Source organism: Pseudomonas libanensis (assembly GCF_001439685.1).
GTDB classification, from domain to species: domain Bacteria; phylum Pseudomonadota; class Gammaproteobacteria; order Pseudomonadales; family Pseudomonadaceae; genus Aquipseudomonas; species Aquipseudomonas libanensis.
In genome coordinates this window covers 1-226,942 of the sequence record NZ_JYLH01000011.1, presented here as the reverse complement: position 1 = coordinate 226,942, position 226,942 = coordinate 1, and the positions used below count along the sequence as shown (strand labels likewise).

Here is a 226,942-nt window from a genome sequence, read left to right as displayed (position 1 = left end):
TCGGGGCAGCATCGGCGTGCTCTTCATAACAAAACGCCCCAGACCGGCGAGGCCCAGGGCGGTGAAAATGTCAAAAACCCGGTATCCGGTTAACCGCAAAGCTGCTCCGCTTAAGTGAACAGCATTGCCGCACATGCGGGCCTTTTCCGTAGCTTGTGAAGCGATCAGTTAGCGATTGCGCGGTCGACCGAGAGCTTACCGGCACCTTCCAGCAACACCGCCAGCGAGCCGCCGAGCAGGGCCAGTGCGAACTCATAACCGTTGTTGGCCATGAACAGACCGTTATGGATGTGGACAGAAAAGATCGCCACCAGGGTCAGGAAGGTCAAGCCCAATGCCGCAGGTCGCGCAAGCAAGCCAATGATCAACGCCAGCCCGGCGAAAAACTCTGTGCCGCCCGACAACACCGCCATCAGAGTGCCCGGCGCCAGGCCGATGCTTTCCATCCATTGCGCAGTACCGGCCAGGCCACCACCGCCAAACCAGCCGAACAGCTTTTGCGAACCGTGGGCGGCAAAAATGATGCCGACGAAAATGCGCAGAATAGTCAGGCCGTAACCGGCGCGGGTGGACAGAACACGGGTAATCATAGGGCTCATGTAATAAATCCTTTTCCAGGTAGGGGTTGGTTGGCCGCTATATTAATCAGTTTAAGCAATGTTAAAAGCCGAAAAATTGCTTAATCAATATCAATAAATTCGATTATTTTCGCGAGGCAATTTTCGGCGCTGGCGGTTCAAGGGACTCTCGCACCCGATCGAACGCCAAGTAATACTTATTGACGCTATTAACATAGCTGACGCCGCCCATTCCTACCTGCTCCATGGCAATGCGTTCAACCTGGAAGAACCACTGGTTGGGGTTGAGCCCGCGGCGCCTGGCCTCGGTGCGCATACCCTGTACGCGCTCCGGCCCCATGTTGTACGCCGCCAGCACAAAGGCCATGCGCTCGCGCTCGTTGAGCTTGGGACTGGAGAAAAACTTGCGGCGGATCATCGCCAGGTAACGCGCGCCGGCTTGCACGTTGCTGTCGAGACTCTCGATATTGCTCACCCCTACCCGCTGCGCCGCCGAAGGTGTGATCTGCATCAGGCCGGTCGGGCCGCCACTGTTGCGAGCGCCCGGGTCCAGTGACGATTCCTTGTACGCCAGTGCCGCCAGGTTCAACCAGTCCATGCCTTGCTCACGCGCATGTTTTTGCAGGATCGGGCGCAGTTTTTCCAGGCGTTGACGGTCGACGCGGGCCAGCGGATTGCGCACCTGATAGAGGCGTCGATAGATGAGCTGAAACGCCACGTCCTGGTCGGAAGGCGTTCGATAGGTCTTGAGAAACCGATCAATACTGGCGCGCAGCATCGACGCGTCCTGGCGCACGAACCAGAACTCGTCGCCCGGTTCGCTGATCACGACCTGCTTGTCAAAGCGCAACTTGGGCAGGATTTTCGACCAACGCTCGGCAATCGGCTTTTCAACGATAGTCAGGTGAAAGATCCCGGCCTGGACCATCTCCAGCACATCCTCTACCGCCAGGCTCGGATCGACCCATTCCACCTTCACGGGCGGACGCTTGTGCAGGGCCAGTTTCTGATTGACCTGGCTGATGGCATCCGCCGCCGCACTGCCAGTGGTCAGCGTCAGTGTACGACCAGACAACTGCTCCAAGCGGGTGAACCGTCGCTCTCCCTTGACGCCGACCAGCCACAACGGCACGCCACTGGCAATCGGCTCGCTGGTACTGATCTTGTGTACGGCCTTCACATCCAGCAACTCACCGGGAGCCACCAAGTCGCCTTCGCCACGGGCCAACGCGCCGAGTAATTGGTCCTTGGCCTTGGGGATGATCTTGAGGTTTATTTCTTGCCCATCGCGAGCATGGCCGTTGAGGTATTGCTCGAAGGCGCGCAACCGATGGTATTCGACACCGATGGACTGGCCCTGCACTTCACCGGAGCTGTTGCGGCTCTGATTGACCAGCACACGCAGGGTGCGACTGGAACGAATTTGCGCGAGGTCACGCACCTTGCCGGGCTTGGTCACCTCCAGCGGCCCGTCCAGACGCGCGACCGCCGCCATGGGCAGCAGCAACGTCAGGCACAACACAAGCAACGCCGAGGGTCGGATCATCCGCTCTCCGGAAAGAATACTGGCCAGCGCCTTCGCGAATAACGAAGTGCTGGAGGTCAGAAACAGAGCACTTTAAGCGCTGGCAAAGCGCGCAACGGCGGCACAGTGACGGGCAACAGCCCAACCACAATGTCGCTTGTGACGTTCAAAGACAGCGATAACGCGTTGTAGTTCTTGGTTTTTCTTATAAATCTACAGCTCTGATATGCTTTCCGGCCGCAGGCGGAGATAGCACCATGCAACTCATTGATATTGGCGTCAACCTGACCAACCCCAGTTTCGACGAGAGGCACCAGGCCGTTCTCGAGCGCGCCTACTCCGCTGGCGTGCAGCAATTGGTGCTCACCGGCACCAGCATCGAGGGCAGCGAACAGGCGCTGGAGCTGTGTGTAAAACACGATGAAAGCGCCCAACGCCTGTTCAGTACTGCCGGTATCCATCCTCACTCCGCCAGCGACTGGAATGGCGACAGCGCCCAACGCTTGCGTGGCTTGCTCGGCGAAAGCCGGGTGCGCGCCGTGGGTGAATGCGGGCTGGATTTCAACCGGGACTTCTCCCCTCGCCCACAGCAGGAAAAAGTCCTAGAAGCGCACCTGGCCCTGGCTAGCGAGCTGAAACTTCCGGTATTTCTCCACGAACGCGACGCCAACCAACGCCTGCTGGAGATCCTCAAGGATTACCGCGACCACCTGCCCGCCGCAGTGGTGCATTGCTTCACCGGCGAACAAGCGGCGCTGTTCAGTTACCTGGACCTCGACCTGCATATTGGCATTACCGGCTGGATCTGCGATGAGCGCCGTGGGACGCACCTGCATCCACTGGTCAGGGAAATTCCCCGCGGCCGTCTGATGCTGGAAAGCGACGCCCCGTACCTGCTACCACGCACTCTGCGCCCCAAACCAAAGAATGGCCGCAATGAACCGGCGTACTTGCCTGAGGTATTGCGCGAGGTTGCCCTGCACCGCAACGAAACCATGCAAGACCTGGCAGCCCATAGCACCGCTTGCGCCCGCGCCTTTTTCGGCTTGCCTGCCGTGGAGTGATGCGGCCCATTGACCCATGTCAAAACTCATCTGCTGGATAGCGGCACAATAATGGCACCTTGCCAATGCTGTTTCCGCTATCAGAGAAAACCTTCATGGGTGCCTGGATTAGCAATATCTCGCTCAAGTACAAGTTCTGGGCCGTCAATGCGGTCGCCTTCGTTACCACCCTGCTGTTGGTGCTGTACGCCGTGCAGCTTGAACAACAGGCGCGCAGCCATGCGTCCCAGGCATCGGCCCAGGCCCAGGGGCGATTGCTCAGCGCGTGGCCAGCCGACAAAGTCCTGCCCACCAGCGAGCATTGGCTGACCTATGCCCAAGGGCAGAGCCCACAATTGGCCGACTTTGATCTGTCAGACTTGAGCACTGCCAGCGGTTGGGTCGAGCTCAATCACATGCCGTTGTTCGGCAAAAACCCACTGATAGGCGCCGAGGTGATCAGCCGCGCCGACGGTCAACACATCGCCGTACTGGCTTACGCGCCGAGCCTGAGCCAAGTGTTCAGTGAACGCTTCGCCAACTACGCCGTCGCCGTGGCCATCCTCATGCTAGCCATGCTCGGAGCCTCGCAACTGTTGATCCGCTTCCTGCTCAGCCAACTCAACACCCTCAAGGACGTGATGCTGCACGTTGAGAAAACCGGTGACCTGTCGGCCCGCGTCCCCCTGGCCAGCAAGGATGAAGTCGGCCAGATGGCCAGTGCCTTCAACGCCATGCAAGCCGGCTACCAACGCGTGGTCAATACCGTGGCACGCACCGCCCGGCAACTGGATGACGGCGCCGCCCGCCTGGCCAGCAGCATGAACCAGGTGCAGCACGGCATGCTTGGCCAGCAAAGCGAAACCGACCAGGCCGCCACCGCCATCAACGAGATGACCACCACTGTCCACCATATCGCCCAGCACGCCGGCGCCACCCGCGACTTGTCCCAGACCGCCGACACCCTCGCCGGCAGCGGCCAGGACGTGGTCACCCGGGTACAGCGTTCGATTGCCGGGCTGTCCACTGGCGTGCAACAGACCGCCGAGATGATCCAGAAACTCGCCGAAGACAGCCAGAAAATCAACGGCGTGGTCGGGGTGATCCACAGCATTGCCGAACAGACCAACCTGCTCGCCCTCAACGCCGCCATCGAAGCCGCCCGCGCTGGAGATATGGGCCGAGGGTTTGCAGTGGTCGCTGACGAGGTGCGTAGCCTGGCCAAGCGCGTGCAAAGCTCCACCGACGAAATCACTCGCATGGTCTCCGCGCTTCAGGCCGGCACCCGCGACGCGGTGGATTTCATGCAGGAAAGCTCATTCAAAGCCGACGACTGTGTGCAACAAGCCCTGGAAGCCGGCGCCGCACTGGCTGAAATCACCGGTGCCGTGGCACAGATGCGCGAGAGCAACACCCAGATCGCCGTGGCCGCCGAACAGCAAAGCCATGTCGCCGAAGAGATGAACCGGGCCGTGGTGAGCATTCGCGATGTGACTGAAAACACCGTGCAGCAGACCGTGGCGTCGGCGACTACCAGCAATGAACTGGCGACGCTGGCTGGGGAGTTGAGCAAGGCAATCGGGCAACTGAAGCTGTAAGGCTTTTTTCGCCTGTAATCTAATTCCTACCGCCAAGTCTCGGTTTACCTGAAGTTAAGGCGAAACTTCCTCGCCATCCCCGCGAATAACGCCGACTTCTTTTACCTAAGAACCCCTGCAAAGTCCCTCGCCTGATCAAACAGTGCGAGGGATTGCAGGTGGTTTTTTTCGGTAGAGCCCTGGTTGCCGGGGCTGTCTCTTGATTCCGGCGCTTGCCAGCTTTGTGCTGGCGCCCATGGATCCCAAAGCGCCGGACGTCAGTCGCGTTTTAGCCGATTTTCGCACCTGCCTGAACACCTTCGATGAGTGGGCCGACAGCCTGTTGAGTGGCTCGGCACTGACTGTGGAGCAAGTGTTCAAGGTCGGGGAAGACGTCGCACTGGTCGCGCCGATTTCTTCCGACAAGCCCAGCCGCACGGTCGCTCAATGCAAAGCCCAGGGTGGGTTGACCCTGGTGCATCTGTTCGAAAGTACCCAATTCGTCCCCATCGGCAACACCCGGGTGATGCTGCAAGCCATTGCCCAGGATGGCAGCCCGGTGGGCGCGCCGATCCACCACACCATTGGCCCCAGCGGCACTCTTGAAGTCAACGACTGCAGCCGCGACCAGCGCTACCAGATCACCTTTTACCCCAATGTTTCCAAGGATCACGTCAAGGCGCTGTATGCCTCCTACGGGTCAGTGATTGCGGGGCTGGAAGCTGATCTGCGTAAACAATGGGACGAGCGTTTCAAGCCTCAGTGGGCAGACTTTTCCCAAGCGCCAGCCTACAAGCGCAGCGGCCTACAGGGCATTGCCTTTGCATCCGGGATTGGCAAGGCCTTCTACAATCTGTGGGACAACATCACCGAGCTGTATGACCTGCTCGCGAACCTCAAATCCAACAGCGAGAAACTGCTCAAGTACATCTCCCAGGCTGAACAAGGCAAGGGTCGAGACTACATTGAGATGGATGTACCTGAATCAAGATTAGAATGGGTGAAAAACCCTAGGTATAACATCATGGAGCTAACCGTAAGAGGGAATTTAGAAATAAACAACCCTACATTCACGAGAAGAAAGTAATGCTAGAGAAGAACAAAGAAATAATACTTGCAGGCGAGGAAGCGCTTGAAGCCTTGAAAGAAATTGAATTCATATTGATATCTCTTCACAAAATTGGCAGCTTTTATACTGACAAACCTGGCGCAGTGGAAGAATATAGAAGAATAACTACTGACTTCATCGACAACTGCGAGATCACCAAACGTCTTGCAAGGGTTCGCACGATAATCTCTCATCATTTTGACGACTCTATCGGCGACGATGATATGGATGACATGGAAAGACATTTACTAGGTTTGAAATTCTGGAAACCAGCACCAACAGAAAAAACTCATTCCAACACAGGAAAATTCTCTTTTTTGGATGGAGTCATCGACCAACTAACCGCTAAACGAGATGAGCTATTAATGGTCTTTACGGACCAACAAGAACAAACTTTCTTAATCACCTTTCACAATTTAATTTCCTTTCATAGATTAAGCTCAACGGGTAGTGAAGTATGCGATATGCATGAGGAAAAGACCTCTACTCTTTCGCAGGAGAACGTGTGTATTGACCCAAATGAGGCAATTACAACTTACTGCTTCAAGTCTGGCAGTGGTGAGACTGTTCTTGCAATCATTGCAAGCGGTTACAGCGTTGAACGCATATGACAAAAGTAGGCACGTTTCAGAAATACTTAGAAAGGGACCTCTGGCCTTTGAAACTTTTGATCAGGAAAAGGGAGGCTACGGGCATATCAGACATGTCAGAATGAAAGACATGAGGGGCAGAGAAATACTAAGTAATGATGGAAAGCCAATCCTCACGAGAGAGTATGAGTTCACACGCGCAAACAGTCAGAAAATTGTTATCCAAGAGCACAGCGTAGGACATAAATTTGGAGCACCCGGAGGCCTCGGCGATCAAGGAGCTCATTTCAATTTGCGTCCAATTGGAGACACACGTCACGGGAAACTGAAGGGTGCAAAAGACCACTATAATTTTCGAGGTAAAAAATGAAATTTTGGAATGAATTCGATAGAAGTATTTTTTTCAATAGAGCTTTCTCCATACAGGTCCCGATTGGAGAGATAGTCTTGTTTTCTATCGATATAGACAACAATAGATCTCATATAACCCTTGCATTTGATATACCTGAGATTCCAGACAAACCACCAGAAAAATGGACCTTAGAAGGCTTCAACACGTGCCGAATTGGTCTTAGTTGTGGCGGGCTGAGTGATGTCGTTATAAAAAATATCCCCACCCCCAATAGATTGCAAATGACTGTACAAAAACACGAAAATTTTTTTGTCGTTAGGGCTGAGTCGGCAGACTCGTTGATCGAATTTAGAACAAAATACCCATCCTTGTGCGGCCCCTCTGTTTACATTAAAGATCCTGACCCCGCCTGCTATTAAACGAGCATTACAAAAGCGAGACTATGACCCCCATAGCCAGCCTTGATTCGCTACTTCGCCCGCTCGAACCTAAGCTCTGTTCAAGTCATTTCAACGGACAGAGGATTCACCACCATGGGCAAACGTCACCCCAATCTCCCCGCCTGGCAATGGCGTCACTACCCACAAAACCATCAACACCCGACCAACCTGGCACTGCACCTGATTGCCGTGCCGCTGTTTATCGTCGGCTTCCTGCTGATCGTTTCGGGGGTGTTCAGCCTGAGCCTGGCCAGCTTCGCCGTCGGAGTGGTTGGCATTGTGGCGGGCCTGGCGTTGCAGCGTCATGGTCATAGCCTGGAGGCCCAGGCCAGTGAGCCGTTCAGTGACCGTAAAGACGCGGTGCAACGGCTGGTGGTCGAGCAGTTCGTGACCTTCCCGCGCTTTGTGTTGAGCGGTGGCTGGTGGCGCGCCTGGCGGCAGCGCCACCGGCACTGAGGCTCAGGCGAATACCACCACGGTCTGGCGACTGAGGGCGATCAACTCGCCAGTCGGGCTCCACAGCGCAGCGGCCGCATGGCCGTAGCCGTCGCGGGCATGTTCGATGTTGACGTGGTATTGGCACCAATCGAGGGTGGTCAGGTCTTGCAGCGGCTGGATGAACTCGATGGTCCAGGTCAGTGTGCTGCCCGGGGCGGGCTTTTTCAGGTGTGGCAACAGGGCCGGCGGCCAGGCGTCGACCAGGGCGAGGATATGCGCCTCGGTCAGTGGCTCTTCTTTCACATCCCCGCGCAACCGCACCCAACCGCCCATGTCGCGGGATTTGTTACCGGTGAACGGCAGGCCGCCGACACTCCAGCGCATTGCCAGATGGCGCATGAATTCAGGGGTGACGCCCTTGATGTAGGGCAACTCCTGACACTCATCCCAATGTTTGAATACCGGCGGCGCTTCGCTCGCCACGTCAATTTCCGACGCTCGAGACGCGCCAAAGCTGGCCTGGACCAGGGTCGCCACTTCGCCGTTCTGCACCACGCGGCCGAGCAACTGGCTGACGGCCTTGCCTTCGCGCAACACTTCGACTTGATAACTGGCGGGCACGTCCGGCGCTACCGGGCCGACAAAGGTGATGGCCAGGGAGCGCAGGGGGCGATCCGCCGGCACCTGGGCGCGCAGGGCCTCGTATTGCAGGGCGGCGACCAGGCCGCCAAAGGTGGCACGGCCCTGGGCCCATTCGGCCGGGATGGTGACATCCAGCGGGTTGCTACGGACAGCGTCGAGCAAATCACTAAAGCGCATGGCGACCTCACATCAAGAAAATCGATGGAGGGATCTTAACCATCGAATCCGGCAGGCACAGCGCCTATTCCGGCCAAAAACCGGACCACTTCAAAAACAATCGGCGCTGAGTTTGTCCAGCACACCATCAGCGCGACCTTGAGCCTTGAGCATGGTGCGCTGCCACACCGCTACACAAGGTTGCAGGTCCGGCTGGTGCCCGGCCTGGGCCAGCCATTGCCAACAGTCATGCCAGTCACCCAGTGCACCCTGGGCCTTCTTCAACCGCGACATGGCGTTGGCAGGCAACTTGTCCAGTTCGGGATAAGCCTCGGCGGCGTAACGCACGCGCTTGATCAGCAACCGCAGGCGGTGGCGATCATGCTCGGGATCCTTCAGCGCTTCATCGAGTTTCTGCCATTGCTTGGCCAGGCGCTTCTCGATGCGCGGGCGCAGGCCCTTGAGCAGTTTCTGGTGCTGGGCCGCGCGGATAAATCGGGGGAAGGCATCCAGGATCAGCAACAGATGCGCCAACTCCCGGCTCTGCGCCACCTGGCGATAGGTCTCAGGTTGCAGGCGCAGACGCCGATCAGCCGCCTCGTGATATCCGTGCTGATGCAAATACGCCGCCAGGACCTCTCGGTCGCGTAGCGGCGTGGTCAGTTGACCCACAGTCTTGGCGGCCAACTCGAGTTGCTCGACACCTGGCAGGCCGCGCAAAGGGCGCAACAGGCTGCGCAGGCGGCGCACGGTGGTGCGCAAATCATGCAGGGCTTCAGCGTCGGTGACGGCGGCGAGGCGAGCCTGGCAGCTCAGTAACCCTACTTCCAGGCCAATGACCTGAGCGACTAACTGATTGACCAAAGCTGACATCCTGCCCTCACTTTGCGATGAATAATCCTACTCGCTACAGGTCAACGCCCGGCGCGAGACTCTCGAATATAGAAACGCGCCTTTTCGGCTTTTTTGGAGCAGCCCTCAAACGCTTCGAATTGCTGCTGGGTCTTGGCGCCGGTCAACAGCGACAGGGCCTTGGAATAACTTACGGTGCCGGCGAAACCTTCAGCCTTGGCCAGGTCGAGTTCTTTCCAGGCGGCGTCCAATTGCGAGCCGCAGCTGTCGCGGTAGGCAGTTTTGCCGGCACAACCGGCCAAGGCCAACACGATCACAGGCACACACATCCAGGCTTTCATTGATGACACCTCAAATAAGCAAAATCATTCGTAGCCTGTAGACGTTGCCCACAGGAAAAAGTGCCTTGTCCTTAGCTTGAAATCGGTAGTACCTATTGCCAGAGCATACCCGAGCACAAGGGTTATCCTCGAAAAATATCGCAGGCCCAGCCGAAGATTGAAGCCACCCCCCCGATGGGTGCATTGTGGGCACCTGTTTTTCGAAGGATCTGGTCATGAAAAAACGTGTTGCCTTAGTGCTGGGCTCCGGGGGAGCCAGGGGCTACGCCCATATCGGGGTGATCGAAGAAATCGAACGACGCGGCTATGACATCGCCTGTATCGCCGGTTGCTCCATGGGCGCCGTGGTGGGTGGGATCTACGCCGCTGGCAAGCTCGACGAGTACCGCAACTGGATCGAAAGCCTGGACTACCTCGACGTGCTGCGCCTGGTGGATGTGAGCTTTCGCCTGGGCGCGATTCGCGGTGAAAAAGTCTTCGGGCAGATCCGCAAGATCGTCGGCGAGATCAATATCGAAGAACTGCGCATCCCTTATACCGCCGTTGCCACCGACCTTACCAACCAGCAGGAAATCTGGTTCCAGGAGGGCTGCCTGCACCAGGCCATGCGCGCATCGGCAGCGATCCCCAGCTTGTTCACTCCGGTGATGCAAGGCAACCGCATGCTGGTGGACGGTGGCCTGCTCAACCCGCTGCCCATCGTGCCGGTGGTGTCGAGCCACTGCGACTTGATCATCGCGGTCAACCTCAATGCCACCAACCAGAAGCATTACCAGCTACCGGTGATTCCACGTCCGCCAGCGTTCAAGAGCCGCTTCAACAGCCTGGCAAAGTCGCTGGGCTCGCACCTGCCGTTTCGCCGCAAGCAGGCCGAGCAGTTGATGAAGCTCGAGCAGGAGGCCTTGCAGGCCCAGGCAGCGGAGATCAACCCGTGGCTGGAGTCAGCCGAACCCGAATCCCAGCAACCCGCCGCCGCGCCGGAGAAAGCCGGCGCACCGAAGTCGGCGACGGGTTCGTTCATCATCGATAACGTCGGGCCTGCGTCGCTGCTGGACCTGATCAACCAGAGTTTCGAGGTGATGCAGACGTCATTGGCGCAATACAAGATCGCCGGGTATCCGCCCGATATCCTGATCAACGTGCCGAAGCGGGTGTGTCGATTTTTCGAGTTCTACAAGGCGCCGGAGCTGATCGCCCTGGGGCGGGAAATTGCCAGGGATACGCTGGATCGGTATGAGAGTGAGCAGCCCTGAAATTCTGGGTGTTGTTGATGGCCTCATCGGGGCATAGGTATCTACACAACTTTGGGGCGACGCTGGACCTGTGGCGAGGGAGCTTGCTCCCGTGACGGACTGACAGCCGACGCTGATCGAGCTGACGCACCGCGATCCAAATGTGGGAGCTGGCTTGCCTGCGATGACGGCCTGCCAGCCGATGCCAATCTACCTGACACCCCGCAATCAAACTGTGGGAGCGGGCTTGCTCGCGAAGGCGGCCTGACAGGCGACACAGCTATGCCGGGTACATATCCATTCCTGCGGTAACGGCCACTTAGGGTTCCGCTCTGACAGCGGGTCACTTTGGAAAAGAGCCCCAAAGTAACCAAAGGGCTCTTGCCCCACCACTCGGCACCTCGCCTAGGCTCGGTGTGCCCGTAATCCGCCAGTGATTTGGGGGGCCGCCGCCACGCGCCATCCATGGCGCGGGGCGGCTAAACCGGCATCCCTGCCGGTTTACCCCCCAAATCCCTGTCGAATTCCGGCCAGCGTGGTTTAACGGGGCGCCTGAGATCAAGATCAAGAGCGGCTCGCTTCGCATCGTGGTTACCGTTGAGCACTACAGAGTTGTGTAGATACCTATGCTCATCGGGGGCAAGCCCCCTCCCACACTTTGAATGTATTCACAGATCGAAATGTGGGAGGGGGCTTGCCCCCGATGAGGCCTGTTCAGGCAGCGGTGAACTCAAGTACCCAGCAGCCGATACCCCACCCCCGCCTCGGTCACGATAAACCGTGGCTGGGTCGGGTCATCCGCGAGTTTCTGGCGCAGGTGCCCCACCACGATACGCAGGTAGTGGCTGTCCTCGGTATGGGTCGGCCCCCAGATGTCCTTGAGCAACTGCTGTTGGGTAATCACTCGCCCAGGATGACGTGCCAGCTGCGCGAGCACCGCGTATTCCTTGCGGGTCAGCGCCACTTCGGCACCGTCCAGCAGCACGCGGCGATAGGCCAGGTCTACGGTCAGCGGGCCAAAACTCAGGGCGGCTTCCTGGGCCTCTCCCGCCGGCGCCTGGCGCAACAATGCACGCACACGGGCGAGAAACTCCTGGATGCCGAAGGGCTTGGTCACATAGTCATTGGCGCCACCGTCCAGGGCCTCGACCTTCTGACCTTCGCTGGCGCGTACCGACAGCACCAGCACCGGCACCGTCGACCACTCGCGAAACTCGCGCAGCACTTGCTGGCCGTCCATGTCTGGCAAGCCCAGGTCGAGCACCAGCAAGTCCGGTTTGCTCAGGGCCGCCTGGGCCAGGCCTTCGTTGCCGGTGCCGGCCTCGATCACCTTGTAGCCCTGGGAGGCCAGGCTGATACGCAGGAATTTGCGGATCTGCGGTTCGTCATCAATGACGAGAATCGTCGCGGTCTGGCTCATGGTGTCCGTCAAAATCCGTTAAAAAATCACCCCATTCAGGAGCCATTCAGAGGTCAGTGTCCAAGCCAGGTTGAGATTGTAGCGGCAGAAACAAAGTGATGCAGGTACCCCGTCCTTCAATGCCATCAGCCACGCTGATATGCCCGCCGTGCGCGCCGACCATGCCCTGGCAGATCGCCAGGCCGAGGCCGGTGCCCTGCCCGCCCCGATCACCGCGGGCAGCGGTGTAGAACATGTCGAAAATCTTCGCCCGCTCATCCTCGGGAATCCCCGGGCCCTCATCGGCCACGGCAAAAAACAGCTGGTGGTCGGCCACGCCCGCGCTCAACTGCAAGCGGCCCTGGGGCGGCGAAAACCGTGCGGCGTTTTCCAGCACATTGACCAGTGCCTGTTCGATCAACGCAGCATGCACATACAACAACGGCAGTTCCGACGGCACATCGGTGCTCACCTGCAAGGGCGCCAGCACGGCGCGCAATCGTCCAAGGGCACTGCCGACGATATCGCCGGGCGACACCCAATCGCGCGCCAGTTTCAGCGCACCGTGGCCCAGGCGCGTCATGTCCAGCAGATTCTGGATATAGCGGTCGAGGCGCTCGGCTTCATCACGGGTACCCTCAAGTAACTCGCGGCGGTCCTCCAAAGGAATGGCCTCACCGAGGGCCAACAGGCTGTCGATGCTGCCGCGCATGGAGGTCAACGGCGTGCGCAAGTCGTGGGACACAGACGCGAGCAAAGCGCTGCGCAGTTGTTCGGTTTCCCCGTGCAGGCGCGCCGATTCCAACTCCTGCCCCAGCTGTGCCCGCGCCAGCGCCTGGGCCAGCGGCTGGCTCAACGCAGTGAGCAAGCGCCGACGTTGGCCACTCAACTCCAGGCCCGGTTTGGCACTGACGCCGAGCAAGCCCAACGGCCCCTCTTCACCCGACAGCGGCCACCACCACCAACGCCCAAACGGCAAGGTGCCGGTGCCCATGCCGGCCGGCTGATCATGCTGCCAGGCCCAATCGGCGGCGGCGCGTTCGGCTTCGGTGAAGGTCAACGGGCCACCGGTCTCGACCTTCCAGCCGCCCTGACCGTCACGATTGACCAGGCACAGGTCAAGGTCGCTCCAACCTTGCAGATGGTGGGCGGCGGCGCTGATGACGGCTTGGCGGTCGGTGGCAGCGGTGAGCTTGCGCGACAGGTCGAGCAACTCGCTGGTTTCTTCCTGGGTATCACGCAGCGCCTGCAACTGGCGACGCTGGCGTGCGGCGAGGTTGCCGGTCAACGCCGCCATCAACAGAAAGAACAACAGGGTCAGCACGTCCTCCTCGCGCTGGATGGCGAAGGAAAAATTCGGTGGGATAAACAGAAAGTCGTAGGTCATGAACGACAGTGCCGCGCACACCAGGGACGGCCCCAGGCTGCTGCGCACCGCCACCAGCAGCACCGCAGCGAGAAACACCAGCGAGATATTCGGCAGCGGCAACAGGCTGGATACGGCCCAGGCCACGGCAGTAGCGACCACCGTGGCAACCACGGCCAAAGCGTAATCGAACCACACCAACCCGCGCACATCCGGCAGGCGCGGCGGTGCAGGCATGTCATCGCTGTCGAGGACGTTGATCTCCAAGCCCCGGGCATTGCGCAACAGGCGCGCCGCCAAACCGCCACCGAACAAGCGCCGCCTCCAGCGCATACGCGACTGCCCCACCAGCAACAAGCTGGCGCGGCGTTCAGCGGCATGCTGGATCAGCGTCTTGGCCACTTCCCCGGCACGCAGCAGCACCACTTCTCCACCCAGCCGCTCCGCCAGTTGCTGGGCGTTCTGCAGGCGCAGGCGCGATTGTTCGTCCCGCGCCCGGCCGTTATCGACATGCACCAGGCTCCAGGGCAAATGCCGACGCTGGGCCACCCGGCTGGCATGGCGCACCAGGCGTTCGGCTTGTGCATCGCCATCTACGCCGACCAACAGACGCCCGCGGACTGCCGGCGCGGCCTGGCCGAGTTGGCGGTAGCCCTGGGCCAGGTCATCGTCGACGTGGGCGGCGGCGGTTTGCATGGCCAGCTCGCGCAGGGCCATGAGGTTGGTCTGGGTAAAAAACGCATCGATGGCCGCACGCGCCTGCTCAGGTACGTACACCTTGCCGTCACGCAGGCGCTCCAGCAGCTCACGGGAAGGCAGGTCGATCAGCAGCAGTTCGTCGGCCTCCTGCAGCACCCAGTCCGGCAGGGTTTCACGTACTTGCACGCCGGTGATGCCACGTACCTGGTCATTGAGGCTTTCCAGGTGCTGGACGTTGACCGTAGTGAACACGTTGATGCCGGCGGCGAGCAGTTCCTGAATGTCTTGCCAGCGCTTTTCATGGCGGCTGCCGGGGGCGTTGCTGTGGGCCAGTTCGTCCACCAGCACCAGCTTGGGCTTGGCGGCGAGCAGGCCGTCGAGGTCCATTTCTTCAAGCATTACGCCACGGTACTCGCTGCGTAACAGCTGTTGTTGCGGCAGACCGCTGAGCAAGGCTTCGGTCTCGGCGCGGCCGTGGGTTTCGACCACACCGGCAATCAGGCTTACGCCTTGGCGCAGCTGGGTGTGGGCCGCCTGGAGCATCGCGTAGGTCTTGCCCACGCCGGGCGCGGCGCCGAGGAAGACTTTGAGCCGGCCACGGCCGTTACGGGGCAGATCGGCTAACAGGGCGTCGGCGCGGCCGGAGTCGCTCATGCTCGAGGGTTCCTTCAGGTATTTATCGAGAGTCTTCAAGGCCGCCATCGCGGGCAAGCCCGACTCCCACAGTGGAATGCATTCCAAATGTGGGAGCCGGGCTTGCCCGCGATGGCGATCGCCTGGCTTACAACGCTTCCAAAGCCATGTTCAGGGCCAGGACGTTTACTACGGGCGGCCCTACCAACGGGCTTTCGATGTGCTCATCCAACAACCGCTGCAAAGTCGCCACCGGCACATTCCGCGCCGCCGCTACCCGCGCCAGTTGATAGGCAATCGCCTGTGGTGGCAAGTGTGGATCAAGACCGCTGCCAGAGGTAGTCAGCGAAGCCAATGGCACCGGGCCCTGGCCAGGCACCGATTGCTTGTTGGCATCCTCGACGATGCGGGTCGCCAAGGCCGGATTGCTTGGCCCCAGGTTACTGGCACTGCTGGAAACCGTCGCGAAAGCACCGGCTGACGGGCGTGGGTGAAACCAGTTGTCGCCGGTAAAGTCCTGGGCGATCAGGCTGGAGCCGCGCACCTTGCCGCTGGCGTCGCGCACCAGGCTGCCATTGGCCTGGTCGGGGAAGGCCACTTGCGCCACGCCGGTGACCACCAGTGGGTAGGCCACGCCGGTGATCAGGGTCATGAGTACCAGCAGGCTCAGGGCTGGGCGGATGATGTTGGACATTTCAAACTCCTCAATTCAGTGGTGCGGTGGGACGCGGAGCGTCCGGGGCGGCATTCCCACGCGGAGCGTGGGAACGATCAGGTCAGACCAAGTGCAGCGCGGTCAGCAGCATGTCGATAGCCTTGATACCCACGAACGGCACCAACAGCCCACCCAGGCCGTAGATCAGCAGGTTGCGTCGCAGCAAGGCCGCCGCACTCGCTGCCTGCACCCGCACGCCGCGCAGGGCCAGGGGAATCAGCACCACGATAATCAACGCGTTGAACACGATGGCCGACAGGATCGCGCTCTGCGGGCTCTGCAAGTGCATGATGTTGAGCACGCCCAATTGCGGGTAGATCGTAGCGAACAGCGCCGGCAGGATCGCGAAGTACTTGGCCACATCGTTGGCGATGGAAAAGGTCGTCAGCGCGCCACGGGTCACCAGCAATTCCTTGCCGATCTGCACCACGTCCAGCAGCTTGGTCGGGTCGCTGTCGAGGTCGACCATATTGGCGGCTTCTCGCGCGGCCTGGGTGCCATCGTTCATCGCCATGCCGACGTCAGCCTGGGCCAGCGCCGGGGCGTCGTTGGCGCCGTCGCCGCACATGGCAACCAGGCGGCCGTCGTTCTGCTCATGGCGAATACGCGCGAGTTTCTTCTCCGGCGTGGCTTCGGCCAGCACGTCGTCCACACCGGCTTCAGCGGCAATTGCGGCTGCGGTCAGCGGGTTGTCGCCGGTGACCATCACGGTGCGGATCCCAAGCTTGCGCAACTCGGCAAACCGCTCGCGGATGCCGGGCTTGACCACGTCCTTGAGATGGATTGCACCGAGCAACTTGCCATCGGCACACACCAGCAAAGGTGTACCGCCGCTTTGAGCGATCTTGTCGATTTCACGGGACAGTGGCGGTAAAAGCTCGCTGCGTTGTTGACCGATAAACGCCAGCAGCGAGTCCACGGCGCCTTTGCGGAATACGCGACCCTGGTAGTCAACACCAGACAGACGGGTTTCAGCACTGAAAGGTACAGAGGTCAATTCATCCAGGCTCGGCTCGGCCTGCGGGTGCAAGGCACGCAGGTATTCGACGATGGATTTGCCCTCCGCCGTATCATCGGCCAGTGACGCCAGCAGCGCGCCTTCGGCCAATTCCCGGCCACTGACGCCAGGCGCGGCGACCACCGCCGAGCAGCGACGGTTACCGAAGGTGATGGTGCCGGTCTTGTCCAGCAGCAACACATGCACGTCCCCCGCCGCTTCCACGGCGCGACCGGACTTGGCGATCACGTTGAGGCGCACCAGGCGGTCCATGCCGGCAATGCCAATGGCCGACAGCAAGCCACCAATGGTGGTTGGAATCAGCGTCACCAGCAGCGCAACCAGGAACACCAGGGGCAAGCTGCCATTGGCGAAGTGGGCGAACGGCTGCAGGGTCACCACCACCAGCAGGAAGATCAGGGTCAGGCCGATCAGCAGGATATCCAGCGCGACTTCGTTGGGGGTTTTCTGGCGTTTGGCACCTTCCACCAACGCAATCATGCGATCCAGCGTGGACTCACCCGGGTTGGCGGTGATGCGGATCAGCAGCCAGTCCGAGACCAGCCGTGTGTTGCCGGTAACGGCCGAGCGGTCGCCGCCGGACTCGCGGATCACCGGAGCGGATTCGCCGGTGATCGCCGCTTCGTTGACCGCGGCAATACCTTCGACGACCTCACCGTCACCGGGGATCATTTCGCCGGCGGCGACACGCACCACATCGCCTTTGCGCAGGCTGGTGGCCGGCACCACCTTGAAGCTGCCATCGGCCTCCTGGCGCCGAGCGCTCAAGCCTTCGCTGCCGGCCTTGAGGCTATCGGCGCGGGCCTTGCCACGGCCTTCGGCCAAGGCTTCGGCGAAGTTGGCGAACAGCACGGTGAACCACAGCCACACCGCGATTTGCACGGCGACAAAGGTCGGCACTGTGGTGTCGGGCACAAAGCACAACACGGTGGTGAGGATGGCGGTCAGTTCGACCACCAGCATCACCGGCGAGCGTTGCAGTTGGCGTGGGTCGAGCTTGACGAACGCCTGGACCAGCGCCGGGCGCCAGAGGGCCGAGATGGCGGTTTTGGCAGGCTCCTGGGGTTTGACCGGGGCCGCGTTTTTTGCAGGCATATTCATTTTCATATCCCCTAGGCTCTTCATTTAGCAACAGCCATGCTCAAGTGTTCAGCGATAGGACCCAGCGCCAGCGTCGGCAGGAAAGTCAGGCCGCCCACCAGCAAAATGGTCACGGTCAACAAGGTGACGAACAGCGGGCCATGGGTGGGGAAGCTGTTCTGGCCAATCGGTGCGGCCTTCTTCATCGCCAGGCTGCCGGCCAGGGCCAGTACCGGGAGGATGTAGCCAAAGCGGCCGATCAACATGCCCAGGCCAAGCATCAGGTTATGGAACGCGGTATTGGCGCCGAGGCCGGCAAACGCCGAACCGTTGTTGGCGCTGGCCGAGGTGTAGGCGTACAGCAACTGGCTGAACCCGTGGGGGCCGGGGTTACTGATGGCACCTGCCGGGCCTGGCAGGCTGGCGGCGATGGAGCTCAGCACCAGCACACCGACCGGCATCACCAGCAGGGTCACCACCAGCAATTGCACTTCCTTGGCCTGGAGTTTCTTGCCCAGGTATTCAGGAGTGCGGCCAATCATCAGGCCGGCGAGGAACACCGCGATCAACACGTTGAGCAACATGCCGTACATCCCGGCACCCACGCCGCCGAAGATCACTTCGCCGACCATCATGTTAACCAACGCCACCATCCCACTCAGGGGGCTGAGACTGTCCTGCATGCCGTTGACCGAACCGTTGGACGCCGCGGTGGTGGTCACCGACCACAGCACCGTGCCGGTGGTGCCAAAGCGTGTTTCCTTACCTTCCAGTGGCGCGGTTTGCTCCACCGCCGGGTTGTTCAACGTTGGATTGGGCTGGTATTCGGACCACAGCGACGTCGCGCCGCCGATCAGGAACAGCGCCAGCATGCAACCGAGGATGGCACGGCTCTGACGCAGGTCTTTGACGTAGTGGCCAAAGGTAAACACCAACGCTACCGGGATCAGAATGATCGAAGCCACTTCGAACAGGTTGGCCCAGGCCGTCGGGTCCTCGAACGGATGCGCCGAGTTCACACCGAAGAAGCCGCCGCCGTTGGTACCCAGTTGCTTGATCGCAATCTGGCTGGCCGCCGGGCCCAGCGGAATCACTTGATCCACGCCCTGCATCGTCACGGCATCAATGTAATGGGCGAAGGTTTGCGGCACGCCCTGCCATACCAGGAACAGCGCCAGCACCAGGCACAACGGCAGCAGGCCGTAGAGGGTGGCGCGGGTCATGTCGACCCAGAAATTGCCCAGCGTCTGGGCAGATTTGCGACCAATCCCACGGCATAAGGCGACCAGGACTGCTAGGCCAGTCGCCGCACTGACGAAGTTCTGCACAGTCAGGCCGACCATCTGGCTGAGGTAGCTCAGGGACGCCTCACCGCTGTAGTTCTGCCAGTTGGTGTTGGTCATGAAACTGACGGCGGTGTTGAACGCCAGGGTCCATTCCTGGCCCGGCAATTTCTGCGGGTTGAGCGGGAGGGAGCCTTGGAACAACAGGATCGAGAACAGCAGTAAGAAGCCCGCGAGGTTGAATGCGAGCAAGGCCAGCATGTACTTCTGCCAGCTTTGTTCCTGCTGTGCATCCACACCCGACAAGCGATAACAGGCGTTTTCCACCGGCCCCAGTACCGGGCTGAGCCAGGTACGCTGGCCTTCCATCACCTTGTAGTAGAACCGCCCCAGGAACGGTGCCGGCACCAGTACCACGGCAAAGAAGGCGATGATCAGCCAATAGTCATAACTGTGCATAGCCCTGCTCCTAGTTCCGATCCGCGCGTAACAGCGCAACCAGCAGATAAATGAACAGCGCCACGGCCAATAGCAGTGACACCCCGTCCAGAACGCTCATGGAAGTTTCTCCGTCTTGCGGCGATTGCCGCGTGTGGGGGCATTGTCCGCAGATGGGGCGTAAAGGAACGAGGGCGAGGCGCTGGGCAGGGCGTAAAGATGGCGTAAAGAGTGGGTTTATGCGGGGTTTACAGCGGAATTTGCAGTGGCTGGGAGGGCCTCTTCGCGGGCAAGCCCGGCTCCCACAGTGGAATGCATTTCAAATGTGGGAGCCGGGCTTGCCCGCGATGGCGGCAGGTCAGACACCACCGCCCTTATCTGGTGCACGCCAAGCTCCATTCAAACGCCAAACCGTCCCGCAGACGACACAAGCACTGCTTTGCGACAGGGTTTCGCAGCCTGGCATAACCACTGCAACACCTTGAATCATTCCAAACCGTTCAGGGAGCACCCCACAATGAACACACAACTCAAACCCACCTTGGGCACCCTGCACCTATGGGGTATCGCCGTCGGGCTGGTGATCTCCGGCGAGTACTTCGGCTGGAGCTATGGCTGGGGCGTCGCCGGTACCTTGGGTTTCCTGGTGACCTCATTAATGGTCGCCGCAATGTACACCTGCTTTATCTTCAGCTTCACCGAACTGACCACCGCGATTCCCCACGCAGGAGGCCCGTTCGCCTACAGCCGTCGCGCCTTCGGTGAGAAAGGCGGCTTGATTGCCGGCCTGGCCACCTTGATCGAATTTGTCTTCGCCCCGCCCGCGATTGCCTTGGCCATTGGCGCGTACCTGAACGTGCAGTTCCCGGCACTCGACCCCAAGCACGCCGCCGTCGGCGCCTACATCGTGTTCATGGGCCTGAACATCCTCGGCGTCAAACTGGCCGCTACCTTTGAGCTGGTGGTGTGCGTACTCGCCGTCGCCGAACTGCTGGTATTCATGGGTGTGGTTGCCCCGGCCTTCAGCTTCAGCAATTTCGCCCTCAATGGCTGGGCCGGTTCCGACACCTTCGGCGCGCCGGCGATTGCCGGGATGTTTGCCGCGATCCCCTTCGCCATCTGGTTCTTCCTCGCCATCGAAGGCGCGGCCATGGCGGCCGAAGAAGCCAAAGATCCCAAGCGCACGATTCCAAAAGCCTACATCAGCGGCATCCTGACCCTGGTGATCCTGGCCATGGGCGTGATGTTCTTCGCCGGTGGCGTGGGCGACTGGCGCACCTTGTCGAACATCAACGACCCACTGCCCCAGGCGATGAAAACCGTAGTCGGCGAAAGCTCCGGCTGGCTGCACATGCTGGTATGGATCGGTCTGTTCGGTTTGGTGGCGAGCTTCCACGGCATCATCCTCGGCTACTCGCGCCAGTTCTTCGCCCTCGCCCGCGCCGGCTACCTGCCATCTTTCCTGGCCAAACTGTCGCGTTTTCAGACACCCCACCGCGCCATTATTGCAGGCGGCGTGGTCGGCATCGCCGCCATCTACAGCGATGGCCTGATCAACCTGGGCGGCATGACCCTGACCGCCGCCATGATCACCATGGCCGTTTTCGGCGCCATCGTCATGTACATCATGAGCATGCTCAGCCTGTTCAAACTGCGTAAGACCGAGCCACTGCTGGAACGCACCTTCCGCGCGCCGGGCTACCCCATCGTGCCGGGTATCGCATTGGTACTGGCCGTGGTGTGCCTGGTGGCGATGGCCTGGTTCAATGTGCTGATCGGGTTGATCTTCCTGGGCTTCATGCTGGTGGGCTTCGTCTACTTCCAACTCACCGCACAAGACCGCGCCGATGCCCCCGCGGATGCGATGTTGACAGGACTATAGAGCCGGCGAGGCAGAACGGGCCTACAATGAACTACTCAGAAAGCCCGTTACTCAAAGCAGTTATCACCGTAGAAGAGTTCTTCGACGGTTATCTGCCTCAAGGAGAGCCCTTATGCCGTGGTATGCGTGGTTGATTATGGTGGTAGCGATCGGGTCGATCGTCGGTGGGCTGATGATGCTGCGTGACAGCGCCAACAAAGTGGAACTCACCGACGAACAACGCAAGCGCGTGGTCGAGCGCAATGCGCAGGCGGATGCCAAGGATGCGCAGGATCGCTGAACCTTGAGTTACTCCCAAACCGCCTTGGCAATCTGCAACCCGTGCTGCCCCTTGTAGGCAGCACGTTCCGGTTGGCTCCAACCGCTCAGCAACTCATTCTCCAACCTATAGATTTCCACCCCCAACGGACGACACACCGTCAGCGGATCCTGTGCATCCGGCCCCCACATCGGCAGCGACAAATCCCCACCCGGGCAGGTCGACAACGCGCACAGCAAATCAATCTCGGCAAAGAACTCCAGGTAATCGCCCTTCTGCGCCGGACAGGCTTTCATAAAGTACATGTCATCGTGATTGAGGCCCGTGCACTGGAAAATATTCAGCACATCATGCACGTCGAACTCCGTCAGGCCATGGGGCAGTACTGCGCGGGTCAGGTTCGAGTGGCAGTGGTGATGGAAATCCTCACCGGTCAGCATACGGTTCACATAAGGGTCGCAACGCGTGCCAAGCAAATCGTGCAGGCGCCCGCCGTGCTCATCGATGCCGTAGTTGGCGAGGCTGTCGTCGGTGATGGTGACCAAGGGTCTTAGAAAGGGCAGGTTCGACCACAAGCGATCATGGGTGCTGACATGGGCGCCTTGCAGCTGTCGGGTGCGCGCAGCCCACAAGCGTTCGCGCGGGTCATTGGCATTCCAGACGTTGAAGTCGCCTACCTGCGGTCCAACTGGTGTGGTCACACGGAACACGTGCCCGGCCGGTACTTTCCATGCCCTGCCCGTACGGATCGGTACCTCGAACTGTTCGATCAATGTGCGCTGATCCTGGCGATCGCGGATACGCTCATAGAACGCCTTATCCACCTGCAACGCGGAACCTTTGCTGACTTGGTAAGCGGCGGGATAGTCTTTGTACATTGGGCAATCCTCCATCAAGGGTGATCAAACAGGGCGAGGGAAAGGTGTTCGGAATCGTCCAGGTAAAGGCTCATTGCTTCGCTGGCAGCCTGGGTTTGGTTGCGAGTTAACAGCGCATATATCTCATGGTCGCGCTCCAGCCAGGGCGACTGGAAACGCTGCTCGTCAGGCGCGGCGCAGAACGCCAGGCGCAATTGGGCGATCACCTGGGCGAAAAACTCATCGAACAATGGGCTGCCCATCAACGCGACGATCTGTTGGTGGAACATAAGACTGTGGGTGGCCACGGCTCGCCAATCTTCACGCTCACGAGCCAGGGTGGTGGCCTCAATAGCGCTGTGCATACGCCCTGATTGAGCGCCCGTCAGCGGGCCGCTTTGGGTTATGGCCTGCAATTCCAGGGTGCGGCGGACTACAAACAGATCGCGAACTTCCTCCCTCTCCAGGCGCCGAACCATCACACCCTTATTACGTACATAGCGAGTGAGGCCCTCCTGGCCCAGACGATGCAGCGCTTCACGGATAGTGTTGCGCGAGGCGTTGTAGGAGTTGACCAACTCCGCCTCGATCAGCGGCATACCAGGTAATAGCCTGCCGCCGATTATGTCAGCGCGTAGTTCCAGGGCGATTTGATCGGCTAAAGACATGCTGAGCGTCATCACTACCTCAGGATTGTTGAACAATCATTGAGTTGGATGTAATCACGTTTCATGCCAATAGGGGGCGACGGGAGTCTCGGATAACGGAAAGGCCGGTCAATGACCGGCCTTCAGGGCTGTATCTACATCCTCAGTTTATTACCAGCCTGTCGCGATTCTTCTCCAGCAACGCCTTGCCGATGCCCTTTACTTCCAGTAACTCATCCACCGCCGTGAACGGACCGTTGCTTTCGCGATAGGTGATGATTGCCTTTGCCTTGGAGGCGCCGATACCAAACAAATCGCGCCGCAGGGTTTCGGCGTCGGCGGCGTTGAGGTTGACCTTGGTGGATTGCTCGGTTTGTGTCATTTGCACAGAAATAGGGGATGGTGCTTCTGGTTTAGCAGAGGGAGCAGCAGTGGCAGCAACCGAAATGCTGGTGAGGAAAGCGAAGAACAGGGAAGAAACATACGTGTTGTACATTGATGAAGCTCCTTAACATCGTTGATGTGAAAGCAGCTATTCCAAAGCTGCTTTATCAATCTAGGTGATGTTGGAAAACTGTCAAAAATGAGAGCGTTACAATGTGTGATCGGCGTAGTGTCAGGGCAACGTTTTGAACGTTTGAAATCAAGCGCCCCCCCAATACATATAGGCCGATCGTAGGCCCATTACTATCCCCGGGGCCAAAAGCAAGACAAGCAGCGCACGTGAGGTCCCCTTGGCAGTGTTTAGAAACATTAGATAAATAAAAGGTATAATTATAAACGCAGGCTGCATGATCCTCATAAGGTCTTGGTGAGAGTTAACAGATGTAACCGATAGCCCCAAGAAAAATAGGGCAATGCAAAACATCCTATTCAGCATGGCATTCTCCACACTTGAAAAATATAGATTAAAATATTTTCGCCAAGCCGATAAAACTATCAGCGCCAATACAAACAAGAACACATACGCATAAACAAACAATCCAGCATTGGTCTCGCTTTCCCAATTGCCGTCACCCGAAACAACTACTTGCTTTAAATACCCAACAACCAAAGACCCCATCAATCCGACAAGCAACGAAATTGCATACTTTGTAGGAACTGAAAGCCTAGGGAAGCGATCAACAAAAATAAATATGAAAAAAACTACCACCGCCAAAATGCCGCTGGAGTAATGAAATAAAATTGACAGGGCTACAAATAATACCGCAACAATAAATCGAGAACTCAACATCCCCAGAAATAGCAATGTAAATGCCATGTGAGACCTCCATACCCATAGCACAGAAGCGTAGGAGGGGTACCACAACGAATATATTAAGACTGACAGAAGGACGAAAAATGCAGCTTGAAGGGCGTTTTTTTCAATCTTGCGCGCCGCGCAAAAAACAAACAACATCAAAAATGCAAATACTAGAGACATGGAAGCAAATGCAAAAGACTGCAGATCAATAATAATCGAGTTGAAAATAGTATAGACCGAAAGGTATATACCCAACTCTAACTTACCTGTTTCCTCCGTCAAGCTGGTGGCGAAACCCAGCACATCTTCTGAAAGCAACTCATTGTAGAAAAAATAATAAGCCCTGGCATCAGTAATTGTTTCATTATCATTTACGATAACTGAAAACAAATAAGCACACCCCATCATGAGCGTGAATGAGAGCAGCAACATGACAAACGCGGCGAGCGTGGTTTTCCGCACACTTAACATAACTACCACTTAAGGAAAAGATGGATTATACCTTGGTAAAAGCGTATTTCTTTATAGGCGCCAAGCGTACACGACAACTTCAAAAAATTACCCAGCGCTTCTTTCTTTCTAATACTAGCAATATTTCTAAAACGTGTACATTCAAGTGCTGTGATCGCTGACGTATATTCCGGGCACTCACGGTAGGCCTGCAGAATTTTCATTTGGTGCTCATACATCAAATCTAGCTGCTTAAGGGTGTTCTCGGCGTGCTGCCGATATTCCGCAACCAACTCAGGAAGCGCTTGCAGATATCCCTTAGAAGCACTCGTCAACTTCAACCACATATCCCAATCCTCAACACGCGTATTGGTATTGAAACCGCCTACGCTGCGCAAGGTATCAAGTCTGAGCATGCCTGCGGCTGCCGGCACCTGCGCTTTAAGCATGATAACGTCACGAAAACTATACCTTCCAGACCCGATACGCGTGCTGGTACGGCGACTCTCATCGTCTATCAGGTAAATCGAACCAAACGCAGCTACGCAGTCTGGCTGACTTTCTAGATATTGAATCAGAAACTCAGTTTTTTCAGGCAGGATGCTGTCATCCGACGCCAATGCTGAAAAATACTTACCCTGGGACCATTCAAGAGCCGTATTTAGAGTCGTTGATAACCCTTGATTTTCTTGAGCTATATAGGTGAACCTTACAAATCGTTGTTCACAAAGCGGCAAAAGATCTTGAATGAAACTTCTTGATAAATCAGAAGACCCATCATCTATGATAATCAGTTCAATATTTTCATAGCTTTGATTTATGACACTTCTAATGCTTCTTTCTACAAATTTCTGATGATTATAAACAGGAATACACATACTAACTAACGGTCCAGCGCTTTCCTTTTCAAGCAACATGCGAAACTCCCAAATACCGTTCAAATACGAAGCAATACATCACAATCAAATAAATTAAATAGTTAACTGCGTGCGCGATGGCAACGCCTTCAAAACCAAACACATTGAGAAAGACAATAGTGAGCAGATAGAAACTTAGCGAAAAGACAATCTCTGTAATCACGTAAAGCTTCACCAGAGGCTTGCTTAACATGATATAAGCCAGCAACCAACCGCAAGTTTTAAACAAGTCCCCTACCAACTGCCAAAAAAACAAATCCCGCATTGGAGTAAATTTTTCGGTAAATAGCAGAGCGATGATAAGATCACGCAATCCAAAAACGACTAGGCCACCTAGTATTACCAAAGGAACGAGCAACTTAAGACCAGAAAGCACTTCCCGCTTTAGTATAGCCTTGTCATTTTCAGCTGAAAGCCGCGGTAGGAAATAAACACTCAAGGTCGTGGTAATCAGTAAAAGATAAGCAGCGCTCAATCGCCACATTGCCTCCCAATACCCCGCTTCCACCCAACTCAAATTTTCTCCCAAATAGTTACGCACCAGAATATGGCTGATCGGTACGCATAAGGCAGACGTCAACGCCATTAGCGTATATTTAGCTAAATTCGCAGAGGTAGCATAATCAACTTTGCCGAACAGAAACTTAAATTTGAACCATGTCAAGCGGAGGCAAAATATTAAAGTAGCCAAGAAGCTCAGCGATTGATAAATGGCCAACCCAACCAGCGCACCATACAAGCCAAGCTTCATCGCAAGCAGCGCTGTTACAATGAGCGAGAATAGGCTACCTGATATATTCGCTAAAACGTATCTGACAATTTCCCGTTTGCCGTTCAATATAGCTAGCAATAAGGAGTTTAACGAAAAAAACACCAAGGCTAATGAAAACCACACAAATACACCGGCAAAGCTGGCATCTTTGAGAAACCAAAGTGCCAGCTCTTCCGAGAAGATCAGAATCAAAATACTCAGAAAAATCGAAGCGCTGACGGATATCGTGCCTGCGGTACGCCAAACAACTCTCTGTTTTTCTGCATCCGATTCATATTCAGCAGTGTATTTAGTAACTCCTGTGTTAATAGCGCCACTTGCGAATGTCGTTATCATTTGGACAGCATTTTGAAACTGCCCAACCGCCGCATACCCAGCAGGACCAACGTAAACTGCAAGTACTTTATTAATACCCAGCAGCGCTATCATCTTGATAAGTACCGCAACGCCATTCAGCAAACTGGTTCGTATAAGGTTCATTTCATCGATCGCTGAAGGAAAAGCTATTACACGCTTTGATAACAGCGTTGACGTCAGCCATTGTCATTGTCGGGCCGATAGGCAGGCTCAGGACCTGCTGATGAATCAACTCAGAGACCGGAAAACTTTTCTCATTCAACTGAGGGTAAGCGCTCTGTTTGTGTGGCGGAATAGGATAGTGAATTAAGGTCTGCACACCACACGCGGTCAAATGCTGCTGCAGCTCATCACGCTTATTACTCCGAATGACGAATAAATGCCAGACATGCGAATCGAAAACCTCAGCATCGACAGACGCCGATAACGGCAATTCAATATGAGGGTTCTTAATATTCTTCAAATAAGTATTTGCAATGGCCTTACGTTGTTGCGTGTGCTGATCAAGATAGCGGAGTTTCACGCCTAGCATCGCCGCCTGTATTTCATCCAACCGACTGTTAACGCCCTGATACAAATTTTTATAACGTTCATGAGAACCGTAATTGCGTAAAGCTCGTAACGTGTCTACCAGTTCAGCATCATTGCTGGTAACCGCACCACCATCACCAAGCGCTCCCAGGTTCTTCCCAGGATAGAAGCTGAAACCCGATGCATTACCCCAATTTCCAGCCTTGCGCCCTTGAATACTCGCACCATGAGCTTGTGCAGAGTCTTCAAGGAGCAATAAATCATGCTCTTGGGCAATGGTAAGAATCGCCGGCATATCAGCCAGCTGTCCATATAAATGAACGGCAATAATCGCTTTGGTTTTTGGTGTAATAGACTTCAAAATATGCTCGGGGCATAGGTTGAATGTCTGAGGGTTCGGTTCAACCAATACCGGAACTAGACGATTTTCTGTAATAGCCAAAATACTAGCAATATAGGTATTAGCCGGGACAAGGACTTCATCACCCTCTTTCAGCTTACCCAGCTCTTTCCACGCGCGCAGGGTCAGGATCAGTGCATCGAGACCGTTTGCTACCCCAACACAATATTTAGTACCACAGTATTCCGCAAAGGCCGACTCGAAGTCTCGCAACTCGTTACCGGCAATGTACCAGCCGGAGTCGATAACTCGCTTACAAGCCGCGAGTAGCTCCCCACTCATTTCGGAATTCACAGACTTCAAATCGAGAAAACTGATCATTTATAACTCCATTCGGTAGAAATCATGCACAACGGCTCGCGCACCAAAACCTTCTTTTTGCGAAACAAGCCCTTCATTGAGCACCTGGCCGCCATCTTCCGTAGAAATACCGAAGCTAAAATATTGTCGGTTACCGTACACATCGCTGATTAAATTATTCAAAACAAAATCCAAAGCACCTACTTGCCTGCCCGCATCACTGGCTGCCAAATATTGCGTATGCACGATGTGTCCAAAATCAAAAACCATCGCAGCAGCCAACAGTTGACCTTCCAGCACAGCACCAAAGACCTTTATATTCTCTGGGAAGCGTGACATTAAAAGTTCAATTTCGGACAGCGAATGAACAGGCTTAGAGTCGAAGCGTTCCAATATTTTAGACAGCAGCACATGAAAATCGGCAGTGCTTACCGAAGAACTGAACGTAACAGCATTTTTCTCGGCTTTCTTTATGACACACTTTCTAGAGTCAGAGAGCTTAGGCGCCCGAGCAATCTCTATCACTGACGAAACATCACGACGAAACAACTTCGCATTATTCCTGAACAACGCGTAAAGATCCTCTTCTGCGGGATAGCGCGTAAATACAGAGGGGATGCACTTGTACACCAGATCCACGGCACCGAGATCTTTATAGTGTGCCTTTAATGCTTCAAATATATCCAGCATTGCTTTGCAACCAACATCTTTCAGAAAAATAATACCGGCGTAGGTCAGGCCAGAGTGACTGAAAATCGTCGTATCAATAATATTTGCTGGAAAAATCGCAACCACACGATTTTTCTTATAGATCAACACCGACACATCATTGAAACGAGCTTCATGATAGCGAAAGTACTGAGTCAAGTGGATAAAGTTACCATTCTTTGAATGCTCAACTACGTAATCCCAATCTTTACTCAGAGAGGCATCGTATCTCTTCAGTTCATACATCTGGCTTATTGCCTATATTGATTTCCATTACACATAGCCCATCCAAATGACCGGCCATTTCAAACCCTACTTTCTGATAAAGCTTTATCGCGCGAATATTATTAGGGCTAACCTTGAGAAATACGGATGACACACCGATGGAAAGCGCAAAGGCAAAGATCTCCGTTATTATCGATTGACCGAGACCTTTCCCCCATAATTCTTTTTCGCCAAGATAACCCCAGTACTCGGCACGCTGATCGATAATGTTCTTTAGACCTGCTGCGCCCACTTTTCGACCGAAATACTCTAAACCGAAGATTCGATAGTCATCCCTATCTACCAGCGAATTGAAAAAACCAATTTGCTGTTCATCCGTGAAGCTGGGCGTTTGCGTTAACTCTTTAATTTCAGGATCACGAAGCCACTTCCCGCTTAAAGCGAGATACTCTTCATTATAAGCGACCAATTTGATCATGGCCTTATTCACTTATCAACTTACAAAATTCTGTATAATCTCTAATATAATCACTTTCTTCATAAGGCTCACTAGCGAGAACCAGAAGTACGCAATTTTCGCTAAAATCGTGCATTTCTCGCCAAGTAAGACCCTCAATTAAAATCCCCTTGGTGGGGCAATCGAGGACAACTTCTTCCCTGCTACGGCCATCGTCCAGTACCATCCTGCACTGACCAGCCATGCAAATTGCTACTTGCTTAAGATTATGGTGCGCGTGGAAGCCACGACTGACACCTTCGCCGGTATGGTAAATATAGTAGACCCGCTTAATTTCGAAAGGGATCAACTTCCCTTGTTCAATAGAAACCAAGCTACCTCGGTGGTCACCAAGTTTTTGAAATTCAATCCACTTAACTAGACTCACGCTGCCCCTCCATGCCATATCAGTGATAACGTAGTACACGTACTTCAGGTCCAACGCCGCGCTAAGCTTTACGTTACTTCTACTGATTGACCTATTGCTTGCCGGTCAAGCTCTGCAGTCGAATATGCTTATTGCCAGACAAGTCATCATCAGCGCCCTGTCGGTCGTAGATCTATTCGATCATGACCGTCCTGCCTCGGCAAGAACCATAGGCTACCGGGAGGCTCAGACCTCATCCACTGGCCAACGTGCAGAAAACCTGAAAGCACTAATGCAGCCCCTTCGCCGCCCCCTGCTTGGAGCCCTCGCTCTAGCCTGGAAAGACCAAGCTTCCTTGCTGAACATACAGATAGCGGGTAAAAGACTGAGATTACTTTTTTGGACAGCGATTCTATCACTTGGATGACAGCAAGACATCCCTGGCTGGAGCACTTTCTTATGCCCCAATCCTGAACGCCGACGATTCGCTTTACTGCGGGGGCTGCTCAAGGCAATGCTCCTCTTGCAGGTGTCCGCCCTACGGCTGCGAAGAAGCATTGAACAGACACAAAAAAACCCGCCGTAGCGGGTTCTATTTCTATTTCAATGTCATCCCTGACAGTGCTTGAGAGCCGTAAAACTTCAGCTCACCGTCCTGCCACCACGCTGCAAAATTTTCACCAATACCTCCTGGTTCAACCGCCTGGGTGGTATCTACAGCAAAAGGTTGACCTTGACTCGATACGGAAGGCAACGACAGAAAGCCCATAATGACGCAGCCTTTTGGAGAAACACCCGGCGCAGCATTGCGTCGCTCGAGTACCACAGACCCCAGCGACCAATCACCCGTCTGTTCAACGAATACGTTTTTAACGCGTACGTAGTCAACATCCGTGATCAGTACGGCCGAGTCTCCACAATCACCGTAAACGCCGTCAATTTCGACGTCATAGCTGCCGACGCCAAAAATATCCACTAGTTGACCCGTTACATTATCGCCAACGTTGTCAATGAATTTGTTGTTACCGTAGGACGTGACAAGCTCATAGCAGTCTTCTGGTGCGCCATCCACCCAGCACTCTTTGATTGTCAGACCAGACGTCTCCCAAAATTCGCAGACTTCATTTCCTGCACTTTCCGAACCCTCGGTTTTCTGAAAGAAGCACTGCAACACCGTTACATCCGTCGTCCGGCGCCATTCAAAAAGGCGACGGTCCGCGACGTTACCTTCGAACGCGCAATGTTCAAATATGCATTTATCCGCGCCGTTACCGTACACAGCAGTTTGCGTTACTCCCGGAGTATAGGTAAAGCGCACATTTTTGAAGTGGCTGTTTTTGATCATATTAGGCAGTTGGCTGTAAATGTTACCGCCGGGCTTCATATAGTTGAGATCACCAATGCCAACTGCACAGCCGGAAATCAAGGTATCCTGCACAGCGACGTATTCGATCGTCCAGCCGTTACCGACATGCCAGTGAAAATGGCTGGATGTAAATGCACAACGATCAACTTCAACCTTAAACTCGCCCGCCCCGTAAGCATAGAAAACACCATTGGTTGAGGAGTTCTTCGCAATACCCGACACGATGCAGTCCGTCAGCTTGACACTCTTACCTGCAGTACCGGCCCCAAAGAAACAATAATTCGATACACCTGCGATCTCGCAGCCATACATCTCCAGCGACCCGGAAGTGAGGTAGGCAAGCAGCTCATCAGCAGCGCCGTCAGCGCCCTGGAACTTGCAACGCTCAAATACAACCGGCGTACCGAAACCAACCAGATTAATAATTGACGAGCCATTGGAAGATCCCGATGCAATTACATTATAAAAACGCACATGGTAGGTCGCCGATGGATCATTGAGAACAAAGCCTGGCTTACCACTAGCGAAGGTAATATCTTTATCTTTTATAATGTAGGGGTCTGACTGAGTGCCCGTCCCGCTGTACGCCAGTGCGGAAGCCGCCGCTTCAGAGTTAATCGTTACCTCAGCCGCTGTGGTGCGAATATCAGACGTCACACCAACTTCAGATAGGTTAGCTGGCCCTGGCTTGATCCAACCTTGGATACCGGCATTGCGGCGTACTGCCTCTGCCTTGAACATTGCTTGCACCCGTACCCCCTCGACAGAGATATCATCCAGCGAAGCCCTATTTTCGTTATTGGAAGTCATAGTTACCTCTAAATTGCCCAATCAAGTGGGCTATCAATTTCCAAGCCAGGTTGACGCAATTACCGCGTAATCTGGCCTTTTAATACCAAGCGGCATAATTTTGCCTTAACCGCTTAGCATCGCTCTTTACCATTCCAGCGATCCCAATGGCTTGCAGACATGATATGCATAAACGCATTAAATATCAATGCATTTATGCATATCTCAAGAAATGAGCTAGTCCCTGGCACCCAAGCCCTCGCCCTCCAGATCCCTGAGCAGCACGCTTAAAGCCACCCTCGCGCGCAAAAAAAAGACCAATCAGAGACTGGTCTTTTCGTTCAAGCTTGATTTCGTATTTCAGCTCAAGGCTCTAGTCGACGCTGTTGGTAAATCCAGTCGACAATTTCACCGTCTGGCGCGTAGCCACTGACTGTGTCGCGGAGTAATTTACGCACTTGACTGTAATCATCTTGATCTACCGCTGCCAGCAACTCGGTCAGCTTAGCCTTGAGTACATCCCAAGGCAGGTGATCTTCATTGGCGCTCATAATCATCGGATGCGGGGTGGCAACAACGTTATCCCCTATCAGCAACTCTTCATACAGCTTTTCGCCAGGACGCAAACCGGAAAACTCAATAGATATATCTCCATGAGGGTTCTTATCCGAACGAACACTGAGCCCGGAGAGGTGGATCATTTTCTCAGCTAGCTCAACAATTCTCACCGGTTCACCCATGTCCAACACAAACACATCGCCCCCAAGTCCCATAGAGCCCGCTTGGATCACTAACTGTGCGGCCTCTGGAATGGTCATGAAATAACGTGTGATCTTTGGATGGGTCACGGTCAATGGCCCCCCGGATTTGATCTGCTTGTGGAACAACGGGATAACCGATCCTGAAGAGCCCAGTACATTTCCGAAGCGCACCATGGTGAAGCGTGTTTTGTTGACGTGGGATACGTTTGATTTATCACCAAACAGCACCAGCGCTGGTTCACGGCTGAGCGCCTGCAACGTGAGTTCTGCTAGGCGTTTGGTGCTGCCCATGACATTGGTGGGTCGAACAGCCTTGTCAGTCGAGATAAGCACAAAGTTTGCCACGCCAGATTGAAGCGCCGCTTGCGCAGTATTCAAAGTACCGATCACATTATTTAGTACGCCTTCGGCGATGTTGTGTTCGACCATCGGTACATGTTTATACGCTGCTGCATGGTAAACCGTGTTGACTCGCCATGTTCTCATAACATCCAGTAATTTTGACTGGCTGCGCACCGAGCCAAGTATGGGCAGTAATTTTACGGGCAAAGACTCTCGCGTTATCCGCTGCTCCAGCTCAGAAAGAATGCTGTAGAGGTTGTACTCGCTATGCTCGAATAACAGCAACGTTGTAGGACATAGTGAAAGTATTTGCCGGCACAGCTCAGAGCCGATCGATCCGCCGGCACCTGTCACGAGAACGCATTGCCCCTTTATGCAATGTTCGAGCAATTCACCTTGTGCGGGTACTGCATCGCGACCCAGCAAATCGGCAATATCGACTTCCTGAATATCATCGACTTTGACTCGTCCGCTGGCCAGGTCCATGAAGCCCGGAACACTGCGTACATGGAGCGGAAAACCCTCTAAAAACCCCAGTATTTCACGCCGACGCCCGCGATTAGACGACGGTATCGCTAGCAGTATTTCTTGAGCTCCGGTGGAATCGATCATGCGCTGGATATTCTTAGGCTTATAAACCTGCAGGCCGGAAATGACTCGATCGGAGATACTTGAATCGTCATCAATGAACGCCACAGGACGCATCAATCGCCCCATGCGCAAAGCCGCAACCAATTGATTACCGGCAGCACCAGCGCCATATATTGCTACGCGCGGCAAGCCATCTTCACGACTGGTGAAAGGCACATGCTGAGCAGCGGCAAACCAGTCGCCAAGGAAATACTGGCGCATCGCTAAACGCAATCCACCCACCATGATGAGGCTGAGCCACCAATAATTGAAGACAATGGAGCGCGGGACCACATTCTGATGGTTACTGTACCAATAGACGACCACCCCCAAGATCAGGGATGAGAGGCTTACAGCCTTGATTATCGCTATCAAGGCATCATTACCAAAGTAGCGCATGACAGCGCGGTACATCCCGAAGCGGATAAATAACGGAATAGCTACGACAGGTGCACTGAGAAACAACCATCGATGCTCGCTGAAGGGATTGATCATTTCGTCTATACCCAAACGAACGACGAAAGCCATCCATAGCGCCAGCCACACAAGGACGACGTCGGTCATCACCTGCAGAATCCGTTTCTTACGGCGAGGAAGACCCAGCAAATATGTCCGTATCGTATCCATAAACCCTTTAAACACCTCTTGGAGCGCCTGACGCAACATTCACTCTGTAACAATCATTAAAACATTTTGCGCGAATGCCGACCTTAAAACTAAGCGTTTTTTTCCAACGCGCCTGCGCGGTACTTTAGCGCCAGCAGTATCAGTGGTGCATAGGCGATTAACAAACCTAACGGACCATTGAGCCCCAGCAGTGCTACGCAAAGCGCTATAGGCAGCAACCAGAGTAGGTTAATCATCAATACCGACAGGGTGACCGGCAAGTGTGCCCCAACTTGGCGCGAGGCAAATTGATAAGCGTGGCTACGATGGGCCTCGTATACCTTGTCTCCACGAGCAAGCCGTCGGGCCAATGTAAATGTCGCGTCGACAATAAAGACGCCGAGCAAAATCAGCCATACCCAAAGTAAAACCGCAGAGTGCCAGGCCGCGTGCAGCGATAGCAGGCCAATGATAATACCCAGAAAGCCACTCCCAGCATCCCCCATGAATATCTTTGCCGGAGGAAAATTCCAGTACAAGAATCCGATAACCGCCATGCTCAGGATCAGCGGCAACCAGATAAGGTCTTGATAGCCTGCCAACCAGTAGACCAGGCAGGCTCCTAGGCATGCACAAACGGCCTCCACGCTTGCGAGTCCGTCAATTCCGTCCATGAAGTTGTAGAGATTGAGCATCCACACCAGATAAAAAACCGCGAGGACATGTCCTATTGGCCCGAGGTCGATACTGCCTCCCACGAAGCTGACCGGCGCAAGACCATTGAGCCAAAAAAGCGCCCAGGCGGCGGCGCTGAAATGTCCCAGCAAACGCCATCTAGCAGCAATATGCCCATGGTCGTCGAGAAACCCAAGCAGTGCAGTTACCGCCCCCGCGCCCAGTAGCGCCCACATCACCGATAACGTGATTTGGTTACCTGCCCACAACAACGGCAAAGCAACCAGGAATCCAACAACGATGGCCACCCCTCCGCCTCTCGGGGTAGGCACAGAATGAGAACTACGCGCATTCGGAATGTCGATCAAACTGCGGGTCAAAGCGTAGTAGCGCAAACACCATGTAAGAACGAGTGCCAGGATTGCAACGCACGGTGCAAGCCAGAGTAAATCTTTCATCAACAGCTCCAAATTCCGTCCCATCTAAGGACTACTTCGATTTCAGGCTTTCCTGGAAACTTCTGGCCGTTTTGCTCAGGGCCTGCGCAACGGTCAAGGGAGGCGTCCACCCCAACAAACTCCGGGTTTTGCTTATGTCGACCTGTAAGGATCCGCACAAGCGGCGCGCAACATCTTTACGTCCTAGTAGAGCGGCTCCTCTAAGCAGCAACCAAGCAGGTACTGGAATCAATCGCACTGGGGTTTGCAACGCCTCGCCCATGTGTTTGAGCAACTCAGTGGTGGACATGTCGTCATCGTCGCTGACTAGAAACGTCTGATTGGCGGCGGCAGCGTGGTCCAGGCAAGTCACAACCAGATCAACCAGGTTATCCAGGGCGACCAAACTGCGCTGGTTGGGAATCGCCCCCAAAGGTAGTGGCACACCCTTGTTCAACCAACTCATCATGCTGCGGAAATTGGCTTTGACCCCAGGTCCGTAAACCAGAACAGGGCGGATAATGACGATTTCCATCCCGGTCGCGTTGCCCAGCAACATGAGCCGCTGCTCTGCTTCCATTTTAGATATGCCATAGGCATCCACGGGCGCGGGCATGTCATCCGCAGTGTAGGGTTTGCCGGGGACTGTCCCCTCCCCATTCACCTTGATGGAGCTGATAAATATAAAGCGCTTGACGCCGGACCGGGCGGCTGACTCAGCAAGCTTCAACGTGCCGGCGACGTTTACGCTTCGATACTCGGACAACGGATCACTGGAAGCATCGGACATTATGTGTACCCGCGCAGCGCAGTGGACCAGGACGTCGACCCCCTCCAGAGGCTGGTCGCCCTCAAGCAGAAAGTCTTCTCCCACCTGCACTGCCACTGCGTTGGCCGGAAGCTTCACCCCCACGCGCCGTACAAGCGCCCTGATCTCCACGCCTGCCTGAGCTGCGAGACGTTCCAATACTGCACTGCCGACGAAACCAGTTGCGCCAGTAATCGCGTATGTCTTTTGCTGAGTCAAACCTTCTTCTCCAGTTGCCTGTAGACATCCAAGTGCTGGCCGACGATCTCTTCGATTGCGAATGCCCGCATCGCCAATTCGCGCCCCGCCTGACCAAACTTACGACGTAGCACGGGGTCTTCGATCAGCACCTGCAACTGACTCGCCAATGCCTGTGCGTCCCGAACTGGAACCAATAAGCCGGTCACGCCAGGTTCGATGGCGTCACGGCAGCCTGGCACATCCGTGGTGACCACCGCTCTTGCGCAGGCGGCGGCCTCAACTAAAACTTTCGGCAGGCCTTCCCGGTACGATGGCAACACCACAATATTCGCCGCGCCGAAGAGGGCAGCAATGTCTTTGCGGTAACCTAGCAATTCGACCAAACCCTCCTTGCGCCAGTCTTCAAGCTGCGCTGCCGAAACCGTCGCCGGGTTACCTGGGTCAATATCACCGATCAACTGAAAACGCGCCTCTATGCCATGCGCCCTGAGTATCCTCGCCGCCTCTACAAACTCAACTACACCTTTATCAAGCAAGAGACGCGCGGCGAGACATACCACGGGAACACCCTCTGGCTCCGGCACACTGGAGTACAGAGACAAATCGACGCCCGACCCTCTGATCATGACGACCTTCGACGCATCAAGTCCGCCTATGCCCAACAGCAAATCACGATCATCAGGGTTCTGGAAAATGGCCCGCAGGTTGCGTTTACCTAACGCCGCTTGATAAAAAGTGCTGACTACCTGACGGGTCAATGCTGCCTTCAAGCCTTTTGACAAAAACACGAAACCTAGCCCCGAAATAGCCGCGACGACGCCTTTAACCGGCGCAAGTCGAGCTGCGATCCCTCCGTACAGAACGGGCTTGATTGTGACCAAGTGCAATACGTCCGGTTTCAGCCGCCACAGCAACTTCCAAATGGCAAATATCAAACGCAGCTCTGCCATTGGATTTCGTCCGCTGCGAGATAACGGCAGCTCGTGATGCTCAAATCCTGCCTTAGTTATAATTTCAACGGCATGACCTGGCATACTCGCTACGTGGACACGGTAACCGGCGGCCTGCGCACCTTTTGCAACAGGCAGGCGGTGGGAAAGAAAAAAGCCCGGATCATTAACGATAAATAACAGCACAGGGCTCATGCTTGTTCTTCCAACCATGCTTGAAACATTAATATCGTCCATAAGTGCGGCTGCCAGTTGCCGCGCCCTTCCAAATGCTCTTTCCACATTTTACGGATCGAAGCAGGGTGAAAATATCCTTCCTGGTGAAGGCGCGCTTCATTAAGCAGCGATTCGGCCCATTCGCGTAAAGGCCCACGCAGCCATGCACCCAACGGAATACCAAAGCCTTGTTTTGGTCGCTCAATCAATGCCTTGGGAACATGACGATAAAGCACCTCGCGCAACAACCATTTGCCCTGACCGTTGCGAATTTTCAGTTCTAGGGGCATGCGCCAAGCCAGCTCAACAACCCGATGGTCCAGCATCGGCACCCTCCCTTCAATACTCGCAGCCATGGCTGCGCGGTCCAGCTTGACCATAATGTCATCGGACATGTAGGTCTGTGCATCCATAGCCATCATCCAGTGCTCAAAACTGTCCGTTTCGGGCCACCGGCCGCTATCGGTGAATATGGTTTTTGGCTCTTCACCGCCAATCACCACACTGGCGGGATCGCTCCAGTGACTATTAAGCTGCAGATAAAATTGATGCCCATCGGCAAGTGTCAGAACATTCGCCAGTTTGTGCGCCTTTTCACCTGGCGTACTTAGGTGCAAACGCTTGGGCAACAATGGCTTGGAAACTTGGAACAAGCTATCCCAAGTAGATGGAGACACGGAGCGCAAAAGCCCGGCAGCAGCCTTGCGGGCAACAGGTGGAAGTGACTGCATTTTAGACCAAACATTTTTGGCGCTCAGATAGCGGTTGTAGCCACCGAAGAGCTCATCACCACCGTCCCCGCTCAGCACGACTTTGAGTTGTTGCCTGGCCAACTGACTGACGAGGAAAGTCGGGATCTGGGAACTGTCACTGAAAGGCTCGCAATACATTGAGGGCAATTGCGGGATTACCGCGAGGGCATCCTGAGGGCTCACATAGAGTTCCGTATGCTGCGTCCCTAAGTGCTTCGCTACGGCCTTGGCATGTACTGCTTCATCGTATCCGCCTTCATCAAAACCAATAGTGAAGGTTCGCACGGGTTGCATGCTTTGGGCTTGCATCAGCGCTACGATCGTACTGCTGTCGACGCCACCACTGAGAAAAGCACCCAACGGAACATCTGCCAACATTTGTTGACCGACGCTGGCGAGCAACTGTGCCTCCAGCAAATCCGCAGCTTCGGTTGGAGTGCCCGAAAACGGGTTCGAAAGCCCCTTTTTCACTGCGTCATTGAGCCGCCAGTACGCTTGAGGGGGCGTTACTTTTGCGAGCGGGATATCCGATAACGGAAGCGTGACATAGTGGCCCGGCTCAAGCTTCCCAATCCCTTTATAGATACTGTAAGGGGCAGGAATGCAGTTATGTCGTAACAACAACGTCAATGCACTGCGATCAACTTCTCCCCGGAAACCTGCAAAGCCTTTGATCGCTTTGAGTTCAGAGCCAAGAAGCAAAGTGTCATCTTGCCAGCCATAGTAAAGCGGCTTCTCACCCATGCGGTCACGAGCTAACGTCAACTTCCGCTCATGCTTATCCCATAGTGCAAAGGCGAACATACCAACGCAGGCCTGTAGAGTTTTTTCTATGCCCCAACCTGCCAAGCCAGCGAGCAGTACCTCGGTGTCAGAATGACCACGCCATCCCTGTTGGGGAGCCAGTCCTTCGGTCTCAAGTTGCTGGCGAAGCTCAGCGTGATTGTAGATTTCACCGTTAAATACGATGATAAAACGTCCGAGGCTGGAATGCATTGGTTGATGGCCAGCAGCCGATAGGTCGACGATCGAAAGGCGGCGGTGGCCAAGGGCCAGTCCAACCTCTTGATCCTCCCAAATGCCTCCATCGTCAGGGCCACGATGGAGTATGGCCGCATTCATGCGCGCTACAATATCCGACAAGTTGCCTGTATTAACATTGAAAATACCGCTAAATCCGCACATTTAATGAGTGTCCTTACAAGAGGTCAACTGCTCAAGAATATTCTTAACCCGCGCTCGGACGCGGACAATAGTAAAGCCCCTCGCAATCTTCCTCACCAACGCCCATCCTGAAGTTTCAGTAATAAAGTACATACACTGAGGAAATATTATGCCTGCTCCTCTACCCCATTGGATCACTTCAAAAAGTTCGCATACCAAGGCATAGCAATTTCGATGCCTTGTTCGATATCAAACTTCGGTTCATAGCCAAGCAAGGTCTGTATCTTCCCGATATCCGCCTGCGAATGGCGAACGTCGCCCGCACGAAATTCCCGATAGACGGGCTCTTTCTCGTAAATAATACCGCTGTTCAATAACGCTTTACGCAGGGTTGAGAAAAGCAGATTCAAATCCGTGCGACCGCTGACGGCAACGTTATAAACCTGATTACGCGCTGCAGGGTCAACCACGGTTGCCGCCAACAAATTGGCTTGGACGGTATTTTCTATAAAGCAAAAATCCCGACTCGTCTCACCATCACCGTTAATGAAGACGTCTTCATTGTTTACCATCGAAGCTGTCCATTTTGGAATAACGGCTGCATACGCGCCTTCTGGGTCCTGTCGTTTGCCAAATACGTTGAAGTAGCGCAGACCGATTGTTTCAAACCCATAGCAGCGCGCGAAGACCTCCGCATAAAGCTCATTCACGTACTTCGTTACAGCATAAGGGGAGAGGGGTTTTCCAATAGTATCCTCTACTTTTGGCAAACCAGGATGATCGCCGTAAGTTGAGCTACTTGCGGCATATGTAAAGCTCTTTACAGTCGCATCCCGAGAAGCCACCAACATATTTAGAAAACCGTCTATGTTGGTAGCGTTGGTGGTGACAGGGTCATTCAGCGAGCGTGGTACGGAGCCCAGTGCAGCTTGGTGCAGTACATAATCAACGCCTCGGCAGGCTTGGTGACAGTCTTCCAAGTTGCGAATATCGCCTTTGATAAAGCTAAAACGTGCCCAACGCGCAGCCGAAACAGTGGACCGCACCTCATCAAGATTATGCTGATGCCCGGTTGCAAAACTATCCAGCCCGACAACGACTTGGTCAAGGTTTAGCAAGGTCTCCAACAAATTTGAACCAATAAAGCCTGCCACCCCGGTGATCAGCCAGGTTTTTGGTGCAGCTGGAAGCGTATGCAATAGTGTTTCGTAGCGGGTCATCAGTATTAGCTCTTTCGAAGTCGATTTAAGGGGCGATATTCAGGGCCCAAACTTTAAAGTCGGATATCCGATTCTTCACGACTCAATAAATATTTTAGGTCATAAAGGATATGCTCGGCCTTGCCAAATTTTCGAATATTGCCGGCACCAAGCTCACGAAACTCATTATGCGCCACCGCCAATACCACACCATCATAAACGCCTTGCGCTGGCGCTTTAATCGGCGTAATACCATATTCGTGTTCAGCCTCAGCAACACTAACCCAAGGGTCGTAAACATCAACCGCAATATTGTATTCGGCAAGTTCGCGTACAATGTCGACAATACGAGTATTACGAAGATCTGGGCAGTTCTCCTTGAACGTCAGCCCCATGATCAGTACGCGGGCGCCATCCACGTGTATGCGCTGCTTGAGCATAGCCTTGACCAACTGGGAAACCACATAGGCGCCCATGCCGTCATTCAGCCGACGACCGGCCAGAATGATTTCAGGGTGGTAGCCAATAGACTGCGCTTTATGGGTCAAATAATACGGGTCAACCCCTATACAGTGCCCCCCTACAAGGCCCGGACGAAATGGCAGAAAGTTCCATTTGGTGCCGGCGGCCTGAAGTACTGCTTCAGTATCAATGCCCATCTTGTTAAAAATAATGGCCAATTCATTGATAAGCGCAATATTTAAATCACGTTGAGTATTTTCAATCACCTTGGCAGCTTCGGCCACTTTGATGCTGCTTGCTTTGTGGGTGCCGGCGGTAATTATCTGATTGTAAAGCGCATCAACCAAGTCAGCAGTTTCTGGCGTGGAGCCCGAAGTAACTTTTTTTATCGTCGTAACGCGATGCTCTTTATCCCCGGGGTTAATACGCTCCGGACTGTAGCCTGCATAAAAATCGACATTGAACTTCAGCCCCGAGACCTGCTCGAGAACAGGAACACAATCCTCCTCGGTTGCGCCTGGGTAAACGGTGGACTCGTAGATGACCAAATCACCTTTTTTTAGCACCTTACCGATGCTCTCAGAAGCCTTAATCAGGGGAGTCAAATCCGGCTGATTGTATTCATCAATTGGAGTGGGCACCGTTACCACGAAGGTATTGCAATTTTCCAGCTCACTCAATTCACAGCTGAAGCTCAGTAAGCTCGCTTGTTTCAATTCTTCGTCAGAAACCTCCAACGTCGCGTCGTGCCCTTCTTTCAACGCTTGGATACGAGGCTGGCTGATGTCAAACCCGACCACCGTCCGGTGCTTGCCAAACTCCACGGCAAGGGGCAAGCCAACGTAACCCAGGCCGATGATAGCGAGTTTAATATCTTCCATTTTTTGCATAATCAAAGCCTAAATAATCCAAAGAATTCAGAGTTTTCTGGGACAGCAGTCGCTACATTACCTTGGCAGACTGCCACTCAGGTGTTGGTTTTCGGTCACCGACCTATCCCAGAGGCGAGCCTTACCTTCCATCCAATTGTTCGCTCTGTACGTGCTTCACCGCGCACAATATCCGGCTGGCAACAATACCAAAATTACGAACTGCTCCCGCGACGCCGTGCCGGTCGGTCCTTCTATACAGCCCGCGCACATTGCTACCGTTTTCCCCAAACGCCCTCTCCGGCACTCAGACACCGCATGCTATTGAGAGCGCTTCAAGCGGAAAAGCCTCCCCCAGAACAGTATCAATCGATATGCATACATCGATAAAAAACAGCCTGCATTTTAAGCGAGCGAATTGAAAACACTAGCGGGAAAACGAAGCAGCTGACGCTCAGTGTCAGGGATACGATCATACTACGTGCGCAAAGGAGAATCCGTATTGCGTTACATTGCAGCAGCTGCCTAAAAGGGCGCCAGATGATGACGCCCAACCAATAGCTGAAACGCACTTGGGCCGATTCAGCAACATCAAGCAACCTTGGCGTTACGCGACTCCTCTTCCACCGCCGCTGGCGCTACAGGAGAGGGTTTACGAGCAGCAAAAACACTGCGTCGATTTATGAGCGATTCCCGAAACAATACCAATATGACACCCAGCATCAGGCCGAGGATCAATCCAGCGCCTATCACCAGGGATTTCTTCGGAAAGATAGGACTCAAAGGCTCCAATGCCTGCTTGTCGATAGCGACCAATTTCAAACGGCTCATATCGATATTCAGATTACGCAGACGAGCCTCTTCAGTTCGTATGGGTTCTACTCCGCTAAGGAATATGTCTTCGTTCTCACGACTGTTAAGTACTTCAATCTGTCGATTGGACTCGAGCAATTGCAGCTCTTTGGCAATCTGTGCGATACGCCCTTCAGTGAAATCATCCGATTTGCGCTGCAGCAAAGCCGATCGCTCGGCCTCAAGGGCCTCGAAGCCCATGAAATATTGGGGAATAGCTTGGTTATTGATTTCGGTACGGATGGTACTGGAAGCGCCGCTACGATCCGAGTCGCCGAGAGACGATGGCGTTGAGGGCTTTCTGATACCTAGCGATTTAGCTATGCCTATGGATTCATTCAACTGCGCCATTCGGTCCATTCGCTGGGTCTTGAGTTGAGCCCTCAGCGCCTTAAGCTCATCGCGCAATTGTGCTCGGCGCATCACATCGGACTCCGTCAACGAGGCGATTTTGGCCTCCTTGTCGGTATCATAACTCGCACGAGCGGCGAGCATCTTGGCATTGAGCTCGTTCAACCGATTCTTAACTATCACGTTCAGATCCGCGGCGATCTGCTGGCGCTCAATCCCAATCGCGTAGTCGATAAAACCGTTGAGGATCGATACGCCATCCACACCTTTCGGGTAATTCATCTGAAGTTTGATGTATGCGCTGAGCGAGTCGGCTTTTTTAGGGTCTGGCAGTACCAGATCAATGGATTTTCGATTGAATTCTTCGAAGCTTTGCTCGAGGGTACGCCCAGGCCGCACGAATGCCTCAAACAGTTTTTGATTGGCGCGGAAAAAACCCAGGCGCGTGTCATATGACTCTAAAGATGCACCCACTCTCAACAATGCCTCTCCCGGCGGGAGGTTATACACATCAGACCGGTTGAGCGCGTCCAACTCATTAATTGCCGCAGGACGCAGCACACTGCTGACCTGATATTCAGGCGTTGCCAGAAAAGCGTATGCTGCGGCGATCAGGCCAGCCAATGCAACGACAAGCACAATAAGCTTTTTTTGCCGCCACAGCGTGTGACACAGGGCAATAAGATCAATTTCATCTGACGATGGATTCAGGGGGGCGCGGAAGCTACTACTCACAACAAAAACCTGCCTTCAAGGAGAAACTGCGGGCTCGTTATGCAGACAAGATTGTGTGTTTTTTATTCTATTTGGATGACCGCAAAAATCCGGCGTCTCTGCCAAATTTTTAGCGCACAAAATGTCCGTTATCGAGAACAGATTGCATTTTGCCACCTCTTCCATACATTACAAGTATTGACATGCCTGTAGGATGATTCCCAAAAGGGCAGGAATAAGTCTAAAAGAAACTCGCCTATAGGGAGGAAAAGATGGCTAGCGGAGAAAACATAAGGGAATGCTCAACGATACTGAGTAGTCTTAGGCCTTCACAAGCGCCGTAACAGAAAAATGGCGCAGCAACACAATGCCATTCAGAGGAAAAAAATCTGACAGACGGTCGTATGAATCTTTAGGCTTTTTGTAAAGAGGCAAGCACCTTTTCTATAGACGTGTTGCAGGTCGGGGTTTAGAACGCCGGCTACGAACCAGCCCCCCCATCACCGGCCCAATCAACATCCCCACAATCAAAGCCACCACCACAAACACCGCCACCGGCATCTGGGCAGTACTCCACCCCAGGAACGTCAACGCAACACTCTGCTGGTTCTCCAGCACAAACGCCAAAACCACCAACGCCGCAAGCACTGCAATCAATACCGCAACAACGCGCTTAACCCCACGCATAACCTTCTCCTACCCCAAAAACACTCAGACGCCTTCTTCCTCTTCTTCGTTCACCCGATCGCGCAATTCCTTGCCCGGTTTGAAGTGGGGTACGAATTTGCCGTCGAGGCTGACGGATTGGCCGGTTTTTGGGTTGCGGCCTACGCGCGGTGCACGGTAGTGCAGTGAGAAGCTGCCGAAGCCGCGGATCTCGATGCGATCTCCGGTGGCCAAGCATTGGGACATTTGCTCAAGCATGGTCTTGATAGCCAGCTCCACATCCTTGGATGAGAGCAGCCCTTGATGGGTGACAATTCGTTCGATCAACTCCGACTTCGTCATATTTTTCCCTTCTTTTTCAAGCAGCTAGGAAAAGCGCTTCGAAGGTTTTAGCATGACTTGATGAATTTGAACAGCCCATGCATCAACTAATCTACAGGCAGAATCAACGCTTATCGCGTAAGCATCCGCCCTCATTTGCAGATCACCAACATCGTCCGAGTCACGGCGCCTGCGGGGTTCCAACCGAACAAGTAGTCACCCTCTTCGTCCTTGGCATCGCTGGAGCGTGTGACAACCTTGTAACCCTGCATCTTGCACTCACGGGCAGCACGCTTTTCGCACTTCTCCCACTTATTACCCAGCCCCGAGCAGTCGATCTCGACCCCGCTGGCGCCGCGCTTTGCGTGGGTCTTGGCGCTGGTGGAGGAGCAGCCTGCAAGCATTACCAATGCAAGTATTACGATAATTCTGTTCATTCAAACCCTTATTGAGTCAGCGACGCGAAATAGCCGTTTTCAAGACTATAGTCAGTTCTGACATTGGGCTGAATGTCTTGGTTCGGTGCAGTTGCTTCATCAAATTTCAGGTACAAAAAAGGGCGACCGAAGTCGCCCTTTTTCTACAGCTTTACAGAACTTAGTTCTGCTTAGCCATTGCCTGGCGCAGCAGTGCCGCCATGGTGGTGTCAGCAGCAGCTTCCGGAGCTTCTTTCAGGCTCTGGATAGCTTCTTTCTCTTCCACTTCGTCTTTGGACTTGATGGAGAGCTGAATCACGCGGCTCTTGCGGTCAACGCTGATGATCTTGGCTTCTACTTCCTGGCCTTCTTTCAGAACGTTGCGCGCGTCTTCAACGCGGTCACGGCTGATTTCGGAGGCTTTCAGAGTCGCTTCGATATCGTCGGCCAGAGTGATGATGGCGCCTTTAGCGTCAACTTCTTTCACAGTGCCCTTAACGATTGCGCCTTTGTCGTTCTCTTGAACGTACTCGGAGAACGGATCGCTTTCCAGTTGCTTGATACCCAGGGAGATACGCTCGCGCTCTGGGTCAACCGACAGGATAACGGTGTCCAGCTCGTCGCCCTTCTTGAAACGACGAACAGCTTCTTCGCCAACTTCGTTCCAGGAGATGTCGGACAGGTGAACCAGGCCGTCGATGCCGCCGTCCAGACCAATGAAGATACCGAAATCGGTGATCGACTTGATGGTGCCGGAGATTTTATCGCCCTTGTTGAACTGGCCAGAGAAATCTTCCCATGGGTTAGATTTGCACTGCTTGATGCCCAGGGAGATACGACGACGCTCTTCGTCGATGTCCAGAACCATAACTTCCACTTCGTCGCCGACTTGTACGACTTTCGAAGGGTGGATGTTCTTGTTGGTCCAGTCCATTTCGGAAACGTGTACCAGGCCTTCCACGCCTTCTTCCAGCTCTGCGAAGCAGCCGTAGTCGGTCAGGTTGGTAACACGCGCGGTGACGCGAGTACTTTCTGGGTAACGAGCCTTGATAGCAACCCATGGATCTTCGCCCAGCTGCTTCAAGCCCAGGGAAACGCGGTTACGCTCACGATCGTACTTCAGAACCTTGACATCGATCTCGTCGCCAACATTGACGATTTCGGAAGGATGCTTGATACGCTTCCAAGCCATGTCGGTAATGTGCAGCAGGCCATCGACGCCACCCAGATCGACGAATGCGCCGTAATCGGTGAGGTTCTTGACGATACCTTTGACTTGTTGGCCTTCCTGCAGGGATTCCAGCAGAGCTTCACGCTCGGCGGAGTTCTCTGCTTCCAGCACGCTGCGACGGGAAACGACAACGTTGTTGCGCTTCTGGTCGAGCTTGATGACCTTGAATTCGAGTTCTTTGCCTTCCAGGTGCGTGGTGTCGCGCACTGGACGAACGTCGACCAAAGAACCTGGCAGGAACGCACGGATGCCGTTAACGTCGACAGTGAAGCCGCCTTTAACCTTACCGTTGATAACGCCCTTGACCACTTCTTCAGCTGCGAAGGCTGCTTCGAGAACAATCCAGCATTCAGCGCGCTTGGCTTTTTCACGGGACAGCTTGGTTTCACCGAAACCGTCTTCAACCGAGTCCAGAGCAACGTGAACTTCGTCACCGACATTGATTGTCAGATCACCAGCATCGTTGTAGAACTGTTCCAGCGGGATCAGAGCTTCAGACTTCAGACCAGCGTGAACGGTTACCCAGCGAGCTTGGTAATCGATATCAACGATAACACCGGTGATGATGGAGCCTGCCTGAAGGTTCAGGGTTTTTAGGCTTTCTTCAAAGAGTTCCGCAAAGCTTTCGCTCATTTTAATTCCTGTTGATAAGGGCGAAGAATACGCCCATCTCCACACCCCAGACGGTATGGGTCAGTTTCAATTAGAAGAAGCACCGCAGGACTATGACTGGTCCCCTGCAGCCTTCTTGGTCACCCGGCGATGTCGCGAATGGCGATCTCGCTCATGATGCGTTCCAGCACCTGCTCGATGGACAACTCCGTGGAATCCAGCTGTATGGCATCAGCCGCCGGCTTGAGCGGGGCTACTGCGCGCTGGGTATCACGCTCATCGCGTGCACGGATCTCATCTAGCAGACTCGACAGACTAACACCATCGACTTTGCCCTTCAACTGCAAGTAGCGGCGGCGCGCCCGCTCCTCGGCGCTGGCGGTCAGGAAAATCTTCAGCGGCGCGTCCGGAAACACTACGGTGCCCATGTCGCGGCCATCGGCCACCAGGCCCGGCGGCTCCTGGAACGCCCGCTGACGCTGCAGCAGGGCATCGCGCACGGCCGGCAACGCGGCAACCTGGGATGCCCAGGAGCCGACTTGCTCGTTACGCAGGTCATCGGTCACATCATCGCCTTCCAGGATAATGCGCTGGGGATGACCTTCCGTCGCGCCGACGAACTGCACATCCAGATGCGCCGCCAGCAGCTTCAGGGATTCTTCGTTGGTCAGGTCGACGCCATGGTTGCGCGCCGCGAACGCCAGCAGGCGGTACAGCGCGCCGGAATCCAGCAGGCACCAGCCCAGGCGCTTGGCCAGGATGCCGGCGATGGTGCCTTTGCCCGAGCCACTTGGCCCGTCGATGGTAATCACCGGTGCTTTGATATTCACAATTGAGCCTCTTGGGCAACACGGATGCCGACTTGGGCACACAGTGTAAGAAAGTTCGGAAAAGATGTAGCAACGTTGGCGCAGTCACGGATACGAATCGGCGCCTCGGCCCGCAGGGAAGCCACGCCGAACGCCATGGCCACCCGGTGATCACCATGGGCCTGCACTTCACCCCCAACCATCGAGCCACCGTCAATGATAATCCCATCGGCCGTGGCTTCACACTTCACGCCCAGGACCAACAGACCATCGGCCATGACCTGGATACGGTCGGACTCCTTGAGGCGCAGCTCCTCGGCACCGCGTAGTACGGTTCGACCTTCGGCGCAGGCAGCGGCGACAAACAGCACGGGAAACTCATCGATTGCCAACGGCACCAGCGCCGCTGGAATCTCGATACCTTTGAGCTTGGCAGCACGTACACGTAAGTCAGCAACCGGCTCGCCACCCACTTCACGCGGGTTTTCCAAGGTGATATCTGCGCCCATCAGCCGCAGGATATCGATCACCCCGGTGCGGGTCGGGTTGACACCGACATGCTCCAACAGCAACTCGGAGCCCTCGGCAATCGACGCCGCCACCAGGAAAAACGCCGCAGACGAAATATCCCCAGGCACTTCAATGTGGGTCGCGGCCAATTTATGGCCCGGTTCCACGGACGCCGTCGCGCCCTCCACTGCCACTGGGCATCCAAAACCACGCAACATGCGTTCGGTGTGGTCGCGGGTCGGCGCAGGCTCGGTGACCGCGGTTTTACCCTGTGCATACAGGCCAGCCAGCAACAGGCAGGACTTAACCTGCGCACTGGCCATCGGCAATGCGTAAGTCAGACCTTTGAGTACCTGACCGCCACGTATGGTCAGCGGCGGGCGGCCTTCCGGCCCGGTCTCGATCACTGCACCCATTGCCCGCAGCGGCTTGGCTACGCGATCCATCGGGCGTTTGGACAGCGACGCATCGCCGGTCAGCACGCTATCGAAGCTCTGCGCCGCCAGTAAACCGGCCAGCAGGCGCATGGACGTACCGGAATTACCCAGGTAGATCGGCCCCGGCGCAGCCTTCAACCCATGCAGGCCAACGCCATGGATAGTCACGCGCCCATGGTGCGGACCTTCAATCACCACGCCCATGTCGCGAAATGCCTGCAAAGTCGCCAGGGCATCTTCGCCCTCAAGGAAACCTTCGACTTCTGTCACGCCCTCGGCCAGCGAACCGAGCATGATCGAGCGATGAGAGATCGACTTATCACCCGGCACCCGAATACGCCCGTTCAAGCGGCCTCCCGGGCTGGCGATGAAAGTCAGCTCATCGGCGCTCACTGCGGTTTCCATATAAGCCCGGCGTGCCAGGATCTTGCTGAAATGTTCACGCGCCACCCGCGCACGGGTGAACACGCCCAACAGTTGATGGCCGTCACCCGCGTCAACCGCGTCACGCAGGGCGTCGAGGTCGCTGCGGAAAGTGTCCAGGGTACGCAACACCGCTTCGCGATTGGCGAGGAAGATATCGTGCCACATCACCGGATCGCTGCCGGCAATCCGCGTGAAATCGCGGAAGCCACCGGCGGCATAACGGAATATCTCCAGGTTTTCATTGCGCTTGGCCAGGGAATCCACCAAGCCAAATGCCAGCAAATGGGGTAAATGGCTGGTCGCCGCCAGCACTTCATCGTGGCGCTCGACCTGCATGTGCTCCACATCCGCCCCCAGCTCGCGCCAGAGACGATCTACGACGGCCAGCGCCGCCGGATCGGTTTGCGCAAGCGGCGTGAGGATCACCTTATGCCGACGGAACAACTGTGCATTTGAGGCTTCCACCCCGCTCTGCTCGGAACCGGCAATCGGATGGCCCGGCACAAAGCGCGGCGGCATTTCGCCAAATGCCAGCTGCGCAGCACGCACCACATTACCTTTGGCACTGCCGACGTCGGTGAGGATTGCCTGCCCCAGATCCATGCCGGCCAACACCGCCAGCAGCTTCTCCATGGCCAGGATCGGCACGGCGAGCTGGATCACATCCGCGCCCTGGCAGGCAATTGCCAGGTCCGCCTCACAGCGGTCCACCACGCCCAGCTCCACCGCCAGCTTGCGCGATTGCGGGTCCAGATCCACGCCCACCACTTCGCCGCATAATCCGCTTTCGCGAAGCCCCTTGGCGAAGGAGCCACCGATCAACCCCAGGCCGACCACCACCAGGCGACCGATCATAGGCACAGCAGGTTGCAATGCAGTGACATCAACCACGGGCCAGAACCTTGGCCAGCGCCTCAAGGAAGCGGCTGTTCTCAGCCGGCAAACCGATGGTGATACGCAGGTGGTTCGGCATGCCGTAGTTGGCCACCGGACGCACGATCACGCCTTCGCGCAGCAGGCCCTGAAACACCGGGGCAGCCACCTGGCCGAGATCGACGCAGATGAAGTTGCCCTTGGACGGAATCCAACCCAGGCCCAACTCGCGAAAGCCTTCCTGCAATTGCAGCATGCCGCTTTCGTTGATGCGACGCCCTTCTTCCAGGTACTCGGCATCCTTTAACGCCGCACACGCAGCCGCCAGGGCCAGGCTGTTGACGTTGAACGGTTGGCGCACACGGTTGAGCACGTCGGCAACCACCGCCGTGGACAAGCCGTAGCCAACCCGCAGCGACGCCAGGCCATACGCCTTGGAGAACGTGCGCGATACCAGCAGGTTCGGGTAGGCCGCCAGGAAGTCGAGGCCGTCCGGCAGGTCGCTGCCTTCGGCGTACTCGATGTAGGCCTCGTCCAGCACCACCAGCACGTGCTCCGGCACATCCTGCAGGAATTCGTTCAGTGCCTGCTCGTCGAACCAGGTGCCGGTCGGATTGTTCGGGTTGGCGATAAACACCACGCGAGTTTGCGCGTCGATGGCCGCCAGCATTGCCGGCAGGTCGTGCCCCCAGTCTTTGGCAGGGATAACACGGGCATCAGCCCCCACAGCCTGGGTCACAATCGGGTAGACCGCAAACGCGTGCTCGCTGAACACCGCATTCAAACCCGGGGCCAGGTAGGCACGGCCGACCAATTCAAGGATGTCATTGGAGCCATTGCCCAAGGTCACCTGATTCAGCTCGACCCGGCACTTGTCCGCCAGCAGGGACTTGAGCGCAAAGCCGTTGCCATCGGGGTAACGGGTCAGCTCGGCCAGCTCTTCCCGAATCGCCGCAAGCACTTTAGGGCTCGGGCCCAGCGGGTTTTCGTTGCTCGCCAGCTTGACGATTTTGGACGGGTCCAGATTCAACTCACGGGCCAGCTCGTCCACAGGCTTGCCTGGAACATAAGGCGAGAGTTGTTGCACGCCCGGCTGTGCCAGGGCGAGGAAGTTGCCACTCATGTCAAAGCCTCACAAAACCGCTTTCGGGTACGAGCCCAGCACCTTGAGTGCTACGGCTTCCTGACTGATTTTCTCCAGCACGCCCTTGACCAGTGGGTCGCGGTGATGGCCGATGAAGTCGATAAAGAACACATAAGTCCATTTACCGCTGCGCGAAGGACGCGTTTCGATGCGCGTCAGGTCAATCCCGTTATCGTGGAATGGCACCAGCAGCTCATGCAGCGCGCCGGGCTTGTTGCTCATGGAGACGATAATCGAGGTCTTGTCGTCGCCGGTCGGCGGCACTTCCTGGCTGCCGATCATCAAGAAGCGCGTGGAGTTGTCCGGGCGGTCCTCGATCTTTTCGGCCAGGCGCGTCAGGCCGTACAGACCCGCAGCCATATCACCGGCAATCGCGGCCGAATTCCACTCACCCTTGACTCGCTTGGCCGCTTCGGCGTTGCTGGACACCGCCACGCGCTCCACATTCGGGTAATGCGCGTCCAGCCACTTGCGGCACTGGGCCAGGGACTGGGCGTGGGAGTAGATGCGGCTGATGCTGTCGGTCTTGGTGTTCTCACCCACCAGCAGGTGATGGTGGATACGCAGCTCGACTTCGCCGCAGATCACCATGTCGTGCTCGAGGAAGCTGTCCAGGGTGTGGTTGACCGCGCCTTCGGTGGAGTTTTCCACCGGCACCACGCCAAAATTCACCGCCCCGGCCGCCACTTCGCGGAACACTTCGTCGATGGCCGCCATCGGCTTGCTGATCACCGCGTGGCCGAAGTGCTTCATGGCCGCCGCTTGAGTGAAGGTGCCTTCCGGGCCGAGGTAAGCCACTTTCAGCGGCTGCTCCAGCGCCAGGCACGAGGACATGATTTCACGGAACAACCGCGCCATCTCTTCGTTGCCCAACGGGCCCTTGTTGCGTTCCATCACGCGTTTGAGCACCTGGGCTTCGCGCTCGGGCCGGTAGAACACCGGCACTTCGCCTTCCGCCAGGGACGCCATTTTCACCCGTGCCACTTCCTGGGCACAGCGCGCGCGCTCACTGATCAGCTCGAGGACTTTCTCGTCCAGGCTGTCAATGCGTACGCGCAGGGCCTTGAGTTCTTGCTCAGACATTAGCCGTGTTCCTTTTCGAACTCTGCCATGTAGGCCACCAACGCGTTGATCGCGTGGATGTCGACAGCGTTGTAGATGGAGGCGCGCATGCCGCCGACCGAACGGTGGCCCTTGAGGTTCAGCAGGCCGCGCTCGTCGGCGCCGGCCAGGAATGGCTTGTCCAGGCGATCATCGGCCAGGCGGAATGGCACGTTCATCCACGAGCGGTCAGTCAGGTTGATCGGGTTGCTGTAAAGGCCGCTGGCGTCGATGAAGTCGTACAGGGTGCGCTTCTTCTCTTCGTTGCGCTTGCCCATGGCAGCCACACCGCCCTGCTCTTTCAGCCACTCGAACACCAGGCCCGAGAGGTACCAGGCGAACGCTGGTGGGGTGTTGTACATCGAGCCGTTATCGGCCGCGACCTTGTAGTTGAGCATGGTCGGGCACAGCGAGCGCGCGCGACCGAGCAGGTCTTCGCGGATGATATTGACCAGGATGCCACTCGGGCCGATGTTCTTCTGTGCGCCAGCATAGATCATGCCGTACTTCGACACGTCGATTGGGCGCGAAAGGATGTCCGAAGACATGTCGCACACCAGCGGCACGTCACCCACTTGGGGCACCCAGTCGAATTCCAGGCCGCCAATGGTTTCGTTCGCTACGTAGTGGACGTAGGCCGCGTCCTTGGACAGCTTCCACTCGTTCTGGCCAGGAATGGCGAAGTAGTCGTAGGGCTTGGCGGTGCCTGCCACATTGACGTGACCGTAGCGCGAAGCCTCTTCAATGGCCTTCTGCCCCCAGATACCGGTGTCGATATAGTCAGCACTGCCATTTTCCGGCAGCAGGTTCAGCGGCAACTGAGCGAACTGCTGGCTCGCACCGCCTTGCAGGAACAGCACTTTGTAGTCGGATGGGATGTCCAGCAAGTCGCGCAGGTCCTGCTCGGCCTTGGTGGCGATGGACACGAACTCATCGCTGCGATGGCTCATTTCCATCACGGAGAGGCCTTTTCCATGCCAGTCGAGGAGTTCACCCTGCGCACGCTGCAGGACTGCTTCAGGAAGCGCCGCGGGACCGGCACAGAAGTTATAGGCTCTCTTGCTCACATCCAATCTCACTTTGATTTGGTGGGGCTGCAATCATGTCAGCACCGCCCTCATTCTGGAGCGGACATCTGTGGGAGCTGGCTTGCCTGCTCCCACATGGACCGCGTCCAGGCAAAGGGCGCTGTGTTTCATAGGGGACAAACAACAAGGGGGCGAATCTTCATCCGCCCCCTGTGTGTCCGCTTATTCCTGCGGTTCTTCTTCGTCTGCGGCAGCGTCGAGGGTTGGCTCGTCGACATTGTCATCGCCGGTTGCGATCACCTCGCCTTCAAAGTCTTCACCTTCGAGCTCTTCGCCTTCGACTTCCGATGGTTCCTGCACACGCTCCAGGCCCACCAGTTTTTCGTCCTTGGCCAGCTTGATCAAGGTTACACCCTGTGTGTTACGGCCCAGGCTCGACACTTCGGCGACACGGGTACGCACCAGGGTGCCCTGGTCGGAAATCAGCATGATCTCTTCGCCATCGAGCACCTGCACCGCGCCGACCAGACGGCCGTTGCGGTCGTTGCTGACCATGGCGATCACACCTTGGCCGCCACGCTTGTACTCCGGGAACTCGCTGATGGCGGTGCGCTTGCCATAACCACGCTCGGAAGCGGTGAGGATCTGGCTGCCTTCTTCCGGGATCAGCATGGAAATCAGCTTCTGCCCTTCCGGCAGGCGCATGCCGCGTACACCGCGGGCGGTACGGCCCATGGCACGCACGTCGGATTCCTTGAAGCGGGTGACCTTGCCGCCGTCGGAGAACAGCATGACTTCGCGCTCGCCATCGGTGATGGCGGCGGAAATCAGTACGTCGCCTTCATCCAGCTCCAGGGCGATCAGGCCCACGCTGCGTTGACGGCTGAAGGATTCCAGCGGGGTCTTCTTCACGGTGCCCTTGGCGGTCGCCATGAAGATGAAGTGACCTTCGGTGTACTCCTCGACCGGCAGCATGGTGGTGATGTATTCATCACTGTCCAGCGGCAGCAGGTTGACCAGTGGGCGACCACGGGCGGCGCGGGAAGCTTCCGGGATTTCGTAGGTTTTCAGCCAGTATACCTTGCCCTTGCTGGAGAACAGCAGCAGCGTGGTGTGGCTGTTGGCGACCAGCAGGTGAGCGATGTAGTCCTCATCCTTGACGCCGGTAGCCGATTTGCCTTTACCGCCACGGCGCTGGGCCTGGTACGCAGCCAGCGGCTGGGTCTTGGCATAGCCGCCGTGGGAGATGGTCACCACACGCTCTTCTTCCGGGATCATGTCACCCAGGGTCAGGTCGAGGCGTGCATCGAGGATTTCGGTGCGGCGCACGTCGCCGTATTCGGCACGGATCACTTCGAGTTCTTCGCGGATCACTTCCATCAGGCGCACGGCGCTGTTGAGGATGCGGATCAGCTCGCCGATCTGGTTGAGAATCTCCTGGTACTCGGCCAGCAGCTTCTCGTGCTCAAGGCCTGTGAGGCGGTGCAGACGCAGCTCCAGGATAGCCTGGGCCTGTTCCGGCGACAGGAAGTACTTGCCTTCGCGCAGGCCGTACTGTGGGTCCAGGGTCTCTGGACGGCACGAGTCGGCGCCGGCACGTTCAACCATGGCCACCACGGCGCTGGATTCCCAAGGCGTGCTGATCAGCGCTTCCTTGGCTTCCGACGGGGTTGGCGAGGCCTTGATCAAGGCGATGACCGGATCGATGTTCGACAACGCAACGGCCTGGCCTTCCAGGATGTGCCCGCGCTCGCGGGCCTTGCGCAGTTCGAACACGGTACGGCGGGTCACCACTTCGCGGCGGTGACGTACGAAGGCTTCCAGCAGGTCCTTGAGGTTCAGGATGCGTGGGCGGCCGTCGATCAGTGCAACCACGTTGATACCAAACACGCTTTGCAGCTGGGTCTGGGCGTAGAGGTTGTTGAGGATCACCTCAGGCACTTCGCCACGACGCAGCTCGATCACTACGCGCATGCCGTCCTTGTCGGACTCGTCGCGCAGCTCGGTGATGCCTTCGAGCTTCTTCTCTTTAACCAGCTCGGCGATCTTCTCGATCAGGCGTGCCTTGTTCAGCTGGTACGGGAGTTCGGTGATGACGATCTGTTGGCGGCCACCGACCTTGTCGATGTCTTCGATCATCGAGCGGGCGCGCATGTAAATGCGCCCGCGACCGGTGCGGTAGGCTTCGATGATGCCGGCGCGACCGTTGATGATCGCGGCGGTCGGGAAGTCCGGGCCCGGGATGTACTGCATCAGCTCATCGACGGTCAGCTCAGGGTTGTCGATAAGGGCCAGGCAACCGTCGATGACTTCACCGAGGTTGTGCGGCGGGATGTTGGTGGCCATGCCCACGGCAATACCGCTGGAACCGTTGACCAGCAGGTTGGGGATGCGGGTGGGCATGACAGCCGGGATCATTTCGGTGCCGTCGTAGTTCGGCACCCAGTCCACGGTTTCTTTATGCAGGTCGGCCAGCAGCTCGTGCGCCAGCTTGGTCATGCGCACTTCGGTGTATCGCATGGCCGCGGCGTTGTCGCCGTCGACCGAACCGAAGTTGCCCTGGCCGTCTACCAGCAGGTAGCGCAGGGAAAACGGCTGGGCCATCCGAACGATGGTGTCGTACACCGCAGTGTCGCCGTGAGGGTGATACTTACCGATCACGTCACCGACAACACGGGCAGATTTCTTGTACGGCTTGTTCCAGTCGTTACCCAGCTCGCTCATCGCGAACAGCACACGCCGGTGCACGGGCTTCAAGCCATCGCGCGCATCAGGCAGTGCCCGACCGACAATTACGCTCATCGCGTAGTCGAGGTAGGACTGTTTCAGCTCGTCTTCGATATTGACCGGGAGGATTTCTTTGGCCAGTTCGCCCATGAGAAGCCTGATTCCTTTTTCGGGTGAAACTTCGTCACATCCATACGGGACGAACGAAGCTCGCCGCTGCCGGCACGGTGCCTGACAACGACTTACGACAAATCAACGAGTTATGACACGGATCTGCACGTTATGGGCAACCCCTCGGGGTGGCCCTGGAAACCGCCGGATGTTATCACAATCGCCGCCACGCACCTATCCCCCTGATGCGCATGGAGACTAGTAATTTGACGGATGACAGGCTTGAGGGCGACGAGAGGGGCTCAGAGGTGGGGTGGTGCTTTTTTTTGAGGGTGGAATGCAGGAGTTTTATTGACTTCAAGGGCCAATCGCAGGCAAGCCAGCTCCCACATTTAATGTGTGAATACAGTCAAAGGTGGGAGCTGGCTTGCCTGCGATAGCGCCCCCCACAGGCGCCAAAGCCCTCAATGCAGCCGCTTACGGCACATCAACCTGGCCAACTTGGCGGCATCCGGCCGCTCCACCACGCCCTTTTCAGTGACGATCACGTCGATCAGATCCGCAGGGGTCACATCGAACACAGGGTTAAACGCCGCGACATCCAACCGCTGGCCATCAACCTCGAGCAACTCACCAACATCCCGCTGCTCCAGCGCCACATCATCGCCAGTGGCCATCATCAGATCGAGGGTCGAGCTCGGTGCTACCACCATGAAGCGCACGCCGTGGTGCATGGCGCAGACGGCCAGCTGATAAGTGCCGATCTTGCTGATCACATCGCCATTGGCGGCAATGCAGTCGGCGCCGACAATCACCCAGGTCACACCTTTGGTCTTGAGGATATGCGCCCCCGCCGAGTCGGCATTCACCGTCACCGGGATGCCGTGGCCCGCCAGTTCCCAGGCAGTCAGCCGCGAGCCTTGCAGCCAGGGCCGGGTCTCGTTGACATAGACTTGCTCGACCAACCCCTCCAGGAACGCTGCGCGAATGACGCCAAGGGCCGTGCCGACGCCGCCCGTGGCCAAAGCGCCGGTATTGCCATGAGTCAGGATCGCCTGGGCGTTGCCCTGGTGCTTGCGAATCCGCTCCACGCCTAGCTGGGCCATAACGAAATTGGCCTCCCGGTCGCTTTCATGGATCGCAATGGCTTCGGCTTCCAGCACCGCCAGAGGATCGGCGTGCTTCTTGAGGCGGTCCAGACGGTCGCGCATGCGCTGCAAGGCCCAGAACAAGTTCGAGGCGGTAGGTCGGGTATCGGCTAACAGTGCGTAGTCTTCTTCCCAGGCAGCCTGCCAGTCACCGCCTTGAGCGATGCGCTCACGGGCAGCCAGGACCAGGCCATAGGCGGCGCAGATGCCAATGGCCGGCGCGCCCCGTACCAGCATCGAGCGGATGGCATCGGCCACTGCCTCTACGGTACGGCAGGCTACCCAGCTTTCCCGGGACGGCAAAACACGCTGATCGAGCAGATACAGCGCGCCATCACGCCAATCGATGGCCTTCACGTTCTCTGCAGCCAACAGTCGGTCGCGCATCCCTTACCCCGCACTCATGAACAAAAGCCGCGGATTATAGCGATCCGCCAGCCAGGACGCTCGGGTATACTTCGCCCTTCTTTTATAGCTGCCTGGGAAGAAGCCTGCGATGACCTCCACTGCCGCCCCGCTCGACTTGCTGCTGCTGCCGACCTGGCTGGTGCCCGTCGAACCTGCCGGCGTAGTGCTCAAGGAGCATGGCCTGGGCATCCGCGACGGGTGCATTGCCTTTATCGGCCCGCGGGCGGCGGCGTTGAAGCTTGCGGCCAAGGAAGTGCGCGAGCTGCCCGGCATGCTGCTCAGCCCCGGCCTGATCAACGCCCACGGCCATGCAGCCATGAGCCTGTTCCGTGGCCTGGCCGACGACCTGCCACTGATGACCTGGCTGGAAAAGCACATCTGGCCCGCCGAAGCCAAGTGGGTCGATGAAGCCTTCGTGCGCGACGGCACCAACCTGGCCATCGCCGAACAGCTCAAGGGCGGTATCACCTGCTTTTGTGACATGTACTTCTACCCCAAGGTCGCCAGCGACTGCGTGCACAACAGCGGCATGCGTGCACAGATCGCGATGCCGATCCTCGATTTCCCGATTCCCGGCGCCAGCAGCGCCGACGAGGCGCTTCGCCAGGCTATCGAGCTGTTCGGCGACCTCAAGCATCACCCGCGCATCAAGATCGCCTTTGGCCCTCACGCGCCCTACACCGTGAGCGATGCCAATTTGGAGAAAATCCGCGTGATCGCCGAGGAGCTGGACGCCACGATCCATATGCATGTGCATGAAACCGCCTTCGAAGTGCAGCAAGCCGTGGAGCAGACCGGCGAGCGGCCATTGGCGCGCCTGGGTCGCCTCGGTTTGCTGGGGCCGCGCTTCCAGGCCGTTCATATGACCCAAATCAGCGAGGATGACCTGGCTTTACTGGTAGAAAGCAACACCAGTGTTATCCATTGCCCGGAATCGAACCTGAAACTGGCCAGCGGCTTTTGCCCGGTGGAGCGCTTGTGGCAGGCAGGGGTCAATGTGGCCATCGGCACCGACGGCGCCGCCAGCAACAATGACCTGGACCTGCTGGGCGAAACCCGCACCGCCGCGATGTTGGCCAAGGCCGTCGCCGGCTCGGCCACCGCCCTGGATGCGCACCGCGCCCTGCGTATGGCGACCCTCAACGGTGCGCGGGCCATGGGCCTGGAAAGCCAGATTGGCTCGCTGGAAGTGGGCAAGGCAGCAGATATGGTCGCCTTTGATTTGTCGGGGCTGGCGCAACAACCGATCTACGATCCGGTCTCACAACTTATATATGCCACCGGACGCGATTGCGTGAAACACCTTTGGGTCGCCGGCAAGCCATTGCTCGACGATCGGCAATTGACCCGCATGGATGAACAACAGTTGACCGCCACGGCCATCGCCTGGGGCCAACGCATCAGCGGGCACAGCGAATAAGGAAGGTGCTGGACCCCTGCGTTCAGCGCCCACATACCGATTTATCAGATTCTAGAGGATTCACCATGAGCAACGTCGACCACGCCGAAATCGCCAAGTTCGAAGCCCTGGCCCACCGCTGGTGGGACCGCGAAAGCGAGTTCAAGCCCCTGCACGACATCAACCCGCTGCGGGTCAACTGGATTGACGAACGCGTCAACCTGGCCGGCAAAAAAGTGCTGGACGTGGGCTGCGGCGGCGGCATCCTCAGCGAAGCCATGGCCCAGCGCGGCGCCACGGTGATGGGCATCGACATGGGCGAAGCGCCCTTGGCCGTGGCGCAGTTGCACCAGCTGGAATCCGGCGTGAGCGTGGAATACCGTCAGATCACCGCCGAAGCCCTGGCCGAGGAAATGCCCGAGCAGTTCGACGTGGTGACCTGTCTTGAGATGCTGGAACACGTACCCGACCCATCCTCGGTCATCCGTGCGTGCTTCCGCATGGTCAAGCCCGGCGGCCAGGTGTTCTTCTCCACTATTAACCGCAACCCCAAGGCTTACCTGTTCGCGATCATTGGCGCCGAATACATCATGAAGCTGCTGCCCCGCGGCACCCATGACTTCAAGAAATTCATCCGCCCTTCCGAGCTGGGTGCGTGGAGCCGTCAGGCCGGGCTGACCGTCAAGGACATCATCGGCCTGACCTACAACCCACTGACCAAGCACTACAAACTGGCCAGCGACGTTGACGTCAACTACATGATCCAGACCCTGCGCGAGGAGTAAGCCTGTGAAGTTGCGAGCGGTTCTCTTCGACATGGACGGTACCCTGCTGGATACCGCGCCGGACTTTATCGCCATCTGCCAGGCCATGCGCGCCGACCGGGGCCTGGAGCCGATCAACCCGCAGCATATCCGTGATGAGATATCCGGCGGTGCCCGGGCAATGGTCGCGGTGACTTTCTCGATGGACCCGGAATCACCCGGCTTTGAAGCACTGCGCCTGGAGTTCCTCGAGCGCTACCTCAAGGACTGTGCAGTTCACAGCAAACTGTTCGACGGCATGGCTGAGCTGCTGGAAGACATCGAGAAAGCCAAGCTGATCTGGGGCGTTGTCACCAACAAGCCCGTACGCTTTGCCGAACCGATCATGCAGCGACTGGGCCTGGCCGAGCGCTCGGCCGTGCTGATCTGCCCGGACCACGTGAAGAACAGCAAGCCGGACCCCGAGCCGATGATCCTGGCGTGCGAAATGCTCGGCCTGGACCCGGCCAGTGTGTTGTTCGTCGGTGATGACCTGCGCGATATCGAGTCCGGTCGCGGCGCCGGTACCCGCACGGCGGCGGTCACCTACGGCTATATCCACCCGGACGACAACCCGCGTCACTGGGGTGCGGATGTGGTGGTGGACCACCCGCTGGAATTGCGCAAGGTGCTGGATAACGCGCTGTGCAGTTGCTGATGGTTCGAAGATCTCAACAACGCTGAGATCAATGTGGGAGCTGGATTGCCTGCGATAGCGGTCTGCCAGCCAGCACATTTGGCGGCAGGTAGTCCGCCATCGCAGGCAAGCCAGCTCCCACAGGAAATGGATTCCACTTCAAGTGGTGTATCACCTTGAAATTTGTCGAGGCTATTTATGTTTGATTACTCCGCACCGCCAGAACTGCTCAAAGGCCGAATCATCCTGGTCACCGGTGCCGGTCGCGGGATCGGCGCAGCAGCGGCCAAGACCTATGCCGCCCATGGCGCTACCGTGCTGTTGCTGGGCAAGACCGAAGCCAACCTGGCCCAGGTCTATGACGAGATCGAAGCCGCCGGTCATCCGCAACCGGTGGTGATCCCATTCAACCTGGAGACCGCCCTGCCCCATCAGTACGATGAGTTGGCGGCGATGATCGAAAAGGAATTCGGCCACCTCGACGGCCTGCTGCACAACGCCTCGATCATCGGCCCACGCACACCCATCGAGCAGTTGTCCGGCGAGAATTTCATGCGGGTGATGCATGTGAACGTCAACGCGATGTTCATGCTGACCGCCACCTTGCTGCCGTTGCTCAAGCTGTCCCAGGACGCATCGGTGGTGTTCACCTCCAGCAGCGTCGGGCGCAAGGGGCGTGCCTATTGGGGTGCCTATGGTGTGTCGAAATTCGCCACCGAGGGGCTGATGCAGACCCTGGCCGATGAGCTTGAGGACGTGGCGGCAGTACGCTCGAACAGCATCAACCCCGGCGGCACACGCACCAGCATGCGGGCCCAGGCGTATCCGGGGGAGAACCCGATGGAGCGGCCGGCGCCGGAAGAAATCATGCCGGTGTACCTGTACCTGATGGGGCCGGACAGTGCGGGCATCAATGGCCAGGCCTTCGATGCGCAATAAGCCCTGACACACCGCAAAACAAAGGTGGGAGCTGGCTTGCCTGCGATAGCATCACCGCGGTGTAACTGCAGCACCGAGGTGTCTGCATCGCAGGCAAGCCAGCTCCCACATTGCTTTGTGGTGTAGTTAAAAACTCAGTTTTTTATCACTTCCTCCAAAGTGAAGCGCCCCAACGGGTTCTGCAGGAAGTTGCTCACATTCTTGCGTGAGATGTTGATGTACGGGCTGTAGTACAGGTCAATCCAGTTCACATCCTGTTTCGCCAGCTTCTGCAACTCCACATACATCTGCTCACGCTTGGCCGGGTCCGCCTCGACCCGCGCAGCCGCAACCAACGCCTTGACCTTGTCGTTCTTGTAGCGGGTCATGTAGTTCTGGTTGGTGTCGTGGCCCAGGACGAAGGTGGTCTTCTGGTCCGGGTCGAGGATGTCGTTGGTCCAGTACATCACCGAAATATCGTACTCACCGTCCACCAGCATCTGCCAACTCTGGGTTGGGTCGACCTTTTGCAGGTTGGCGGTCACGCCGACTTTGGCCAACTGGTCCTTGATGATCACCGCAATCTGCTCGTCAGCCTCGTTGCCGGCGTTGACCACATAGTTGAGCTTCAAGTCCTTGGCGCCGGCCTCTTCCAGCAGCTTTTTGGCCGCAGCAGGGTCATACGGGCGTTGCAGGTTGTTGGCGTAGTGATACAGCGAGCCCTTTGGAATGTAGGAATAGGCCACAGTGCCTTGACCGTAAGTGGCGGCCTTCACCAGCGATTGCTTGTCGATGGCCATGTCCAGGGCCTGGCGCACTTGCGGCTTGGCCAGCAGGCCGTGCTCGTGGTTGATCAACAGGTGATCTTCACGGGTGGACGGGTCGGAGTGGATCACCACATTTTTGTCTTTCTTCAGCTCTTCAACCCGCGAGAACGGCACGAAGATCGCCGTGTCGAGTTCGTTGTTCTGCACCATGCGCATGCGCGTGTTGTCATCGGTTACCGACACCCACTCCACGCCGTCGAGGCTGACGTTGCTGGCCTGCCAGAAGTTCGGGTTCTTCTTGAGGATGACTCGGTCGCCCTTGCGCCATTCTTCCACGGTAAACGCACCGGAAGTCACCGGGTTTTCCGAGTAGGCGTCTTCGCCCAGGGTGGTCATGGCTTTTTCCGACAGGATCGATACCGTCGGCGACGCCAATTGCGAGAGGAAAGCCACCGCCGGGGTTTTCAGGGTCACCACCAGGGTCTTCGGATCGCTGGCCTTGGCGGTGTTGATCAGGCTGAACGGGTCGCTCCACAACGACGCCTTGTTGTCGCGGATGCGCAGCAGGCTGAACGCCGCATCGGCGGCGGTGATCGGCGTGCCGTCGGAAAACTTCGCCTCGCGCAGTTTGAAGGTGTAGGTGAGGCCATCCTTGGAAATCTCCCAGCTTTCGGCCAGGCCCGGTTCCATCCTGGTGCCCAGGTTATCCACGCGCACCAGGGTGTCGTAGACGTTGGCAAACACCCAGGTGTCGCGGTTTTGCGCGCTTTTGATCGGGTCAAAGGTGGTGCTGTCTTCACGGCAGCCGATGGTGAGTACGCCGGCGGCCTGGGCCAGGCCGGCGGTCAGCGACCAAGCGGTGAGCGTTGCGGCGGCGAGCAATTTCAAGTGGCGCGATTGCATATCACAACTCCTTGTTAATGAATGGCAGAGGGTCAAAGCAAAGGTTCTTCAAGCACGCAACTGTACCGGTGCTCGTGCAGGAAATGGGTCGGCGGCAACACCACCGAACACATCGCTCGGGCATGCCGGCAACGTGGGTGAAAGGCGCAGCCTGAAGGCAAATCCAGCGGGCTCGGCGGCTCGCCGGGCAACGGCTGCGCGGGCAACGGCCGATGCGGATCGATCTCGGGAATCGCCTCGATCAACGCCGCTGTATACGGATGACGCGGCGCAGTAAACACCGCTTCCACCGGTCCTTCCTCGACAATCTTGCCCAGGTACATCACCGCCACGCGGTCGCACAGGCGCCGCACGATGGCCAGGTCATGGGCGATAAACAGGATCGCCAGGTTCATGCGTTGTTGCAGTTCCAGCAGCAGGTTGATGATCTGCCCCTGGATCGACACATCCAGCGCCGCCACGCACTCATCGGCAACGATCAGGCGTGGCTCCACCGCCAGCGCCCGGGCAATACCGACGCGCTGGCACTGGCCGCCACTGAGTGAGCCTGGTTTGCGCTTGGCCAACTCGGGGCGCAGGCCAACCAGCGCAAGTAGCTCATTGACCCGCGCCGGGATCTGCGCCACAGCCACCTTGCGCTGCACACGTAGCACCTCGGCAATGGTCTCGCCGATGCTCTGGCGTGGGTTCAGCGCGGCGTAGGGGTCCTGGAAAATCATCGCGGTTTCATGGCGCAGACGGGCGATGTCGATGGCGCTGCCATGGGCCATGTCGACACCGTCAAACAGCACTTGCCCGGCGCTGATCGGATTGAGGTGGAGAATCGCCCGGCCCAGGGTGCTTTTGCCGCTGCCGGATTCGCCCACCAAACCCAGGGTTTCACCGGCGGCCAGATTCAGCGACACGCCGTTCACCGCCCTCACCCACTGCTTGTTGAGACCGAACAGGCCAGTGCCGGACGCGGCAAAGCGCACCTCCAGGTCCTTGATCTGCAACAGGCTCATGGTCGCCCTCCCAACGGATAGTGACAGGCCACGCGTGCACCCTGGGGCAACACTTCGGCACACAAGGCACCGGCCTGGGGGCAGCGCGGGTTGAAGCGGCACCCCTCGGGCAGTGCATCCAGCAACGGCGGCTGGCCGGGGATGGTGCGCAATAAGGCATGCCCGCTGCTATGGGCCGGCTGGCAATCGATCAGGCCAGCGGTATACGGATGTTGCGGGTGCGCCAGCAGCTCGTATTTGCTGCCAAGCTCGCACAGGCGCCCGGCGTACATGACCGCGATGGAGTCGCAAGTCTGCGCCACTACGCCAAGGTCATGGGTGATCATGATGATCGACAGGCCACGCTGGTCACGCAAGTCGAGCAACAGGCGCAGGATTTGCGCCTGCACCGTCACATCCAGGGCCGTGGTCGGCTCATCGGCGATCAGCACTTTCGGGTTGCAGCCCAGGGCCACGGCAATCATCGCGCGCTGGCGCATGCCACCGGAAAACTCATGGGGGTAGTTGTCGACCCGTGCCTGCGGGTCAGGGATCCCAACCTGACGCAGCACCTCGATGGCCTGCAGGCGTGCGTCTTTTTTCGATGCGCCTTGATGCAGGCGGATGCCCTCGGCGATCTGCTCGCCGATGCGCATCAGCGGGTCCAGATGGCTGCCGGGGTTCTGGAAGATCATACCCAGTTGTCCGCCCCGCACGGCGCGCATGCCGGCATCGTCGAGCTGCAACAGATCCTGGCCGGCCAGGTCTACCGCGCCACCTTGCACGCGTAGATTCGCAGATGGCAGCAGGCGTATCAGGGCACGACAGGCCATGGTCTTGCCAGACCCGCTCTCGCCCACCAAGCCGAGGATTTCACCTTCGGCCAGGTCGAAGGACACACGATCCACCAGGGTGACATCGCGCCCGGCGTTGTTGGCGATCACGCTGAGGTCACGCACTTGCAGCAGGCTCATGAGCGATCCCCCAACACTTGGGCGACGCCATCAGCCAACAGGCTGAAGCCCATGGCCAGGGTCACGATGGCCAGGCCCGGGAACGTACAGATCCACCAGGCGGTGGTGATAAAGGCTTGCCCCTCGGCCACCATCGTCCCCCACTCGGCGGTAGGCGGTTGCACGCCCAGGCCCAGGTAACTCACAGCGGCACCGTTGAGCAGCACCAATACTGCGTCGGACATGGAAAACACGATGGAGCCAAACAGCGCATTGGGCAGCAAATGCCGGAACAGAATGCGCCCATGACCAAAGCCCAGGCTCTTGGCGGCCAGGGCAAACTCGCTCTCCTTGAGCACCAGGATCTGCGAGCGAATCAGCCGCGCATACGACACCCAGCCCACCAACGCCATGGCGATATAGAAACTCTTCAAGCCCGGCCCGAGGATGGCCATGATCGCCAGCATCAGCACCAGGAACGGAAACGCCAGGACCACATCGATCACACGCATGCAGATGCTGTCGAAACGCCCGCCGACATAACCGGACACTGCACCGATGAAGGTGCCAATGATGAACGGGAAGATCACCCCGACAACCGCCAGTTGCAGATCGATGCGTGCGCCCCAGATCACCCTCGAAAGGATATCCCTGCCGTAGTTATCCGTGCCAAACGGATGTGCGAGGCTGGGGGCCAGCAAACTCATGTCGGTGTTCTGCGCGATAGGATCGAAAGGTGCGATCCACGGCGCAAACAGCGCCAGGGCCAGCCATGCGAACAGGATCAACAGGCCCCACGCGGCGGTCAGTCGACCGTTGCGAAAGCCAAAGCGCAGGCGCAAGCGCCATGGGGCAATCAGTGGGCGGCTGCTCATTGCATCTTCACCCGTGGGTCGAGGGCCACCGTCACCACGTCGGCAATGAAATTGACCACCACCGTGGCACATGCCAGCACCATCGCCACGCCCTGCACCACCATGTAGTCACGGGTGAAGATGCCGCGCACCAGCAATTGGCCGATGCCCGGGATAGCGAACAGACTTTCGATGACCACCGTGCCGCTGATCAGCCAGCCAATGTTGACCGCCAGCAGGTTGACCGCCGGCACCAGGGAGTTGGGCAGCACATGTCGACGAAACACCGCGGCCTCCGACAGGCCTCGCGCTCGGGCGGCGGTGACAGGGTCGGCCTGCAACTCCATCAGCATGCTCGCGCGCAGGTTGCGCACCAGCACCGCCGCCAGCGCCAGGGCGATGGTCAGACAGGGCAAAACCATATGGTGCGCCTTGTCCAGCCAAGTGCGACCGTAGCCGGACACCGGGAACAACCCCCATTGCACGCTGAGCAGCAGGATCAGCATCAACCCCAGCCAGAACGCCGGCATGCCCAGGCCGACCGTGGTAAAGACGCGGATCAGGTTATCCGCCCAACCGCCTTTGTTGCGTGCCGCCACTGTCGCCAACGGCACCGCGATCAGCAACGCCAGGACCACGCTGCCCAGCACCAGCACCAGCGTCGGTTCGATACGGGTCACGATCAGTTTCAGGGCATCGACCTTGTACAGCAGCGATTGACCGAGATCGCCCTTGAGCAGGTTTTTCAGGAAGTAGAAATATTGCAGCCACAAGGGCTGGTCGAGGCCGAACTGGGCGCGGATTTTCAGTAGGGCGTCCGGCGTGCTGCGTGAGCCCAGCAGCGCCCGCGCCGGGTCGCCGGGGATCGAGCGCACCAGCACAAAGGTGATCAGGCTGATGCCAAACAGCACCGGCAGCAGTTGCAGCGGCCGGGACAGGACAAAACGGTAACGCGCCAGGTTCATTCTTCAGCCTCGGTGGCGAGCGAGAAAGTCCAGCAGCACCGGAAAGTACGCCTGGGGCTCCTCGTAAAATGGCATATGGCTGCTGTTGGGGAATACATGCAATTCGGCATGCCGGGCCGCCAGCTTCATGCGCATGGCACAGGCGGGGGTGAGTTCGTCGTGCTGGCCGGTGGTGATCAGGATCGGCATCTTGAACCCGGCCATTTCCTCGAGGCGGTTCCAGTCCTTGAGGTTGCCGATATAAAGGAACTCGTTGGGGCCTTGCATGGTTTCGTAGGGGCCCATGTTCCAGTCGTCCAGGGAGCGCTTGAGCGGCTCCGGCCATTGGTCGAGGCGGCACACGTGACGATAGTTGAGCAAGGTGATGGCAGCCTGGTATTGCGGGTGGTCGAGGGTGCCCATGGCTTCGTGGCGTTGCATCATGGCCACGGTTTCGCTGCCCAGGGCGCCGCGCAGGCGTTCGAGCTCCTGGGACAAATGCGGAATGTCGCCGACGGTGTTTTCCAGGATCAGGCTTTTCAGGGCATCGGGGTAATGGATGGCATATTCGATACCCAGCCAACCGCCCCAGGAGTGCCCGAGCAAATGCACGCGGCCCAGATCCAGGGCTTGGCGCACGGTCTCGACTTCTTCGACATAACGGCGAATTTCCCACAGGGCGGCATCGGTCGGTCTGGCTGATGCGCCCGTGCCAAGCTGGTCGAATGCAACTACTCGCAGGTTATGTGCTTTGAGCCAGCCATGGGCGTCGCGCAGATAGTCACACGGCAGGCCCGGCCCGCCGTTGAGACACAGCAGCACCTCATCGCCTTCGCCGAAGCTGTAGACCACGAGGTTGTGGCCGTCGACTTGCACGTTGTACTGCTGGTCGGGGGCAATTTCACGCCACATGCATACATTCCTTGTGTTGTATCGGCCTGGCGGGTAGCGGCCGTTTATCAGGTAAACACTACCGAGGATGCCGTGCGTCCATAACCTAGTATTTCTTATAGGTTTGGCCTGGCAGTCCTTCGCCGGGGCGTGGCATTCTACTTGCAGCAAGTCGAGATTCAAATGAATTCGGGAGCAGAACGGATGCTGGCCAAGCTGACCGCCTTCAATAATCGCCTCATGCCAGGCAGGAACCTGGATGAACAGATGGACAATACGTTTATCCTGGCCCAACAACTGGGCTTCGATGCATTGGTGTATGACTACACGCCGGTGCCCATCGACCTCAATGGCACGCTGATCACGCCCTCGGTGTTGCAGCTGCGTAACACACCGCCGGACTGGCATGCCTTGTGGTGCAGCGAAGGGTTCTACCAGATCGACCCGGTGCAGCACCTGGCGTTGAGCACGGTATCGCCGTTTGTCTGGTCCTATGAGGAGAAGACAGAGACGGCGCTGCAGAAGATCATCGACCCGTGCCACGCGCCCGTATCCTCTTACTTGCACGAACGTGAGTTGACCTGTGGCGTCAGCGTCCCTATTCACCTGCCCCGGGGCGGCTTCGCGTCGCTGACCGGGTTGCGCACCGGCAAGGCGCGCACGGTATTGAAGGACGCGCAGCATACGTTGGCCGATTTCAGCCTGATTACCCATGCTTTGCAGGAAGCGGCCTACCCGCTGTTCAGCAAGGAGCTAAGGGCCTACCCGCATATCCACCTGACCAAGCGCGAACGCGAATGCCTGAAATGGGCCGCCGACGGCCTGACTGCTGCCGAAATCGCCACGCAATTGAGTCGTTCGCTGGCGGTGGTCACCCTGCACCTGGCCTCGGCCATGCACAAACTGGGGGCTAAGAACCGCGTACAGGCAGTGGTGCGGGCCACCCATTACCGCCTGCTGGAAGGTTGACCCACCGGAAAAACCTAGCTGTTTTGCTAGTTACCTAAACTTTTTGTTCAGACTATCGTAGCCCTGATCCTTTTTTCAGAGCGGGGCACGAAATGGAATTCATCGAAAAAGTTCGCGAAGGCTATGCGCCCTTTGGCGCCTATCAGACCTGGTATCGCGTCACGGGCGACCTGACCACAGGCCGTACGCCGTTGGTGATCATCCATGGCGGCCCGGGCTGCACCCACGATTACGTCGACGCCTTCAAGGACGTCGCCGCCAGCGGCCACGCGGTGATTCACTACGACCAGTTGGGCAACGGCCGCTCCACGCACTTGCCGGAAAAAGACCCGTCGTTCTGGACCATTGGCCTGTTCCTCGACGAGTTGAACAACCTGCTGGACCACCTGCAAATCAGCGAGAACTACGCGATCCTCGGGCAATCCTGGGGCGGCATGCTCGGCAGCGAACACGCGATCTTGCAACCCAAGGGCCTGCGCGCGTTTATCCCTGCCAACTCCCCCACCTGCATGCGCACCTGGGTCAGCGAAGCCAACCGCCTGCGCAAGTTGTTGCCTGAGGGCGTGCACGAAACCCTGCTCAAGCACGAGCAGGCCGGCACCTATCAAGATCCTGAATACCTGGCCGCCTCGCGGGTTTTCTATGATCAGCACGTGTGCCGCGTCAAACCCTGGCCGGAAGAAGTGGCGCGCACCTTCGCCCAGGTCGATGCAGACCCGACGGTGTACCACGCCATGAGCGGCCCGACTGAATTCCACGTGATCGGTAGCTTGAAGGACTGGAACGTGAACGGTCGCCTGGCGGCGATCAAGGTACCGACCCTGGTGATTTCCGGCAGGCATGACGAGGCCACGCCGTTGGTGGTCAAGCCGTTCCTGGATGAAATCGCAGACGTGCGCTGGGCATTGTTTGAAGACTCCAGCCATATGCCCCATGTGGAAGAACGCCAGGCGTGCATGGGGACGGTGGTGAAGTTCTTGGATGAGGTGTGTTCGTTGCCCTGCAAAGAACTCAAAGCCGGTTGAATCCCTGTGGGAGCTAGATTGCCTGCGATAGCGATGGTGAATTCACCGGCGCTATCGCAGGCAAGCCAGCTCCCACAGGGTGCGCAGCTTTGCTCTTTAAGCCTCGCTGGTCTCAGGCTTGGTCGCTTTCCTTGGCGCCTCCGCCAGCAGTGGAATCTCCTTCCCTTCAGCATCAAACAACTTGCCGCCACTGAAGTAATCCCCATCACGCAAGGCCGCCACATCCTGGAAGCACAAGCTACGCTCAGTCCCCGCCACAAACACTGACTGCTGGTCCGAGTTGCCGGCGGTGAAGTGGTTGAAGGCCAGGTTCAGCAGGATCGCCATGATCGCCGACGAGCTGATGCCTGAGTGGAAGATGGTCGCGAACCAGCTTGGAAAGTGGTCGTAAAAGCTCGGCGCGGCGATGGGGATCATGCCAAAGCCGATACTCGTCGCCACGATAATCAGGTTCATGTTATTGCGGTAATCCACCTTGGACAGCGTGCGAATACCACTGGCCGCCACCGTGCCAAACAACACAATGCCTGCACCGCCCAGCACCGAGGTTGGCACTGCGGCGATCACCCGGCCCATGAACGGCAACAGGCCAAGCACCACCAGAAATACCCCGCCGGTAGCCACCACAAATCGGCTCTTCACTCCAGTCACCGCCACCAGGCCAACGTTCTGGGCGAACGCGCTTTGGGTGAAGGAACCGAAGATCGGTGCAAACATACTCGACAACATATCCGCACGCAGGCCATTGCCCAGGCGCTTGGAATCCACCTTGGTGTCGATGATCTCGCCCACCGCCAGGATATCCGCCGAGGTTTCCACCAGGGTCACCATCACCACGATGCACATGGAAATGATCGCGGCCACATGAAAGGTCGGCATGCCGAAATGGAAAGGTGTGGGGAAGCCGAACATCGGCCCCTGGGTCACCCCGGAGAAGTCAGCCATGCCGAGCAGCACCGCGATCACCGTGCCGATCACCATCGCCAGCAGGATCGACAAGCGCGAGATGGTGGCGCTGCCGATTTTGCTCAACAGCAGCACCAACACCAGGGTCAGCGCGGCCAGGCCAACATTCGACATGCTGCCGAAATCCGCCGCACGGCTATTGCCGCCCATGGCCCAACGCGCCGCCACGGGCATCAGGGTCAGGCCGATGGTGGTGATCACAATGCCGGTCACCAGCGGCGGGAAAAACTTGGTAATTCGCGAGAACACCGGGGTGATCAACAGGCCGATCAACGAAGCGGCCATGACTGCGCCGAGAATCGCCGGGATCCCTCCCGCACCGTCACTGCCGACAATCGCCACCATGGTGGCCACGCCCGCGAACGACACGCCCTGCACCAGCGGCAACTGACAGCCGAAGAACGGCAGGCCAAGGGTTTGCAACAAGGTGGCCAGGCCACCGGCAAACAGCGATGCCGCGATCAACAGGCCGATATCCGCAGGCGACAGCCCGGCTGCCTGGCCGACGATCAACGGTACGGCGACGATGCCGCCGTACATGGTGAGCACATGCTGCAGGCCGTAAGCCATATTGGCGGCGACGCCCAGATTCTCGTCTTCGGGCCGCTGCGGTGACGCCTTCGGGATAGTCATGGTGAGAGGTTCTCTGTTTTTGTTGTGCGCTCACTGTATGCAATGTTAAGACTGTATGTCCATAGAGTTGTATACAATCAATCGAACAAGATACCCTCCCGCGGCGTTACAAAAATAATCCGGCCGTCATGAGCCAGAACGCCAAAGGATCAAAAATAATGAAAAAGGCACTACAGGGCGCCACCGTTGCATTGACCCTCCTCGGCGGCGGGGAGGCTGTTGCGGTGGAATGGATGAACAACAGCGTAGGATTTCGCTACGGCCAGCACTTCACCAACCCAAACAACCCCGACGATTTCAGCAAGCGCATCTACAGCTTTACCCACGCCAGCGGCTACCGTTATGGCAGTAACTTTCTCAATCTGGATGTGTTCCTGTCCGACAGCCGCGACCCACGCAAGGGCACCGACCACGGCGGCAGTGAGGTGTACGCCGTGTACCGGCACCAGCTGTATGCCTCGCGGGTGTTCGATCTGCCGCCGGGCACTGGGCTGGTCAAGGATTACGCGCTGACCCTGGGTTTTGACGCCAACCGCAACAACAACTTCGCGTCAGCCAAAAAACGCGCCCTGGTGATCGGCCCGACCTTGAAGTTCAACACCGTCGGCGTACTGGACCTGAGCCTGATGTACTACAAGGAAAGGAACCACACCGGCATCCCCGGCGCGCAAGAGTCAAACCATACGTTCGACGACACCTACATGCTCAACCTGACCTGGATGCGCCCATTCGAGGTCGGCAACCACGCGGCGAAATTCCAGGGGTTTATCAATTACGTCGGGGAAAAAGGCGAGGACTACCATGGCCGCGATACCGCGCCAGAAGCGCTGATGCGCACCGCGCTGATGGTGGCGGTGCGGCCGGGTAAAAGCGTGAAGCCGAATGTGTACCTGGGGGTGGGTTATGAGTACTGGCATAACAAGTTCGGTGTGGACGGAGGCCGGGGTAGCCGAACTTCAACCCCAACGCTAAATATGGAAGTCACGTTCTAGAGTCAATGCCTGAAGAAACCGCATCCAATGTGGGAGCCAGCTCCCACATTTGACTGTATTTTCAGCTCAGGCGCTTGCCAACTCAGAAGGACTGGCCTTCGGCCGCGCCAGCCAATACCCCAACACAGCCAACGGTGCTGTCGCCAACATCACAATCACCGTAATCATCAGCGGTTGCTCGATCATCGACGACACCAACAAACTGGCCAGGAAGCACAGTCCCAACTGCAGGGTGTTTTGCAGTGCCGCCGCCTTGCCGGAGTTTTCTGCAAACGGCATCAGCGCATTCGCCACCACAATCGGGTAGCTGGCGCCGTTGCACAGCGCCATCAGGCAGAACGGGATCAGCAAGGTGGTCAGGGTCGGCACGCTCAGGGTGGCGACCAGGTACAACGCCACCATGCTCAAGCAATACGCAGCCAGTAGCCACGGCAACAGGGCTTTGCCCGACAGGTGTTGCAGGGCGCTGCGGCAACTATAGCCACCGACAAGAAACGCCAGGGTCGGCAACACGTAGCTGAGGCCGATGTCATTCGGGCTGTAGCCCATGCCGCCAAGAATGAACGGCGAGGCCGTAAGCCAGGCGAAGAAGCTGGCTGAGCAGGCAGCGAAGATCATCACATTACCGGTAAACACTTTAGAGGTGAGCAATTGCCCATAACCGAGGCGCGTGGGGGCACCCTCCTGTTCAAGACGCTTGGGCAGGCTGCGCAGGAACAGCGTCGGTAACAGCAGCAACAGCGACACCACCAGCAACACGCCGAAGATCGCCTGCCAGCCAAAGTGATTCAGCACCAAGGCGCCTAACAGGGGCGCGAGGGCCGGTGACAACGACATCAACGGCATGATGCTGGCGAATACGCGGTGGGCCTTGGCGGCCGGGTAGCGATCGATCACCAATGCCTGCCAGCTTACGGCGGCAGCACATACGCCAATCGCCTGGATAAAGCGCAGGGCCAGCAGTTGCGGCGCGGTCTCGACCCAGAACATGCCCAGGCAACCGAGCACAAACAGACTCAGGCCCGCGAGCAGGATCGGCTTGCGCCCAAGACGGTCCGACAACGGCCCCCACACCAACTGTCCCACCGCAAAGCCGGCAAGGAAAATACTCAAGCTGGCGCCCACCGCGCCAGCGCCAATGTGCAACTGCTCGCCCATGGCGCCAAACGCCGGCAAGTACATGTCCATGGCGAGATAACCGAGCATGCTCAGCCCCGCCAGGTACCAGGTAAAACCAAAAGAATTTTTCATCGAAGCCTTGTAGATACTGCCATCAAACTATTTGCTGACTAGCGCCCATTATGAAGCGGACAATATGTGTGTGAAGCGATAATAATTGGACGCTCTTATCAATAATTTTGAAGGCAACCTTCATGTGGTCTGAATATTCCCTGGATGTGGTCGATGCAGTGGCCCGTCACGGCAGCTTCAGCGCCGCCGCCCAGGAACTGCACCGCGTGCCGTCGGCCATCAGCTACACGGTACGTCAGCTCGAGGAATGGCTGGCCGTGCCCTTGTTTGTGCGCAGGCATCGCGACGTAGAGCTGACGCCCGCCGGCCGCCTGTTTATTGACGAGGCCCGCGGCGTGATGAAAAAAATGCTTGGCACCCGGCGCTTGTGCCAACAGGTGGCCAATGGCTGGAGTGGCCAGTTGAAGGTGGCCGTGGACTCCATCGTCAAACCCCAGCGTTGCCGCCAACTGGTGCTGGACTTCTATCGGCAGTTTCCCGAAGTGGAATTGCTGCTCGAATACGAGGTGTACAACGGCGTGTGGGATGCACTGGCCGATGAGCGCACCGACATCGTGATCGGCGCCACCAGCGCGGTGCCGGTGGCCAGCCACTTTAGCTTCCGCGACATGGGCCTGTTGAACTGGCTGTGCGTGGTCAGTGCGCGGCACCCGTTGGCGGCGGTAGAAGGTTTGCTCAGTGATGACCAACTGCGCCCCTTCGCCTCACTGTGCATGACCGACACCTCGCGCAACCTGCCCAAGCGCGACACCTGGACCCTGGATAACCAGCGCCGCCTGGTGGTGCCCAATTGGGCTTCGGCGCTGGATTGCCTGCGCGATGGCCTGTGTGTGGGCATGGCCCCGGCCCATCAGGTGTTGCCGTGGATCGAAAAGGGCGAGCTGGTGGCGCTGCAATTAAGCCGACCGTTCCCGGCCAGCCCGTCGTGTGTGGCCTGGGCGCAGAACAAACTGTCGCCGGCCATGGCGTGGTTGCTGGAGTATTTGGGAGATACGCAGACCATGAACCAAGAGTGGTTGAATGGCCCTTCCCTCTGACCCCTCCCACACTTTGATCATATTTCAACCCAATAAGCGGGTGATGGCACGCACAATCATTTCTACTTCCTGGCGCTGCAAAGTCAGCGGCGGCAACAGGCGAATGATCTTGCCCCGCGTAACGTTAATCAACAGCCCATGCTCCTGGGCCGCGCGCTGGGCCAGGTCGCGGTAAGGGCTGGCCAGTTCAATGCCGATCATCAAGCCCTTGCCGCGAATCGCCCGTACCTGGGGGTGCTCGTCCAATTCCATGTGCAACCGCGCCAGCAGGTATTCACCTTGGTGTGCAGCGTTCTGTAGCAAACTTTGCTGTTCAATAATCTCCAGCACGGTGCAGCCCACGCGGCAGGCCAGTGGGTTGCCGCCAAAGGTGCTGCCATGGCTGCCTGGGGTGAACAGCTCGGCCACGGCAGCCCGGGCCAGGCACGCGCCGATGGGTACGCCATTGCCGAGGCCTTTGGCCAGGGTCATCACATCCGGCAAGATGCCTTCGTGCTGGAAGGCAAACCAGGCGCCGGTGCGCCCGATGCCGGTCTGGATCTCGTCGAGCATCATCAACCAGCCGTGGCGCGTGCAGTGGTCGCGCAGGGCTTTGAGGTAACCGGGTGGGGCCACCAGCACACCACTTTCGCCCTGGATCGGTTCCAACAGCACCGCGGCGATGCGTGTGCCGTATTGCCGGGTGATCACCTCCAAGGCGGCCATATCGCCAAAGCCAACCTTAATGAAGTCCCCGGGCAGGCGCTGGAATCCCAGGCGCACCGACGGCCCGTCGCTGGCGGCCATGGTGCCGAGCGTCCGGCCGTGAAAGGCGTTCTCCATCACCACCACCAACGGCTGTTCAATGCCTTTTTTCCAGCCATGCAAGCGCGCCAGTTTCAGCGCCGTCTCGTTGGCCTCGGCGCCGGAGTTGTTGAAAAACGCGCGGTCCAGCCCGGACAGTTGGGCCAGGCGCAAGGCCAACTGCTGTTGCCAGTCGATGCTGTAGAGGTTGGACGTGTGCAGCAGCAGGCCGGCCTGTTCACTGATGGCCGCTACCAGCCTGGGGTGGGAATGGCCGACATTGGTCACTGCTACGCCGGCGACCGCATCCAGGTATTCGCGGCCCTGCTGGTCCCATAGGCGCGTGCCCAGGCCCCGGGTGAAGCTCAGGGCCAAGGGTTGGTAGGTGCTCATCAGGCAGGCGGCGGTCATGGTAGCGGCTCCAGTGCATCGTTGCGGTGGTGGAAGTATCGTTAACCACCTGCGCTGGATAAACTGCGAACATCTGCAATGACTTTAAATCAGGACTTGATAATGGATCTGTTCCAGGCGATGTCGGTGTACGTGAAAGTGGTCGAAACCGGCAGCATGACCGCCGCCGCGCAGGAATGCGGGATGTCGACCACCATGGTGGGCAACCATTTGCGTGCCCTGGAGCAACGGCTGGGCGTCAGCCTGCTCAAACGCACTACGCGTAAACAGCACCTTACGGAATTTGGCGCGCAGTATTATCAGCGCTGCCTGGAAGTATTGGGGCTGGTGGCCGACTCCGAGCTAATGGCCGAACAGATCCACAGCGACACCCCCAAAGGCAGCCTGCGTATCACTGCGCCGCCCGTGTTCGGCACCGAACGCCTGGTGCCGGCCTTGAGCGAGTTTTCCCAGCGCTACCCGCTTATCGACCTGTACGTGGTACTGAGCAATGAGCGGATGGACCTCGTAGACAGCGGCTTCGACGTGGCGATCCGCCTGGGTGAACTGGCAACATCCAGCGTGATCGCCAGGCCCATGCAACCCTACACCCTGACCCTGTGCGCATCACCTGCGTACCTGGCGCGACGGGGTACGCCGCAGACGCCAGATGACCTGCAGCAGCACGATTGCCTCGCGTTCGCCTACCCCGCGAATGACAACTGGCGCGATACCGATAAACTCTGGCGCATGACCGGGGATGAAGGCCAGGTGGAAGTCCCGGTTGGCGGCTCATTGACCATCAACAGCTCGCAAGGCTTGCGCCAGGCGGCCATCAACGGCATGGGCATCATCATGCTGGCCGATGCCCTGGTGCAACCGGACTTGGAGAGCGGCAAGCTGGTGGCCTTGCTGACCACCTATAAACTACCCAGCCGTCCCATGCACCTGCTGTATCGCCAGGACCGCTATCGCCTGCCCAAGCTGCGGGCGTTCGTCGACTTCGCCATGGAGAAGTGGGCGCGCTAGAAGGCCACGCCCAACTCGCGCAAACGCGCAGCGGTACGATCAGCCGACACATGGTGGATACCCTGCCAGCCCAAGGCGACAGCCGCGTCGATATTGCCTTCGACATCATCGATGAACACCACTTCACTCGGCTGGATATCCGGCAGATAGGCACGAACCTGCTCAAGACTGGCGTGGTAGATCGCCGGGTCAGGCTTGATCAACTTCAATTCGCCAGACACGACAATGTTGCGAAAACACGCCAGGAACGGATAGTTGGCGCGGGCATAGGGAAAGGTTTCTGCCGACCAGTTTGTGAGCCCGAATAACGGCACGTTGGCTCGGTGCAACGCCTTGAGAATTTCCACACCCTCAGGCAACACACCACGCAGCATCTCATGCCAGCGCTCGTAGTAAGCCTGGATCAAGGTTTTGTGTTCTGGGTGTCGGTCAATCAGGGTATCGGTGGCTTCAGCCAGGGTACGACCGGCATCTTGCTCGGTGTTCCAGGCCTGGGTGCAGATATTGTCGAGAAACCACTGTCGCTCTGCATCGTCGGCAATCAGCTTGCGGTACAGGTGCTGCGGGCTCCAATCGAACAGGACACCGCCGAAATCAAAAACTACTGCACGAATCGTCATCAGATCCTCCGTTAGCGTGGCTTGATAGCTGCTGGAGTCTGACAGATCTAAAAGAGGGAGGGGCACGCCATAATGCCGATCAATTAAGCGAACTCAATGCTCAAAGCAATGAAGATCAAATGTGGGAGCTGGCTTGCCTGCGAAAGCGGTAGTGCAGTCACAGATGCAGCGACTGACACGCCGCCTTCGCGGGCAAGCCCGCTCCCACAGGGGATTTGCGTTAACTGACTGACATCAGGGCAAGCCAGCTCCCACCTTATTGACCGGGTTTTAAGCTTGGATCAGGCCGTTGATCTTGACGGTCGGGTTCACGTCCGCGTCGTAATCCACGCCGTCGACTTCAAAGCCGAACAAGCGCAGGAACTCAGCCTTGTAGCCGGCAAAATCGCTGATCTCGTTGACGTTGTCGTCGGTAACCTGGTTCCACAGTGCGGCGACGGCGTCCTGCACCTTCGGTTCCAGCTCAGCCAGGTCGGCGCGCAGGCGGCCATCGGCGTCGAGCTTAGGTTCTTTACCGTACAGGCTGTCCTTGAACAGGCCGTAGACCTGCTCGATGCAGCCTTCGTGGGTGCCCTGCTCTTTCATCACCTTGAACAGCAGCGACAGGTACAGCGGCATGATCGGGATCGCCGAGCTGGCCTGGGTGACCACGGCCTTGAGCACCGACACGCGGGCATCGCCCTTGAGCGCAGCGAGGTTTTCACGCAGGGTCAGGACTTTCTTGTCCAGGTCTTTCTTGGCTTCCCCGATGGAGCCGTTCCAGTAGATGTCCTGGGTCAGCTTCTCGCCGAGGTAGGTGAACGCAGTGGTCTTGGCGCCTTCGGCCAGTACATCGGCGTCACGCAGGGCGTCGATCCACAGCTGCCAGTCTTCGCCGCCCATGACCTTCACGGTGCCGTCGATTTCTTCCTGGGTTGCAGGCTCAAGAGTGGTGTCTACCACTACGCCCTTGTCGGTGTTGATACCGCGCAGGGTCACGGCCTTGCCGATTGGCTTGAGGGTGGAGTTGTGCACCACGCCTTGCGGGTCGGTACGGCGTGGCGCGGCCAGGCTGTAGACTACCAGGTCGATCTTGCCCAGGTCTTTCTTGATGGTGTCGATGGTCAGGCGCTTGATCTCGTCGGAGAACGCGTCGCCGTTGATGCTCTTGGCGTACAGGCCTTTTTCCACGGCAAATTTCTCGAACGCCGCGCTGTTGTACCAGCCGGCGGAGCTCAGCTTGCCTTCTTCGCCTTCTTTCTCAAAAAACACGCCCAGGGTGTCGGCGCCGCAGCCAAACGCGGCACTGATGCGCGCGGCCAGGCCGTAACCGGTGGAGGCACCGAGGACCAACACCTTCTTGGGGCCGCCTTCGATTACGCCATTCTTGGTTACGTAGTCGATCTGCTCTTTGACGTTCGCTTCACAGCCAACAGGGTGGGCGGTCACACAGATAAAGCCACGAACCCGCGGTTTGATGATCATAAAAATTTCTGCCTCTTCCAAGGTGCCGAAGGCCAATGGTGGCCATTCAACTTCAATCGTACCGGTCTATGACGTCCAAAAAACCGAAGCGTCACGATAGTCGCAAATCTTCTGTTCTCAAAATTCAATCCACAAACCCTCGGAGGGTGCGCGGTAACGGTTACGAATTGTGCAAGGGCTTCACAATTTCGCCCTATTTAATAACCCCTCGCAGCTCCATAAACCCTTATGATGACGATATTGTTTCATTATGTTTCAAAGTTGGAGCCGTGTTCCATGAGCAAAAGTGCTGTCGGCAAAAAGCTGGTGTCCCTGGCCTGGGTACTCGGCGTTCTGCTGTTGATCGACTGTTTCCCGCGTACCTGCCTGGTATTCCTGCTGCTGGTGGTGCTGTGCGGTATTTATGATTTCCTGCGCAACGGCCTCTATGACCGCGCCACCCTCAAGAAATATTTCATCGGCAACGGCCGCAATACCTGGGTGCTCGCCCCCTTCAACACCCTGCTCGACCTGCTGAGCAGCCGCAACCGCCATGTCTACACGATGCATGACCTGCCACCCGCCTGGCGCGAAGACCTGCAGCACGTGATCGACGACGCCATGGCTCGCAAGGATGAAATCATCGGCTACCTGGACGAGCGCATGGCTGAGAAGAAACGCGGTATGTTGTTTTTCCAGTGGTACGGCCGCCCGATCGAAACCACCCTGAATATTCCGCAACTGCGCAAGAAATTGCCCTTCGTGAAGACTATCGGTGTCTCGGTGTTCAACGAGAACCGGTCCACGTCCTTCCACTTCGGCCCCCTGCGCATGATGTTCCGCGTGCTCTACAACATGGCGCCGGCGCCGCATCACGAGGGCGTGTATATCCAGGTGGGCAAGCACAAGCACTACTGGCACGACGACCCGTTGTTTATCTTCGACGACACCTTGATGCACGCGTCCTTCAACAAGAACGACGCCAAACGCTACTGTCTGTTCATCGACATTGTGCGGCCGACCCCGCTGCCCTCGGTACTCAACGCCGTGATCGCGGGCTTTGCCGGCCTGGTCTTTACCCTGCGTCGGGTTTTCTACAAAAACTGGAAGCTGATTGAGTGAGTTCTGCGGCATGATGGTGCTGGACGATGTTTGCGCTTGGCCTCCGGCCTGAGGTAATAACCGTCTCGTGCGACCGTAAACGGCGCCCACCATTCTCAGGCCATCGCAACTCAGTGGGTGCGATGGCTATGCTTTCAAGGAATCAGAATGCCCCAACGTCAAGTCATCAACGCCTCCGTCAGCCCCAAGGGCAGCCTCGAAACCCTGTCACAACGTGAAGTCCAGCAACTGAGTGAAGCCGGCAGCGGCAGCATCTACACCCTGTTCCGCCAGTGCGCCCTGGCCATTCTCAACACCGGCGCCCACATCGACAACGCCAAGACCATCCTCGACGCCTACAAAGACTTCGAAGTGCGCATTCACCAGCAGGACCGCGGCGTGCGCCTGGAGCTGCTCAACGCCCCGGCCGATGCCTTCGTCGATGGCGAAATGATCGCCAGCACCCGCGAAATGTTGTTCAGCGCCCTGCGCGATATCGTCTACACCGAGAACGAGCTGGACAGCCAGCGCATTGACCTGAGCAATTCCCAAGGCATCACCGACTACGTGTTCCACCTGCTGCGCAACGCCCGCACGCTGCGCCCGGGTGTCGAGCCGAAGATCGTGGTGTGCTGGGGCGGGCACTCGATCAACACCGAAGAGTACAAATACACCAAGAAAGTCGGGCACGAACTGGGCCTGCGCAGCCTTGACGTGTGCACCGGCTGCGGCCCCGGCGTGATGAAAGGCCCGATGAAGGGCGCGACCATTTCCCACGCCAAACAACGCATCACCAATGGCCGCTACCTGGGCTTGACCGAGCCGGGCATCATTGCCGCCGAAGCACCGAACCCCATAGTCAATGAGCTGGTGATCCTGCCGGACATCGAGAAACGCCTGGAAGCCTTCGTACGCGTCGGTCACGGCATCATCATCTTCCCGGGCGGCGCCGGCACCGCCGAAGAGTTCCTGTACCTGTTGGGCATCCTGATGCACCCGGACAACCGCGACCTGCCGTTTCCGGTGGTTCTCACCGGGCCGAAACACGCCGCCCCCTACCTGGAACAATTGCATGCGTTCGTCGGCGCCACCCTGGGCGAAGCGGCGCAGCAGCACTACCAGATCATCATCGACGACCCGGCCGAAGTGGCGCGCCAGATGACCGTCGGCCTCAAGGCCGTGAAGCAATTCCGCCGCGAGCGTAACGACGCGTTTCACTTCAACTGGCTGCTGAAGATCGACGAAGGCTTCCAGCGCCCGTTCGACCCCACCCACGAAAACATGGCAAGCCTGCAACTGAACCACAGCCTGCCCCCCCACGAACTGGCGGCCAACCTGCGCCGGGCGTTTTCGGGGATCGTCGCAGGTAACGTCAAAGACAAGGGCATTCGCCTGATCGAGGAGAACGGCCCGTATGAGATCCACGGCGACCCGGCGATCATGAAACCGCTGGATGAATTATTGAAGGCATTCGTGGCCCAGCACCGCATGAAACTGCCGGGCGGCGCGGCGTATGTGCCGTGCTATCGCGTGGTGCAGTGAGGTAGCGGCGGTCGGTCATAGTTTGTATCTGTTTGGGGCGTGATCGAGGGTGTGAAGAGCAAGCGTTCGGACTAGGGTTTTTCATGAGCGCAACGCCCCCCTACACCTCAGAGAGCGACCTATGGACCAACGGATATTGTCCTCCATCATTCCTTACCCTATGGTAAGGAATCTCACGATGGAGATCTTTACTATGGCGACCGCCACGCTGACCTCGAAAGGTCAAATCACCATTCCTGTCCAAGTCAGGACAGCCCTGGGCCTGGAAACAGGCGACCGGGTTGAATTCGTAGAAACGGAAGATGGAAAGTTTTCCATCATAGCCGCGAGCAAAACGGTGCACGACCTCAAGGGCTTGATCCGCAAGCCAGTCAAGGCTGTGTCCATCGACGAGATGAACCAGGCCATCGCCGCGCAGGGGGCCAAAGCCCGATGATTGGCCTGGATACCAATGTGCTGGTGCGCTATATCACCCAGGATGACCCGATTCAATCAGCCAAGGCATCCGAACTGATCGAATCATTGACCACTGCTTCGCCGGGCTTTATCAGCCTGGTGTCAGTCGTCGAATTGGTATGGGTGCTACAGAGCTGCTACCAGTCGGCCAAGAGTGATGTAGTGACGGTACTGGAAACCCTGCTGCGCACCCGCGAATTGACCGTAGAACATGCCGAGGTGATCTGGCAGGCGCTACGCAGGTTTGCAGCAACCAAGGCTGACTTCGCCGACTGCCTGATAGAGCGCTGCGCCCATGCGGCCGGCTGCGAGTACACCGCCACGTTTGATCTCAATGCGGCCAAGGCGGCAGGGATGAAGCGGCTTGGTTGAGACATAGTCTTGCGACTCATGGCAAGCTCTGATAAAAATCGGAACTGATTGCTTGGGCCAAAACCTATAAGAACCCTGCGCTCATAACGTTATGAGGCCAACGAAACTCATGTATCCCAAAAAGGCAGTAACTGAACAGATCAAAGAACTCCACCAGCGCCAGGGAACTCATATCGGTTTTTTCTGGTACCGCGACGCAGAACAATATGAGCATTTCCTTTCGATCTACGAAGATCGCGACACAATGCACGACACCTACGCGCTATGGCACAAAAGTGCCATGCGAGCGGTGAAACAGTATGAAAAGCAAGGTTTTATCACGCATAGGGTCTACTCAACGCCTGAGGAGTTAGCGCAGTGGTGCCGGGTGAATAGCATGCCGCTGAACGGAAAAAGCCGCAGCTCGTTTGCCAATGAAAAACTCAAGGCTGCCGCCGCCAAATCACCTAAAAGCCTCAGGCACTCCATCGGCCTTGCGGGACACTGATTGATCAGACATGCCCGCACCCAGACCGGTCAGCGAACCCAGCCCCCGATCTGCCAATGGTACCCGTCGTTACGCTGCACCCAATGCGGATGCACATAGCGGTAGCCCTCGCGCACCGGCTCCCAGTGACCATGCACCGCGACGTATCGCCCGCCTTGCCAGCGCCAGTAACCCCGAGACCAGATATAACCTTCACGTACCGGCGGCTCGACTTCGATTACCTGTACGGGCGGCGGTTGCGGTGCGACAACCTCTACATACTCACGTTGCATCGGCCTGCGCTCATGCACAACACGCTCCTGCACACACCCGGATGCCGCGACGACCATGGCGGCCAATGCTGCATAACGTAGCAACATACAAAACCCTCGGGCGCGAACGCCCAACACCTGCACTGTTAATAGTCCCCCCTTGTTTCAGCCGCGCTCCTGCTTAGGCATGGGTACTTTTTAACAGGTGGTGTCTGTCAGCTTGCTGAACCTGCCAGCCTCAGGAAGTACAGGCGACAGTCGGTCGCTTCAGGCGCACCAGCAACAACCCGGCCACGACCACGGCAATGCCCACGTAGGTCGATGCATGGATCACGTCGCCAAACATCAACGCCGCCCACACCAACGTCACCGGCGGTTCCAGATACACCAGCATCGCCACATGGGTGGCAGTCATCACCCGCAGCAGCATCCACAGGCTCAAATAGGCGATGAAGGTGGAGAAAAGGGTCAACCACGCAATCGAGATCAGTACGTTGGTGTCATGGGGAATACTCAAGGTGTCGGTGTAGATCACGGCCGCGGTAAAACCTATCAGGGTCAACAGCGACTGGATAAACAACGGCAACACCAACCCGCTGTCCCGGGTCTGCACCGAACGACGTTCGTACAGAGTCGCCAGCGTCAGCCCCAGTGCCGATACCAGGGGCAACAGGTACATGACCAGCCCGACATCCTGCCCGCCACCACCGTACTGCCCGCCAATCACAATCGACACACCGACAAAGCCGATCACCAACCCCACCCATTGCCAGCCGCCACTGCGCTCGGACGCCATGCCCGTCGATAACGCCGCCGTCATCAATGGCTGCAACGCCGCAATGATCGCCGCGATCCCGGGGGGCAGGCCGTTCTGGATCGCCACGTAGACGCAGCTCAAATAGAGGAATTGCGACAGGAAACCGACAACCGCGTGATGACGAATCTGCTGCCAGGTCACAGCCAGCAACCGCCTGTTCAGGAACAGCGCCAGACACAGCGAGACCAGCAGGAAACGCCAGAACAACAGATTGAACGCCCCACCACCCTGGGTGCCGAGCTTGGCGCCGATAAAGCCTGAACTCCACGACAAAACGAAAACCACCTGCAACAGCAACAACCCCAAGGTAGATCGCTTCATATCGCCTCCGATCAATGTGATTGACTCAAAGGCTAATGGCTGCACATGCTTGCGTATATTTGAATTACACGAACAACAAATCCGAAAAATCAGAATCATGCCTAAACAACTGAATATCGAGCTGTTGCGCACCTTTCACGCCGTAGCGCGCTTTCGCCGCTTCAACGAGGCGGCAGAGCATGTGCACCGCAGCGCATCCACTGTCACCACGCAGATCCAGAAGCTGGAGGATCAGGTCGGGCAGCGTCTGTTCAGCCGCAGTAACCAGGGCGTGGAATTGACCCTGTACGGCCAGAAACTGCTGGGCGAAACCACCGAGTTCCTCAAGAGCCATGACCGCCTGCTGATTTCGCTCATGCCCCAGCGCATGCAGGGCAAGATCCGCCTGGGGGTGCCGGATACCTATGCGCCCGCCTTCATCCAGGAATTTTTACCGCGACTGATCGCTGACAACCCCCTGCTGGAACTGGAGATCGAAGCGCGCACCAGCGGTGAATTGCTGGACTTATTCACGGCCAACCAATTGGACCTGACGATCACCGTCAGCGCGCACCCACTCGCACAAGGTGAACGCCTGGGGGCCGTGCAGCCGCTGTGGGTAGCGACCAAAGGCTTCAACTCGCCGCCAAACGTGCCATTACCCATCACTGTGCCCATCACTGGCTGCCCCTATCGCGCCGCAGCGCTGCAGTCGTTGAAGGATCATGGGATCTACCACCGGCTACTGCTGGAAAGCCCCAACTCATCGGCGGTCGAAGCCTGTGTACGCAGTGGCGTGGCGGTTGGCTTGATGGAGCAAAGCCGCATGGGCGAAGGGCTGATTCACGTGACAGCGCTGCCACCCCTGCCTGCGCAGCATCTGTACCTGATGTGCGATACCAGCAATGCGCTGGCGCTGCATGTGCATGAGCAAATCCGCCAGTTCAAGGTCTGAACTGCGCCCACAAAAAAGCCCGCTGACCGTCACCGGTTCAGCGGGCTTTTTCGTAGTTGCTTACAGCGCCAGGTCAGACGCCGGCTTGCTCGGCTCAGCCGCAGGCTTGGCAGCCTCGGTAGCCTGTGGAGCAGCCAGTTGCGGGATCGCTGGCGGTGGCGTCAGTTGCAGCACACCGGCGGTGTAGGCCCATTCCTTGGCAACAGCCTCAGGGCTGTCGTTCAGCTTGGTGCCGTAGCTTGGCACGATCTGGTGCAGTTTTTCCTGCCAGGCCGGGCTTGCTACCTTGTCCTTGAAGACTTTTTGCAGCACGGTCAGCATGATCGGAGCCGCGGTGGACGCGCCTGGCGATGCACCCAAGAGGCCGGCAATGGAGTTGTCGGCAGAGCTGACCACTTCGGTACCGAGTTTCAGCACGCCGCCCTGCTCTTCGTCACGCTTGATGATCTGCACGCGCTGGCCGGCTTGCCACAGGCGCCAGTCGGATTGCTTGGCGTTCGGGAAGTACTCTTGCAGCGCCTTGAAGCGGTCGTCATCGGACAGCATCAGTTGGCCGGCAAGGTACTCGACCAGTGGGTATTCACGGATACCGACTTTGGTCATGGGCCAGATGTTGTGGGTGGTGGTGCTGGTCAGCAGGTCCAGGTACGAGCCTTCTTTGAGGAACTTGGTCGAGAAGGTCGCGAATGGGCCAAACAGAATCACACGCTTGCCATCCAGCACGCGGGTGTCCAGGTGCGGCACCGACATCGGTGGCGAACCTACCGAAGCTTTACCGTAGGCCTTGGCCAGATGCTGCTCGGCGATAGTTGGGTTATCGGTTACCAGGAACGAACCGCCTACCGGGAAACCGGCATATTCCTTGGCTTCAGGAATGCCCGACTTTTGCAGCAGGTGCAGGGCACCGCCGCCGGCGCCGATGAACACGAACTTGGCGTCGGTTTCAGTCTTGGTGCCGTCTTTGAGGTTTTTGTAGCTCACACGCCACGAACCGTCGTCGTTGCGGGTGATGTCCTGCACTTCGCTCGACAGTTTCAGATCGAACTTCGGCGTGGTTTGCAGGTGAGCGACGAACTGGCGGGTGATCTCGCCGAAGTTCACGTCGGTGCCGATTGGGCTCCAGGTGGCTGCGATCTTCTGCTTCGGATCACGCCCTTCCATCATCAGCGGAACCCACTTGGCGATCTGCGCCGGGTCTTCGGAGTACTGCATGCCGGCGAACAGCGGGCTCGCTTGCAGGGCTTCGTAGCGCTTCTTCAGGAACTTGATGTTGTCATCGCCCCACACAAAGCTCATGTGCGGTGTGGAGTTGATGAACGAACGCGGGTTCTTCAACACGCCCTGCTGGACCTGCCAGGACCAGAACTGACGGGAAATCTGGAACGCTTCGTTGATCTCGACCGCTTTCGGGATCTCAACGTTGCCGTTCTTGTCTTCCGGGGTGTAGTTCAGCTCAGCCAGGGCCGAGTGACCGGTACCGGCGTTGTTCCAGCCGTTGGAGCTTTCTTCGGCCACGCCATCGAGGCGTTCGACCATTTCCATCGACCAGTCTGGTTCCAGCTCATTGAGCCAGACACCCAGGGTTGCACTCATGATGCCGCCGCCGATCAGCAGCACATCGACTTTCTTTGCCTCTTCCGCTTGCGCGGACGTGATCCCCATCGACAAAGCCAGCCCCAGCAGGGCAGTGTTTACTTTTTTAAACATCAGTAGCACCTATGATAAAACGCCATCCGCCCTACCGCCCCCCGTCATGGGCGACCCTCGATCACGCTACGTCAGGCAACGTCGCGCGGGGTCTGCACATGCACATGAGGACTGCAGGGTGGGCACACAAGGCCGGTTGAGCGACCTCACTGTTATGTCCCTTCTGCGCTGACTTCTTATCATTATTGGCTTCAGCTACCTGGGCGACAGCCAACCGCTGGGACGTATACGGGTGTACGCACCAGGGAAAGACTAGACCAAGACGGCGCGCAGAATATCACGCTAAACAGCGTTTATGCGCCGTTTGGCCAATTGACAGGCCCAAATCGCGGCTTTTAATGCGCCGGTGTCAAGCCTGACAGGCGCGACCTGCGGTCACAGGCCTGGAACTCTGGCGCAAATGGCGGTTCTAGACACCTTCGCCGTTGCCTGCGTAGCATCGGCGGCTGTCCTTCGTGCACACCCTTCACACAGAGTTACCCATGACTACCCAGCAAACACCCGGGCATGTACTGCCCGCGCGCAGCGCCGCGAAAATGGAAGCAGCCATGGCCGTGGGCGCCTTCGCGATCGGCACCGGCGAATTCGCCATCATGGGCCTGATGCCCGACATCGCCCAGAACCTGGGCTTGAGCGAACCCCAAGTCGGCCACGCCATCAGCGCCTACGCCCTCGGCGTGATGGTCGGTGCTCCACTCTTGGCCATCCTCGGCGCCAAGCTGCTGCGCAAACACATGCTGCTGTTGCTGATGGGCCTGTACGCCCTGGGCAACTTCGCCACTGCCTTCACCCCGACCTTCGGCTCGCTGGTGGCCTTCCGCTTTATCAGCGGCCTGCCCCACGGCGCCTATTTCGGCATCGCCGCCGTGGTCGCCTCCAGCATGGTGCCCACCGACAAACGTGCCGGCGCCGTAGCCCGCGTGATGATGGGCCTGACCCTGGCCATGCTGCTCGGCAACCCCATCGCCACCTTCCTCGGCCAACACCTGGGCTGGCGCTCGGCATTCGCCCTGGTCAGCGTGATCGCCCTGCTCACTATCGCCCTGGTCTGGCAATTCGTGCCCCACCGCCACGACGAACAACGCAGCGACCCGCGCAAGGAACTGCGCGCCTTCACCAAACCCCAGGTATGGATGGCCCTGTCCATCGGCGCGATTGGCTTTGCCGGGATGTTCTGCGTATTCAGCTACCTGGCGCCGACGATGCTCGAAGTGACCAAAGTCTCGCCGCAGTGGATCCCCTTCGGCCTCGCCGCCTTTGGCGTGGGCGGCATCATCGGCAACATTGCCGGTGGCAAGCTGTTTGATCGCATGCAGTTTCGGGCGGTGGGCTTGATATTGGTGTGGTCGATGGCCGTGCTGCTGTTCTTCCCCTTCGCCGCGGCGTCGCTGTGGGGCGTGCTGCTGAGCATGGGGTTGGTGGGCACCATGGTCGCGTTGGCGGCGCCGTTGCAGATTCGCCTCATGGACATCGCCCATGAAGCGCCGAGCCTCGCGGCAGCATCCAACCATGCGGCGTTTAACCTGGCAAATGCGCTGGGGCCGTGGTTTGGGGGGATGGCGATTACGGCAGGGTTGGGGTGGACCAGTACTGGCTACATCGGCGCCGCGACAGCCCTGGTGGGCCTGGGCCTCTACCTGATCGCCCGGCGGATGAAAGGCGGCCATTAACGGCTTGCCGAATACCGATCAGCTACGCGAACACCATATTCCAAACAACGAAGATCCAATGTGTGGCGCTGGCTTGCCTGGGAAAGCAGTGGTTCAGTTATAGATTCAGTGACTGACACGCCGCCTTCGCGAGCAAGCCCGCTCCCACAGGGATCTGGGCCAGACGCTGGTTCTGCGGGCGATACATGGCCAGTGTGGGAGCTGGCTTGCCTGCAACAGCATTGGTTCAGTTATAGATTCAGTGACTGACACGCCGCTTTCGCGAGCAAGCCCGCTCCCACGGGGATCTGGGCCGGGCGCTGTTTTTGTGGGCGATATATGGCCAATGTGGGAGCTGGCTTGCCTGCGATAGCGGTGTATCAGTGACAGATGAGTTAACTGACCCACCGCCATCGCAGCATAAATATCTACACAACTTCGGCGCGACGCTGCACCTGTGGCGAGGGAGCTTGCTCCCGTGACGCCCTGGCAGCCGACGCCTATAGACCTGGCACTCTGCGATCCAACTGTGGGAGCGGGCTTGCTCGCGAAGACGGCCCGACAGCCGACGAAAATGCGGGATCAGACCGCGTACCTATCCGTTACTCAGGCAACGGCTAATTAGCGTTCCACCCCAACGGCTGCTCACTTTGCAAAAGCGGCAAAGCAAGCAAAACGCTCTTGCCCCACCACCCCATCAATCATCACGCAACAACCCCGAACCATACTCCCCATAACTACTCCCCAGCCCACTGCCACCAAAATTCATCTTGGCGGCTTTGCTGGAGCTATGGTCACCAAACGCCTGGCATCCCCCTGAAAAGCACGGGTCGCTGTTCACGCTCGGTGAAGATGAACAAGCACTCAACATCAACGTGCCGGTGATCATCACAACTTTGACGAGGTTCGAGATCATGGTTTCAGTTCCCTGTGGGCTGGAGGCGCTGGGGTCCTCTCTCAGTAGGGGATCGTAGACCTCAACGGCCCAGGGAATTATGAAACTTTGCTGGGAGACGGCATGAGTTCAGGTTGCCGCCTTGGGCAAGGCGGCAAGGTTGGTTGTCAGGTTTTAACTGAGGCCGCTACAGGCGCAACTTGCTCCTGGGCTCGGTCAACCAGCAGCGAACTCAACTCGATCAACTGCTGAATGCCCAGGGCGATGGCGCGCTGGGAGTCGTCGAGCTCGAACGCCAAGGTGGCGGCCATTTCGTTGGCGGATGCCAGGTTTTCGGCGGCGTTGGCCAGGAGGGTTTCGGGGTCGATGGTTGGGTTTACGAGGAATAGGTTGTTGCTTGGGTGTTCGGCGGGGGCAGCGTCGTCGGATGGGGGCAAGTGATGATGGATTGCTCGGTGGGCTGCGGCTTGAAGCTTGGGATCGGCGGACGATGTACCGTGATCAATAGAAGAATTGCGTGTGTTGTTGTGCATGGCGAAGCTCCAAATATTTACGGGAGTTAAAACGCCTTAGCAATACGGACTTCCACCTCCGGCCGCTGGGTTTGCGGCGGCTTGAGGAGGTTAGCTAGGGGTGGTCTGGGGGGCAAGCCGAGAAATGTGTAGGAAATACCCTAAAGGCGTATCAAGGACTGGATCTAAAACTCCCGCCCAGCGCCATTACCAACTTTGTTACGTCTGCGAGCTGAAAGTCGTATGCGCTCCAGAGTGGAGCAACGCCAACGCCATGGGGGATGCCCTTGTGACGTTCCATGTCATATCCTGCCAAGCCTGAGCGAGAGATTCGTTGAACACGCGTAGAGGCAACCAGAATTTAAAGATCGTTAAGTCGCAAAATGAAAGCCTCTAAAATGGTTTATCTTCAGATACGGCAGACCCGATGACCATCCAACCCCGATCTCCTGCCCCGCTCCTGCAACCAGGCGAAACAGCAGTACTTTTCGACGGCACCTGCAAGCTTTGCAACGGCTGGGCGCGGTTCATTATCCACTATGACCATACTCATCAAATTCAGCTTGCTGCGGTTCAATCGCCGGAAGGTCAAGCGCTATTACAGTGGGCGGGGCTACCGCAGGACAAATTCAACACCATTGTTCTCATCTCGAATGACAAGGTGTCCGTGCGTTCCGAGGCAATGTTCGAAATCTTGGCACGCCTGAATGCCCCGTGGCGTTGGCTAACAGCTGCCCGCGTCGTCCCAGCGACCCTGCGAGATTGGATGTACGACAAAATCGCTATAAATCGTTATAGATTATTTGAGAAGTACGATTCCACCCGTCTTCCGGTGGCGGATTACGAAGGGCGGTTTTTGAAGGCGCGGAGATAAAGAGGGCGGATTTATTTATACCATTGCAGAAACAAAGCTAATCGGCAGACAGCAAAAAACCGCCTCGGATACCGGGATAAGACCACGACACCCGGCTATGAGTTGGCAGAGGAAAAGTAAACGATTCACTCCCAGACACACCTCGCGACGGCCTGCTGCTTCAACCCGACGCTTCACGGTGTAAGATGCCCCACAACCGTCCACCATCGAGGCCGCCATGACTGGGATATCCCTAAACCTGCCGGAAGACCTGTCCAACTCTCTCGCCGACCTAGCCAAAACCAACGGCCAAACAGCAAGCTACCTTGCAATGGACGTTCTTCGCGACTACATCGAGCACGAAAAAACGCTGACCGCTCAGATCGAGCTGGCGGTAAAAGACGCCGACGAAGGCAAATTCGCCACCGATGACCAGGTGGCGGCCATGCGCGCTAGGCGCTGGAGCAGGAATGCGGGTTGAGTGGCTTGAAAAAGCACTCAAAAATCTGGAAGACGAAGCGAGCTACATCGCTCTCGAAAATCCAAAAGCCGCTGACGACTTCTCGGATGCCATTTTCACCAGTGTCGACAGGCTGGCTCAGTTTCCTTCCATGGGCCGCGAAGGTCGGGTGAAACATACCCGCGAATGGGCAGTTCCCAACTGGTCCTATCTGATCCCGTATAGAGTGCGGGGTGATCGACTGCAGATCCTTGGCGTATTCCACACACGGCAACGTCCTCGCTCGAAGTGGTAATGCACGCAGAAGTTGCCTCTCCGGCACCCAAGATCCGTTCCTGATAAACTGCGCGCCATTCGCCTCGCTGACTCAGATTCCCAATGTCCCTAGAAACAGCTCCTCTCTCCCGCCGCTTCTCCGTCGCCCCCATGATGGATTGGACGGACCGCCACTGCCGGTTCTTCCTACGCCTGCTCTCCAAACACGCCCTGCTCTACACCGAGATGGTCACCACCGGCGCAATCCTCCATGGCGACCACGAGCGCTTTCTGCGCCACAACGAAGCCGAGCACCCGTTAGCGCTGCAATTGGGTGGCAGTGTCCCGGCCGATCTGGCCGCCTGCGCCCGCATGGCCGAGGCCGCCGGTTATGACGAAGTGAACCTGAACGTTGGCTGCCCCAGCGACCGGGTGCAGAACAACATGATCGGCGCGATCCTGATGGCGCACCCTGCCCTGGTGGCGGACTGTGTGAAGGCGATGCGCGATGCGGTGTCGATCCCTGTGACGGTGAAGCACCGTATCGGCATCAATGGCCGGGACAGTTATGCCGAGCTATGTGATTTTGTCGGCACGGTGAAGGATGCCGGTTGCACCAGTTTTACCGTACATGCGCGGATTGCGATTCTGGAGGGGTTGTCGCCCAAGGAGAACCGGGACATTCCGCCGTTGCGTTATGACGTGGCGGCGCAGTTGAAGCAGGATTTTCCGGAGTTGGAGATTAATCTCAACGGTGGGATCAAGACGTTGGAGCAGTGCCAAGAGCATTTGCAGACGTTTGATGGGGTGATGTTGGGGCGGGAGGCTTATCACAATCCGTATCTGTTGGCGGAGGTGGATCAGCGGTTGTTTGGCAGTGAGGCGCCGGTGATTAGCCGGGCGCAGGCGTTGGCGCAGTTGCGGCCTTATATCGCTGAGCATTTGGCCAGTGGTGGGACGATGCATCACATTACTCGGCATGTATTGGGGTTGGGCACTGGGTTTGCGGGGGCTCGCAGGTTCAGGCAGTTGTTGTCGGTGGATATTCATAAGGCGACGGATCCGTTGGCGTTGTTGGATCAGGCGGGGGCGTTGTTGGAGGGGCGGTGATTGGTCGACTGTCAGTTGATTTAGATGGAGGCTGACACTCCGCTATCGCAGGCAAGCCAGCTCCCGCAGGTTTAGCGGTGATCGCAAGGGCTCGGCAGTTGCTGCCGGCCCTTGCTGCAATGTTGCTTATTTTTCCGGCACTGTTCCTTTGGGCACAGTTACCCATTGGTCGGTGCCTCGGTTATATTTTTTCCAATCTTTTTCGGTTATAACTTTGCGGTATAGCGTGTTGAATGTTGTGCCGCCTAGAATCTGAAATTGAACTTCACCGCCTGGGGTTTTGCAGTTAACCAACCCTAGAATCGGGGAATTCGGGTTCACTTGAAGTGCATACACGGCGCCTCCAAAGGTTCCGGTGGTGGCGTAGTCCAGTGCAAAACTCACGAACTGGCTTTTTGGCGTGTCGCTGGACTGTAATGCGAGTAGTCGCATTGTCGTGTAGGTGGCACCGTTAAAACCCAGCGCGTGCAAGTCGGGCCCATCGAGGGCCCAGTACTCTTGGGGTGTACCGCCGTTCTTGAGGTATTTGTCCAGATCGTTCTGCGCCTTGGAGTAGATCACCCCGGCCTTGAGCTTCTGGACGTGCCAATTGTTGGTGTCTGCACTCTCATACGCGCGGTACACCCAGGTGGCAGGCGCGGTCACTCTGGTGTCGGTGATCTTGCCGCCGTAGGATGAGGTCAGTTCGTTTTCCTTTTCCAGGGTGCGGCTGCCCATGGGCTTACCTGCCTTGGCGGTGTCAATGATTCCACGCATTTCCTGGGTATCGTAACAACCGGCGCTGAGTGCCTGCTGTACCGTCACATCGGCAAATACCGTGGTTGAACATATAAAACCCACGGCAGCGAATAGCGTTGATATATTCCTTTTCATTACATCTCTCCTTTGCTTTCAAACTAACGAACAAGCAGATTTTAATGCACAGGCACACAGCACTTCGCCGCGGACAGTTATGTCATCAGAATTTTTATCGGCCTAAGTTAGCGCTTGCCAGTCAGGTATAGCACAAGCCAAAACAGCAACAACAAAAGATATGAAAAATAAACTTTTCACAACTTCAAAACATTGATATCACCTCTATCAACTCGCTTGGAGCCGGTGGCACAGGTCCTATGGAATCAGGTTGAACCTACGTGCGATTTTGCCCTCTTATTGAACACCACTGCCGGTAATTCAAACGGCCGTTTCCAGGTTATTGCCCTCGCAAACGACCTAACGCATTTGCGCCCTTGAGCGCCTGCCGGCGCTCGGGTAATGTCATCAGACCCACAGGACAGAGCACGCCCATGACTTCCAAGCTGGAACAACTCAAGCAATTCACCACCGTCGTAGCCGATACCGGCGATTTTTCCACCCTCGCCAAGCTCAAGCCACAAGACGCGACCACCAACCCTTCCCTGCTGCTCAAGGCTGCGTCGATTCCGGGCTATGCCAAGCTGCTGGATGAGTGTGTACAGGACTGCAACGGCGATGTGGGCCTGGCCAGTGACCGTTTTGCCGTGGCGGTCGGCCAGGAGATTCTTAAAGTAGTGCCGGGCCGTATTTCCACTGAGGTGGATGCGCGCCTGTCGTTCGACGAAGCCGCTATCCTCAAGCGTGCGCACCGTCTGATCGACCTGTACGACAAAGCCGGGGTTAGCCGCGATCGCGTGCTGATCAAGATCGCTTCTACCTGGGAAGGCATCCGCGCCGCCGAGAAGCTGGAAAAAGAAGGTATCCAGACCAACCTGACGCTGCTGTTCTCCTTCGCTCAGGCCGTGGCTTGTGCTGAAGCCGGTGTGTTCCTGATTTCGCCGTTCGTGGGCCGTATCTACGATTGGTACAAGAAGGCCAACGGCAACGACTACACCGGTTCCGATGACCCGGGCGTGCAGTCGGTGACGCGCATCTACAACTACTACAAGGCTAACGGCTACAAGACTGTGGTGATGGGTGCGAGCTTCCGTAACCTGAGCCAGATTGAAGAGCTGGCCGGGTGTGACCGCCTGACCATCAGCCCGGACCTGCTGGAGAAGCTGGCGGCGGATGAGGGCAAGCTGGAGCGTAAGCTGTCGCCAGGCCATGCCGGTGAGGCCCGTGTGCATATGACTGAAGCGCAGTTCCGTTGGGAGTCCAACGAAGATGCGATGGCGACTGAAAAGCTGGCAGAGGGCATTCGCCAGTTTGCTCGCGATCAGGAGAAGCTGGAGGCGTTGTTGTCGGCCAAGCTGTAAAGGCCGATAGCAGCAAAAAGGGCGGCACCTGTGAGGGTGTCGCCCTTTTTTGTGCTGCCAGTTTCAAGCCAGTCACAGATCAAATGTGGGAGGGGCAAGCTGTCAGTGGCGTTCCAGGGCGTTGACGAGGTCGTGGAAGGCTTCGCGGTTGGACTCGTTGAGGCCCATGAGGATCTTGTGCGCTTCCAGCACCTTGATCCGTACGATCTCTTCGGACTGATCCTGCGACGGCAGGTCGGTGAGGCATTCCGGGCAGGGGATCGGGCGGTCAACGATGTTGAACACCTGGTCGAAGCCCATGGACTGCAATAGACGGGTGATGTCTTCGTGGGTGGTGACGACGGTCGGCAACAGGCCGACCTTCTGCCGCGACAGAATGGACAGCTTGGCCAACAGCCCCAGGGTGGTGCTGTCGATGCTGCGGGTTTCGGTCAGATCGATCACGATCGCCGAGAAATTCAGCGCTGTGAAAATCCGCTCAATCGTCGCATCCAGGGCCGAACACAAGGTCAGGCGCACTTCGCCGACAAACTTGAGGACGAAAGTCCCGTCTTGCTCGGCGAATTGGATTCTTCCGGTACTCATCAAAGATTCCTGCTCAACACCAATAGGGCGATATCATCCGGCATCTCCCCTAGCGTGGCCAATCCAAAAACCTGCCGCAGGCCATCCAGGCTGCCGCCCGCCGACTTGACCTTTTGGGGCAAGGCGGCTTCTTTCTCTTTGAGTGTAGGCTCTGGCAAAAGGTCCAGGATGCCGTCGGACATCAGCGTCAGGCTGAAGGTCGGCGGCAGTTCCAGGATGTGGTCTTCGTAGGTGGCTTCATTGAACAAGCCTACGGGCAGGCCACGCCCTTCCAGGTAGCGCACACTGTCAGGAGTGTACAAAACAGGCATCGGCAGGTGACCGCCAATGCTGTAGGTCAAAAGACCGGTTTCTTCATCGATCACGCCGCCGACCATCGTCACGTGCTTGCCCAGCTTGCAGCTGATCAGGCCCCGGTTGATGTGGCCCAGCACCTCGGAGGGGGTGAACTCCGGCAAGGTGCCATTGCGCTTGGACTCGAACAACAGCCGTGTGGTCATGAACTTCAACAACACGGTCACAAAGGCAGAAGAGGCGCCATGGCCGGAAACGTCGGCCAGGTAGAACGCCACGCGTCGCTCATCGACGCGGAAGTAGTCGACAAAATCACCCGACAGGTACAACGACGGGATGATCTGGTGGGCAAACTTGAACTCGTCGATGCTCCAGGGGCTCACCGGCAGCATGTTCATCTGTACCTGGCGACCGGCGTTCTGGTCTTCCTGGAGCAGGTTCAGGCTGGCTTCGAGCTCGCGGTTGGCGGTCTCGAGTTTTTCGCGGTAGCGCTGGTTTTCCAGGAGCAGGCGGGCACGGTCCAGGGCGCGGCGCACCGAGTGCTCCAGCACGGCCAGATCTTCCAGGGGCTTGATCAGGTAATCGGCAGCGCCCAGGCGCAGGGCTTCCACGGCGTCGTTCATGACCCCGGCACCGGACACGACAATCACCGGCGTCTGCGGGGCAAGCTCGGTCACCTGGCGAATCAGCTCCAGGCCGCCCATCTGGGGCATGCGCAGGTCGCAGATCACAAGGTCGGGCTTGTCGCGCTCGAATACCTGGAGACCCTGTTGGCCATTACTGGCCTGCAGGACGCTGAAGCCACTGTCTTCCAAATAGGCCGCGAGGCTCGCGCGCACTACTTCGTCGTCATCGATTATCAGCAGCGTGGCACTGGTTTTTTGCATGTGGGCAAACGGCGCCAGAATTAGGTTGGCGTAGGCGGCTCGGCAATGGCCGGGCTCACGTACTGGATTCGCTTTCTAGCCTCTCTGTCCTACAAAGCATTGGGATTTAGCCCATGCACAACGGTAAAGCAGAGGTGCCCTTCTAAGGCGCAGACGGTACTCCCATCCGTGAGGGGTTTCAAGCTCATGCCGATGGTCGCCGGGCGTCTTTACCGTGCAAATCACCGGGAGTTATAAGAACCGCCTCGACCACAACACAAAGTAAGGTTTGGACAGGCATAAAAAAGGCGACCATCAGGAGGTCGCCTTATTTCATTTCAAGATGTCACGGCTTAAAAGTCGTCGACGACCTTGCCATCCTTGACCTTGAACTCGCGGTTCTGCAGGTAGGCGTTACGAATGAAGGTGTACTTGTCGCCGCTGATCAGCTTCTCGCTGTCGAGCAGGCTGGCGCGCACGTCGACGACGTTGAGGCCGAAGGTGCTGTTACGCCAGCCGATGTCATTCATGTAGCGGTAGGGTTGGGTGTAGCTGTCGACATATTTGGACGGCGCATCACGCAAGGTGCTTGGGCCGAGCAACGGGATCATCACGTAGGGACCGCTGCCGACGCCCCAGTAGCCAAGGGTCTGGCCGAAGTCTTCATCGCTGCGATGCAGCCCCATTTTGGTGCCGACGTCGATAAAGCCCAGCACGCCAAACGTGGTGTTGACCAGCAGGCGAGCCGTGTCGACACCAGCATTGTAGGGCTTGAGCTGCAGCACGTTGTTGGCCAGGTTGCCGACATCGCCGATGTTGCGGAAGAAGTTGTGAACGCCGTCCTGCACAAATTGCGGGGTGACGAACTGATAGCCTTGGGCGATTGGCTTGAGGGCGTAGGTATCAACGGTGTCGTTGAAGGTGAAGATCGGGCGGTTGACGCTTTCCCATGGGTCATCTTCCGACGCGGCTTGTACGGCGAAAGGTGCCAACAGCACGGTGGCACACACCGACAGCTGAGCGAAGTAGTGGCTCCAGCGCATAGCTTTTGCTCCTTGAATGGTCTGTCATGGGCGCTATGCCCTGAATAAGGCCGTCAGTATATGACGGAAGTGTGTGTTTAGGCAGCTACTAGGATCGGTCTGACTGAAAATGCACAAAATTCCTACAATTACCGCCAGTGTCATGCCCTTGTCATCCCGCCCCGATAGTGTTGCTGCTATTTCAGGGACGTTCAGATGCCACACGCCGAGATTGCCATCGCCACAGCCCCCTCATTGACCGCCGTGCTATTTGGCCTGAGTGGCTGCCTGGTGGATTTTGGTTCCCTGGCGCGTACCGATTCGCCCTGCCCCGGCTCCGTGGCCACACCCGGCGCGTTGAAAAGCCTGCGTAGCCTGAAAGAACTAGGCGTGCCCTGCGCCTGGCTGGATGAACTGCCGCCCTCGGTTACCACGCCCCTGTCCGCCAGCCTGCCGGACTGGGTCAAGACCGCCTCGCCCTCCTCCATCCGCTGGCCCGCGCCCCACGCCTGCTGGCAAGCTTTGATGGAGCTGAACATCGAACGCCTGGAAGGCTGCGTATTGGTCAGCGGCGAGCCGCGCCTGCTGCAATCGGGCCTCAATGCCGGGTTGTGGACCATCGGCCTGGCTTCCTGTGGCTCGCTCTGCGGCCTGTCACCCGAGCAATGGCAGGCGCTGACCGCGCAGCAACGCGAATACAAGCGCGGCAAGGCGACGGTGGCGCTCTATAGCCTGGGCGTGCACTCGGTGATCGACCACCTCGGCGAGCTCGGCAGTTGCCTGGCAGACATCAGCCTGCGCCGGCTCAAAGGCGAGAAGCCCTGATCAAGATCATGCACGGTTGGCCCCAGTGGATTAATCTACAGGCCAGCCCGTAGACCTTTCCCGGCGTGCCGCGGTCTATGTCAGTGACTATCGATAAAAGGAAAGAACGTCATGCCTGATCGCAAAAAGCTGGAAGAACAGGTCGAGATCCTGCGCGGGCAGTTGGAACAGGACCCGCCGCTGCCGGTAGAGAAACGTGAAGCGCTGGAGGCGCTGATTGCCAAGTTCGAAATGCAACTTGAATTGGAACCGGCGACTCAGACACCCAGCATTTCCGACGATGTGAATCAAGCGGCCATCGAGTTCGATGCTGAACATCCAGTCATTTCTGGGACCTTGCGCAATATCATGATCACCCTGGGCAATATCGGCATCTAACCCAAGCCCAAGCCGAACACAAAACCAAATGTGGGAGCTGGCTTGCCTGCGATAGCGGTGTATCAGTCACTTGATGAACGACTGAAAGATCGCAATCGCAGGCAAGCCAGCTCCCACAGTTTTTGGTATGAAGGCTTACTGGCGCGCCAGGCGCACGTTCAGGAACTGGGTATTCTCAGTGCTGCGGTACGGGTTGATATCCAACCCACCCCGGCGCACATAGCGCGCATACACGGTCAACTTCTCCGGCTTGAGCAAGCGCTGCAAGTCCAGGAAGATCCGCTCCACGCACTGTTCATGAAAGTCCGAGTGCTGGCGAAAGCTGACGATATATTCCAGCAGGCTGGCGTGATCCAGCGCCGCGCCACGGTAGTCCACCACCACGCTGCCCCAATCCGGCTGGCTGGTCACCGGGCAGTTGGATTTGAGCAAGTGACTGTGCACGCTCTCCTCCACCACACGCGAGTCATCGCAACGCAGCAGCTCCGGGCGCGGGTGTTCGTAGTTGCTGACGCTGATATCCAGGCCGTCAATGCACGCACCCGGCAACGCCATCACGCCTTCGGCCTCGATGTCGGCCAGGCTGCGGATGCGCACGTTCACCGGCTTGCCGGCTGCAAAGCTGAGGTCGGTGCGCAGGGTGGCTTCCAGGCTTGGCGTATCGATAAACGCGGTCTGGTTCAACGAATTGAGGTACAGCTTGAAGGACTTGGACTCAATGATATTTGGCGAGTCAGCCGGGATGCTGAACTCACCGATGGCCACCACCGGCTTGCCCGATGGCAGCAACCAGGACAATTCGAAGCAGTTCCAGAAATCCACGCCCTTGTACGGCAGGGTGTCGGCGCTCAGGCCCAGTTCGGCCCATTTGGCGGCGCGCGGAATCGGGAACAGCAACGAAGGGGTGTAAGTGGAGATGTATTCACTGGACTTGCCCAGCGGCGAATGTTCGGCTGCGGGATGCATGGCGGAAACCTGGATAAATAAACCGCGCCAGTCTATCAGCCTTTGCCCCCGCCCTTAACAAACGCCTCACTCAACGGTCAGTTTGCCGACCATGCCCGCCTGGTAATGCCCCGGCAGGTTGCAGGCGAACTCCAGGCCCGTGGCCTTGGTGAAGGTCCAGGTCAGCTCGGCAGTCTTGCCCGGCTCCACTAACACACTGTTGGGATCGTCATGCTTCATGCCGCCCATATCGCCGTGGCCCATGGCGCTGTGGTCCATCTTGCCCATGCCGGTGGCGGTGAGCATGCCGCTGGCTTGCATTTGCAGCATCTCTTTCTGGTGGGCAGCATGCATCGCCGCGTCGCCCAGGTTGAATTCGTGGAGCAGCTGGCCTTTATTGACCAGTACAAACCGCACGGTTTCACCGGCCTTCACGTCCAGGGCCTTGGGCTCGAAGGCAATGTCCTGCAGCGTGACTTGCACAGTACGCGTGGCTTTATCCGCCGGTGCCGGCTGGCCGAACGCGTAGGTGTGAGCAGCGTCCGCCAGCGCATTGAAGCTCATCGCCAACAAGCAGCCCGCCAATAACAGGGGTGTGCGCAACGCCATCTTTCACTCTCCAAAAAATAGGTGACCAGCTTGGGCCGCACTTTAAGATAGCCTCGCTGCCAGCCAGCTGACTGCTAGATTACAACTTTGTCAGCTTGCGCCCGTCCCCTGGAGCCCAGGGTATAAAGGCCGGCTGCCATCCTTTACCAAGAGCCCGATATGAAACTGCTGATCGTCGAAGACCAACCCAAAACCGGCCACTACCTGCGTCAAGGCTTGGCCGAGGCTGGCTTTACCACCGAACTGGTGGCCGACGGCACGACCGGCCAGCACCTGGCGCTGACGGGTGACTATGACTTGTTGATCCTCGATGTGATGCTGCCGGGTCGCGATGGCTGGCAGATCCTGCAGGCGGTGCGCAGTGCCGGCCTGGACATGCCGGTGCTGTTCCTCACCGCTCGCGATGCCGTGGAAGACCGCGTGCATGGCCTGGAATTGGGCGCCGACGATTACCTGGTCAAGCCCTTTGCCTTTTCCGAACTGCTGGCGCGGGTGCGCACCTTGTTGCGCCGTGGCAGCAGCACACCGCAGGAAACCACCCTGCAACTGGCCGACCTGAGCCTGGACCTGATCCGCCGCCGCGTCGAGCGCGACGGCCAGCGCATCGACCTCACCGCCAAGGAATTTGCCCTGCTGGAACTGCTGCTACGCCGCCAGGGCGAAGTGCTGCCCAAGACCCTGATCGCTTCCCAGGTGTGGGACATGAATTTCGACAGCGACACCAACATCATCGAAGTGGCGATCCGTCGCCTGCGCCTTAAAGTCGATGACAACTTCCCCAACAAGCTGATCCACACCGTGCGCGGCATGGGCTATGTGCTGGAGGAACGGTTCACGTGATCAAGCGCCTGTCCCTGGCCAGCCGCCTGGCGCTGCTGTTTGCCGCTTGCACGGCGGTGGTCTCGTTGATTGCCGGGGTGCTGTTCAACCGCGCCAGCGAAGCGCACTTTATCGAGCTGGACCAGCAACTGCTCGACAGCAAGCTGGTGGCCCTGCGCAGCGCCTTGCAGGGTGTCGACTCGCGGGAAGCCTTTGCCCTGCGAGGCCCGCAATTGCGCGCCGAACTTGATCACCAGCCCGACTTCACCTTGCGCATCACGGCGGCTGACCAGCGCTGGGTGGACGGTGCGCCGTACCTCAGCGTGCCCGCAGCACCCGGCCTGCACAGCCTGCAAAACGCCGGCACCGACTACCGTGTGTACAACGCGCCGTTGACGCCCGGGCAACCCGGCTCGCCACGACTGAGCCTGATACTCGACATCACCCACCACCAGCACTTTCTGGAACGCATGCAACGCTTGATCTGGCTGACCGTCGGCCTCTCGGCCCTGGCCACCGCCCTGCTCGGCGCCTGGGCTGCGCGCAGTGGGTTGCGACCGTTGCGGCGCATGGGCGAGGTGGCCGCCAGCGTATCCGCCCATTCCTTGACCCAACGCCTGCCCCAGGCGCAAATGCCGGTGGAGCTGGCGGAATTGGCCCAGGCCTTCAATGCCATGCTGGGGCGCCTGGACGACGCCTTCCAGCGCCTGTCGGCGTTCTCCGCCGATATCGCCCACGAACTGCGCACACCGCTCTCCAACCTGCTGACCCAGACCCAGGTAATTCTCACCCAGCCGCGCCCACTGGAGGATTATCGCGAAGCGCTGCATAGCAACCTGGAGGAATTGCAGTGGATGGCGCAACTGGTCAACGACATGCTGTACCTGGCCAAGGCCGACCACGGCTTGCTGATGCCCAACCGTGAAGCCCTGAACCTGGGCGATGAGGTCGACGCACTGTTGGAGTTTTTTACCCTGCTGGCAGAGGATGCGCAGGTCACGCTGGTACGCGAAGGCACCGCCCATACGCTGGGCGATCGCGGCATGTTGCGCCGGGCCTTGTCGAACTTGCTGGATAACGCGCTGCGGTTTACCCCACCGGGCGGTGAAATACGGGTGCGGATGGAAGAAGGCGTGACACTTGCGGTTGAGAACACCGGGGATGGCATTCCAGCCCGGTTATTGCCGCGGTTGTTTGACCGTTTCTACCGAGCCGACCCGTCAAGGCGGGCAGGCAGCAGTGAACATGCAGGGCTGGGGTTGGCGATTACCCAGTCGATTGTGCGGGCCCATGGGGGGCGGATTTTTTGTGAGTCGCAGGCGGGATGGACAAGGTTTGTGATTGAGTTGCCGAAGGGAGATTGATGCAGACTGGGCCGGCCCCTTCGCGAGCAAGCCCGCTCCCACATACGACTGCATTCCAAAGGATCTACGCGGACAAATGTGGGAGCGGGCTTGCTCGCGAAAGCAGTCTTGACTGCTACGAATACCTCAGCGCATGGGCCGGCTCAATTTTCGCCGCCCGATACGCCGGGTAAATCGTCGCCAAAAAGCTCAGCACAAACCCCGCCGAACAAATCAGCAACACGTCTGCACCTTGCAGTTCCGAAGGCAAATTGCTGACGAAGTACACATCCGAACTGAAGATATGCTGCCCGCTGACCCGCTCCAGCCAGCCCACCAGCTCACTGACGTTCAGCGCTGCGATCACCCCCAGCACCCCGCCAATCAGGGTGCCGACCACACCAATCACCGTGCCCTGCACCATGAAGATCGCCATGATCTGCCGAGGCGTGGCGCCGATGGTGCGCAGGATCGCGATGTCCGCGCCCTTGTCGTTCACCACCATGATCAAGGTGGCGATGATGTTGAACGCGGCCACGGCGACGATCATCAGCAACAGAAGGCCGATCATGGTCTTTTCCATTTTCATCGCGCTGAACAGGCTGCCCTGGGTATGGGTCCAGTCATCGGGCTTGTAAGCCGCGCCCAGGCTGGTGGCGATATCCGCCGAGACTTTGGGCGCTGCGTACAGGTCCTTCACCGCCAGGCGCACGCTTTGCACCTGGTTGGGCTGCCAATGCTGGATTTCTGCCGCGTCGGCCATGTGGATCAGCGCCATGGAGCCATCCAGCTCGGCGCCCACCTTGAAGATGCCCACCACGTTCAGCCGTTGCATGCGCGGTGTGATGCCACCTGGGGCGCTGCTGAGTTCCGGCACGATCAGGGTCAGCTTGTCGCCCACATTCAGGCGGAAGCGGCGTGCGGTGATATCGCCGACCACCACGCCGAACTCACCGGGTTTCAGGTCGTCGAGCTTACCGCGCACAATGTGCTGGGTCACGATCGATACCTTGCCTTCCTGGGCCGGATCGACGCCGCTGATCTCGATCGGCTGCATGGCGCCCTTGTAGGAGAACATACCGTCCATCTGTGTGAAGGGTACGGCGGCGGTGACTTGCGGATTCTTCATCGCCGCGGCGGCCACTGGTTGCCAGTCATCGATCGGCTTTACGCCGACGATGGTGGCGTGGGGCACCATGCCGAGGATGCGCGAGCTCATTTCGCGCTGGAAGCCGTTCATCACCGAGAGCACCACGATCATCGCCAATACGCCCAGGGCGAGGCCGATCATCGAGGTCATCGAAATAAACGAGACAAAACGGTTGCGGCGCTTGGCGCGGGTATAGCGCGTGCCGATGAAAATGGATAACGGTCTGAACATTCGCGTACACCGCCTGAAAAAATGAAAAAGCCCGACGCCAGGCGCCAGGCTTGAAACAGGTCAGATGGCGACCAGGTGACCTTCCTGCAGATGCAACACGCGGTCCATCTGCCGAGCCATGCTCATGTCATGGGTCACCACCAGGAACGCGGTGCGCATCTGGGTGCTCAGCTCCAGCATCAAGTCCTTGATGCCCTGGGCGGTGTGGGAGTCGAGGTTGCCGGTAGGCTCGTCGAGCATCACCAGGCCCGGGTTGTTCACCAGGGCGCGGGCAATCGCCACACGCTGGCGCTCGCCGCCGGACAGCTCGGCCGGCTTGTGCTCCAGGCGGTGGCCGAGGCCGACGCGCTCCAGCAAGGCTGTGGCACGCTGGCGCGCTTCGGGGATCGCGGTCTTGCCGATCAACAGCGGCATGCACACGTTCTCCAGGGCGGTGAATTCCGGCAACAGGTGATGGAACTGGTACACAAAGCCCAGCGAACGGTTGCGCAGTTGGCCGCGGGCCTTTTCATTCAATGCCGACAGCTCTTCACCGGCCAGCCACACGCTGCCCTGGGACGGCGTATCGAGGCCGCCCAGCAGGTTGAGCAAGGTACTTTTGCCGGAACCGGAACTGCCGACGATTGCCACGCGCTCGCCCGGGTGCAGTTCAAGTTGCAGGTTGGACAGCACCACCACAGACTCCGGGCCTTCCTCGTAGGATTTGCCCAGGTTGCGGCAGCTCAGGATTGCTTTTTCACTCATGCCCGATTCACTCATAACGTAATGCCTGTGCTGGCTGGGTACGTGCCGCGCGCCAGGCTGGATACAGGGTGGCAAGGAAGCTCAGGACCAACGCGGCGCCGCCCACCATCAGCACGTCCTGGGTTTGCACCTGGGACGGCAAGTAATCGATGAAGTAGACGTCAGCGTTGAGAAACTTGTGGCCGATCACTTTTTCCAGCAGGGCGATGGCGGCGCTGACGTTCAGTGCGGCCAGGATGCCCACCGCCGTGCCGATCAAGGTGCCGACCACGCCAATCACGGTGCCCTGCACCATGAAGATCGCCATGATCTGCCCCGGCGTGGCGCCCAGGGTGCGCAGGATGGCGATATCGCCCTTCTTGTCGTTCACCACCATCACCAGCGTGGAAATGATGTTGAAGGCGGCAACCGCCACGATCAGCAGCAACAGCAGGCCGATCATGGCTTTTTCCATGCGGATGGCCTGGTACAGGTTGCCGTGGGTGCGGGTCCAGTCGCGGGCGTAGTACTGCGACTCGCCCAGGTGCTGGGCAATTTCCCAGGCGCCGCGCGGCGCATCGAACAGGTTATTGAACTTCAGGCGCAGGCCCTGCACCTGCTCCGGCTGCCAGCGATGCAGGCGAGCCAGGTCGGTGAGGTTGGTCAGGCCGATGTAACCGTCGATCTCGCCGGCGCCAACATGGAAGGTGCCAACCACGGTAAAGCGCTTCATGCGCGGGAACATGCCGGCCGGAGTCACGGTGACTTCCGGCGCGACGAAGGTCAGCTTGTCACCGACCCCCACGCCGAGCTTGGCCGCGGCCTTGTCGCCAATGACGATGCCAAAGCTGCCGGGGGCCAGGTCATCGAGCTTACCCTGCAACATGAACTGGTCGATGATCGAGACGTTGCGCTCCTGGGCCGGGTCGATGGCATTGAGCAGGATCTTCTGCACCTTGCCGTCGTTGGTCAGCAACCCTTGCATCTGGGTAAACGGCGCAACGGCCACCACCTTGGGGTTCTGCTTGACCTTGGCGGCCAGGCTTTGCCAGTCATCGATGGGCGCATCGCCCTCGATGGTCGCGTGGGGCACCATGCCCAGCACGCGGGTACGCATCTCATGATCGAAGCCGTTCATCACCGACAGCACCACGATCATCACGACCACGCCCAGGGCGAGACCGATCATCGAGGTCAAGGAAATGAACGACACAAAATGATTGCGACGCTTTGCACGGGTATAACGCGTGCCAATAAATACGAAGAGAGGTCTGAACATGTCGGGGCTTGTTCGGAGGAAAAGAAGACGTCCCGGTGGCGGGGTCTGGTAAGCAGCTTTACACTCAGACCATTACCGTAACCTGGGGTTCGCCATGTCGACATTAGATGAAGAAGAGCGCCGCGAATACTACCGTATCGACGACATGATCGCACTTCAAATCAGCACATTGTCTGGCCCCGAAGCGGCGAGCAAGGAAGTGTTGCTGGATGATTCGCCGCTGTTCAACCTGCTGAGCGAACTGCACCTGAGCGAATTCGAAGCCCAGCACCTGCTGCGCCAGATCAGCGAGAAAGACCGCAGCCTGGCAGCGTTCCTCAAAGTGCAGAACAAACGCCTGGACCTGCTCAGCCAGGTCATGGCCCGCGGCCTGCTGAATGAAGTGGGCGCGCCGCAACCGGTGATTCTTTCCGAGGGCGGCATCGACTTCCAGCACCCTACCCCGCTGGCACCCGATACTCACTTGGCGGTCAAGCTGGTGCTGATGCCCCAGGCGCTCGGCCTGTTGCTGCGCGCGCGGGTGACCCATTGCGACTCCAAGGGCGACCGCTTTGATGTGGGCACGGAATTCGAATCCATGACCGATGCCCAACGCCAGTTGCTGGCGCGCTACATCCTGCAGAAACAGGCGCAGGAGCGGCGCCTGGCGCGAGAACAAAGCGACGCCCAGGACACCTGAATTCGTATGACCCCGCCAGATCACCTGGCGCAAAGGAGCAACTGTGACCCTGATCTACGGCCACCGCGGTGCCAAAGGCGAAGCACCGGAAAACACCCTGACCAGCTTTCAGGAGTGCCTCAAGCACGGCGTGCGCCGTTGCGAACTGGATTTGCACCTGTCCATGGACGGCGAGCTGATGGTCATCCACGACCCGACCCTCAAGCGCACCGCCGACCGGCGCGGCAAAGTCGTCGAGTACTCGGCGGCCGACCTGATGAAGATGGACGCGCGCAAGGGCGGCCCAGGCTGGGTCACCCCCTGCCCGATCCCGCGCTTGGAGGAGCTCTTCGAAAAGTGCGACTTCGACCACTGGCAACTGGAAGTCAAAAGCGCCTCGCGCACCCGTGCTGCGACCACCGTGCTGGCAATCCGTGAAATGGCTGTGCGTTTTGGCCTGATGGACAAGGTCACCGTGACGTCAAGCTCGCGGGAAGTGCTCAAGGCGGCGGTCGAACTCACCCCGGACCTGTCACGCGGCCTGGTCGCCGAATATGCCTGGCTCGACCCGTTGAAGGTCGCGCAGAACTATGGCTGTGAATACTTGGCGTTGAACTGGACGTTGTGCACCCCTGAGCGGCTGGAAAAAGCCCAGCGCCAGGGCCTGCACGTGTCCGTGTGGACAGTCAACGAACCCGCGCTGATGCGCAGGCTCGCCGACTTCGGCGTAGATAGCCTGATTACAGACTTTCCCGGTTTGGCCACTGCCACCCTCGGGAATTACTGAAATCGGTCTCCCCGGCCGGCTCAGGCCACCGGCCGGAGCCGCTCAAAAAAGCCGGTTGAGGCCGTCGTAGGCGGCTACCCGATAGGCTTCGGCCATGGTCGGGTAGTTGAACGTGGTGTTGACGAAGTACTTGAGGGTATTGAGATCACCCGGCTGGTTCATGATTGCCTGGCCGATATGCACGATCTCCGACGCCTGGTAGCCGAAGCAATGCACGCCGAGGACTTCCAGGGTTTCGCGGTGGAACAGGATTTTCAGCATGCCTTGCGGCTCACCGGCAATCTGCGCACGCGCCATGCTCTTGAAGAACGCCTTGCCCACTTCGTAAGGCACCTTGGCCTTGGTCAGTTCATGCTCGTTCTTGCCGATGGAGCTGATCTCGGGAATCGTGTAGATCCCGGTCGGCACATCGTTCACGTAGCGCCAGCTGCCATTGTCGACGATGCTGCCGGCGGCCGAACGGCCCTGGTCATGGGCGGCGCTGGCCAGGCTCGGCCAGCCGATCACGTCACCGGCACCGTAGATGTTGGTGACACAGGTGCGATAGTTCTCGTCCACTTCGATCTGGCCACGGCTGTTGACCTTGACCCCGATGTTTTCCATGCCCAGCTTGTCGGTGTTGCCGGTACGGCCGTTACACCACAGCAAGGCGTCGGCCTTGATCTTCTTGCCAGACTTGAGATGCAGGATCACCCCGTTGTCCAGGCCTTCGACCCGCTCGTACTCTTCGTTGTGGCGCACGGTGATGTTGTTGTTGCTGAAGTGGTAGCTCAACGCCTGGGAAATTTCCGAGTCGAGGAAACTGAGCAACTGGTCACGGTTGTCCACCAGTTCCACCAGCACACCCAGGCCGCTGAAGATCGAGGCGTACTCACAGCCAATCACGCCGGCGCCATAGATGATCAGTTTGCGCGGGGTGTGGCCCAGGCTGAGGATGGTGTCGCTATCGTAGATACGCGGGTGGTGGAAATCGATGTCCGCCGGGCGATACGGGCGCGAGCCGGTGGCGATGATGATGTGCTTGGCCACCAGCTTCTCGACCACGCCATTGGCGCAGACCACTTCGACGGTTTGCTCGTCGGCGAAGCTGCCGGTGCCGAAGAACAGGTCGACGCGGTTACGGGCGTAGTAGCCGGTGCGTGAGGCGACTTGCTTGGAAATGACTTTTTCAGCGCTTTTCAATACGTCAGGGAACGAGAACCAGCGCGGCTCGCCAATGGCCCGGAACATGGGGTTGGTGTTGAACTGCATGATCTGGCGCACGGAGTGACGCAACGCCTTGGACGGGATGGTACCCAGGTGGGTGCAGTTGCCGCCGACCTGGCGACGGCTATCGACCATCGCCACCTTGCGCCCTGCTTTGGCAGCGTTCATCGCCGCACCTTCTCCAGCCGGGCCGGAACCCAGTACCACCACGTCATAGTTGTAGACAGCCATGCGTACTCCTCAGAACAGGCCAGGCGTACGGTTGGACGCCCGGCTAAATCATGCCGCGGCCAGCGGTCATGAAGGACAATTTGGCTCAAGTGTGTGAGCCGGGGCACAGTCTATAGAAGGCCGAGCGCCGCGAACATTAACCCTTGGTCGCGTCGTAGGCCAGTCCATCCTGATAGAAATACGTGCGACAGTCACCTGTGCATTGACTGCGCCACCGCCTTCGCGAGCAAGCCCGCTCCCACATTTGACCGAGTACATCCTGAAGAAACGCGATCAAATGTGGGAGCGGGCTTGCTCGCGAAAAGGCCCTCCCAGACAACACAACCCCCCATTCATGAGAAAGCCCCGAACCAGTCGGGGCTTTTTCATTCAGCGCAGAGGCTTAGCGCGGAAACGCAGGCGGGTTGACCCCGGCCATGTCTTCCATCACGCGAACCACCTGGCAGCTGTAGCCGAACTCGTTGTCGTACCACACGTACAGCACAACACGGTTGTCCTGGGTGATGGTCGCCTCGGCGTCCACCACACCGGCGTGGCGCGAGCCGACGAAGTCGGTGGAGACCACTTCCTGAGAATTGACGAAGTCGATCTGCTTGTGCAGATCGGAGTGCAGCGCCATGTAGCGCAGGTACTCATTCATCTCTTCACGGGTGGCGGCTTTCTCAAGGTTCAGGTTGAGAATGGCCATCGACACGTTCGGCGTCGGTACGCGGATCGCGTTACCGGTCAGCTTGCCGGCCAGTTCAGGCAGGGCCTTGGCGGCAGCGGTAGCCGCACCGGTCTCGGTGATCACCATGTTCAACGCGGCGCTACGGCCACGGCGATCGCCCTTGTGGAAGTTGTCGATCAGGTTCTGGTCGTTGGTGTACGAGTGAACGGTTTCAACGTGGCCGTTGACGATGCCGAACTTGTCATTCACCGCCTTGAGCACCGGCACGATGGCGTTGGTGGTGCAGGAAGCGGCGGAGACGATCTTGTCGTCAGCGGTGATTTCAGCGTGGTTGATACCGTGCACGATGTTCTTGAGCTTGCCTTTGCCAGGCGCGGTCAGCACAACGCGGTCGATACCCGGGCAAGCCAGGTGCTGGCCCAGGCCCTCGGCATCACGCCATACGCCGGTGTTGTCCACCAGCAGGGCGTCCTGGATGCCGTACTGAGTGTAATCCACCTCAGTCGGGTTCTTCGCGTAGATCACCTGGATCAGGTTACCGTTGGCGGTAATCGTGTTGTTTTCTTCATCGATAGTGATGGTGCCGTTGAACGAACCATGTACCGAATCGCGACGCAGCAGGCTGGCGCGCTTGGTCAGGTCATTCTCGGCGCCTTTGCGCACCACGATGGCACGCAGGCGCAGGCCGTCGCCGCCACCGGTTTTCTCGATCAGGATGCGCGCCAGCAAGCGGCCGATACGCCCGAAGCCGTACAGCACCACGTCGGTACCCTTGCGAGGCGCCGCGTTTTGCTGGCCAACCACATCGGCCATTTCTTCACGCACGAACTGCTCGGCGCTACGGCCGGCGCCTTCCTTGCGGAACTTGTAGGCCAGCTTGCCCAGGTCTACCGAGGCCGCGCCGAGCTTGAGCTCGCTCATGGCCTTGAGCAGTGGGAATGTTTCGTGGACGGAGAGTTCGCTGTCGTCGGCGGAGCGATGGCGCGCAAAGCGGTGGGCTTTGAGAATCGCGATGACAGACTGGTTGATCAGGCTGCGGCCATAGATCGAGCTCACCACATTGTTATTGCGGTACAGCTGGCCGATAAGCGGAATCATCGCTTCTGCGAGTGCTTCACGGTCGATCCATTCACCAAGACACTGGTCGGGCTTCTGAGTCACGGGAACCTTCCACATGTAGGGGCTGAAAAAAGGGGCTACATTATGTCGCCCGCCTGCACGATGAGCAATGCGCGAGGGGCAACAAAAAGCCCTTGCAAAAAAATACCACCGCGCTACAGCCCAGGAAATACGCGGGTTCCAGAAGGCCACTAGTTGAGCAGACGGACCGACTTGTCCGTAACCCTCCTAAACATTTGCGCTTTTTGGCACTACATATTGAGTCAAAACCCGGCATTGTTTGTCTTAGCCACTACATTTCCTACAAACCGTAATAGGCACAGTCAGCAACTGACAGGCGGCACCTCGGGCCGTTACAATTACCGACTTTGTCGCAACGCTTGGAGCTCAACCTTCCGTGCCCGTTCTGCGTCTACCGCTTCTCCCTGCCGCGGCAGGTAAACAGCACTGGGGCAACCTGCCCGGTGCCGCCCTGAGCCTGGCCATTGCCGAGGCTGCCAGCGCAGCCAAGCGCTTTACCCTGCTGCTTACCGCCGACAGCCAAAGTGCCGAACGGCTGGAGCAGGAGCTGAGCTTCTTCGCCCCGGATTTACCGGTGCTGCATTTTCCCGACTGGGAAACCCTGCCCTACGACCTGTTCTCGCCGCACCAGGACATCATTTCCCAGCGCATCGCCAGCCTGTACCGCCTGCCGGAACTGGCCCACGGCGTGCTGGTGGTACCGATCACCACGGCCCTGCATCGCCTGGCGCCGACCAAGTTCCTGCTGGGCAGCAGCCTGGTACTGGATATCGGCCAGAAACTCGATGTGGAACAGATGCGCACGCGCCTGGAAGCCAGCGGCTATCGCTGCGTCGATACCGTGTACGAGCATGGCGAGTTCGCAGTGCGCGGGGCATTGATCGACCTGTTCCCGATGGGCAGCAAGTTGCCGTATCGCATCGACCTGTTCGATGACGAAATCGAGACGCTGCGCACCTTCGATCCGGAAAACCAGCGCTCCATCGACAAGGTCGACTCGATCAAGCTGCTGCCGGCGCGGGAATTCCCGCTGCAAAAAGACGCGGTCACCCGCTTCAAGGCGCGCTTTCGCGAACGCTTCGACGTGGATTTCCGCCGCTGCCCGATCTTCCAGGACCTGAGCAGCGGGATTACCCCGGCCGGTATCGAGTACTACCTGCCGCTGTTTTTCGACGAAACCTCCACCCTGTTCGATTACCTGCCCCAGGACACCCAAGTGTTCTCGTTGCCGGGCATCGAGCAGGCGGCGGAAAACTTCTGGAACGATGTGCGCAACCGCTACGAAGAGCGCCGCGTCGATCCGTCCCGGCCTTTATTGCCGCCCGCCGAATTGTTCCTGCCGGTGGAAGACTGCTTCGCCCGCCTGAAAAACTGGCCGCGTGTAGTTGCCAGCCAGCAGGATGTGGACGCCGGCAGTGGCCGTGAGCGCTTCCCGGCAGGGATGCTGCCGGACCTGGCGATCCAGGCCAAGGCCACCCAACCGCTGGAAGCCCTGTCCAACTTCCTCGGTGACTTTCCCGGCCGCGTGCTGTTTACCGCCGAATCCGCCGGGCGTCGCGAAGTGCTGCTGGAGCTGTTGGAACGCCTGAAACTGCGGCCGAAGACCGTCGACAGTTGGCCGGACTTTGTCGCCAGTAAAGAGCGCCTGGCGATCACCATCGCGCCGCTGGACGAAGGGCTGCTGCTGGAGGAACCTGCTCTTGCCCTGATCGCCGAAAGCCCGTTGTTCGGCCAGCGCGTGATGCAGCGCCGTCGTCGTGAGAAACGCGCAGACGCCAACAATGACGCGGTGATCAAGAACCTCACCGAACTGCGCGAAGGCGCGCCGGTGGTGCATATCGACCACGGCGTCGGTCGCTACCTGGGCTTGCAGACCCTGGAGATCGACAACCAGGCCGCCGAATTCCTCACCATGGAATACGCCGAAGGCGCCAAGCTCTACGTGCCGGTGGCCAGCCTGCACCTGATCGCCCGCTACACCGGCAGCGACGATGCCCTGGCACCGTTGCACCGTCTGGGCTCCGAGACCTGGCAGAAAGCCAAGCGCAAGGCCGCCGAACAGGTGCGCGACGTGGCTGCCGAACTGCTCGATATCTATGCCCGCCGTGCGGCCCGCGAAGGCTATGCCTTCGCCGACCCGAAAGCCGACTACGCCACCTTCAGCGCCGGCTTCGCCTTCGAAGAAACCCCGGACCAGCAGACCACCATCGAAGCGGTGCGCGCCGACATGCTCGCGCCCAAGCCGATGGACCGCCTGGTGTGTGGCGACGTGGGCTTCGGCAAAACCGAAGTGGCGATGCGCGCAGCCTTTATTGCGGTACACGGCGGCAAGCAAGTGGCGATCCTGGTGCCCACTACCCTGCTTGCCCAGCAGCACTACAACAGCTTCCGCGACCGCTTTGCCGACTGGCCGGTGACCGTGGAGGTAATGAGCCGTTTCAAGTCCGCCAAGGAAGTGAACGCCGCCATCGCCGACCTGGCCGAAGGCAAGATCGATATCGTAATTGGCACCCACAAGCTGCTGTCGGACGATGTGAAGATCAAGAACCTGGGCCTGGTGATCATCGACGAAGAACACCGCTTCGGTGTGCGCCAGAAAGAACAGCTCAAGGCCCTACGCAGTGAAGTCGACATTCTTACCCTGACCGCCACGCCGATTCCGCGCACGCTGAACATGGCGGTGTCGGGCATGCGCGACCTGTCGATCATCGCTACGCCGCCGGCGCGGCGCCTGTCGGTGCGCACCTTTGTGATGGAACAGAACAAGAGCACGGTCAAGGAAGCACTGCTGCGCGAGCTGCTGCGTGGCGGCCAGGTGTATTACCTGCACAACGATGTGAAGACCATCGAGAAATGTGCCGCCGACCTCGCCGAACTGGTGCCCGAAGCACGCATCGCCATCGGCCACGGGCAGATGCGCGAGCGTGAACTCGAGCAGGTGATGAGCGACTTCTACCACAAGCGCTTCAACGTGCTGATCGCCTCGACCATCATCGAGACCGGCATCGACGTGCCGAGTGCCAACACCATCATCATCGAGCGCGCCGACAAGTTCGGCCTCGCCCAGCTGCACCAGCTGCGCGGGCGCGTCGGGCGCAGTCACCACCAAGCGTATGCCTACCTGCTCACGCCGCCGCGCCAGCAGATTACCGGCGACGCGGAAAAGCGCCTGGAAGCGATTGCCAATACACAGGACTTGGGTGCCGGCTTTGTACTGGCGACCAACGACCTGGAAATCCGTGGCGCCGGCGAACTGCTCGGTGACGGCCAGAGCGGCCAGATCCAGGCGGTCGGCTTCACCCTGTATATGGAGATGCTCGAACGCGCAGTGAAAGCCATCCGCAAGGGTGAGCAACCGAACCTCGACCAACCCCTGGGCGGCGGCCCGGAGATCAACCTGCGCCTGCCGGCGCTGATTCCCGAAGACTACCTGCCGGACGTGCATGCGCGGCTGATCCTGTACAAGCGCATTGCCTCGGCGACTGACGAAGAAGGTCTCAAGGACCTGCAAGTGGAGATGATCGACCGCTTCGGCCTGCTGCCGGAACCGACCAAGAACCTGGTGCGCCTGACCCTGCTCAAGTTGCAGGCCGAGCAGCTGGGGATCAAGAAAGTCGATGCCGGGCCGCAGGGTGGACGCATCGAATTCGAAGCGCAGACGCCGGTCGACCCCTTGGTGCTGATCAAACTGATCCAGGGCCAGCCCAACCGCTACAAGTTCGAAGGGGCTACGCTGTTCAAGTTCATGGTGCCGATGGAGCGTGCCGAAGAACGCTTCAATACCCTGGAGGCGCTGTTCGAGCGCCTCATCCCGAAATCCGCTTGAAGGACGCCCCCATGCGCCTGTTCCGCTTTCTGAGCCTGTTGTTGGTGGTACTCGCGCCGTCGGCATTTGCCGACAGCCCGTACCAAGTGGAAATGATCCTGGTGCGCCAGAATGCCGAGCCGGTGATCAACAGTCGCGCCGCGCCGGAAAACTGGGATGAAGGTGCACCGCGCCTGGGCGAGCGGCTGAGCCCGCCGCGCCTGGGCAATATCGTCGACAAGCTGCGCGCCGATGCCAACTACACGGTGCTCGCCCACAAGGCCTGGGAACAGAACCTGGGCGAGCAGCCGGTCAAAGTCGCGATCACCGACGGCCAGGAGCAATTCGGCCAGTTCCCCATCGAAGGTGTGTTGAGCCTGCAATTGGGGCGCTTTACCGATATCGACGCGGATTTCTGGATCAACCAGTTCGACAATAACGGCAGCGTGATTGCCAGCGAACACCTGAGCCAGAAAGACGTGCGCACCAAGAACAACCAGCTCAACTACCTGGACGGTGGTCATCTGGCGCTGCTGATCAAGATCACCTCGCTGACCGCCAAGCCCCCCAGCGCTCCACCGCCCGACCTTCAGGACTGATCCAGCACCATGCCCCTGACGTCGTCACTGACTAAACCCCTGGCCCCTTCGTGGGCCAATCGCTTTAAAGAGCAAAGCCTTGAGCGCGGGCGGCGCTACGCCCTGGAAAACCGTGTGCGTATCGTCGAGTCCGGCGACAGCACCATCATCGCCAGCTGCGAAGGCTCGGGTGGCAATGTGTACCGCCAGACCATCTCGCTGCGCGAGTCGGCCAAGGGCATGCTGATCCTGGTGGACAGCCGTTGTACGTGCCCGGTGCATACCAACTGCAAACATATCGCAGCGGTGCTGCTCAAGGTCCAGGAAACCCTGGCCTACCCGGCGGCGGCCCAGGATGCCGAACTGTTGGAGAAGCTCCAGGCCGTACTGGATAACCGCGTGGTGTTGCCACAGGTGGTGATGGACGATGTACAGCCGGTGCCACGCTTGTGGCTGGCCAGTGTGGAGTTCAGCGCGTTCGAGCCGCGCAACGGCAAGATGCAGCGCTATATCCAGCACCGTGCGGCGCTGTCGTTCAACTACCTGGGCAATTATGTCAGCGGGCAAAAGAATGCCGACATTATCGTGCGCCAGGAAACCCAGAGCCTGCGCATCAAACGCCATCCCGAGCTGGAGCAATCCTATCGCGAGCAACTGCGCCTGCTCGGCTTCAAGATCGCCACGCGCCAGAGCAAGGCCCTGCCGGAAAGTGCCGGCGAGCTGTTCGAGATGGTCAACGACAGCGCCTGGCTGAACTTCACCCTCAATGCATCGCCGACCTTGCGTGCCGAGGGCTGGGAGCTGCAGATCGATGAAGATTTCGGTTTTGACCTGAGCCCCGTCGAGGACTGGTATGCCACGGTAGAGGAAGGCCCGGAGCGCGACTGGTTCGATCTGGAACTGGGCATTATCGTCAACGGCGAACGTTTGAGCCTGCTGCCGATCCTGTTGAACCTGATGCGCTCCCACACCGAGATCCTCAACCCGGAGAAAGTGGCGCGGCGCCGTGATGATGAGCTGATCCTGGTGAATATCCCCGGCCTGCCCAACGGCGGCCATGGCCCGCTGCAAGTGGCGCTGCCCTACGGCCGCTTGAAACCGGTGCTGGCCACCCTTGGCGAGTTCTATTTTCAGGAGCCTGGCACGACCGCCCTGCGCCTGGCCAAGGCCGACGCGATTCGCCTCAACCCGCTGGAAGACCTGCCGCTGCAATGGGAAGGCGGCGAAAAGATCCGCAACTTCGCCCAACGCCTGCGTGATATCAAGGACTTCACCTGCGTGGCGCCTGAAGGCCTGAATGCGACCTTGCGCCCCTACCAGCTGGAAGGGCTGAGCTGGATGCAGTCGCTGCGCCAACTGGAGGTGGGTGGGATACTCGCGGATGACATGGGCCTGGGTAAAACCTTGCAGACCCTGGCGCACATCCTCACCGAAAAAATCGCGGGGCGCCTTGATCGGCCGTGCATGGTCGTGATGCCTACCAGCCTGATCCCGAACTGGCTGGATGAAGCCGCGCACTTCACCCCGCAACTAAGGGTGCAGGCTCTGTACGGCGCAGGGCGCAAGAAACACTTCGCCAACCTGAATGACTACGACCTGCTGCTGACCACCTATGCCTTGCTGCCCAAGGACATCGAACAGCTTGCCGCCCTGCCCCTGCACGTGCTGATCCTCGACGAAGCGCAGTACATCAAGAACCCTTCCAGCAAGGCCGCCCAGGCCGCACGCGAGCTGGATGCCCGCCAGCGCCTGTGCTTGAGCGGCACGCCCCTGGAAAACCACCTGGGCGAATTGTGGTCGCTGTTCCATTTCCTGTTGCCGGGATGGTTGGGCGACGTGAAAACCTTCAACCGTGACTACCGCGTGCCCATTGAAAAGCGCGCCAGCGAAGTGCGATTGCAGCACCTCAACGGGCGGATCAAGCCCTTCCTGCTACGCCGCACCAAGGAACAGGTGGCCACGGAATTGCCGCCCAAGACCGAGATCATCCACTGGGTCGACCTCAACGAGGCCCAGCGCGATGTGTACGAAACCATGCGGCTGGCCATGGATAAAAAGGTCCGCGATGAGATCACCCGCAAGGGCGTGGCGCGTAGCCAGATCATCATTCTTGAAGCCCTGCTCAAACTGCGCCAGGTGTGCTGCGACCTGCGCCTGGTCAACGATGCCAGCCTGGCGGTGCGTGGCAGCAGCTCGGGCAAGCTCGACAGCCTGATGGAAATGCTCGACGAGCTGTTTGCCGAGGGCCGGCGGATCCTGCTGTTTTCCCAGTTCACCTCGATGCTGAGCCTGATCGAGATCGAGCTGGAAAAACGCGGAATTGCCTATGCACTGCTGACCGGCCAGACCCGTGACCGGCGTACGCCGGTAAAGGATTTCCAGAGCGGCAAGCTGCAGATCTTTCTAATCAGCTTGAAGGCCGGTGGCGTGGGCCTGAACCTGACCGAAGCCGACACGGTGATTCACTACGATCCCTGGTGGAACCCGGCCACGGAAAACCAGGCCACCGACCGTGCGTATCGCATCGGGCAGGAAAAGCCGGTGTTCGTGTACAAGATGATTGCGCGGGGAACGGTGGAGGAGAAAATCCAGCACCTGCAGAAGGAGAAGTCCGACTTGGCGGCGGGTGTGCTGGATGGGCGTACGACTGGGGATTGGCAGTTGGGTAATGAGGATATTGAGGCGTTGTTTGCGCCATTGCCCAATAAGCAAGAAAAGCGCTGACTGTTGGATCGTCATCGGGGGCAAGCCCCCTCCCATATTTTGATTTGTGAATAGATTCAAGTGTGGGAGCGGGCTTGCTCGCGAAGGGCGCGCCGCGGTGCTTAGCCAGGCAAGGGCGCAAACAGCGCCTCAATATCCCGCTGCTCCAGCGCCCAACCCGCACTGGCGCCACCTTCCAGCACCCCATCGGCCAACGCAGCCTTCTCCAACTGCAACGCCTGAATCTTCTCCTCGACCGTCCCGCGGGCAATCATCTTGTACACAAACACCGGTTTATCCTGGCCAATCCGATAAGCCCGGTCGGTGGCCTGGTTTTCCACCGCTGGGTTCCACCAGGGATCGTAATGAATCACCGTATCGGCCGCCGTCAGGTTCAAGCCCGTACCGCCCGCTTTCAGGCTGATCAGGAACAACGGTGTCTTGCCGTCCTGGAAGTTTTTCACTGGCGTACGTCGGTCAAGGGTGTCTCCCGTCAGGATCGAATACTCAACCCCACGCTGCTTGAGCTCTTCTTCAATCAACGCCAGCATCGAGGTGAATTGCGAGAACAACAAAATCCGCCGCCCCTCGCTGAGTAACTCTTCCAGCATCTCCATCAGGCTGCCCAGCTTGCCAGTGCCGGCCTTGACAGCTTTAGTCACCGGCGCAGATTTGACCAGGCGCAAGTCACAGCACACCTGGCGCAGTTTGAGCAGTGCTTCGAGAATGATGATTTGGCTACGGGCCACGCCATGTCGACTGATTTCATCGCGCACCTTTTTGTCCATCGCCACACGCACCGTTTCGTAGACATCCCGCTGTGCGTCGCTCAGCTCGACCCAGTGGACGATTTCGGACTTGGGCGGTAATTCCGTCGCGACCTGCTCCTTTTTACGTCGCAACAGGAACGGTTTGATACGCGCGCTGAGATGCTGCATACGCTGCGCGTTACCGTGTTTCTCGATGGGCGTGCGGTAATCACGATTAAAGGTTTTGCTATCGCCCAACCAGCCCGGCAACAAGAAATGGAACAGCGACCACAGCTCGCCCAGATGGTTTTCCAGAGGCGTGCCGCTCAAGCATAAACGCTGACCGGCCTCCAACTGACGAGCAGCCTGGGCCGCCTTGCTGTTGGGGTTCTTGATATTTTGCGCTTCGTCGAGAATCAGCACACTCCAGCGCTGAGGCTGCAGGACTTCAAGATCCCGCGGCAACAGTGCATAAGTGGTGAGTACCAGGTCGTAATCGGTCAAGCGCGTGAAGTCAGCCTGACGCTGCGCACCGTGCAGCGCCAGGACTTTGAGCTGTGGCGTGAAGCGTGCAGCCTCGTCCATCCAGTTGGGGATCAAGCTGGTGGGCATTACCGCCAGTGCAGGCGCCTGCAAACGGCCAGACTGCTTTTCGCAGAGCAGATGGGCGAGCGCCTGCAGGGTTTTGCCAAGCCCCATGTCATCACCCAGAATACCGCCGACTTCCAGCTCGCGCAGGGTTTGCATCCAGTTCAGCCCTTCGAGCTGATAGCCGCGTAGTTCCGCGTTCAGGCCCCGAGGAGCCGGCACATGAACGTGAATGGAGTCTTTAAGACGCTTGGCAAAATCACGCAGTCGCTCGCCACCCTGCCAGACCAAGGGTAGTGCATCCAAATTACTGAGCCGTGCCGCATCTGGCGCACTCAGCCGCAGTGCATCGCCTTCAGGTGCACGCAGGTAGAGTTCGCCGAGGGTAGCCATCAGGGGTTTGATACGACCGTAGGGCAGCGCGACTTTGGTCTGAGTACGGGCACCCAAGCTGACCAACACGCGCTCATCATCATCACGCTCGGCCATATAGGCGGCGTCAAGCAGCTTGGGTTGACGACGCATCAAGTCAAGTACGATTGGCAGCAGGCTATAACGCTCGCCGCTGACCTCGATGCCCAACTCGAGGTCGAACCACTCGTGGCCGGGCGACTCTTCGATGTCCGCGTACCAGCCGTCTACAGCCTCCACATCGTAATAAAACCCCGGATGGATGACGACGCCCCACCCTGCTTCACGCAAAACCGACAGCTCGTTTTCAACAAATGCAAGCCAGGCTTCATCATTGGGTAGATCGAACATCTCTCCTGCACCGGCAGGCAGCACACGGGTTTTACGATTGACCGTTTTAAAGCCGATTTTTGTGAGCGTCTTGCGCAGGGCTTTTTCAGCCGCCGGCTTGCGTTGGATGCGCTGGGTTTCGGTGCCGTTGAGAAACAGGATGTCCTCAGCGCCCTTGCCGCTGACCAGGCTGGTGTCGTAACGGAAAGCCAAGGCAGCGCGGTGTTCCAGGATGGGCATTCGTCGATAGTCGGTCTGGCTGTAGACGTAGGATTCATCGCTCCCCAAGGTAAGACACCCATGGGGCTCCAACGTATCCACCACACGCTCGGTCAGCTCGCGCGGCGGAGGAATCACTTTGGACACCGCGCTGATGCGATGACTGAATAACGCGACTTGATCAGCAGGAATCATCGGCAAGGCGCAAAGATGCATGGCCAGATGTTCATCCAGCCCGTGCTCGACCACCCCGATCGCCATGTTATCGATGTCAAGATAATGAAGCGGTTTGAGGGGCAACACTTCGTCCAACTCGCGCCCGTCGCTGATCCAACTGGGAATGTAATTGCCATCGGGCATCACAGCCCAATCGAAACGAGCGGTGCGGGCCGGGCCAGGGTTAAGCGCCAGTCTTGGGCCCACCTCAAGAAACAGGCGCTGGGTTTTCAACGCCAATTGGAGAATTTCGGCCCCTGGCTCGCCGGCCAGCTGATAACTGGTGCTATAGGAGCCATAAGACCGGCTCAACAACAGCAATCGGCAAATGCGTGTATCCAGCTCATGCATATAGGCTGGAGCACGCCGCAATGTCTCATCGATCGAATACAGCGGCTTGATATCACTGTAGTCACCCTTTTTCGTCACGCGCGCCCGATAGACCTCTAAGGACCACCGCATTGAATAGGAATCGGGGGCGAGTTGATACAGCAAACAGGTACCGGTGTTCTTGTGTTGTGCCTCATCCGCAGGGGTGGGCTTGGGGATACTCTCAAGCCAGTTTTCGAGCTGCGGGCTCAGACGGTCAGCCACCTGTTTTTTCGATTCGTTCAGCTCGTCATACAGCGCTGTCAACGTAAACAAGGTTGCAGCGGCGTGCTTGCAATTGATCGCCACCGGGCAGGAACACACACACCTGAGGCCCGTCCAACGGGATGCTGCACCCTCCAGGGTAATCACCAGGCTATAGACATTACGGCCAGACCCCTTGCACTGTGCAATCAGCCTGTCATGTCCGAATTCTTTTATTTCAAGGCGATTTTCGCCAGCATACTCAAACCCACGCTCCAGCGAACGAGGGTCAAAGTATTCCTGCCAATCCAACTCAACGATACGTGCAATCAGATCATTCATATGGAGCCGAACTCTACAGCGGTCAGCAACGAGTTTTAAAGCAGGGCGACTCCTACAAGGTAGTAAGAGACAGCCACAGCCACATTCAGACGCTTCCTACGCCAAACCTCTTAACAGCACAGGCGGCGTCTATTCAATCAGCTGAGCGTCCCGCAACGCTGTGAGGGCCGCCAACCAGCGCGGATCCTGTTTGTAATCAGTCGACGCAACCGCCTGCCCACGCATACGCGCAATCCGCGCCGACGGTGTGACCTTCATCCGCTGCGCTGCACTCAGCGCCAGCTCGGCAGCCGCACGGTCATTGCACACCAAGCCCATGTCACAGCCGGCGGTCAGTGCCGCTTCGATACGACTGGCCGCATCGCCGACCACATGGGCGCCGGCCATGGACAGGTCATCACTGAAGATCACCCCATCAAACTGCAACTCACCGCGCAGGATGTCCTGCAACCAGCGGCGTGAGAAGCCAGCAGGCTGGCTGTCGACCTGCGGGTAGATAACGTGCGCCGGCATCACGGCGGCCAATTGCTTGCTCAAGCGTGCGAAAGGCACCAGATCATTGGCGCGAATTTGTTCCAGGCTGCGCTCGTCATTGGGAATCGCGACGTGGGAATCGGCCTCGGCCCAACCATGGCCGGGGAAGTGCTTGCCGGTGGCGGCCATACCGGCGCTGTTCATGCCACGGATGAAGGCGCCAGCGAGCACGGCGGCACGCTCGGGGTCACCTTCGAATGCACGGGTGCCGACCACGGCGCTGCGCTGGTAATCCAGGTCCAGCACTGGGGCGAAACTCAGGTCAAGGCCCACGGCCAGTACTTCGGTGGCCATGACCCAGCCACACTGCTCGGCCAGGTATTCAGCGTTGGGGTTATCGGCCAAGGCGCGCATGGCCGGCAGGCGCACGAAGCCTTGGCGCAGGCGCTGTACTCGGCCACCTTCCTGGTCGACCGCCAGCAGCAGGTCCGGGCGCACTGCGCGAATCGCCGCGCTCAACTCGCGCACCTGGCGCGGGTGCTCGATATTGCGCGCAAAAATGATCAGGCCGCCCACTTCCGGCTGGCGCAACAGATGGCGATCCTCGGCCGTCAGCCAGGTACCGGCCACGTCGACCATCAAAGAACCTTGCAGGGCAGCAGTCATAAACCTTCCTTAAATAACGCACACAACCCATCGCCCTTACCAGACAAGGCAAGCACGGCGGGTTGCGAATAGATAGCTGAAATCGGCATGGCGGCTAGCTTAGCGGATGCAAGCGGCCGCGCACACCCGGGGCCGGTCAAACCTTGGCGGCGGTTGGCACGGTTTTGCTGCGCGGGCGCAGCTGCGCAGAGGCCATGGCCGGGTCGGTGACGCCGGTTTCGGCGCGCATGCCGGCCGCGAGAAACGGCACCATCAGGCGCATCACCTGCTCAATGGATGTGTTCACCCCGAAATCGGTCTCGGCAATCGCCCGCAAAGCCTTGATACCGGACATGCTGAAGGCTGCAGCGCCGAGCATGAAATGCACGCGCCAGAACAGCTCGATAGGCGGAATACGCGGAGCAGCTTCGTTGACCAGCAGCATATAGCGGCGGAACACCTTGCCGTACATGTCTTCCAGGTAACGCCGCAGGTGGCCCTGGCTCTGGCTGAACGCCAGGCCCAGCAAACGCATGAAGATCGACAGGTCGTTGCCGCTGCGTGGCTGCACGACCAACGCTTGCTCAACGAGGATTTCCAGCAGGTCTTCCAGGCTCGGCTTGTGATCGGCCTTGGCCTGGCGGCGCTCCAGCTCACGATCAAGACTGGCGCAGAATGGCCCCAGGAAGCGTGAGAAAACCGCCTGTATCAGGGCTTTTTTTGAGCCGAAATGGTAGTTCACGGCGGCAAGGTTGACCCCCGCCTTGCTGGTGATCAGCCGCAGCGAGGTTTCAGCAAATCCTTTTTCCGCGAACAGCTGCTCGGCAGCATCGAGAATGCGTTCAACGGTTTCCGACTGGGCCATGGCTACTCCGCCTGACAAACACTTGTTTGAAACATACGTTTCAGAGTATGTCTTGTCAAGCCTGCGGGTTCGTTTTCCGGCCGGGCAGTCATCACTTGCATGGCTATTTAATCACATCCTTCACGCTCTGTAGGCAGCACTATTCCTGGGCTGTAGGAAGGAGGACGCATGACCGTCCAGCGGAGTCGATGAAAAGGATGATTGCCAAGCGCAGTCTACTGTATATAATCCCAGTCACTGTATAAAAAGACAGAGCGATCAACATGCTAAAACTGACGCCACGCCAAGCTGAGATTCTGGCTTTTATCAAGCGCTGCCTTGATGACAATGGTTACCCGCCGACCCGCGCGGAGATTGCCCTGGAATTGGGATTCAAGTCCCCGAACGCCGCAGAGGAGCACCTCAAGGCTCTCGCCCGCAAAGGCGCGATCGAGATGACCCCGGGTGCCTCGCGAGGTATTCGAATCCCTGGCTTCGAAGCCAAGGCCGACGAATCGACATTGCCGATCATAGGTCGCGTCGCCGCCGGTGCGCCGATCCTGGCGCAGCAGCACGTCGAGGAATCCTGCAACATCAACCCGACGTTCTTCCATCCTCGCGCCGACTACCTGTTGCGCGTGCACGGCATGAGCATGAAGGACGTGGGCATTTTCGATGGCGACCTGCTGGCCGTCCACACCACCCGCGAAGCCCGCAATGGCCAGATCGTCGTGGCCCGTATCGGCGATGAGGTCACCGTCAAACGCTTCAAGCGTGAAGGCAGCAAGGTCTGGCTACTGGCCGAGAACCCTGAGTTTGCTCCGATCGAAGTCAACCTGAAAGACCAGGACCTGGTGATCGAAGGCTTGAGTGTCGGCGTCATTCGCCGCTAAAGGAGGCATCATGCAGCTCGTGCACACCCCACAACACACCCAACTGTCGCTGTTCGAGGCCTTCATGGCCCAACCCCTTGCGCCCATCCTCAAGGAAACGGTCGAGGCCCCCTGGGGCGGCGAACCTGAGGCGTTCAGTGAATTGTCGTTGCGCGGTGCGGCTGGGAGCTGCCTGAGCCTGCTGGCTCCCATCTTGCGCGAATTGAGCGAAGACAAGGACGCACGCTGGCTGACGCTGATCGCCCCGCCCGCCAGCCTGACCCAGGCTTGGCTGCGGGAGGCCGGCCTCAACCGCGAGCGCATCCTGTTGCTGCAACCACGCGGAACGCAGAGCGCCCAACAGCTGACCTGCGAAGCCTTGCGCCTGGGTCGTAGTCATACGGTGGTGAGTTGGTTGAATCCGCTGAATGCCAGCGCCAAGCAACAGCTGATCAGTGCCGCACGCACGGGTGATGCACAGAGCTTGAATATTCGCTTGGGATAGAAAGGCTTGTCGTGGTGAGCTTGTTACCTGGGCTCAGTGAAGAACCCGCGGGCCGTCGTCTTTCTCAGGCTCGCCTTCCGCCAGGCGACCAGCCATCTGCACGCCTACGCTCAACATGGCCTTAGCCACTTCCACATGCTGACCCTGCAGGAACACTTTGGCATCTTCGGAGAAATCCAGAATGACCAGAGAACCTTCGTCCTCAGCTCGGCGCAGTTCAATTCGGCCATCAGGCAGTTCAACAATTTCCAGAAAGGACGTTGGCATAAAAGTCTGTTCTCCACGAAAGGCCGGGATTATATCAGTCATCCACCCAGCCTCGCAGGGTAACTGGGCAGGTTTCTTTACCGCGTGATGAATGGTGCCAGGCAAGTGCCCACTTTCAGCACTCGTTCAATCCTTCACGAAAACGCAGCGCCATCTTTTTCAGCTCCTGGCGCCAGCTTTCCAACTCTTCGCGACTCAGGGGCTTAGGCTCATCCTGTTCCAACGCCACGGCGACGATCAGCGGCCTGGTGACATCGCCCTTGGGCACATGGGGAATACGCGGCGGCTGAAACATATCCGCATGCGCCTTGAGCAGCCGCGCCACCCAACTGTCAGGGCTCTGGGCCATTTCCACCAACTCGGCCAACTCAGGGATGGCCATGGAATCCAGCACTTCACGATTCACGATCATTTCCGCACGGGGCGAACCGGCCTGGGGCAAGCGATAGAACCCGGCGATTTCATGGCACAGCCCCAGCAAGGCGCCATACAGATGGAACAAGGCCGCCTCGCGCCCCGCCTGGACCAGCGCGATGGCGTTCATCTCCTTCCCTTCCTCGGCACGGCCAAGGGCCTCCAGGGACAAACCCGCGAAGTAAATTTTCTGATTGGTACGGGTATAGAGTTCGTTGGCCATGACGGCAATCTCCACAACGAATAGGCGTGATGCTGGCTGAACAGTGTCACGGAACGGCCGCACGTGCTGCAAGTGCAAATGTGGGAGGGGGCTTGCCCCCGATAGCGGTGCATCAGTCATACACATGTCGACTCATACACCTATATCGGGGGCAAGCCCCCTCCCACATTTGGATCTTCAGCACATGCGATGGATCAAGCGCCCTGGCGCTTGTCCTCGACCTTCCACTTGCCACCGTCGTAGAACGCTTTCCAGCCGGTAGGCTTGCCGTCCACTTCGGTCTGCACGTACTGCTCCTTGGTCTTGCGGCTGTAGCGGATCACGGCTGGACGACCATCCGGGTCCTTCTTCGGCGCTTCACACAGGAAGTGATACTTGGGATCGATCTCGTCCTTGTGCGGCACGATCTCCATCACCAGTGGCGCACGGGTCTCGCGGTTTTTCGGGAACTGGCTCGCAGCCAGGAACAGCCCCGACGCACCGTCACGCAGGATGTAGGTGTCGTTGACCTTCTCGCACTTGAGCTCGGGCATTTTCACCGGGTCCATCTTCGGCGGCGCCGCGTCACCGCTTTTCAGCAGTTTGCGGGTGTTTTTGCACGTGGGGTTGGTGCAGCCGAAGAACTTGCCGAAACGACCGGTCTTGAGCTGCATCTCGCTGCCGCACTTGTCGCATTCCAGGCTCGGGCCTTCGTAGCCCTTGATGCGGTAGGTGCCCTCTTCAATCTCGTAGCCATTGCAATCAGGGTTGTTACCGCAGATGTGCAGCTTGTGCTTCTCGTCCAGCAGGTAGGCGTCCATCGCCGTGCTGCAGATCGGGCAGCGGTGCTTGCCACGCAATACCAGCGACTCGGATTCGCCCTCGTCATCGGCCGCGATCTCATCACCCGGCACCAGGTTGACGGTCGCCTTGCAGCGCTCTTTCGGCGGCAGGCTGTAACCCGAGCAACCGAGGAACACGCCGGTTGACGCAGTACGAATCTGCATCGGACGACCACAGGTCAGGCACGGGATGTCGGTCATCACCGGCTGGTTGGCACGCATGCCGCTCTCAGGGCTTTCAGCCACTTCAAGCTTTTTCTTGAAGTCGCCGTAGAACTCGTCGAGCACGTTTTTCCAGTCGCGCTCGCCCTGGGCCACGTCATCGAGATTCTCTTCCATACCGGCGGTGAAGCCGTAGTCCATCAGGTTGGAGAAGCTCTCGGACAGGCGCTCGGTAACGATGTCGCCCATCTTTTCCGAATAGAAACGACGGTTGTGCAACGCGACGTAGCCGCGGTCTTGAATGGTGGAGATGATCGCCGCATAGGTCGACGGGCGACCGATACCGCGTTTTTCCATCTCCTTCACCAGGCTGGCTTCCGAATAGCGCGCCGGCGGCTTGGTGAAGTGCTGGGACGGGTCGAGCTTGATCAGCTTCAACGTATCGCCTTGGGCCATGTCCGGCAGCACATCGTCATCGCCTGGCTTGGCGATTTGCGGCATGACGCGGGTGTAGCCGTCGAACTTGAGGATACGGCCCTTGGCACGCAGCTCGAAGTCGCCAGCGCCCACACTGACAGTGGTAGACAGGTATTGCGCCGGCAGCATCTGGCAGGCCAGGAACTGGCGCCAGATCAGCTCGTAGAGGCGCTCAGCGTCGCGCTCCATGCCGCTCAGCTTGGAGGGCTCGGTGTTGGCATCGGAAGGACGAATCGCTTCGTGAGCCTCCTGGGCGCCCTCTTTGCTGCTGTAGACGTTCGGCTTCTCCGGCAGGTACTTCTTGCCGAATTCGCTTTCGATATAGGTACGCGCCATCGCCACTGCGTCTTGCGACAGGTTGGTGGAGTCGGTACGCATATAAGTGATGTAGCCGGCTTCGTACAGACGCTGGGCCATCATCATGGTCTTCTTCACCCCGAAGCCAAGGCGGTTGCTCGCAGCCTGTTGCAGGGTGGAGGTGATGAACGGCGCCGACGGCTTGCTGCTGGTCGGTTTGTCTTCGCGCTTGACGATGCTGTAGCTGGAAGCCTTGAGCTTTTCCAGCGCAGCCATGGCCTGGGCTTCGTTCAGCGGCTTGAAGGCCTCGCCTTTCTCACGGGTCACTTCGAAGCGCACGCTGGCGCCCTTGGCGGTGCCGAGATCGGCGTGGACTTCCCAGTATTCTTCGGGGTTGAACGCACGGATTTCGCGTTCACGCTCTACCACCAGCTTGACCGCTACCGATTGCACACGGCCGGCGGACAAACCACGGGCGATCTTCGCCCATAGCAGTGGCGAGACCATGTAGCCCACCACGCGATCGAGGAAACGACGGGCCTGCTGGGCGTTGACGCGGTCGATGTCCAGCTCCCCCGGCTTGGAGAAGGCTTCCTGGATGGCTTTCTTGGTGATTTCGTTGAACACCACGCGCTTGTAGCGGCTGTCATCACCGCCGATGGCTTCGCGCAGGTGCCAGGCAATGGCTTCCCCTTCGCGGTCCAAGTCCGTCGCGAGATAGATGGTGTCGGCATCCTTGGCGAGCCGGCGCAGCTCTTCGATGACCTTTTCCTTGCCCGGAAGGATTTCGTACTTGGCCTTCCAGCCATGGTCCGGATCCACACCCATGCGCGAGACCAGCTGCTTGCGCGCTTTCTCTTTAGGGCTGAGCACCGGACCTTCGCCCGCGGCCGCCTTGCCGCGCTTGGCGGCAGGCTCCTTGCTGGCGCTAGCCGAACCGCTGGTGGGCAGGTCTCGGATATGGCCGATACTCGACTTCACCACGTACTCGTTGCCCAAGTACTTGTTGATGGTCTTGGCCTTAGCCGGGGATTCCACAATGACCAGCGATTTGCCCATGGATCGGAAAGTTCCTGAATTCGAGAAGTGAAAGGCAGTTGGCGCCTGACGCGGCAACGCTATATATAGTGGCGACAAGGTGAGGTCAAGCGCAGCATTCTGCGCGACCTGCCGTTATTGCCCTTTAAAAAGACTGGGTTCGGCCTGGACCAAAGCAAAGCGCGGGACCTGCTCGCCGTCAACTTCGACGGTCTGAAGGAACATGCTCAAGGGGCGTACCCAAAAGCCGTATTCGCCATACAGTGCTTGGTAGAACACCACTTCTTCTTCGGTTTCGGAGTGGCGTGCCACGCTGAAAACACGGTACTGCGGCCCCTTATAATGCTGGTAGAGCCCTGGTTCGACTTTCATGCTCTGGCCCCTTACAAAATTTGTTGAAAAAAAATATTAAAAAGTTTCAAAAAACAAAAACCGGGGCACTGGGCCCCGGCTTCCGTCAACGAAACGCTTAGACGCGTTCGAAAACGGTGGAAATGCCTTGGCCGAGACCAATGCACATGGTTGCAACCCCAAGGTTGCCGCCATTTTGCTTCATCACATTAAGCAAAGTGCCGGAGATACGGGCACCGGAGCAACCGAATGGGTGACCCAGGGCGATCGCACCGCCGTGCAGGTTAACCTTCTCGTTCATCTTGTCGAGCACTTTCAAATCTTTCAGCACTGGCAGGGCCTGTGCGGCGAAAGCTTCGTTGAGCTCGAAGAAGTCGATGTCGTTGATGGTCAGGCCTGCGCGCTTCAAGGCTTTTTGTGTCGCCGGTACTGGACCATAGCCCATGATTGCCGGGTCCACACCCGCCACTGCCATCGAACGGATCACGGCCAGCGGCTGGATACCCAGGTCCTGGGCACGCTGCGCCGACATCACGATCATGCACGAGGCACCGTCGGTGATTTGCGACGACGTACCGGCGGTCACGGTGCCGCCCTTTGGGTTGAAGGCCGGCTTGAGGGCCGCCAGGCTTTCCAGGGTGGTGTCCGGACGAATGGTTTCGTCGTAGTCGAACAGTTTCAGGAAGCCGTTCTCGTCGTAGCCGTTCATCGGGATGATTTCATCCTTGAACTTGCCTTCCACGGTCGCCTTGTGGGCGAGCTGGTGGGAACGCACGCCGAACGCGTCCTGGGCCTCACGGGTGATACCGTGCATTTTGCCGAGCATTTCTGCGGTCAGACCCATCATGCCCGAAGCTTTCGCCGCATACAGCGACATGTGCGGGTTAGGATCGACACCGTGCATCATGCTGACGTGGCCCATGTGTTCCACGCCACCGACCACGAATACATCGCCGTTGCCGGTCATGATCGCCTGGGCAGCAGTGTGCAGCGCGCTCATCGACGAGCCACACAGGCGGCTCACGGTCTGGCCGGCCGCAGTGTGCGGGATCTGAGTCATCAGCGACGCCATGCGTGCGATGTTCCAGCCCTGCTCCAGGGTCTGGTTGACGCAGCCCCAGATCACGTCTTCGACTTCGTTCGGATCAACCTTGACGTTGCGTTCCAGCAGCTTGCTGATCAGGTGCGCCGACATGTCTTCGGCACGGGTGTTGCGGTGCATGCCGCCCTTGGAGCGGCCCATCGGAGTACGACCGAAGTCGACGATCACGACGTCTCTTGGATTCAAGCTCATAAATATTCTCGCTCTAGTCGTCTGGGCACTTAACCGAAGAAGCTCTGGCCGTTCTTGGCCATTTCACGCAGCTTCGCGGTCGGGTGGTACAGCGGGCCCAGATCAGCGTACTGATCAGCCAGGGCAACGAACTCGGCTACACCGATCGAATCGATGTAACGCAGCGCACCACCACGGAATGGAGGGAAACCGATACCGTACACCAGGCCCATATCGGCTTCGGCGGCGGTCTCGACAATGCCGTCTTCCAGGCAACGCACGGTTTCCAGGCACAGGGCGATCATCATCCAGTTGATGATGTCCTCGTCGGACACCTCACGCTGTTCGTAGATAACCGGCGCCAGCACTTCATGCACCGACGGGTCGGCCACTTTCTTCTGCTTGCCCTTCTTGTCGGCCTCGTAGGCGTAGAAACCCTTGCCGTTCTTCTGGCCCAGGCGCTTGGCCTCGTACAAAGCGTCGATCGCCGAGCGGCGGTCGTCTTTCATGCGGTCCGGGAAGCCTTCAGCCATCACATCGCGACCGTGGTGGCCGGTGTCGATGCCGACCACGTCCATCAGGTACGCCGGGCCCATCGGCCAGCCGAACTTTTCCATGACCTTGTCGATGCGCACGAAGTCCACACCGGCGCTGACCAGCTTGGCGAAGCCACCGAAGTACGGGAAGAGTACGCGGTTGACCAGGAAGCCCGGGCAGTCATTGACCACGATCGGGTTTTTGCCCATTTTCTTGGCGTAGGCAACGGTGGTGGCAACCGCCAGCTCGCTGGACTTTTCGCCACGGATCACTTCCACCAGGGGCATCATGTGCACGGGGTTGAAGAAGTGCATGCCGACGAAGTTTTCCGGGCGCTTAAGGGCCTGGGCCAGCAGCGAGATGGAAATGGTCGAAGTGTTGGACGCCAGGATGGTGTCGTCCTTGACCTGGGCTTCAACTTCAGCCAAGACCGCCTGCTTGACCTTCGGGTTCTCGACAACCGCTTCGACCACCAGGTCAACGTGGCCGAAATCGCCGTAGGACAGCGTAGGACGAATGCCGTTAAGCACCTCGGCCATTTTCGCTGCGGTCATGCGACCTTTATCAACACGGCCAACCAGCAGCTTGGCGGCTTCCGCCAGGCCCTGCTCAATACCGTGCTCGTTGATGTCTTTCATCAGGATCGGCGTGCCTTTGGACGCCGACTGATAGGCGATGCCGCCACCCATGATACCGGCGCCGAGTACGGCAGCCTGTTTCACGTCCTTGGCGATTTCGTCGTAGGCCTTGGCTTTTTTCTTCAGCTCCTGATCGTTCAGGAACAAGCCGATCAGGCTCTGGGCCGCCGAGGTCTTCGCCAGTTTGACGAAGCCAGCCGCTTCCACTTCCAGGGCCTTGTCGCGACCGAAGTTCGCGGCCTTCTGGATAGTCTTGATCGCTTCAACCGGCGCCGGGTAGTTCGGGCCGGCCTGGCCAGCCACGAAACCCTTGGCGGTTTCGAACGACATCATTTGTTCGATGGCGTTGAGCTTGAGTTTTTCCAGCTTTGGCTGACGCTTGGCCTTGTAGTCAAATTCGCCGCTGATGGCGCCCTTGATCAGGTTCAGCGCGGCTTCGGCCAGTTTGTCCGGGGCAACCACAGCGTCGACCGCGCCAACTTTCAGCGCGTCCTCGGCCTTGTTTTCCTTACCGGCGGCGATCCATTCGATGGCGTTGTCAGCACCGATCAGACGCGGCAGGCGCACGGTACCGCCAAAGCCTGGGTAGATGCCCAGCTTGACTTCCGGCAGGCCGATCTTGGCGGTGGCGGACATGACGCGGAAATCCGCCGCCAGGCACATTTCCAGGCCCCCGCCCAGCGCGATGCCATTGATCGCGGCAACGGTCGGCACGTTGAGGTCTTCAAAATCGCTGAAGATCTTGTTGGCTTCGAGGTTGCCAGCCACCAGCTCGGCATCGGGCAGCTTGAAGTTGTCGACGAATTCGGTGATGTCAGCGCCGACGATAAACACGTCCTTGCCGCTGGAGACGATCACGCCCTTGACCGAAGCATCTGCTTTGATGGTGTCTACGGCCTGACGCAGTTCGTTCAGGGTTAGACGGTTGAACTTGTTGACGGACTCACCCTTGAGGTCGAATTTCAATTCGACGATGCCACTTTCAAGAGCCTTAACCGTGATGGCTTTACCTTCGTAAATCATCAACTGATCTCCACGATATGGAAGCTGAACAGTACACACTGGACGCTGGTCTCTGGTTTGACATTGACAGCTGCATCAATGCTCACGCCAATCAGCCAGGCACACCCGCCAGTGCGATAGTCGGGATTCTGTACGAGTCGTCTGACAGGCAAACGCTCAATTCATACGCCCGTTTGATTTGGGTACGCCACCTTCATCCAATTCCGAGCAATTGTCAATCGCTCCAAAGGCTAGGAAAAACGCGACTTTCCAGTCATTTCAGAACCCGGACCACGGGCGGGCGACCCGTCAATATTTAAATATTCACAAGATCAATAATAGGAAAGATGGGGGAAAAGACTGTACAGAAAGGAATACACGGCTAGGCTAGCGGCAACTTGCAGATTTACCGGCCTGCCTGGCCACCTCCAGCCCGATGATGATGTCGGGCTTTTTATTGCCCGGCCCTGCAGGAGCGTCAGGCCAAAGCCCTGAGCAACGCGTCAATGTCCTTCAATATGCTCATCTCGCCCTTCTCGCCCCAATACAAGGCGATCATCTGCTTGTCGGCCTCGACCTTGTAGACGTTCGCCGGCAGCGTTGCAAAATGCGGCAACAACTTTTCATCCACGCACACTTCACGCCATTGATTGACCCACACCCCCGGCTCCAGCTGCCAGTAACTCCAGAGGGCCGGGGTGCTGCCGCGACGTGGACGACAGTATTGCGCACAGGGGCTCGGCGGCTCCTGCTTGAGCCAATGCGGCCACTCTTGGGGCGCGAGCTGCATGGCCAGGCCGATGCGGCGCGCCTCCATGCGCAGGGCCATGCGCCCGCTCTGCCCACGCGACGGGCGCAGCCAGGCCAAGGGGCTTAAAACCACCGCAAGGATTGACACCACTATCCACACCGTCATATGTGTACTCCCGAATTTCTAGATGAGCGGATTTGACCTGACGCAACCCCATCCGCTTGAAAGCAGCCATACTGAACTTATTGCAGTCCCTTGGAGGAACGCCTCATGCCCTACAAACATATTCTGGTCGCTGTCGATCTGACCGAAGAGTGCGATCCGGTGATCAAGCGCGCGCAGGAATCTGCATTGGCCAATGGCGCCATACTGTCGCTGGTGCATATCGTCGAGCCCATGGCCATGGCCTTTGGCGGTGACGTACCGATGGACCTTTCCCAGTTGCAGCAACAACAATTTGACCAGGCCAAGGAGCGCCTGGACCGTTTGATTCTCAAATACCCGCACCTGAAAAAGGAAGACTGCCACCTGACATACGGCCAACCGCGCCAGGAAATCCACCACTTGGCCAAGGAAAAGGCTTGCGACTTGATCGTGGTGGGTAGCCATGGTCGTCACGGTTTGGCGTTGTTGCTGGGTTCTACTGCCAATGATGTACTGCACGGCGCGCCGTGCGATGTACTGGCCGTCAAGCTGGTAAAGAGTTCGTAAGACCGATGAAGGTTTAATGTGGGAGCTGGCTTGCCTGCGATAGCAGCCTGTCAGTTGATGCATCAGGTGGCTGATACGCCGCTATCGCAGGCAAGCCAGCTCCCACAGTTGAATCGCATTTCATATTAAAAAGCCCGGCGCTCATAGAAGAGTGCCGGGCTTTTTTATTTGCGGTGCGATTACTCAGGCATCCAGCTCGGCCCAACGCTCAACCAACGCTTCCAGCTCCTGGTTCAACGTTTCCAGGGAAGCAATGACCGCAGCGGTTTCCGCCGCCGGGCGCAGGTAGAAACCGGCGTCAGCCATTTGCGCCTCTACCACGGCAATCTGCTGTTCCTTGGCGTCGATATCACCCGGCAAGGCTTCCAGCTCACGCTGCAGCTTGTAGCTGAGTTTTTTCTTGGCCGCCGGTACAGCTTCCTGGGCCGGTGCAGCCTCTTGCACAGGAGTCACCACTGCCGAGGTCAGGTCGGCCTTGCCGGACTTGCTCTCGGTCACCCCCAGCAGGCGCGGCGAGCCGCCCTGGCGCAGCCAGTCCTGGTAACCACCGACGTATTCGCGCACCTTGCCTTCACCCTCAAAAACCAGGGTGCTGGTGACCACGTTGTCGAGGAATTCCCGGTCGTGGCTGACCATCAGCACAGTGCCGTTGAACGTCAGCAGCACTTCTTCGAGCAACTCGAGGGTTTCCACATCGAGGTCGTTGGTCGGTTCATCGAGCACCAGCAGGTTGGCCGGCTTGCTGAACAGCTTGGCCAGCAGCAAACGCGCACGCTCACCACCGGACAGAGCCTTGACCGGCGTACGCGCACGTTGCGGGCTGAACAGGAAATCGCCCAGGTAGCTGAGCACATGGCGGCTCTGGCCGTCGATGTCGATAAAGTCGCGGCCTTCGGCGACGTTGTCGATCACGGTCTTTTCCAGGTCCAACTGATGACGCAACTGGTCAAAGTAGGCCACGTCGATGCGCGTGCCCTCTTCCACCTTGCCGCTGGTCGGTTGCAGACCGCTGAGCATCAGCTTGAGCAGGGTGGTCTTGCCGGTGCCGTTGGCGCCAAGCAGGCCGATACGGTCGCCGCGCTGCAGGACCATGGAAAAGTCCTTGATCAGGAACGGGCCGTCCGGGTGATGGAAGCTGACGTTCTCCAGCACCATGACTTGTTTGCCCGACTTGTCGGCGGTATCCAGCTGGATATTGGCCTTGCCGGTACGCTCGCGGCGTTCGCTACGCTCGACGCGCAAGGCTTTCAAGGCACGTACGCGGCCTTCGTTACGGGTGCGACGGGCCTTGATGCCCTGGCGGATCCAGACTTCTTCCTGGGCCAGCTTTTTGTCGAACAGCGCGTTGGCGGTTTCTTCGGCAGCCAGGGCGGCTTCCTTGTGCACCAGGAAGCTGGCGTAGTCGCCGTTCCAGTCGATCAGGCCGCCACGGTCCAGCTCGAGGATGCGCGTGGCCAGGCTCTGCAGGAATGCACGGTCGTGCGTGATAAACAGCACGGCGCCCTGGAAGTCCTTGATGGCTTCTTCAAGCCAGGCGATGGCGCCGATGTCCAGGTGGTTGGTCGGTTCGTCGAGCAGCAGCAGGTCCGGCTCGGACACCAGCGCCTGGGCCAGCAGCACACGGCGACGCCAGCCGCCGGATAATTCGGCGAGGGTCTTGTCGGCCGGCAGTTGCAGGCGGCTCAGGGTGCTGTCCACCAGTTGCTGCAAGCGCCAGCCGTCACGGGCTTCGAGGTCTTGCTGGACGTGCATCAGTTTGTCCAGGTCTTCTTCGGTGACGCAATTCTGTGCCAGGTGATGGTATTGCGCGAGCAACTCGCCAACGCCGTCCAGGCCTTCGGCTACCACGTCGAACACTGTCCGTCCGTCGGCCACCGGCAATTCTTGCGGCAATTCGCCGATCTTGAGGCCCGGAGCACGCCACACAGAGCCGTCATCGGGCTTCTGGTCGCCTTTTACCAGCTTCATCATGCTGGACTTGCCGGTGCCGTTGCGGCCGATGATGCACACCCGCTCACCACGGGCGATCTGCCAGGACACCTTGTCCAACAACGGCATGGCGCCGAAAGCAAGGGACACATCGCTGAATTTGAGCAGGGTCATACGCTTCTCCAAAAACTGGGCGCGCATTCTACCTGACTTGAGGGTGGGATGCGGTCGGGATTTTCTCTATCGACACGTTCTGTAGGACATTTCCGGCGATCTTCAACCAACCGGCCGGCAAAGCTTTCGCGGGCCGCTGGCAAAAGGCTAAGCTAGGGGCAATCAGTGTCGGCAGTGCCGGTGCTAGTCGTGATTTCTCTGCACGGACGTCTCATGCGCAGTCGCCTTTTCAACTTTTTATCTTGCCTGCTTCTTACCGCCACTGCCGTTCAATCCGCCCAGGCGGTGGACCTCACTACCCAACGTCAGTATTACGATCAAGCCAAACGCGCCCTGGCCAAGGGTGACACCGGCCCCTACATGCAATACAGCCAGGCCCTGGCCGACTACCCGCTCACGCCCTACCTGGCCTATGACGAGCTGACCGCACGCTTGAAAACCGCGAGCAACGAGGAAATCGAACAGTTCCTCGGCAAACATGGCGACCTGCCCCAGGCCAACTGGATGAAACTGCGTTGGCTGCGCTGGCTGGCCGAACGTGGCGATTGGCAGACCTTTGAAAAGTACTACGACCCCAAGCTCAATTTCGTCGAACTGGACTGCCTGCATGGCCAGTACCAGCTCAGCCACAATCTCAAGGCTGAAGGCTACAAGACCGCCGAAAAACTGTGGATGACCGGCAAAACCCAGCCGACCTCTTGTGACGCTACGTTCGGCCAATGGGCCGCTGCCGGCCAGTTGACCGAACAGAAGATCTGGGATCGCGCCAAGCTCGCCGCCGAAGCCCGTAACTACGCGCTGGCCAACAGCCTGGTGAAAACCCTGCCAACCCTCGGCGCCCAAGGCCGGCTGATGGTGGATGTGGCGCAGAAGCCCGACATGCTCAGCGACCCGTCACGCTTTCTGCCGGCCACCGAGGCGATGTCGGACGCCGTGGGCCTGGGCCTGCGCCGCCTGGCGCGCCAGGATCCGGACAAGGCCATGGCTTTGCTCGACGGTTACGCCAGCAGCATGCACTTCTCCCGTGACGAAAAAGTGTCGATTGCCCGCGAGATTGGCCTGACCCTGGCCAAGCGCTTCGACCCGCGCGCGCTGGAAGTGATGACCAAGTACGACCCGGAACTGCGCGACAACACCGTGTCCGAATGGCGCCTGCGCCTGCTGTTGCGCCTGGCACGCTGGGAAGAAGCCTACCAGTTGACCCGCAAGCTCCCACAAGACCTGGCCACCAGCAACCGTTGGCGCTACTGGCAGGCGCGCAGCCTGGAGCTGGCCGAACCGCAAAACCCGCAGGCGCTGGTGCTCTACAAGAACGTGGCCAAGGAGCGGGACTTCTACGGCTTTCTCGCCGCTGATCGCTCCAAATCCCCCTACCAGTTGAACAATAAGCCGCTGGTGATGAGCCAGGCGCTGGTCAACAAGGTCCGCAATACCCCAGGTGTACGCCGTGCCCTGGAGTTCTATGCCCGCGGCCAGATCGTCGATGGCCGCCGCGAGTGGTATCACGTCAGCCGCCACTTCAACCGTGACGAGATGGTTGCCCAGGCCAAGCTGGCCTACGACATGAAGTGGTACTTCCCGGCGATCCGCACCATCAGCCAGGCGCAGTACTGGGACGACCTGGATATCCGCTTCCCGATGGCCCACCGCGACACCCTGGTGCGCGAAGCCAAGGTACGAGGCCTGCATTCGAGCTGGGTATTCGCTATCACGCGCCAGGAAAGTGCCTTTATGGACGACGCCCGCTCCGGCGTCGGCGCCAGCGGCCTGATGCAACTGATGCCCGGCACCGCCAAGGAAACGGCGCGCAAGTTCAGCATCCCCCTGGCCTCCCCGGCCCAGGTGCTGGACCCTGACAAAAACATCCAGCTGGGCGCAGCCTACCTGAGCCAAGTGCACAGCCAGTTCAATGGCAACCGCGTGCTCGCCTCCGCCGCCTACAACGCCGGCCCCGGCCGCGTGCGCCAATGGCTGCGCGGCGCAGACCACCTGAGTTTCGATGTCTGGGTGGAAAGCATCCCATTCGACGAAACCCGCCAGTATGTGCAGAACGTGCTGTCTTATTCGGTGATCTACGGGCAGAAGCTCAATTCGCCACAGCCATTGGTGGATTGGCATGAGCGGTATTTTGACGATCAGTGATAAGAGCAGCTTCAAGCTGCTAAGTTTGAAGCTTTAAGAAGATGCCCGCATTGATAAATGCGGGCATTTTTTATGATGCTGCGGGAAGCCCACTTTGCCCAGCTTCGGCCAGCGCCAAGTTCAACGCCTGTAGCATGAACTCAACGAAGGGCGTTGCCTGCGCTTGCTGGTCTGCTGCGGACAGTGCGGCGTAGTAAGCCTCTTGCTGCTCTCGAATCACCGCTTCCACCGGCAGGTATGCCAGCACCGAGCGCCACTGGCTGAGTATCAAGGTTTGCCAGAGCCGCCCCATCCGCCCATTACCGTCTGCAAATGGATGAATGAATTCGAACTCGTAATGGAAGACGCAACTGGCTATCAACGGATGCCAGTCGGAAACCGCCAGCCATTGCAGCAAATCGTCCACCAAGTGAGTTACACGGCTCGCAGGCGGCGCCATATGGACAAGTTGCTCGCCGCGATAGATGCCGACACCTGCCTGTCGAAACCGACCGACATCGTCGATCAATCCAAACATGAGCAGTTCGTGAGCCTTGAGCAGGTCGACCCGATCACCTGGATCCCACTGCGGCATGGCCTCGTAAGCAGCAAATGCATTACGCACTTCCTGAATTTCCCGGGGCAAGCCCAGCACCCGCTTACCTTCCAGAACAGCCGTCACCTGCTCGACGCTGAGCGTGTTGTTTTCGATCGCCAGTGAAGCCTGAATGGTGCGAATTCGATTGCCGCGCCTTAACTGAGGGGTCTGGCGGCCATCGTCACCGACTGAAAGCTGACCAATCTGCTCACTGATATCTGCCACAAGGGCCAGCATTTTTGGAGTCAGCGTCAACGGAGGTTGATAACGGCTCATGTCCTCATCCAGATCAATAACGAAAGATCACATGATGCCTCATTGAGCAGGGGTATCGCAGCTTCATTCCGTCTCCCCCCCTTCACTGAACTGCAACGCCGCCAACCGCGCATACAGCGGATTGCTCGCAATCAATTGCCGATGCGTACCCACCGCCACAAGCTTGCCTTGATCCATCACCGCTATTCGATCGGCATTCTTGACGGTCGCCAGGCGGTGAGCGATCACTAAAGTGGTTCGTCCCTGCATCAGTTGCGGCAGCGCTTGCTGGATCAGGTGCTCACTCTGGGCATCGAGAGCGCTGGTGGCCTCGTCCAGCAACAGGATCGGCGCATCTACCAGCAAGGCGCGGGCGATGGCAAGGCGTTGACGCTGGCCGCCGGAGAGGCCCATGCCGCCATCGCCAAGATGGGTCTGGTAGCCATCGGGCATTTGCAGGATGAAGTCGTGGGCATGGGCGATACGGGCAGCGGCTTCGACCTGGGCCATGGTGGCGGACGGGTTGCCGTAGCGGATGTTTTCCTCAACGCTACCGAAAAACAGCGCCGGGCTCTGGGACACCAGGGCGAAATGGCGACGCAGGTCCAGTGGGTCCAGCTCGGTCAGCGGGCGGCCTTCGAGCAGGATGCGACCTTGCTGGGGATCGTAGAAGCGCAGCAGCAGGTCGAAAATTGTCGACTTGCCCGCGCCGGAGGGACCTACCAGCGCCAGGGTTTCGCCGGGATTGATGGTCAGGTTCAAGCCATCGATGGCGTAGCTGTCCGGCCGTGAGGGGTAGGAAAAGCGCAGGTCTTGCAGCTCCATGCGGCCACTGACCCGCTCCGGCAAACGTACGCTGCTATTAGCCGGCGCCTGGATGTCGTTGCTCGACTGCAACAGTTCCCCAATGCGCTCGGCCGCGCCGGCGGCACGCTGCAACTCGCCGAGCACTTCGCTCAGGGTGCCGACGGCGCTACCGACGATCAGGCTGTAGAACACGAACGCCGCCAGCTCACCGCCGGAAATGCGCCCGCTGATCACGTCCATGCCCCCTACCCATAGCATCACGCCCACGGCTCCAAGCACCAACATGATCACCAGGGTAATCAGCCAGGAGCGCTGCAAGATGCGTTTACGAGCGGTAGTGAAGGCCTCTTCCACGGTGACGGCGAAACGCTGTTCGTCCTGCACCTGATGGTTGTAGGCCTGCACTGTCTTGATCTGACCGAGGGTTTCCGAGACGTAGCTACCGACATCGGCGATGCGATCCTGGCTCTGACGCGACAGGCTGCGCACGCGGCGGCCGAAAATCAGGATCGGTGCCAGCACCAAGGGCAGTGCCACCACCACGATACTGGTGAGCTTGGGGTTGGTGATAAACAGCAGCACGATGCCACCTATGACCATCAAGGCATTGCGCAGAAACAGCGACAGCGAGGAGCCAATCACCGATTGCAACAAAGTGGTGTCGGTGGTCAGCCGCGACTGGATTTCCGAGCTGCGGTTGTTCTCGTAGAAGCCGGGGTGCAGGTAGATCAGGTGGTTGAATACCTGCCGGCGAATATCCGCCACCACCCGTTCGCCTATCCACGACACCAGGTAAAACCGCGTGAAGGTGCCCACGGCCAGGCCCAGCACCAGCACCATGAACAGACCGATGGACTGGTTGAGCAGGTGCGGTGACTGGGTCATGAAGCCCTGGTCCACCAGCAGGCGTATGCCCTGCCCCATGGACAAGGTAATGCCGGCGGTAACGATGAGCGCCAACAGGGCACCCAGCGCCTGCCAGCGATAGGGCGCAATAAAGCGGCTGGCCAGGCGAATCGCACGGCGTTGACGGGTCGAGAGCATGGAGGGCGTCACCTATGTGGAGTCTATAGCTCAACATTGGGGGAACTTGCACAAATAACAATGAGTCAGGTTAATTATGCCCACCGATGCAAGCCCATAGAGGCTATCGGTCTAAGACTCATCTGGAAATATGTACTGGTTTCTGGTGGACTGGGTGTTCGAACCGATGGGCGCCCACGGAGCTGTAACAGCGCGTTCATGCGGGGGATTTAGAGTAGGTACACAACCTGATGAGGAGACAGGCCATGACCTTGCAAGATAGCAGCAACGCCAAGATTGAAGTGATCCGCCAGCAGCAGGTGTTGCCTTGCTCTTATATCGATGCCAAGGGCCGCGAAGTGCAGATTACCGAAGAGATGATCCAGCAAGCGTGCAGCGAGCTGGAACAGCGTCTGGTCAAACCTGCCCAGCAAGGCTGATACGTCCGCGCTATTTGAGACCCGGCCCAGGTGGCCGGGTTTTTTATGGGTGTCTACAGGGCTTCGGCGCCCAAGGCCGAGACGATAGCGGACAACGCCGCCGACTCACCATTGATCCGCACCTTCAAGCCGTCAATTTCGCGTCGTAGCGGGTAGTGCTTGCGCAGCAGGTCGAATGCCTTGCGCTGCTGCTCCACCGTGCCGACCAGGCTGCGCCGGAAATCCGCATCGTCACGGCGCGGGTCGTACACACTGCGGCACAGGGTCGCCAGTGCCCAGGCCGGATCGGTTGCTGCGTTGAGGTGCACTTCGGCCAGCCACGGTGCCGGCAATAAATCACTCAACTGAACACTCGGCTCCTGGCCCTGGTGCGCGCAGAACGCCTGGTAGATCTGCGCCGTGCCGCGCTGCTTGCCGTCGAGGCTGTAGCCGGCGATATGCGGCGTGGCCAGCACGCACAGGTCAGCCAGGTCGACATCCACCTCAGGCTCACCTTCCCACACGTCCAACACGGCTTGCAGGTCTTCACGGGCCAGCAGCACCTCACGCAGGGCAGCGTTGTCCACCACCGCACCACGACTGGCATTGATCAGCCAGGTACCGGGCTTGAGCTGCTCCAGGCGCTGGCGATCCAACAAGTGCCAAGTGGCGCCATTGCCGGACTTGGTCAGCGGTGTGTGCAAGCTGATCACGTCGCACTGCTCGATGATCTGCTGCAGGCTGACGTAGTCACCGTCTTCGGCGTTCTGGCGCGGCGGGTCGCAGACCAGCACGTTCCAGCCCAGGCCCTTGAGTACCTTGACCAGCCGCCCGCCGACTTCACCGGCCCCGACCACGCCATAGGTGCGCTGGCCAAGCTCGACCCCTTCGATTTCGGCCAGGGTCTGCAAGCTGCCAAGCACGTAGTCCACGACGCCACGGGCATTGCAGCCCGGCGCACTGGACCACTGGATACCCGCCTGCTTGAAGTAATCGAGGTCCAGGTGGTCGGTGCCGATGGTGCAGGTGCCGACGAAGCGTACGTTGCTGCCTTCGAGCAAGGCACGGTTGACGTTGGTCACCGAGCGCACCAGCAGCACGTCGGCCTGCGCGACGGTGGCGCGGTCGATGGACCGGCCGGACACGCGGCGAATCTCGCCAAACCCTTCGAAGAATGCATCGAGCAGCGGGATATTTTCGTCGGCAACAATCAGCATGGCAGGCTCCTTTGGCGGATCAGCAGTGTACAGCTTGTGAGGATCCAATGTGGGAGGGGGTGCCTGCGTGGTCGCATTACAAATCCACAACACAGGTTTTTTCCTGACCGCTGCGTCAAAGCGTAGAATCCGCCGTCCTTGCGACTGCCTTTTGATTGGACACCTGTACGTGAACACTCCCACCGCTACCCTCTCCCGCCCCGCCCGCATCAGCCGGGAAGTGCGCGGCCTGCTGACGCTGGCCTTGCCGATCATGATCGGCCAACTGGCAACCACCGCGATGAGCTTTGTCGATGCGGTGATGGCCGGGCGTGTCAGCCCCCAGGACCTGGCGGCGGTCGGCCTGGGCAACTCGATCTGGATCCCGGTGTACCTGCTGATGACCGGGACCTTGCTGGCTACCACGCCGAAGGTTGCCGAGCGTTATGGGGCGGGCAAACTCACCGAGATCGGGCCGTTGGTGCGCCAATCCTTGTGGTTGGCCGTGGTGGTCGGCCTCTGCGGCGCGCTGCTGTTGTTGTGCGCCGAGCCGATCCTGCATGCGATGAAGGTCGAGCCTGACCTGATCGAGCCGTCCATGGGTTACCTGCATGGCATCGCCGCGGGTATGCCGGCGATTGCGCTGTATTACGTGCTGCGCTGTTTCAGTGACGGGCTGGGCCGCACGCGGCCGAGCATGGTCATGGGCCTGTGCGGCCTGGCGCTGAATATTCCGTTGAACTACATCTTCATCTACGGCCACCTCGGCCTGCCGGCCATGGGCGGTGTGGGCTGCGGCTGGGCCACGGCGATTGCGATGTGGGTGATGATGCTTGGCCTGGCCGGCTGGACGCGCTGGGGCCCGGTTTACCAGAGCAGCGAATTGTTCAAGCGTTTCGACTGGCCGCAATGGACGGTGATCAAGCGCATATTGGGCATCGGCCTGCCGATTGGTGTGGCGATCTTCGCCGAGTCGAGCATTTTCGCGGTGATTGCCCTGTTGCTTGGCAGCCTGGGCGCTACCGTGGTGTCCGGCCATCAGATCGCGCTCAACGTCAGCTCCCTGGTGTTCATGATTCCCTACTCCCTGAGCATGGCCGTGACCGTGCGGGTCGGCCAGGCCCTGGGCCGTGGCGAGCCCCGTGAAGCGCGCTTCGCTGCCGGGGTCGGCATGGGCACCGCACTGGCCTATGCGTGCCTGTCGTGCAGCCTGATGCTGTTGTTTCGCGAGCAGATCGCAGCGATCTATACGCCGGATCCGGTGGTGATCCACCTGGCATCGATGCTGATTGTGTTCTCGGCGCTGTTCCAGTTCTCCGACTCGATCCAGGTCACCGCCGCCGGTGCACTGCGCGGCTACCAGGACACCCGGGTGACCATGGTGCTGACTTTGTTCGCCTATTGGGGCGTAGGGTTGCCGGTGGGTTACGCCCTGGGGCTGACCAACTGGCTCGGCGAGCCCAGCGGCCCAAGCGGCTTGTGGCAAGGGCTGATCGTCGGCTTGAGCTGTGCGGCGGGGATGTTGCTGGTGCGCCTGGCGCGCAGTGCACGCCGACGCATTCGGGCCGAAAAGGCGTTGGCTTAATCGGCTTTCTTGCGGATCCAGTACAGGTAGGTGCCAGCATCTTCCTGTTGATCCACCAGTTCGTGGTCAAGAAACACACAGAACTTGGGGATGTCACGGCGGGTCGACGGGTCGGTGGCGATCACCTTGAGCAGGCCGCCCGCCGGCAGGTCGCGGATATGCTGGTGCAGCATCATCACCGGCTCCGGGCAGTTGAGGCCGGTGGCGTCGAGGGTGCCATCAACCGGCAGTTCAAGACTCATATTTCACTCCTAAAACTGGCACCGCTCAACAATGTGGGAGCGGGCTTGCCCGCGATGACGGGGGCACATTCAACATAAATTTCGACTGTTATACCGCTTTCGCAGGCAAGCCAGCTCCCACATTTAATATCAGCGGCCTTTAGATTTCTTTATGTCTATCAGACGACGCAAGTGGCAGGTGACCTCTTCGCGGTCGTGATACAGCTGCTTGCAGCCGATCTCCACACGTATGCCGCGTGCCTTGAAGCCCTCCTCGATGCGTTCGAGCAGGCGCTTCACTTCGGCGTAACGCTGTTTCATCGGCAGCTTGAGATTGACCACCGCCTCGCGGCAATATCCCTCGCCGATCCAGGTTTCCAGCAGCGCCGCATTACGCGCCGGCTTTTCAACGATATCGCACACCATCCAGTCCACCGGTTGCTTGGGCACGAAGGTGAAACCGTCGGCCATCAGGTGTTGCACCAAGCCGGTGTCCATCAGGCTTTCGGCCATGGGGCCATTGTCGATGGCGGTCACCAGCATGCCGCGGTTGACCAGTTGCCAGGTCCAGCCACCCGGTGCTGCGCCCAGATCAACGCCGGTCATATCGCCGTGCAGGCGCTCATCCCACTGGTCACGGGGGATAAAGTGATGCCAGGCCTCTTCCAGTTTCAGGGTCGAGCGGCTGGGCGCGTCACGTGGGAACTTGAGGCGCGGGATGCCCATGGGCCACATCGCCGAGTTGTTCGACTCGGCCAGGCCCATGAACGCTTCGCGGCCGCTCTTGAAAGTCAGCAGCAAGCGCGGCTTGCTCGGGTCGTCCACCAGCTTGCCCGCGCCCAGCAGGGCTTTGCGCAGGTGCACTTCGAATTTTTTGCAGAAGTTGGAGAGTTCCTTGCCGTCATTGGTGTCGACCATTTCCAACCACAGGCTGCCGCACGTCGGGAACTCGCGCAGGTGGGCGAGGATGACGCTGATGCGGTCGGTTTCCGGCAGGTCGATAAACACCCCGCGTGCCCACTGCCTTGGGAAGATCAGCTCGGCGAAGCGCTGGCCGTGCATCAAGCGCTGGGCGCCGTCTTCTTCAGTGCAGACAAATTCGGCGCAGGCGCTGCCGGTCTTGGCCTTGGCGTAGCCGGAAACGTTCAGGCGCGCGGCGTGTTCCGCGATCTCGGAACAGACTTCGCCTTCAAACCCCGGGCGGCAGTGCATAAAAAGGGTGTTCATCAACTCTCCTGGTGAATCAACTGACCTTGCGCTATCGCAATGCCTGTCATGAAAACGCGCGCATGATAGCCGAGTTCGGAACCTTGGGCTCGGCGATAGAGTCCAGTTATTAGCTTGCTATTGAAAACAGCGCTAACGTGATAGCTCTGTTCGTCCCGTCAGGTCCGTAGCCGTGCGGACCATAAGGAGTCATGTAATGTCATCCCTTGATAGCCTGAGAACCCTTAAAACCCTGGAAATAGACAGCAAGACTTACCACTACTTCAGCCTGCCCGAAGCCGCCAAGAGCCTGGGTGACCTGGATAAGCTGCCGATGTCCCTCAAGGTGCTGCTGGAAAACCTGCTGCGCTGGGAAGATGCCAAGACCGTCACCGGCACCGACCTCAAGGCCATCGCCGCCTGGCTCAAAGAGCGCCAGTCTGACCGCGAGATCCAGTACCGCCCCGCCCGTGTGCTGATGCAGGACTTTACCGGGGTGCCCGCGGTGGTCGACCTGGCCGCCATGCGCGCCGCCGTGGCCAAGGCCGGTGGCGACCCGCAGCGTATCAACCCGCTGTCGCCGGTGGACCTGGTGATCGACCACTCGGTGATGGTCGACAAGTTCGGTACTACCAGCGCCTTCGAGCAAAACGTCGATATCGAAATGCAGCGCAACGGCGAACGCTACGCCTTCCTGCGCTGGGGCCAGAGCGCCTTCGACAACTTCAGCGTGGTCCCGCCAGGCACCGGCATCTGCCACCAGGTCAACCTGGAATACCTGGGCCGCACCGTGTGGACCAAGGACGAAGACGGCCGCACCTACGCCTTCCCTGACACCCTGGTGGGCACCGACTCCCACACCACCATGATCAACGGCCTCGGCGTACTCGGCTGGGGGGTGGGCGGGATCGAAGCCGAAGCGGCGATGCTCGGCCAACCGGTGTCGATGCTGATCCCGGAAGTGATCGGCTTCAAGCTCACCGGCAAGCTCAGGGAAGGCATCACCGCCACCGACCTGGTGCTGACCGTCACGCAAATGCTGCGCAAGAAAGGCGTGGTGGGTAAATTCGTCGAGTTCTACGGCGACGGCCTGGCCGACCTGCCCCTGGCCGACCGCGCCACCATTGCCAACATGGCTCCGGAATACGGCGCCACCTGCGGCTTTTTCCCGGTCGACGAAGTGACTCTGGACTACCTGCGCCTGTCCGGCCGCCCAGCGCAAACCGTCAAACTGGTGGAGGCCTACACCAAGGCCCAGGGCCTTTGGCGCAATGCCGGCCAGGAGCCGGTGTTCACCGACACCCTGGCCCTGGACATGGGCAGCGTCGAAGCCAGCCTCGCCGGGCCCAAACGCCCGCAGGACCGTGTATCCCTGCCGAATGTCGGCCAAGCGTTCAGCGATTTCCTCGACCTGCAATTCAAACCCACCAGCAAGGAAGAAGGCCGCCTGGAAAGTGAAGGCGGTGGCGGTGTGGCCGTGGGCAATGCCGACCTGATCGGTGAAACGGACTACGAGTACGACGGCCAGACCTATCGCCTGAAAAACGGCGCCGTAGTGATCGCTGCGATTACTTCATGCACCAATACCTCCAACCCCAGCGTAATGATGGCGGCCGGGCTGGTGGCAAAAAAAGCCGTGGAAAAAGGCCTGACCCGCAAACCTTGGGTCAAGACCTCGCTGGCCCCAGGTTCCAAGGTGGTCACCGATTATTACAAAGCCGCGGGCCTCACCCAGTACCTCGACAAGCTCGGCTTCGACTTGGTGGGCTACGGCTGCACCACCTGTATCGGTAACTCCGGGCCGTTGCCCGAGCCTATCGAAAAGGCCATTCAGAAGGCTGACCTTGCCGTGGCCTCGGTGCTGTCGGGTAACCGTAACTTCGAAGGCCGCGTGCACCCGCTGGTGAAAACCAACTGGCTGGCCTCGCCGCCCCTGGTAGTCGCCTATGCGTTGGCCGGCACTGTGCGCATCGACATCAGCAGCGAGCCACTGGGTAACGATCAGAGCGGAAACCCGGTGTACCTGAAGGACATCTGGCCCAGCAGCCAGGAGATCGCCGACGCGGTGGCCCAAGTCAGTACCAGCATGTTCCACAAGGAATACGCCGAGGTGTTTGCCGGTGACGAGCAATGGCAGGCGATTGAAGTCCCGCAGGCGGCGACCTACGTGTGGCAAAAGGACTCCACTTACATCCAGCATCCACCGTTCTTCGATGACATTGCCGGCCCGCTGCCGGTAATCAAGGACGTCAAGGGCGCCAATGTGCTGGCCTTGCTGGGGGATTCGGTGACCACCGACCACATCTCCCCTGCCGGCAATATCAAGACCGACAGCCCGGCCGGGCGCTACCTGCGCGAGCAAGGCGTGGAGCCACGTGACTTCAACTCCTACGGCTCACGCCGGGGCAATCATGAAGTGATGATGCGCGGCACCTTCGCCAATATCCGCATCCGCAATGAAATGCTTGGCGGCGAGGAAGGCGGCAATACGCTGTATATCCCCACCGGCGAGAAGATGGCGATCTACGATGCGTCGATGAAGTACCAGGCCTCAGGTACGCCGCTGGTGGTGATTGCCGGCCAGGAATACGGCACCGGCTCCAGCCGTGACTGGGCGGCCAAGGGTACCAACCTGCTGGGGGTCAAGGCGGTGATCGCCGAGAGTTTCGAGCGCATCCACCGCTCCAACCTGGTGGGCATGGGTGTATTGCCGTTGCAGTTCAAGCTGGACCAGAACCGCAAGACGCTCAAGCTCACCGGTAAGGAGAAGATCGATATCCTCGGGCTGACCGGTGCCGAGATCGAACCGCGGATGAACCTGACACTGGTGATTACCCGGGAAGATGGCAGCAGCGAGAAAGTTGAGGTGCTGTGCCGGATTGATACCTTGAATGAAGTGGAGTACTTCAAGGCGGGTGGGATCTTGCATTATGTGCTGCGTCAGTTGATCGCCAGCTAAAGATCGCTGGAGATCAAATGTGGGAGGGGGCTTGCCCCTCCCACATTGAGGTATTCCAAATTTCAGATCAGCCGAACAACCACTTCCAGAGCAGTACCAGCACCACCACCGCCAGCACCGGCCGCGCAATGCGGTAGGCCTTGGGATGCTTGCGCTTCCATTGTTTGACCTGGCCACTGAACTTGTCGCTGAACGTCTTGCTCCAGGCGTAGGCCTGGTTGATGCCACCCACGCGCTCGTCATCGAGGTTCTGCGGAGCGGTAGCACGGCCCAGTTGCTTGCTGACCCAGCGGTTGATACGGGTCATCAGGCGGTTGCTCAATGGGCGCTCGATGTCGCAGAACAGGATCACGCGGGTCTGCTCGGTTTCGTTCTTGACCCAGTGCACGTAGGTTTCGTCGAACATCACGTCTTCACCGTCGCGCCAGGCGTAGACCTGGCCGTCGACGAAGATGCGGCAGTCGTCGGAGTTCGGCGTGGACAACCCCAGGTGATAGCGCAGGGAACCAGCGAACGGGTCGCGGTGCGGGTTGAGGTGACTGCCGCCCGGCAACAGCGCGAACATCGCGCCCTTGACGTTGGGAATGCTGCTCACCAGTGCCACGGTCTTCGGGCACAGGGCCTCGGCCGATGGCAGGGGTTTGTCGTACCACTTGAGGTAGAAGCGCTTCCAGCCCTTCTTGAAAAAGGAACCGAAGCCGGCGTCGTTGTTCTTTTCGGCAGCGCGGATGTAGCCCTCGTCGAACAGGTGCATGGCCTCTTCGCGGATCACTTCCCAGTTGTCCTTGAGCACGTCCAGTTCGGGGAACTTGCTGCGGTCCAGGTAGGGCTTGGACGGCACCGCGGAGAACAGGTACATCAGAGCGTTATACGGGGCGAACAGCGCCGAATGGTTGACGAACTGGCGCAACATCGGCAAACGGGCCTTGCCGCGCAGGTGGACATACAGCGTGCTGCCAATAAACAGCAGCAACACCGACAGTTTGGTGGCCAAGGAAAAGGTCATGCAGCAACTCCTGGAAATAAGCGCCTGGCCAGCAAACTTCCGTCAACGGGAAACCAGACGTAACAGCCGGCCATGATAAACACTTGAGCCATTATGCAGAAGGCCCAGGAAACCAGACTGACCTGTATCAACACCTGTAGGAGCGCTCGCTCCTACAGTCAGACCTGATTTTCCTGCTCGGTAAACAAATCGCTGAACAGCATGCTCGACAGGTAGCGCTCACCGGAGTCCGGCAGGATCACCACGATGGTCTTGCCCTGCATTTCCGGCTTCTCGGCCAGGCGTACCGCCACGGCCATGGCGGCGCCGCAGGAGATACCGCACAAAATGCCCTCTTCCTGCATCAGGCGCAGGGCCATGGCCTTGGATTCTTCGTCGGTCGCCAGTTCCACGCGGTCAACCATCGACAGGTCGAGGTTCTTTGGCACAAAACCGGCGCCGATGCCCTGGATCTTGTGCGGGCTGGGCTTGATCTCTTCACCCGCCAACGCCTGGGTGATCACCGGCGACACTCTCGGCTCGACGGCCACCGACAGGATCGGCTTGCCCGCCGTGTTCTTGATATAGCGCGACACACCGGTGATGGTGCCGCCGGTCCCTACCCCTGCCACCAGCACGTCCACGGCGCCGTCGGTGTCGTTCCAGATTTCCGGGCCGGTGGTTTTCTCGTGGATCGCAGGGTTTGCCGGGTTTTCGAACTGGGCTGGCATGAAGTAGGTGGACGGATCGCTGTCGACAATTTCGCCGGCCTTGTCGATGGCTCCTTTCATGCCTTTGGCCGGCTCGGTCAGCACCAGTTCGGCACCGAGGGCCTTGAGCACTTTACGGCGCTCAAGGCTCATGGACGCAGGCATGGTCAGCAGCAGCTTGTAGCCCCGGGCGGCGGCGACAAAGGCCAGGCCGATGCCGGTGTTGCCGGAAGTCGGCTCGACAATAGTCATGCCCGGCTTGAGCCTGCCGCTGCTTTCCGCGTCCCAGATCATGCTTGCGCCAATGCGGCACTTCACCGAATAGCCGGGATTGCGTCCTTCGATCTTGGCCAGGATGGTGACGCCACGCGGAGCGATACGGTTGATCTGGACCAAGGGCGTGTTACCGATGGAGTGCGCATTGTCTGCAAAAATACGGCTCATGGAGGGTCCTATTGACGGTTTTGAAGAAGATCCCAAGGGTATGCCTCGTGCTACAAGGCGTCCAGACGGTGGAACGTTGCGCTCGTCAGAACAGTCAATTTCCTACAAGCAAGGAGAACTGACCCATGAAACGTCGCTACAGTTGGCCGTTATGGACCATCGCCGGGCTGGTGGTGCTGCTGGTCGCCCTGGACCTGGCCCTGCCGTACCTGGTGCGTAACTACCTGAATGACAAGCTCGCCGACATGGGCGATTACCGCGGCCAGATCACTGACGTGGACCTGGCGCTGTGGCGTGGGGCCTATAAGATCAACGGCCTGCAGATCGTCAAGGTCGACGGCAAGGTGCCAGTGCCGTTCGTCAAGGCGCCGCTGATTGACTTGTCGGTGAGCTGGCACTCGCTGTGGTATGACCATGCGGTGGTGGCCGAGGTGGAGTTTCTCAAGCCTGAGCTGAACTTCGTCGATGGTGGGCCCAACAAACAGGCATCCCAGACGGGTAAGGGCACCGACTGGCGTGCCCAACTGGGCAAATTGTTACCGATCACCCTTAACGAAGTGCGCATCCGGGACGGCAAGATCGCCTTCCATAACTTCAACTCCAAGCCCGCAGTGAACCTCTACGCCACCCAGGTCGACGCCAGCCTCTTTAACCTGACCAACGTGGTCGATGTCGAGGGCAAGCGTGACGCCACTTTCGAGGGCAAGGGCATGCTGCTGGGCCAGGCCCCGCTGGAAGCCAGCGCGACCTTCGACCCGCTGAGCAACTTCGAAGACTTCGAGTTCCGCTTTCGCGCCAAGGAAATCCAGCTCAAGCGCCTCAATGACTTCGCCGCGGCCTATGGCAAGTTTGACTTCAATGCCGGTACCGGTGCGGTAGTAGTCGAGGCCCAGGCCGAAAAGGGCCAGTTGAGCGGCTACATCAAGCCGTTGCTGCGGGATGTGGAAGTGTTCAATTGGCAGCAGGACGTGGAAAACAAAGACAAAGGTATTTTCCGCTCGATCTGGGAAGCCGTGGTCGGTACCGGCGAGACCGTGCTGAAGAACCAGAACAAGAACCAGTTTGCTACCCGGGTACAACTCAGCGGCAGCGTCCATCAGCAAGATATCAGCGCGTTCTCCGCCTTTTTGCAGATTTTGCGTAATGGTTTCGTCCAGGCTTTCAATGCAAGGTACGAACAACCCAAGCCCAGCGCGGACTAAAAAATGTGGGAGGGGCTTGTTCACTCCCACATGTACTGCATTGCTCAGGGGGAAGTGACCGGCCATTCAGAGACTGAATAACTCGTCTGCGTTCACAGTCGCCAGGACTGCGCGGTATAGTCCGGACATTGATGAATTCGAGGAATGACCGATGAAGTTCGAAGGCACCCAGGCCTATGTGGCTACCGATGACCTGAAACTGGCCGTCAACGCCGCCATCACCCTGGAGCGGCCGTTGCTGGTCAAGGGCGAACCGGGCACCGGCAAGACCATGCTCGCCGAGCAACTGGCTGAATCCTTCGGTGCCCGGCTGATCACCTGGCACATCAAGTCAACTACCAAGGCCCATCAGGGCCTGTACGAGTACGACGCGGTCAGCCGCCTGCGCGATTCGCAACTGGGTGTGGACAAGGTCCACGATGTGCGCAACTACTTGAAGAAGGGCAAGCTCTGGGAAGCCTTCGAGTCCGAAGAGCGGGTGATCCTGCTGATCGATGAAATCGACAAGGCCGATATCGAGTTCCCCAACGACCTGTTGCAGGAACTCGACAAGATGGAATTCTACGTCTACGAGATCGACGAGACCATCAAGGCCAAGAAGCGCCCGATCATCATCATTACCTCCAACAACGAGAAAGAGCTGCCGGACGCCTTCCTGCGCCGCTGCTTCTTCCACTATATCGCCTTCCCCGACCGCCCTACCCTGCAGAAGATCGTGGATGTGCACTACCCGGACATCAAGAAGGAGCTGGTCAGCGAAGCGCTCGATGTGTTCTTCGACGTACGCAAGGTGCCAGGCCTGAAGAAAAAACCATCCACCTCCGAACTGGTGGACTGGCTCAAGCTGCTGATGGCCGACAATATCGGCGAAGCGGTGCTGCGCGAACGCGATCCTACCAAAGCCATCCCGCCGCTGGCCGGCGCCCTGGTCAAGAACGAGCAAGACGTGCAATTGCTGGAACGTCTGGCCTTCATGAGCCGTCGCGGTAATCGATAATGTTGCTCAACCTGTTCAATGAAATGCGTGCAGCCAAGGTGCCGGTGTCGGTGCGCGAACTGCTCGACCTGATCAACGCGCTGAAACAGCGCGTGACCTTCGCCGACATGGACGAGTTCTACTACTTGGCCCGGGCGATCCTGGTCAAGGACGAGCGGTATTTCGACAAGTTCGACCGCGCCTTCGGGGCTTATTTCAACGGCCTGGAAAAGCTCGATGACCATTTGCAGGCGCTGATCCCCGAAGACTGGCTGCGCAAGGAGTTCGAACGCTCCCTGAGCGATGAAGAACGCGCACAGATCCAGTCCCTCGGCGGCCTCGACAAGTTGATCGAGGAATTCAAGAAGCGCCTGGAAGAACAGAAAGAACGGCATGCCGGCGGCAACAAGTGGATCGGCACCGGCGGCACCAGCCCGTTTGGTTCCGGTGGCTACAACCCGGAAGGCATTCGCGTGGGTGACGCCGGTAAGCGCCAGGGCAAGGCGGTGAAAGTCTGGGACCAGCGCGAGTACAAGAATCTCGACGACCAGGTGGAGCTGGGCACGCGCAACATCAAGATCGCCCTGCGCCGGCTGCGCAAGTTCGCACGCCAGGGTGCCGCCGAAGAGCTGGATATCGACGGCACCATCGACCACACCGCCCGCGATGCAGGCCTGCTGAATATCCAGATGCGCCCCGAGCGCCGCAACACCATCAAGCTGTTGTTGCTGTTCGATATCGGCGGCTCGATGGACGCCCATGTGAAAACCTGCGAAGAGCTGTTCTCCGCCTGCAAGACCGAGTTCAAGCACCTGGAGTACTTCTACTTCCACAACTTCGTGTACGAGTCGGTATGGAAGAACAACCAGCGCCGCACCTCGGAGCGCACCTCTACCCAGGACCTGCTGCATAAGTACGGCGCCGACTACAAGGTGATCTTCATCGGCGATGCAGCCATGGCGCCCTATGAGATCACCCAGGCTGGCGGCAGCGTCGAGCATTGGAACGAGGAGCCGGGGTATGTGTGGATGCAGCGCTTCATGGCCAAGTACAAGAAGCTGATCTGGATTAACCCGTACCCCAAGGACACCTGGGGCTATACAGCGTCGACGGGGATTGTGCGGGAATTGGTGGAGGATCAGATGTATCCGCTGACGCTGCGCGGGTTGGAAGAAGGTATGCGTTTTCTCTCGAAATAGGCGGTGTTTTGACCGGCCTCATCGCAGGCAAGCCAGCTCCCACATGTTGACTGCATTTCAAGGTTGGAATGCATTCCTCTGTGGGAGCTGGCTTGCCTGCGATGCTTTTTAGCGATCGGCAAACCGCTGCAAAAACTTGATGTGCTGCCGATGCGCCGCCTCCTGCACCACCGGTGCCAGCCGCACCGTCTGCCCCGGCAAACACTGCGCCAGCCGCGCCAAGGATAAAGGCGTCAACGCGCCCAAGCGCGGATAACCACCGATGGTCTGCCGATCATTGAGCAACACAATCGGCTGCCCGTCCGGCGGCACCTGGATCGCGCCCAACGGAATACCTTCAGAAATCAGCGACGGTCCTTGGTACTGCAACGGCGTGCCCAGCAAGCGCATGCCCATGCGGTCGGCGCGGCTGTCCAGAGCCCATTCGGTGTTGAAGACGTCGAATAAACTCTGCCCGCTGAACTGGCCGATCTGCGCACCGATGATCACGTCCAGCGGTGCAGCGGATTGCAAATCCGGCTCAGCCAGCATTTTCATCGCGCCACCCGTGCCGGAATAGGCCAACCGCTGGCCTTCGGCCAATGCCTTGCCGAAACCGTCTACACCGCCCAATTCCTCACGCACCACGGTGGCACAACTGCCGAGCACCGCCGGCGCATCAAACCCACCTGGCGCTGCGAGATAAGCCCGTGCTCCACTGAATGGCTGGGTGAAACGCAAACGCTGGCCCTTTTGCAGGATAAAACTGCGCCCAGGGCTGATGGCGCGCTCATCGATATACGCGCCCAGGTCCGCACCGGCCAGGGCCAGCAGGCAATAGTCCTCGGCCTGCACGGTGAAGCCGCCGAGGGTGATTTCCACCACCGGCGCGTCCAGGGCATTGTCCAGCAGCCAATTGACCCAGGACATGGATACCCAATCCAGCGCGCCGCCCTGGGTCACGCCGAGGTGGCGCACGCCAAAACGCCCGGCGTCCTGCAACAGGCACAGCGGCGTGCTGGCCTCGATGATCAAGCGGCTCATGCCTGCGCCTCCAACGGCGTGTCATCGCCTCCCAAGTGGATAAATTCAGCGTGATCGACCGCTTCGAAGCGCACTGTGTCACCAGGCTGCATCAAGCTGTAGCCGTCGCGTTCGCGGTCGAACAGCTTGGCCGCAGTGCGGCCGATCAGGTTCCAGCCGCCCGGGGACACCACCGGGTAGGCGGCGGTTTGCCGTTCGGCAATGCCGACGCTGCCAGCGGCCACGCGTTTGCGCGGGGTGTTGAGACGCGGCGTGGCGAGGGTTTCGTCCACCAGCCCCATAAAGGCAAACCCGGGGGCGAAACCCAGGGCGAACACTTGATACAAGTGGGCGCTGTGGCGACGAATCACCTCAGCGACCGCCAGCCCGCTGCGCTGCGAGAGCAGGGTCAGTTCCGGCCCGACACTCAGGTCGTACCACACCGGCAGCACATGGCACTGGCCGCTACCCTGGGCCTGGGGTTGCAGATCGGTAAGGGCCTGGTCGATCAGTTCCCGGGCCTGGGCCGGGGTCAGCGCCGTGAGATCGTAATGCACCATCAAGGTGGTATAGGACGGCACCAGGTCCACCAACGTCGGGCCGAACCCGGCTCGCAGGCGCTGGGTGGCGGCGAGCATCCACGGCATATTGGCTTCGGCAATCATCTCAAACAGACGCACCATCAGGCAGTCGATGGCCACCACTTCAATGCGTGGCTTCATGCTGTCTTCAACGCTTCACGGATACGCTGCACCGCAGCCACCGAGCTGGCGTTGTCGCCATGCACGCACAAGGTATTGGCCTGCAGCACCAGCGCACTGCCGTCGCTGGCGACCAGCGGAGCGCCGCGGGAAATGGTCAGGGCCTGCTGCAAGATAGTGCCGGGATCGTGATGCACAGCGCCGGGCAGCTGGCGGGAGACCAGATGGCCGTTGCTGTCATAGGCACGGTCGGCGAAGGCTTCGAACCACAGGATCACGCCATATTCGTCGCCCAACGCCTGGGCCGCGCTATTGTCGCGGGTGGCCAGCAGCATCAGTGGCAGGTCACCGTAGGCGGCCACGGCCTGGATCACCGCACGCAACTGCGCCGGGTTGGCCATCATGTCGTTGTACATCGCGCCGTGGGGCTTCACATAGCTGACGCGACCGCCCTGGGCCCGGCAGATGCCGTCCAGCGCGCCGATCTGGTAGTGCAACAGATCCTGGATTTCCTGGGGTGTGTAGTGCATCGAGCGCCGGCCAAAGCCCTGCAGGTCTTGATAGGCCGGGTGGGCGCCGACTTGCACGCCATGCTTGAACGCCAGGCTGACGGTCTTGCGCATGATGCTCGGGTCGCCGGCATGAAAGCCGCAGGCCACGTTGGCGCAGTCGATGAACGGCATGACTTCGGCGTCCAGACCCATGGTCCAGTTACCAAAGCTTTCGCCGATGTCGCAGTTCAAAAGCAGGCGGCTCACGGTGGTCGCTCCTGTAGGCTTTGTTTTTTTGTAGTGTGGGATTTATTACACAGAACTCGCAACTTGTCCTGGCACCCCTACGACGCTTATCGTGGAACAGCTCGATTTTTGGCGTTTGCCCGGTGCGACGTCCAACTAATAAAAACCGATCCATGCATAAGAAAAAGTTGATCCCATGAATTTGAAGTTCCTCGAAACCTTCGTCTGGGTGGCCAAGCTCAAGAGCTTCCGGCTGACGGCCGAGAAGCTGTTCACCACCCAGGCCTCGATCTCCAGCCGCATCGCGGTGCTGGAAAGCGAGTTGGGCGTGAAGCTGTTCCTGCGTGACTCCCGCGGCGTGAGCCTGACCCCGGAAGGCTTGAAGGTGCTCGATTACGCCGAACAGATGATGGTGACCATGCAGGGTTTGAAGCAATCCCTGGAAACCAGCAGCAGCAAGGTCGGGCGCATTCGCATCGGCGCGATGGACACGGTGATCCACACTTGGCTGAGCCCGCTGGTCGCGGAGTTGATGGATCATTTCCCCCTGGTGGAAATCGAGTTGGTCGCCGATACGGCGCTTAACCTAAGCGATCAGTTGCAAAAAGGTTTCCTCGACCTGATCCTGCAAACCGACCTGCTGCGCCTGGAAACCGTACGCAGCCTGGAACTGGCCAGCCACCCCATGGCCTGGATCGTCGCCAGCCAATCGATCTATCACCGCGACTATGCCTCGCTGGCTGAGCTGGCCCAGGAGCGCATCATCACCTACTCGAAAAACTCCCACCCGCACCAGGACGTGATCAGCCTGATGCAGGCCAACGGCGTGGCCGCGCCAAGGATGAACTGTGTGAACTCGGTGTCGGCGATTACCCGGTTACTGCGCGATGGCTTCGGCATTGGCGCACTGCCGCCGGTACTGGTCAGCGAAGAACTGGCGCGGGGCGAATTGGTGATGCTGCCGATGGCCCAGCGCCTGCCGAACTTGCAGGTGGTGGTGTCATGGCGCGTGGGGGTGGAGTTGGTGGAGGAGATTGTGGGCTTGTGCCAGAAGGTGGTGGCCCGTTACGCCGAGGAAGTCGGTGCAGAACGCATGCAACTGAATAAACCCGACTAAAACTGTGGGAGCAGGCAAGCCTGCTCCCACATTGGACCGAGTCGATCCTTACTTAAAGGCCCTTGAGGTCGCGCTCTTCGATCGGTCGGCTCTGACGCAAACGCCTGCCGCCCAACACCACCCAATCAATCAGGCGGTACAGGCATTCGATGCCGAACGACAACAGCATCGCCCCGCCCAGCCCCCAACCCATGGCTTCGGGTGTGAGCAAGATCTGGTAGCTGTAGCCATTCCAGGTTTCCAGGCGAATGTCCGGGTCGGCGGCCACAGCCACTTGCAGCACGCGGATGTACCACGGGCCCTGCATGGCCTGGAATTGCTTGTCCAACTCGAGCTGGCGATCGAGCATCGCGCCAAGGCTGCTGGCATCGCTCTGGAACACCGGGTCATCGCTGGCGCGGTAATGGGCCACCAGCGCTTGCATATCACCGTTGAAGAACTGTTGCGCCGTGGATTCAAAGCCGCGCAGGCCTGTCTGCGCCTCGATCAGGTGGGCCTCGACGCGCTTGGCGTAATCGCTGATGAACCCCGGCACCTGTACGCCGACCAGCAAGCCAATGGCAAACAGCACCAACCGCAGATAGCTAAGCAACATGGTCGATATCCTTACTCGGTAACGCCCTGGCTGACGCATTCACCGCGTCGCCATAGGCTCCATTGGCCCGGTTCGTAGCGGGTCCAGTTCTCGTTGTCGGTCAGGGGCTCGGTGGCGATCACCGTTACCACGTCATTGGGGGTGGTTTCGGCCTGAAAATCGACGATCACGTCGACATCTTTCAAGCGCGCCGGGCCAAAGGGTGCGCGCCGGGTAATCTGCGCCAGTTTGGTCGAGCAGTAGCAAAACAGCCAGTCGCCATCGCTGAGCAGGCAGTTGAACACGCCCTTGCTGCGGTATTCGGCGCAGGCGGCGATCAGGTCCGGTAGCACTTGCTCGATGTCTACCGGCTCGGGGAAGGCTTCGCGCACACGGTTGAGCAGGTCGCAGAAGGCCGCTTCGCTGTCGGTATCGCCCACCGGACGGTAGAAGGTGGCGCGGGGGTTGAAGTCCGCCAACTGGCCGTTGTGGGCAAAACACCAGTTGCGGCCCCACAGCTCGCGCACGAACGGGTGGGTATTGGCCAGGCTCACCTTGCCCACATTGGCCTGGCGGATATGGCCGATCACCACTTCGCTCTTGATCGGGTAACGCTGCACCAGCAACGCGACTTCCGACTCGCTGCTGGCGGCCGGGTCCTGGAACAGCCGCAGGCCACGCCCTTCGTAGAAGGCGATGCCCCAACCGTCGCGGTGCGGGCCGGTACGCCCACCGCGCTGCATCAGCCCGGTAAAGCTGAACACGATATCGGTGGGGACGTTGGCACTCATGCCCAATAATTCACACATGCCAGGGCTCTCGCTGCAGGGCGGACAACGTTAAAGGCGCGGTTCGACCCGCATGCCACTCACCGGCGCCGGGCGACGGAACGGTTCGTCGTCTTCCGGCTCGGCGGCCAGGGCAGCATCCGTGGCGGCCTTGCGCTCACGCCGGGCGTTGGCCGCACGCTCGATGGGCCAGCGGATCAGCACAAACACGATGTATAGGGCGAACACAATCATGGTGTACATGAACAGATCGGATATGGCGCGCCAGGCGTTATTGCCGACCTTGAGCACCAGGTCCAGCGCGGTAATCGCCACAGCCGGCGCGAACTGGGTCTTGACCGGGTCGACGATGGTCGGGCTCAGCAACAGCACCGCCATCAGCAATTGCAGCGGCTCGCGCAGCCAGCGCCACATCCAGCGGGTCATGCGCCACCACACCAACAGGCAGCCCAAAGCTGCGAAGGCGTAGAGGCCCCAAGCGGTCAGATAGTCGTTCTCGGTCATGGTGTCCATGGCAAGGTTGGCAAACAGGCGGCTATGATAACGGCTTTTGCGTGTCGCGGCTGCAATGCCTGCCACCTTCCGCCAGACAGAGAGTGATCCATGACGTCATCGACCGCCCCGATTGCCCGCAAGGCCCCAGGCCCAGACCCGTACGCCTGGCTGCAAGCGCGGGACACCCCAGAAGTGCTCGACTACCTCAAGGCCGAAAACGCCTGGCAGGAGGCCCAGTTGGCCGACCAGCAGGCGCTGCGCGAGACCCTGTTCGAAGAGATCAAGGGCCGTATCCTTGAAACCGACCTGTCCCTGCCCTCCCCCTGGGGCCCGTACCTGTACTACACCCGCACCACCGCCGGTGACGAATATGCGCGCCATTACCGCTGCCGCCGCCCGGCTGACGACAGCAACCAAGTGGATGACAGCAGCGAAGAATTGCTGCTGGACCCGAACGTATTGGCCAACGGCGGTTTTTTCGCCCTCGGCGCGTTCAGCATCAGCCCCGACCACCAGCGCCTGGCCTACAGCCTCGACACCAGCGGCGAAGAGATTTACACCCTGTTCGTGAAGGAATTGGCCACTGACAAGGTCAGCGAACTGGCGTTCGAGAACTGCGACGGCAGCATGACCTGGGCCAATGACAGCCTGACCCTGTTCTTCGGCGAGCTGGACGACACCCATCGCCCGCACAAGCTGTATCGCTATCGCCTGGATGGCACGGCGGCGCAGGAAGTGTTCCACGAACCCGACGGCCGTTTCTTCCTGCACTGCTACCGTTCCAGCTCCGAGCGCCAACTGCTGCTGGCCCTGGGCAGCAAGACCACCAGCGAAATCTGGGCGCTGGACGCCGAGCAGCCGCACCTGCCCTTCACCTGCCTGGCACCACGGGTCGAAGACCATGAATACGATGTTGACCATGGCAAGCGCAATGGCGAGTGGACCTGGTTTATTCGCAGCAACCGCGATGGGATCAACTACGCGCTGTTCATCGCCGCCGATAACGGCACGCCGCCTACCGAGGCCGACTGGCAAAACCTGATCCCTCACAGTGACGAGGTCATGCTCGACGGTGTGAGCCTGAATGCCAGCGCCATGACCTTGAGCCTGCGCATCGGTGGCCTGCCGGTCATCGAGGTGCACCCCGAAGACGTACCGGCCTATCGCGTGGAATTGCCCGACGCGGCCTATAGCCTCTACGTACAAAACAGCCTGGAGTTTCCCAGCGACAAGATCCGCCTGCGCTATGAAGCCCTGAACCGCCCGGCCCAGGTACGTCAGCTCGAACTGGCGACGGGCGCCCAAGTGGTGCTCAAGGAAACCCCGGTACTTGGCGTGTTCAATGCTGACGACTACGTCAGTCAACGCCTATGGGCCACCTCCGCTGACGGCACCCAGGTGCCCATCAGCCTGGTGGTCAAGCGTGACCGGCTCGGCCAGCCGACGCCGCTGTACCTGTATGGCTATGGTGCCTACGGCCAAAGCCTCGATCCGTGGTTCTCCCATGCGCGCTTGAGCTTGCTGGATCGCGGGGTGGCGTTTGCCATCGCCCATGTGCGTGGCGGCGGTGAGTTGGGCGAAGCCTGGTATCGCAACGGCAAGCAGGAACACAAGCAGAACACTTTCAGCGACTTTATCGCCTGCGCCGAACACCTGATCGCCCAGGGCCTGACCACCTCCAGGCAACTGGCGATCAGCGGCGGCAGTGCCGGTGGCCTGTTGATCGGCGCCGTACTCAACCAGCGTCCGGAACTGTTCCAGGCAGCGATCGCCGAAGTGCCGTTTGTCGATGTGCTCAACACCATGCTCGACCCGGAACTGCCGCTGACCATCACCGAGTACGACGAATGGGGCAACCCTGAGGATCCCCAGGTGTATGCGCGCATCAAGGCCTACGCGCCGTACGAAAACGTCAGCGCCCAGGCCTACCCGGCCACGCTGGTGATCGCCGGCTACAACGACAGCCGCGTGCAGTACTGGGAAGCCGCCAAGTGGGTGGCCAGGCTGCGGGATACCAAGACGGACGACAACCTGCTGCTGCTCAAGACCGAGCTGGGTGCCGGCCATGGCGGCATGAGCGGGCGCTATCAGGGGCTACGTGACGTCGCCCTCGAATATGCCTTTGTGTTCAAGGCCCTCGGTCTGGTCTAACCTCCTGGCGTTTTCGGCTTGCTGTCGTTCTGTTGCAGGCCAGGGACCGTCTGGTCCTTGGGCGGCGCCGGCAGCACGATGGGCGCCAGCGGCGGCGAGCCATTATGGGTCTTGGGCGCAACGGGCGGCGTGACTTGCGGGTACAACGTCGGCGTTGGCGTGCCCGGCGCGCCTGGGGTTGGAGCGGGCGCGACCGGAACGGTTTGCAACTCCTGAGCCTGCGCCACAGCAGATATGAGCGCGCTCAATACAATGACCGTTAGAATGCTGCACTTCATCGATGGCTCCATGGCCTGACCGGAATATCGTAAGGCTACTCCCAACTGCGCAAGAATGCCCTTCCCAATGAGATTTCCATGAAACGTTTCGTTCTGCTGGACACCACTCCGATCCCCGACAACGGCGGTGCCTTGTGCCTGTTCGAATACGGCGAGGACTTTGTCATCAAGATCCAGGGCGGTGACGGTGGCCAGTTGATGAACACGCGCATGCACGGCTCCGAAGATGCCCTGGCCGAGATTCCCTGCCGCAAGGTGGCCGGTCGCCCGGGTTCACGGGTGCTGATCGGCGGTTTGGGCATGGGCTTTACCTTGGCCGCGGCGCTCAAGCATCTGGGCAAGAACGCCGAAGTGGTCGTGGCGGAACTGGTGCCCGGCGTCGTGGAATGGAACCGTGGGCCGCTGGGGGAAAAATCCGGGCGCCCGCTGCTGGACCCGCGCACCGTGGTCCGCCTGGAAGACGTGGCCAAGGTACTGCAGGCCGAGCCACAAGGCTTTGACGCGATCATGCTTGACGTGGACAACGGCCCCGAGGGACTCACGCAAAAGGCTAACAGTTGGCTCTACTCAGCCGGTGGCCTGGCCGCTTGCGCCAAGGCCCTGCGGCCCAAGGGCGTGCTGGCGGTGTGGTCGGCCAGCGCCGACAAGCTGTTCAGTGACAAACTGCGCAAGGCCGGCTTCAAGGCCGAGGAGGTGCAGGTGTTTGCCCACGGCAACAAAGGCACGCGGCACACCATTTGGATTGCGGAAAAGCTCAAGGGCTAATTGCGCGGTAATTAGCTAGAATCAACCTGTCCGTGACCACCCAATAGCCAGGAGCCATGATGAGCTCGACCAACCCGCCCTCCCACACCGCCAAGCTGGATCGCATCCTCGCCGATGCCCAGCGCGACCGGGAAATGGGCTATCGCGATAAAGCCCTGAAAATGTACCCCCATGTGTGTGGCCGCTGCGCCCGTGAGTTTTCCGGCAAGCGCTTGAGTGAACTGACCGTCCACCACCGTAACCACAACCATGATGACAACCCCCAGGACGGTTCCAACTGGGAGTTGCTGTGCCTGTACTGCCACGACAACGAACACTCGCGCTACACCGACCAGCAGTACTTCGGCGAAGGCTCCACCAGCAGCCCGAGCATTGCCAAGGCTACGCACAACCCGTTTGCGGCGTTGGCGGGGCTGATGAAGAAAGACGACTGAAGCTCTGCTTTGCCTGTTCCGGACTCATCGCAGGCAAGCCAGCTCCCACAGTAGGAATGCACTTCCCTGTGGGAGCCGGGCTTGCCCGCGATGGCGATCGCCCAAGCACTGCATTCCCCCAAGCCGTATAATCGCCGTTTTTCTCAAGGCACCCTTCCCCGTGGGCAATAAACGCTACAGCTGCATCGGTCTGTATAACCCCAAATCCCCCGAAAACGTCGGTTCGGTAATGCGTGCCGCCGGCTGCTACGGCGTGGCCTCGGTGTTCTACACCGGCGTGCGTTACGAGCGTGCCCGGGATTTCATCACCGACACCAAGAAGGTCCACCACGACATTCCGCTGATCGGCATCGACGACCTGAAAAAGATCCTGCCCCTGGGCTGCATCCCGGTCGCCGTGGAACTGGTGGAAGGCGCCCGCCCGCTGCCCGAATACACCCACCCCGACCGTGCGCTGTATATCTTCGGCCCCGAAGACGGCTCCCTGGACAAGGAGATCCGCGACTGGTGCGAAGACGTGATCTACATCCCCACCACCGGCTGCATGAACCTGGCGGCCACGGTCAACGTGGTGCTCTACGACCGCCTGGCCAAGGGCAACAACACCCGCTCGGGCCCCAAGTACTGATTTTCCGGGAACATCCGGCAGCCGCGCGCAGTCAGCTGGTAACACTTGCCCTTGTTGGAGACAGATCATGAGCGACAGCAAAATCTTGCAACCTATCATCGACGCCACGCCTTTGAGGGCTCGGCCCGCCCAGAATGTGCATGGCTGGGAGCGCATCGGCTCAGTGGCCGGCGGAGTGATGATGGTGGGTAAAGGCCTGCGCCGCGGCGGGATTTTCGGCTTGATCCAGGTGGCGATTGGCGGCGTGGCCCTGGCTCGTGGTTTCACCGGCCATTGTTCGCTCAAGGACAGGCTGGAACATGGCCGTCAAGAAATGAACAGCGTGCGAACCAGGATCGAGCGGGCTGGGGAAGAGTTGAAGAACCTGAAGACCAAGGCCGAAGTGGAGGCAGAGAAGGCAGTAAAACCCAAAGCCTGACCTGAGTATTGGACATGCTGGAGATCCAAATGTGGGAGGGGGGCTTGCCCCCTCCCACATTTTGAACTGCGCATGGCTTGGGATCAGCGCAGCAGTTTGCTGTCCAGAACCACCGACGACTCACCGATCACACTTTCGGCCAACTGCACGAACTCTTTGGTGTTGATACTGTTTACCCGCATCACCGCCTGCGCCAGGTCGTCCAGGGACCGCTTGTTGTGGGTCTTCACGCGGATCTCACGGTCCAGTTCCTGCAATACCACCACCGAACGCGCCAGCGTCGCGCCGTTGACGTGCTCGCCTTTGAGCGTGGTGACGTCTTTGCCTTCCTTGGTCAGCCGCGCCTGGATCGCCGCATAGCGTTCATCAGTGATGCCGCCGGCACGCCGCATCAGTTCAATCGCGTAGTACTCGCCCAAACCCTCGCTGATCCAGTCACTGCTGTCGTGGTCGTTGAAACGCCCGATGGCCTGCACCACTTCGCGCAGCAACGGGCTGCTGCCATTTTCGCCAACCAGCGGCGTGCGGCTGTTGAGGTAGATCGAATCGCGCAATGAATAAGCGCCCCGCCGCATCGGGTCACTGGCACCGACGATCAACAGTTTGCCGGGATGGCGCGGGAATGCGGCCTCCACCTGGGGCCAGACGAACGTCAGCAAGGTCAGTACGTCCATACGGCGCATGCCTTGCCCCTTGGGCGAGGCCACGGTGATTTCGGTTTCGCCCAGGCGCAGGCGGCGGCTGCCGAGGTTACCGGCGAGCATCCAGCCGGTGGGCCGGTCGAACAGGCGGGACACGTTATCGATGCGGAATTTATGCTTGCCAATGCGCGGCCAGGCGGTTTCGACGCTCTTCCAACCGTTCGGAAGTTCGAACATCAGGCGCGACACCAATTCGATGCCATCTTGCTGGTCGAGACGCGCAGCCGGCACCAGGTCTTCACCGCGCAGTAACGCCCAACTCGGCGTGACCCGTGTGTCATAGATGCCCGGCTTGCGCGTATGGCTCAGGCGCACTTTGTAGGTCAGGCTGGCCTTGTCGGCGCTGGGTTGCCACAGGCCACGGCTTCCCGTGACCTGCCACTGGCCGTCGGCCTTGAAGTCGCTGTAGTCACCCTCGCGGCCCAGGTCGAAGTCCAGGCTACGTACCGCCGAGCCTTGGGACAGGCTGAGGCGCACCTGCGCCTGATCGCTCTGGGGCAGCAGCTTGACGTGATAGTCCAGGTCGACTTTCTTCGCGCCCCAGCCCGGCCCGCTCAGCGCCAGTAATACCAGGCCCGCGGCTAACTTGGCTGCCACCCTCATACACACTCCTTTGTTCAGCCTGCGCGGAAGATCAGGTAGTCCTCCCAGTCGTCCTCGGGCACGCTGCCTTCGCTGAGCATGCGCCCGGACTGGGAAATGCGTTCGTGGTGCACCGCGTCACGGTCGCCGCAGACCAGATGGTGCCAGAGCGGCAGATCCTTGCGTTCGCTGACCAGGCGGTAGCCGCAGGTTGGTGGCAACCATTTGAATTGGTCGGCCTGGCCCGGGGTGAGCTGGATACAGTCCGGCACCGATGCGCGGCGGTTGGGGTAATCGGTGCACTGGCAGCTCTTCAGGTCGAGCAGTTTGCAGGCGATACGCGTGTAATAGACGCTGTTGTCGTCTTCATCTTCAAGCTTTTGCAGGCAGCACAGGCCACAGCCATCGCACAACGACTCCCACTCCTGCTGGTCGAGCTGTTCAAGGGTTTTACGTATCCAGAAAGGTTCGACTTTGGCGGCCATGGCTCTACATCAGTATCGGTATGTTGAAAGGCCGCCAGTCTAGTGCCCAAGGCACGTACGGCCAAGCGCTTACGACTGCCGGTATGACAAGACTTGTCAGGCTTGGGCCTGCGCAGTAGTTTTGAGCCCCGGTTTTTCATCAGGATCTGCTCATGAGCACCCACCCACGTGTTGCCGATTATCCGATCCATACCCAATTCACTGACCGCTGGTCGCCCCGCGCCTTTACCGGCGAAAGCATTTCGCAAGAGACTTTGCTGAGTTTCTTCGAAGCCGCGCGCTGGGCGCCCTCGGCCTACAACTCACAGCCGTGGCGTTTCCTGTACGCACGCCGCGACACGCCAGACTGGGAGCGCTTCCTGGGTTTGCTCAATGAATTCAACCGGGGTTGGGCGCAGCACGCGTCGGCCCTGGTGATTATCGCTTCGAAAACCGACTTTATCGCCCCCGGCGCGACCGAAGAAACCCCGGCGCTGTGGCATACCTTCGATACCGGCTCGGCGTGGGGCCACTTGGCATTACAGGCCAGCCTCAGCGGCTGGCACACCCATGGCATGGCCGGCTTCGATCAGGAGCTGACGCGCAGGGAGCTAAAGATTCCAGACGGTTATGCGCTGCATGCGGCTGTGGCGGTAGGCAAGCTAGGCGACAAAGCGAGCTTGCCGGAATACCTGCAGGGCCGCGAAGTGCCCAGCTCGCGCAAGCCGCTGAGTGAGCTGGTGTCGGAAGGGAACTTCAACCTTTAAGAGCAATTAAAAGCTGACAGTGGGTTGCCCGAGGCAACTCACTCAAGGCACTTTTGCGATCAGTTGGGCATATTCCCTGAGCAGTTTTTGCTTACCTCGTTGCCAGTCGTCCATTAAAAACGAAGGCATCAATTCTCTGGGCAGTGCGTCCAAATCCACGGGATATATCTTTTTGTCCTTGGCCGAATATATGTAGTTCTTCAATTGCATATCGTTATGGTAGACATTTTTGGCCTCAAGCTCCGCCATCGTCTCGGCCATCAGCGAACGCGCTTCAGACGGTAAGCTGCCCTTCTCGAAATGCCCCAGAGACACGCCCTCTATCCTATTCATGACCAAATACTTGCGACCATTTTCAACCGCAACTCGTGCAAAACCCTCGCCGTAAAATCGATTGAAAGCGATCACTTCCGATGAGTTGGGAATATTCTCAGGGTCAATAGATGTAGGACCATAATCCTTATACGCACGTTTTCCATCAAGGCTCGAGTAGACAATGGCCTCGCCTCCCTGGCCGATAACCGGCCCGAGGTCTTCCTTGATTGACGTTGGGTGGCCGCCCTTCAATCCCAACCGCCGCCATTGATCGCCCTGAACATGCTCAAGCTGCAACCCGGTTTGCCGATTGTTGTGATACACCCGCGCCTGCACCTTGCCATCTACGGTACGGGTGACTTGGCGCACTTCGTAAACCGCGCTCTGGCCCGTGCTGTCGGTATGACGAATATGCGAGCGGTGACCATCAGCTGCGACGTACACCCCCTGATTGTTGCGGGAAAGCCCGGCAATCGTCGATTCAGGCACCTTGAACTCGCGGAACAGCCGATTGCCCAACTCGCCCTCCGGCACCGTCGGTAGGTGCTTGAGCCGACGCCCTGCTGCCTTCAATAACCTGCCGCCCCCCACCAACAGATCACCTGCGCCACTCAGCGGGTTGAAAGCCTCAACGGCGGTCGCTCCGACAAACCTTGCCGCCTTGGCCAGATGGCTCATCGATGATAAGGCTTTACTGGCGACCTTGCCCGCCTGCCCTGCCTTGCCCACCCCCAGCGTGAGCAGGCCCACGGCATCCACCGCCAAGTCAAAGATACCCTGGCCGATATTGCCGTTCTGGAAATTGACGATGGCCGAACGCAGTGGAATGAGGTTCAGAAAGAACTCGCCAATCGCCTCATTACGGGCGCTGTCCTGATCATAGGAAGTCACGTCCCGGGCCTCACGGAGCAGATCGTCGTTCTTCAGGTCCAGGGATTTTACGAAGACGTCAGCGATAAAGTGACTGCGACGGGAATTGAAACTGTCGGACTGCGTCGAGCCTTCGGGAATAATTTGATCGGCTGCAAACCGCACGGTTTTCGTGAGGATATTGGCCTCGCGCGACTCCATCTTACTGTCGGTATAGGGCTCGCTGCGCCGGCGGGTGAGGAAGTTCTGCTTTTCGATGGTGCCTCGGCGCGTGTCGATCAAGTAAATATTAACTTGCCCGTCTCTTGTGGTTTTTACCTCCAACGTATTCCCCCTGACGTGAAGCGCAGGCGGGGTGAACAAATCACCGGCGATCTTGTACTGGTTGGTGTGGAAGAATTCCAGCTCGCCGAACTCCAGGTTCTTGCGGTCCTCCAGAGGCAAGGTGGAAATCAGGTGCCGGACCACATTTTGATGCCCCTGCTGGTGTGCATTGATTGCAGAGTCGTACGCAGTCTTGAAGGCGGTTGCCACGCCCAGCTTGCCGACCTCGTAGAGCGCGCAGAACTTATCGATGGGCAGGCGCTTGTCCGTGGATATCCAATGATCTTCAGGCCCCAACTTGACGCCTTCCATCACGATATCCAGCATCGAACGCATGCCGGGGTGAAGGCCGGGCCGGCCTTCCCTGAGCCTGGCCTGCTGTATGTTCCTCACCTCGAAGAGTTTTGGGTCAATGCCGGGAAACGCCGCTTTAAGCTGCGCGAGCCCGTCTGCCTTGCGGCTGGGTATTGGCGTTTGCAATAGGACGCTGGTGGTTTTCAGCGAGTTCAGGTGTTCGTTGAACGCGGTCCTGGCGCGCTCCATATCATCCGACGAGGGTGTCTGTGCAGCCGTAGTTTCAAATTTCCTGGCGGCATCCCAATCTTTCAACGCCTGGTATTCGATCTGCTCGCTGACCTCATCGCTAGGAAGCTTCTCCGCCGTCAGCAGGATCTCGGCATACCCCATGCCGAGCGTACGGCCTGGGGCTTGCGCTTCGATCTTGCCCACAGCCATCGCCAGCTGTGCCCACAACACACTGCCATAGGTGACGCTGGGCGGGATGTCCTTGACCAAAAACTGGGGTGCCGTCCTGGCCAACAGCAGATAGGCGCCGAGGCTGGCGGTTTGCGCACTGGTGCGGCCCTTGGCGACCAGGTGCCTGGCCAGCCCGTCAATCACCACCGAGGCCCGCTGCCCGCTCTGCGCCAAATCAAAACCAGCGACGCTGTTGCGGGCGGGTGCCGCCAGGGATTCCGGATCCAGGCCCAGATGGATGGCCGCCAGCACATAGTCGTTGCCGCCACTTCCGGGGGGGCTGCCTCCCAGCTGGCTCAGCATGGCTTGCCCAAGGGCTTGGGCTTTGGCTGAGTCGAGTAATTTTTCTATCGCGGCCAGGGGTTTCTTCAAGTCGGCTTCGGATACCGAACTGCCGCTGAGCAAATAACCCAAAGCACCTTTTGCGCCGTCCGCAAGCGGCAGGCCAGGCAACCCGCTGGTGTTGCTTTGCAGCAGCGCTACCAGGCGGTTCTGGTGCTGCGCGGGCATTGGAGATGGCCAGGACAGCCCGCCGCCAAGGTCGCCCAAGGGATGGACTTGCGCTTGCCAAGCCATCTCGTTTCGAAGCTCGACCAGTGCTTCCAGGGTTTTCGGTACAGGCATGCCACAGCCAAGCAAAAAAGCTTCGAGACTGATCAGACGATTAGCCGGCAGAGGCGGCTGCGAGGGGTGGGATGAATCTTCGCACACATACATCAGCGTGCTTTTCAACTGCGTAGCCAGCGCCGTTTGTAGCTGCTCCCTGGCCTTGGCCATGGATAACGATGGGGCTGGCGCGAGCTGCCTGGGCAGGTCTTGAATGATGCCCTGAAGTTTATCGGCCAGGGTTCGCAGGTTGCATTGGTCACCCAACGCTGTCTTCAAGGTCGTGGTCGGCTTGGGCGCAAGGGTTTCGCTTGCGTCAACAATGACTGCTGGCTTTTCTTCAGCGGTCGACGCAACGTGGTTGAACTGGAGCACAGGCCGAGTGTGCATACCGGGCGCGGTGAGCGTAGTCATGACAGTAACCGTCCTTAGTCAAGTGGATAATCCTGCAAAACGCATAAATTGCGATTTGCGAGTTCTGTGTGGGAGAACCCGGTAAGGACGTTCCATCTTGACTGTCAGACTTTATGTACATGACTGGATGTGTACATGTGCGCCCGGGCATCGGGCACTGCGGTCAGTAACCGCGATCGAAGCTCACTTCTGCGCGCAATGGCTGCTTGGCTTGGTACGCGCGCACGTTCTCCAGGAACAACGCGACCATCATTGGCGGCGAGGTCGGCGCCGAGCTGTGCCCGGTCAACAGCAAACCCCACGCCGTCCAGAACGGGTGGCGTTGCGGCAAGGGCTCCTGGCGGCACACGTCGATCACCGCGCCGGCCAGGTGCCCTTCCTTGAGCGCCTCGACCAGATCGGCGTCCACCACTGCCACGCCGCGTCCGACGTTGATAAACAAACCGGTGGGCTTGAATTGCTTGAACAGCGCAGCGTCGTACAGGTCATGGGTATCCGGCGTGTTGGGCAACAGATTGATCACGTAATCCACCTCCCCCACCAGCCGGCCCAACTGGTCGAGCCCCGCCACTTCGATAAACGGTGCCTGCTCGCGAGCCTGGCTGGCGATGCCATACAGCTGCACGCCGAACGGCAGCAGAAACTCGGCCACGCTCTGGCCGATGTCACCGGTGCCGACGATCAGCGCCTTGCGCCCAGCCAGGCTCTGGCCCATGCGGTTGTCCCACTTGCGCTCGACCTGGCTGACCAGACGCGCCAGCACTTCGCGCTCGTGGCCCAGCATGTAAGTGAGGACAAACTCGGCCATGACCTGGCCATAAATCCCCACCGCACGGGTCAGGCGATAGTCGCGGGGCAAGCCATCGGCCAGCAGCGGCGTGATGCCCGCCCAGGTCGATTGCAGCCACTGCGGGTGATGGCCCTGGCGCAGCAGGGTCGCCAGCAGATCGGGCTGGCCCAGCCATACCGGGCAATCGGCGGCCAGCCGCGAGAGTTCGGCCGAATCGCCGCTGGTCAGCACTTCAAGGTCTGGGGCCGCTTCCTTGAGCAATTGGGCGTAGAGCGGGTGATCCTGTTCAGCAATCAGAACACGCATGGTTCAAACCTTTCAAAAACAGTGCAGACGGCCGCCCGCTTCCTTACGGCCACCGTCCTCTAATACGATTCCATTTAAAGCCTGTGCCCTGATGCGGGCACTGATCGATCACATCGGGTCGTTGCGGCGCAGCAGCTCTTCGGGCAAGTGCTCGATGTACTCATCCTCGGCCGGCGGCATTTGCAGGTGGTAACCCTGCTTGTCGAGGTTTTCCAGCACCACCGTGATGTCTTCGCGGGACAGCTTGCGCTCCGGCGTCAGCACCATGTCGAAGGCGTGGTGCGCCTTGCCGAAAGCTTCCATCAAGGGTTCTGGCACGCGTTCCAGGGCGTCGCTTTTGAGCACATAGAGGTACATGCCGTCTTTTTTCTTGCTGCGATAGATGGAGCAAATACGTTTCAAGGCTGTTCTCCGGCAGTGGCCAGGCTGTCGAGCAGCGCTTGGCCCATCAGCTCGCGACGCCAGCCACGCAGCGAGTCTGGCAGTTGATAAGGCCCATCGGGGTAGCCGCTTTTAACCAGGGCTTCGAGGGTTTTCTTGCGCAGCATCAGTTCCGGCGCCATGTCCAGGCGTTCGGCGAACGTCTGGCCCAGGGCACGCAGTTGCTTGATCAGCGTGGCTGCGTCCACCGGCAAAGGCTCGGCGACGGCGGGAGGCCATTGGTCCATCGGCACGCTGCCGGCTCGCTTGATCAGGTCCAGCAGGAACTGGCCGTCCTGGCGCACGGTGCGCGGGTGCATGTCTTCGATCTTGCCCAGCGCCGCCAGGTTATCCGGCTGGGATTTGGCCAGCGGCCACAACGAGTGTTCGCGAATGATGCGGTTGCGCGGCAGGTCGCGGGCACGGGCTTGCTGCTCGCGCCAGGCGCATAGCTCACGCAGCACGGCGAGTTGGGCACGGGAGAGTTTCCATGCCAGCTTGGCATCGCGGTAGACCTCGTAGGGGTCGATCTCACGACGCAGGTTGGCCACCAGTTCGGCACCGTCTTCCAGTACCCAGGCGTACTTGTCATCCGATAGCTGCGGGCGCAGGCGGATATACACCTCGGCCAGGTGCACCGCGTCTTCGGCGGCGTAGCTGACCTGCGTCTCGGACAATGGCCGCTGCAGCCAGTCGGAGCGGGTTTCGCCCTTGGGCAGCTCGATGTCCAGCACGGCTTGTACCAGGCGTGAGTAGCCCATGGAGAAACCAAGATTGAGATAAGCCGCTGCCAACTGGGTGTCGAACAACGGCACCGGCAGGCTGCCGGTCAGGCGTAGCAACACTTCCAGGTCTTCGCTGCAGGCGTGCACCACTTTGATCACCGCCGGGTTTTCCAGCAAGGCGGCCAAGGGTTGCCAATTATCGATGGTCAGCGGATCGATCAGGTAAGCGCGGATGCCATCACCGATCTGGATCAGCCCGGCAATAGGATAAAAGGTGTCGACCCGCATGAATTCGGTGTCGAGGGCGACGAATGGCAACTGCTGCCATTCGGCGCAATGCTGGCCGAGGCTATCGTTGTCGCAGATCCAGTGAATATCGATGGCCACACGGCTCTCCCTTGAAGAATGGCGCGCAGTATATATCGCTAAAGGGACTTGCGAGCATCCGCAGTGCACACAGCATCATGAAAACTCCGACAGGAGATGAAGAATAGTCCGACGAATGGAAGTTATCCTCTCTTACGCAGAACGTAGACGCACCACAGCCTGGAGCCCGGCAGGAACTCCTGATAATTCAGAATCTTGAAGCCTGCCTGACGAAACTCGTCTTCCACCGGTGTTCCTACGTTCACCGCGACAATGACCGTGTCGCGGCTGACGCGGTGAAACTCGCGTAACAACATTAATCGCGCATCGCTGCCGGGCACATGACGAAACAATTCCAGGCAGAAAATACAGTCCACCGCATTCGCCGATAGACCAATGGAAAACGCCGAGCCCTGGAATGTCTTGACGCGCTTGAGCAGCGCCCCCGGATGATGGGTACGAGCGTGATCGAGCATGGCCTGGGAGTGGTCCGAGGCCAGGATCACCCGGTTGACGTGCTCAGCCAACACTGGCCAGAAACGCCCCGAACCACACGCCAGGTCAAGGATAAGCCCCGGCTCGCCGGCCACCTTCAATGCATGGCGTACCAGCCGCGCATCCCGCCACGCCGCCAGGCGCTGCAGCGGCCGGGGTGGGCGCGGGTCACCGCAGACCGTGGCGTGCTCACGGCCACAGCGCTCAGCGAATTCGATCTCAATGGAGGATGGGGGTTGTGGCGACATCGCGGGCTCATATGGATAGAACGGTAGTGAACGACCTTGATCCGCAGCTTAACCACCGCAACGTGAAAAAAAGGTCGAAAGCCTCACTACCGTGAATCGGTCACGCCTGGTGCAGATACCAACGCCAATCCTGCTCCCCCACCTCGCCCATGAACTCGCGGTATTCCTCGCGTTTAACAGCCAGATAGACGCCGAGGAATTCACTGCCGAATGCATCCCGTGCCCAACTTGACCCCTCAAGGGCGCGCAGGGTGGTCAGCCAATCGGTAGGCAGCAACTTCTTGGCCTGGGCGTAGCCGTTGCCTTCCACCGGGGCACCGGGGTCGCGCTGTTCGCGGATGCCGCGGTGGATGCCGGCAAGAATCGCAGCGGCCGCCAGGTAAGGATTGGCATCAGCCCCGCAAATGCGATGTTCGATATGCCGGGAATGGGCCGGGCCACCAGGCACGCGCAGACTGACGGTGCGGTTGTCCACGCCCCAGGTGGCGGCCAGGGGCGCGTAGCTGTTGGTCTGAAAGCGCCGATAAGAGTTGGCGTTAGGGCAGAACATCAGCAACGAATCAAGCAAGGTGTCGAGCATGCCGCCCACCGCCTGGCGCAACAGCGGCGTGCCATCAGCTGCCTCGCTGGCGAACAGGTTTTGGCCCTGGGCATCGGCCAGGCTGACGTGCATATGCATGCCGGTGCCGGCCAGGTCATCGAATGGCTTGGCCATGAAACACGCCGTCATCCCATGCTTGTGGGCCACGCCCTTGACCAGGCGTTTGTAGCGCACCGCCTCGTCCATCGCCTGCAATGCGTCAGTGCGATGTTCGAGGGTGATTTCAACCTGGCCCGGAGCGTATTCAGAGATGGCCGTGCGCGCCGGGATACCTTGCAGTTTGCAGGCGCTATAGAGGTCGGCGAGAAACGGCTCGATCTGCTCCAGTTCGCGCAGGCCGTAGACCTGGGTCGAACGTGGACGCTTGCCGTCCGCGTCCCGCGCCGGTTGTGGGCGACCGTTACTGTCGGGCTTCTGGTCGAGCAGGTAGAACTCCAGTTCCGCGGCCATCACCGGGTAATAACCGTCGGCCTTGAGCGCATCGATGACCTTGGCCAGCAAGTGCCGGGGGTCGGCGACGGTGGCGGGTAAGCCTTCGGTGGGGTGCATGCTGACTTGCACCGCAGCGGTTGGGATCAAGCGCCAGGGCATACGCTGCAGACTGCCGCTGATCGGGTAGGCGCGACAGTCGATATCGCCCACTTCCCATACCAGCCCGGAGTCTTCTACGTCATCGCCATTGATGGTCAAGCCGAGGATGGTGCTGGGCAGTGGCCGGCCGGTTTCGTACACCGCCAGCAGCTCGTCGCGGTGCAGCAGCTTGCCGCGTGGTACGCCGTTGTTGTCGAGGATAAACAGTTCGAACAGCTCGATGTCCGGGTTCTGTTCAAGGAACGCCTGGGCTTCGTGCAGGCTGGCAAACACACTCATGGGGGCTTCTCATACGTTTGGGTCAGGCAGATGCGCACAGGAGCGCGTCATCTATGGGGTAGATCAACGTAGGAAAAAGGTATCGGGTGGGCGTGCGTGTCGGCAGTGAAACAAGGCCCAGAAGGCCAGTTCGGAGGGTAGCGCCTCAATATCGGCCGAGCCGGGCACGGGCGATGTCGCGGGATGAGGGGAAGAACCGTCCATGCGCAAATCACATTGAGGTAGATGCCCGGCACCTTAGCACGCGTTGATCGCGAGTTAGTTCCCAGTTCTATAACGTTTTGTTGCAATGCGGCCAAACATTCGCCGCCCTTGCTACCTTGGCGCTCTGCTGGAAATAATGGCCACCCCCCGCATGGCCCCCAAGGATTCGACTCCCATGAAAGTGCCTCTAGCCCTCTGTGTACTGGCGACCCTGGCAAGCACCGCCCAGGCCGACACCGGCGCCTCGCGCCTGGATGAAGTGCTTCAGCGCGGCACCCTCACCGTCTGCACCACCGGCGACTACAAGCCCTACACCTCGTTGCGTACCGACGGTCGCTATGAAGGCATTGATATTGCCATGGCCGAATCCCTGGCCAAGAGCCTCAACGCCAAGGTCAACTGGGTGCCTACGACCTGGAAAACCCTGATGCCGGACTTCCTTGCCCAACGTTGCGACATCGCCGTGGGCGGTATTTCCGTGTCGCTGGAGCGCCAGAAAAAGGCCTTCTTCAGCCAATCCCTCGGAGTCGACGGCAAGATCCCGCTGGTGCGCTGCGCCGACGTGCAGCGCTACCAGACAGTCGAACAGATCAATCAGCCCCAGGTGCGGGTGATCGAGCCCGCCGGTGGCACCAATGAAGTGTTTGCCCGTGCGCACTTGGGCCAGACGCAGATTCGCCTGCATGACAACGTGACGATTTTTGATGAACTGCTGGCGGGCAAAGCCGATGTGATGATTACCGACGCCAGCGAGGCGCGTTATCAGCAGAAGCTCAAACCTGGGTTGTGTGCGGTCAACCCGGAGCAGCCGATGCAATACAGTGAAAAAGCCTTCCTGCTGCCTCGGGATGATGTGGCCTGGAAGAGCTATGTGGATCAGTGGCTGCACCTGAGCGTAGCAAACGGTGCGTATGCGGGCATCGTCAGCCAGTGGCTGGCGGCCCCGTGACGGCGATCCAACGGGTACACAGCGGTCAAAATGTGGGAGGGGGCTTGCCCCCGATTGCAGTGGCTCAGCGAATAAATCAGCGCCTGACACACCGCTATCGGGGGCAAGCCCCCTCCCACATTTTGTTTGTCTTACGCCAGGTAAAACGCGCTTGCCCCTCCACCCGGCGCCTTGATCAACTCGACGAACGCCCTGCAGGCGGCACTGCGGTAGGCGCCCTTGCGGCTCAATAGTGCGGCAGTACGCTGCGGCAACGGTGGGTCGATGGTCACGGCGTGCAAGCCCGTCTGCGCCTCGGCCAGTGCCTGGGGCAGGACGGTTGCCAGTGGCGTGTTGCGCACGATTTCGATGATTGCGCTGATGGAGTTGGCTTCCATGACGATGCGGGGTTTCACACCTTGCCGGAGGCAATAGTCATCGATATGGCGGCGGGTGGCGAAGCCCGTGTTCAGTAGCACCAGCGGCTGCTCGAGCCAATCGAGGCGATTCAATTCGGAGTGTGTGCTCCCCACGACCACACTCAACTCTTCGACAAATAGCGCCTCACACTCAATATCCGGCCCATGCTCGCCGGTAAATCCAATGCCGATATCCAGCAGGTCTTCGCCCAGGGCGGCTTCGATACGGTCCTGGGTCAACTCCTCGACGCTCAGGGTGATGCCCGGGTACTGCGCATTGAACCGCGCCAGCAGCGGCCCGATCAGGTAGGCGGTAAAGGTCGGCGTCATCGCCAGGCGCAAATGCCCGCGGCTGAGGTCTTGCACATCGTGAATGGCGCGGTTGCCGGCCTGCAGGTCCTGCAACGCCAGCCGGGCAAAGCGCACATAGGCCTGCCCTGCATCGGTCAAGCTGATGCTGCGCCCGGAACGGTCCAGCAGTGGCGCGCCCAGGCTTTCTTCCAGTTGCTTGATCTGTTGCGACAAGGTCGGTTGCGACACATGTAGCGCCTCGGCGGCACGCGTGAAGTTGCGATGCTCGGCAACGGCCAGCAAGTAACGGATATGACGCAACAGCATGGGCAGCGCTCCAACTATAGGCATGACTTATAGAAAGGATAATAAACCGGTCTTGGACGCTATAGCCGAAAACTTCCATCCTTGCCCCATCAGCAACGCAAGGAGAACCACATGCAACATCTCATCGACGGCTTTCGCAAATTCCAACGTGAAGCCTTTTCCCCACGCAGCGACTTGTTCAAGCACCTGGCAACCACGCAAAACCCCGGCACCCTGTTCGTGTCCTGCTCTGACAGCCGCGTAGTCCCGGAGCTGTTGACCCAGCAGGAGCCAGGCGATCTATTCGTCATCCGCAATGCCGGCAATATAGTGCCGTCCTACGGGCCGGAGCCGGGCGGCGTGTCGGCCACGGTCGAATATGCCGTGGCGGTACTCGGGGTCAGCGACATTGTGATCTGCGGGCATTCGGACTGCGGCGCAATGACCGCGATTTCCACCTGCACATGCCTGGACCACCTGCCGGCCGTGGCCAACTGGTTACGCCATGCCGAGTCGGCCAAGGTGATCAACGCTTCACGCCAGCACGTCTCGGACGCTGCACGCCTGGATGCATTGGTGCGCGAAAACGTAGTCGCCCAATTGGCTAATCTCAAGACTCACCCCAGCGTCGCCCTGGCCCTGGAACAAGGCCGGATGAACCTGCATGGCTGGGTCTACGACATCGAAACCGGCGGCATCGACGCTTTGGACGGGCGCACCGGGCGCTTCGTCTCCCTGCTCGACCATCCAGCCACCCGTGCCCACGCCGCCTTAACCTGACTTAACCAAGAGGACGTCACCATGTTGCAATCCCAATTCGCCCAAACCCCACGCCTGGCCCTGGCCGACACCATTATCGACCTCAAGGCGCGCAAGAACCTGTCCTGGCAGGACCTCACCGACGGCACCGGCCTGAGCCTGGCCTTCGTCACTGCCGCCCTGCTCGGCCAACACCCGCTGCCCAAGGACGCTGCGGATATCGTGTGCGACAAACTCGGCCTCGACCAGGACGCCAGCCGCCTGCTGCAAAGCGTGCCCCTGCGCGGCAGTTTCCCGGGCGGCGTGCCGACCGATCCGACCATGTACCGTTTCTACGAAATGCTGCAGGTCTACGGATCTACTCTCAAAGCCTTGGTGCATGAACAATTTGGCGACGGCATCATCAGCGCCATCAATTTCAAGCTGGACATCAAGAAAGTCGAAGACCCGGACGGCGGTTCCCGTGCGGTCATCACCCTGGACGGCAAATACCTGCCGACCAAACCCTTCTGATTCCCCGGCAACCGTCTACGCTCTTGGCACATCAACAAGATCGAGGGACGGGTAAATGAACACACTGCTTCGAATCACCTGGCTGCTGCTGTTGTGTTGCAGCCAGGTGCATGCCGACCCGGCTCAGGAAGCGGACGCCCAGGCCGCCAAGGCCCTGCTGGAAAAGGCCTTGGCGTACTACCACCAGCAAGGCGACAAAGCCTTTGCCACGTTCAGCCGCCAAGGCGATTTCATCGATCAGGACCGCTATGTGTTTGTGGTCGATACCCGGGGAGTACTGCTCGCCAGTGGCGGCCCCTCCTCTGCACTGATCGGTCGCGACGTGTCCGAGATACTCGGGCCGGATTTGCGTCAGTCATTCAAAGACGCGCTCAAGGTGCCCGAAGGCCAGGGCATCCAACAGGCTGACTATCGTTGGCAGAACTGGAATGACGGCAAGGTCGAACACAAGCATGTGTTTTACCAGCGGGTGGGCGAACACATCCTCGCGGTGGGCTATTACCTGCCCCGGGCCACGCCGGAACAGGCGCGAGCGCTACGCAACAAGGCGGTGAATGCGCTGGTGAAGGACGAAACCGGCACGCTCAAGGCGATCAATTCCTTGCAGGGCGGTTTCCTGCAGGATGACCTGTATGTATTTGTGGTCGACCTGGATACCCAACGTTATGTGGCCCACGGCACCAACCTGCGCCTGGTCAATACCGACTTCGGCAAGATCAAGGACCCGGACGGCAAGCCGGTGGGTGAACCGATCCTCAAGATGATGGCCGAGCAGGACCAGGGGGAATATAAGTACCGCTGGAAGAACCCGGTGACCGGCAAGATCGAAAACAAGCACGCTTATGTGCGCAAGACCGGACATTTCATGGTTGCGGTGGGTTACTACAGCCCCTGACCTGACTTGAAATGTAATAAAAATATGGGAGGGGCGGTTCATTTGGACCTAGCGGGCTTTGTCTTCACGACCGCGCAGCACCCGGTTCGGCATCGCTATCGCCGCCGCCAACCCGAGCAACGACACCGCCGCGCTCACCATCAGCAAATGCCGGAACGTCACCGCCAATTCCCCACGCAACGCATCCTGGGCCGGGCCTGGGGCGGCCTTAAGGCCGTCGAGCAAGACGTTGCCGGAGCTGCCTTCGGCCACCAGCGCGCCGCTGGCCAAGTGGGCAAAACTGGAATCGTGCAACAGCGCCAGCAGCAGCGCCGACATGCACGCCACCCCCACAGCCCCACCCAGGGAGCGGAACAGATTGGTGGTGCTGGTGGCGACGCCGATGTCCCGTTGTTCCACCGAATTCTGCGTGCCTACCAATGAGGTGGGGAACTGCATGCCCGCGGCGATCCCGCACAGCAACATGAATACGGCCGTGATCACCACCGCCTGGGGCGCGCTGTAGGCCATGCCAAGGATGGCCAAGGGGCTCAACAATGCGCCACTGAGGATCATGGGTTTATAGCGGCCGGTCACCGAGGTCATGCGCCCGGCGAAATACGCCCCCATCGGTAAACCCATCGCCAGTGGCAGCAGGTGCAGGGCCGCGCTGTCGGCACCGGAACCGGTCACGGTCTGGTAACGCAGGGGCATCAGCACGCTCAGGGAGATCGCCTGGAAGCTGGTGATAAAAATCGTGCACCAGCACAACACCGCGCTGCGGTTGGCAAACAGATGCATCGGTAATAACGGCTCACGGGCGCGGCGTTCATGCCACACAAACACGCTCAACGCCAACAGTGCGCAGGTTAGCAACCCCAGCACTTCGTTATCGCGCCAGTGATGGCCCTGGCCGATTTGCGTGATACCCAGCAGCAACGCGGTCAGGCCGATGATCATCAGCACAGTGCCCAGGTAATCAATGATCGGCTTGCGTTGCGGCACCGGCAGCCCCACCAGGCTGCGATGGGCCACGTACCAGGCGCCTGCGCCCAGGGGCAGGTTGATCAAAAACACCCAGCGCCACGACAGGTACTCGGTCATATAGCCGCCCAGCACTGGCCCTGCCACGCTGGCTACCGCGTACATGCTGCTGAAGTAGCCCTGGTAACGGCCGCGTTCACGCGGGGCAATGATGTCGCCGATGATTGCCTGGCTGACCGAGATCATCCCGCCGGCACCGATGCCCTGGAGAATCCGCGCCAGCACCAATTGCTCCATGCTCTGGGCCATGCCACAGAACAGCGACGCCAGGGTGAACACGCCCATGCCGATCAGCATCATCGGCCGGCGCCCATACAGGTCGCCGAGCTTGCCGTAGATCGGCACTGCCACGGTCATCGCCACCATGTAGCCGGAGATCACCCAGGCCAGCAGGTTGACGTCATGGAACTGCGCGGAAATGGCCGGCATGGACACCGCGACAATGGTCTGGTCCAGGGCACCGAGGAAGATCGCCATCATCAGCGCAGCAAGGATACTGCGCACGGCGGGAACGGTTGGAGCGGGCTGATTGAGGTGAGTCACGGCAAAACCTTCGAGCAGGGCCCGCAGGAAAAGGTCGCCTGCGGGAATGCTCGATACGATAGCAGGCTATTCGATAGGCTCATAAGCAAGCCCGACGTAATTTTCTGCGATGGTTTTGCGCCCGGCGTCGGAGTGAATGAAATAGTCCAGTTCGCTTTCGGCAATGCGCTGGCTGAAAGCGTCCGCCTGGGGAAACTGATGCAGCATCGAGGTCATCCACCAGGAAAACCGCTCGGCTTTCCATACCCGGCGCAGGCAGATTGCCGAGTATTTTTCCAGCAAGTCCAGACGCCCTTCGCGATAGACCTTGAGCAGGATCCTGAACAAGGTACTCACATCGCTGGCCGCCAGGTTCAGGCCCTTGGCGCCGGTGGGCGGGACGATATGCGCGGCATCGCCGAGCAGGAACAGACGCCCGTATTGCATGGGCTCCACCACGAAGCTGCGCAGCGGCGCGATGCTCTTTTCAAGCGACGGGCCGGTGATCAACTGCTCTGCCAATGCGCTGGGCAGCCGCGCCTTGAGCTCCTTCCAGAAACGTGCATCCGACCATTGCTCCACGACCTCGTCCTGGGGCACTTGCAGGTAATAACGGCTGCGCGTCGGTGAGCGCATGCTGCACAAGGCAAATCCCCTTGCGTGTTTGGCGTACACCAGCTCGGCGTGTACCGGCGGCGTGTCGGCGAGCACACCCAACCAACCGAAGGGGTAGACCCGTTCGAACACCTTCAATGCCTCGGCCGGAATCGACTGGCGGGCGACGCCATGGAAGCCATCGCAACCGGCAATGTAGTCGCACTCCAGGCGCCAGGCTTGGCCTTCATGCTCGAACGTCAGCCAGGGCTGCTCACCCTTGAGGTCATGGGGCTGCACATTGGACGCTTCGTACAGGGTGGTGGCGCCGGCGGCTGCACGAGCAGCCATCAGGTCGCGGGTGACTTCGGTCTGGCCGTAGATCATCACCGACTGGCCGCCGGTCAAGGTCTTGAGGTCGATAGGGATGAGTCGGCCATTGAGCGCTATGTCAAAGCCGTCATGTACCAGCCCTTCGGTGTCCATGCGCTGGCTGACGCCTGCCTCGCGCAGCAGGTCGACCATGCCTTGCTCCAACACGCCGGCACGGATGCGACCTTGCACGTACTCGGCGCTCTGACGTTCTAGGACAAGGGTTTGAATGCCAGCGTTATGCAACAGTTGGCCGAGCAGCAATCCAGACGGACCGGCACCGATAATGGCGACTTGGGTTTTCAGGGTTTTCATTATTTTTATCGCCTTCACCCTTCATTCGAACGGATCGAGTGAAAGAGTTGTCAGTGGACTTGTGGCTGACATTTTTCACGTGAGTGAGCAGCATAAGAAGGTGAAAACTGCCTCAAAGCCTGCACTTTTCGCCAATCGGGGCGATTACCGAACCACTATCCTGAGTATCGGATTGAAACCATGACCAAAACCGCGATTCCGGTCTTCAAGCTTTACGGGGAAAGCCAGCAGTGGCCGACGCCCGATTTGTTGCACTGCGAAACTATTTCCCGGCGCAGTCGGGAATACCAGTGGGAAATCCAGCCCCACCGGCACGCGGACCTGTGCCAGTTGCTGTATGTGCACAAAGGCCAGGCTCAACTGGAAATCGAAGGCCAGCGCACTACCCTCAACGAGTCGAGCCTGCAAGTGCTGCCGCCGCTCTGTGTGCATGGCTTTCGTTTTTCCGAAGACGTGCAAGGTTATGTCGTGACCCTCTCGGCGCCGCTGGTCAGCCACTTGCAGGCGCAACTGGGCGACACCATCGACGGTTTGCAAACCCTTGGCAGTTACCCGGCGGGCAAGGACAGCGACTACTTGAACAACGTGCTTGCCCGTTTGCAGGACGAATACGCCGATGATCAGCCGGCCCGGGACATGATGCTGCATGCCCTGGTGAGCGTGCTGCTGGTGTGGGTCAGCCGCCAGGCGATCCAGCGCCGCCATCCCCGGGCACCGCGGGGTCGTGAGTATTTTCGCCGCTTCACCCAACTGGTCGAGCGGCATTACCGCGAGCACCCCAAAATTGAAGACTTGGCCCACAAGCTGGGCATCTCGGTCTCACACTTAAATGGGACGTGTCGGGAGTTAGGCGGGCAACCGGCGTTGCAGATCATGCATGACCGCCAGTTGCTGGAAGCCAAGCGCTTGTTGACCTACACCAGCATGACCATCAATGAGATGTCCGAAGTGCTGGGTTTTTCCGACCCGACCAACTTCTCGCGGCTGTTTCGCCGCCGAGTCGGGTTTTCGCCCAAGGCCTTTCGCGAGCAGTTAAAGGCCGAGCAGCCTACCTGAGTGCACTGAAACTGCCGGTGCGCGGCACGCATTGGTCCTGATGGCAGCTGATGGCGAATGCCGCCGGTTGCATGCGCGTTTGCTCGACGCGATAGGCGGCAGTGCCATACAGCGCCGTCGCCAATGCGCAGAGGGAGAAAATCGTCAGGTATTTGCGGGTTTTAATACTCATGGCACTGACCTCCGGACCCGATCTACAGGGTGCTGTTTAAAGCATAGGTCAGCTAGGGCAAGTTGCCATGATTGGCTGCCATTCAGCGCGTTTATAGCGTCTCAGAGCCCGATGTCCCATGCGGGCGCCTCGGGAAACCGCAGCACCAGGAAATCCAGCAGGCTGCGCAGTGCCGAGGGCATGTGCTTGCGCGAGGCATACACCGCGTAAATGTTCATCTGCCGCGGCTCGGCCTCTGGCAGCAAGCGCACCAGTTCACCACTGCGGATAAACTCACCGGCCTGGTAACTGGGGAGCATCGCCACCCCTGCCCCGGCCAGGGTGATACGCAATAACGTGCTGGCCTCGTTGGCCGTGATATTGCCCTGCACCGGCACCGACACGTGTTCGCCCTGTTCTTCGAAATGCCACAGGCTCTTGCCGAAGTAGGAGTGGGTCAGGCAGTTGTGCCGGGCCAGGTCTTCGACTTTCTGCGGGGCTGAATGCTCGCGCAGATAGGCCGGTGTGGCGCAGACCACCGAGCGGCATACGGTCAAGCGTCGGGCGATCAGGTTTGGGTCCAGGTCATTACTGGTGCGAATCGCCAGGTCAATGCGCTCATCCACCAGGTTCACCGTGCGGTCGAGCATCTGCAGATCAACCGTCACCAACGGGTAGCGTTTGACGTACTCGGCAATGGCCGCGCCTAACTGCGCCTGGCCGAACGAGGTGCTGACACTCAGGCGCAGCAAGCCCCGGGGCGCGTCATCGGGCTCGCTGACGGCGGCCTGCATATCACCGCACAGTTCCAGCAATTGCCGACAGCGCGGCAGGGTTTCACTGCCGGCGGCGGTGAGGCTGAGCTTGCGTGTGGTGCGGTGCAGCAGCCGCGCACCGACCCAGTCCTCCAACTCGGCCAGGTAGCGCGACACCACCGGGCGCGACAGGTCCAGATGATCGGCGGCGGCAGACTGGCTGCCCTGGTCCACCACGGTGACAAACACGCGCATTGCTTGAAGACGATCCATGATTTGCCCGATTTCAGAAACAAACTATGTTCAAGCATCGCATTTTTTGTAGTGTTTTATGCAACTAAGCTCTGTGCATCCCTTACCCATGGCAGGAGCTGCCCGATGTTCTCGACCTTCAAACGCTTGACCCTGGCCACTGCCGCCCTGGCCTTCGCCGCCCACGCCACGGCCGCCGAGCTGAAACTCGACGTCTACAACCCCGGCGAAGCCGCGATCTTCCCGGTCAGCTCGGTGCTGGTCAGCGGCGCCAAAGACGCGATCCTGGTGGATGCGCAATTCGGCAAGGGCCAAGCCGAGCAACTGGTGCAGAAGATCCGCGCCAGCGGCAAGCACCTGACCACCATCTACATCAGCCATGGCGACCCGGACTACTACTTCGGTCTCGACACTCTCACCAGCGCATTCCCCGACGCCAAGGTGCTGGCGCCGCAACCGGTGGTCGACCATATCAACGCCACCGTCGCCGGCAAGCTGGAATTCTGGGGCCCGAAAATGGGCGCCGACAAACCCGCCAGGACCATCGTGCCGCAAGTGTTGCAAGGCCACAGCCTGACTCTTGAAGGGCAACAGCTTGAGGTGATCGGCCTCGACGGCCCGCAGCCGGATCGCAGTTTTGTGTGGATTGCGTCGATCAAGGCCGTGGTCGGTGGTGTGGTGGTCGCAGAAAACATCCACCTGTGGATGGCCGATACCCAGGGCGCGCAGTCCCATAAAGACTGGTTGGCAACCCTCAAGCGTATTGAAGACCTGAAACCGCAGACGGTGATTCCGGGCCACTACCTGGGCACGCCATCGCTGGCTTCGGTGAAATTCACCGCTGATTACATCAAGGCCTTCGACATCGAAACCGCCAAGGCCAAGGATTCTGCCGCCCTGATCGCGGCCATGAAACAGCGTTACCCTACCCTCGCCGACGAAAGCTCGCTGGAACTGAGCGCCAAAGTCGCCAAGGGCGAAATGAAATGGTGACTGGTTTGAACCTTTAACCCTGTTGGAGAACGTCATGAGCAAGATCGCAATCATTGGGGCCACCGGCCGTGCCGGTAGCCAACTGCTGGAAGAAGCGCTGCGCCGTGGGCATAGCGTCACCGCCATCGCCCGCAACACCGACAAGCTCGCCGTACGCCCCGGCGTCACGGTCAAGCAGGTCGATGCCCTGGACGCCGATGCCCTGCAACACGCCATCAGCGGCAGCGACGTGGTGATCAGCGCCGCACACTTTGCCACCTTGCCCGCCAGCGCCGTGATCGGCCCGGTGAAAAAGGCCGGGGTCAAACGCTTGCTGGTGGTGGGTGGCGCAGGTTCGCTGTTGTTGCCGGGCGGTGGGCGGGTGATTGACAGCCCGGGCTTCCCGGCAGAGTACAAGGCCGAAGCCAGTGCCGGGGCTGAGTTCCTGGAAGCGCTGCGTCAGGAAAAGCAGTTGGATTGGACGTTCCTGTCGCCTTCTGCCCTGTTCGATGGAACCGAGCGCACCGGTAAGTTCCGTCTGGGCCAGGATGATCTGCTGGTGAGCAGTGACGGTAACAGCTCGATCAGTTTTGCCGACTACGCCATCGCCATGATCGATGAAGTTGAAACACCGAAACACTCGCGTCAGCGCTTCACCGTTGGCTACTGACACCACGCGGTAAAAAATGTGGGAGGGGTGGTGCGACGATTCGACTTGCCCCCGATAGCAGTGGATCAGGCAGATTATTTGTGACTGACACACCGCTATCGGGGGCAAGCCCCCTCCCACATTTGAATCTTCAGTGCTGTGACTGCTGTGCCTGGCTCACTAGCCAGTCCATCAGGGCCAATAACCCGGCAGAAGGCACGTTCCCCGGCGGATACACCAGGTAATAGCCCATCCCCGCCGGCACCCGCAATGCAAACGGCATCGCCAGGTGCCCGGCCTTCAGGTCCTATCGGGGCGCTCCCTTTGCCACTGCAGCACGCGTGGCAGTAGCCAACGCATCACGCAGGTGGACGCCTTGAGTTGCAAAACCTCGCGGCGCCCGCCGATTTGCTCCATGGCCTCGTTGATCAAGCCGAACACCTGTTGCACCCGCAACGCCCACTCGCGGCCTTCCTCGGTCAAGCGCAAACCCCGCGCCTGGCGCAGGAACAAGGCATAGCCCAACTGGCTTTCCAACCCGGCGATCTGCCGGCTCACGGCCCCCTGGGTAATGTGCAGTTGCTCGGCGGCACGGGTGAAGTTGCAACACTGGGAAGTGACCAGAATTGCCCGCCGTGCTGGCGCGGGCGTTTGCGCTGTTCCAGGCCGGTCGGCCGCGCCCGGTGCATATCGAGATCCCGTTGGATGTGTTGGTGGAAAACGCCGATGCCCTGCTGGGCAGTGAGCCGGTCAGCGTAGCCCGTTTGTGGGCCGAACTGGCGCTCACCTGGGATGCCGCCACCCGCGCACAAACGCTGCTGCTCCACACCGTCCTGGAAGCACTGCCCGGCGCCGTACTGGTGGGCGACTCCACCCAACCGGTGTACAGCGCCAATCTGACCCTGAACCTCGACCACCCACGCCGTTGGTTCAATTCCTCCACCGGCTACGGCACCCTCGGCTACGCCCTGCCCGCCGCTATCGGCGCCTGGCTGGGGCGCGGTGACGGGCAACCGGTGGTGTGCCTGATCGGCGATGGCGGCCTGCAATTCACCCTGCCGGAACTGGCCAGCGCCGTGGAAGCCCACATACCGGTGATCGTGCTGTTGTGGAATAACCAGGGTTATGAAGAGATCAAGAAGTACATGCTCAACCGCGCCATCGAGCCGGTGGGCGTAGACATCTACACCCCGGATTTCATCGGCATCGCCAAGGCAATGGGTTGTGCGGCAGAAGGCGTCGATGGCGTCGAACCGCTGCGTGCGGCATTGCGTGCCGCTGCTGAGCGCCCGGGGCCGACGCTGATTGAAATCGACCAGGGGCGGTGGGAGTTGGCCAAGCCTGTAATTTAAAGTGCGCAGCGTCAGGTGCCTGCATTTTTTCAATAGCCCCTGCGACTTTCTGATTTGCCCCGCTCCCCCATCCGTGGCCTGATTCGCCCTTGTTCATTCAAGGCAGGCCCATGGAAAACGTTCAGGCAAAACCCACCACCGCTGTTTGGCTGATGATCAGCGTGGTGCTGGTCGCCCTCAACCTGCGCCCGTCGATGGCAGCCGTGGGGCCGTTATTGTCGTCGATCCGCTTGGATGTGCCGTTGAGTTTCAGCAGCGCAGCCTTACTGACCATGTTGCCGGTCATGGCCATGGGCCTGGCAATGTTCTTTGGCATGGGCCTGGCCAAGCGCCTGGGCGAGCATCGCAGCATTATGCTGTCGTTGCTGGTGATTGGGCTGGCAACCTTGTCGCGGCTGTTCCTGGATTCGGCACTGGAGCTGATCGTCAGCGCCATCGCTGCGGGTGTGGGCATTGCGCTGATCCAGGCGCTGATGCCAGCGCTGATCAAGTCGCGGTTCAGCGCTAACGTCTCATTGTTCATGGGCCTGTATGTCACCGCGATCATGGGTGGCGCCGCACTGGCCGCCTCGTTCTCACCGTTTGTACAAGTGCAGACCGGCAGTTGGCGCATCGGCCTGGCGATCTGGGCAGCACTGGCGTTGCTGGCCCTGGTGTTCTGGTATGCCCAGCGCGCAGTCTTGCCGCCTTTTCCCCAAGCCGGTTCAAACGCGCAGGCCTCCTTTTTCGGCAACCGCCGCGCCTGGTTACTGGCGATCTTTTTCGGCCTCGGCACGGCGTCCTATACCTGTGTGTTGGCGTGGCTGGCACCGTATTACGTCGAGCAGGGCTGGAGCGAACAGAATGCCGGCTTGTTGCTGGGTTTCTTGACCGCCATGGAAGTGATCTCGGGCCTGGTCACCCCGGCCATCGCCAACCGCCGCCAGGATAAACGCGCGGTAGTCGCGGTGCTGCTGGTGCTGATCATTCTGGGGTTCTGCGGCCTTATCCTGAGCCCCGGACACTGGAGCCTGCTGTGGCCGTGCCTGCTCGGCCTGGGCATTGGCGGCCTGTTTCCAATGAGCCTGATTCTGTCTCTTGACCACCTCGACAACCCGCGACGCGCCGGTAGCCTTACCGCGTTTGTACAAGGCATTGGCTACCTGATCGCCGGCCTGTCGCCACTGATCGCCGGCATGATCCGCGACCAACTGGGCAGTTTCGAATGGGCCTGGTGGTCATTGACGGCGGTGATGGTGGTAATGCTGCTGATCGTCATCCGCTTCGATCCGAAGCATTACGCGCGACATATCTGCTGACGTCGTATTGCAAACATTATTTGTCCCACACATAACATTGAAGGAGGCTACAGAGCTTTCTATTGGTACGAGCGTTCCGTTAACATTTTGCCCAGTCTTGTACTGAGTTCGGTACAAAGGGTTTACGGACGAAACCGATGCTAAACAGTAACTTGCTCAGAAAGCTCGACATGCAGGACCTGATGGTGTTCATCGCCGTCTACGACCAGAGCAGCGTTACCGATGTATCCGAGACGCTGTTCGTCAGCCAGTCCACCGTGAGCTATAGCCTGAAGAAGCTGCGTACCAGCTTTGAGGATGAGCTGTTTATCAACACGCGGGCGGGCATGCGCCCTACGTACAAGGCCACCACCATGTACGGGCATGTGCAGAAGATCCTGGAAAGCATCAACCTGTGTCACGCCGGTGGCCAGGCTTTCGACCCGACCCAACAGGCGGTGACCTTCAATGTGTGCGCCCCGGAATATTTCGAACAACTGATCCTGCCGCGTCTGCTCAAGCACTTCGACCGCGCCGACCTGCCGGTGATCGTCAATGTGCAAAAACTGGAAACCGATATCCCTGCCGACGACTTGCGTGAAGGTCGCCTCGACCTGGTGATCTGCTTTGGTCCGCACTTTCACCGCGCGCATAAGGACTTCAAGACACAGATGCTGCTCGAAGACGACCTGGTCTGCGTATTTGACCAACGCTCGGCGCCCCGTGAGCCGGCGTTCAGCCTGCAATCCTACGTTGAGCGACGCCATGTATTTCCCACGCCGTGGACCTCCGACACCAACATGATCGACGGCTGGCTCGCCCGGCAGGCCCGCAAGCGCCAGGTGATCGCGCGGGCCAACAGCTACAGCGCGGCGTTGAAGATGATTGCCGGCACCGACTTCATCCTCACCCTGCCCCGTCGCGTGCAGAAATTGCTGGCAGCGGCGCCGACGTTCGGTGTTTGCGAAGCCCCCAATGGCCTGCCGGGTTTCACCCTGGATATGCAATGGAATGAAACCAGTGGGCAGGACAGGGCCAATACCTGGTTTCGTGAGCAAGTGGTGAGGGTGTGCGAGGAACAGCTGCAAGCTGCAAGTTGAAAGCGCCAAGCAGCCTCTACAGTTGCTTTGAGCCTGGAGCTGGGAGCTTGTCGCTCATGAATGCCTCCAGCCGCGAGCGCATCCAGCGCTCCGCCGGGTCAGTGTCGACATGGCTGAGCCAGACCATCGACAAGTCCAGGGTCGGGGTCTGGAACGGAAACGGCTCGCAGAACAGGTTCCCGCTGGCGGCCATGGCCTGGGCAGTGTAGTCCGGCAGGCTGGCGATCATGTCGGTGCCGGCAAGCAACGCCGGCAGCGAGCTGTATTGCGGCACCGAGAGCACAACATGGCGCTTGCGGCCCACCTCCGCCAGCCACTCGTCGGCAAACCCGGCCACGTTGGCAGTGTGGGACACCAGCACATGGGGCCGTGCGCAATATTCGTCGAGGGTCAGCGGCGTGTCCGAGGCATCGGCGCGCAACAGACACGGGCGGATATGCCGCAACAGCTTACGCTTGGCATTCGCCGGCAGGCCGCGGGTCTGGGTGATGCCGACGGTGATATCGCCGGAAGCCAGGAGGTCCGGAATACGCCAGTAATCCACATGCTGCACCACGAACACCACCTGGGGCGCTTCCTGGCGCAAGGCCCGCAGCAACGGCGGCAGCAGGCCGAACTCAACATCATCGGACAGGCCGATGCGAAAGGTCATGGTGCTGATGGAGGGGTCAAAGTCGTGGGTCAGGCTCAGGGCCGATGACAGCGAATCCAGGGCCGGCGACAGGTGCTGGATAATTTCCTCGGCGCGGGCCGTGGGCTCCATGCGATGGCCGACGCGAATAAACAGCGGGTCATTGAACAGGGTGCGCAGGCGGTTGAGGGCCGAGCTGATAGTCGGCTGGCCAAGAAACAGCTTCTCGGCCACCCGCGTCACATTGCGCTCGAGCATCAGCGCTTCGAAGACCACCATCAGGTTGATATCGGCCTTGCGTAATTCATTGCGATTCATCGGCGCCTGCCCCTTTCCCCAAGACAAGCCGCAGTTTAGAAAGGCAGCGGGGCTGCGTCTATGTGCGCACTGTTCATCCGCAGGCTTTGGGACTATAAATCAGCTCTTTAAGGTCACAGGTACACCGCCGTGCTGGTCATTTTCGCCTTAAGCATCCTGCTCAGCGGGGTTTTGCTCTGGGCCATCAAATTCATCGTCCACCCCACCGCCAGGACTTTGCTGCGCGTTTTTGTCGGTTTATGCCTGGCGGCGGTGGTGGCTTACCTGGTGCTGGCTTCCGGGTTTCCGACCTCGTTGCTGGTGTGAGGGGCCTCCTGGCCCTGGCGCAGGCGTAATGCCGACAATGCGGCCACCACCAACACCACGGCAATCACTTTCAGGCCGTTCATGGCATTACCGGTGCTCATCTCAATGGCGCCCATCACCGACGGCCCGACAAAGCCGCCCAACAACCCACACGCGTTGACGAAGCCCAAGCCGCCCGCCAACGCCACGCCCTTGAGGCGCGAAGCCGGGTACAGAAACACGATCGACTGCACCACGAAGAACATCACCGCCGACAAGCAAAAGCCCAGCAGACTGAACACCGGCCCCGACACCGACGCAATGCCCAGTCCCAGCGCCATGGTCAGAAGCCCGGTGACCAGCAATCGACGGCAACGCCCGGGGGTAGTGGCAAAGCGTGGGATCAGTACCGCACCGAGTGCTGCCGCTATCCATGGCAACGAAGTCAGCAGACCGACGCTCATGGTGCTCAGCTCACCGTATCGGCTGATGATGCTCGGCAGGAAAAAGATCACGGTATAGATGGTTATCTGATGGCAGAAGTACACGAAGATCGCCAGGAGGATTTGCGGCGTCAGCCAGTTTTTCAACGAGTGACCACCCTCCCCGGCACCTTCGTCGGTTTCCACGGCGATCCGCTGTTCGATACCGCGGGCTTCTTCGACCGACAGCCACGGCGCCTTGCTCGGGCGGTCCGGCAACTTGCGCCACACCACCCAGGCAAACGCCACGGCGGGCAAGCCTTCAAGCAGGAACATCCACTGCCAGCCGTGCCAGCCGAGCAGGCCGTCCATGCGCATCAAGGCCGCGCCCACAGGGCCGCCGATGATGTTGGCAAAACACACGCCGAGCAGAAAATAACCGGTGGCTCGCGCCCGCTGTTCGCGGTTGAACCAGTAGGTCAGGTACAGCATCACCCCGGGAAACAACCCGGCTTCGGCGATGCCCAGCAACAAGCGCAAGACATAGAACGAGGTTTCGCCCTGCACAAACGCCATCGCCGCCGAAATCAGGCCCCAGGTCACCATGATGCGGGCGATCCAGAAGCGCGCCCCGACCTTGTGCATGATCAGGTTGCTGGGGATTTCCGACAGTGCATAGGTCAAGAAAAACAGCCCGGCGCCTAACCCGTACGCGGCGGCGGAAATCCCCAGATCGACGTCCAGATGATGCTTGGCCAGGGCAATGTTGGTGCGGTCCAGGAAGCTCAGGATGTAGGCGATGATCAGCAGCGGCATCAGTTTGGCGAACATCAGTTTGTTCAGGGCCTGCGGTTCGCGGGCCGGGGTAGTGGTATTCATCGGGCACTTCCTCCTGGCGCCCCGCCAGCCTGGCTGGGGGGCGCATCAATGTTGTTCTAGGGTTCCAGTTGTACGGCCATGGCCTGGGAGCGATGGGAAAACAGTTGCAGCAACGCGCCGCCCAGGGCGCAACCGGCCATCACGAAGAAACACACGGTGTAGCCGTGCAAGGTGCTCCACCCCCCGCCCATGGCGATCAGGCTGCCCATCAATACGGGCGCCAGGCCACCGCCGATAAACATCGCGGTGGTGATGATGCCGTTGGCGGTGGAGGTGGCCGAGGGCTCGGCCGAATCGCAGGCCACGGCGTAGTAAATCGGCCACACCGCATTGGCCACCAGGCCGAACAGCAATTGCACGACGATGATCAGGGTCAGGGTATTGGCGAAATAGAACGCACCGACACTCGCCGCCATCCACAGGCCGCAAATGATCAGCGTGGTGCGCCGGCCAATGATGTCCGACAGCGACGGCCACACCAGTTGCCCGAGAATGCCGGTGAGGGTGAACACCACACTCATCCCAGCCGACTCCGCCAGCGACAGCCCGACAATGTTGTAGAGGTAGGCCGGCAACACGATATTGACGCCCATGTACACCACCTGGGTGAGCAGGGTATTGCCCGCCGTCAGCGCGATATTACGGTTGCGCAAGGTCGCGACAAAGGTGCGCCAGGCCTCGCCCTTGACCGTGCTGGCTGCGACATTGTTGGGCGGGGTCATGCCCTTGGCGGCGATATCGACATACAGCGCGGTAATGCGCTCGGCGGTGGAGTACCGCGCCCAGAAGATCATCAGCGGCAAGGCCACCACAAAGGCAAAGAAGAACACGTACCGCCAGTTGTCCTCGCCAAACACCGTGATGACAAAACTGGCGACGATGCCGCTGAGCATCGCGCCAATCGGGTAACCGGTATGGTGCGCCCCCAGGGCAAAGCCACGACGCTCCACCGGCCACCATTCGGCAGTGTTGCTCACACCTACCGGTTCGCCCCAACCCGCCCCCAGATTGACGCCAACCCGCAAGGCGATAAAGGTGGCGAGGTTACCGCTCAATGCCTTGAACCCGGACAGGAACGAGATAGCGGTGTAGCCCAGTACCAGCGGCACCTGGAAGCGCGCACGCTTCCAGCCGCCGCCGTAGCGGTCGCTCCACATCGAACCGGGAATGTCCAACAGGGCCAGGGCGAGCATCACCACCGTAGCCACGCTGCCCCATTGATCGGCGGATAAATCGAAATGCTTGGAGATGGTCGGCCCCAGGCGCAAGACGATCTCGCGGTCGTAGGCGTTGAGGATCCAGATCATCCAGCAGACCAGCAGCGATACCCAGGAATGCCGGTGGATATTGCGCAGCGACGCTTTCTTTAAACTTGCCATGGGCCTCTCCAGGCGCGCGAGGGCGCGCACTGATACAGGTTGCGAAAGGAATGTGCCTTGTTGAAAAAAACGCGCTAGCTGGCGAACCGTCGCTCGGCTATTCCTTGCACGCCCAGACCGCTGATGGCGAATAACGCACCGCGCTGCTGGCCGTCACCCGGGAAGCGCGGCAGCGGTGGCTTGGCCATTGAAGTCACAAACAGGGTGTCGAGGTTGGGCCCGCCGAAGGTCAGGCTGGTGACCTTTTTCACCGGCATCTGGATGATGCGGTCGACGTGGCCGTCGGGGGTATAGCGCACCAGTTGCCCGGCATAGACCAATGCCTGCCATAGGCAGCCCTCTGCATCCACGGTGCACCCGTCGGCGGCGCCACCGCTGCTGGTGTCGACCTTGGCGAACGTACGACGGTTGCTCGCATTGCCGCTGGCGCAGTCGTAGTCATAGGCCCAGACTTCGCCGGACCAGGTATCGCAGAAGTACAGGGTTTCCCCGGATGGGCTCCAGCACGGGCCGTTGGAGACGATGATACCTTCGTCCAGGGTGTGCAGGCTCAGGTCGGCATCCAGGCGGTAGAGCTTGGCGCTGGCGTTGTCTTCCAGGGTGTCCATGGAGCCGAAAATGAAACGGCCCTGGCGATCGACCTTGCCGTCGTTAAGGCGGTTGTTCGGCAGATGAGGCTCAGGGTCGATGACCAGCGTGAGGTCGCCGCTGCTCAAGTCGAGGTTGTGTACGCCATTTTGCAGGGCGACGATGGCCGCCCTGCCATCTCTGCGCAGCGCCATGGAGCCGATCTTCTGGCCAACGTCCCAGGCGCGCAACTCGCGACCGTCATCGGTGCAGCGCAGGATGCGGCCGTCGGCGCTGTCGATCCAGTACAAGCGTTGTTGCTCGACGTCCCACACCGGGCCTTCGCCCAGGGTAGTCTTGACGTCCACAAGCACTTCGATACGCATGGTGTTATCCCCTTATTGTTGTTGTGCGGGATGCCGGCCACGCCAAGACGCGGCCGTTCTCTGGATAAAAGAGCAGGGCTAAAAATTGACCTGGTCACGCCCCTTGAGCCCGAGGATCTCCCGCGCTTCATCGGGGGTAGCAACCCGATGGCCCAGGGCTTCGACCACCGTGCGGATGCGCCTCACCTGGTCGGCATTCGACGCTGCCAACTTGCCCGGGCCGTCCCACAATGAATCCTCAAGGCCAACACGGGCGTTGCTGCCCATGGACAGGCCCATGGTCGCCAGCGGAATCTGCCCACGCCCGGCACCGAGGATCGACCACACGTAGTCGTCGCCAAACAGGCGGTCGGCGGTGCGCCGCATGTGCGCCAGGTCTTCCGGGTGCGCGCCGATGCCGCCGCGCAGGCCGAACACCGACTGGATAAACAACGGCGGCTTGAGCAGCCCGCGCTCCAGGAAGTGGGCGGCGGTATAGAGATGGCCGATGTCGTAGCACTCGATTTCAAAGCGGGTGCGGTTCTCGGCGCAGGCATTGAGGATGTGGGTAATGTCGCGGAAGGTGTTGCGAAAGATCCGGTCGTCGCTCTCCTCCAGGTAAGGCCGCTCCCAGTCGTGCTGGAATTCAGTAAAGCGGTTAAGCATTTCGTACAGGCCGAAGTTCATCGACCCCATGTTCAGCGAAGCCAGTTCCGGTTTGAACTGCATCACCGGTTGCAGGCGTTCTTCCACTCCCATGGTCGGCGCGCCGCCGGTGGTGATGTTGATCACCACGTCGCTGGCCGCCTTGATCTGCGGCAGGAATTCGGCGAACAGCGCCGGGTCTTGGCTGGGGCGACCGTCAAGCGGGTCACGGGCGTGCAGGTGCACAATCGCCGCGCCGGCTTCGGCAGCGCCGATGGCGGCGTCGGCAATTTCCTGAGCGGTAATGGGCAAGTGCGGTGACATCGACGGCGTATGAATGGCACCGGTCACGGCGCAGGTGATGATGACAGGACGATTTTTGGACATGACGATTCTCCGACTTTTATTCTTATGAAAAAAATCCTGGGTACAGCGCGCTGTGTTCTTCCTTGGCCTACAGGTACTCGACGTTACCGTCGACACTGATCGCCTGGCCGGTCACGTTGCGGGCGGCGGGCGAACAGAGGAACAAGGCCATGGCTGCCACGTCTTCGGCGGTGACCATGCGCTTGAGGGAAATTTTGTTGAGGTATTCCTGGCGCATCTCGGCTTCGGGCACGCCAACCTGTTCAGCGCGGGCGCGGATCACGCCGTCCATGCGCGGGCCTTCGACAATCCCGGGCAGCAAGGCGTTGACGCGGATGTCGCTTTCGCCCAGCTCCGAGGCCAGGGATTTCATCAGGCCGACGATGGCCCATTTGGTCGCCGCATAAGGGGTACGCCATGCGTAGCCAAGCCGCCCGGCCACCGAGGCGATATGCAGCAAATGGCCGTGGGACGATTCCTTGAGCATCGGCACCGCGTGGTGGGCGAAGCGGTATTGCGCAGTGAGATTGATGTTAATCGTGGCCTGCCATTCGGCGTCGCTGATCGCGTCGATGCCGCCGGTAGGCCCGGCGATACCGGCATTGTTGACCAACACATCCAGACCACCAAAGTGCTCGTGCTGCACCTTGAACACCGCCTCGATCTGCGCGGCATCGCTGACATCGGCGCGGGTAGCGACGGAGCCCGGGTACTTATCGCGAAACGCCGCCAGGGCCGGCTCGCTCACATCACACACATGCACCTGGGCGCCGGCTTCCAGATACGCCGCGGCCAACACTTCGCCAATGCCGGCAGCCCCGCCGGAAATCAACACACGTAACCCGGGATAAGGCTGCAGCCGTTGTAGGACACTCATGCACGTTTACCTCCTGAAACAGACGACCGCGCGCGGTCGTTCTTGACGAGCAGGCGCGCCAGGGAGTCGGCGGCCTGCATGATGTCATCGGTCACCGCTGCCCGTGCGCCGGCGCCATCGCGGGCGGCCAGGGCGTCGACGATGCGCGTATGCGCCTCCATCGAGCGTTGCAGGTGGGCTTTATCCGGTGCGACCAGGGCAAAACACGGGCCCATGTGCAGCCAGAAGTTTTCCACCGCAGCCATGGTCAGTTCGGCCTGGGCCACCGCATAAATGCGCCGGTGAAAGGCGAAGTTGGTCCACAGGTAACGGGACACGTCGACCTCATCGGCGGCGTGTTGCATCTGGCGGCACAGGTCGGTGATTTCATCCAGGTCATGTTTCTGCAGGAGCAGCACGGCCTTTTCCGCCAGCAAACCTTCAAGCGCCACTCGCGTATCACGAATTTCACGCAGGCGTTCGACCGTCATCAGGCGTACCCGCAGACGGGAGGTTTCGGTGACTTCAAAGGCGTTTTCGGCGCTCAGGCGTTGCAGCGCTTCGCGTACCGGCATGGGGCTGGAACCCAGGGCTTCGGCGAGTCCGCGGATGGTGAGTTTCTGGCCGGGTTGAAAGCGGCCACTCATCAGCGCTTCGCGGATCTGGCGGTAGACCTGGTCTTGCAAGGTATCGCGAGACACCTGGCGCAGGGTGGGCAGGAGCAGCGGTCCATCGGACATGAGGTAAAACCTGTGTTGTGGTTCTTATGGCCTCAATATGTGATCACAAATCAAATATGTCAAATAGTTTCCCTTTGAAAGGGTATACATAGGAGCGAGCTTGCTCGCGAAAAACCTGAGAACGCCGCGTTCTTCTGGTTTCCCGCGTCATCGTTAACGACCTTCGCGGGCAAGCCCGCTCCCACAGGGGTACGCGCAAGTTTCAACGATCAGGTCGGCTATAAGGCCGCCTCGCTGTGTTTTTGATCTTAAGCGCCCCGTTAAACCACGCTGGCCGGAATTCGACAGGGATTTGGGGGGTAAACCGGCAGGGATGCCGGTTTACCCCCCAAATCCATGGTGGATTACGGGCACACCGAGCCTGGGCGAGGTGCCGAGTGGTGGGGCAGTTCACGTAAGGGCGGAACCTATAGTGGCCGTTACCTAAATAACGGATATGTACTCGATCAAAGTCCAACATCTTGGTCGGCCCTGAGGCCGCCATCGGGGTAAGCCCCTTCCCACATTTCCTTACCGCGTTGTTAATGGGGTTCAGGGCTTGAGCGGACGCTCCTGGTCTCGCTCTGAAAGCTCCGTTCCATCATCGGGGTGCTTCCAGGTCTGCGGTTTTTCTTCCTCCCGCTGCCGGGGCTGTTCGTGCGCTTGATCCTCCGGTCTTTTCTGTTCGTTACTCATTCCCACCTACCTCCGTTCGATTGGTCACACCTGCAGCATAGAACAGGCAGGTTTTTTTGAACGGAGCACGCCAATTGATAGCCCACACACATTAATCCATCCAAATTTGTCACTTATCATTTCTAAATGTGTCAGCCACTATCCCCAGTCTTAAGCGAAACAAGCACTTTAAAAAGAACGCTGGAGACACAAAACCATGACTAGCCCTTCCCGGCCCGACGCTGCCCGCTCGAAAATCGGTGCGGTATTCCGCGTGACTTCGGGCAACTTCCTCGAACAGTTCGACTTCTTCCTGTTCGGTTTCTACGCCACCTATATCGCTGCCGCGTTCTTCCCGGCCGCTAATGAGTTTGCGTCATTAATGATGACCTTTGCCGTGTTCGGCGCGGGTTTCCTGATGCGTCCACTGGGCGCGATCATTCTCGGTGCCTATATCGATGACGTGGGCCGTCGCAAAGGCTTGATCGTGACCTTGTCGATCATGGCCAGCGGTACGCTGTTGATCGTGCTGGTGCCGAGCTATCAAACCATTGGCCTGTGGGCACCGCTGCTGGTGCTGTTGGGCCGCCTGCTGCAAGGCTTCTCAGCCGGTGCGGAGCTGGGTGGCGTGTCGGTGTACCTGTCCGAAATGGCCACTCCGGGCCGCAAGGGTTTCTACACCAGCTGGCAGTCGGGCAGCCAACAGATTTCCATCGTGGTCGCAGCCGCCCTCGGCTATGGCCTGAACGTTTGGATGGAACCGGCGGTGGTGGCCGATTGGGGTTGGCGTATTCCGTTTGCCGTCGGTTGCGTGATCATTCCGTTTATCTTTGTGCTGCGTCGCAATCTGGAGGAGACCGAAGAGTTCGCCAACCGCAAGCATCGTCCGACCATGCGTGAAGTGATGGCGACCCTGGTGAAGAACTGGACCGTGGTCATCGGCGGCATGTTGATGGTGGCCATGACCACCACCGCGTTCTACTTGATCACCGTATATGCACCGACCTTCGGCAAGACCGTGCTGCAACTGAGCACTTCCGATGCCCTGTTGGTGACCTTGCTGGTGGCAGTGTCTAACTTTTTCTGGCTGCCGATCGGCGGTATCTTGAGCGACCGTTTTGGCCGCAAACCGGTGCTGATCGCCATGACGGTGCTCACCGTGCTTACCGCTTATCCAGCGCTGTCCTACGTGGTCAACGCGCCTAGCTTTGCCCATATGCTGGAAACCCTGCTGTGGTTCTCCTTCCTCTACGGCCTGTACAACGGCGCCATGATCCCGGCGCTGACCGAAATCATGCCGGTGGAAGTGCGCGTAGCAGGTTTCTCCCTGGCCTATAGCCTGGCAACCGCGGTCTTCGGTGGCTTCACGCCAGCGATTTCCACCTGGTTTATTCACATCACCGAAGACAAGGCCTCGCCGGCCTACTGGATGATGTTCGCCGCGCTGTGCGCCCTGTGCTCGACCCTGGCGCTGTATCGCCGGGCTAATACTCGCGGGCAGGTCATGCAGGGGGCCGTTTGATGAAGACTCTACTCAAAACCCTGGCGGCATTCGCCCTTGGCGCCCTGACGCTGGCGGCCCAGGCCGAAGAACTCAAGGTAATGACCTCTGGTGGCTTCACCGCTGCCTACAAGTTGCTCGGCCCGCAATACGCCAAGCAAAGCGGTGACACCCTCGACACCATCCTCGGCCCCTCCATGGGCAAGGCGCCGGAAGCGATTCCCAACCGCCTGGCTCGTGGCGAACATGCCGATGTGGTGATCATGGTCGGCTACGCACTGGACGAACTGATCAAACAGGGCAAGGTCGACCCCGCGTCCCGCGTGGAACTGGCCGATTCGCGGATTGGGCTGGTGGTGAAAGAAGGCGCGGCAAAACCTGCGATCAATACCGATGCCGAACTCAAGGCCGTGCTGAGCAAGGCTAAATCCGTGGCGTATTCGGACAGTGCCAGCGGTGTGTATGTCGAGAAGGAGCTGTTCAAGAAACTCGGCATGCCGGCCAAGGGCACCATGATCGAGCGCGTACCGGTGGGCGAACAGGTGGCCAAGGGTGACTACGAAGTCGGTTTGCAACAGGTGGCTGAATTGTTGCCGGTCAAGGGTGTGACGTTTGTCGGCAAGATCCCGGAAGACGTGCAATCGGTGACACGCTTTGCGGCGGGCATTCCGGTCAACGCCGAACACCCCGACGAGGCCAAGGCGCTGCTGCAGTTCATGGCCTCGCCGCAAGCTCAACCGGTGGTGCAATCCACCGGCCTGGACTCGGTATCACGCTGACCGAAACGGCATCTCCCGCACCAATCGCTCCAACTCCAGCGCCGCTGGCGGCAATGTCCGCCCGCGGCGCTTGATCAAGCCTACGTTGCGCATCACCTGAGGCTCTACCAGGGGCACACTCACCAGAATCGGGTGTTCGCACGCCGGCATCGCAATCGACGGCACCATCGCCACGCCCAATCCCGCCTCCACCAGCCCGATCATCGTCGTCACGTGGTGAGTCTCGCAGATACTCGGCTTTTTCACGCGCACGCCACGCAGGGCCTGGTCGAGCAGGAAACGGTTGCCCGAGGTTTTGTCCACGGTGATGTAGTCGTGTTCGTAGGCTTCGGTCCACGTCACGCTCTCACGTGCGGCCAGCGGATGGTCACGACGACAGGCGAGCACATAACGCTCCTGCAGCAATAGCTCGAACTCCACTTCATCGGCCAGACTGCCGCTGAAACTCACACCAAAATCCGCTTCGCCACTGGCCACCGCATTGCTCACCTCACCAGCACTGGCATCCAGCACCCGCAGGCGAATCTTCGGATACAGCTTGTGGAATTCGGAGATCACATGGGGCATGAAGTAATACGCGGTGGATGGCACACAGGCGATGGTGACATTGCCCATGCGCGTCGACGCGACATTACTGATGCCCATCAGGGCGATGTCCAGATCATCGAGCATGCGCTCCACCTGGGGCAAGAATGCACGACCGACCATGGTCAGGCTGACCCGCCGTGTGGTGCGTTCGAACAGCTTTACATCCAGGGCGGATTCAAGCTTCTCGATACGCCGGCTGAGGGCCGGCTGCGAGATACGGATGGCCTCGGCGGCGCCACGGAAACTGCCCTTGTCTACCACGGCGCGGAAGGCTTGGAGGTCGTTGAGGTCGAAATTGATGATCACGGGAGGCGGGCCAAAGTGGTCGGGGTGACGAGCATTATCGTATGGGAACCGATGGGATGCCATGCGAGTCGGGAAGGCTCTACCGAGATAATCCTGTTACAGATATCAAGTCATACATTTGAGCAGCTTATCGGCCACCCACGGCCACGCGATCGCCAAAACGGGTCAATACTTGCGGCCTGACCCACACAACTGGAGACGCGGCACCCCATGCAAACCTACCCCTTCTGGATGGACGACGAGACGCCGGAGATCGGCATTGATCAGTTGCTTCTTGCATCGCGCCAATGGTCAAGTAGGATTGAATCCTACTCACTTCTGGCGGACATCCCAATGCGCTCAACCCAGCAAATGAGCATCACTTTGCCCCTTGAAATGGCGGCCCTGGTCAAAGCCAAGGTGGCTGCCGGCGAATATGCCAGCGAAAGCGAAGTGATTCGCGACGGATTGCGGGTGCTGCTGGCACGTGACCGTGCCATGGAAGATTGGCTGAGGGACGAAGTCATCCCGGCAGCGACCGCTCTTGAGGCACAGCCTGAGCTCGGGTTATCTGCAGAACAGGTTCGCGAACATATGGCAGCCAGGCGTCAGCGCAAAGGCATCGGGAACGCGTGAGCTACTCGGTGGTTTTTTCGCCTGAAGTCCTGACGCAACTCGATGCCCTGGAGGATTACATCTGCGATGCCAGCTCCCCCTTGGTAGCGACGCGGTTTATCGACAAACTCGTCAGCTACTGTGAAAGCCTCGCCCTGTTCCCCTTGCGTGGCACGCGCCGTGACGACCTGCTTACCGACTTACGCATCACGCATTATCGTCGCAGCACCATCATCGCGTTCAGGGTGAGCCCTGATTGCGAAACGGTGTCGATAGTGGGGGTATTTTATGGCGGGCAAAACTACACGGCGCTGTTCCAAGGTGAGGGGAACGACTGCTCATTGATAGATGAAAAGCCTGCTGAAAACTGATCGGCAGGCTTTTAGCGCTTAATCGACTGATAGTTTCTCCCAAGCCGCTGGCGCACTGAAAAACGCCTGCGCGTTGCTATCCAGTGTCTCAAGGTGATACCCCCCCTCCTGCACGATCAAGCACGGCAACCCCAGCCCTCGAATGCACTGCCCCAGCCGCGCAAATCCTTCCCGCGTCACCGCGACCTTGCTTTGCGGGTCCAGCTCGTAAATATCGAAGCCCAGTGACAACACCAGCACATCCGCCGAAAAGCCCTTCACCGCTGCCAGGGCCAATTCCAGCTTTTCGAAAAACAGCGCTTCGCTGGCACCGTGGGGCATGGGCAGGTTGAGGTTGAATCCTAAGCCTGGGCCATCGCCTTTTTCTTCGGCAAAGCCCGCCACCCCGGGATAGAAGTTGGTCGGATCGCCATGGATCGACGTGTAGAGCACGTCATCGCGCTGGTAGAAAATCTCCTGGATGCCTTGACCGTGGTGCATGTCGGTATCGAGTACCGCGACGCGCTGGAAGCCTTGACGCAACGCCTGCGCAGCCACCGCCGCATTATTGATGTAACAGAAGCCGCCCGCCGCATCGAAGCGGGCGTGATGACCCGGTGGGCGGCACAAGGCGTAGGCGGCAGGTGCGCCATCGAGGATCGCCTGGGCAGCGGCAACCGCGCTCTGGGCTGACCAATACGCCGAGCGCCAAGTCAGCTCACCGATCGGGCAGCTGCCATCGGCCAGATAACGTGCCGCCTGGGCAAGAATGCCGCGCAGGGCGTTGGGCTCGCGTACGAAGATGTTGGACATGACTTCGTCGCCCCAGTCTTCGGGAATTTCCTTCCAGCGCTGGTGGGCCTCTTGGAGAAAATCCAGGTATGCCGCGCCGTGTACGGCGAGCAGCGGCGCCATGCCGTAGTCGACCGGTTGCTGGATATCAAAGCCCAGGGTTCGCGCAGCCAGCAGCAGGTTGCGCGCACGCTCGGGGACCTCCTGAGGCGTGCGCATCTGGCCACGAGAGTAGTAGCTGCGTGGGTGATGCAACAGTTGTTCGGGGTGAAAGAATGTACGCATAAGAATATTCCTTACTGAACCCGGCCGGCGCGTTTCAACACGGCGTTGAGCAATACATCAGTGCCCTGGCGCACGTCTTCAGGCAAGACGTCTTCGGCTTCGTTGTGGCTCAGGCCACCGACGCAGGGGATGAAGATCATCGCGGTCGGGCAATAGCGCGCCAGGTGGATGGCATCGTGGCCGGCGCCGCTGATGATGGCCTGCTGGCTGTAGCCCAGAGCGTCTACCGACGCTTGTACGCAGGCCACGCATTGCGCGTCGAACGGCGTGGCCGGGCTGATCCAGTGCGGTGTGATGGTCACGCTCAGGCCACGGTTGTCGGCTATCGCCTGCAGGCGTGCGCGCACTTGCTGCTCCATGGCGTCGATATCGGCGTCGCGGTGATGGCGCAGATCGACAGTGAAGTCGAGCACACCAGGGATGGTGTTGCGCGACGACTTGACGATGCTCAACTCACCCACGGTGGTCAGGCCATGCGGGGCAAAATCGGCGGCGAGGTTTTCCAGGGCCTGGATCATTTTTGCGGCGCCGTACAACGCGTCTTTGCGTAGCGCCATCGGCGTGGTGCCCGCATGGGCTGCCATGCCTTCGACTCGCACATCGAGCCAACGAATCGCCTGGCCGCCGGTCACCACGCCGATAGTTTTGCCGTTGTCTTCCAGGATCGGGCCTTGCTCGATATGCGCTTCAAAATACGCGTCCACCGCCCCACCCAATGCACGCTCACCGTTATAGCCGGTGGTGCGCAACGCCTCGGCCACGCTGATGCCATCACCGTCGGTGGTCGCCAGCGCCTTGTCCAGCGCCAGGGTGCCAGTGAAGACCGCCGAGCCCAGCATCGCCGGGGTGAAACGTGCGCCTTCTTCGTTGGTCCACACCGCGATTTCCAGGGGCTTGTGCGTCTGGACGCCGTAGTCGTCGAGGCTGCGGATCACCTCCAGCCCCGCCAATACGCCGTATACGCCATCGAAGCGCCCGCCTTCGGGCTGGGTATCTAGATGGCTGCCGATCATCACCGGGGCGGCGTTATTGTCGGTACCCGCGCGACGGGCGAACAGGTTACCGATGGCATCCACGCTCAACGTCAGGCCAGCGGCTTTACACCAGTGACTGAACAGCTCGCGGCCGGCCTTGTCTTCGGCGCTCAATGCCAGGCGGCAGCTGCCACCGCGTGCGGTCGCGCCGATCTCGGCCATGGCCATCAGGCTGGCCCACAGGCGCTGGCCATTAATCTTCAACATTGCTGACTTCCTCAACTGTGTGCCATTTCCAGGCGGTGGGCCGTGGCATGGCGGCGGGACAAGGCCAGCACGCACACCAAGGAGACCGCCGCGATCACGCTGTAAAACACTGCCATCGGCCACCATTGACCTTGGTACTGATGGGCCAGCCAGGTGCCGATCAACGGTGTCAGGCCACCGGCCAATGCGCCGCATACCTGATAAGCCAGGGAGATCGCGGTGTAGCGCACGCGGGTTTCAAACAGGCCGCTGACAAAACCTGCGATGACTGCGTAGAACGACGCCATGCACACCACCGCCAGGGCAATGCCGAGGACGATCAAGGGCGCCTGGCCGCTGCTGACCAACACGAACATCGGGTACGGCGAGGCCATTGCCAGCACGCACATGGCGCACAGAAACCGCGTAGCGCCGACCTTCTCCGCCACCCAGGCGGCCAGTGGCTGAACGCAGAACTGGATGATGGCGACGAAGAACAGGCATTCCAGAATCAGCGAGCGCGGCAGGCTCAGTTGTTGAGTGCTGTAGGCAATCATGAAGGTGTTGGTGAAATACACGCCGGCAATGCCCAGGGTGTTGGCGCCAATGCACAACAACAGTGGGCGCCAAGCGGTTTTCAGCACTTGCAGTACGGGGGCTTGGTCCTTTTTAATGGCGCGGGCCTTTTCCGCCAGGGTTTTGTCTTCTAGGAACTCCGGCGACTCGTTCACACCCAAGCGAATCGCCAGGCCAACGACCAACAACAAGGCGCTGGCCAGAAATGGCAGACGCCAGCCCCAACTGAGCAGGTCTTCTTCGGGCAAACGGGTCACCGCACTGAACGCCAGCAGGGAAAGGATCAAACCCGCCGGGCTACCCAACTGCGCGAAGGACGCAAAGAAATTACGCCGCCCCTTTGGCGCATGCTCGCCAGCCATCAACACCGCCCCGCCCCACTCGCCACCCACCGCAATGCCCTGCACCACTCGCAACAGAATCAGCAGCACCGGCGCAGCAGCACCGATCTGTGCATAGGTCGGCAACAGGCCAATGCACACCGTGACCACGCCCATCATGACCAGGGTGATCACCAGGGATTTTTTGCGGCCGATACGGTCACCGATATGGCCGAACACGATGCCGCCCAATGGCCGGGCGAAAAAACCCACGGCGAAGGTGCCGAACGCAGCCATGGTGCTGAACAGCTTATCGTCGGAGGGGAAAAACAGCTGACCGAACACCAGCGCCGCAGCGGTGGCATAGATGTAAAAGTCGTACCACTCGATCATGGTGCCGATAAAAGCGGCGGCCGCGGCACGGCGAGGCTGCGGCGAAGCGGAAGGCTTCATGGGGCTGGCTCCTTTGGTTATTTTTTTGGCAGGAGAAGGTCGAACCGGTGCGCTCTGGTGGCGCTTGTTAAGACCGATTTTTCGGCTCCAGGCTATGATTAGTCAATTTTCTATTTATTATCTTGATTATAAATCCTGCTTATTATCGAGCGATGCCATGCCCGAATCCCGTCGCGATATTCATCCGCTGCTCAACGACCGCCTGGACTGGAACCTGCTGCGCACCTTCCGCGTGATCGGCCAGGAACTGAGCATCAGCCGCGCCGCCGCGCGCCTGCACCTGACGCAACCCGCCGTCAGCCAGGCGCTCAAGCGCCTGGAAGAGCAACTCGACTGCCAACTCATCGTGCGCCGTGGCCCGCGCTTCGTGCTCACCGAGGCGGGTGAACATATCTTCGCGATTGCCGGTGAGATGTATGGCCAGGTGTCGCAGATGAGCAACGCCCTGCAAAAGCCCGGTGATGAGGTGATCGGCAAGGTGCGCTTGCTGATGATCAGCCGCATCAACTCAGACACCTTCGATGACTTTCTCGCAGGTTTTCATCGCGAACATCCGCGGGTCGATCTGGAAGTCGAAGTGATGCGCAGCTCCGACATCGTCGCCGCCCTGCTGGAAAAAACCGCGTCCCTGGGGCTCAGTCTCAATCGTCGACCCCAGCCACGCCTGGAACAGCACCTGTTTCTGCGTCAGCGCTACGCGTTTTTTTGTGGAAAACACCATCCATTGTTTGGGCGCAAAGGCCTGGCCGAGGGGGATTTGCAGTCGGAAAACTTTGTAAGTTTTACCAGCGACCAGATTGGCGGAATGCTCTCGCCGCTGACGATTTTCCGCGATCAGCAAGGGTTCAGCGGGCGGATCGTGGCGTCATCTTCCAGCCTGGAAGAAGTGCGCCGTTTGGTGATTGCCGGGTTTGGCTTGGGGTGTTTGCCCATTCATGTGGTGGCGGACGATGTGAAGAACGGGCTGTTGTGGCGGTTGCCGCCAGATGAGGGAATTGCGGATGTGGATATTCACTTGCTGTGGAACCGGGAGCAGAAGATGAGCCGGGCGGAGGGGGTGTTTATTGAGTGTCTTTTGGGTCGGTTGGCGGACCAATAATTGGCAACATTCGAGTGCGTCAAAAAGCAGTTACAACTCACTGGATGCACGCAGAAGCACGCACGGCTAGGATTGCAGCGAACTAAGCCAATGGCGTACATTAGCGATGATTTTCATAGAGACATCAGTCTTCACCCGTCGCGTTAAGGAGTTGATCGACGAGGATGCCTACATGGCTTTTCAGAACGTACTTGTCGTGAATCCTTCTGCCGGCGATGTGGTCGAAGGTACGGGTGGAGTCCGCAAGATACGAATAGCAGCCAAGAACCATGGTAAACGAGGCGGGGCGCGCGTGATCTACTACCACTTCGTCTCGGCATCACAGATTGTTCTACTGATGATCTATCCCAAAAATGGACAGCAGGACTTGACCGCCGACGAGCGCAAGTCACTGAAGGCTGCGATTGAGCACTGGAGATAGCGATGAGCAGATTTTTTGATGAACTGATGGAAAGCGTTCAAGAGATGAACGAGATCCTGCGCGGAGAACGCGAACCTTCTCGTGAATTCCATGTTGATTCAATGCGAGTCAAAGAGATCCGTAAGGCGACAGGGCTGACCCAGGCCAAATTCGCAGCGCTGATTGATGTGCAACTTGGCACGTTACGTAACTGGGAGCAGGGTCGTCGTGAACCTACCGGACCAGCAAAGGCATTGTTAAAAGCTATCCATAATGACCCAGTCCATGTACTGAATGCGTTGGCTAGCTAAAAATAACACTCTGCCACTGCACCTTATACATCGTCATAACAGGCAAAGCTCGGAGCTGACTCAGCTTTGGGTTTTTTTGTTTGTGCTGCTGAGTCGGGCTCTTTGAACCTCACATCGATAGCACTGATGATTACTATCGAAACGAGCGCCTGACCGATTGCCAGCACTGATTTCTATAATCACTCCAAATTCCCTCCCCGCCTGGCTTCAGGCGAAAAGTCTCCCGGAACCCAATCCCATGCCAAGCGCGAGCCAGGCCCCTAGCGGGCTTCCCGAACATAATCAACAAAGCCTCAAACAGCAGTGGCTGGCGATTCTTTCGGTCGCTGTGGGTGCCTTCGCCCTGGTGACCAGTGAATTCCTGCCGGTGGGCGTACTCAACGACGTCGCCAGCGACCTGGGCATCAGTGCCGGTCACGCCGGATTGATGGTGACATTGCCCGGCATCATGGCCGCCCTCGCCGCGCCGTTTCTGTCGGTCAGCATTGGCGCCATGGACCGTCGTTATCTGCTGATTGGCCTGACACTGGTGATGATCATCGCCAACTCGGTGGTGGCCTTTGCCACCGATTTCAGCCTGCTGCTGTTCGGCCGCGTATTGCTCGGCATCAGTATCGGCGGCTTCTGGGCCACGGCCATTGCCCTCAGCGGGCGGCTGGCGCCCAAAGGCGTTGGGGTTGCGAAAGCCACCTCGATCATCATGATGGGCGTGACCCTGGCCACCGTTCTGGGCGTGCCTGTGGGTACCTGGCTCAGCGGCCTGATGGGCTGGCGCATGACCTTTCTGGTCACGGCGTTGGTGGGCATTCCGGTGCTGCTGGCGCAGATCTTTCTGCTGCCGCGACTCACCCCCGAGAAAGCCATTCAGATCCGTGACCTGCCGGCTTTGTTTATCAACCCACAAGCACGGGTCGGGTTGATCGCCGTGCTGCTGATCGGCCTGGCACACTTTGCCGCGTACACCTATGTCGCACCGTTTTTCAAACACAGTTCCGGCTTTGACGGCCCAACAATCGGCTCACTGTTGTTGCTGTATGGCGTGGCAGGGGTGCTGGGCAATATCTTCGCCGGCTTTGCCGCCAACCGCAGCGTACGCAACACCCTGTTGCTGGTCGCGCTGATGATCGGCACCAGCACCGCGCTGTTCCCCTACTTCGCCACCGGCATGACCGGCGCGGCGATGTTGATCGCCCTCTGGGGCTTCGCCTTCGGAGCTTTCCCGGCCTGCGCCAGTATCTGGATGTTTGTCGTCGCCCCCAAGGACGTGGAACGGGGCATGCCGCTGTTCGTCGCGCTGTTCCAGGTGATCATTGCCTTGGGCTCGTTCTTTGGAGGGCGCATTGTCGACCAACTGGGCAGCTCGGTGTTGTTGAGCCTGGCCACGGTGTTGGTGGGGTTCGGGTTTGCGACCGTGCTGGTGTTGGGGCGCAAGGTCAGTAATAACCTGGTGGCACAGCCTGCCTGACCGGACTGCATCCGCAAAAAAGCCTGCTGAGCGCTGAGTTCAGCAGGCTTTTTTTCGTTTCAGGGGGCAGGTATTTATTTGGCCGTGGGGAAATCACGCTCGAGAACGGCATCCACCAACATCTGCGCGTTTTCGATCAATTGAGCCAGAGCCATGATCACGGGCGACTGCGTGCTGTCCGGATCTTCGGCGCATTGATAGGCAGTTTGAAGGGCGGATGAGAGGATTTCGGTGGCGTTGGTGAGGGCTTCTTCGGTGCCGACATCTGCACCTACATGGAATATTTTCCGAGGGGGAAACGCGGAATCAGAATCGAGATTGCTCATTGTGTAGCTCCTGTATGCAATGGGAGCTGCCACATCCCGCTGTCAAACAAGATCAGGTGGCAGCTATGCGCGGGTTGACAGACCGGTATACAGGACCCGGCGCACCCGAAGATGCCCCACGCACAGCCGCCATAAAACGACGTCACAGCAGAAAAGCCTGTAATCGCATGGAGGTCGTACACCTGTAAATCAGTCTGTCAAAACCGGTCGCCATGAGGGCGACGGCGGAAGGTTAGCGCCCTACCCCAGCCAACGCAACCCTGCTCGAAAACTGCCGAACCTGCATAGCGTAAGCACCTGTTTCGGAAAAGCTTGGTAACCAGAATCCCCATCAGGAACCTTGTGTGCATAAGCCTGCGAGCTAGTCTCAAAAAGGTCGCCGCCGTGGCGACACACTGTCAAGGGTGCTGATATGCCAACGAGATATCGCGATGCGGTCACAGGTGAATACGTAACCGAGCAAGAGGCGAAGAAAAGACCAAGGGAAACGGTAAAGGAAACTGATAAAAAGCGCCCGGCAAAGCCGAAGGCCAGAAGTAGGATCAACAGATGAGCGGATTTTGGAAAAATCAGATAACCGTTCAGGCGCAGCAGTGCCATTGGTCAGTCTGAATAAACCTTCTGAAGGTTGCGTGTCTCAACCGGAAGGTAAAGGATTGTAGGGTGAGCGACGTTCGAGGCATTCGTCTGATTCGAGGCATTCTTCAGTTTGCAGGTTTTCGGCTATATTTCACTTTCGGTTCAGCCCTCGCCCTCGCTTTAGTTGTTCCCTCCACGCTCTTCTCGTGCGCAGTTAACCAAGGTTGGTATTTATGAAGTCTGCCCCCCCGCGGTCCCCTAACGTTCCGCAACGCAAGGATCTGATCCCCAGCAATTTGGACTTTCCGGTGGTGGGTATCGGCGCGTCGGCGGGCGGGCTGCAAGCAGTAAAGGCGTTTTTTGAGCACATGCCCAAAGACTGCGGCATGGCATTTGTAGTGATCCTGCACCTGTCCCCCGATCATCAAAGCGTGGCGGACAAAATTATTCAGGAGTCGACGCGAATACCGGTGTCACAGGTCAATAGCACGACGCCCATCGAAAAGAATCATGTGTATGTCATCTCACCGGCCCACCATTTGAAGATGAATGACGGCTATTTAGCGGTGTCCCCATCAACCCGCGAGGGCGGCTCGCACATAGCCATCGACCTGTTCTTTCGGGATTTGGCAGACGCGCATAAAGAGCGAGCGTTTTGCCTGATTCTGTCTGGGACCGGCTCAGACGGCGCGGTGGGCCTTTCTCGGATAAAAGAGCAAGGCGGCGTTACCTTGGTGCAAACACCGCAAGATGCAGAATTTGACGGCATGCCCCTTGCGGCGATGGAAACCCAGATGGTTGACCTGATACTTCCTGTGGTGGAAATGCCGCAAAAACTGCTTGAGCTGTGGCGCAACGCCCAATCAATCATCCTGCCCACCGCCAATGACCCTGAGATCAACACCATTGCACCCACAACCGAGCGCGATGCTGCAATGGCGGAGCAGTTGTTGCTGGATATCCTGATCCAACTACGGGCCAGTACCGGGTACGACTTTAAGCATTACAAGCGGGCCACGGTGTTGCGCCGTATCGAGCGGCGCTTGCAAGTGACCGCGCAGCCGGACCTGGCGGCCTATTACAACTTCCTCCAGCTACATCCGGAAGAAACCAAGGCCTTACTCGGTGACATGCTGATCGGCGTGACCAACTTCTTCCGCGACCGCGAGGCCTTTGAAGCGCTTGAACGTGACGTGATACCTAATCTGGTGAAGTCACTCGAAGACAGCGTGCCGCACCGTGAGGAGGTGCGTATCTGGTCAGCCGGCTGCTCCACTGGCGAAGAGGCCTACAGCCTCGCGATGTTGGTGGCCGAGCAGTTGGCGCTGGACGCCAGCGGCGCGAAGATGCAGGTGTTTGCCACTGATATTGACGAGCGCGCAATCACCCGCGGCCGTAACGGTGTGTATCCCGAGGCGATCATCACCGACGTACCGCCGCCGCGCCTGCGCCAGTACTTTACCAAAGAGAAAAACCAGCATTATCGGGTGCGCAAGGAAATCCGCGAAAAGGTCTTGTTCGCCAAACACAGCTTGCTGGCTGATCCGCCGTTCTCGCAGATCGACCTGATCGTGTGCCGCAACCTGTTGATCTACCTGGACCGCGATGTGCAGCGCGACATCCTGCAGATGTTCCACTTTGCGCTGCGCCCCGGCGGCTATCTGTTTCTCGGTTCCTCAGAATCGGCCGACGGCTGCCTGGACCTGTTTGTGCCGGTAGACAAACGAAACCGCATTTTTCGAGTGCGTGCCGGCTCCTCGGCGATGCGCCGCGCGCCAACCATGCCGCGAGGCGGCTATTTGCGCCCCAGCTCCGCGTCGATTACGACTGAGATCACGGCGCCCAGCAAAGTTTCGTTCGCGAATATCCATCTGCGCGCCCTGGAAAAAGCCGCGCCGCCCAGCGTGATCGTCGATATCCACGCCGACATCCTGCACATGAGCGAAGGTGCCGGGCGGTTCCTGCGCTATGTCGCCGGGGAAGTCACCCACAATCTGTTGGCCCTGGTTCATCCCGACCTGCGCCTCGACATCCGCACCACACTCTTTCAGGTCCAGCAATCGAATATGCCTGTGACCTCCCGCAAGGTACGCGTCCAGCGCGAGCAGCGTCCGTTCATGGTGGATATTACCGCCTGCCCCTATCGCGATGACGCAACCGAAAGCGACTACGTGCTGGTGATCTTCCAGGAAAGCGAAATCGATCCACAACAGGCCGATACCACGCTTGTCAGCCATGCTGAGAACGCCATCCTGCGCAACCTGGAGCGCGAGCTGCAACGCACCAAGCTGCACTTGCAGGACACCATCGAACAATCGGAAGTCTCAAGCGAAGAGCTCAAGGCCTCCAACGAAGAAATGCAGGCGGTCAACGAAGAGTTGCGCTCGGCCACCGAGGAGCTGGAAACCAGCAAGGAAGAGCTGCAGTCGATCAATGAAGAGCTGTTGACCGTCAACTATGAACTCAAAACCAAGGTAGAAGAGACAGACAAGATCAATGACTACCTGACCAACCTGATCGCCTCCACCGACATCGCCACCGTATTCGTCGACCGCAATATGCGCATCCGGTGGTTCACGCCACGCGCCACCGATATTTTCAACATGCTCCCGGTGGACACTGGACGCTCGTTGATGGACATCACCCACCGCCTGGATTACCCGGCAATCACCGAAGACGCTACGACGGTGTTTGAGTCACTCAGCATGATCGAGCGGGAAATCAGCAGTAAGGACAACCGCTGGTACATCGCACGGTTGCTACCCTACCGCTCCAACGAGGATCACATCGATGGCACGGTGCTGACCTTCATCGATATCACCAAGCGGCGCCAGGCCGAGGAAGAGCTGCGCCTGGGCGAAGAGCGCATGCGTCTGGTGGCCGAGAGTACCCATGACTTTGCAATCATCATCCTTGATGACCACGGCGCCATCTCCGATTGGAACACGGGTGCAGAACTGATCTTCGGCTACACCAAGGACGAAGTGCTGGGTGCTTATTACGACTTGATTTTTTCACCGGAGGACCGCTCCTCCGGCGTGCCGGAGAGCGAACTGCGCGCAGCCCGCGAACATGGTCGCGGTGAAGATGAGCGCTGGCATGTGCGCAAGGATGGTAGTCGGTTCTATTGCAGCGGTGAGATCACGCAGCTCAAGAGCGACAGCTTGCAGGGCTACGTCAAGATCGCCCGCGACCTGACCGGCCACAAACGCACCCAGGATGAGCAGAGCCAGCGCCTGATGGAAACCCAGACGAAGAGCCATCTCAAGGACGAGTTTTTCGCCGTGATGTCGCACGAACTCAAACATCCACTGAACCTGATCCAACTGAACGCGGAGTTACTGCGTCGCTTGCCCGCTACCAAGGCGGCGGGCCCAGCGATCAAAGCCGTGAATACGATCTGCGAGGCTGTGTCCAGCCAGGCGCGGATTATTGACGACCTGCTGGATGTCGCCCGGGTGCGCACGGGCAAGCTCAAGCTGAAAAGACAACGGGTTGATCTGATTCGCACGCTGAGGGAGATCCATGGCGTAGTGCTCGCCGACGGGCATCGTCGTCAGGTGACGCTGCACATGCCTTCGGATCCTGCACCACTGATCGTCGACGCCGACCCAACGCGCATTGAGCAAGTGATCTGGAACCTGGTCAACAACGCCCTGAAATTCACCCCGGAGGGCGGTCAGGTGCAGTTGGTACTGAGCCGCTCGGAGGGGCGCGCCCAGTTGGACGTGATCGACAGTGGCATCGGCCTGGCAGATGACAGCCTGGAGAAGATCTTTGATCTGTTCGGGCAGGCAGAAAACCAGCATCAGACGCATCAACGCGAGGGCCTTGGCATAGGCTTGTCCTTGGTACGCCAACTGGTGGAAGCTCACGAAGGCTCCGTCAGTGTTCATTCCAGGGGGCTGGGTTTTGGCTGCACCTTCTCGATATGGCTGCCGCTGTGCGAACAACAGGATCATCTGCCACTTACTGACGCTGAGCAGGACGATAATGAACGCCTCCATGGCGTCAAGGTGTTGCTGGTGGATGACTCTGCCGAGGTGCTTGAAGTGCTGAACTTGTTGCTGGAGATGGAGGGCGCTCAGGTTAACGCCTTCAATGACCCGCAGACTGCGCTGGAAACAGCCCGCGATGCACAGTATGACTTGATCATTTCGGACATTGGCATGCCGAAAATGAATGGCCATGAGCTGATGCAGAAACTGCGCACGATAGGTCATCTGCGCCAGGTCCCCGCCATCGCCCTCACAGGTTACGGGGCCGGCAGTGACCAGAAAAAGGCGGCTGAGTCGGGCTTCACCACCCATTTGAGCAAACCGGTCGCCCACGAATCGTTGATTGGTCTTATCGAAAAATTGTGTTGTTTACGTCGTTAGTTGGGACTTCTCGGTAGGGATAAGGGGATTTCCCGTTCCGCTCAAGGAGCGGGGGCTTGCTCTGCAGATGGACGACCAATCATCAGAAGCGCCATTGCTCAAGAGCCGTCGGTGCCAGGCATCTACCGGATATTGGTTAGATGTCACCTATATACTTGGCATACAGCAGCCAAAATTCCGTGATGTAAGTTCAGTACTCGAACCGTACAAGAGTCTTTGGTTAAAGTATTTTCAACACTAAGCGAAGCGGCAACCAACGCCATTAATTTAACATCACTGCCGCCCCTCCTAGAGTAAAAACTTATACGAAGCGGCGCAAACACCGCGTAGCTGTACAAGTTTCTTCAGCCAAAGACCGTTCATCGTCCTTTTCAAAAAATCTCGAAACATTTCGACGGCCGCCCTTATCGGAAACTATGTCCGTTGCAATAAACGGGCGTAAGCGAAACCTCAATTACAGTTGGAGTAGCATTATGACGACCAGTAATAAAAACCCAGGTAATTTCGCCAACGATCACGAAAAAGCGTCCGAGGCGGGAAAGAAAGGCGGCCAGGCATCTGGCGGCAACTTTGCCAATGACCGTGAAAAGGCTTCGGAAGCTGGCCGTAAAGGTGGCCAGAATAGCCATGGCGGCGGCCGCAAGTAGTAACAGTGGGCACAAGGGGGCAGCAATGCTGCCCCTTCTCTTACTAGCAAAGGAGAACTAAGCATGCGTCCATCAGCAGACTATCAACGAAGCGTTTTACATCACAGGCCGAGCACGCAAGTGCGAATTGAAGCGGGGGCAAGCCTGCGCTCGAACACGTTACCGTGTTACGAACATCAGCGCGTCGTCGAACTGGCTGAAGCGACTGTCAACGCGTCGCAAACACCACCGCTGTGCGAAAGGCATTTGTAACCTGAGCAACCATCAGTATTTAAGTGCCTGTAGATCGAGATTAAAGATATATCACTGACATAACGACGAGATTACCGAAATGACTACTAACGACAAGCAAAATCAAATGAGCGTCAATGAAGCCGGTAAGAAAGGTGGCGAGGCAACTTCGGCTTCCCATGACAAAGAGTTCTATCAGGAGATCGGGAGCAAGGGTGGCCAAAACAGCGGCGGCAATTTCAAGAATGATCCCGAGCGCGCCGCCGAAGCCGGTAGCAAAGGCGGTCAGAACAGTGGCGGCAACTTTGCCAACGACCGTGAGAAAGCCTCGGAAGCTGGCCGTAAAGGCGGCCAGAACAGCCATGGTGGCGGACGCAACGGTTAATGCGCTTGATGCAGGGGAGCCATGCTCCCCTGCCTTGATGGACGGAGGACATCATGCCTTTACACGTCATTAACTTTACCGGGCCGGTCACAGCCTCTACCTGCAGCCAACTCATTGAAAAAGCCTCGTTGGCCGTTCAGCAAGAGGCTTCGGGTCTGGTAGTGAACATCGCCACTATGGGCGGCGAATGCAGCTACGGCTTTACCATGTACAACTTCCTGCTGGCGCTGCCGATCTCGGTGCACACCCACAACCTGGGCACCGTGGAGTCGATGGGCAATATCATCTTTCTGGCCGGTGAGCGCAGGACGGCGTGCAAGCACAGTAAATTTCTGTTTCATCCGTTTCATTGGCATGTGCAAGGCGCCGTCGACCATTCGCGCATGTCCGAATACGCCATGAGCCTTGACTACGACTTGCAGTTGTATGCACGCATCGTCGAAGAGCGTACCCAGGATGCAGGGGAAAAACTCGAAACAGAAAAGTACCTGATCGCGGCGCCGCGCATTCTCGACCCGCAACAAGCCATGACAGCCGGCTTGATCCATGGGATCGAACTACCGGTCATCAAGGCTGAGTTTGTAAGCAGCTTCATTCACTCCTAACGCTTTTGGAACAGGAGCACCACGATGGACGAAGAAACGATTCGACTCACCGCCTACCGTATTTGGGAGCAGCAAGGTAAGCCTGACGGTCAGGATTTTGTGCATTGGCTGCAAGCCAGGGAAGAACTGACGCCCGGGCAAAGAGATAGCTCTTCGGGCTCGATCGAAAACAATGTTACTCAGCCTGTATCGGTCCAATCAAAACGCCAGGCGGCACCCTCATCCACAACGCGAAAAGCACGCGGCAAAAAGCTCGAAGCTTGAGCAGACCAGATCAGGCGTGCGGACGCGTCCGTTGTGACACGTGCCGACAGTTTTCCGCACGCCTTCCCTTTGAAACTCCAATATTGGCGCTTTGATATCAATTAATCGCTTGTTTGAAACTCTTCCTTTTTTTTGTTGAAATCATTCACCTCATCATGGATTGTGAGTGAGTTTTTAATTCAGGGAGGAATCGAAGATGTCTGGTCTACAAGCGAACGGCCAGTGCGTCCAATGCAAACAGCCTTTGGAGCCGACGACGGACGAACCCTCCTATCTGGTGTCGACAGCCGCTGAGATGCTCTGCCCGCAATGCAGGCAACAGTATCTGGCGGACTTGATGATGGACGCACTTCAGCGCAGCGCCCTCAAGTTATGCATGCTGCGGGAACGTCGAAAAAACAGTAAGACTTAACTTAAGCCAGCACATATTTAAATGAACATAATTGTTAAAAACCATACTCATTCGGGTGGCGGTGGTACATAGGGCTGTGCAATAAACGGAATACTGCTAGAAGGACGCCATTTGACATTCTCCAAGCCGTAGCGTTCTGCAAGGGGTTTGCTGACCCGCTTGACCTTTTCATGGCGTGACCGAGGAATTATACCGATCCCAGCATCGCAAGATGCCCAATGCCACGCCTCTGCATTATTCATAACCTCAGCTCTTATGATGAAAGATCTCGGCTTATGATGGTATTCGTACTCGATAATATATAAAGAATTTTTCATATGCACTCCTTCTGATTTTTGTTATTTGAGGAGCGCGAAGGTTCAGATTTTTCCTGTTGATGTGTATTTTTTGTTGCGCCCACTTGCGGCCCTCTCGGGATAAGACCATTCGTCGGCGCCTTATGAAAAAAACAAAACCGTTTTCGCTTTATCGCTTCTTACTATTGAGTCTGTTCCCTCCAGGCTCTGGTAAAACTCCTGTCTTGCCCGCACTCCGTGCGGGCTTTTTTTCGAGCAGTTCATAGGGCCGTAACGCTGTTCGGCAAACCGGTGACTGATGCGCCGCACTTATATACGCAACGGCGGCTTATTTCGCAGCGTCTGAATGCTGCAGTGGGTAACTTGAACTTCAAAGGCGGGGAACCTTTCATCTCTAATTCTGAAATGCGGTGGAACTCAAACTGCGCAGGTTTTTCTATCGCAGACACATCCATCGGAGGATCGAACCATGACTGACCAGCCACTGATATCGACCCACACCCCTCCTGACGCGCCCCGAAGCGGCACGATGAACAAGGCTGAACGCACGCTTTCGCTGGCGGCTGGCGCTGCCCTTTTGCTGCATGGCTGGCGCAAGGGCGGGTTGAGCGGTGCACTCCAGATTGCGGCGGGCGCCTACGGCGTATTTCGCGGTGCAGCCGGGCACTGCGCCCTGAAGCAGGCGTTGACACCTACCCCCTACGAAGCGCAATTCAGCAGCGAACACCAGTGGCCGATCAGCGAGGCAATCACACGCAGTATCACGATCTTGCGTCCATTGGATGAGGTATCTGCCTTCATTGCCAGGCCCGGGAACATCGGCCCGTTGCTGCGCTGGGTCGACAGTGTCGAGCAACTGACCCCGGACACCGCGCTCTGGAAGCTCCGCGCGCCTGCCGGCCGGCGCCTGCAATGCGCGCTTGTGCAGGTCGATACACAGAATCGCCATGTACTGAATTGGAAAACCCCAGGCGACGCGCGCTGGGCGCACGACATCACCGTCTCGCTGAGCCCCGGCCCGGCCGGCCGTGGAACCCAGGTCAAGGCGGTGGTGGTATGCAAGCCGGCAATGGCCAAGTTGGGCTATGGCCTGGCACGTGCGATCAGCCTGTTCAGCGACAGAGCCTTGCTCAACGCCCTGCAGGCGGTGAAGCAGCAACTGGAGACCGGCGAGGTCAGCAACAACCGCCTCAGGCCGGACCAGGACGACGACTTTTTTTACGTACACGCCGGCACTGACCAGGTCGCGACCGATCATCCGTCAGCCAAGACCGGCGTGGTTATTGAAGGAGGACTCCACTGATGCGCGCACTCACTTGGCAAGCACCCAACCTACTGCAAGTCGACAATGTCGCCGACCCTGCGATTCTCAACCCACGGGATGCGATCATCCGCGTAACGCTCTCCTCGGTCTGCGGTTCGGACCTGCACTTGCTCGGCGGCTACGTACCGGCCATGAAGCCCGGCGATATCATTGGCCACGAGTTCATGGGTGAAGTGGTCGAGGTCGGCAAAGGCGTCACGGACCTGCACAAGGGTGACAAAGTGGTCACCATCTCGATCATCGGCTGCGGCAACTGCGAGCCATGCCAGCGCAGCGATTTCTCCTGCTGTGACAACTCCAACCCAAACCCGTCGGCGACGGACCTGATGTACGGCCAGCCGTGCTGCGGCATCCTCGGCTACAGTCACGCCTTTGGCGGTTACCCCGGCAGCCACGCGACCTATGTGCGGGTGCCGTTTGCCGACGTCAACCTGTTCAAGGTGCCCGAAGGCGTTAGCGATGAGCAGGCCCTGTTTGTCTCGGACGCGGCGCCCACCGGTTACTTTGCCGCGGACAACGCCGATATCCAGCCCGGCGACACCGTGGCGGTGTGGGGCTGCGGCGGCGTCGGCCAGATGGCGATCTGCAGTGCTTATTTGTTGGGCGCTGAGAGGGTGATCGCGATTGATCGTTACCCCGACCGGCTGCGCCTGGCCGAAGAACGCGGCAAGGCGATCCCTATCAACTATGAGAAAACCAACGTGCACGAAGCCTTGCTCGAGCTGACTGGCGGGCGTGGGCCGGATCGTTGCATCGACTGTGTGGGCATGGAGGCCCATGGTACCGAAATCGATTACGCCTATGACAAGGCCAAGCAACTGCTCAGGCTGCATACCGAACGCGGCAGCGTGCTCAGGCAGGCCATACGTGCCTGCCGTAAAGGCGGCACGGTATCGGTGGTCGGCGTGTACGGTGGGTTGCTCGACAAGTTCCCCATGGGCGCGATCGTCAACAAGGCATTGACCTTGAAATCCGGACAGCAGCCAGGGCAGCGTTACGCACCGACCCTGTTCGAGCACATTCAGAAAGGCGAACTCGACCCTGCCTATCTGCTGACCCACCCCATGAGCCTGGAAGACGGGGCGCAAGGCTACAAGCTGTTCAAGGAAAAAACCGATAATTGCCTGCGGGCGGTGTTCAAGCCCTAAGGGCACTGCAGGGATTTTTCAGCCGCAGATAGAGATCGGATAAGTGGTTAGCCTGGCTCCACAGCCGGTGTCGCCAAGCGGTTGCACGCGTACAGCGCCATGCCCAGCAGCATCAGCGCGCCACCGCGCAGCCAGGTGTCCAGGCTTTGCTGGCTGAGCAGGATCAAGCAGGAAACAATTGCCAGCACCGGCACCCAGGTCGGCACGCGAAAATGCTGTTCGGTGATGGTGTCGCGGCGCAGTACCAGCACCGCCAGGTTGGTGCAGAGGAACACGAAGAGCAGCAACAGCACGACCGTCTCGGCCAGCGCCGCGAGGGTACCCGTCAAGGTCAAGGCGATGGCCACCAGGGTGCTGGCGATGATCGCGACCCAAGGCGTACGCCGCTTGGGCAGCACATGCGAAAGTGGCTCCGGCAACAGGCCCATGCGGGCCATGCCATAGGCCAGGCGGCTGGCCATGACCATGGTCAGCAGCGCACCGTTGGCGACCGCCACCAGCGCGATGAAGGCGAAGAGCTGGGGCGGGATGCTCAAGCCCGAGGCACGCACTACTTCGAGCAACGGCGCGGATGTGGCCGTCAGCTTGTCCATCGGCAGCACCACCGAAGCGGCGACACCGACCGCCATATATACGACGCCCGCCGTCACCAGCGCGGCAAACAGCGCACGCGGATACACTTTGCGCACGCCGCGTATTTCTTCGGCCAGGTTGGCCGACGTTTCAAAACCGACGAACGAATAGAACGCCAGCAATGCGGCGCCCAGTACGGCAAGCATCGGGTTGACCCCGGCCTTGAACTCCAGCGCGCGGCCGAGGTTGGCTTCGCCGGACTGTACGCACCAGGCCGCGGCCACCACCACCAACAGCAGCCCGGACAGTTCGACGCAGGTCATGACCATGTTGGCGCCCAGCGACTCCTTGATACCGCGCGCATTCAGCAGCGCTATCACTGCCAGGAATATCAGCGCGGCCCGGTGCGGTGACACCTCGATGAACGCCGCCAGGTAATCGCCGGCAAACGCCAGGGACAGCCCCGCTGCGCTGGTGACGGCGGCCGCAAGCATGCTGAAGCCGACCAGGAATGAAATCAGCGGTGACTTGAATGCCTTCTCGGCGAACACCGAAGCGGCGCCAGCATGGGGGTACTTGGTCACCAGTTCCGCGTACGAGCCTGCCGTGAGCATGGCAAAAAACAACGCCACCAGCAGCGGCACCCAGATCGCCCCGCCCACCTCGCCGGCGATGGTGCCGGCCAGCGCATACACACCGGCGCCGAGCACATCGCCGAGGATGAACAGAAACAACATCGGTCCCGTCACGGCGCGGCGCAAGGACGGTTTGGAGGGTGCGCCTTGGCTCAGGCTGGATACGGACATGGGCGGCTCTGGCGTGGGTTGCAATGAGCGATCATCCGGCGCGGGCCGGCTGACGCAGGGCTATCTACAATGGAAAATGCCCGCGCCACCAAAGTTCCGTTTTCCGCTGTGAGACCAGCGCAGCGCCTGGGTCAATCGTCGTCGTGCAAATGCGCGTCGGCGCAGGGCAAGCGTCCCGATTCCCCGCCGGCAATCCGTTCCGCCTGATCGATGCCGCGTTTGAGCGCGTCGTGCACGGTCCATTCGGTGCCCGGCAACTGCCTGGTGCGTTCAACCACACATTGCCCTGTGGCGGTGTAGACGCTGATCAACACCTCAATATCAGCGTCCTCGCGCTCGCGGGCCCTGACTTCGATATGGCAACCGTTTTCCACTTCCTGGGTAAAGCACTCTTCTTCCAGGGCCTTTTCGGCCCAGGCCTTATAGGTATTGCCGCGAATGAACATAGCTGTTCTCCAAGACCGTTAGTGGATTGCTCTTCAACTAATACATGAGTTCTTTAGCAGCGATTACGTGTTTTTTCCAAGGCAATTTCAAGCATGCGTCTATAAGAACCCCATTATCGTTTCGCTTGTTAAACCGTTCGTCAGGCGAGGTAACATTTTGTTAAACCAACCCCTGAGGGCTCATTCAAATTGTTCGGGAGCACGGTGATTTGCGCCCCGCAGAGCGGCAGCGAACGCTAAAAAAACCTGGCAGCAGATGAGTTTTATCTACTGACGGCAGCTTATTGTCGAGCGTTAAACAATTAAGGGGACGGTTCACTAACAAGCGCAACGGCAGCGTTTCGCTTAACTAACTCTTAAGCACGGATGCGGCGGCTTCGGCACTGTAATAACGGATGTTTCAACACAGGAGCAAGGCATGAAACGAGCGATTGGCTATTGCCTGGCATATCTCGCCAGCGTCTTCTTGTTAAGCGGCTGCAACTTAGTGGTGTTCAACCCCAAGGGGCAGATTGCAACCGATGAGCGCGACCTGATTATCCTCGCCACGGGCCTGATGCTGTTGGTTGTGGTGCCGGTGATCGTGCTGATGTTCGTATTCGCCTACCGCTACCGTGCGACCAATAAAAAAGCGCGTTACTCGCCGCGCTGGGCGAGCTCCCACAAAATCGAAGCGGTAGTGTGGGGCGTTCCGCTGCTGATCATCATCGCCCTGGGCTGGGTGACGTGGAAAACCACCCACGCCCTCGACCCCTATCGCCCGCTCGACTCGGACACGCCACCGATCAACGTCCAGGTGGTGGCCACCGACTGGAAGTGGCTGTTCATCTACCCCGACCTGGGTATCGCCAGCGTCAACGAATTGGCCTTGCCGGTGCACACGCCGGTGAGTTTTACCGTCACCTCCGACGCGGCCATGACCTCGTTCTTCATTCCGGCCCTGGGCGGGCAGATCTACGCCATGGCCGGCATGCAGACCAAGTTGCACCTGATCGCCAACGAGACCGGCGAGTTCAGGGGGATTGCCGCCAATTACAACGGCCCCGGTTTTTCCGACATGCATTTCGCCACGCTGTCCCTGAGCCCCGCCGACTTCCAGGCATGGGTGGCCAAGGTCAAGGGCGCCGCCGCCCCGCTCGACCAGGCGCGTTATGCGCAGTTGGCCAAGCCCACCATCCGGCATCCGGTGACCTATTACTCGACGGTCCAGGAGCGGCTGTTCCTGGACATCGTCGACAAATACGAAGGCATGAACAAAGCCAGGAAACCCCAGCGCAACCAGACCCAATCGAACGGTGCTGAATCGAACGGCACCGGCACGCGCACCGATCAACACCCCAGTCTGCTGGCCGAGGAGCAATAACAATGTTCGGAAAACTGTCATGGGACGCGATTCCAACCACTGAACCCATTGTGATGTACACGCTGGCCTTCATCGGGCTGATCGGCGCGGCGATAGTGGGGACCATTACCTGGAAACGCAAATGGGGCTATTTGTGGCGCGAGTGGTTCACCTCCGTGGACCACAAGAAGATCGGCTGTATGTACATCATCGTCGCGCTGGTGATGTTGCTGCGCGGTTTTTCCGACGCGATCATGATGCGCACCCAGCAAGCCATGGCCGCCAGTGGTGGGCCGGGTTATCTGCCGCCGGAACACTACGACCAGATCTTCACCGCCCACGGCGTGATCATGATTTTTTTCGTGGCCATGCCCTTCGTGGTCGGCCTGATGAACGTTGTGGTGCCGTTGCAGATCGGCGCACGGGATGTGGCCTACCCGTTTCTCAACGCGCTGAGCTTCTGGCTGTTCGTGGCCGGTGCCGCGCTGGTCAATGTGTCACTGGGGATCGGTGAGTTTGCACGAACCGGTTGGGTCGCCTATCCGCCGTTATCCGGGCTGGCGTACAGCCCCGGGGTCGGGGTGGATTACTACATTTGGTCATTGCAGATATCCGGTATCGGTACGTTACTGACGGGGCTGAATTTCTTCGTCACGATCCTGAAGATGCGCACCGAAGGCATGACCTTGTTCAAAATGCCGGTGTTCACCTGGAATGCATTGTGCACCTCGGTGCTGATCCTGGCGTCGTTTCCGATCCTGACCGCCACCCTGCTGATGCTCTCCCTGGACCGTTACTTGGGCATGCATTTCTTCACCAACGAAGCCGGCGGCAACCCGATGATGTACGTCAACCTGATCTGGGCCTGGGGGCATCCGGAGGTGTACATCCTGATCCTGCCGGCGTTCGGGGTGTTTTCCGAGATTGCCGCGACTTTCAGCAGTAAGCGGCTGTTCGGTTACGTGTCGCTGGTATGGGCGACGATCGCGATTACCGTGCTGTCGTTCATCGTGTGGCTGCACCACTTTTTCACCATGGGCGCGGGGGCCAACGTCAACGCGTTCTTCGGCATCATGACCATGATCATCGCCGTGCCGACCGGGGTGAAGATCTTTACCTGGCTGTTCACCATGTACCGCGGCCGGGTGCGCTTCGAGACTCCGATGCTGTGGACCCTGGGTTTTATCGTGACCTTCAGCATCGGCGGGATGACCGGGGTATTGCTGGCAGTGCCCGGCGCCGATTTCTTGCTGCACAACAGCCTGTTCTTGATCGCACATTTTCACAACGTGATCATCGGCGGCGCGGTGTTCGGCTACATGGCCGGCCTGACCTACTGGTTCCCCAAGGCCTTTGGCTTTCGCTTGAACGACAAGCTGGGCCGTATCGCCTTCTGGTGCTGGCTGATCGGCTTTTATTTCGCCTTCATGCCGTCCTACGTGCTGGGCTTCATGGGCATGACCCGGCGCCTCAACCATTTCGACAATCCTGAGTGGCGGCCGTGGCTGCTGCTGGAAGTGCTGGGTGTGCTCATCATTCTCTGCGGCGTGGTGTCCCAGGCACTGCAACTGTTCGTCAGCATCCGCAACCGTCACCGCTACCGAGACCTCTCCGGCGACCCGTGGGACGGCCGCACCCTGGAGTGGGCCACCTCCTCTCCGCCGCCGCTGTACAACTTCGCCGAGCAACCCAAGGTCAGCGACCTGGACGCCTATTGGGGCATGAAGGAGCGCGGCGTGAGCACCCTCAGCCACACCGACTACCGCAGCATCCATATGCCGCGCAACACCGCCTCGGGCCTGGTGATCAGCCTGTTCGCGCTGATCTGCAGCTTCGCCCTGGTCTGGCACATCTGGTGGCTGGCGGCGTTCGGGCTGGTGGCTTCGGTGGTCGCGTTCGTGGTTCGCAGCTACGACGAAGACACCGATTACTTCGTGCCCGCCGAAGAAGTCGCGCGCATCGAAACGGCACGTCTCAAAGACCTGGCAGAGGCTTGATCCATGTCCAATATCGTGATTGAAAAAGACGTCGCGCATACCCAGGAACACGGGCATGAAGACGCAGGCTCCCTGAGCGTATTCGGGTTCTGGATTTACCTGATGACCGACTGCATCCTGTTCGCGACCCTGTTCGCCGGCTATGCGGTGTTGCGCGACAGCGTGGCGGGCGGTCCGTCGAGCGTGGATATTTTCGAACTGCCCTATGTGCTCGCTGAAACCATGCTGCTGCTGTTGAGCAGCATCACCTACGGCTACGCGATGCTGGCGATGAACCGTGACCAGCAAAGTCAGGTGCTGCGCTGGCTGGGGCTTACGTTCGTGCTCGGTGCTGGCTTTATCGCCATGGAAATCAATGAGTTCCACCACTTGATCGCAGAAGGCTACGGACCTGACCGCAGCGCGTTCCTCACCGCCTTCTTCACCCTGGTTGGCACCCACGGCGCGCACGTGCTGACGGGGTTGATCTGGATGGCGGTACTGATGGTGCAGATTCGCCAGAAAGGCCTGACCAACACCAACGCCACCCGGCTCAGTTGCCTGAGCCTGTTCTGGCACTTCCTGGACGTGGTGTGGATCTGCGTCTTTACCGTGGTCTATCTGTTGGGGGTGGTGTGACATGTACAAGCAAAGTTCGATTCACAGCAGCGCCGGTACCAGCCATGGCAGCAGCCGTTCCTACTTGGTCGGCTTCCTGGTGTCGGTGCTGCTGACCCTGATCCCTTTCGCCCTGGTGATGTTCCCCTCGCTGCCCCGCACCGTCACCGCCTGGCTGGTGGTGGCGCTGGGGGTTATCCAAGTCGTAGTCCACCTCAAGTTCTTCCTGCATCTGGATACGGCGCAGGAACAACGCTGGAACCTGGTTGCGCTGATTTTCTCGGCGGTCATCATTCTTTTGCTGGTAGGGCTCTCGCTATGGATCATGGGCAGTATTCACCACAACATGCTGGCTCACTGAGGTACTGGCTGGGGTTGCTCAATGCCGGGGTTCAACTGACCAAGCCGGGGATTATTTTCGGTAATCTCGCGTCGGTGCTGGGGGGGTATTTCCTCGCCGGCGGCGGGCGCCTGGCAGACCCCGCGCATCTGTTGGCCACGCTGCTCGGCACCGCACTGGTGATCGGTTGCGGTTGCGTCATTAACAACTGCGCCGATCGAGACATCGATCGGCGCATGGTGCGGACCTGCCATCGCGCGCTGGCGCTGCGGACCATCGCGGTGCCCACCGCCGTCAGCTATGCCATCGCCCTGGGCGTCAGCGGCTTCGGCCTGCTCTGGGCAGGCAGCAACCGGCTGGCGTGCCTGCTGGCGCTGGTCGGGCTGATGGTCTATGCGGGGGTCTACACGTTCTGGCTCAAGCGTCGTTCCCACTGGGGCACCTTGGTCGGCAGCCTCTCCGGGGCAATGCCGCCGGTGATCGGCTATTGCGCGGTCAGCGCCAGGTTTGACGCCACGGCGATGATGTTGGTGCTGGTGTTCTGCTGCTGGCAGATGCCCCATTCACACGCCATAACCGTGATGCGCCGCGAAGACTTCCGCGCGGCGCGCCTGCCGCTGCTGAGCCTGTCCCAAGCCCACCGGCAAATACAGGCCTATACCCTGGCATTCTCCGTCAGCACTCTGGTGTTGGGCGTGGTGGCCCAGATGAACATCCTGTATTTCGCCGTGGTCAGCGCCCTGGGCGGTTACTGGCTGGCGCTCGCCAATAGCAGCGTGCGCCAGGTCGATCCAGCGCGCTGGGCACGCTCGATCTTCGGCTTCTCGATTCTATTGGTGATGGCCCTCAACCTGATGCTGGCGCTCTCCAGTCTGTGTCGAGCAACCTGCGAATCTTCCTGGGCAAATCAGCGGGCTGATAGGGTTTTGCAATCAGCTCGAATTCATGCACCTGTATATCGGCACGCTCCAGCGAGTCTTTCGCGTAGCCCGTCGTGAGCAGCACCCTGGTGTGCGGATACAAGCGCGCTATCTCGCGCGCGAGTGTTGCGCCATTCATCTTCCCGGGCATGATCAAGTCACTGAACACCAGGTCGTAGGTCGCACCGGCGAGCCGGCCCAATGCCTCGGTGGCCGTGTGCGCGATGTCGGTGCGATAACCGTAGTCAGCCAGAATCTCCCGCGCCAGTTCGGCCACTTCGGGCCGGTCCTCCACAATCAGGATGCGCTCGTCGCCTTGAAGCGCCGTGGCCGCGGGCATCTGCTCGACCCAGAGCTGGCTGTCGTCCGCCGGAAAATACAGGCGTACCGTCGTGCCCGCGCCTGGGTTGGAATAGATACGCGCGGTACCGCCCGATTGCTTGACGAAGCCATACACCATCGACAGCCCCAGCCCCGAGCCCTTGCCCTCCTCCTTCGTGGTGAAGAACGGCTGCATGACTTTTTCCTGGACGCTCTCGGCAATGCCGTCGCCGTTATCGCTGATCGAGATGCCCACGTAACGGCCTTCGGCCAGCCCGTCGCGTTGCGCATTGGCATCACCTGGCACCTGTACGTTGCACGTCTTGACCGTCACGGTCGGCTCGGCACGTCCTTCGAGCGCATCCTTGGCATTGGATAACAAATGCTGCACCGCCAGCTCCGCCTGCGCAGGGTCGATACGGCAGTTCCACAGGTCCTCGGCGAGTTCCACATGCAACTGGACATCCTGCAACGTCTGCGCCATGAAATCGGTGCGGGTAAGCAGGCTGTTCAGGTTGATCACACGACTGTCGAGGCGCTGCTTGCGCGAGAACGCGAGCAACTGTTGGGTCAAGGATTGCAATGCTGTTCACTTAAGGATTGTTGACTAATCCTCGGGCAGCAGGAAAATCCGGAATCTGATTAAGGATTCCGGATTTTTTATGTCTGTCGCTCAGGATTTAGGCGCTGTTCTAGACTTTGCCGA

General features: G+C 59.1%; 208 protein-coding genes and 5 pseudogenes. 88 read left to right on the top strand and 125 right to left on the bottom strand.

Annotated features, from left to right (window positions below; all coding sequences use genetic code 11):
* Positions 1-164 precede the first annotated feature (164 nt).
* Both TU73_RS18435 and TU73_RS18430 read right to left on the bottom strand, forming a co-directional pair.
* Positions 165-599 (bottom strand): DoxX family protein, encoded by a 435-nt coding sequence (locus TU73_RS18435; protein WP_043050788.1) that lies wholly within the window; start codon positions 597-599, stop codon positions 165-167.
* A gap of 103 nt (positions 600-702) precedes the next feature.
* Positions 703-2,124 (bottom strand): MltF family protein, encoded by a 1,422-nt coding sequence (locus tag TU73_RS18430; RefSeq protein ID WP_057013415.1) that lies wholly within the window; start codon positions 2,122-2,124, stop codon positions 703-705.
* A gap of 236 nt (positions 2,125-2,360) precedes the next feature.
* Here TU73_RS18430 and TU73_RS18425 point away from each other — a divergent pair, with 236 nt between their 5' ends.
* From TU73_RS18425 to TU73_RS18405, 7 genes and pseudogenes are all read left to right on the top strand, one after another.
* Entirely contained in the window at positions 2,361-3,167 is an 807-nt protein-coding gene (locus TU73_RS18425) for a TatD family hydrolase (RefSeq protein WP_057013414.1), read from the top strand.
* Between the two features lie 95 nt (positions 3,168-3,262).
* The gene (locus TU73_RS18420; RefSeq protein WP_057013420.1) at positions 3,263-4,744 is read left to right on the top strand and encodes a methyl-accepting chemotaxis protein; all 1,482 of its coding nucleotides are present in this window, start codon (positions 3,263-3,265) and stop codon (positions 4,742-4,744) included.
* 199 nt (positions 4,745-4,943) lie between these two features.
* Positions 4,944-5,666, top strand: a pseudogene (locus tag TU73_RS18415) (type IV secretion protein Rhs); the annotation flags it as partial.
* 143 nt (positions 5,667-5,809) lie between these two features.
* Entirely contained in the window at positions 5,810-6,442 is a 633-nt protein-coding gene (locus TU73_RS29370) for a hypothetical protein (RefSeq protein WP_057013412.1), read from the top strand.
* Positions 6,351-6,791, top strand: a complete 441-nt coding sequence (locus tag TU73_RS29520) for an HNH/endonuclease VII fold putative polymorphic toxin (RefSeq protein WP_342342190.1) — start codon at positions 6,351-6,353, stop codon at positions 6,789-6,791. Before TU73_RS29370 ends, TU73_RS29520 begins: the two co-directional genes overlap by 92 nt.
* Positions 6,788-7,192, top strand: a complete 405-nt coding sequence (locus tag TU73_RS28470; protein ID WP_082642633.1) for an Imm50 family immunity protein — start codon at positions 6,788-6,790, stop codon at positions 7,190-7,192. Before TU73_RS29520 ends, TU73_RS28470 begins: the two co-directional genes overlap by 4 nt.
* A 114-nt stretch (positions 7,193-7,306) precedes the next feature.
* The gene (locus TU73_RS18405; RefSeq protein ID WP_043047418.1) at positions 7,307-7,669 is read left to right on the top strand and encodes an Mpo1-like protein; all 363 of its coding nucleotides are present in this window, start codon (positions 7,307-7,309) and stop codon (positions 7,667-7,669) included.
* Positions 7,670-7,672: 3 nt separating this feature from the next.
* On the opposite strand, the gene TU73_RS18400 is transcribed toward TU73_RS18405, so the two are convergent.
* The 3 genes from TU73_RS18400 to TU73_RS18390 form a co-directional block, all read right to left on the bottom strand.
* Complete coding sequence (locus TU73_RS18400; RefSeq protein WP_057013411.1) at positions 7,673-8,470, bottom strand: acyl-CoA thioesterase; 798 nt, start codon at positions 8,468-8,470, stop codon at positions 7,673-7,675.
* A gap of 90 nt (positions 8,471-8,560) precedes the next feature.
* The gene (locus TU73_RS18395; protein ID WP_057013410.1) at positions 8,561-9,322 is read right to left on the bottom strand and encodes a CHAD domain-containing protein; all 762 of its coding nucleotides are present in this window, start codon (positions 9,320-9,322) and stop codon (positions 8,561-8,563) included.
* A gap of 41 nt (positions 9,323-9,363) precedes the next feature.
* Complete coding sequence (locus tag TU73_RS18390) at positions 9,364-9,642, bottom strand: hypothetical protein (RefSeq protein WP_057013409.1); 279 nt, start codon at positions 9,640-9,642, stop codon at positions 9,364-9,366.
* A gap of 215 nt (positions 9,643-9,857) precedes the next feature.
* On the opposite strand from TU73_RS18390, the gene TU73_RS18385 reads away from it, so the two are divergent.
* Positions 9,858-10,895 (top strand): patatin-like phospholipase family protein, encoded by a 1,038-nt coding sequence (locus TU73_RS18385; protein ID WP_057013408.1) that lies wholly within the window; start codon positions 9,858-9,860, stop codon positions 10,893-10,895.
* Positions 10,896-11,604: 709 nt separating this feature from the next.
* Here the strand turns inward: TU73_RS18385 and TU73_RS18380 are convergent.
* From TU73_RS18380 to kdpF, 6 genes are all read right to left on the bottom strand, one after another.
* Complete coding sequence (locus tag TU73_RS18380) at positions 11,605-12,294, bottom strand: response regulator (RefSeq protein WP_046071567.1); 690 nt, start codon at positions 12,292-12,294, stop codon at positions 11,605-11,607.
* A 46-nt stretch (positions 12,295-12,340) separates the two neighbouring features.
* Positions 12,341-14,992: a sensor histidine kinase gene (locus TU73_RS18375; protein WP_057013407.1), complete on the bottom strand. Its 2,652-nt coding sequence runs from the start codon at positions 14,990-14,992 to the stop codon at positions 12,341-12,343.
* A gap of 127 nt (positions 14,993-15,119) precedes the next feature.
* Entirely contained in the window at positions 15,120-15,665 is a 546-nt protein-coding gene (kdpC, locus tag TU73_RS18370) for a potassium-transporting ATPase subunit KdpC (RefSeq protein ID WP_057013406.1), read from the bottom strand.
* Positions 15,666-15,747: 82 nt separating this feature from the next.
* A complete protein-coding gene (kdpB, locus tag TU73_RS18365) occupies positions 15,748-17,805 on the bottom strand; it encodes a potassium-transporting ATPase subunit KdpB (protein WP_173668891.1) in 2,058 nt (685 codons plus the stop codon).
* A gap of 20 nt (positions 17,806-17,825) precedes the next feature.
* Positions 17,826-19,526, bottom strand: a complete 1,701-nt coding sequence (kdpA, locus tag TU73_RS18360; protein WP_057013404.1) for a potassium-transporting ATPase subunit KdpA — start codon at positions 19,524-19,526, stop codon at positions 17,826-17,828.
* Between the two features lie 10 nt (positions 19,527-19,536).
* Positions 19,537-19,626 (bottom strand): K(+)-transporting ATPase subunit F, encoded by a 90-nt coding sequence (gene kdpF, locus TU73_RS18355; protein ID WP_003218754.1) that lies wholly within the window; start codon positions 19,624-19,626, stop codon positions 19,537-19,539.
* A gap of 396 nt (positions 19,627-20,022) precedes the next feature.
* Here kdpF and eat point away from each other — a divergent pair, with 396 nt between their 5' ends.
* Together eat and TU73_RS28460 are read left to right on the top strand one after the other, a co-directional pair.
* Complete coding sequence (gene eat, locus TU73_RS18350; RefSeq protein ID WP_057013403.1) at positions 20,023-21,387, top strand: ethanolamine permease; 1,365 nt, start codon at positions 20,023-20,025, stop codon at positions 21,385-21,387.
* A 112-nt stretch (positions 21,388-21,499) separates the two neighbouring features.
* Positions 21,500-21,667: a DUF2897 family protein gene (locus TU73_RS28460; RefSeq protein ID WP_082642632.1), complete on the top strand. Its 168-nt coding sequence runs from the start codon at positions 21,500-21,502 to the stop codon at positions 21,665-21,667.
* 8 nt (positions 21,668-21,675) lie between these two features.
* Here the strand turns inward: TU73_RS28460 and TU73_RS18345 are convergent, their stop codons facing one another.
* The 30 genes from TU73_RS18345 to mtnA all read right to left on the bottom strand — a co-directional run bounded on the left by TU73_RS18345 (position 21,676) and on the right by mtnA (position 58,007).
* Positions 21,676-22,524: an urea carboxylase-associated family protein gene (locus TU73_RS18345; RefSeq protein WP_057013402.1), complete on the bottom strand. Its 849-nt coding sequence runs from the start codon at positions 22,522-22,524 to the stop codon at positions 21,676-21,678.
* A gap of 14 nt (positions 22,525-22,538) precedes the next feature.
* The gene (locus tag TU73_RS18340; protein ID WP_057013401.1) at positions 22,539-23,183 is read right to left on the bottom strand and encodes a GntR family transcriptional regulator; all 645 of its coding nucleotides are present in this window, start codon (positions 23,181-23,183) and stop codon (positions 22,539-22,541) included.
* A 130-nt stretch (positions 23,184-23,313) separates the two neighbouring features.
* Complete coding sequence (locus TU73_RS18335) at positions 23,314-23,646, bottom strand: ComEA family DNA-binding protein (protein WP_057013400.1); 333 nt, start codon at positions 23,644-23,646, stop codon at positions 23,314-23,316.
* A 147-nt stretch (positions 23,647-23,793) separates the two neighbouring features.
* Positions 23,794-24,825 carry a hypothetical protein gene (locus TU73_RS18330; protein WP_156421241.1) on the bottom strand — a complete coding sequence of 344 codons (1,032 nt, stop codon included), beginning with the start codon at positions 24,823-24,825 and terminating at the stop codon, positions 23,794-23,796.
* A 41-nt stretch (positions 24,826-24,866) separates the two neighbouring features.
* Positions 24,867-25,760: a glycosyltransferase family 2 protein gene (locus TU73_RS18325; protein WP_082642631.1), complete on the bottom strand. Its 894-nt coding sequence runs from the start codon at positions 25,758-25,760 to the stop codon at positions 24,867-24,869.
* The gene (locus TU73_RS18320; RefSeq protein ID WP_057013397.1) at positions 25,750-27,012 is read right to left on the bottom strand and encodes an O-antigen translocase; all 1,263 of its coding nucleotides are present in this window, start codon (positions 27,010-27,012) and stop codon (positions 25,750-25,752) included. Before TU73_RS18320 ends, TU73_RS18325 begins: the two co-directional genes overlap by 11 nt.
* 1 nt (position 27,013) lies before the next feature.
* Complete coding sequence (locus TU73_RS18315) at positions 27,014-28,141, bottom strand: DegT/DnrJ/EryC1/StrS family aminotransferase (RefSeq protein ID WP_057013396.1); 1,128 nt, start codon at positions 28,139-28,141, stop codon at positions 27,014-27,016.
* Complete coding sequence (locus tag TU73_RS18310) at positions 28,142-29,074, bottom strand: GNAT family N-acetyltransferase (RefSeq protein ID WP_057013395.1); 933 nt, start codon at positions 29,072-29,074, stop codon at positions 28,142-28,144.
* Positions 29,067-29,531: a GNAT family N-acetyltransferase gene (locus tag TU73_RS18305; protein ID WP_057013394.1), complete on the bottom strand. Its 465-nt coding sequence runs from the start codon at positions 29,529-29,531 to the stop codon at positions 29,067-29,069. The genes TU73_RS18310 and TU73_RS18305 overlap by 8 nt, the downstream gene beginning before the upstream one ends.
* Before the next feature lie 4 nt (positions 29,532-29,535).
* The gene (locus tag TU73_RS18300; protein WP_057013419.1) at positions 29,536-29,937 is read right to left on the bottom strand and encodes a sugar 3,4-ketoisomerase; all 402 of its coding nucleotides are present in this window, start codon (positions 29,935-29,937) and stop codon (positions 29,536-29,538) included.
* 577 nt (positions 29,938-30,514) lie between these two features.
* Positions 30,515-32,092 carry a hypothetical protein gene (locus tag TU73_RS18295; protein ID WP_057013393.1) on the bottom strand — a complete coding sequence of 526 codons (1,578 nt, stop codon included), beginning with the start codon at positions 32,090-32,092 and terminating at the stop codon, positions 30,515-30,517.
* Between the two features lie 344 nt (positions 32,093-32,436).
* Entirely contained in the window at positions 32,437-34,431 is a 1,995-nt protein-coding gene (locus TU73_RS18290) for a polysaccharide biosynthesis protein (RefSeq protein ID WP_057013418.1), read from the bottom strand.
* Between the two features lie 89 nt (positions 34,432-34,520).
* The gene (locus TU73_RS18285) at positions 34,521-35,543 is read right to left on the bottom strand and encodes an MraY family glycosyltransferase (RefSeq protein ID WP_057013417.1); all 1,023 of its coding nucleotides are present in this window, start codon (positions 35,541-35,543) and stop codon (positions 34,521-34,523) included.
* A gap of 31 nt (positions 35,544-35,574) precedes the next feature.
* Positions 35,575-36,549: a UDP-glucose 4-epimerase family protein gene (locus TU73_RS18280; protein WP_057013392.1), complete on the bottom strand. Its 975-nt coding sequence runs from the start codon at positions 36,547-36,549 to the stop codon at positions 35,575-35,577.
* Positions 36,546-37,676: a glycosyltransferase family 4 protein gene (locus TU73_RS18275; RefSeq protein ID WP_057013391.1), complete on the bottom strand. Its 1,131-nt coding sequence runs from the start codon at positions 37,674-37,676 to the stop codon at positions 36,546-36,548. Before TU73_RS18275 ends, TU73_RS18280 begins: the two co-directional genes overlap by 4 nt.
* Entirely contained in the window at positions 37,673-39,634 is a 1,962-nt protein-coding gene (gene asnB, locus TU73_RS18270) for an asparagine synthase (glutamine-hydrolyzing) (RefSeq protein WP_057013390.1), read from the bottom strand. Before asnB ends, TU73_RS18275 begins: the two co-directional genes overlap by 4 nt.
* Positions 39,635-39,807: 173 nt before the next feature.
* Positions 39,808-40,833 (bottom strand): NAD-dependent epimerase/dehydratase family protein, encoded by a 1,026-nt coding sequence (locus tag TU73_RS18265; RefSeq protein ID WP_057013389.1) that lies wholly within the window; start codon positions 40,831-40,833, stop codon positions 39,808-39,810.
* Between the two features lie 53 nt (positions 40,834-40,886).
* A complete protein-coding gene (gene tviB, locus TU73_RS18260; RefSeq protein WP_057013388.1) occupies positions 40,887-42,164 on the bottom strand; it encodes a Vi polysaccharide biosynthesis UDP-N-acetylglucosamine C-6 dehydrogenase TviB in 1,278 nt (425 codons plus the stop codon).
* Between the two features lie 570 nt (positions 42,165-42,734).
* On the bottom strand, positions 42,735-44,081 hold the full coding sequence (locus tag TU73_RS18255) for a Wzz/FepE/Etk N-terminal domain-containing protein (protein WP_057013387.1): 1,347 nt from the start codon (positions 44,079-44,081) through the stop codon (positions 42,735-42,737).
* Between the two features lie 423 nt (positions 44,082-44,504).
* Positions 44,505-44,747: a lipopolysaccharide assembly protein LapA domain-containing protein gene (locus TU73_RS18250; RefSeq protein WP_057013386.1), complete on the bottom strand. Its 243-nt coding sequence runs from the start codon at positions 44,745-44,747 to the stop codon at positions 44,505-44,507.
* Positions 44,748-44,771: 24 nt separating this feature from the next.
* Complete coding sequence (gene ihfB, locus TU73_RS18245) at positions 44,772-45,068, bottom strand: integration host factor subunit beta (RefSeq protein ID WP_003189779.1); 297 nt, start codon at positions 45,066-45,068, stop codon at positions 44,772-44,774.
* Between the two features lie 131 nt (positions 45,069-45,199).
* Entirely contained in the window at positions 45,200-45,484 is a 285-nt protein-coding gene (locus TU73_RS18240; RefSeq protein ID WP_057013385.1) for a hypothetical protein, read from the bottom strand.
* A 160-nt stretch (positions 45,485-45,644) separates the two neighbouring features.
* Positions 45,645-47,327, bottom strand: coding sequence for a 30S ribosomal protein S1 (gene rpsA, locus TU73_RS18235; protein WP_057013384.1), 1,683 nt, complete (start codon positions 47,325-47,327; stop codon positions 45,645-45,647).
* A gap of 119 nt (positions 47,328-47,446) precedes the next feature.
* Entirely contained in the window at positions 47,447-48,136 is a 690-nt protein-coding gene (gene cmk, locus TU73_RS18230; RefSeq protein WP_034102642.1) for a (d)CMP kinase, read from the bottom strand.
* On the bottom strand, positions 48,133-50,343 hold the full coding sequence (locus TU73_RS18225) for a bifunctional prephenate dehydrogenase/3-phosphoshikimate 1-carboxyvinyltransferase (protein WP_057013383.1): 2,211 nt from the start codon (positions 50,341-50,343) through the stop codon (positions 48,133-48,135). Before TU73_RS18225 ends, cmk begins: the two co-directional genes overlap by 4 nt.
* A gap of 28 nt (positions 50,344-50,371) precedes the next feature.
* Positions 50,372-51,484: a histidinol-phosphate transaminase gene (hisC, locus tag TU73_RS18220; protein WP_057013382.1), complete on the bottom strand. Its 1,113-nt coding sequence runs from the start codon at positions 51,482-51,484 to the stop codon at positions 50,372-50,374.
* 9 nt (positions 51,485-51,493) lie between these two features.
* Positions 51,494-52,588, bottom strand: a complete 1,095-nt coding sequence (gene pheA / locus TU73_RS18215; RefSeq protein WP_003172650.1) for a prephenate dehydratase — start codon at positions 52,586-52,588, stop codon at positions 51,494-51,496.
* Entirely contained in the window at positions 52,588-53,673 is a 1,086-nt protein-coding gene (gene serC, locus TU73_RS18210) for a 3-phosphoserine/phosphohydroxythreonine transaminase (RefSeq protein WP_057013416.1), read from the bottom strand. Before serC ends, pheA begins: the two co-directional genes overlap by 1 nt.
* Positions 53,674-53,856: 183 nt before the next feature.
* A complete protein-coding gene (gyrA, locus tag TU73_RS18205; protein ID WP_057013381.1) occupies positions 53,857-56,511 on the bottom strand; it encodes a DNA gyrase subunit A in 2,655 nt (884 codons plus the stop codon).
* A gap of 425 nt (positions 56,512-56,936) precedes the next feature.
* Positions 56,937-58,007, bottom strand: a complete 1,071-nt coding sequence (gene mtnA / locus TU73_RS18200; protein ID WP_057013380.1) for an S-methyl-5-thioribose-1-phosphate isomerase — start codon at positions 58,005-58,007, stop codon at positions 56,937-56,939.
* A 109-nt stretch (positions 58,008-58,116) separates the two neighbouring features.
* Between mtnA and TU73_RS18195 the strand changes: the two genes are divergently transcribed.
* The 4 genes from TU73_RS18195 to TU73_RS18180 all read left to right on the top strand — a co-directional run bounded on the left by TU73_RS18195 (position 58,117) and on the right by TU73_RS18180 (position 61,806).
* Positions 58,117-59,448, top strand: a complete 1,332-nt coding sequence (locus tag TU73_RS18195) for a TRZ/ATZ family hydrolase (RefSeq protein ID WP_057013379.1) — start codon at positions 58,117-58,119, stop codon at positions 59,446-59,448.
* Between the two features lie 65 nt (positions 59,449-59,513).
* Complete coding sequence (gene ubiG, locus TU73_RS18190) at positions 59,514-60,212, top strand: bifunctional 2-polyprenyl-6-hydroxyphenol methylase/3-demethylubiquinol 3-O-methyltransferase UbiG (protein ID WP_003172645.1); 699 nt, start codon at positions 59,514-59,516, stop codon at positions 60,210-60,212.
* A gap of 4 nt (positions 60,213-60,216) precedes the next feature.
* The gene (gene mupP / locus TU73_RS18185) at positions 60,217-60,888 is read left to right on the top strand and encodes an N-acetylmuramic acid 6-phosphate phosphatase MupP (protein WP_046071539.1); all 672 of its coding nucleotides are present in this window, start codon (positions 60,217-60,219) and stop codon (positions 60,886-60,888) included.
* Between the two features lie 177 nt (positions 60,889-61,065).
* Positions 61,066-61,806, top strand: a complete 741-nt coding sequence (locus tag TU73_RS18180) for a YciK family oxidoreductase (RefSeq protein WP_043047451.1) — start codon at positions 61,066-61,068, stop codon at positions 61,804-61,806.
* A 134-nt stretch (positions 61,807-61,940) separates the two neighbouring features.
* On the opposite strand, the gene TU73_RS18175 is transcribed toward TU73_RS18180, so the two are convergent.
* The 6 genes from TU73_RS18175 to TU73_RS18150 are packed head-to-tail and all read right to left on the bottom strand — an operon-like array spanning position 61,941 to position 68,101.
* Complete coding sequence (locus TU73_RS18175; RefSeq protein WP_057013378.1) at positions 61,941-63,455, bottom strand: ABC transporter substrate-binding protein; 1,515 nt, start codon at positions 63,453-63,455, stop codon at positions 61,941-61,943.
* A 32-nt stretch (positions 63,456-63,487) separates the two neighbouring features.
* On the bottom strand, positions 63,488-64,459 hold the full coding sequence (locus TU73_RS18170) for an ABC transporter ATP-binding protein (RefSeq protein ID WP_057013377.1): 972 nt from the start codon (positions 64,457-64,459) through the stop codon (positions 63,488-63,490).
* The gene (locus tag TU73_RS18165; RefSeq protein ID WP_057013376.1) at positions 64,456-65,412 is read right to left on the bottom strand and encodes an ABC transporter ATP-binding protein; all 957 of its coding nucleotides are present in this window, start codon (positions 65,410-65,412) and stop codon (positions 64,456-64,458) included. Before TU73_RS18165 ends, TU73_RS18170 begins: the two co-directional genes overlap by 4 nt.
* Positions 65,409-66,266 carry an ABC transporter permease gene (locus TU73_RS18160; RefSeq protein ID WP_057013375.1) on the bottom strand — a complete coding sequence of 286 codons (858 nt, stop codon included), beginning with the start codon at positions 66,264-66,266 and terminating at the stop codon, positions 65,409-65,411. Before TU73_RS18160 ends, TU73_RS18165 begins: the two co-directional genes overlap by 4 nt.
* Positions 66,263-67,210, bottom strand: a complete 948-nt coding sequence (locus TU73_RS18155; protein WP_043047456.1) for an ABC transporter permease — start codon at positions 67,208-67,210, stop codon at positions 66,263-66,265. The genes TU73_RS18160 and TU73_RS18155 overlap by 4 nt, the downstream gene beginning before the upstream one ends.
* 3 nt (positions 67,211-67,213) lie before the next feature.
* Complete coding sequence (locus tag TU73_RS18150) at positions 67,214-68,101, bottom strand: proline iminopeptidase-family hydrolase (protein WP_057013374.1); 888 nt, start codon at positions 68,099-68,101, stop codon at positions 67,214-67,216.
* Between the two features lie 183 nt (positions 68,102-68,284).
* Between TU73_RS18150 and TU73_RS18145 the strand changes: the two genes are divergently transcribed.
* Both TU73_RS18145 and TU73_RS18140 read left to right on the top strand, forming a co-directional pair.
* Positions 68,285-69,049 carry a LuxR family transcriptional regulator gene (locus TU73_RS18145; RefSeq protein WP_057013373.1) on the top strand — a complete coding sequence of 255 codons (765 nt, stop codon included), beginning with the start codon at positions 68,285-68,287 and terminating at the stop codon, positions 69,047-69,049.
* Between the two features lie 92 nt (positions 69,050-69,141).
* Positions 69,142-70,074 (top strand): proline iminopeptidase-family hydrolase, encoded by a 933-nt coding sequence (locus tag TU73_RS18140; protein WP_057013372.1) that lies wholly within the window; start codon positions 69,142-69,144, stop codon positions 70,072-70,074.
* Between the two features lie 96 nt (positions 70,075-70,170).
* On the opposite strand, the gene TU73_RS18135 is transcribed toward TU73_RS18140, so the two are convergent.
* Positions 70,171-71,673: a nucleobase:cation symporter-2 family protein gene (locus tag TU73_RS18135; protein ID WP_057013371.1), complete on the bottom strand. Its 1,503-nt coding sequence runs from the start codon at positions 71,671-71,673 to the stop codon at positions 70,171-70,173.
* Positions 71,674-71,831: 158 nt separating this feature from the next.
* On the opposite strand from TU73_RS18135, the gene TU73_RS18130 reads away from it, so the two are divergent.
* On the top strand, positions 71,832-72,665 hold the full coding sequence (locus TU73_RS18130; RefSeq protein ID WP_057013370.1) for a nucleoside-binding protein: 834 nt from the start codon (positions 71,832-71,834) through the stop codon (positions 72,663-72,665).
* 66 nt (positions 72,666-72,731) lie between these two features.
* On the opposite strand, the gene punC is transcribed toward TU73_RS18130, so the two are convergent.
* Positions 72,732-73,916: a purine nucleoside transporter PunC gene (gene punC / locus TU73_RS18125; RefSeq protein ID WP_057013369.1), complete on the bottom strand. Its 1,185-nt coding sequence runs from the start codon at positions 73,914-73,916 to the stop codon at positions 72,732-72,734.
* A 122-nt stretch (positions 73,917-74,038) separates the two neighbouring features.
* On the opposite strand from punC, the gene punR reads away from it, so the two are divergent.
* On the top strand, positions 74,039-74,953 hold the full coding sequence (gene punR, locus TU73_RS18120) for a DNA-binding transcriptional activator PunR (protein WP_057013368.1): 915 nt from the start codon (positions 74,039-74,041) through the stop codon (positions 74,951-74,953).
* A 24-nt stretch (positions 74,954-74,977) separates the two neighbouring features.
* Here punR and TU73_RS18115 read toward each other — a convergent pair whose 3' ends face one another.
* The gene (locus TU73_RS18115) at positions 74,978-76,147 is read right to left on the bottom strand and encodes an aspartate aminotransferase family protein (RefSeq protein ID WP_057013367.1); all 1,170 of its coding nucleotides are present in this window, start codon (positions 76,145-76,147) and stop codon (positions 74,978-74,980) included.
* A 102-nt stretch (positions 76,148-76,249) separates the two neighbouring features.
* Here TU73_RS18115 and TU73_RS18110 point away from each other — a divergent pair, with 102 nt between their 5' ends.
* Positions 76,250-77,155, top strand: coding sequence for a LysR family transcriptional regulator (locus TU73_RS18110; RefSeq protein WP_057013366.1), 906 nt, complete (start codon positions 76,250-76,252; stop codon positions 77,153-77,155).
* Here the strand turns inward: TU73_RS18110 and TU73_RS18105 are convergent.
* Entirely contained in the window at positions 77,152-77,775 is a 624-nt protein-coding gene (locus TU73_RS18105; RefSeq protein WP_057013365.1) for an HAD family hydrolase, read from the bottom strand. The genes TU73_RS18110 and TU73_RS18105 overlap by 4 nt on opposite strands.
* Before the next feature lie 270 nt (positions 77,776-78,045).
* A complete protein-coding gene (gene fabV / locus TU73_RS18100; RefSeq protein WP_032881058.1) occupies positions 78,046-79,239 on the bottom strand; it encodes an enoyl-ACP reductase FabV in 1,194 nt (397 codons plus the stop codon).
* Positions 79,240-79,515: 276 nt separating this feature from the next.
* On the opposite strand from fabV, the gene TU73_RS18095 reads away from it, so the two are divergent.
* The 5 genes from TU73_RS18095 to TU73_RS18075 all read left to right on the top strand — a co-directional run bounded on the left by TU73_RS18095 (position 79,516) and on the right by TU73_RS18075 (position 83,176).
* On the top strand, positions 79,516-80,340 hold the full coding sequence (locus TU73_RS18095) for an aspartyl/asparaginyl beta-hydroxylase domain-containing protein (protein ID WP_057013364.1): 825 nt from the start codon (positions 79,516-79,518) through the stop codon (positions 80,338-80,340).
* Positions 80,341-80,487: 147 nt separating this feature from the next.
* Complete coding sequence (gene ppnN / locus TU73_RS18090) at positions 80,488-81,861, top strand: nucleotide 5'-monophosphate nucleosidase PpnN (protein ID WP_043047468.1); 1,374 nt, start codon at positions 80,488-80,490, stop codon at positions 81,859-81,861.
* Between the two features lie 178 nt (positions 81,862-82,039).
* Positions 82,040-82,297, top strand: a complete 258-nt coding sequence (locus TU73_RS18085) for an AbrB/MazE/SpoVT family DNA-binding domain-containing protein (protein ID WP_057013363.1) — start codon at positions 82,040-82,042, stop codon at positions 82,295-82,297.
* Complete coding sequence (locus tag TU73_RS18080) at positions 82,294-82,689, top strand: type II toxin-antitoxin system VapC family toxin (RefSeq protein WP_057013362.1); 396 nt, start codon at positions 82,294-82,296, stop codon at positions 82,687-82,689. Before TU73_RS18085 ends, TU73_RS18080 begins: the two co-directional genes overlap by 4 nt.
* Before the next feature lie 109 nt (positions 82,690-82,798).
* Positions 82,799-83,176, top strand: coding sequence for a hypothetical protein (locus TU73_RS18075; protein ID WP_057013361.1), 378 nt, complete (start codon positions 82,799-82,801; stop codon positions 83,174-83,176).
* A gap of 29 nt (positions 83,177-83,205) precedes the next feature.
* Here the strand turns inward: TU73_RS18075 and TU73_RS18070 are convergent, their stop codons facing one another.
* Together TU73_RS18070 and TU73_RS18065 are read right to left on the bottom strand one after the other, a co-directional pair.
* Positions 83,206-83,535: a YXWGXW repeat-containing protein gene (locus tag TU73_RS18070; RefSeq protein WP_057013360.1), complete on the bottom strand. Its 330-nt coding sequence runs from the start codon at positions 83,533-83,535 to the stop codon at positions 83,206-83,208.
* Positions 83,536-83,665: 130 nt separating this feature from the next.
* A complete protein-coding gene (locus tag TU73_RS18065) occupies positions 83,666-84,565 on the bottom strand; it encodes a DMT family transporter (RefSeq protein ID WP_057013359.1) in 900 nt (299 codons plus the stop codon).
* A 97-nt stretch (positions 84,566-84,662) separates the two neighbouring features.
* Here TU73_RS18065 and TU73_RS18060 point away from each other — a divergent pair, with 97 nt between their 5' ends.
* A complete protein-coding gene (locus TU73_RS18060; RefSeq protein ID WP_057013358.1) occupies positions 84,663-85,499 on the top strand; it encodes a LysR family transcriptional regulator in 837 nt (278 codons plus the stop codon).
* Between the two features lie 60 nt (positions 85,500-85,559).
* Here TU73_RS18060 and mqo read toward each other — a convergent pair whose 3' ends face one another.
* On the bottom strand, positions 85,560-87,206 hold the full coding sequence (gene mqo, locus TU73_RS18055) for a malate dehydrogenase (quinone) (protein ID WP_057013357.1): 1,647 nt from the start codon (positions 87,204-87,206) through the stop codon (positions 85,560-85,562).
* A gap of 482 nt (positions 87,207-87,688) precedes the next feature.
* Here mqo and TU73_RS18050 point away from each other — a divergent pair, with 482 nt between their 5' ends.
* Positions 87,689-88,876, top strand: coding sequence for an MFS transporter (locus TU73_RS18050; RefSeq protein WP_057013356.1), 1,188 nt, complete (start codon positions 87,689-87,691; stop codon positions 88,874-88,876).
* A 676-nt stretch (positions 88,877-89,552) separates the two neighbouring features.
* On the opposite strand, the gene TU73_RS28455 is transcribed toward TU73_RS18050, so the two are convergent.
* A complete protein-coding gene (locus TU73_RS28455) occupies positions 89,553-89,771 on the bottom strand; it encodes a hypothetical protein (RefSeq protein ID WP_082642629.1) in 219 nt (72 codons plus the stop codon).
* 146 nt (positions 89,772-89,917) lie between these two features.
* Entirely contained in the window at positions 89,918-90,283 is a 366-nt protein-coding gene (locus tag TU73_RS18045) for a DUF6124 family protein (RefSeq protein ID WP_057013355.1), read from the bottom strand.
* Positions 90,284-90,689: 406 nt separating this feature from the next.
* Between TU73_RS18045 and TU73_RS18040 the strand changes: the two genes are divergently transcribed.
* The 4 genes from TU73_RS18040 (at position 90,690) to dusA (ending at position 92,940) form a co-directional block, all read left to right on the top strand.
* The gene (locus tag TU73_RS18040; RefSeq protein ID WP_057013354.1) at positions 90,690-91,136 is read left to right on the top strand and encodes a thiol-disulfide oxidoreductase DCC family protein; all 447 of its coding nucleotides are present in this window, start codon (positions 90,690-90,692) and stop codon (positions 91,134-91,136) included.
* A gap of 217 nt (positions 91,137-91,353) precedes the next feature.
* Positions 91,354-91,596 carry a CopG family ribbon-helix-helix protein gene (locus TU73_RS18035; RefSeq protein WP_057013353.1) on the top strand — a complete coding sequence of 81 codons (243 nt, stop codon included), beginning with the start codon at positions 91,354-91,356 and terminating at the stop codon, positions 91,594-91,596.
* Positions 91,586-91,870, top strand: a complete 285-nt coding sequence (locus TU73_RS18030) for a type II toxin-antitoxin system RelE/ParE family toxin (protein ID WP_057013352.1) — start codon at positions 91,586-91,588, stop codon at positions 91,868-91,870. Before TU73_RS18035 ends, TU73_RS18030 begins: the two co-directional genes overlap by 11 nt.
* An 83-nt stretch (positions 91,871-91,953) precedes the next feature.
* Positions 91,954-92,940: a tRNA dihydrouridine(20/20a) synthase DusA gene (gene dusA / locus TU73_RS18025; RefSeq protein ID WP_057013351.1), complete on the top strand. Its 987-nt coding sequence runs from the start codon at positions 91,954-91,956 to the stop codon at positions 92,938-92,940.
* A gap of 126 nt (positions 92,941-93,066) precedes the next feature.
* Here dusA and TU73_RS18020 read toward each other — a convergent pair whose 3' ends face one another.
* The gene (locus TU73_RS18020) at positions 93,067-93,813 is read right to left on the bottom strand and encodes a hypothetical protein (protein ID WP_057013350.1); all 747 of its coding nucleotides are present in this window, start codon (positions 93,811-93,813) and stop codon (positions 93,067-93,069) included.
* A 413-nt stretch (positions 93,814-94,226) separates the two neighbouring features.
* Between TU73_RS18020 and tal the strand changes: the two genes are divergently transcribed.
* The gene (gene tal / locus TU73_RS18015; RefSeq protein ID WP_057013349.1) at positions 94,227-95,153 is read left to right on the top strand and encodes a transaldolase; all 927 of its coding nucleotides are present in this window, start codon (positions 94,227-94,229) and stop codon (positions 95,151-95,153) included.
* A gap of 102 nt (positions 95,154-95,255) precedes the next feature.
* On the opposite strand, the gene rssC is transcribed toward tal, so the two are convergent.
* From rssC to TU73_RS18000, 3 genes are all read right to left on the bottom strand, one after another.
* Positions 95,256-95,738: an anti-sigma factor antagonist RssC gene (gene rssC, locus TU73_RS18010; RefSeq protein WP_017848891.1), complete on the bottom strand. Its 483-nt coding sequence runs from the start codon at positions 95,736-95,738 to the stop codon at positions 95,256-95,258.
* Positions 95,738-96,919, bottom strand: a complete 1,182-nt coding sequence (gene rssB / locus TU73_RS18005) for a two-component system response regulator RssB (RefSeq protein WP_005786210.1) — start codon at positions 96,917-96,919, stop codon at positions 95,738-95,740. Before rssB ends, rssC begins: the two co-directional genes overlap by 1 nt.
* A gap of 332 nt (positions 96,920-97,251) precedes the next feature.
* Entirely contained in the window at positions 97,252-97,941 is a 690-nt protein-coding gene (locus tag TU73_RS18000) for an MlaA family lipoprotein (protein WP_043047479.1), read from the bottom strand.
* Positions 97,942-98,136: 195 nt separating this feature from the next.
* On the opposite strand from TU73_RS18000, the gene pcrP reads away from it, so the two are divergent.
* Together pcrP and TU73_RS17990 are read left to right on the top strand one after the other, a co-directional pair.
* Entirely contained in the window at positions 98,137-98,745 is a 609-nt protein-coding gene (pcrP, locus tag TU73_RS17995; protein ID WP_057013348.1) for an HAD superfamily inactivated hydrolase PcrP, read from the top strand.
* A 111-nt stretch (positions 98,746-98,856) separates the two neighbouring features.
* Positions 98,857-99,123: a DUF4404 family protein gene (locus tag TU73_RS17990; RefSeq protein ID WP_057013347.1), complete on the top strand. Its 267-nt coding sequence runs from the start codon at positions 98,857-98,859 to the stop codon at positions 99,121-99,123.
* A 135-nt stretch (positions 99,124-99,258) separates the two neighbouring features.
* Here the strand turns inward: TU73_RS17990 and queF are convergent, their stop codons facing one another.
* Both queF and copI read right to left on the bottom strand, forming a co-directional pair.
* On the bottom strand, positions 99,259-100,089 hold the full coding sequence (queF, locus tag TU73_RS17985; RefSeq protein WP_057013346.1) for an NADPH-dependent 7-cyano-7-deazaguanine reductase QueF: 831 nt from the start codon (positions 100,087-100,089) through the stop codon (positions 99,259-99,261).
* A 66-nt stretch (positions 100,090-100,155) separates the two neighbouring features.
* Positions 100,156-100,677 (bottom strand): copper-resistant cuproprotein CopI, encoded by a 522-nt coding sequence (gene copI, locus TU73_RS17980; RefSeq protein ID WP_057013345.1) that lies wholly within the window; start codon positions 100,675-100,677, stop codon positions 100,156-100,158.
* 159 nt (positions 100,678-100,836) lie between these two features.
* Between copI and TU73_RS17975 the strand changes: the two genes are divergently transcribed.
* Together TU73_RS17975 and TU73_RS17970 are read left to right on the top strand one after the other, a co-directional pair.
* Positions 100,837-101,517: a heavy metal response regulator transcription factor gene (locus TU73_RS17975; RefSeq protein ID WP_043047484.1), complete on the top strand. Its 681-nt coding sequence runs from the start codon at positions 100,837-100,839 to the stop codon at positions 101,515-101,517.
* Positions 101,514-102,860 (top strand): heavy metal sensor histidine kinase, encoded by a 1,347-nt coding sequence (locus TU73_RS17970; RefSeq protein WP_057013344.1) that lies wholly within the window; start codon positions 101,514-101,516, stop codon positions 102,858-102,860. Before TU73_RS17975 ends, TU73_RS17970 begins: the two co-directional genes overlap by 4 nt.
* 115 nt (positions 102,861-102,975) lie before the next feature.
* Here the strand turns inward: TU73_RS17970 and TU73_RS17965 are convergent, their stop codons facing one another.
* From TU73_RS17965 to TU73_RS17955, 3 genes are read right to left on the bottom strand one after another with little or no spacing between them, the layout of a single operon-like run.
* Positions 102,976-104,220: a lipoprotein-releasing ABC transporter permease subunit gene (locus TU73_RS17965; protein WP_057013343.1), complete on the bottom strand. Its 1,245-nt coding sequence runs from the start codon at positions 104,218-104,220 to the stop codon at positions 102,976-102,978.
* 60 nt (positions 104,221-104,280) lie between these two features.
* The gene (lolD, locus tag TU73_RS17960) at positions 104,281-104,964 is read right to left on the bottom strand and encodes a lipoprotein-releasing ABC transporter ATP-binding protein LolD (RefSeq protein WP_019818240.1); all 684 of its coding nucleotides are present in this window, start codon (positions 104,962-104,964) and stop codon (positions 104,281-104,283) included.
* A 7-nt stretch (positions 104,965-104,971) separates the two neighbouring features.
* Positions 104,972-106,222, bottom strand: a complete 1,251-nt coding sequence (locus tag TU73_RS17955) for a lipoprotein-releasing ABC transporter permease subunit (protein ID WP_057013342.1) — start codon at positions 106,220-106,222, stop codon at positions 104,972-104,974.
* A 94-nt stretch (positions 106,223-106,316) separates the two neighbouring features.
* On the opposite strand from TU73_RS17955, the gene TU73_RS17950 reads away from it, so the two are divergent.
* A complete protein-coding gene (locus TU73_RS17950; protein WP_057013341.1) occupies positions 106,317-106,901 on the top strand; it encodes a PilZ domain-containing protein in 585 nt (194 codons plus the stop codon).
* A 43-nt stretch (positions 106,902-106,944) separates the two neighbouring features.
* Positions 106,945-107,667: a glycerophosphodiester phosphodiesterase gene (locus tag TU73_RS17945; protein ID WP_057013340.1), complete on the top strand. Its 723-nt coding sequence runs from the start codon at positions 106,945-106,947 to the stop codon at positions 107,665-107,667.
* 42 nt (positions 107,668-107,709) lie between these two features.
* Here TU73_RS17945 and sthA read toward each other — a convergent pair whose 3' ends face one another.
* Together sthA and TU73_RS17935 are read right to left on the bottom strand one after the other, a co-directional pair.
* Complete coding sequence (sthA, locus tag TU73_RS17940; protein ID WP_043047489.1) at positions 107,710-109,104, bottom strand: Si-specific NAD(P)(+) transhydrogenase; 1,395 nt, start codon at positions 109,102-109,104, stop codon at positions 107,710-107,712.
* 382 nt (positions 109,105-109,486) lie between these two features.
* Positions 109,487-110,950 carry a glyceraldehyde-3-phosphate dehydrogenase gene (locus TU73_RS17935; protein WP_043047491.1) on the bottom strand — a complete coding sequence of 488 codons (1,464 nt, stop codon included), beginning with the start codon at positions 110,948-110,950 and terminating at the stop codon, positions 109,487-109,489.
* 340 nt (positions 110,951-111,290) lie between these two features.
* Here TU73_RS17935 and mfd point away from each other — a divergent pair, with 340 nt between their 5' ends.
* From mfd to TU73_RS17920, 3 genes are read left to right on the top strand one after another with little or no spacing between them, the layout of a single operon-like run.
* Complete coding sequence (gene mfd, locus TU73_RS17930; protein WP_057013339.1) at positions 111,291-114,740, top strand: transcription-repair coupling factor; 3,450 nt, start codon at positions 111,291-111,293, stop codon at positions 114,738-114,740.
* An 11-nt stretch (positions 114,741-114,751) separates the two neighbouring features.
* The gene (locus tag TU73_RS17925; protein ID WP_057013338.1) at positions 114,752-115,318 is read left to right on the top strand and encodes a CsiV family protein; all 567 of its coding nucleotides are present in this window, start codon (positions 114,752-114,754) and stop codon (positions 115,316-115,318) included.
* A gap of 9 nt (positions 115,319-115,327) precedes the next feature.
* Positions 115,328-118,021 (top strand): DEAD/DEAH box helicase, encoded by a 2,694-nt coding sequence (locus tag TU73_RS17920; protein ID WP_057013337.1) that lies wholly within the window; start codon positions 115,328-115,330, stop codon positions 118,019-118,021.
* Between the two features lie 101 nt (positions 118,022-118,122).
* Here TU73_RS17920 and TU73_RS17915 read toward each other — a convergent pair whose 3' ends face one another.
* The 3 genes from TU73_RS17915 to TU73_RS17905 form a co-directional block, all read right to left on the bottom strand.
* On the bottom strand, positions 118,123-121,428 hold the full coding sequence (locus TU73_RS17915) for a DEAD/DEAH box helicase (protein WP_057013336.1): 3,306 nt from the start codon (positions 121,426-121,428) through the stop codon (positions 118,123-118,125).
* Positions 121,429-121,557: 129 nt separating this feature from the next.
* The gene (nagZ, locus tag TU73_RS17910) at positions 121,558-122,568 is read right to left on the bottom strand and encodes a beta-N-acetylhexosaminidase (RefSeq protein WP_057013335.1); all 1,011 of its coding nucleotides are present in this window, start codon (positions 122,566-122,568) and stop codon (positions 121,558-121,560) included.
* Between the two features lie 136 nt (positions 122,569-122,704).
* Entirely contained in the window at positions 122,705-123,412 is a 708-nt protein-coding gene (locus TU73_RS17905) for a TetR/AcrR family transcriptional regulator (RefSeq protein ID WP_043047496.1), read from the bottom strand.
* Positions 123,413-123,675: 263 nt separating this feature from the next.
* On the opposite strand from TU73_RS17905, the gene lexA reads away from it, so the two are divergent.
* Positions 123,676-124,284: a transcriptional repressor LexA gene (gene lexA, locus TU73_RS17900; protein ID WP_003172575.1), complete on the top strand. Its 609-nt coding sequence runs from the start codon at positions 123,676-123,678 to the stop codon at positions 124,282-124,284.
* Positions 124,285-124,294: 10 nt separating this feature from the next.
* Positions 124,295-124,768, top strand: a complete 474-nt coding sequence (sulA, locus tag TU73_RS17895; protein ID WP_057013334.1) for an SOS-induced cell division inhibitor SulA — start codon at positions 124,295-124,297, stop codon at positions 124,766-124,768.
* A gap of 33 nt (positions 124,769-124,801) precedes the next feature.
* On the opposite strand, the gene TU73_RS17890 is transcribed toward sulA, so the two are convergent.
* The 7 genes from TU73_RS17890 to TU73_RS17860 all read right to left on the bottom strand — a co-directional run bounded on the left by TU73_RS17890 (position 124,802) and on the right by TU73_RS17860 (position 133,184).
* Positions 124,802-125,035, bottom strand: coding sequence for a hypothetical protein (locus tag TU73_RS17890; RefSeq protein WP_005786160.1), 234 nt, complete (start codon positions 125,033-125,035; stop codon positions 124,802-124,804).
* A gap of 115 nt (positions 125,036-125,150) precedes the next feature.
* Positions 125,151-125,672, bottom strand: a complete 522-nt coding sequence (locus TU73_RS17885; RefSeq protein WP_057013333.1) for a DUF6586 family protein — start codon at positions 125,670-125,672, stop codon at positions 125,151-125,153.
* Between the two features lie 194 nt (positions 125,673-125,866).
* Positions 125,867-128,488 (bottom strand): type I DNA topoisomerase, encoded by a 2,622-nt coding sequence (gene topA, locus TU73_RS17880; protein WP_057013332.1) that lies wholly within the window; start codon positions 128,486-128,488, stop codon positions 125,867-125,869.
* Between the two features lie 114 nt (positions 128,489-128,602).
* On the bottom strand, positions 128,603-128,839 hold the full coding sequence (locus tag TU73_RS17875; RefSeq protein ID WP_046071494.1) for a DUF1653 domain-containing protein: 237 nt from the start codon (positions 128,837-128,839) through the stop codon (positions 128,603-128,605).
* A gap of 97 nt (positions 128,840-128,936) precedes the next feature.
* Complete coding sequence (gene fadA, locus TU73_RS17870) at positions 128,937-130,112, bottom strand: acetyl-CoA C-acyltransferase FadA (RefSeq protein WP_043047500.1); 1,176 nt, start codon at positions 130,110-130,112, stop codon at positions 128,937-128,939.
* A gap of 29 nt (positions 130,113-130,141) precedes the next feature.
* Positions 130,142-132,289, bottom strand: a complete 2,148-nt coding sequence (gene fadB, locus TU73_RS17865) for a fatty acid oxidation complex subunit alpha FadB (protein ID WP_057013331.1) — start codon at positions 132,287-132,289, stop codon at positions 130,142-130,144.
* A 457-nt stretch (positions 132,290-132,746) separates the two neighbouring features.
* The gene (locus TU73_RS17860; protein ID WP_057013330.1) at positions 132,747-133,184 is read right to left on the bottom strand and encodes a hypothetical protein; all 438 of its coding nucleotides are present in this window, start codon (positions 133,182-133,184) and stop codon (positions 132,747-132,749) included.
* Positions 133,185-133,289: 105 nt separating this feature from the next.
* Here TU73_RS17860 and TU73_RS17855 point away from each other — a divergent pair, with 105 nt between their 5' ends.
* A complete protein-coding gene (locus TU73_RS17855) occupies positions 133,290-133,730 on the top strand; it encodes a universal stress protein (protein WP_049709433.1) in 441 nt (146 codons plus the stop codon).
* Between the two features lie 183 nt (positions 133,731-133,913).
* On the opposite strand, the gene TU73_RS17850 is transcribed toward TU73_RS17855, so the two are convergent.
* Complete coding sequence (locus tag TU73_RS17850) at positions 133,914-135,833, bottom strand: ATP-binding cassette domain-containing protein (RefSeq protein WP_057013329.1); 1,920 nt, start codon at positions 135,831-135,833, stop codon at positions 133,914-133,916.
* Positions 135,834-136,046: 213 nt separating this feature from the next.
* Between TU73_RS17850 and TU73_RS17845 the strand changes: the two genes are divergently transcribed.
* Positions 136,047-137,975 (top strand): transglycosylase SLT domain-containing protein, encoded by a 1,929-nt coding sequence (locus TU73_RS17845; RefSeq protein WP_057013328.1) that lies wholly within the window; start codon positions 136,047-136,049, stop codon positions 137,973-137,975.
* Positions 137,976-138,066: 91 nt separating this feature from the next.
* Here TU73_RS17845 and TU73_RS17840 read toward each other — a convergent pair.
* Both TU73_RS17840 and TU73_RS17835 read right to left on the bottom strand, forming a co-directional pair.
* Positions 138,067-138,828 (bottom strand): annotated as a pseudogene (locus TU73_RS17840) (Fic family protein); the annotation flags it as partial.
* Between the two features lie 63 nt (positions 138,829-138,891).
* Positions 138,892-140,658 (bottom strand): ABC transporter transmembrane domain-containing protein, encoded by a 1,767-nt coding sequence (locus tag TU73_RS17835; protein WP_057013326.1) that lies wholly within the window; start codon positions 140,656-140,658, stop codon positions 138,892-138,894.
* Positions 140,659-140,903: 245 nt separating this feature from the next.
* Between TU73_RS17835 and TU73_RS29180 the strand changes: the two genes are divergently transcribed.
* Positions 140,904-141,077, top strand: coding sequence for a PA1571 family protein (locus TU73_RS29180; RefSeq protein WP_057013325.1), 174 nt, complete (start codon positions 140,904-140,906; stop codon positions 141,075-141,077).
* Between the two features lie 53 nt (positions 141,078-141,130).
* On the opposite strand, the gene pdxB is transcribed toward TU73_RS29180, so the two are convergent.
* Positions 141,131-142,273, bottom strand: coding sequence for a 4-phosphoerythronate dehydrogenase PdxB (gene pdxB / locus TU73_RS17825; RefSeq protein WP_057013324.1), 1,143 nt, complete (start codon positions 142,271-142,273; stop codon positions 141,131-141,133).
* Positions 142,274-142,442: 169 nt separating this feature from the next.
* On the opposite strand from pdxB, the gene TU73_RS17820 reads away from it, so the two are divergent.
* The gene (locus TU73_RS17820) at positions 142,443-143,837 is read left to right on the top strand and encodes an MATE family efflux transporter (RefSeq protein ID WP_057013323.1); all 1,395 of its coding nucleotides are present in this window, start codon (positions 142,443-142,445) and stop codon (positions 143,835-143,837) included.
* Here the strand turns inward: TU73_RS17820 and tusA are convergent.
* The gene (gene tusA, locus TU73_RS17815) at positions 143,834-144,079 is read right to left on the bottom strand and encodes a sulfurtransferase TusA (RefSeq protein ID WP_014717501.1); all 246 of its coding nucleotides are present in this window, start codon (positions 144,077-144,079) and stop codon (positions 143,834-143,836) included. The genes TU73_RS17820 and tusA overlap by 4 nt on opposite strands.
* A 129-nt stretch (positions 144,080-144,208) precedes the next feature.
* Positions 144,209-145,285 (bottom strand): 23S rRNA (cytidine(2498)-2'-O)-methyltransferase RlmM, encoded by a 1,077-nt coding sequence (gene rlmM / locus TU73_RS17810; protein WP_057013322.1) that lies wholly within the window; start codon positions 145,283-145,285, stop codon positions 144,209-144,211.
* 196 nt (positions 145,286-145,481) lie between these two features.
* Here rlmM and acnA point away from each other — a divergent pair, with 196 nt between their 5' ends.
* Positions 145,482-148,223 carry an aconitate hydratase AcnA gene (gene acnA, locus TU73_RS17805; protein WP_057013321.1) on the top strand — a complete coding sequence of 914 codons (2,742 nt, stop codon included), beginning with the start codon at positions 145,482-145,484 and terminating at the stop codon, positions 148,221-148,223.
* Positions 148,224-148,290: 67 nt separating this feature from the next.
* On the opposite strand, the gene TU73_RS17800 is transcribed toward acnA, so the two are convergent.
* Positions 148,291-149,229 carry an aspartyl/asparaginyl beta-hydroxylase domain-containing protein gene (locus TU73_RS17800; protein ID WP_043046517.1) on the bottom strand — a complete coding sequence of 313 codons (939 nt, stop codon included), beginning with the start codon at positions 149,227-149,229 and terminating at the stop codon, positions 148,291-148,293.
* A 158-nt stretch (positions 149,230-149,387) separates the two neighbouring features.
* On the bottom strand, positions 149,388-150,362 hold the full coding sequence (cysK, locus tag TU73_RS17795; RefSeq protein ID WP_057013320.1) for a cysteine synthase A: 975 nt from the start codon (positions 150,360-150,362) through the stop codon (positions 149,388-149,390).
* Between the two features lie 125 nt (positions 150,363-150,487).
* On the opposite strand from cysK, the gene TU73_RS17790 reads away from it, so the two are divergent.
* The 3 genes from TU73_RS17790 to TU73_RS17780 all read left to right on the top strand — a co-directional run bounded on the left by TU73_RS17790 (position 150,488) and on the right by TU73_RS17780 (position 153,739).
* The gene (locus TU73_RS17790; RefSeq protein ID WP_057013319.1) at positions 150,488-151,564 is read left to right on the top strand and encodes a DUF748 domain-containing protein; all 1,077 of its coding nucleotides are present in this window, start codon (positions 150,488-150,490) and stop codon (positions 151,562-151,564) included.
* 151 nt (positions 151,565-151,715) lie between these two features.
* Positions 151,716-152,561, top strand: coding sequence for an AAA family ATPase (locus tag TU73_RS17785; RefSeq protein WP_057013318.1), 846 nt, complete (start codon positions 151,716-151,718; stop codon positions 152,559-152,561).
* Positions 152,561-153,739, top strand: a complete 1,179-nt coding sequence (locus tag TU73_RS17780) for a vWA domain-containing protein (RefSeq protein ID WP_057013317.1) — start codon at positions 152,561-152,563, stop codon at positions 153,737-153,739. Before TU73_RS17785 ends, TU73_RS17780 begins: the two co-directional genes overlap by 1 nt.
* 108 nt (positions 153,740-153,847) lie before the next feature.
* Here TU73_RS17780 and TU73_RS17775 read toward each other — a convergent pair whose 3' ends face one another.
* From TU73_RS17775 to TU73_RS17765, 3 genes are read right to left on the bottom strand one after another with little or no spacing between them, the layout of a single operon-like run.
* Entirely contained in the window at positions 153,848-154,762 is a 915-nt protein-coding gene (locus TU73_RS17775; protein WP_057013316.1) for a 5-oxoprolinase subunit C family protein, read from the bottom strand.
* Complete coding sequence (locus TU73_RS17770; RefSeq protein WP_057013315.1) at positions 154,759-155,463, bottom strand: 5-oxoprolinase subunit B family protein; 705 nt, start codon at positions 155,461-155,463, stop codon at positions 154,759-154,761. The genes TU73_RS17775 and TU73_RS17770 overlap by 4 nt, the downstream gene beginning before the upstream one ends.
* Positions 155,460-156,200: a 5-oxoprolinase subunit PxpA gene (locus TU73_RS17765; RefSeq protein ID WP_057013314.1), complete on the bottom strand. Its 741-nt coding sequence runs from the start codon at positions 156,198-156,200 to the stop codon at positions 155,460-155,462. Before TU73_RS17765 ends, TU73_RS17770 begins: the two co-directional genes overlap by 4 nt.
* A gap of 175 nt (positions 156,201-156,375) precedes the next feature.
* Here TU73_RS17765 and TU73_RS17760 point away from each other — a divergent pair, with 175 nt between their 5' ends.
* Positions 156,376-157,296, top strand: coding sequence for a LysR family transcriptional regulator (locus TU73_RS17760; RefSeq protein WP_057013313.1), 921 nt, complete (start codon positions 156,376-156,378; stop codon positions 157,294-157,296).
* A 52-nt stretch (positions 157,297-157,348) separates the two neighbouring features.
* Here the strand turns inward: TU73_RS17760 and TU73_RS17755 are convergent, their stop codons facing one another.
* Genes TU73_RS17755 through TU73_RS17745 form a run of 3 tightly spaced genes read right to left on the bottom strand, consistent with a single transcriptional unit; the run spans position 157,349 to position 159,237 of the window.
* Positions 157,349-157,891, bottom strand: coding sequence for a DUF2937 family protein (locus TU73_RS17755; protein WP_057013312.1), 543 nt, complete (start codon positions 157,889-157,891; stop codon positions 157,349-157,351).
* An 11-nt stretch (positions 157,892-157,902) separates the two neighbouring features.
* Positions 157,903-158,679, bottom strand: a complete 777-nt coding sequence (locus TU73_RS17750; protein WP_003189615.1) for a class II glutamine amidotransferase — start codon at positions 158,677-158,679, stop codon at positions 157,903-157,905.
* A gap of 30 nt (positions 158,680-158,709) precedes the next feature.
* The gene (locus TU73_RS17745) at positions 158,710-159,237 is read right to left on the bottom strand and encodes a hypothetical protein (protein ID WP_046071472.1); all 528 of its coding nucleotides are present in this window, start codon (positions 159,235-159,237) and stop codon (positions 158,710-158,712) included.
* A 24-nt stretch (positions 159,238-159,261) separates the two neighbouring features.
* Between TU73_RS17745 and TU73_RS17740 the strand changes: the two genes are divergently transcribed.
* On the top strand, positions 159,262-161,304 hold the full coding sequence (locus tag TU73_RS17740) for a S9 family peptidase (protein ID WP_057013311.1): 2,043 nt from the start codon (positions 159,262-159,264) through the stop codon (positions 161,302-161,304).
* Here the strand turns inward: TU73_RS17740 and TU73_RS17735 are convergent.
* On the bottom strand, positions 161,301-161,582 hold the full coding sequence (locus TU73_RS17735) for a hypothetical protein (protein ID WP_057013310.1): 282 nt from the start codon (positions 161,580-161,582) through the stop codon (positions 161,301-161,303). The two genes, TU73_RS17740 and TU73_RS17735, sit on opposite strands and share 4 nt — an antisense overlap.
* Positions 161,583-161,660: 78 nt before the next feature.
* On the opposite strand from TU73_RS17735, the gene TU73_RS17730 reads away from it, so the two are divergent.
* The 4 genes from TU73_RS17730 to TU73_RS17715 all read left to right on the top strand — a co-directional run bounded on the left by TU73_RS17730 (position 161,661) and on the right by TU73_RS17715 (position 163,827).
* Positions 161,661-162,347: a spermidine synthase gene (locus TU73_RS17730; RefSeq protein ID WP_057013309.1), complete on the top strand. Its 687-nt coding sequence runs from the start codon at positions 161,661-161,663 to the stop codon at positions 162,345-162,347.
* 59 nt (positions 162,348-162,406) lie between these two features.
* On the top strand, positions 162,407-162,781 hold the full coding sequence (locus tag TU73_RS17725; protein ID WP_057013308.1) for a YajD family HNH nuclease: 375 nt from the start codon (positions 162,407-162,409) through the stop codon (positions 162,779-162,781).
* Between the two features lie 160 nt (positions 162,782-162,941).
* Complete coding sequence (locus TU73_RS17720; protein WP_010212123.1) at positions 162,942-163,409, top strand: RNA methyltransferase; 468 nt, start codon at positions 162,942-162,944, stop codon at positions 163,407-163,409.
* 67 nt (positions 163,410-163,476) lie between these two features.
* Positions 163,477-163,827: a YgaP family membrane protein gene (locus tag TU73_RS17715; protein WP_057013307.1), complete on the top strand. Its 351-nt coding sequence runs from the start codon at positions 163,477-163,479 to the stop codon at positions 163,825-163,827.
* A gap of 83 nt (positions 163,828-163,910) precedes the next feature.
* Here TU73_RS17715 and TU73_RS17710 read toward each other — a convergent pair whose 3' ends face one another.
* Both TU73_RS17710 and TU73_RS17705 read right to left on the bottom strand, forming a co-directional pair.
* Complete coding sequence (locus tag TU73_RS17710; protein WP_057013306.1) at positions 163,911-165,131, bottom strand: hypothetical protein; 1,221 nt, start codon at positions 165,129-165,131, stop codon at positions 163,911-163,913.
* A gap of 14 nt (positions 165,132-165,145) precedes the next feature.
* Complete coding sequence (locus tag TU73_RS17705; protein WP_057013305.1) at positions 165,146-165,595, bottom strand: YcgN family cysteine cluster protein; 450 nt, start codon at positions 165,593-165,595, stop codon at positions 165,146-165,148.
* Positions 165,596-165,747: 152 nt separating this feature from the next.
* On the opposite strand from TU73_RS17705, the gene TU73_RS17700 reads away from it, so the two are divergent.
* The gene (locus TU73_RS17700) at positions 165,748-166,341 is read left to right on the top strand and encodes a nitroreductase family protein (protein WP_057013304.1); all 594 of its coding nucleotides are present in this window, start codon (positions 165,748-165,750) and stop codon (positions 166,339-166,341) included.
* Between the two features lie 42 nt (positions 166,342-166,383).
* Here the strand turns inward: TU73_RS17700 and TU73_RS17695 are convergent, their stop codons facing one another.
* The 6 genes from TU73_RS17695 to TU73_RS17670 form a co-directional block, all read right to left on the bottom strand.
* Positions 166,384-169,626: an OspG family effector kinase gene (locus TU73_RS17695; protein WP_057013303.1), complete on the bottom strand. Its 3,243-nt coding sequence runs from the start codon at positions 169,624-169,626 to the stop codon at positions 166,384-166,386.
* Between the two features lie 163 nt (positions 169,627-169,789).
* Positions 169,790-170,722, bottom strand: a complete 933-nt coding sequence (locus TU73_RS17690; protein WP_057013302.1) for a D-2-hydroxyacid dehydrogenase — start codon at positions 170,720-170,722, stop codon at positions 169,790-169,792.
* 108 nt (positions 170,723-170,830) lie between these two features.
* Complete coding sequence (locus tag TU73_RS17685; protein ID WP_014717482.1) at positions 170,831-171,124, bottom strand: YcgL domain-containing protein; 294 nt, start codon at positions 171,122-171,124, stop codon at positions 170,831-170,833.
* Positions 171,121-172,254 (bottom strand): ribonuclease D, encoded by a 1,134-nt coding sequence (gene rnd, locus TU73_RS17680; RefSeq protein ID WP_057013301.1) that lies wholly within the window; start codon positions 172,252-172,254, stop codon positions 171,121-171,123. The genes TU73_RS17685 and rnd overlap by 4 nt, the downstream gene beginning before the upstream one ends.
* A 122-nt stretch (positions 172,255-172,376) precedes the next feature.
* Entirely contained in the window at positions 172,377-172,976 is a 600-nt protein-coding gene (locus TU73_RS17675; protein ID WP_057013300.1) for a class I SAM-dependent methyltransferase, read from the bottom strand.
* A 100-nt stretch (positions 172,977-173,076) separates the two neighbouring features.
* A complete protein-coding gene (locus TU73_RS17670) occupies positions 173,077-174,447 on the bottom strand; it encodes a glutamine synthetase family protein (protein ID WP_057013299.1) in 1,371 nt (456 codons plus the stop codon).
* 379 nt (positions 174,448-174,826) lie between these two features.
* Between TU73_RS17670 and TU73_RS17665 the strand changes: the two genes are divergently transcribed.
* On the top strand, positions 174,827-175,600 hold the full coding sequence (locus tag TU73_RS17665) for a transporter substrate-binding domain-containing protein (RefSeq protein WP_057013298.1): 774 nt from the start codon (positions 174,827-174,829) through the stop codon (positions 175,598-175,600).
* Between the two features lie 131 nt (positions 175,601-175,731).
* Here TU73_RS17665 and cynR read toward each other — a convergent pair whose 3' ends face one another.
* The gene (cynR, locus tag TU73_RS17660; RefSeq protein WP_057013297.1) at positions 175,732-176,616 is read right to left on the bottom strand and encodes a transcriptional regulator CynR; all 885 of its coding nucleotides are present in this window, start codon (positions 176,614-176,616) and stop codon (positions 175,732-175,734) included.
* A 111-nt stretch (positions 176,617-176,727) separates the two neighbouring features.
* On the opposite strand from cynR, the gene TU73_RS17655 reads away from it, so the two are divergent.
* The 3 genes from TU73_RS17655 to TU73_RS17645 are packed head-to-tail and all read left to right on the top strand — an operon-like array spanning position 176,728 to position 178,762.
* The gene (locus TU73_RS17655; protein ID WP_057013296.1) at positions 176,728-177,375 is read left to right on the top strand and encodes a carbonic anhydrase; all 648 of its coding nucleotides are present in this window, start codon (positions 176,728-176,730) and stop codon (positions 177,373-177,375) included.
* A 21-nt stretch (positions 177,376-177,396) separates the two neighbouring features.
* Complete coding sequence (gene cynS / locus TU73_RS17650) at positions 177,397-177,867, top strand: cyanase (protein WP_056847330.1); 471 nt, start codon at positions 177,397-177,399, stop codon at positions 177,865-177,867.
* Between the two features lie 55 nt (positions 177,868-177,922).
* The gene (locus TU73_RS17645; RefSeq protein WP_057013295.1) at positions 177,923-178,762 is read left to right on the top strand and encodes a cache domain-containing protein; all 840 of its coding nucleotides are present in this window, start codon (positions 177,923-177,925) and stop codon (positions 178,760-178,762) included.
* A 48-nt stretch (positions 178,763-178,810) separates the two neighbouring features.
* Here the strand turns inward: TU73_RS17645 and TU73_RS17640 are convergent, their stop codons facing one another.
* Positions 178,811-180,328 carry an MDR family MFS transporter gene (locus tag TU73_RS17640; protein ID WP_057013294.1) on the bottom strand — a complete coding sequence of 506 codons (1,518 nt, stop codon included), beginning with the start codon at positions 180,326-180,328 and terminating at the stop codon, positions 178,811-178,813.
* Between the two features lie 66 nt (positions 180,329-180,394).
* Complete coding sequence (gene pobA, locus TU73_RS17635) at positions 180,395-181,579, bottom strand: 4-hydroxybenzoate 3-monooxygenase (protein ID WP_173668904.1); 1,185 nt, start codon at positions 181,577-181,579, stop codon at positions 180,395-180,397.
* A 189-nt stretch (positions 181,580-181,768) separates the two neighbouring features.
* Between pobA and TU73_RS17630 the strand changes: the two genes are divergently transcribed.
* Positions 181,769-182,644 (top strand): helix-turn-helix domain-containing protein, encoded by an 876-nt coding sequence (locus TU73_RS17630; RefSeq protein ID WP_057013292.1) that lies wholly within the window; start codon positions 181,769-181,771, stop codon positions 182,642-182,644.
* Here the strand turns inward: TU73_RS17630 and TU73_RS17625 are convergent.
* Positions 182,637-182,816, bottom strand: a complete 180-nt coding sequence (locus tag TU73_RS17625) for a hypothetical protein (protein ID WP_057013291.1) — start codon at positions 182,814-182,816, stop codon at positions 182,637-182,639. The genes TU73_RS17630 and TU73_RS17625 overlap by 8 nt on opposite strands.
* Positions 182,817-182,917: 101 nt before the next feature.
* Positions 182,918-183,823 carry a LysR family transcriptional regulator gene (locus TU73_RS17620; protein WP_057013290.1) on the bottom strand — a complete coding sequence of 302 codons (906 nt, stop codon included), beginning with the start codon at positions 183,821-183,823 and terminating at the stop codon, positions 182,918-182,920.
* Between the two features lie 105 nt (positions 183,824-183,928).
* On the opposite strand from TU73_RS17620, the gene TU73_RS17615 reads away from it, so the two are divergent.
* Positions 183,929-184,795 carry an MBL fold metallo-hydrolase gene (locus TU73_RS17615; protein WP_057013289.1) on the top strand — a complete coding sequence of 289 codons (867 nt, stop codon included), beginning with the start codon at positions 183,929-183,931 and terminating at the stop codon, positions 184,793-184,795.
* A gap of 34 nt (positions 184,796-184,829) precedes the next feature.
* A complete protein-coding gene (locus TU73_RS17610; RefSeq protein WP_057013288.1) occupies positions 184,830-185,444 on the top strand; it encodes an NAD(P)-dependent oxidoreductase in 615 nt (204 codons plus the stop codon).
* Between the two features lie 130 nt (positions 185,445-185,574).
* Here TU73_RS17610 and TU73_RS28445 read toward each other — a convergent pair.
* A pseudogene (locus TU73_RS28445) lies at positions 185,575-186,050 on the bottom strand (LysR family transcriptional regulator).
* Between TU73_RS28445 and TU73_RS17600 the strand changes: the two are divergent.
* The 3 genes and pseudogenes from TU73_RS17600 to TU73_RS17590 form a co-directional block, all read left to right on the top strand.
* A pseudogene (locus TU73_RS17600) lies at positions 186,047-186,775 on the top strand (thiamine pyrophosphate-dependent enzyme); the annotation flags it as partial. The pseudogenes TU73_RS28445 and TU73_RS17600 overlap by 4 nt on opposite strands.
* Before the next feature lie 110 nt (positions 186,776-186,885).
* The gene (locus tag TU73_RS17595; RefSeq protein ID WP_057013285.1) at positions 186,886-188,073 is read left to right on the top strand and encodes a cyanate transporter; all 1,188 of its coding nucleotides are present in this window, start codon (positions 186,886-186,888) and stop codon (positions 188,071-188,073) included.
* Positions 188,074-188,210: 137 nt separating this feature from the next.
* Entirely contained in the window at positions 188,211-189,152 is a 942-nt protein-coding gene (locus TU73_RS17590) for a LysR family transcriptional regulator (RefSeq protein WP_057013284.1), read from the top strand.
* Positions 189,153-189,168: 16 nt separating this feature from the next.
* Here the strand turns inward: TU73_RS17590 and TU73_RS17585 are convergent, their stop codons facing one another.
* Complete coding sequence (locus TU73_RS17585) at positions 189,169-190,101, bottom strand: LysR substrate-binding domain-containing protein (protein WP_057013283.1); 933 nt, start codon at positions 190,099-190,101, stop codon at positions 189,169-189,171.
* 129 nt (positions 190,102-190,230) lie between these two features.
* Between TU73_RS17585 and TU73_RS29175 the strand changes: the two genes are divergently transcribed.
* Complete coding sequence (locus tag TU73_RS29175; protein WP_164486643.1) at positions 190,231-190,407, top strand: hypothetical protein; 177 nt, start codon at positions 190,231-190,233, stop codon at positions 190,405-190,407.
* Here TU73_RS29175 and TU73_RS17580 read toward each other — a convergent pair.
* The 7 genes from TU73_RS17580 to TU73_RS29170 all read right to left on the bottom strand — a co-directional run bounded on the left by TU73_RS17580 (position 190,362) and on the right by TU73_RS29170 (position 197,280).
* Positions 190,362-191,687, bottom strand: coding sequence for an MFS transporter (locus tag TU73_RS17580; RefSeq protein ID WP_057013282.1), 1,326 nt, complete (start codon positions 191,685-191,687; stop codon positions 190,362-190,364). The genes TU73_RS29175 and TU73_RS17580 overlap by 46 nt on opposite strands.
* A gap of 56 nt (positions 191,688-191,743) precedes the next feature.
* Complete coding sequence (locus TU73_RS17575; protein WP_057013281.1) at positions 191,744-193,066, bottom strand: MFS transporter; 1,323 nt, start codon at positions 193,064-193,066, stop codon at positions 191,744-191,746.
* A gap of 74 nt (positions 193,067-193,140) precedes the next feature.
* The gene (locus TU73_RS17570; RefSeq protein WP_057013280.1) at positions 193,141-194,019 is read right to left on the bottom strand and encodes an SMP-30/gluconolactonase/LRE family protein; all 879 of its coding nucleotides are present in this window, start codon (positions 194,017-194,019) and stop codon (positions 193,141-193,143) included.
* A 78-nt stretch (positions 194,020-194,097) separates the two neighbouring features.
* A complete protein-coding gene (gene kce / locus TU73_RS17565; RefSeq protein WP_057013279.1) occupies positions 194,098-195,030 on the bottom strand; it encodes a 3,5-dioxohexanoate:acetyl-CoA acetone transferase in 933 nt (310 codons plus the stop codon).
* A 67-nt stretch (positions 195,031-195,097) separates the two neighbouring features.
* Positions 195,098-195,886, bottom strand: a complete 789-nt coding sequence (locus TU73_RS17560; RefSeq protein ID WP_057013278.1) for an SDR family oxidoreductase — start codon at positions 195,884-195,886, stop codon at positions 195,098-195,100.
* Positions 195,883-196,605 (bottom strand): GntR family transcriptional regulator, encoded by a 723-nt coding sequence (locus TU73_RS17555; RefSeq protein ID WP_057013277.1) that lies wholly within the window; start codon positions 196,603-196,605, stop codon positions 195,883-195,885. The genes TU73_RS17560 and TU73_RS17555 overlap by 4 nt, the downstream gene beginning before the upstream one ends.
* 531 nt (positions 196,606-197,136) lie before the next feature.
* On the bottom strand, positions 197,137-197,280 hold the full coding sequence (locus tag TU73_RS29170; protein WP_167347569.1) for a hypothetical protein: 144 nt from the start codon (positions 197,278-197,280) through the stop codon (positions 197,137-197,139).
* A gap of 196 nt (positions 197,281-197,476) precedes the next feature.
* On the opposite strand from TU73_RS29170, the gene tcuC reads away from it, so the two are divergent.
* The gene (gene tcuC, locus TU73_RS17550; RefSeq protein WP_057013276.1) at positions 197,477-198,781 is read left to right on the top strand and encodes an MFS transporter; all 1,305 of its coding nucleotides are present in this window, start codon (positions 197,477-197,479) and stop codon (positions 198,779-198,781) included.
* On the top strand, positions 198,781-199,539 hold the full coding sequence (locus TU73_RS17545; protein ID WP_057013275.1) for a substrate-binding domain-containing protein: 759 nt from the start codon (positions 198,781-198,783) through the stop codon (positions 199,537-199,539). Before tcuC ends, TU73_RS17545 begins: the two co-directional genes overlap by 1 nt.
* On the opposite strand, the gene TU73_RS17540 is transcribed toward TU73_RS17545, so the two are convergent.
* Entirely contained in the window at positions 199,531-200,433 is a 903-nt protein-coding gene (locus TU73_RS17540) for a LysR family transcriptional regulator (protein WP_043046437.1), read from the bottom strand. The two genes, TU73_RS17545 and TU73_RS17540, sit on opposite strands and share 9 nt — an antisense overlap.
* A gap of 210 nt (positions 200,434-200,643) precedes the next feature.
* On the opposite strand from TU73_RS17540, the gene TU73_RS17535 reads away from it, so the two are divergent.
* The gene (locus TU73_RS17535; RefSeq protein ID WP_078820595.1) at positions 200,644-201,048 is read left to right on the top strand and encodes a ribbon-helix-helix domain-containing protein; all 405 of its coding nucleotides are present in this window, start codon (positions 200,644-200,646) and stop codon (positions 201,046-201,048) included.
* Complete coding sequence (locus TU73_RS17530; protein ID WP_057013274.1) at positions 201,045-201,398, top strand: type II toxin-antitoxin system RelE/ParE family toxin; 354 nt, start codon at positions 201,045-201,047, stop codon at positions 201,396-201,398. The genes TU73_RS17535 and TU73_RS17530 overlap by 4 nt, the downstream gene beginning before the upstream one ends.
* Positions 201,399-201,416: 18 nt before the next feature.
* On the opposite strand, the gene TU73_RS17525 is transcribed toward TU73_RS17530, so the two are convergent.
* From TU73_RS17525 to TU73_RS17515, 3 genes are read right to left on the bottom strand one after another with little or no spacing between them, the layout of a single operon-like run.
* Positions 201,417-202,454 carry a histone deacetylase family protein gene (locus tag TU73_RS17525; protein ID WP_057013273.1) on the bottom strand — a complete coding sequence of 346 codons (1,038 nt, stop codon included), beginning with the start codon at positions 202,452-202,454 and terminating at the stop codon, positions 201,417-201,419.
* An 11-nt stretch (positions 202,455-202,465) separates the two neighbouring features.
* Positions 202,466-203,695 (bottom strand): Zn-dependent hydrolase, encoded by a 1,230-nt coding sequence (locus TU73_RS17520; protein WP_057013272.1) that lies wholly within the window; start codon positions 203,693-203,695, stop codon positions 202,466-202,468.
* Positions 203,696-203,706: 11 nt separating this feature from the next.
* Entirely contained in the window at positions 203,707-205,023 is a 1,317-nt protein-coding gene (locus tag TU73_RS17515) for an MFS transporter (RefSeq protein ID WP_057013271.1), read from the bottom strand.
* A gap of 157 nt (positions 205,024-205,180) precedes the next feature.
* Here TU73_RS17515 and TU73_RS17510 point away from each other — a divergent pair, with 157 nt between their 5' ends.
* The 4 genes from TU73_RS17510 (at position 205,181) to TU73_RS17495 (ending at position 208,298) form a co-directional block, all read left to right on the top strand.
* Complete coding sequence (locus TU73_RS17510; RefSeq protein WP_057013270.1) at positions 205,181-206,122, top strand: LysR family transcriptional regulator; 942 nt, start codon at positions 205,181-205,183, stop codon at positions 206,120-206,122.
* 106 nt (positions 206,123-206,228) lie between these two features.
* Entirely contained in the window at positions 206,229-206,543 is a 315-nt protein-coding gene (locus TU73_RS17505) for a type II toxin-antitoxin system RelE/ParE family toxin (RefSeq protein WP_057013269.1), read from the top strand.
* A gap of 2 nt (positions 206,544-206,545) precedes the next feature.
* Positions 206,546-206,833 carry a NadS family protein gene (gene nadS / locus TU73_RS17500; protein ID WP_003189536.1) on the top strand — a complete coding sequence of 96 codons (288 nt, stop codon included), beginning with the start codon at positions 206,546-206,548 and terminating at the stop codon, positions 206,831-206,833.
* Positions 206,834-207,071: 238 nt separating this feature from the next.
* Positions 207,072-208,298, top strand: coding sequence for an MFS transporter (locus TU73_RS17495; protein WP_057013268.1), 1,227 nt, complete (start codon positions 207,072-207,074; stop codon positions 208,296-208,298).
* Between the two features lie 74 nt (positions 208,299-208,372).
* Here the strand turns inward: TU73_RS17495 and TU73_RS17490 are convergent, their stop codons facing one another.
* Both TU73_RS17490 and TU73_RS29020 read right to left on the bottom strand, forming a co-directional pair.
* A complete protein-coding gene (locus TU73_RS17490) occupies positions 208,373-208,624 on the bottom strand; it encodes a DUF6124 family protein (protein ID WP_057013267.1) in 252 nt (83 codons plus the stop codon).
* Positions 208,625-208,864: 240 nt separating this feature from the next.
* Positions 208,865-209,224 carry a hypothetical protein gene (locus TU73_RS29020; RefSeq protein WP_156421240.1) on the bottom strand — a complete coding sequence of 120 codons (360 nt, stop codon included), beginning with the start codon at positions 209,222-209,224 and terminating at the stop codon, positions 208,865-208,867.
* 212 nt (positions 209,225-209,436) lie between these two features.
* Between TU73_RS29020 and TU73_RS17485 the strand changes: the two genes are divergently transcribed.
* The 5 genes from TU73_RS17485 (at position 209,437) to TU73_RS17465 (ending at position 215,714) form a co-directional block, all read left to right on the top strand.
* Positions 209,437-213,582 (top strand): CheR family methyltransferase, encoded by a 4,146-nt coding sequence (locus TU73_RS17485; RefSeq protein ID WP_057013266.1) that lies wholly within the window; start codon positions 209,437-209,439, stop codon positions 213,580-213,582.
* A 473-nt stretch (positions 213,583-214,055) separates the two neighbouring features.
* Positions 214,056-214,229 carry a con-10 family general stress protein gene (locus tag TU73_RS17480; RefSeq protein ID WP_027616405.1) on the top strand — a complete coding sequence of 58 codons (174 nt, stop codon included), beginning with the start codon at positions 214,056-214,058 and terminating at the stop codon, positions 214,227-214,229.
* 331 nt (positions 214,230-214,560) lie between these two features.
* Positions 214,561-214,845: a con-10 family general stress protein gene (locus TU73_RS17475; RefSeq protein WP_057013265.1), complete on the top strand. Its 285-nt coding sequence runs from the start codon at positions 214,561-214,563 to the stop codon at positions 214,843-214,845.
* Between the two features lie 53 nt (positions 214,846-214,898).
* Complete coding sequence (locus tag TU73_RS17470) at positions 214,899-215,450, top strand: ATP-dependent Clp protease proteolytic subunit (protein WP_057013264.1); 552 nt, start codon at positions 214,899-214,901, stop codon at positions 215,448-215,450.
* Between the two features lie 24 nt (positions 215,451-215,474).
* Positions 215,475-215,714, top strand: coding sequence for a DUF2934 domain-containing protein (locus TU73_RS17465; RefSeq protein WP_057013263.1), 240 nt, complete (start codon positions 215,475-215,477; stop codon positions 215,712-215,714).
* A gap of 459 nt (positions 215,715-216,173) precedes the next feature.
* Here TU73_RS17465 and TU73_RS28435 read toward each other — a convergent pair whose 3' ends face one another.
* Positions 216,174-216,443, bottom strand: a complete 270-nt coding sequence (locus tag TU73_RS28435; protein WP_082642626.1) for a DUF6555 family protein — start codon at positions 216,441-216,443, stop codon at positions 216,174-216,176.
* A 448-nt stretch (positions 216,444-216,891) separates the two neighbouring features.
* On the opposite strand from TU73_RS28435, the gene TU73_RS17455 reads away from it, so the two are divergent.
* Positions 216,892-217,725 (top strand): SRPBCC family protein, encoded by an 834-nt coding sequence (locus TU73_RS17455; RefSeq protein ID WP_057013261.1) that lies wholly within the window; start codon positions 216,892-216,894, stop codon positions 217,723-217,725.
* Complete coding sequence (locus TU73_RS17450) at positions 217,725-218,894, top strand: zinc-dependent alcohol dehydrogenase (RefSeq protein WP_057013260.1); 1,170 nt, start codon at positions 217,725-217,727, stop codon at positions 218,892-218,894. Before TU73_RS17455 ends, TU73_RS17450 begins: the two co-directional genes overlap by 1 nt.
* Before the next feature lie 47 nt (positions 218,895-218,941).
* Here the strand turns inward: TU73_RS17450 and TU73_RS17445 are convergent, their stop codons facing one another.
* Both TU73_RS17445 and TU73_RS17440 read right to left on the bottom strand, forming a co-directional pair.
* Positions 218,942-220,273, bottom strand: a complete 1,332-nt coding sequence (locus tag TU73_RS17445; protein ID WP_057013259.1) for an APC family permease — start codon at positions 220,271-220,273, stop codon at positions 218,942-218,944.
* Positions 220,274-220,404: 131 nt separating this feature from the next.
* Complete coding sequence (locus TU73_RS17440; protein WP_057013258.1) at positions 220,405-220,719, bottom strand: hypothetical protein; 315 nt, start codon at positions 220,717-220,719, stop codon at positions 220,405-220,407.
* Between the two features lie 418 nt (positions 220,720-221,137).
* On the opposite strand from TU73_RS17440, the gene cyoA reads away from it, so the two are divergent.
* From cyoA to cyoE, 5 genes are read left to right on the top strand one after another with little or no spacing between them, the layout of a single operon-like run.
* A complete protein-coding gene (gene cyoA, locus TU73_RS17435; protein ID WP_057013257.1) occupies positions 221,138-222,082 on the top strand; it encodes a ubiquinol oxidase subunit II in 945 nt (314 codons plus the stop codon).
* A gap of 2 nt (positions 222,083-222,084) precedes the next feature.
* Entirely contained in the window at positions 222,085-224,058 is a 1,974-nt protein-coding gene (gene cyoB, locus TU73_RS17430) for a cytochrome o ubiquinol oxidase subunit I (RefSeq protein ID WP_057013256.1), read from the top strand.
* 3 nt (positions 224,059-224,061) lie between these two features.
* A complete protein-coding gene (locus TU73_RS17425) occupies positions 224,062-224,676 on the top strand; it encodes a cytochrome o ubiquinol oxidase subunit III (RefSeq protein WP_057013255.1) in 615 nt (204 codons plus the stop codon).
* A 1-nt stretch (position 224,677) separates the two neighbouring features.
* Positions 224,678-225,016, top strand: coding sequence for a cytochrome o ubiquinol oxidase subunit IV (gene cyoD / locus TU73_RS17420; RefSeq protein ID WP_057013254.1), 339 nt, complete (start codon positions 224,678-224,680; stop codon positions 225,014-225,016).
* On the top strand, positions 224,974-225,993 hold the full coding sequence (gene cyoE / locus TU73_RS28430; protein ID WP_414860416.1) for a heme o synthase: 1,020 nt from the start codon (positions 224,974-224,976) through the stop codon (positions 225,991-225,993). The genes cyoD and cyoE overlap by 43 nt, the downstream gene beginning before the upstream one ends.
* Here cyoE and TU73_RS17410 read toward each other — a convergent pair.
* Positions 225,947-226,720 (bottom strand): annotated as a pseudogene (locus TU73_RS17410) (ATP-binding protein); the annotation flags it as partial. The gene cyoE and the pseudogene TU73_RS17410 overlap by 47 nt on opposite strands.
* Positions 226,721-226,942: the final 222 nt, after the last annotated feature.

Excerpts from the sequence above, each read along its gene's own strand:
- TU73_RS18435 (WP_043050788.1), bottom strand. The coding sequence starts at position 599 with ATGAGCCCTATGATTACCCGTGTTCTGTCCACCCGCGCCGGTTACGGC.
- TU73_RS18430 (WP_057013415.1), bottom strand. The coding sequence starts at position 2,124 with ATGATCCGACCCTCGGCGTTGCTTGTGTTGTGCCTGACGTTGCTGCTG.
- TU73_RS18425 (WP_057013414.1), top strand. The coding sequence starts at position 2,361 with ATGCAACTCATTGATATTGGCGTCAACCTGACCAACCCCAGTTTCGAC.
- TU73_RS18420 (WP_057013420.1), top strand. The coding sequence starts at position 3,263 with ATGGGTGCCTGGATTAGCAATATCTCGCTCAAGTACAAGTTCTGGGCC.
- TU73_RS29370 (WP_057013412.1), top strand. The coding sequence starts at position 5,810 with ATGCTAGAGAAGAACAAAGAAATAATACTTGCAGGCGAGGAAGCGCTT.
- TU73_RS29520 (WP_342342190.1), top strand. The coding sequence starts at position 6,351 with ATGAGGCAATTACAACTTACTGCTTCAAGTCTGGCAGTGGTGAGACTG.
- TU73_RS28470 (WP_082642633.1), top strand. The coding sequence starts at position 6,788 with ATGAAATTTTGGAATGAATTCGATAGAAGTATTTTTTTCAATAGAGCT.
- TU73_RS18405 (WP_043047418.1), top strand. The coding sequence starts at position 7,307 with ATGGGCAAACGTCACCCCAATCTCCCCGCCTGGCAATGGCGTCACTAC.
- TU73_RS18400 (WP_057013411.1), bottom strand. The coding sequence starts at position 8,470 with ATGCGCTTTAGTGATTTGCTCGACGCTGTCCGTAGCAACCCGCTGGAT.
- TU73_RS18395 (WP_057013410.1), bottom strand. The coding sequence starts at position 9,322 with ATGTCAGCTTTGGTCAATCAGTTAGTCGCTCAGGTCATTGGCCTGGAA.
- TU73_RS18390 (WP_057013409.1), bottom strand. The coding sequence starts at position 9,642 with ATGAAAGCCTGGATGTGTGTGCCTGTGATCGTGTTGGCCTTGGCCGGT.
- TU73_RS18385 (WP_057013408.1), top strand. The coding sequence starts at position 9,858 with ATGAAAAAACGTGTTGCCTTAGTGCTGGGCTCCGGGGGAGCCAGGGGC.
- TU73_RS18380 (WP_046071567.1), bottom strand. The coding sequence starts at position 12,294 with ATGAGCCAGACCGCGACGATTCTCGTCATTGATGACGAACCGCAGATC.
- TU73_RS18375 (WP_057013407.1), bottom strand. The coding sequence starts at position 14,992 with ATGAGCGACTCCGGCCGCGCCGACGCCCTGTTAGCCGATCTGCCCCGT.
- kdpC (WP_057013406.1), bottom strand. The coding sequence starts at position 15,665 with ATGTCCAACATCATCCGCCCAGCCCTGAGCCTGCTGGTACTCATGACC.
- kdpB (WP_173668891.1), bottom strand. The coding sequence starts at position 17,805 with ATGAATATGCCTGCAAAAAACGCGGCCCCGGTCAAACCCCAGGAGCCT.
- kdpA (WP_057013404.1), bottom strand. The coding sequence starts at position 19,526 with ATGCACAGTTATGACTATTGGCTGATCATCGCCTTCTTTGCCGTGGTA.
- kdpF (WP_003218754.1), bottom strand. The coding sequence starts at position 19,626 with ATGAGCGTTCTGGACGGGGTGTCACTGCTATTGGCCGTGGCGCTGTTC.
- eat (WP_057013403.1), top strand. The coding sequence starts at position 20,023 with ATGAACACACAACTCAAACCCACCTTGGGCACCCTGCACCTATGGGGT.
- TU73_RS28460 (WP_082642632.1), top strand. The coding sequence starts at position 21,500 with ATGCCGTGGTATGCGTGGTTGATTATGGTGGTAGCGATCGGGTCGATC.
- TU73_RS18345 (WP_057013402.1), bottom strand. The coding sequence starts at position 22,524 with ATGTACAAAGACTATCCCGCCGCTTACCAAGTCAGCAAAGGTTCCGCG.
- TU73_RS18340 (WP_057013401.1), bottom strand. The coding sequence starts at position 23,183 with ATGACGCTCAGCATGTCTTTAGCCGATCAAATCGCCCTGGAACTACGC.
- TU73_RS18335 (WP_057013400.1), bottom strand. The coding sequence starts at position 23,646 with ATGTACAACACGTATGTTTCTTCCCTGTTCTTCGCTTTCCTCACCAGC.
- TU73_RS18330 (WP_156421241.1), bottom strand. The coding sequence starts at position 24,825 with ATGTTGCTGCTCTCATTCACGCTCATGATGGGGTGTGCTTATTTGTTT.
- TU73_RS18325 (WP_082642631.1), bottom strand. The coding sequence starts at position 25,760 with ATGTTGCTTGAAAAGGAAAGCGCTGGACCGTTAGTTAGTATGTGTATT.
- TU73_RS18320 (WP_057013397.1), bottom strand. The coding sequence starts at position 27,012 with ATGAACCTTATACGAACCAGTTTGCTGAATGGCGTTGCGGTACTTATC.
- TU73_RS18315 (WP_057013396.1), bottom strand. The coding sequence starts at position 28,141 with ATGATCAGTTTTCTCGATTTGAAGTCTGTGAATTCCGAAATGAGTGGG.
- TU73_RS18310 (WP_057013395.1), bottom strand. The coding sequence starts at position 29,074 with ATGTATGAACTGAAGAGATACGATGCCTCTCTGAGTAAAGATTGGGAT.
- TU73_RS18305 (WP_057013394.1), bottom strand. The coding sequence starts at position 29,531 with ATGATCAAATTGGTCGCTTATAATGAAGAGTATCTCGCTTTAAGCGGG.
- TU73_RS18295 (WP_057013393.1), bottom strand. The coding sequence starts at position 32,092 with ATGACTTCCAATAACGAAAATAGGGCTTCGCTGGATGATATCTCTGTC.
- TU73_RS18290 (WP_057013418.1), bottom strand. The coding sequence starts at position 34,431 with ATGGATACGATACGGACATATTTGCTGGGTCTTCCTCGCCGTAAGAAA.
- TU73_RS18285 (WP_057013417.1), bottom strand. The coding sequence starts at position 35,543 with ATGAAAGATTTACTCTGGCTTGCACCGTGCGTTGCAATCCTGGCACTC.
- TU73_RS18275 (WP_057013391.1), bottom strand. The coding sequence starts at position 37,676 with ATGAGCCCTGTGCTGTTATTTATCGTTAATGATCCGGGCTTTTTTCTT.
- asnB (WP_057013390.1), bottom strand. The coding sequence starts at position 39,634 with ATGTGCGGATTTAGCGGTATTTTCAATGTTAATACAGGCAACTTGTCG.
- TU73_RS18265 (WP_057013389.1), bottom strand. The coding sequence starts at position 40,833 with ATGACCCGCTACGAAACACTATTGCATACGCTTCCAGCTGCACCAAAA.
- tviB (WP_057013388.1), bottom strand. The coding sequence starts at position 42,164 with ATGCAAAAAATGGAAGATATTAAACTCGCTATCATCGGCCTGGGTTAC.
- TU73_RS18250 (WP_057013386.1), bottom strand. The coding sequence starts at position 44,747 with ATGCGTGGGGTTAAGCGCGTTGTTGCGGTATTGATTGCAGTGCTTGCG.
- ihfB (WP_003189779.1), bottom strand. The coding sequence starts at position 45,068 with ATGACGAAGTCGGAGTTGATCGAACGAATTGTCACCCATCAAGGGCTG.
- TU73_RS18240 (WP_057013385.1), bottom strand. The coding sequence starts at position 45,484 with ATGAACAGAATTATCGTAATACTTGCATTGGTAATGCTTGCAGGCTGC.
- rpsA (WP_057013384.1), bottom strand. The coding sequence starts at position 47,327 with ATGAGCGAAAGCTTTGCGGAACTCTTTGAAGAAAGCCTAAAAACCCTG.
- TU73_RS18225 (WP_057013383.1), bottom strand. The coding sequence starts at position 50,343 with ATGATCGGTCGCCTGGTGGTGGTCGGCCTGGGGTTGATCGGTGGCTCC.
- hisC (WP_057013382.1), bottom strand. The coding sequence starts at position 51,484 with ATGAGTGGCAACTTCCTCGCCCTGGCACAGCCGGGCGTGCAACAACTC.
- pheA (WP_003172650.1), bottom strand. The coding sequence starts at position 52,588 with ATGTCTGAGCAAGAACTCAAGGCCCTGCGCGTACGCATTGACAGCCTG.
- gyrA (WP_057013381.1), bottom strand. The coding sequence starts at position 56,511 with ATGGGCGAACTGGCCAAAGAAATCCTCCCGGTCAATATCGAAGACGAG.
- mtnA (WP_057013380.1), bottom strand. The coding sequence starts at position 58,007 with ATGCGCGACCGACTGTTGGCTGCAGAGAACGTGAAGGCCATCGATTGG.
- TU73_RS18195 (WP_057013379.1), top strand. The coding sequence starts at position 58,117 with ATGACCTCCACTGCCGCCCCGCTCGACTTGCTGCTGCTGCCGACCTGG.
- ubiG (WP_003172645.1), top strand. The coding sequence starts at position 59,514 with ATGAGCAACGTCGACCACGCCGAAATCGCCAAGTTCGAAGCCCTGGCC.
- TU73_RS18180 (WP_043047451.1), top strand. The coding sequence starts at position 61,066 with ATGTTTGATTACTCCGCACCGCCAGAACTGCTCAAAGGCCGAATCATC.
- TU73_RS18175 (WP_057013378.1), bottom strand. The coding sequence starts at position 63,455 with ATGCAATCGCGCCACTTGAAATTGCTCGCCGCCGCAACGCTCACCGCT.
- TU73_RS18170 (WP_057013377.1), bottom strand. The coding sequence starts at position 64,459 with ATGAGCCTGTTGCAGATCAAGGACCTGGAGGTGCGCTTTGCCGCGTCC.
- TU73_RS18165 (WP_057013376.1), bottom strand. The coding sequence starts at position 65,412 with ATGAGCCTGCTGCAAGTGCGTGACCTCAGCGTGATCGCCAACAACGCC.
- TU73_RS18160 (WP_057013375.1), bottom strand. The coding sequence starts at position 66,266 with ATGAGCAGCCGCCCACTGATTGCCCCATGGCGCTTGCGCCTGCGCTTT.
- TU73_RS18155 (WP_043047456.1), bottom strand. The coding sequence starts at position 67,210 with ATGAACCTGGCGCGTTACCGTTTTGTCCTGTCCCGGCCGCTGCAACTG.
- TU73_RS18150 (WP_057013374.1), bottom strand. The coding sequence starts at position 68,101 with ATGTGGCGTGAAATTGCCCCCGACCAGCAGTACAACGTGCAAGTCGAC.
- TU73_RS18145 (WP_057013373.1), top strand. The coding sequence starts at position 68,285 with ATGCTGGCCAAGCTGACCGCCTTCAATAATCGCCTCATGCCAGGCAGG.
- TU73_RS18140 (WP_057013372.1), top strand. The coding sequence starts at position 69,142 with ATGGAATTCATCGAAAAAGTTCGCGAAGGCTATGCGCCCTTTGGCGCC.
- TU73_RS18135 (WP_057013371.1), bottom strand. The coding sequence starts at position 71,673 with ATGACTATCCCGAAGGCGTCACCGCAGCGGCCCGAAGACGAGAATCTG.
- TU73_RS18130 (WP_057013370.1), top strand. The coding sequence starts at position 71,832 with ATGAAAAAGGCACTACAGGGCGCCACCGTTGCATTGACCCTCCTCGGC.
- punC (WP_057013369.1), bottom strand. The coding sequence starts at position 73,916 with ATGAAAAATTCTTTTGGTTTTACCTGGTACCTGGCGGGGCTGAGCATG.
- punR (WP_057013368.1), top strand. The coding sequence starts at position 74,039 with ATGTGGTCTGAATATTCCCTGGATGTGGTCGATGCAGTGGCCCGTCAC.
- TU73_RS18115 (WP_057013367.1), bottom strand. The coding sequence starts at position 76,147 with ATGACCGCCGCCTGCCTGATGAGCACCTACCAACCCTTGGCCCTGAGC.
- TU73_RS18110 (WP_057013366.1), top strand. The coding sequence starts at position 76,250 with ATGGATCTGTTCCAGGCGATGTCGGTGTACGTGAAAGTGGTCGAAACC.
- TU73_RS18105 (WP_057013365.1), bottom strand. The coding sequence starts at position 77,775 with ATGACGATTCGTGCAGTAGTTTTTGATTTCGGCGGTGTCCTGTTCGAT.
- fabV (WP_032881058.1), bottom strand. The coding sequence starts at position 79,239 with ATGATCATCAAACCGCGGGTTCGTGGCTTTATCTGTGTGACCGCCCAC.
- TU73_RS18095 (WP_057013364.1), top strand. The coding sequence starts at position 79,516 with ATGAGCAAAAGTGCTGTCGGCAAAAAGCTGGTGTCCCTGGCCTGGGTA.
- ppnN (WP_043047468.1), top strand. The coding sequence starts at position 80,488 with ATGCCCCAACGTCAAGTCATCAACGCCTCCGTCAGCCCCAAGGGCAGC.
- TU73_RS18085 (WP_057013363.1), top strand. The coding sequence starts at position 82,040 with ATGGAGATCTTTACTATGGCGACCGCCACGCTGACCTCGAAAGGTCAA.
- TU73_RS18080 (WP_057013362.1), top strand. The coding sequence starts at position 82,294 with ATGATTGGCCTGGATACCAATGTGCTGGTGCGCTATATCACCCAGGAT.
- TU73_RS18075 (WP_057013361.1), top strand. The coding sequence starts at position 82,799 with ATGTATCCCAAAAAGGCAGTAACTGAACAGATCAAAGAACTCCACCAG.
- TU73_RS18070 (WP_057013360.1), bottom strand. The coding sequence starts at position 83,535 with ATGTTGCTACGTTATGCAGCATTGGCCGCCATGGTCGTCGCGGCATCC.
- TU73_RS18065 (WP_057013359.1), bottom strand. The coding sequence starts at position 84,565 with ATGAAGCGATCTACCTTGGGGTTGTTGCTGTTGCAGGTGGTTTTCGTT.
- TU73_RS18060 (WP_057013358.1), top strand. The coding sequence starts at position 84,663 with ATGCCTAAACAACTGAATATCGAGCTGTTGCGCACCTTTCACGCCGTA.
- mqo (WP_057013357.1), bottom strand. The coding sequence starts at position 87,206 with ATGTTTAAAAAAGTAAACACTGCCCTGCTGGGGCTGGCTTTGTCGATG.
- TU73_RS18050 (WP_057013356.1), top strand. The coding sequence starts at position 87,689 with ATGACTACCCAGCAAACACCCGGGCATGTACTGCCCGCGCGCAGCGCC.
- TU73_RS28455 (WP_082642629.1), bottom strand. The coding sequence starts at position 89,771 with ATGATCTCGAACCTCGTCAAAGTTGTGATGATCACCGGCACGTTGATG.
- TU73_RS18045 (WP_057013355.1), bottom strand. The coding sequence starts at position 90,283 with ATGCACAACAACACACGCAATTCTTCTATTGATCACGGTACATCGTCC.
- TU73_RS18040 (WP_057013354.1), top strand. The coding sequence starts at position 90,690 with ATGACCATCCAACCCCGATCTCCTGCCCCGCTCCTGCAACCAGGCGAA.
- TU73_RS18035 (WP_057013353.1), top strand. The coding sequence starts at position 91,354 with ATGACTGGGATATCCCTAAACCTGCCGGAAGACCTGTCCAACTCTCTC.
- TU73_RS18030 (WP_057013352.1), top strand. The coding sequence starts at position 91,586 with ATGCGGGTTGAGTGGCTTGAAAAAGCACTCAAAAATCTGGAAGACGAA.
- dusA (WP_057013351.1), top strand. The coding sequence starts at position 91,954 with ATGTCCCTAGAAACAGCTCCTCTCTCCCGCCGCTTCTCCGTCGCCCCC.
- TU73_RS18020 (WP_057013350.1), bottom strand. The coding sequence starts at position 93,813 with ATGAAAAGGAATATATCAACGCTATTCGCTGCCGTGGGTTTTATATGT.
- tal (WP_057013349.1), top strand. The coding sequence starts at position 94,227 with ATGACTTCCAAGCTGGAACAACTCAAGCAATTCACCACCGTCGTAGCC.
- rssC (WP_017848891.1), bottom strand. The coding sequence starts at position 95,738 with ATGAGTACCGGAAGAATCCAATTCGCCGAGCAAGACGGGACTTTCGTC.
- rssB (WP_005786210.1), bottom strand. The coding sequence starts at position 96,919 with ATGCAAAAAACCAGTGCCACGCTGCTGATAATCGATGACGACGAAGTA.
- TU73_RS18000 (WP_043047479.1), bottom strand. The coding sequence starts at position 97,941 with ATGCGCTGGAGCCACTACTTCGCTCAGCTGTCGGTGTGTGCCACCGTG.
- pcrP (WP_057013348.1), top strand. The coding sequence starts at position 98,137 with ATGCCACACGCCGAGATTGCCATCGCCACAGCCCCCTCATTGACCGCC.
- TU73_RS17990 (WP_057013347.1), top strand. The coding sequence starts at position 98,857 with ATGCCTGATCGCAAAAAGCTGGAAGAACAGGTCGAGATCCTGCGCGGG.
- queF (WP_057013346.1), bottom strand. The coding sequence starts at position 100,089 with ATGCATCCCGCAGCCGAACATTCGCCGCTGGGCAAGTCCAGTGAATAC.
- copI (WP_057013345.1), bottom strand. The coding sequence starts at position 100,677 with ATGGCGTTGCGCACACCCCTGTTATTGGCGGGCTGCTTGTTGGCGATG.
- TU73_RS17975 (WP_043047484.1), top strand. The coding sequence starts at position 100,837 with ATGAAACTGCTGATCGTCGAAGACCAACCCAAAACCGGCCACTACCTG.
- TU73_RS17965 (WP_057013343.1), bottom strand. The coding sequence starts at position 104,220 with ATGTTCAGACCGTTATCCATTTTCATCGGCACGCGCTATACCCGCGCC.
- lolD (WP_019818240.1), bottom strand. The coding sequence starts at position 104,964 with ATGAGTGAAAAAGCAATCCTGAGCTGCCGCAACCTGGGCAAATCCTAC.
- TU73_RS17955 (WP_057013342.1), bottom strand. The coding sequence starts at position 106,222 with ATGTTCAGACCTCTCTTCGTATTTATTGGCACGCGTTATACCCGTGCA.
- TU73_RS17950 (WP_057013341.1), top strand. The coding sequence starts at position 106,317 with ATGTCGACATTAGATGAAGAAGAGCGCCGCGAATACTACCGTATCGAC.
- sthA (WP_043047489.1), bottom strand. The coding sequence starts at position 109,104 with ATGGCTGTCTACAACTATGACGTGGTGGTACTGGGTTCCGGCCCGGCT.
- TU73_RS17935 (WP_043047491.1), bottom strand. The coding sequence starts at position 110,950 with ATGTGGAAGGTTCCCGTGACTCAGAAGCCCGACCAGTGTCTTGGTGAA.
- TU73_RS17925 (WP_057013338.1), top strand. The coding sequence starts at position 114,752 with ATGCGCCTGTTCCGCTTTCTGAGCCTGTTGTTGGTGGTACTCGCGCCG.
- TU73_RS17920 (WP_057013337.1), top strand. The coding sequence starts at position 115,328 with ATGCCCCTGACGTCGTCACTGACTAAACCCCTGGCCCCTTCGTGGGCC.
- TU73_RS17915 (WP_057013336.1), bottom strand. The coding sequence starts at position 121,428 with ATGAATGATCTGATTGCACGTATCGTTGAGTTGGATTGGCAGGAATAC.
- nagZ (WP_057013335.1), bottom strand. The coding sequence starts at position 122,568 with ATGACTGCTGCCCTGCAAGGTTCTTTGATGGTCGACGTGGCCGGTACC.
- TU73_RS17905 (WP_043047496.1), bottom strand. The coding sequence starts at position 123,412 with ATGGCCCAGTCGGAAACCGTTGAACGCATTCTCGATGCTGCCGAGCAG.
- lexA (WP_003172575.1), top strand. The coding sequence starts at position 123,676 with ATGCTAAAACTGACGCCACGCCAAGCTGAGATTCTGGCTTTTATCAAG.
- sulA (WP_057013334.1), top strand. The coding sequence starts at position 124,295 with ATGCAGCTCGTGCACACCCCACAACACACCCAACTGTCGCTGTTCGAG.
- TU73_RS17890 (WP_005786160.1), bottom strand. The coding sequence starts at position 125,035 with ATGCCAACGTCCTTTCTGGAAATTGTTGAACTGCCTGATGGCCGAATT.
- TU73_RS17885 (WP_057013333.1), bottom strand. The coding sequence starts at position 125,672 with ATGGCCAACGAACTCTATACCCGTACCAATCAGAAAATTTACTTCGCG.
- topA (WP_057013332.1), bottom strand. The coding sequence starts at position 128,488 with ATGGGCAAATCGCTGGTCATTGTGGAATCCCCGGCTAAGGCCAAGACC.
- TU73_RS17875 (WP_046071494.1), bottom strand. The coding sequence starts at position 128,839 with ATGAAAGTCGAACCAGGGCTCTACCAGCATTATAAGGGGCCGCAGTAC.
- fadA (WP_043047500.1), bottom strand. The coding sequence starts at position 130,112 with ATGAGCTTGAATCCAAGAGACGTCGTGATCGTCGACTTCGGTCGTACT.
- fadB (WP_057013331.1), bottom strand. The coding sequence starts at position 132,289 with ATGATTTACGAAGGTAAAGCCATCACGGTTAAGGCTCTTGAAAGTGGC.
- TU73_RS17860 (WP_057013330.1), bottom strand. The coding sequence starts at position 133,184 with ATGACGGTGTGGATAGTGGTGTCAATCCTTGCGGTGGTTTTAAGCCCC.
- TU73_RS17855 (WP_049709433.1), top strand. The coding sequence starts at position 133,290 with ATGCCCTACAAACATATTCTGGTCGCTGTCGATCTGACCGAAGAGTGC.
- TU73_RS17850 (WP_057013329.1), bottom strand. The coding sequence starts at position 135,833 with ATGACCCTGCTCAAATTCAGCGATGTGTCCCTTGCTTTCGGCGCCATG.
- TU73_RS17845 (WP_057013328.1), top strand. The coding sequence starts at position 136,047 with ATGCGCAGTCGCCTTTTCAACTTTTTATCTTGCCTGCTTCTTACCGCC.
- TU73_RS17835 (WP_057013326.1), bottom strand. The coding sequence starts at position 140,658 with ATGCTCTCGACCCGTCAACGCCGTGCGATTCGCCTGGCCAGCCGCTTT.
- TU73_RS29180 (WP_057013325.1), top strand. The coding sequence starts at position 140,904 with ATGACCTTGCAAGATAGCAGCAACGCCAAGATTGAAGTGATCCGCCAG.
- pdxB (WP_057013324.1), bottom strand. The coding sequence starts at position 142,273 with ATGCTGATTGTTGCCGACGAAAATATCCCGCTGCTCGATGCATTCTTC.
- tusA (WP_014717501.1), bottom strand. The coding sequence starts at position 144,079 with ATGAGTCTTGAACTGCCGGTTGATGGCACCCTCGACGCCACCGGCCTC.
- rlmM (WP_057013322.1), bottom strand. The coding sequence starts at position 145,285 with ATGAACACCCTTTTTATGCACTGCCGCCCGGGGTTTGAAGGCGAAGTC.
- acnA (WP_057013321.1), top strand. The coding sequence starts at position 145,482 with ATGTCATCCCTTGATAGCCTGAGAACCCTTAAAACCCTGGAAATAGAC.
- TU73_RS17800 (WP_043046517.1), bottom strand. The coding sequence starts at position 149,229 with ATGACCTTTTCCTTGGCCACCAAACTGTCGGTGTTGCTGCTGTTTATT.
- cysK (WP_057013320.1), bottom strand. The coding sequence starts at position 150,362 with ATGAGCCGTATTTTTGCAGACAATGCGCACTCCATCGGTAACACGCCC.
- TU73_RS17790 (WP_057013319.1), top strand. The coding sequence starts at position 150,488 with ATGAAACGTCGCTACAGTTGGCCGTTATGGACCATCGCCGGGCTGGTG.
- TU73_RS17785 (WP_057013318.1), top strand. The coding sequence starts at position 151,716 with ATGAAGTTCGAAGGCACCCAGGCCTATGTGGCTACCGATGACCTGAAA.
- TU73_RS17780 (WP_057013317.1), top strand. The coding sequence starts at position 152,561 with ATGTTGCTCAACCTGTTCAATGAAATGCGTGCAGCCAAGGTGCCGGTG.
- TU73_RS17775 (WP_057013316.1), bottom strand. The coding sequence starts at position 154,762 with ATGAGCCGCTTGATCATCGAGGCCAGCACGCCGCTGTGCCTGTTGCAG.
- TU73_RS17770 (WP_057013315.1), bottom strand. The coding sequence starts at position 155,463 with ATGAAGCCACGCATTGAAGTGGTGGCCATCGACTGCCTGATGGTGCGT.
- TU73_RS17760 (WP_057013313.1), top strand. The coding sequence starts at position 156,376 with ATGAATTTGAAGTTCCTCGAAACCTTCGTCTGGGTGGCCAAGCTCAAG.
- TU73_RS17755 (WP_057013312.1), bottom strand. The coding sequence starts at position 157,891 with ATGTTGCTTAGCTATCTGCGGTTGGTGCTGTTTGCCATTGGCTTGCTG.
- TU73_RS17750 (WP_003189615.1), bottom strand. The coding sequence starts at position 158,679 with ATGTGTGAATTATTGGGCATGAGTGCCAACGTCCCCACCGATATCGTG.
- TU73_RS17740 (WP_057013311.1), top strand. The coding sequence starts at position 159,262 with ATGACGTCATCGACCGCCCCGATTGCCCGCAAGGCCCCAGGCCCAGAC.
- TU73_RS17735 (WP_057013310.1), bottom strand. The coding sequence starts at position 161,582 with ATGAAGTGCAGCATTCTAACGGTCATTGTATTGAGCGCGCTCATATCT.
- TU73_RS17730 (WP_057013309.1), top strand. The coding sequence starts at position 161,661 with ATGAAACGTTTCGTTCTGCTGGACACCACTCCGATCCCCGACAACGGC.
- TU73_RS17725 (WP_057013308.1), top strand. The coding sequence starts at position 162,407 with ATGAGCTCGACCAACCCGCCCTCCCACACCGCCAAGCTGGATCGCATC.
- TU73_RS17715 (WP_057013307.1), top strand. The coding sequence starts at position 163,477 with ATGAGCGACAGCAAAATCTTGCAACCTATCATCGACGCCACGCCTTTG.
- TU73_RS17710 (WP_057013306.1), bottom strand. The coding sequence starts at position 165,131 with ATGAGGGTGGCAGCCAAGTTAGCCGCGGGCCTGGTATTACTGGCGCTG.
- TU73_RS17705 (WP_057013305.1), bottom strand. The coding sequence starts at position 165,595 with ATGGCCGCCAAAGTCGAACCTTTCTGGATACGTAAAACCCTTGAACAG.
- TU73_RS17700 (WP_057013304.1), top strand. The coding sequence starts at position 165,748 with ATGAGCACCCACCCACGTGTTGCCGATTATCCGATCCATACCCAATTC.
- TU73_RS17695 (WP_057013303.1), bottom strand. The coding sequence starts at position 169,626 with ATGACTACGCTCACCGCGCCCGGTATGCACACTCGGCCTGTGCTCCAG.
- TU73_RS17690 (WP_057013302.1), bottom strand. The coding sequence starts at position 170,722 with ATGCGTGTTCTGATTGCTGAACAGGATCACCCGCTCTACGCCCAATTG.
- TU73_RS17675 (WP_057013300.1), bottom strand. The coding sequence starts at position 172,976 with ATGTCGCCACAACCCCCATCCTCCATTGAGATCGAATTCGCTGAGCGC.
- TU73_RS17670 (WP_057013299.1), bottom strand. The coding sequence starts at position 174,447 with ATGAGTGTGTTTGCCAGCCTGCACGAAGCCCAGGCGTTCCTTGAACAG.
- TU73_RS17665 (WP_057013298.1), top strand. The coding sequence starts at position 174,827 with ATGAAAGTGCCTCTAGCCCTCTGTGTACTGGCGACCCTGGCAAGCACC.
- cynR (WP_057013297.1), bottom strand. The coding sequence starts at position 176,616 with ATGCTGTTGCGTCATATCCGTTACTTGCTGGCCGTTGCCGAGCATCGC.
- TU73_RS17655 (WP_057013296.1), top strand. The coding sequence starts at position 176,728 with ATGCAACATCTCATCGACGGCTTTCGCAAATTCCAACGTGAAGCCTTT.
- cynS (WP_056847330.1), top strand. The coding sequence starts at position 177,397 with ATGTTGCAATCCCAATTCGCCCAAACCCCACGCCTGGCCCTGGCCGAC.
- TU73_RS17645 (WP_057013295.1), top strand. The coding sequence starts at position 177,923 with ATGAACACACTGCTTCGAATCACCTGGCTGCTGCTGTTGTGTTGCAGC.
- TU73_RS17630 (WP_057013292.1), top strand. The coding sequence starts at position 181,769 with ATGACCAAAACCGCGATTCCGGTCTTCAAGCTTTACGGGGAAAGCCAG.
- TU73_RS17625 (WP_057013291.1), bottom strand. The coding sequence starts at position 182,816 with ATGAGTATTAAAACCCGCAAATACCTGACGATTTTCTCCCTCTGCGCA.
- TU73_RS17620 (WP_057013290.1), bottom strand. The coding sequence starts at position 183,823 with ATGGATCGTCTTCAAGCAATGCGCGTGTTTGTCACCGTGGTGGACCAG.
- TU73_RS17615 (WP_057013289.1), top strand. The coding sequence starts at position 183,929 with ATGTTCTCGACCTTCAAACGCTTGACCCTGGCCACTGCCGCCCTGGCC.
- TU73_RS17610 (WP_057013288.1), top strand. The coding sequence starts at position 184,830 with ATGAGCAAGATCGCAATCATTGGGGCCACCGGCCGTGCCGGTAGCCAA.
- TU73_RS17595 (WP_057013285.1), top strand. The coding sequence starts at position 186,886 with ATGGAAAACGTTCAGGCAAAACCCACCACCGCTGTTTGGCTGATGATC.
- TU73_RS17590 (WP_057013284.1), top strand. The coding sequence starts at position 188,211 with ATGCTAAACAGTAACTTGCTCAGAAAGCTCGACATGCAGGACCTGATG.
- TU73_RS17585 (WP_057013283.1), bottom strand. The coding sequence starts at position 190,101 with ATGAATCGCAATGAATTACGCAAGGCCGATATCAACCTGATGGTGGTC.
- TU73_RS17580 (WP_057013282.1), bottom strand. The coding sequence starts at position 191,687 with ATGAATACCACTACCCCGGCCCGCGAACCGCAGGCCCTGAACAAACTG.
- TU73_RS17575 (WP_057013281.1), bottom strand. The coding sequence starts at position 193,066 with ATGGCAAGTTTAAAGAAAGCGTCGCTGCGCAATATCCACCGGCATTCC.
- TU73_RS17570 (WP_057013280.1), bottom strand. The coding sequence starts at position 194,019 with ATGCGTATCGAAGTGCTTGTGGACGTCAAGACTACCCTGGGCGAAGGC.
- kce (WP_057013279.1), bottom strand. The coding sequence starts at position 195,030 with ATGTCCAAAAATCGTCCTGTCATCATCACCTGCGCCGTGACCGGTGCC.
- TU73_RS17560 (WP_057013278.1), bottom strand. The coding sequence starts at position 195,886 with ATGAGTGTCCTACAACGGCTGCAGCCTTATCCCGGGTTACGTGTGTTG.
- TU73_RS17555 (WP_057013277.1), bottom strand. The coding sequence starts at position 196,605 with ATGTCCGATGGACCGCTGCTCCTGCCCACCCTGCGCCAGGTGTCTCGC.
- TU73_RS29170 (WP_167347569.1), bottom strand. The coding sequence starts at position 197,280 with ATGAGTAACGAACAGAAAAGACCGGAGGATCAAGCGCACGAACAGCCC.
- tcuC (WP_057013276.1), top strand. The coding sequence starts at position 197,477 with ATGACTAGCCCTTCCCGGCCCGACGCTGCCCGCTCGAAAATCGGTGCG.
- TU73_RS17545 (WP_057013275.1), top strand. The coding sequence starts at position 198,781 with ATGAAGACTCTACTCAAAACCCTGGCGGCATTCGCCCTTGGCGCCCTG.
- TU73_RS17535 (WP_078820595.1), top strand. The coding sequence starts at position 200,644 with ATGCAAACCTACCCCTTCTGGATGGACGACGAGACGCCGGAGATCGGC.
- TU73_RS17525 (WP_057013273.1), bottom strand. The coding sequence starts at position 202,454 with ATGCGTACATTCTTTCACCCCGAACAACTGTTGCATCACCCACGCAGC.
- TU73_RS17520 (WP_057013272.1), bottom strand. The coding sequence starts at position 203,695 with ATGTTGAAGATTAATGGCCAGCGCCTGTGGGCCAGCCTGATGGCCATG.
- TU73_RS17515 (WP_057013271.1), bottom strand. The coding sequence starts at position 205,023 with ATGAAGCCTTCCGCTTCGCCGCAGCCTCGCCGTGCCGCGGCCGCCGCT.
- TU73_RS17510 (WP_057013270.1), top strand. The coding sequence starts at position 205,181 with ATGCCCGAATCCCGTCGCGATATTCATCCGCTGCTCAACGACCGCCTG.
- TU73_RS17505 (WP_057013269.1), top strand. The coding sequence starts at position 206,229 with ATGATTTTCATAGAGACATCAGTCTTCACCCGTCGCGTTAAGGAGTTG.
- nadS (WP_003189536.1), top strand. The coding sequence starts at position 206,546 with ATGAGCAGATTTTTTGATGAACTGATGGAAAGCGTTCAAGAGATGAAC.
- TU73_RS17495 (WP_057013268.1), top strand. The coding sequence starts at position 207,072 with ATGCCAAGCGCGAGCCAGGCCCCTAGCGGGCTTCCCGAACATAATCAA.
- TU73_RS17490 (WP_057013267.1), bottom strand. The coding sequence starts at position 208,624 with ATGAGCAATCTCGATTCTGATTCCGCGTTTCCCCCTCGGAAAATATTC.
- TU73_RS29020 (WP_156421240.1), bottom strand. The coding sequence starts at position 209,224 with ATGGCACTGCTGCGCCTGAACGGTTATCTGATTTTTCCAAAATCCGCT.
- TU73_RS17485 (WP_057013266.1), top strand. The coding sequence starts at position 209,437 with ATGAAGTCTGCCCCCCCGCGGTCCCCTAACGTTCCGCAACGCAAGGAT.
- TU73_RS17480 (WP_027616405.1), top strand. The coding sequence starts at position 214,056 with ATGACGACCAGTAATAAAAACCCAGGTAATTTCGCCAACGATCACGAA.
- TU73_RS17475 (WP_057013265.1), top strand. The coding sequence starts at position 214,561 with ATGACTACTAACGACAAGCAAAATCAAATGAGCGTCAATGAAGCCGGT.
- TU73_RS17470 (WP_057013264.1), top strand. The coding sequence starts at position 214,899 with ATGCCTTTACACGTCATTAACTTTACCGGGCCGGTCACAGCCTCTACC.
- TU73_RS17465 (WP_057013263.1), top strand. The coding sequence starts at position 215,475 with ATGGACGAAGAAACGATTCGACTCACCGCCTACCGTATTTGGGAGCAG.
- TU73_RS28435 (WP_082642626.1), bottom strand. The coding sequence starts at position 216,443 with ATGAAAAATTCTTTATATATTATCGAGTACGAATACCATCATAAGCCG.
- TU73_RS17455 (WP_057013261.1), top strand. The coding sequence starts at position 216,892 with ATGACTGACCAGCCACTGATATCGACCCACACCCCTCCTGACGCGCCC.
- TU73_RS17450 (WP_057013260.1), top strand. The coding sequence starts at position 217,725 with ATGCGCGCACTCACTTGGCAAGCACCCAACCTACTGCAAGTCGACAAT.
- TU73_RS17445 (WP_057013259.1), bottom strand. The coding sequence starts at position 220,273 with ATGTCCGTATCCAGCCTGAGCCAAGGCGCACCCTCCAAACCGTCCTTG.
- TU73_RS17440 (WP_057013258.1), bottom strand. The coding sequence starts at position 220,719 with ATGTTCATTCGCGGCAATACCTATAAGGCCTGGGCCGAAAAGGCCCTG.
- cyoA (WP_057013257.1), top strand. The coding sequence starts at position 221,138 with ATGAAACGAGCGATTGGCTATTGCCTGGCATATCTCGCCAGCGTCTTC.
- cyoB (WP_057013256.1), top strand. The coding sequence starts at position 222,085 with ATGTTCGGAAAACTGTCATGGGACGCGATTCCAACCACTGAACCCATT.
- TU73_RS17425 (WP_057013255.1), top strand. The coding sequence starts at position 224,062 with ATGTCCAATATCGTGATTGAAAAAGACGTCGCGCATACCCAGGAACAC.
- cyoD (WP_057013254.1), top strand. The coding sequence starts at position 224,678 with ATGTACAAGCAAAGTTCGATTCACAGCAGCGCCGGTACCAGCCATGGC.
- cyoE (WP_414860416.1), top strand. The coding sequence starts at position 224,974 with ATGGATCATGGGCAGTATTCACCACAACATGCTGGCTCACTGAGGTAC.